The organism is Paenibacillus ginsengarvi (assembly GCF_003626695.1).
Taxonomy (GTDB): domain Bacteria; phylum Bacillota; class Bacilli; order Paenibacillales; family NBRC-103111; genus Paenibacillus_AB; species Paenibacillus_AB ginsengarvi.
Genome location: NZ_RBAH01000016.1, coordinates 1 through 191,858 on the forward strand (window position 1 = coordinate 1; position 191,858 = coordinate 191,858).

General features: G+C 55.2%; 166 protein-coding genes, 2 pseudogenes and 1 riboswitch. Of the genes and pseudogenes, 64 read left to right on the forward strand and 104 right to left on the reverse strand.

Annotation, left to right across the window (positions count from 1 at the left end; genetic code table 11):
* Window positions 1-202 precede the first annotated feature (202 nt).
* Window positions 203-1,540: an ABC transporter substrate-binding protein gene (locus tag D7M11_RS20615; RefSeq protein WP_120749150.1), complete on the forward strand. Its 1,338-nt coding sequence runs from the start codon at window positions 203-205 to the stop codon at window positions 1,538-1,540.
* A 111-nt stretch (window positions 1,541-1,651) separates the two neighbouring features.
* On the opposite strand, the gene D7M11_RS20620 is transcribed toward D7M11_RS20615, so the two are convergent.
* The 4 genes from D7M11_RS20620 to D7M11_RS20635 are packed head-to-tail and all read right to left on the reverse strand — an operon-like array spanning window position 1,652 to window position 4,484.
* A complete protein-coding gene (locus D7M11_RS20620) occupies window positions 1,652-2,770 on the reverse strand; it encodes a YeeE/YedE family protein (protein WP_120749151.1) in 1,119 nt (372 codons plus the stop codon).
* Window positions 2,771-2,803: 33 nt separating this feature from the next.
* Window positions 2,804-3,064 (reverse strand): sulfurtransferase TusA family protein, encoded by a 261-nt coding sequence (locus D7M11_RS20625; protein WP_120749152.1) that lies wholly within the window; start codon window positions 3,062-3,064, stop codon window positions 2,804-2,806.
* 52 nt (window positions 3,065-3,116) lie between these two features.
* Window positions 3,117-3,497 carry a rhodanese-like domain-containing protein gene (locus tag D7M11_RS20630; protein ID WP_120749153.1) on the reverse strand — a complete coding sequence of 127 codons (381 nt, stop codon included), beginning with the start codon at window positions 3,495-3,497 and terminating at the stop codon, window positions 3,117-3,119.
* Window positions 3,498-3,521: 24 nt separating this feature from the next.
* Window positions 3,522-4,484 (reverse strand): sulfurtransferase, encoded by a 963-nt coding sequence (locus D7M11_RS20635; protein ID WP_120749154.1) that lies wholly within the window; start codon window positions 4,482-4,484, stop codon window positions 3,522-3,524.
* Window positions 4,485-4,618: 134 nt separating this feature from the next.
* Here D7M11_RS20635 and D7M11_RS20640 point away from each other — a divergent pair, with 134 nt between their 5' ends.
* From D7M11_RS20640 to D7M11_RS38140, 6 genes and pseudogenes are all read left to right on the forward strand, one after another.
* Window positions 4,619-5,689 carry a YVTN family beta-propeller repeat protein gene (locus tag D7M11_RS20640; RefSeq protein WP_120749155.1) on the forward strand — a complete coding sequence of 357 codons (1,071 nt, stop codon included), beginning with the start codon at window positions 4,619-4,621 and terminating at the stop codon, window positions 5,687-5,689.
* A 223-nt stretch (window positions 5,690-5,912) separates the two neighbouring features.
* Window positions 5,913-7,007: an endospore germination permease gene (locus tag D7M11_RS20645; protein ID WP_120749156.1), complete on the forward strand. Its 1,095-nt coding sequence runs from the start codon at window positions 5,913-5,915 to the stop codon at window positions 7,005-7,007.
* Entirely contained in the window at window positions 7,004-8,488 is a 1,485-nt protein-coding gene (locus tag D7M11_RS20650) for a spore germination protein (protein ID WP_120749157.1), read from the forward strand. Before D7M11_RS20645 ends, D7M11_RS20650 begins: the two co-directional genes overlap by 4 nt.
* Window positions 8,485-9,636 carry a Ger(x)C family spore germination protein gene (locus D7M11_RS20655; RefSeq protein WP_120749158.1) on the forward strand — a complete coding sequence of 384 codons (1,152 nt, stop codon included), beginning with the start codon at window positions 8,485-8,487 and terminating at the stop codon, window positions 9,634-9,636. Before D7M11_RS20650 ends, D7M11_RS20655 begins: the two co-directional genes overlap by 4 nt.
* Before the next feature lie 127 nt (window positions 9,637-9,763).
* Window positions 9,764-10,699: pseudogene (locus D7M11_RS38135) on the forward strand (HD domain-containing phosphohydrolase); the annotation flags it as partial.
* Window positions 10,700-11,170: 471 nt separating this feature from the next.
* Window positions 11,171-11,545 (forward strand): annotated as a pseudogene (locus tag D7M11_RS38140) (HNH endonuclease); the annotation flags it as partial.
* Between the two features lie 97 nt (window positions 11,546-11,642).
* Here D7M11_RS38140 and D7M11_RS20670 read toward each other — a convergent pair.
* The 6 genes from D7M11_RS20670 to D7M11_RS20695 all read right to left on the reverse strand — a co-directional run bounded on the left by D7M11_RS20670 (window position 11,643) and on the right by D7M11_RS20695 (window position 18,186).
* Window positions 11,643-13,100 (reverse strand): serine hydrolase domain-containing protein, encoded by a 1,458-nt coding sequence (locus D7M11_RS20670; RefSeq protein WP_120749159.1) that lies wholly within the window; start codon window positions 13,098-13,100, stop codon window positions 11,643-11,645.
* A 25-nt stretch (window positions 13,101-13,125) separates the two neighbouring features.
* A complete protein-coding gene (locus D7M11_RS20675) occupies window positions 13,126-13,866 on the reverse strand; it encodes a VOC family protein (protein ID WP_158606753.1) in 741 nt (246 codons plus the stop codon).
* A 59-nt stretch (window positions 13,867-13,925) separates the two neighbouring features.
* Entirely contained in the window at window positions 13,926-14,888 is a 963-nt protein-coding gene (locus D7M11_RS20680) for a sigma-70 family RNA polymerase sigma factor (RefSeq protein WP_158606754.1), read from the reverse strand.
* 166 nt (window positions 14,889-15,054) lie between these two features.
* Entirely contained in the window at window positions 15,055-17,163 is a 2,109-nt protein-coding gene (locus D7M11_RS20685) for a transglycosylase domain-containing protein (RefSeq protein WP_240041236.1), read from the reverse strand.
* A gap of 137 nt (window positions 17,164-17,300) precedes the next feature.
* Window positions 17,301-17,840: a P-loop nucleotide/nucleoside kinase family protein gene (locus D7M11_RS20690; RefSeq protein ID WP_120749162.1), complete on the reverse strand. Its 540-nt coding sequence runs from the start codon at window positions 17,838-17,840 to the stop codon at window positions 17,301-17,303.
* Between the two features lie 58 nt (window positions 17,841-17,898).
* Window positions 17,899-18,186, reverse strand: a complete 288-nt coding sequence (locus D7M11_RS20695; RefSeq protein ID WP_158606756.1) for an HAD family hydrolase — start codon at window positions 18,184-18,186, stop codon at window positions 17,899-17,901.
* On the opposite strand from D7M11_RS20695, the gene D7M11_RS20700 reads away from it, so the two are divergent.
* Complete coding sequence (locus D7M11_RS20700; RefSeq protein ID WP_240041237.1) at window positions 18,154-18,414, forward strand: helix-turn-helix transcriptional regulator; 261 nt, start codon at window positions 18,154-18,156, stop codon at window positions 18,412-18,414. The two genes, D7M11_RS20695 and D7M11_RS20700, sit on opposite strands and share 33 nt — an antisense overlap.
* Window positions 18,415-18,425: 11 nt before the next feature.
* Here D7M11_RS20700 and D7M11_RS20705 read toward each other — a convergent pair whose 3' ends face one another.
* From D7M11_RS20705 to D7M11_RS20715, 4 genes are all read right to left on the reverse strand, one after another.
* Window positions 18,426-18,872 carry a GNAT family N-acetyltransferase gene (locus D7M11_RS20705; protein WP_120749164.1) on the reverse strand — a complete coding sequence of 149 codons (447 nt, stop codon included), beginning with the start codon at window positions 18,870-18,872 and terminating at the stop codon, window positions 18,426-18,428.
* A gap of 306 nt (window positions 18,873-19,178) precedes the next feature.
* Window positions 19,179-19,370 (reverse strand): hypothetical protein, encoded by a 192-nt coding sequence (locus D7M11_RS36775; RefSeq protein ID WP_147433469.1) that lies wholly within the window; start codon window positions 19,368-19,370, stop codon window positions 19,179-19,181.
* Window positions 19,337-20,065 carry a DUF6081 family protein gene (locus D7M11_RS20710; protein WP_120749165.1) on the reverse strand — a complete coding sequence of 243 codons (729 nt, stop codon included), beginning with the start codon at window positions 20,063-20,065 and terminating at the stop codon, window positions 19,337-19,339. The genes D7M11_RS36775 and D7M11_RS20710 overlap by 34 nt, the downstream gene beginning before the upstream one ends.
* Window positions 20,066-20,089: 24 nt before the next feature.
* Complete coding sequence (locus D7M11_RS20715) at window positions 20,090-21,010, reverse strand: prenyltransferase (protein WP_120749166.1); 921 nt, start codon at window positions 21,008-21,010, stop codon at window positions 20,090-20,092.
* A gap of 216 nt (window positions 21,011-21,226) precedes the next feature.
* Here D7M11_RS20715 and D7M11_RS20720 point away from each other — a divergent pair, with 216 nt between their 5' ends.
* From D7M11_RS20720 to D7M11_RS20735, 4 genes are all read left to right on the forward strand, one after another.
* Window positions 21,227-22,030 carry a hypothetical protein gene (locus D7M11_RS20720; protein WP_120749167.1) on the forward strand — a complete coding sequence of 268 codons (804 nt, stop codon included), beginning with the start codon at window positions 21,227-21,229 and terminating at the stop codon, window positions 22,028-22,030.
* A gap of 205 nt (window positions 22,031-22,235) precedes the next feature.
* On the forward strand, window positions 22,236-23,141 hold the full coding sequence (locus tag D7M11_RS20725; protein WP_120749168.1) for a DMT family transporter: 906 nt from the start codon (window positions 22,236-22,238) through the stop codon (window positions 23,139-23,141).
* A gap of 141 nt (window positions 23,142-23,282) precedes the next feature.
* The gene (locus D7M11_RS20730) at window positions 23,283-25,163 is read left to right on the forward strand and encodes a hypothetical protein (protein ID WP_120749169.1); all 1,881 of its coding nucleotides are present in this window, start codon (window positions 23,283-23,285) and stop codon (window positions 25,161-25,163) included.
* An 82-nt stretch (window positions 25,164-25,245) separates the two neighbouring features.
* Window positions 25,246-25,476 (forward strand): hypothetical protein, encoded by a 231-nt coding sequence (locus D7M11_RS20735; protein ID WP_120749170.1) that lies wholly within the window; start codon window positions 25,246-25,248, stop codon window positions 25,474-25,476.
* A gap of 122 nt (window positions 25,477-25,598) precedes the next feature.
* Here the strand turns inward: D7M11_RS20735 and D7M11_RS20740 are convergent, their stop codons facing one another.
* The 4 genes from D7M11_RS20740 to D7M11_RS20755 form a co-directional block, all read right to left on the reverse strand.
* Window positions 25,599-26,759: a Gfo/Idh/MocA family protein gene (locus D7M11_RS20740; protein WP_147433470.1), complete on the reverse strand. Its 1,161-nt coding sequence runs from the start codon at window positions 26,757-26,759 to the stop codon at window positions 25,599-25,601.
* A 29-nt stretch (window positions 26,760-26,788) separates the two neighbouring features.
* Window positions 26,789-27,622 carry an amidohydrolase family protein gene (locus D7M11_RS20745; protein WP_120749172.1) on the reverse strand — a complete coding sequence of 278 codons (834 nt, stop codon included), beginning with the start codon at window positions 27,620-27,622 and terminating at the stop codon, window positions 26,789-26,791.
* Window positions 27,623-27,697: 75 nt separating this feature from the next.
* The gene (locus D7M11_RS20750; protein WP_147433471.1) at window positions 27,698-28,510 is read right to left on the reverse strand and encodes an IclR family transcriptional regulator; all 813 of its coding nucleotides are present in this window, start codon (window positions 28,508-28,510) and stop codon (window positions 27,698-27,700) included.
* An 83-nt stretch (window positions 28,511-28,593) separates the two neighbouring features.
* Window positions 28,594-29,358 carry an SDR family NAD(P)-dependent oxidoreductase gene (locus D7M11_RS20755; RefSeq protein ID WP_120749174.1) on the reverse strand — a complete coding sequence of 255 codons (765 nt, stop codon included), beginning with the start codon at window positions 29,356-29,358 and terminating at the stop codon, window positions 28,594-28,596.
* 219 nt (window positions 29,359-29,577) lie between these two features.
* Here D7M11_RS20755 and D7M11_RS20760 point away from each other — a divergent pair, with 219 nt between their 5' ends.
* Window positions 29,578-30,873, forward strand: coding sequence for an aspartate aminotransferase family protein (locus D7M11_RS20760; protein WP_120749175.1), 1,296 nt, complete (start codon window positions 29,578-29,580; stop codon window positions 30,871-30,873).
* Between the two features lie 92 nt (window positions 30,874-30,965).
* Here D7M11_RS20760 and D7M11_RS20765 read toward each other — a convergent pair whose 3' ends face one another.
* Together D7M11_RS20765 and D7M11_RS20770 are read right to left on the reverse strand one after the other, a co-directional pair.
* A complete protein-coding gene (locus tag D7M11_RS20765) occupies window positions 30,966-31,739 on the reverse strand; it encodes an alpha/beta fold hydrolase (RefSeq protein ID WP_240041240.1) in 774 nt (257 codons plus the stop codon).
* Between the two features lie 305 nt (window positions 31,740-32,044).
* Window positions 32,045-32,866 (reverse strand): SDR family oxidoreductase, encoded by an 822-nt coding sequence (locus D7M11_RS20770; protein WP_120749177.1) that lies wholly within the window; start codon window positions 32,864-32,866, stop codon window positions 32,045-32,047.
* Window positions 32,867-33,036: 170 nt separating this feature from the next.
* On the opposite strand from D7M11_RS20770, the gene D7M11_RS20775 reads away from it, so the two are divergent.
* The 6 genes from D7M11_RS20775 to D7M11_RS20800 all read left to right on the forward strand — a co-directional run bounded on the left by D7M11_RS20775 (window position 33,037) and on the right by D7M11_RS20800 (window position 38,570).
* Window positions 33,037-33,444: a MerR family transcriptional regulator gene (locus tag D7M11_RS20775; protein ID WP_120749178.1), complete on the forward strand. Its 408-nt coding sequence runs from the start codon at window positions 33,037-33,039 to the stop codon at window positions 33,442-33,444.
* Window positions 33,445-33,516: 72 nt separating this feature from the next.
* On the forward strand, window positions 33,517-34,467 hold the full coding sequence (locus tag D7M11_RS20780; protein ID WP_120749179.1) for an alpha/beta hydrolase: 951 nt from the start codon (window positions 33,517-33,519) through the stop codon (window positions 34,465-34,467).
* Between the two features lie 188 nt (window positions 34,468-34,655).
* Entirely contained in the window at window positions 34,656-35,969 is a 1,314-nt protein-coding gene (locus D7M11_RS20785) for an amidase (RefSeq protein WP_120749180.1), read from the forward strand.
* Between the two features lie 2 nt (window positions 35,970-35,971).
* Entirely contained in the window at window positions 35,972-36,898 is a 927-nt protein-coding gene (locus D7M11_RS20790) for an MBL fold metallo-hydrolase (protein WP_120749181.1), read from the forward strand.
* Window positions 36,899-36,970: 72 nt separating this feature from the next.
* Complete coding sequence (locus D7M11_RS20795) at window positions 36,971-37,495, forward strand: DnaJ family domain-containing protein (RefSeq protein ID WP_193556244.1); 525 nt, start codon at window positions 36,971-36,973, stop codon at window positions 37,493-37,495.
* A 196-nt stretch (window positions 37,496-37,691) separates the two neighbouring features.
* Window positions 37,692-38,570, forward strand: coding sequence for a helix-turn-helix domain-containing protein (locus D7M11_RS20800; RefSeq protein ID WP_120749183.1), 879 nt, complete (start codon window positions 37,692-37,694; stop codon window positions 38,568-38,570).
* Between the two features lie 24 nt (window positions 38,571-38,594).
* On the opposite strand, the gene D7M11_RS20805 is transcribed toward D7M11_RS20800, so the two are convergent.
* Both D7M11_RS20805 and D7M11_RS20810 read right to left on the reverse strand, forming a co-directional pair.
* Window positions 38,595-39,992 carry an MFS transporter gene (locus tag D7M11_RS20805; protein WP_120749184.1) on the reverse strand — a complete coding sequence of 466 codons (1,398 nt, stop codon included), beginning with the start codon at window positions 39,990-39,992 and terminating at the stop codon, window positions 38,595-38,597.
* 179 nt (window positions 39,993-40,171) lie between these two features.
* Window positions 40,172-41,749, reverse strand: a complete 1,578-nt coding sequence (locus D7M11_RS20810; RefSeq protein WP_120749185.1) for a glycoside hydrolase family 26 protein — start codon at window positions 41,747-41,749, stop codon at window positions 40,172-40,174.
* A gap of 185 nt (window positions 41,750-41,934) precedes the next feature.
* Here D7M11_RS20810 and gltC point away from each other — a divergent pair, with 185 nt between their 5' ends.
* The 4 genes from gltC to D7M11_RS20830 all read left to right on the forward strand — a co-directional run bounded on the left by gltC (window position 41,935) and on the right by D7M11_RS20830 (window position 46,157).
* Window positions 41,935-42,843, forward strand: coding sequence for a glutamate biosynthesis transcriptional regulator GltC (gltC, locus tag D7M11_RS20815; RefSeq protein ID WP_120749186.1), 909 nt, complete (start codon window positions 41,935-41,937; stop codon window positions 42,841-42,843).
* A 251-nt stretch (window positions 42,844-43,094) separates the two neighbouring features.
* Window positions 43,095-43,436: a hypothetical protein gene (locus D7M11_RS20820; protein ID WP_120749187.1), complete on the forward strand. Its 342-nt coding sequence runs from the start codon at window positions 43,095-43,097 to the stop codon at window positions 43,434-43,436.
* A 142-nt stretch (window positions 43,437-43,578) separates the two neighbouring features.
* The gene (locus D7M11_RS20825; RefSeq protein ID WP_158606758.1) at window positions 43,579-44,895 is read left to right on the forward strand and encodes an extracellular solute-binding protein; all 1,317 of its coding nucleotides are present in this window, start codon (window positions 43,579-43,581) and stop codon (window positions 44,893-44,895) included.
* An 89-nt stretch (window positions 44,896-44,984) separates the two neighbouring features.
* Window positions 44,985-46,157, forward strand: a complete 1,173-nt coding sequence (locus D7M11_RS20830) for an ABC transporter substrate-binding protein (protein ID WP_193556245.1) — start codon at window positions 44,985-44,987, stop codon at window positions 46,155-46,157.
* 294 nt (window positions 46,158-46,451) lie between these two features.
* Here D7M11_RS20830 and gdhA read toward each other — a convergent pair whose 3' ends face one another.
* Together gdhA and D7M11_RS20840 are read right to left on the reverse strand one after the other, a co-directional pair.
* Window positions 46,452-47,828, reverse strand: a complete 1,377-nt coding sequence (gdhA, locus tag D7M11_RS20835) for an NADP-specific glutamate dehydrogenase (protein ID WP_120749190.1) — start codon at window positions 47,826-47,828, stop codon at window positions 46,452-46,454.
* A 131-nt stretch (window positions 47,829-47,959) separates the two neighbouring features.
* Window positions 47,960-48,148 carry a hypothetical protein gene (locus D7M11_RS20840; RefSeq protein WP_120749191.1) on the reverse strand — a complete coding sequence of 63 codons (189 nt, stop codon included), beginning with the start codon at window positions 48,146-48,148 and terminating at the stop codon, window positions 47,960-47,962.
* A 155-nt stretch (window positions 48,149-48,303) separates the two neighbouring features.
* Window positions 48,304-48,479: riboswitch (cyclic di-AMP (ydaO/yuaA leader) on the reverse strand.
* Between the two features lie 295 nt (window positions 48,480-48,774).
* Here D7M11_RS20840 and D7M11_RS20845 point away from each other — a divergent pair.
* Window positions 48,775-49,512, forward strand: a complete 738-nt coding sequence (locus D7M11_RS20845) for a DsbA family oxidoreductase (RefSeq protein ID WP_120749192.1) — start codon at window positions 48,775-48,777, stop codon at window positions 49,510-49,512.
* A gap of 114 nt (window positions 49,513-49,626) precedes the next feature.
* Here D7M11_RS20845 and D7M11_RS20850 read toward each other — a convergent pair whose 3' ends face one another.
* Window positions 49,627-50,865: an ATP-binding protein gene (locus D7M11_RS20850; protein ID WP_193556246.1), complete on the reverse strand. Its 1,239-nt coding sequence runs from the start codon at window positions 50,863-50,865 to the stop codon at window positions 49,627-49,629.
* A gap of 189 nt (window positions 50,866-51,054) precedes the next feature.
* A complete protein-coding gene (locus D7M11_RS20855) occupies window positions 51,055-51,918 on the reverse strand; it encodes a metallophosphoesterase family protein (RefSeq protein WP_120749194.1) in 864 nt (287 codons plus the stop codon).
* Between the two features lie 168 nt (window positions 51,919-52,086).
* On the opposite strand from D7M11_RS20855, the gene D7M11_RS20860 reads away from it, so the two are divergent.
* The 3 genes from D7M11_RS20860 (at window position 52,087) to D7M11_RS20870 (ending at window position 53,779) form a co-directional block, all read left to right on the forward strand.
* Window positions 52,087-52,680, forward strand: coding sequence for a histidine phosphatase family protein (locus D7M11_RS20860; protein WP_120749195.1), 594 nt, complete (start codon window positions 52,087-52,089; stop codon window positions 52,678-52,680).
* 104 nt (window positions 52,681-52,784) lie between these two features.
* The gene (locus tag D7M11_RS20865; protein ID WP_120749196.1) at window positions 52,785-53,234 is read left to right on the forward strand and encodes a MarR family winged helix-turn-helix transcriptional regulator; all 450 of its coding nucleotides are present in this window, start codon (window positions 52,785-52,787) and stop codon (window positions 53,232-53,234) included.
* 5 nt (window positions 53,235-53,239) lie between these two features.
* A complete protein-coding gene (locus D7M11_RS20870) occupies window positions 53,240-53,779 on the forward strand; it encodes a glutathione peroxidase (RefSeq protein ID WP_120749197.1) in 540 nt (179 codons plus the stop codon).
* Window positions 53,780-53,851: 72 nt separating this feature from the next.
* Here the strand turns inward: D7M11_RS20870 and map are convergent, their stop codons facing one another.
* From map to ilvD, 7 genes are all read right to left on the reverse strand, one after another.
* Complete coding sequence (map, locus tag D7M11_RS20875) at window positions 53,852-54,598, reverse strand: type I methionyl aminopeptidase (RefSeq protein ID WP_120749309.1); 747 nt, start codon at window positions 54,596-54,598, stop codon at window positions 53,852-53,854.
* Window positions 54,599-54,690: 92 nt separating this feature from the next.
* Entirely contained in the window at window positions 54,691-56,913 is a 2,223-nt protein-coding gene (locus D7M11_RS20880; RefSeq protein ID WP_158606760.1) for a PAS domain S-box protein, read from the reverse strand.
* 152 nt (window positions 56,914-57,065) lie between these two features.
* A complete protein-coding gene (locus tag D7M11_RS20885; protein WP_120749199.1) occupies window positions 57,066-58,811 on the reverse strand; it encodes a hypothetical protein in 1,746 nt (581 codons plus the stop codon).
* A 64-nt stretch (window positions 58,812-58,875) separates the two neighbouring features.
* Window positions 58,876-60,213, reverse strand: coding sequence for an ABC transporter substrate-binding protein (locus D7M11_RS20890; protein ID WP_120749200.1), 1,338 nt, complete (start codon window positions 60,211-60,213; stop codon window positions 58,876-58,878).
* Window positions 60,214-60,421: 208 nt separating this feature from the next.
* A complete protein-coding gene (locus D7M11_RS20895) occupies window positions 60,422-61,186 on the reverse strand; it encodes an SDR family NAD(P)-dependent oxidoreductase (RefSeq protein WP_205127094.1) in 765 nt (254 codons plus the stop codon).
* Between the two features lie 22 nt (window positions 61,187-61,208).
* Window positions 61,209-62,687, reverse strand: a complete 1,479-nt coding sequence (locus D7M11_RS20900) for a M81 family metallopeptidase (protein WP_158606761.1) — start codon at window positions 62,685-62,687, stop codon at window positions 61,209-61,211.
* A 14-nt stretch (window positions 62,688-62,701) separates the two neighbouring features.
* A complete protein-coding gene (ilvD, locus tag D7M11_RS20905; protein WP_205127095.1) occupies window positions 62,702-64,438 on the reverse strand; it encodes a dihydroxy-acid dehydratase in 1,737 nt (578 codons plus the stop codon).
* A gap of 370 nt (window positions 64,439-64,808) precedes the next feature.
* Here ilvD and D7M11_RS20910 point away from each other — a divergent pair, with 370 nt between their 5' ends.
* Both D7M11_RS20910 and D7M11_RS20915 read left to right on the forward strand, forming a co-directional pair.
* Complete coding sequence (locus tag D7M11_RS20910; RefSeq protein ID WP_120749203.1) at window positions 64,809-65,462, forward strand: GntR family transcriptional regulator; 654 nt, start codon at window positions 64,809-64,811, stop codon at window positions 65,460-65,462.
* A 47-nt stretch (window positions 65,463-65,509) separates the two neighbouring features.
* Window positions 65,510-66,682, forward strand: coding sequence for a MalY/PatB family protein (locus D7M11_RS20915; protein ID WP_120749204.1), 1,173 nt, complete (start codon window positions 65,510-65,512; stop codon window positions 66,680-66,682).
* A gap of 76 nt (window positions 66,683-66,758) precedes the next feature.
* On the opposite strand, the gene D7M11_RS20920 is transcribed toward D7M11_RS20915, so the two are convergent.
* Window positions 66,759-67,577 (reverse strand): helix-turn-helix domain-containing protein, encoded by an 819-nt coding sequence (locus D7M11_RS20920; protein ID WP_120749311.1) that lies wholly within the window; start codon window positions 67,575-67,577, stop codon window positions 66,759-66,761.
* A gap of 157 nt (window positions 67,578-67,734) precedes the next feature.
* On the opposite strand from D7M11_RS20920, the gene D7M11_RS20925 reads away from it, so the two are divergent.
* Window positions 67,735-68,187, forward strand: coding sequence for an SRPBCC family protein (locus D7M11_RS20925; RefSeq protein ID WP_120749205.1), 453 nt, complete (start codon window positions 67,735-67,737; stop codon window positions 68,185-68,187).
* Window positions 68,188-68,275: 88 nt separating this feature from the next.
* Here D7M11_RS20925 and D7M11_RS20930 read toward each other — a convergent pair whose 3' ends face one another.
* Together D7M11_RS20930 and D7M11_RS20935 are read right to left on the reverse strand one after the other, a co-directional pair.
* Window positions 68,276-69,949, reverse strand: a complete 1,674-nt coding sequence (locus D7M11_RS20930; protein ID WP_120749206.1) for a putative ABC transporter permease subunit — start codon at window positions 69,947-69,949, stop codon at window positions 68,276-68,278.
* Window positions 69,942-70,667, reverse strand: a complete 726-nt coding sequence (locus tag D7M11_RS20935) for an ABC transporter ATP-binding protein (RefSeq protein ID WP_120749312.1) — start codon at window positions 70,665-70,667, stop codon at window positions 69,942-69,944. The genes D7M11_RS20930 and D7M11_RS20935 overlap by 8 nt, the downstream gene beginning before the upstream one ends.
* A 231-nt stretch (window positions 70,668-70,898) precedes the next feature.
* Between D7M11_RS20935 and D7M11_RS20940 the strand changes: the two genes are divergently transcribed.
* From D7M11_RS20940 to D7M11_RS20955, 4 genes are all read left to right on the forward strand, one after another.
* Window positions 70,899-72,353, forward strand: coding sequence for a sulfatase family protein (locus D7M11_RS20940; RefSeq protein WP_120749207.1), 1,455 nt, complete (start codon window positions 70,899-70,901; stop codon window positions 72,351-72,353).
* A gap of 69 nt (window positions 72,354-72,422) precedes the next feature.
* A complete protein-coding gene (locus D7M11_RS20945; RefSeq protein ID WP_205127096.1) occupies window positions 72,423-73,163 on the forward strand; it encodes an ABC transporter permease in 741 nt (246 codons plus the stop codon).
* Entirely contained in the window at window positions 73,139-73,972 is an 834-nt protein-coding gene (locus D7M11_RS20950; RefSeq protein WP_120749209.1) for an ABC transporter ATP-binding protein, read from the forward strand. The genes D7M11_RS20945 and D7M11_RS20950 overlap by 25 nt, the downstream gene beginning before the upstream one ends.
* Window positions 73,973-74,023: 51 nt before the next feature.
* Window positions 74,024-75,091: an ABC transporter substrate-binding protein gene (locus D7M11_RS20955; protein ID WP_120749210.1), complete on the forward strand. Its 1,068-nt coding sequence runs from the start codon at window positions 74,024-74,026 to the stop codon at window positions 75,089-75,091.
* Between the two features lie 900 nt (window positions 75,092-75,991).
* Here D7M11_RS20955 and D7M11_RS20960 read toward each other — a convergent pair.
* Genes D7M11_RS20960 through D7M11_RS20970 form a run of 3 tightly spaced genes read right to left on the reverse strand, consistent with a single transcriptional unit; the run spans window position 75,992 to window position 79,561 of the window.
* On the reverse strand, window positions 75,992-77,869 hold the full coding sequence (locus D7M11_RS20960; RefSeq protein ID WP_120749211.1) for a DUF3732 domain-containing protein: 1,878 nt from the start codon (window positions 77,867-77,869) through the stop codon (window positions 75,992-75,994).
* Complete coding sequence (locus tag D7M11_RS20965) at window positions 77,866-78,324, reverse strand: three component ABC system middle component (protein WP_120749212.1); 459 nt, start codon at window positions 78,322-78,324, stop codon at window positions 77,866-77,868. The genes D7M11_RS20960 and D7M11_RS20965 overlap by 4 nt, the downstream gene beginning before the upstream one ends.
* Window positions 78,308-79,561: an ABC-three component system protein gene (locus D7M11_RS20970; protein ID WP_120749213.1), complete on the reverse strand. Its 1,254-nt coding sequence runs from the start codon at window positions 79,559-79,561 to the stop codon at window positions 78,308-78,310. Before D7M11_RS20970 ends, D7M11_RS20965 begins: the two co-directional genes overlap by 17 nt.
* A gap of 690 nt (window positions 79,562-80,251) precedes the next feature.
* Between D7M11_RS20970 and D7M11_RS20975 the strand changes: the two genes are divergently transcribed.
* The gene (locus D7M11_RS20975; protein WP_120749313.1) at window positions 80,252-80,428 is read left to right on the forward strand and encodes a hypothetical protein; all 177 of its coding nucleotides are present in this window, start codon (window positions 80,252-80,254) and stop codon (window positions 80,426-80,428) included.
* Between the two features lie 515 nt (window positions 80,429-80,943).
* Here D7M11_RS20975 and D7M11_RS20980 read toward each other — a convergent pair.
* Together D7M11_RS20980 and D7M11_RS20985 are read right to left on the reverse strand one after the other, a co-directional pair.
* Entirely contained in the window at window positions 80,944-81,645 is a 702-nt protein-coding gene (locus tag D7M11_RS20980) for a response regulator transcription factor (protein ID WP_120749214.1), read from the reverse strand.
* Between the two features lie 2 nt (window positions 81,646-81,647).
* Window positions 81,648-83,183, reverse strand: coding sequence for a sensor histidine kinase (locus tag D7M11_RS20985; RefSeq protein WP_120749215.1), 1,536 nt, complete (start codon window positions 83,181-83,183; stop codon window positions 81,648-81,650).
* 368 nt (window positions 83,184-83,551) lie between these two features.
* Between D7M11_RS20985 and panD the strand changes: the two genes are divergently transcribed.
* Together panD and D7M11_RS20995 are read left to right on the forward strand one after the other, a co-directional pair.
* The gene (gene panD / locus D7M11_RS20990) at window positions 83,552-83,980 is read left to right on the forward strand and encodes an aspartate 1-decarboxylase (protein WP_120749216.1); all 429 of its coding nucleotides are present in this window, start codon (window positions 83,552-83,554) and stop codon (window positions 83,978-83,980) included.
* Window positions 83,946-84,674: a YheC/YheD family protein gene (locus D7M11_RS20995; protein ID WP_120749217.1), complete on the forward strand. Its 729-nt coding sequence runs from the start codon at window positions 83,946-83,948 to the stop codon at window positions 84,672-84,674. The genes panD and D7M11_RS20995 overlap by 35 nt, the downstream gene beginning before the upstream one ends.
* A 49-nt stretch (window positions 84,675-84,723) precedes the next feature.
* Here the strand turns inward: D7M11_RS20995 and D7M11_RS21000 are convergent, their stop codons facing one another.
* From D7M11_RS21000 to D7M11_RS21030, 7 genes are all read right to left on the reverse strand, one after another.
* The gene (locus D7M11_RS21000; RefSeq protein ID WP_120749218.1) at window positions 84,724-86,625 is read right to left on the reverse strand and encodes an ABC transporter ATP-binding protein; all 1,902 of its coding nucleotides are present in this window, start codon (window positions 86,623-86,625) and stop codon (window positions 84,724-84,726) included.
* Window positions 86,609-88,357 (reverse strand): ABC transporter ATP-binding protein, encoded by a 1,749-nt coding sequence (locus D7M11_RS21005; RefSeq protein WP_120749219.1) that lies wholly within the window; start codon window positions 88,355-88,357, stop codon window positions 86,609-86,611. Before D7M11_RS21005 ends, D7M11_RS21000 begins: the two co-directional genes overlap by 17 nt.
* A 166-nt stretch (window positions 88,358-88,523) precedes the next feature.
* A complete protein-coding gene (locus D7M11_RS21010) occupies window positions 88,524-89,510 on the reverse strand; it encodes a siderophore ABC transporter substrate-binding protein (protein ID WP_120749220.1) in 987 nt (328 codons plus the stop codon).
* A 59-nt stretch (window positions 89,511-89,569) separates the two neighbouring features.
* A complete protein-coding gene (locus D7M11_RS21015) occupies window positions 89,570-90,328 on the reverse strand; it encodes an iron ABC transporter ATP-binding protein (protein WP_120749221.1) in 759 nt (252 codons plus the stop codon).
* Window positions 90,322-91,272 (reverse strand): iron chelate uptake ABC transporter family permease subunit, encoded by a 951-nt coding sequence (locus D7M11_RS21020; RefSeq protein ID WP_120749222.1) that lies wholly within the window; start codon window positions 91,270-91,272, stop codon window positions 90,322-90,324. Before D7M11_RS21020 ends, D7M11_RS21015 begins: the two co-directional genes overlap by 7 nt.
* The gene (locus D7M11_RS21025; protein ID WP_120749223.1) at window positions 91,262-92,215 is read right to left on the reverse strand and encodes an ABC transporter permease; all 954 of its coding nucleotides are present in this window, start codon (window positions 92,213-92,215) and stop codon (window positions 91,262-91,264) included. Before D7M11_RS21025 ends, D7M11_RS21020 begins: the two co-directional genes overlap by 11 nt.
* Before the next feature lie 193 nt (window positions 92,216-92,408).
* Window positions 92,409-93,962, reverse strand: a complete 1,554-nt coding sequence (locus D7M11_RS21030; RefSeq protein WP_147433472.1) for a helix-turn-helix domain-containing protein — start codon at window positions 93,960-93,962, stop codon at window positions 92,409-92,411.
* 221 nt (window positions 93,963-94,183) lie between these two features.
* Between D7M11_RS21030 and D7M11_RS21035 the strand changes: the two genes are divergently transcribed.
* Both D7M11_RS21035 and D7M11_RS21040 read left to right on the forward strand, forming a co-directional pair.
* Window positions 94,184-94,456, forward strand: a complete 273-nt coding sequence (locus D7M11_RS21035; protein ID WP_120749225.1) for a hypothetical protein — start codon at window positions 94,184-94,186, stop codon at window positions 94,454-94,456.
* A gap of 52 nt (window positions 94,457-94,508) precedes the next feature.
* On the forward strand, window positions 94,509-94,775 hold the full coding sequence (locus D7M11_RS21040; RefSeq protein WP_120749226.1) for a hypothetical protein: 267 nt from the start codon (window positions 94,509-94,511) through the stop codon (window positions 94,773-94,775).
* A gap of 145 nt (window positions 94,776-94,920) precedes the next feature.
* Here D7M11_RS21040 and D7M11_RS21045 read toward each other — a convergent pair whose 3' ends face one another.
* Together D7M11_RS21045 and D7M11_RS21050 are read right to left on the reverse strand one after the other, a co-directional pair.
* Window positions 94,921-95,241 (reverse strand): hypothetical protein, encoded by a 321-nt coding sequence (locus tag D7M11_RS21045; protein WP_120749227.1) that lies wholly within the window; start codon window positions 95,239-95,241, stop codon window positions 94,921-94,923.
* 24 nt (window positions 95,242-95,265) lie between these two features.
* The gene (locus D7M11_RS21050) at window positions 95,266-96,861 is read right to left on the reverse strand and encodes an FAD-dependent oxidoreductase (protein WP_120749228.1); all 1,596 of its coding nucleotides are present in this window, start codon (window positions 96,859-96,861) and stop codon (window positions 95,266-95,268) included.
* Window positions 96,862-97,209: 348 nt separating this feature from the next.
* On the opposite strand from D7M11_RS21050, the gene D7M11_RS21060 reads away from it, so the two are divergent.
* The gene (locus tag D7M11_RS21060; protein WP_120749230.1) at window positions 97,210-98,133 is read left to right on the forward strand and encodes an AraC family transcriptional regulator; all 924 of its coding nucleotides are present in this window, start codon (window positions 97,210-97,212) and stop codon (window positions 98,131-98,133) included.
* A gap of 364 nt (window positions 98,134-98,497) precedes the next feature.
* Here the strand turns inward: D7M11_RS21060 and D7M11_RS21065 are convergent, their stop codons facing one another.
* Together D7M11_RS21065 and D7M11_RS21070 are read right to left on the reverse strand one after the other, a co-directional pair.
* Window positions 98,498-99,478, reverse strand: a complete 981-nt coding sequence (locus D7M11_RS21065; RefSeq protein WP_120749231.1) for a zinc-dependent alcohol dehydrogenase — start codon at window positions 99,476-99,478, stop codon at window positions 98,498-98,500.
* A 4-nt stretch (window positions 99,479-99,482) separates the two neighbouring features.
* Window positions 99,483-100,499: a zinc-dependent alcohol dehydrogenase gene (locus D7M11_RS21070; protein WP_193556247.1), complete on the reverse strand. Its 1,017-nt coding sequence runs from the start codon at window positions 100,497-100,499 to the stop codon at window positions 99,483-99,485.
* A gap of 168 nt (window positions 100,500-100,667) precedes the next feature.
* Here D7M11_RS21070 and D7M11_RS21075 point away from each other — a divergent pair, with 168 nt between their 5' ends.
* The 4 genes from D7M11_RS21075 (at window position 100,668) to D7M11_RS21090 (ending at window position 105,712) form a co-directional block, all read left to right on the forward strand.
* Complete coding sequence (locus tag D7M11_RS21075; protein WP_120749233.1) at window positions 100,668-101,564, forward strand: helix-turn-helix domain-containing protein; 897 nt, start codon at window positions 100,668-100,670, stop codon at window positions 101,562-101,564.
* A 259-nt stretch (window positions 101,565-101,823) separates the two neighbouring features.
* Window positions 101,824-103,509, forward strand: coding sequence for a hypothetical protein (locus tag D7M11_RS21080; protein ID WP_120749234.1), 1,686 nt, complete (start codon window positions 101,824-101,826; stop codon window positions 103,507-103,509).
* A gap of 21 nt (window positions 103,510-103,530) precedes the next feature.
* On the forward strand, window positions 103,531-104,868 hold the full coding sequence (locus tag D7M11_RS21085; RefSeq protein ID WP_120749235.1) for an ABC transporter substrate-binding protein: 1,338 nt from the start codon (window positions 103,531-103,533) through the stop codon (window positions 104,866-104,868).
* Between the two features lie 106 nt (window positions 104,869-104,974).
* Window positions 104,975-105,712, forward strand: coding sequence for an SGNH/GDSL hydrolase family protein (locus D7M11_RS21090; RefSeq protein WP_120749236.1), 738 nt, complete (start codon window positions 104,975-104,977; stop codon window positions 105,710-105,712).
* A gap of 84 nt (window positions 105,713-105,796) precedes the next feature.
* Here the strand turns inward: D7M11_RS21090 and D7M11_RS21095 are convergent, their stop codons facing one another.
* The 15 genes from D7M11_RS21095 to D7M11_RS21165 all read right to left on the reverse strand — a co-directional run bounded on the left by D7M11_RS21095 (window position 105,797) and on the right by D7M11_RS21165 (window position 124,203).
* On the reverse strand, window positions 105,797-106,849 hold the full coding sequence (locus D7M11_RS21095; RefSeq protein WP_120749237.1) for an NAD(P)/FAD-dependent oxidoreductase: 1,053 nt from the start codon (window positions 106,847-106,849) through the stop codon (window positions 105,797-105,799).
* Between the two features lie 53 nt (window positions 106,850-106,902).
* On the reverse strand, window positions 106,903-108,618 hold the full coding sequence (locus tag D7M11_RS21100) for an ABC transporter ATP-binding protein (protein ID WP_120749238.1): 1,716 nt from the start codon (window positions 108,616-108,618) through the stop codon (window positions 106,903-106,905).
* A 265-nt stretch (window positions 108,619-108,883) separates the two neighbouring features.
* Complete coding sequence (locus D7M11_RS21105; protein ID WP_120749239.1) at window positions 108,884-110,728, reverse strand: cache domain-containing sensor histidine kinase; 1,845 nt, start codon at window positions 110,726-110,728, stop codon at window positions 108,884-108,886.
* Window positions 110,725-111,744: a response regulator transcription factor gene (locus D7M11_RS21110; protein WP_120749240.1), complete on the reverse strand. Its 1,020-nt coding sequence runs from the start codon at window positions 111,742-111,744 to the stop codon at window positions 110,725-110,727. The genes D7M11_RS21105 and D7M11_RS21110 overlap by 4 nt, the downstream gene beginning before the upstream one ends.
* A gap of 71 nt (window positions 111,745-111,815) precedes the next feature.
* Window positions 111,816-113,951, reverse strand: coding sequence for a TIM-barrel domain-containing protein (locus D7M11_RS21115; RefSeq protein ID WP_120749241.1), 2,136 nt, complete (start codon window positions 113,949-113,951; stop codon window positions 111,816-111,818).
* Window positions 113,952-113,993: 42 nt separating this feature from the next.
* Complete coding sequence (locus D7M11_RS21120; RefSeq protein WP_120749242.1) at window positions 113,994-114,956, reverse strand: Gfo/Idh/MocA family protein; 963 nt, start codon at window positions 114,954-114,956, stop codon at window positions 113,994-113,996.
* A gap of 186 nt (window positions 114,957-115,142) precedes the next feature.
* Window positions 115,143-115,526, reverse strand: coding sequence for a cupin domain-containing protein (locus D7M11_RS21125; protein WP_120749243.1), 384 nt, complete (start codon window positions 115,524-115,526; stop codon window positions 115,143-115,145).
* A gap of 19 nt (window positions 115,527-115,545) precedes the next feature.
* Entirely contained in the window at window positions 115,546-116,538 is a 993-nt protein-coding gene (locus D7M11_RS21130; protein WP_120749244.1) for an aldo/keto reductase, read from the reverse strand.
* A gap of 150 nt (window positions 116,539-116,688) precedes the next feature.
* Window positions 116,689-118,659 carry a methyl-accepting chemotaxis protein gene (locus tag D7M11_RS21135; protein WP_193556248.1) on the reverse strand — a complete coding sequence of 657 codons (1,971 nt, stop codon included), beginning with the start codon at window positions 118,657-118,659 and terminating at the stop codon, window positions 116,689-116,691.
* 244 nt (window positions 118,660-118,903) lie between these two features.
* Window positions 118,904-119,176 carry a DUF1294 domain-containing protein gene (locus D7M11_RS21140; protein WP_120749246.1) on the reverse strand — a complete coding sequence of 91 codons (273 nt, stop codon included), beginning with the start codon at window positions 119,174-119,176 and terminating at the stop codon, window positions 118,904-118,906.
* Window positions 119,173-119,643 carry a RidA family protein gene (locus D7M11_RS21145; RefSeq protein WP_120749247.1) on the reverse strand — a complete coding sequence of 157 codons (471 nt, stop codon included), beginning with the start codon at window positions 119,641-119,643 and terminating at the stop codon, window positions 119,173-119,175. The genes D7M11_RS21140 and D7M11_RS21145 overlap by 4 nt, the downstream gene beginning before the upstream one ends.
* A gap of 27 nt (window positions 119,644-119,670) precedes the next feature.
* Complete coding sequence (locus D7M11_RS21150; RefSeq protein ID WP_120749248.1) at window positions 119,671-121,266, reverse strand: N-acyl-D-amino-acid deacylase family protein; 1,596 nt, start codon at window positions 121,264-121,266, stop codon at window positions 119,671-119,673.
* Window positions 121,267-121,300: 34 nt separating this feature from the next.
* Entirely contained in the window at window positions 121,301-122,401 is a 1,101-nt protein-coding gene (locus D7M11_RS21155) for an alanine racemase (RefSeq protein WP_120749249.1), read from the reverse strand.
* 33 nt (window positions 122,402-122,434) lie between these two features.
* On the reverse strand, window positions 122,435-123,187 hold the full coding sequence (locus D7M11_RS21160; protein ID WP_205127097.1) for an SDR family NAD(P)-dependent oxidoreductase: 753 nt from the start codon (window positions 123,185-123,187) through the stop codon (window positions 122,435-122,437).
* Between the two features lie 50 nt (window positions 123,188-123,237).
* Window positions 123,238-124,203 (reverse strand): AraC family transcriptional regulator, encoded by a 966-nt coding sequence (locus D7M11_RS21165; RefSeq protein ID WP_120749251.1) that lies wholly within the window; start codon window positions 124,201-124,203, stop codon window positions 123,238-123,240.
* Window positions 124,204-124,423: 220 nt separating this feature from the next.
* Between D7M11_RS21165 and D7M11_RS21170 the strand changes: the two genes are divergently transcribed.
* Window positions 124,424-125,545, forward strand: a complete 1,122-nt coding sequence (locus D7M11_RS21170) for a Gfo/Idh/MocA family protein (RefSeq protein ID WP_120749252.1) — start codon at window positions 124,424-124,426, stop codon at window positions 125,543-125,545.
* A gap of 168 nt (window positions 125,546-125,713) precedes the next feature.
* On the opposite strand, the gene D7M11_RS21175 is transcribed toward D7M11_RS21170, so the two are convergent.
* A complete protein-coding gene (locus tag D7M11_RS21175; RefSeq protein WP_120749253.1) occupies window positions 125,714-126,100 on the reverse strand; it encodes a YkvA family protein in 387 nt (128 codons plus the stop codon).
* 58 nt (window positions 126,101-126,158) lie between these two features.
* Window positions 126,159-127,412: an alpha-L-fucosidase gene (locus D7M11_RS21180; protein ID WP_120749254.1), complete on the reverse strand. Its 1,254-nt coding sequence runs from the start codon at window positions 127,410-127,412 to the stop codon at window positions 126,159-126,161.
* 163 nt (window positions 127,413-127,575) lie between these two features.
* Here D7M11_RS21180 and D7M11_RS21185 point away from each other — a divergent pair, with 163 nt between their 5' ends.
* The 4 genes from D7M11_RS21185 to D7M11_RS21200 all read left to right on the forward strand — a co-directional run bounded on the left by D7M11_RS21185 (window position 127,576) and on the right by D7M11_RS21200 (window position 130,908).
* Complete coding sequence (locus tag D7M11_RS21185; RefSeq protein ID WP_158606764.1) at window positions 127,576-128,277, forward strand: Crp/Fnr family transcriptional regulator; 702 nt, start codon at window positions 127,576-127,578, stop codon at window positions 128,275-128,277.
* A 29-nt stretch (window positions 128,278-128,306) separates the two neighbouring features.
* On the forward strand, window positions 128,307-128,879 hold the full coding sequence (locus tag D7M11_RS21190) for a peroxiredoxin family protein (protein WP_193556249.1): 573 nt from the start codon (window positions 128,307-128,309) through the stop codon (window positions 128,877-128,879).
* A 411-nt stretch (window positions 128,880-129,290) separates the two neighbouring features.
* Window positions 129,291-129,863, forward strand: a complete 573-nt coding sequence (locus D7M11_RS21195; RefSeq protein ID WP_205127098.1) for a WYL domain-containing protein — start codon at window positions 129,291-129,293, stop codon at window positions 129,861-129,863.
* Between the two features lie 88 nt (window positions 129,864-129,951).
* Window positions 129,952-130,908: a hypothetical protein gene (locus tag D7M11_RS21200; protein WP_120749258.1), complete on the forward strand. Its 957-nt coding sequence runs from the start codon at window positions 129,952-129,954 to the stop codon at window positions 130,906-130,908.
* 66 nt (window positions 130,909-130,974) lie between these two features.
* On the opposite strand, the gene D7M11_RS21205 is transcribed toward D7M11_RS21200, so the two are convergent.
* From D7M11_RS21205 to D7M11_RS21220, 3 genes are all read right to left on the reverse strand, one after another.
* Complete coding sequence (locus tag D7M11_RS21205; RefSeq protein WP_120749259.1) at window positions 130,975-132,810, reverse strand: MHYT domain-containing protein; 1,836 nt, start codon at window positions 132,808-132,810, stop codon at window positions 130,975-130,977.
* Between the two features lie 265 nt (window positions 132,811-133,075).
* Window positions 133,076-133,939: an SDR family oxidoreductase gene (locus tag D7M11_RS21215; protein ID WP_120749261.1), complete on the reverse strand. Its 864-nt coding sequence runs from the start codon at window positions 133,937-133,939 to the stop codon at window positions 133,076-133,078.
* Between the two features lie 90 nt (window positions 133,940-134,029).
* A complete protein-coding gene (locus tag D7M11_RS21220; protein ID WP_120749262.1) occupies window positions 134,030-134,905 on the reverse strand; it encodes an AraC family transcriptional regulator in 876 nt (291 codons plus the stop codon).
* Window positions 134,906-135,114: 209 nt separating this feature from the next.
* Between D7M11_RS21220 and D7M11_RS21225 the strand changes: the two genes are divergently transcribed.
* Window positions 135,115-137,097, forward strand: coding sequence for an alpha-amylase family protein (locus D7M11_RS21225; protein ID WP_120749263.1), 1,983 nt, complete (start codon window positions 135,115-135,117; stop codon window positions 137,095-137,097).
* Between the two features lie 93 nt (window positions 137,098-137,190).
* Here the strand turns inward: D7M11_RS21225 and D7M11_RS21230 are convergent, their stop codons facing one another.
* The 18 genes from D7M11_RS21230 to D7M11_RS21315 all read right to left on the reverse strand — a co-directional run bounded on the left by D7M11_RS21230 (window position 137,191) and on the right by D7M11_RS21315 (window position 158,679).
* On the reverse strand, window positions 137,191-138,888 hold the full coding sequence (locus D7M11_RS21230) for a hypothetical protein (protein ID WP_120749264.1): 1,698 nt from the start codon (window positions 138,886-138,888) through the stop codon (window positions 137,191-137,193).
* Window positions 138,889-138,919: 31 nt separating this feature from the next.
* Window positions 138,920-141,277 carry a helix-turn-helix domain-containing protein gene (locus D7M11_RS21235; protein ID WP_120749265.1) on the reverse strand — a complete coding sequence of 786 codons (2,358 nt, stop codon included), beginning with the start codon at window positions 141,275-141,277 and terminating at the stop codon, window positions 138,920-138,922.
* A 29-nt stretch (window positions 141,278-141,306) separates the two neighbouring features.
* Window positions 141,307-142,896, reverse strand: coding sequence for an extracellular solute-binding protein (locus D7M11_RS21240; protein WP_120749266.1), 1,590 nt, complete (start codon window positions 142,894-142,896; stop codon window positions 141,307-141,309).
* 70 nt (window positions 142,897-142,966) lie between these two features.
* Complete coding sequence (locus D7M11_RS21245; RefSeq protein ID WP_120749267.1) at window positions 142,967-143,839, reverse strand: carbohydrate ABC transporter permease; 873 nt, start codon at window positions 143,837-143,839, stop codon at window positions 142,967-142,969.
* A complete protein-coding gene (locus D7M11_RS21250; protein WP_120749268.1) occupies window positions 143,840-144,817 on the reverse strand; it encodes an ABC transporter permease in 978 nt (325 codons plus the stop codon).
* A gap of 339 nt (window positions 144,818-145,156) precedes the next feature.
* Window positions 145,157-146,089, reverse strand: coding sequence for an SPFH domain-containing protein (locus tag D7M11_RS21255; protein ID WP_120749269.1), 933 nt, complete (start codon window positions 146,087-146,089; stop codon window positions 145,157-145,159).
* A gap of 1 nt (window position 146,090) precedes the next feature.
* Entirely contained in the window at window positions 146,091-146,531 is a 441-nt protein-coding gene (locus D7M11_RS21260) for an NfeD family protein (protein WP_120749270.1), read from the reverse strand.
* Window positions 146,532-146,685: 154 nt separating this feature from the next.
* A complete protein-coding gene (locus tag D7M11_RS21265) occupies window positions 146,686-147,915 on the reverse strand; it encodes an MFS transporter (RefSeq protein WP_147433473.1) in 1,230 nt (409 codons plus the stop codon).
* A gap of 185 nt (window positions 147,916-148,100) precedes the next feature.
* On the reverse strand, window positions 148,101-149,288 hold the full coding sequence (locus D7M11_RS21270; protein WP_120749272.1) for an acetyl-CoA C-acetyltransferase: 1,188 nt from the start codon (window positions 149,286-149,288) through the stop codon (window positions 148,101-148,103).
* Window positions 149,285-150,247 (reverse strand): 3-hydroxyacyl-CoA dehydrogenase family protein, encoded by a 963-nt coding sequence (locus D7M11_RS21275; RefSeq protein ID WP_120749273.1) that lies wholly within the window; start codon window positions 150,245-150,247, stop codon window positions 149,285-149,287. The genes D7M11_RS21270 and D7M11_RS21275 overlap by 4 nt, the downstream gene beginning before the upstream one ends.
* Before the next feature lie 75 nt (window positions 150,248-150,322).
* Window positions 150,323-151,126 carry a 3-hydroxybutyrate dehydrogenase gene (locus D7M11_RS21280; protein ID WP_120749274.1) on the reverse strand — a complete coding sequence of 268 codons (804 nt, stop codon included), beginning with the start codon at window positions 151,124-151,126 and terminating at the stop codon, window positions 150,323-150,325.
* Window positions 151,116-151,772 carry a 3-oxoacid CoA-transferase subunit B gene (locus D7M11_RS21285; RefSeq protein ID WP_120749314.1) on the reverse strand — a complete coding sequence of 219 codons (657 nt, stop codon included), beginning with the start codon at window positions 151,770-151,772 and terminating at the stop codon, window positions 151,116-151,118. The genes D7M11_RS21280 and D7M11_RS21285 overlap by 11 nt, the downstream gene beginning before the upstream one ends.
* Before the next feature lie 20 nt (window positions 151,773-151,792).
* Window positions 151,793-152,497: a CoA transferase subunit A gene (locus tag D7M11_RS21290; RefSeq protein ID WP_120749275.1), complete on the reverse strand. Its 705-nt coding sequence runs from the start codon at window positions 152,495-152,497 to the stop codon at window positions 151,793-151,795.
* 265 nt (window positions 152,498-152,762) lie between these two features.
* Entirely contained in the window at window positions 152,763-154,133 is a 1,371-nt protein-coding gene (locus D7M11_RS21295; RefSeq protein WP_120749276.1) for a UTP--glucose-1-phosphate uridylyltransferase, read from the reverse strand.
* Between the two features lie 45 nt (window positions 154,134-154,178).
* Window positions 154,179-155,672, reverse strand: coding sequence for a sigma-54 interaction domain-containing protein (locus D7M11_RS21300; protein ID WP_120749315.1), 1,494 nt, complete (start codon window positions 155,670-155,672; stop codon window positions 154,179-154,181).
* 426 nt (window positions 155,673-156,098) lie between these two features.
* The gene (locus D7M11_RS21305; protein ID WP_120749277.1) at window positions 156,099-156,380 is read right to left on the reverse strand and encodes a hypothetical protein; all 282 of its coding nucleotides are present in this window, start codon (window positions 156,378-156,380) and stop codon (window positions 156,099-156,101) included.
* 68 nt (window positions 156,381-156,448) lie between these two features.
* Window positions 156,449-157,579 carry a nucleotidyltransferase family protein gene (locus tag D7M11_RS21310; RefSeq protein WP_120749278.1) on the reverse strand — a complete coding sequence of 377 codons (1,131 nt, stop codon included), beginning with the start codon at window positions 157,577-157,579 and terminating at the stop codon, window positions 156,449-156,451.
* A 122-nt stretch (window positions 157,580-157,701) separates the two neighbouring features.
* Window positions 157,702-158,679, reverse strand: a complete 978-nt coding sequence (locus D7M11_RS21315) for a Gfo/Idh/MocA family protein (RefSeq protein ID WP_120749279.1) — start codon at window positions 158,677-158,679, stop codon at window positions 157,702-157,704.
* A gap of 335 nt (window positions 158,680-159,014) precedes the next feature.
* Between D7M11_RS21315 and D7M11_RS21320 the strand changes: the two genes are divergently transcribed.
* A complete protein-coding gene (locus D7M11_RS21320) occupies window positions 159,015-159,269 on the forward strand; it encodes a helix-hairpin-helix domain-containing protein (protein WP_120749280.1) in 255 nt (84 codons plus the stop codon).
* 332 nt (window positions 159,270-159,601) lie between these two features.
* On the opposite strand, the gene D7M11_RS21325 is transcribed toward D7M11_RS21320, so the two are convergent.
* From D7M11_RS21325 to D7M11_RS21370, 10 genes are all read right to left on the reverse strand, one after another.
* Complete coding sequence (locus tag D7M11_RS21325; RefSeq protein ID WP_120749281.1) at window positions 159,602-160,663, reverse strand: Gfo/Idh/MocA family protein; 1,062 nt, start codon at window positions 160,661-160,663, stop codon at window positions 159,602-159,604.
* 28 nt (window positions 160,664-160,691) lie between these two features.
* Window positions 160,692-161,435 (reverse strand): ThuA domain-containing protein, encoded by a 744-nt coding sequence (locus tag D7M11_RS21330; protein ID WP_120749282.1) that lies wholly within the window; start codon window positions 161,433-161,435, stop codon window positions 160,692-160,694.
* A 75-nt stretch (window positions 161,436-161,510) separates the two neighbouring features.
* On the reverse strand, window positions 161,511-163,922 hold the full coding sequence (locus D7M11_RS21335; protein WP_120749283.1) for an alpha-glucuronidase family glycosyl hydrolase: 2,412 nt from the start codon (window positions 163,920-163,922) through the stop codon (window positions 161,511-161,513).
* Window positions 163,907-164,722 (reverse strand): HAD family hydrolase, encoded by an 816-nt coding sequence (locus tag D7M11_RS21340; protein ID WP_120749284.1) that lies wholly within the window; start codon window positions 164,720-164,722, stop codon window positions 163,907-163,909. The genes D7M11_RS21335 and D7M11_RS21340 overlap by 16 nt, the downstream gene beginning before the upstream one ends.
* Window positions 164,723-164,761: 39 nt before the next feature.
* The gene (locus D7M11_RS21345; RefSeq protein WP_120749285.1) at window positions 164,762-165,295 is read right to left on the reverse strand and encodes a GNAT family N-acetyltransferase; all 534 of its coding nucleotides are present in this window, start codon (window positions 165,293-165,295) and stop codon (window positions 164,762-164,764) included.
* Between the two features lie 120 nt (window positions 165,296-165,415).
* On the reverse strand, window positions 165,416-167,446 hold the full coding sequence (locus D7M11_RS36945) for a GSU2086 family protein (protein ID WP_193556250.1): 2,031 nt from the start codon (window positions 167,444-167,446) through the stop codon (window positions 165,416-165,418).
* Between the two features lie 78 nt (window positions 167,447-167,524).
* Complete coding sequence (locus tag D7M11_RS21355; RefSeq protein WP_120749286.1) at window positions 167,525-168,523, reverse strand: aldose epimerase family protein; 999 nt, start codon at window positions 168,521-168,523, stop codon at window positions 167,525-167,527.
* A gap of 165 nt (window positions 168,524-168,688) precedes the next feature.
* On the reverse strand, window positions 168,689-169,840 hold the full coding sequence (locus D7M11_RS21360) for an ROK family transcriptional regulator (protein ID WP_193556251.1): 1,152 nt from the start codon (window positions 169,838-169,840) through the stop codon (window positions 168,689-168,691).
* Between the two features lie 173 nt (window positions 169,841-170,013).
* Window positions 170,014-170,652, reverse strand: coding sequence for a D-sedoheptulose-7-phosphate isomerase (locus D7M11_RS21365; RefSeq protein WP_120749288.1), 639 nt, complete (start codon window positions 170,650-170,652; stop codon window positions 170,014-170,016).
* Between the two features lie 66 nt (window positions 170,653-170,718).
* A complete protein-coding gene (locus tag D7M11_RS21370) occupies window positions 170,719-171,888 on the reverse strand; it encodes a glucose 1-dehydrogenase (RefSeq protein ID WP_120749289.1) in 1,170 nt (389 codons plus the stop codon).
* Window positions 171,889-172,159: 271 nt separating this feature from the next.
* Between D7M11_RS21370 and D7M11_RS21375 the strand changes: the two genes are divergently transcribed.
* The 4 genes from D7M11_RS21375 (at window position 172,160) to D7M11_RS21390 (ending at window position 176,240) form a co-directional block, all read left to right on the forward strand.
* Window positions 172,160-174,826, forward strand: coding sequence for a CehA/McbA family metallohydrolase (locus D7M11_RS21375; protein WP_205127099.1), 2,667 nt, complete (start codon window positions 172,160-172,162; stop codon window positions 174,824-174,826).
* A gap of 150 nt (window positions 174,827-174,976) precedes the next feature.
* Window positions 174,977-175,351 carry a hypothetical protein gene (locus tag D7M11_RS21380; protein ID WP_120749290.1) on the forward strand — a complete coding sequence of 125 codons (375 nt, stop codon included), beginning with the start codon at window positions 174,977-174,979 and terminating at the stop codon, window positions 175,349-175,351.
* 65 nt (window positions 175,352-175,416) lie between these two features.
* On the forward strand, window positions 175,417-175,839 hold the full coding sequence (locus D7M11_RS21385) for an SRPBCC family protein (RefSeq protein WP_120749291.1): 423 nt from the start codon (window positions 175,417-175,419) through the stop codon (window positions 175,837-175,839).
* 2 nt (window positions 175,840-175,841) lie between these two features.
* Window positions 175,842-176,240: an ArsR/SmtB family transcription factor gene (locus tag D7M11_RS21390; RefSeq protein WP_120749292.1), complete on the forward strand. Its 399-nt coding sequence runs from the start codon at window positions 175,842-175,844 to the stop codon at window positions 176,238-176,240.
* 114 nt (window positions 176,241-176,354) lie between these two features.
* Here the strand turns inward: D7M11_RS21390 and D7M11_RS21395 are convergent, their stop codons facing one another.
* Window positions 176,355-176,993, reverse strand: a complete 639-nt coding sequence (locus D7M11_RS21395) for a class I SAM-dependent methyltransferase (protein WP_120749293.1) — start codon at window positions 176,991-176,993, stop codon at window positions 176,355-176,357.
* A gap of 412 nt (window positions 176,994-177,405) precedes the next feature.
* Between D7M11_RS21395 and D7M11_RS21400 the strand changes: the two genes are divergently transcribed.
* The 5 genes from D7M11_RS21400 to D7M11_RS21420 all read left to right on the forward strand — a co-directional run bounded on the left by D7M11_RS21400 (window position 177,406) and on the right by D7M11_RS21420 (window position 182,966).
* On the forward strand, window positions 177,406-178,692 hold the full coding sequence (locus tag D7M11_RS21400; RefSeq protein WP_240041238.1) for a cytosine permease: 1,287 nt from the start codon (window positions 177,406-177,408) through the stop codon (window positions 178,690-178,692).
* A gap of 34 nt (window positions 178,693-178,726) precedes the next feature.
* Window positions 178,727-179,431, forward strand: coding sequence for a biuret amidohydrolase (gene biuH / locus D7M11_RS21405; RefSeq protein WP_120749295.1), 705 nt, complete (start codon window positions 178,727-178,729; stop codon window positions 179,429-179,431).
* 20 nt (window positions 179,432-179,451) lie between these two features.
* Complete coding sequence (locus tag D7M11_RS21410) at window positions 179,452-179,874, forward strand: cupin domain-containing protein (protein WP_120749296.1); 423 nt, start codon at window positions 179,452-179,454, stop codon at window positions 179,872-179,874.
* A gap of 135 nt (window positions 179,875-180,009) precedes the next feature.
* Window positions 180,010-181,203 carry a BMP family ABC transporter substrate-binding protein gene (locus D7M11_RS21415; protein ID WP_120749297.1) on the forward strand — a complete coding sequence of 398 codons (1,194 nt, stop codon included), beginning with the start codon at window positions 180,010-180,012 and terminating at the stop codon, window positions 181,201-181,203.
* Between the two features lie 56 nt (window positions 181,204-181,259).
* A complete protein-coding gene (locus D7M11_RS21420; RefSeq protein ID WP_158606765.1) occupies window positions 181,260-182,966 on the forward strand; it encodes a methyl-accepting chemotaxis protein in 1,707 nt (568 codons plus the stop codon).
* A gap of 803 nt (window positions 182,967-183,769) precedes the next feature.
* Here the strand turns inward: D7M11_RS21420 and D7M11_RS21430 are convergent.
* Together D7M11_RS21430 and D7M11_RS21435 are read right to left on the reverse strand one after the other, a co-directional pair.
* Entirely contained in the window at window positions 183,770-185,155 is a 1,386-nt protein-coding gene (locus D7M11_RS21430) for an ABC transporter substrate-binding protein (RefSeq protein ID WP_120749299.1), read from the reverse strand.
* Window positions 185,156-185,220: 65 nt separating this feature from the next.
* Window positions 185,221-186,546 carry an extracellular solute-binding protein gene (locus D7M11_RS21435; RefSeq protein WP_147433474.1) on the reverse strand — a complete coding sequence of 442 codons (1,326 nt, stop codon included), beginning with the start codon at window positions 186,544-186,546 and terminating at the stop codon, window positions 185,221-185,223.
* 285 nt (window positions 186,547-186,831) lie between these two features.
* On the opposite strand from D7M11_RS21435, the gene D7M11_RS21440 reads away from it, so the two are divergent.
* Window positions 186,832-187,977: a M16 family metallopeptidase gene (locus tag D7M11_RS21440; protein WP_120749301.1), complete on the forward strand. Its 1,146-nt coding sequence runs from the start codon at window positions 186,832-186,834 to the stop codon at window positions 187,975-187,977.
* 39 nt (window positions 187,978-188,016) lie between these two features.
* On the opposite strand, the gene D7M11_RS21445 is transcribed toward D7M11_RS21440, so the two are convergent.
* Window positions 188,017-189,294 carry a serine hydrolase domain-containing protein gene (locus D7M11_RS21445; protein ID WP_120749302.1) on the reverse strand — a complete coding sequence of 426 codons (1,278 nt, stop codon included), beginning with the start codon at window positions 189,292-189,294 and terminating at the stop codon, window positions 188,017-188,019.
* A gap of 160 nt (window positions 189,295-189,454) precedes the next feature.
* Between D7M11_RS21445 and D7M11_RS21450 the strand changes: the two genes are divergently transcribed.
* From D7M11_RS21450 to D7M11_RS21460, 3 genes are all read left to right on the forward strand, one after another.
* Window positions 189,455-190,393 (forward strand): hypothetical protein, encoded by a 939-nt coding sequence (locus D7M11_RS21450; protein WP_120749303.1) that lies wholly within the window; start codon window positions 189,455-189,457, stop codon window positions 190,391-190,393.
* Between the two features lie 10 nt (window positions 190,394-190,403).
* Window positions 190,404-190,679, forward strand: coding sequence for a CD3324 family protein (locus D7M11_RS21455; RefSeq protein WP_120749304.1), 276 nt, complete (start codon window positions 190,404-190,406; stop codon window positions 190,677-190,679).
* A gap of 317 nt (window positions 190,680-190,996) precedes the next feature.
* The coding region (locus D7M11_RS21460; protein ID WP_120749305.1) for an IS4 family transposase at window positions 190,997-191,858 on the forward strand (862 nt) is incomplete at its 3' end.

Genomic DNA, 191,858 nt, shown 5'->3' on the forward strand with positions numbered 1-191,858 from the left:
GTGGTCCGTCTGTAACACGGGTTCGTGACACCAAGAAAGTACGACCTACCTTCGCCAGCCCAGTACCAGTATGGACAATATTTTCATTCATCAGTGGTGCCGCAAAGCAGCATGTTTGTCTGTAACGATAAGTAGCGCCATTCTGACTTAGTAATCGATTACCAATTTTTCTCGAGAGATAATAAAAGGGGATGTTTATACGATGTGGAACAAAACAATGCGTACAGTCGCAACGCTCGGCATGCTTGGAACGATCTTATCTGCTTGCGGAAATGCCGGCACACCGGAAACAGGCGGCGCGGGAACGCCGGCTGCTCCAAAACCGAGTGAACCTCCCGCGCCGGTGAAGCTGACTTTGCTGCTGGACAGCGCAACGCTTTCGAAGGACGAATTCGACAACCTGATCGTCGCGCCGATCAAAGCCAAATACCCGCACATTTCGATGGAAATGGTCACCAACACCAACAAGGATAAGGATGCAGGCGTACAGGACTTTATTTCCTCCGGTCAATTTCCAGACCTGGTTTTCAGCACCTACCCCCGCATAACCAATTACCGGGAGCTGAAAGCAGTTGAAGACATAACGCCCTATGTGACCAAACGTAGTATCGATCTGAAAAAATTCGACCCTGCCGCTCTTCAGACGGCGCAAGTATACTCCGGCGACGGCAAGCTGTACGCGCTGCCCTTCTCGCTGAACTTTACAGCCACCTTCTACAACAAAGACTTGTTCGACAAATTCGGAGTGCCTTATCCGAAAGACGGCTGGACCTGGGACGACGCGCTGGACACAACGAAAAAGCTCACCCGCACCCTCGAAGGCACCGAGTACAAAGGGGCGTTTGTGCAAGGAATCGGCGATGTGTCCACGCAGTTAAGCTTGTCGCGCATCGATCCGAAAACAGGCAAAGCCAATCTGGTCGCCCAGGATCAATGGAAGCGGTTGTTCGATATGTACAAAGCGATTACCGATATCCCGGGAAATAAAGACGCCTTAGCAGGAACAACACTAAACGACGGGTTTCTGAAAAACCAGACGGTTGCCATGGCGATCAGCTATGATGCGCGCATTGCCGCCCTGGAAAAACTGTACGGGACACCGCAAAACTTCAACTGGGATCTGACCCAATTCCCAAGCTTCAAAGAAAAGCCGAATACAACGGTCGCCTCGTCCGGCCACTTCTTGATGTTGTCGTCGCTCGGCAAGCATAAGGAAGATGCGTTCAGCGTCATTGAGCTGCTTGGCTCGGCCGATATCCAGAAGATGATTACCGACTATGGGCGTTACACCGCGCTTGCCGATCAGTCGATTAAAGAAATGTATGGCCGCAACATCAAATCGCTGCAAGGCAAAAACACGAAAGCGGTCTTCAAAAGCCAATTTGCTCCGCCAGTACCGCCGCATAAAAATGCCGATCTTGTCTTTACGCATATCAATCAGGCGTTGACGAGGGTAATCAACGGAGAAATCGACGTGAATACAGCCATTCGGGAAGCAGAGGAAGCGGCAAACAAAGAAATTGCGGCAAAAGGAAACTGATTCGCAGGCGATGCCCGTTTAGCGGCATGTATAGCTGATTCTACAACAAACAGGAGGCCCGGCTGGTTACCGGACCTCCTGCTGCTTTTCTCTCTATACGCCTATTTGGCTTCAAGCGCCGAACGAATCGTCCTTCTGGAACAGCATCAGCGGCATTTTGAATACGTAGGCGACTACGATAAAGATGCCGATAATCATGCCGATCAGCACGAGCACACTGCTGAGCGAGAGCGCCCCGATGCCGGTAATGACGTTCGCAATGTTGCAGCCCGGCGCGATCCGCGAGGATACGCCCATTAGCAGCCCGCCGAAGATGGCGGCGGGCAGTCGCGACTTCCGCGGCAGACGCAGCTTGAAGCTTCCGCTCATCAGCGCGGCGGACAGCGACCCGATAACGAGAAAGATAACGAGCGTTTCTTCCGGACCGAGTCCGACCCTCGGAAAATCGGCAAACAGGGCGTTCAGGTACGTGTTGTTGTATACGATATCGTCGCCGAACAGCTGCGCCACCGCTACCGCGCCGATGCGCGTTTCCGGTCCCGTTATGCCGACATTGGACATAAGCGCGAACTGTACGGTTGCAACAACGCCGATCAGAAAAGCAACGAGACGAATATCCCAGTGCGACTGCTTGAACGGGTTGCGCTCCCAATCCGTTAAAGATTCCTTGATCCCTTGGACGAATCCGCGAAAACCGAAACGTGCTATCGAGATCGCGATCATAACGACGACAATGACCAGCGGAATCGCGTATACCGGCAGCGGCAAATTGTACAGGGTATATCCGGATTCGGCGATCGTGAGCGGATTCAGCACATCGCGTCCCCACGGATCGTATACGAGGGCGAACAGCAAGTTGCCGACAATCGCGCAGACGAGCACGATCCAGAACTGCACGTATCCCATCCCGCAGCGGTACAGCGTACCGGAGCCGCAGCCGCCGGCGATCGTCATGCCGATACCGAACAAAATGCCGCCGAGCAAATTACCGCCGCTGACCGGCACGGTCCATAAATCCGGGATGCCCCTCGCGCCGATCGTCAGCACGAGCGCCCAGCCGAGCAGAGCGGTACCGATCAGCACGAGCACGCCGTTCAAGATGCGCGTATCGCGCACGCTGATCCAGTCGCGGATCGAAGCGACGAAGCAGAAGTCGGCCTTTTGCAATAAAAAGCCGTACGCAAAGCCGAAAAAGGCGGCCAGCAAAAAAACGTCCCATGTGTATGCCATTTCCGTAAGTCAACCACCTTTAAGTCGGCAAAATTACGCCTTCTTCACAAAAATATGATACTCTCCGCCTTTTTTGGCGACGCCGAGAAACTCCCCGATTTTGTTCATTTTCACCGCAGCCGGAATCGTTTTGGTAGCGATGCTGTGATCCGTCACTTCGACTACAATCTCGCCGGATTTGGCTTTTTTCAGTCCGTCCAGCGCCAGGTTCAGCGTATGCGGGCACACTTCGCCGACGGCGTCTACGATATGGTCCGGTTTCAGGGCAAGCAGTTCTTTTTCGCTCAAGCTCATGTGGAATCGCTCCTTTAGGTTGGATAGTTATGAATAATACGTTCTACGCTGCTCAGGGCTTGACGGCGAGTCCGTAGCTTTCGATCGGCTCGGCGGGACCGCCGGCCACTTCGCCACCTTCCGCCACCCAGCTCAGCATACCGCCGAGAAAGTTGTGAACGTTCGCGAATCCGTTGTTCTGAAAATATTTGGCGACCTCGAGGCTTCTTCGGCCGCTACGGCATACGAATACGTACTCGCGCTGCGGATCGAGCTTCTCCGGCCAGTCGATAATATCGCCCATCGGAATAAGCGGGAGCCCGCCGATATGCGCTTCCTCGTACTCCTCCGGCTCGCGGACGTCAATGACGATCGCCGCCCGCTCCCCGTCGCTTATTACGTCCTTCAGCTCCTGCCAATCCAGATGGGAGACTCCCTCTATATGCGTTGCCATCGTGCGTGCCTCCTTTTGCCTACTTTATTTCACAAGCGGTGCGTCGTCCGCGTTGGCCCATTCGGCCATCGAGCCTTCATAAGGACGAACGTCCTTGAATCCGAGCAGCCTCAAAGTGAAGTAGGTGTGGGCTCCGCGAATGTTCGTCTGGCAGTACGGGATAACCGTCTTATCCTTGTCCGTAATGCCGGCTTTCGTATAAAGCGCCGTCAAATCTTTGTAGCTTTTGAATTTCGGCACGCCGTCCGCCGGCGCCTGATCGATCGCATCGCTCCACTCCGTATTGATCGCTCCGTTTACGTGGCCGCCGTTTTTGTTGCCGCGCAAATCTTCACCGGTATATTCTTTGGCCGAGCGGGTATCGACTAAGGTGCACTGAGCCAGATTGGCCGAGAGCAGCTGTGCCTTCGTCGTAATCAGCTTGTCGTTCGGCTGCGCCGAAAAGTTGCCTTTCGCCGGAGCCGGCACATCGGTCGACAGTTCTTTGCCGGCCGTTGTCCAGGCGAGTACGCCGCCGTTCAACACCTTCACTTTATCCTTCAAGCCGTAATATTCCAGGCCGTAAAAGATGCGGGTCGCCGAGTTGCCGGCTCCGCCTTCGTCGTAGACGACAACGGTCGAATCGCTGTTGATGCCGGCCTTCTGAAACAGCTCGGTAAACGCGTCTTTGCCGATAATCGTATTGTTTTTGGAATCTTTCAGCAGACCGGCGTTTACGGCAACGGCACCGGGAATATGTCCCTGCTCGTAGCCTTTCGAACGAGCGTCGATAATTTTCAGATTGGCGTCCTTGGCATGATCCTGAACCCACTTTACATCTGCGAGCAGTTGCGCGTTCGGATATGTATCCGTCGCCTTCGCTTCCTGTGCCGGTTTATTGCCGCCGGCTCCTCCTGCGGCGTTCGTGGCGCTATCCGGTTTGCTGCTGCACGCGGCCGTAATCCCCGCGAGTACGACTAAGGAAAGAATAGCTAGCTTGCTTCTCATAGACCGATGGCTCCCCTCTATCACATCTGCATCTTGCTAATAGTTTGATTTCTCCTGTATAATACATCTATCCCTAGTGATTTACAAGGATTAATTTTCAATGAACTGATCAACTACAATGGGACGTGAAATCGATGAGAATCGGGAAGTGCGCGGTGACCGTCAGCGTCGTGATCGCCATGCTGCTCGGCGGATGCGCGATGGAAACGAAGGAACAGGCGCAGGCAAGACTTGGGGGCGGAACGGGGAAAACGGGCGAAGCCGCAGCGGCTCCGCAAAGCGAGGCCGGCAAGCTGACGGCCGTTCAATTTTATGTGCCGAGCGAGAAAGAAAACAACTTGTCCGTCATCGACATCCCGACCGGCAAAGTCGTCGGCACGGTCAAGCTGTCCGAAGCGCCGTCGACGGTCGTATTCGCCAGCACGATGCGGGAAGCGTACGTGGCCAACATGAACAGCAGCACCGTCTCGGTGATCAATACGCAAACGCTGAAGGTCGAGAAAGAAATTCCCGTAGGACCGATGCCGCACGGCATGGTGCTCTCGCCCGACAACAAGACGCTGTATGTCGCGGCCGTAGCCGACCAGTTCGTTTATCTGGTCGATACGAAGGAGCGCAAGGAAGCCGGCACGATCGACCTCGGCACCGGCGCGAAAACGAATTATATGAGCTTGTTCGGCGAAAAGTTATATATAAGCGATCATGAGAACAACAAAGTATATGTTGTGAACGTGAAAACGAAGGCTACCGTGTTGACGATTCCGACGGGTAAAACGCCGCGCGCGGTCAAGGTTAGCGATGACGGCAAAAAGCTGTTCGTCCCAACCGCCGGCGAAGGCGCTCTGGAAGTCTACAACACCGATACAGGCAAGCTTGAGACGAAAATAGCCGTCGCCGCCGGCGCTACCGACGTCGTCATAGCCGATGACGGCAAAAGCGCGATCGTCACTTCCATGGAAGGTAACGCGGCAACGTTCGTCGATCTGGCCGCCGCCAAAGCGACGGAGACGATCACGGGACTGCCGGGAGCCAGACACATCGCCTACAATCGCCAGCAAACGAAAGCGTACGTAACACTCAGCGGATCGGACGAGGTCGCCGTTATCGACATAGCCACCCGCAAACCTGCAGAACGCATCAAGGTAGGAGCCACGCCGCACGGCATCCAGATCAAGGCGCTGCCCGGCATCGGCGGAAGCTGCTGACGAAGCGATCTTTGGACCCAAGAGATGTCCTAGCGGGACAATTTCATACAGGAAACCGAACCAGCCGTCAAACTCCATGCTAATGGGTTTGGCGGCTTGTTTGTCGTACCTTCGCTTTCCTCCGCAAGCGCTCCCGCTGCGAATAAAATTAGGAATTTTAGGTAACCTTACACAATATTATCGTCCGATGAACTTTATTCCGTCGCTGAAGCGGGGAGGCTGTATGGACAAATCCAAAATGACGATCGGCGTTATGCAAACGATCATGATTATGATGCTGTACAACGGTCTTATCAGTCACGTTATCATCAATCCGATGGTACTTGACGCATCGGGCCGGGACGCTTGGATATCCGCTCTCGTCACAGCGGTTCTATTTCTCCCTTGGAGTCTCATTCTTATATACATTATGCGAAAGTCCGCTGGAGAGAAGCTACAGCCCTGGCTCGCGCGGCGGACGACGGCCTGGCTGTCGTGGGTTATGCTGGTTCCGGTAGCGGTACAGCTTTATCTAATCGGCGGCTTGACGATCTTGCATACGTCGATATGGACGGTTTCCAACTATTTGCCCGCAACGCCCCAATATGTGCTTATTATTGCCCTGGTGATCGTATGCCACTATGCAGCCTGTCACGGCATTCGCACAATCGCCATAGGCGCGGGGATATTGCTGCCGACGGTCGTCCTTCTCGGCTACTTTGTCTCGATCTCGAACATGTCGGAGAAAGACTGGCTTATGCTCAAGCCCTTCATGGAGAACGGTCCGGAACCGGTACTGAACGGCATGATTTTTTGCGGCGGCGCCTTCGTGGAATTGTCCATTCTGCTGCTGTTCCAGCACAGGCTGCGTGTGAAGATGAAAGCCTGGCATATGCTTATCCTGGCCGGCATTATCGTGTATATTACGCTCGGCCCGATGGTCGGCGCGATTACGGAATTCGGGCCGAAGGAGGCCGCGAAGCAAATGGTATCCCCTTATGAGCAGTGGCGCCTCGTCAAGCTGGGCAACTATATCGAGCATGTCGACTTCCTCTCCGTGTACCAGTGGCTGGCCGGGGCAAGTATCCGGATCGGCTTGTCCCAATTTTTGCTTGCCGATATGTTCCCGTTTAAAAAACCGAAGTCCCGGCGCTGGCTGATTACCGGCATTTCCTTGAGCTACATCGTCTTGGCGATCATCGGCTCCCATATGAATACGTTCTACCTGGGCATCTACGAATCGTATATGCAGCTTTCATTAGTGTTGACTCTGATTCTCACGTCCATATGGGCCGTCATCGCCTGGCGCTCCAAATCGGCAAAGGAGGAACCGGCATGAAACATCACAAACCCGAAGTTACGGTTTGGAACGAATCCAAAATTCGCGAATTGTTCGCGAGCTCCTCCGACGTACAGTTGGATGTAGTCCGTTTTCATGAGCGGGACCTTGCGTCCGCCGTTATGCTCATCTATTCGGACGGACTGAGTGACACGCCGATGATCAGCAAGACGATTTTGCCGGAGCTGAACCGGATTTATCAGCAGACCGGCTTCGACCAGGTGCTCAAGGGTGTTTCTGTCGGCGTGCTGCCGCTGCTGCCGCTCGGGGGGAGTGCCGCCAAAACGGACATCGTCGATGCCGTATTCGAAGGGGATCTGGTGCTGCTGTTTCTGAAGACGAACATGCTGTTCAAGATCAGCATATGCAACCGTCCAGATCGCCAGCCAGAGGAGTCGAGCACCGAAATCTCGATCAAAGGTCCGAAGGACGGTTTTGTTGAAAATATCGCCATTAACGTGGCCTTGATCCGGAAACGGATCCGCTCCACTTCCCTGTGTTATGAAACGACGGTGCTTGGCGCAAGAACCCGGACGAAGGTCGGTCTGCTATATTTTGAAGACATCATCCAACCGGAAATCTTGGCCGAAGTGCGAAAAAGACTGGCTAAAATCGATGTCGACGGCGTTTATTCGATCGGTCAACTCGAAGAAGCGCTCGCCGACGTCAAATATCCGCTGTTTCCGCTGCTGGACATAACCGGCCGCCCGGATTATGCCGTAAGCAGCCTGCTTGCCGGCCGATTCGTCGTCATCGTCGACGGCAATCCGCTCGTGCTGATCGGTCCGGCCAGCCTCGGCCTTATTCTGAAATCGCCGGAGGACATCCACTTCAATTTCCAATACGTTACGTTTACGCGTCTCATCCGGCTGTTCAGCTTCGTGGCGGCGGTAATGCTTCCCGGGCTTTGGGTTGCTTTGTCCGCCTTCCATCAGGACCAGATTCCGTTCCGCCTGATGGCTACGATCTCGGTCGCACGAATGGGCCTTCCGCTATCGGCGCAGATGGAAATGTTCCTGCTGCTCGTGCTGCTGGAAATATTCCGTGAAGCAGGGGTACGCCTGCCGAGTTCGATCGGTCAGACGCTCACCGTTATCGGCGGTCTTGTTATCGGCGACGCCGCCATCCGTGCCGGGCTCGTCTCTCCTTCCGTCGTCGTTGTCGGAGCGATAACGGCCGTTATGGGCGTTACCCTTGTCAATCAGTCGCTCAGTACCGTCGTCAGCGTCATTCGGTTCGGCGTCTTTTTGGCTTCGTCGATCATCGGGATGTATGGGCTTATATTAAGTTCGTTTTTGCTGCTGTTCTATATGTCCAAGCTGCGGTCGTTCGGGGTCCCATACCTCTCGCCGTTATCTCCGCCGATTTTCGGAGATATGCTCAAAGGGTATATGCGCCTTCCCTGGATCCTGATGAAAAATCGGCCGAAGGTACTTAACCCGATCGATCCGGATCATAAGGAGGATCGCGACTCCGAATGAAAATCAGGCGCGCCGTGGCGCTATCCCTCTGTCTTCTCCTGCTCACGACGGGCTGCTGGAACTCCAAAGACATCCAGAATATGGCTTATGTGACCGCGCTCGGGTTCGATTACGAGGACGGCAAAATTGTAACGTACGTTCAAGTGCTCAACTTCATGAATATCGCCAAAGGCGAAGCGATGGAGATCGGCAGGATCGTGCCAAACTGGATCGGCAAAGGGGAAGGAAGATCGGTCACCGAATCACTGAACTCGATCTACACCACCTCCCAGCTGCGCATCTTCTGGGGGCATATCAAAGCGATCGTCATGACCGAGAAATATATGCAGGACGACGACCGCATCAAGGAAACCTACGATTTTATAAACCGTTACCGTGAAATCCGCTATAACATTTTGCTTTATGGTACGAAAGAGTCGGTGCGGGACCTGTTCGCGATGAAGTCGCTGCTCAATATGTCCCCGATCGAATCGGCGATGGACACGCCTTCGCAGATGTATTCCCAGCGATCGTTCATTTTGCCGGTATACGGCTTCAAAATATTGGCCCAATTTAACGAACCCGCCGAATATGCCATGCTGCCATCCCTGTCCATCGACTCGAAATCCTGGACCGAGGACAAGAAGAATAAGCCGCTTTTTAAAATTGACGGGGCTTACTTCTTTAACGATTATAAACTGGCAGGCTGGCTCACCGAGGACGATCTGGAGGGTGCCCGGTGGCTGCAAAAAAAATTGGAGCGTTCGGCCATCCATGTCCCGGGCAAGCGCAATATCGACGCGGCCTTAGTGCTGATTAAGCCGAAGCCTTCGGTCCACCACATCGTCCAGGACGGCAAAGCGCGTTTCAGAATCAAGCTGACGATCCAAGGTTATGTAGACGAGCTTGTCGACAATATATCGAAAAAAGAAATTGAAGATCATGCTGCAAAGGTGCTTCAGACGGAAATGCGCCATACGTTTCAGAAGGGGCTGGATATCAAAGCCGACGTGCTGCAGCTTGGCGAAGTGTTGTACCGGGAAAATCCGAAGCTATGGAAAAGCCTCAGCGAAGGCGGCCAGTTTATTTTGAACGAGGATTCGCTCGACAGCGTCGATGTAAGAGTCAATCTTCAGCATAGCGGCAAATACAAGCTGCGAGTCAACTAAGCCCGAGACTGCTCAGCCAAGCAGCCTGCGGGCTTATCTCGCGTTTCGTACGGTTATCATTTATGATTCGGCGCTCAGTATGGTAAACTAAGGGTAATTACGCATATACACCGGGAGAAATCGGCATATGATCGAATCGCTTCGTATATTCCTGACCTTATCGGACGCCGTCATCATTACGGATTCCAATCACTGTATCGTCGATGTCAATCCGGCCTACGAGAGCATTACAGGCTACAAAAGAGAGATGATTATCGGCGCAAAAGCCAGCATCGTGAAAACCCAGCATACAAGCGACGCGACGTACAAGAGCATGTATGCGGCGCTGAATCAAGGCGAGAGCTGGTCCGGCATTTTTATTAATAAGAAGGCTGGCGGCAACCTGTGGCACTCTTCCATATCGATTACCCCCTATGTTATAAACGAAGAGATTTTTTACATCGGCATTTTCCGCGAACTGGAGCATCTGGAGGAAGGTATCTACATAGCGGAAGAGAGGAAAAACAACATTCAGGGCGTTCTCTTGAAGGTGCTGGCCATTTCCTGCGAAATACGCGATCCGGCGACCGAGGACCATCTGACGAGAGTGCGCGACTATACCGAACGATTGGTATACCGGCATAACAAACGGATGAAGCTGCGGCTGCCAGGCAAATATATGCAAAGCGTCGTAAACGCCAGCATTATGCACGATATCGGGAAATCCGGCGTTCCGGAAGGCATTTTGTACAAGCCTGGACCGCTTACCAGCTATGAGCGTCTCATCGTAGAGATGCACCCGCTCATCGGCGTCGATATTTTGGAGAAAATCAACAGCGAGCTGCAGGACAGCTTCTTCAAGGAGCATCTGAGCGTCGCCAGGAACATCATTAAGCATCACCACGAAAAATGGGACGGAACCGGCTATCCGTCGAAGCTGGAAGGAACGGCTATTCCGCTGGAAGCCCGAATCGTCAGCGTAGTTGACGTGTATGACGCCCTGTCGTCGCGCAGGCCGTATAAGGAAACGTGGTCGAAGGAGAAAGCGCTCGACTTTTTGCGTGAGAATCGGGGTACGCTGTTCGATCCGGACATCGTCGATTCGTTCCTGTCTTTGTACGAAACGGAATATACGCATGACGGTCCGGAACATATGCGGACAGCTGCCGCCCACGAACCGGAACCAGAGCCGACGCCTTCAAGCCGGGAACAATCGCAGGCTCCCGAAACCAAGCTGTGCTCGCTATGCAAGGAGCAGAAACCTCTGTCCGAATTTTTGCGCCGCCGAGGCAGACGTTCGGGCAAATCTACGCGCCGCGGCACCTGCCGGAATTGCCGGCAAACCAACAAGGAGAAGGAACCGGCGGAGGAGCATGAAGAACGGAATGAACCGGGCAGCGAAGCGACAAAAAACGCTGCCGCGGTTCAGGGCGATTTCTTCGAGCATCAGCCGGCGATCTTTCCGAAGCAGCGACTGAATCTCCCTCTGCCGGAGCTGCCGCCGAGACCGAAAGGTCCGGACGCCTCCGTGCTGCGGCCAACCGGCGAGGGCATCATCCTCATGCGCGGCAAAACGGATAAAGGGCGGCGCTGGCATCAGGAAACCGATCTGGAGACGGCGATTACGCTGGTGAAGGAGCATGCCGCCGTCGTCGTCAACCCGCATACGATCCGGCGCGTTTACAGCAACAAATCGTTCCGCGACTATATTTTGAAGCGCGACAACAATCTTTGCCATTTCTGCGGCGAGTACGGCGATACGATCGACCATCTGCTCCCCCGCGCCAAAGGCGGTCATACGACGCCGGCCAATTGCGTTTGCGCGTGCAACGTGTGCAATCAGAGCAAAGCCGCCCGAAGCCTCGACGAATTTGTCGGCGAAGCGAGGACGGAAGCGGTTGCGAACGAAGAGACCTCAGTAATCCATTAATATAACTAGAAACCGCCCGCTGCCTGGGAAGCCCGGCAGCGGGCGGTTTCTTTTTTTGTGCGATGGCTCAGCGGCTCTGGCATGCGACAATATTGATTTAACCGGGGTCGTTTGGAACGATCCGCCCGGTTTTGTGCTCCCTCGGACGTTCGGGGACATTGCGGCCCCAGTCCATCCGGACGAGATCTTCTTCGAAGCGGAACGTTGCCGTCAGCCGGAAAGGCGTCTCGACGACGCACACATTCACCGAGAGCAGGTCCGGCGCTTCCCATCCGCAGCTCGCAGCAACCGGCTGAAGCTTCCCTTCGAACACCGCTTCCGAGTAAACCCACTCCCCTTTGCCGCAGCGGATCGCGTGTTTCTTTTTTGACATTTGAACCTCGATCCTAATCTCATTCCGTTCAAATTGAAACTGGATCGACTGAATACCATCGTCGTCCGAGGCGAACGTATACCGTTTATTGTTCAACGCCGATTCCCGTACGGAATCGGTAACCGGATAAAAAGGCTGTACATTCTGCGAGCCCAGACGTTTAAGAAGCATGTCATACGACTCCTCCTTGACAGACGGAAGCTCACGTTCGCCTTCGCCGCCAAGGCCCGTCAGCAAATGCTCCCAGACCGCGTTCAGCACCGCCTGCATCCGGCTCGTCGCGGCCGTCATCGCGATGACGGCATCTTGCTGAGGCAGAACAATGCAAAACTGTCCGAACATGCCGTCTCCGCGAAACGCTCCGTGGCGGCATTGCCAAAACTGATAGCCGTAGCCCTGAGTCCAATCGATGCCGATGCCGCCATCGTTTGCCATCATCATCTTCGAGGTGGCGGCTTCCACCCATGCCTCCGGAACGAGCTGCCGCCCGTTCCAATTGCCTTTTCGCAAGAGCAGCTCACCGAACTTGGCGATCGATTCGGATATGAGACTGAGCCCCCATCCCCCTTTCGATATGCCCCGCGGACATGTTTCCCATGCTGCCTCCACGATCCCGAGCGGCTCAAACAACCGTGGACGCAAGTAATCAAGCATCGATTCGCCAGTCACCTTTTGCACGATGGCGGACAGCATATAGGACGCTCCGTTGTTATACACGAAATGCGTTCCGGGCTCGTAATCGACGGGAGCGTGCAGGAAGCCTTTTACCCAGTGTTTCGGCTCGTGTCGGCGAGCCCATTCCATCGCGCATTTGGCATGCCCGGTGCTCATCGTCAGCAGATGCCTCACTTCCATCGCCGCCAAATAATCCGTCGGTCGCTCGGGCGCTTCTTCGGGAAAAAACGATGCTACCTTGTCGTGCACATCCAATAGTCCTTCCGCAGCGGCTATGCCGACGGCCGTCGACGTGAAGCTTTTGCTCAGTGAAAACAACGTATGCGGATAATCCGCCGAATAGGGCGCCCACCAGCCTTCAGCCGCCACTTTGCCGTGGCGAAGCAGCATGAAGCTGTGCAGCTCCAGTCCCTGCTCGCTGAGCGCATCCAAGAAAGCGTCGACCGCCTGCGGCGGAATCAAGCGCTCTTCCTTTCCACCGCGCGGCAGTAATGTAACAGAAGTCATAAACTACCTTCCTCTCTATTGACAGCTATTCCCGGTACACGATCCGAAACGATCGTTCCGGATACTTATGGGCGAACGCCTCCAGCTTTTGGACGAGAAGCTGCAGTTCGCTCCCTGCCTCCTCGTCCATGCTGCCTCGGCCGAGCACTTGCACGCGACGCGAAGACTGCCGCGACTGCGCGGCCGCTTCCTTCAGAAAGTCGTCGATATCGCCGGAAAAATAGCAATTGGCAAACCGGAACCGTTCCTTCCAGTTTCGGCTTCCCGTTTCGGGCTCCTCCTCTTTGCTCCGCCACACCATCGTCTGCATTTCCCATGCGCAAAACTTGTTTCCATCCGGGTCGTAAAAATAAAAGCCGATGCCGCAGCCGTTATTATCCCGCAGTTCCTCCACATGAACGCCCTTCCTCTCCAGGCTGCGGTGAAGCTCGGCGGCATCATCCACCTCGAACGAAATCATCGGCATCGTAAAGCCGGGTCCCGACCAGACGTCGGTTTGAAACGTCATTCGGGATGGTTCCGCCACTCGCAAAATATACAGCTCCATTCCGTTCGCGAGTTTGATCGAGCCCCCATTCGTTTCCCGTTTGACCGGTTTCGAGCTTGTCTTGAGGCCGAAGTTAGTTTCGAACCACTTGATCGTCGCATAAGGGTCGACAGCCGGCACATATATGCAGTTGACTTGTTTGAGCAGGGGTGCGGACGGGACCGCCACCTCTTCCTTGACTTCGACTTTCGATTCGCTACCCATAACTTGCTGAACCATTTCCATCTCTCCTTTATCGCTGTATTCCTTAACAAGACGGAAGAAACGCAAAAATCCGGTCAGCCGGTTTGCTGCCTGAGTACAAAAAAATGTCCGTCCGGATCCGCAAAACGGCAGCGGATGTGATCCGCCTCCGTTACAATCCCGTCAACCTGCACGCCGCCTGCTCGCAGCCGGGCAGCGATCGTGATCAGATCATCCACCTCGAATGCGAGCAGCTCGAAAGGTTTGACCGGAAGCGGCTGAGCCGGGCTCCAGCGCAGCAAATACAATTCCATTCGCGAGCCGACGGACAGCGAGATGCCGCTTGCCCTTTCTTCCGGCGGCCGTCCCGCCTCAAGCCCGAAATGCTCCTGGTACCATAAGGCCGACCGGTACGGATCGCGTACTGGCAAATAAAAGCAATTCAGCCGCTGCAACAGCAGCATAATGACACGTTGGCGGAAGTCGTCGCCGAGCCGCTGTACGGACAAATAAGCATCGGCCGCCGGCCGCAGCATTTCCCGGAGCAGGCGTTTGGCCCGCCGCAGTCTGCTCTCGGTGGCGCTGACGCTTTGGCCGAGCAGCTTCGCGATCCGGGGCGCCGGCAGACCTGCGATCAGATGAAGCATCGCCGTTTCCCTGTACAGCTCCGGCAATTCGCCGAAAGCTTCCCGCACATGCTCCCGCAGCTCGTTCGCTTCCGCCCGATCCTCGGTAGTGAACGGATCGATCCGCTCGGCCGCCAGTTGCGGACCGGGAATTTCCCGCCCGATTTTCCGCTGGAAATCTTGCGCTGTTCGGAGGGCGATCGCATACAGCCAACTGCCGAACTTATCCTTCTCCTTGAGCTCGGATAAACGAAAATACGCCTTGATTAAAGCTTCTTGGGCGATATCCTGGGCGTAGTGAAAGTCTCCGGTCATTCGATAGCCAAGTGCATACAACACGTTCATATAGATTCCGATCAGCTCGGAATAAGCTGATTTATCTCCTTTCAGCACCCGTTCGACCAATAATCCGTCCGTATCGGCATGAGTCAAGGAATCACACCCTTCCAAAGATTCGTATCCATATATTCCCTCTGAACCGGCTTCATTCCTCCCCGCCTTTCGGTATGCATCGCAAAATTGCGTAATTGCCAAGAGCCGCCTTGCTGCCAAGGCGGCTACCATATCTGATAGTAGCAATGTCATACCGTGCGGACCGTTAGTCGTCTTCCTCGTCGCGATCCTTTTTGCCGTGCCCTTTTTTATCGTCTTTTGGCTTTCCCTTGTCCGTTTTCTTCTCGTCAGCCTTTTTGGCTTTGCCGGGAGGCTGCTGCTTGTTCCCGTTCTCTTTACTGCCGGGGGAAGCGCCCCAGCCTCCGCTGTTCCGGTTATCCGCAGGAGGCAGCTGCTTGAACGAGCCGGCGGCAACGTCCTTCAGAGCCAGTCCCATCATTTCCTTGAAAACGAGCGCCGGAGTGTATCCTCCCGAAGTGGACAGCGTGTGGTTTCGGTCGGTATGGTCGTATCCGATCCAAACCGCGCCTACCAGCTCCGGCGTATAACCGACGAACCATGCGTCCTTGGAACCTTCTACTCCGGCAAATTCCGCCGTTTCCGGCAATTGGGTCGTTCCCGTCTTGCCTGCGACAGGACGGTTCATGGCCGCGTTCGATCCGGTCCCTTCCCGGACGACATCCTGCAACAGTCCCGTCACCGTATAGGCGCCCGCAGCCGACATCGCTTGGATGGGAACCGGCTGAGCCTCCGCCAATACACTCCCTGAAGCTGTCGTTAATTTCACGATCGTATGCGCCGGCATCATAACGCCGAGATTCGGGAACATTCCGTACGCCTGAGCCATTTGCAGCGGAGACACGCCATCCTGCAAACCACCGAGCGCCACGGCCAAATTGTCGTCGCCTTTGGCAAACGGAATGCCCAGCTTGGAAGCAAACGACTTGCCGGTCTGCAGCCCGATTTCATGCAGAAGCCAAACGGCCGGTATATTCCACGAGCGGATCACCGCCTCGCGCAGCGTCACTTCTCCCCGGGTCCGTTTGTCCCAGTCCGCCGGCTTATATCCGTTAATATCAAGCGGCCCGTCATACAGTCTGGAGGCGGGCCCGTAGCCCATCTCGATGGCAGGCGCGTAAACGACGAGCGGCTTGAAGGACGAGCCGGGCTGGCGTTTCAACTGAGTCGCATGATTGAAGCCGCGATACACATGTTCCCCGCGACCGCCTACAATCCCCCGCACTCCGCCCGTATACGGATCGAGAATAACCGCCCCGCTCTGCATAAGCTGATCTGCCTCGCTTCTCGGAAATAAAGCGTCGTTCCGGTAAGTCGTCTCCATAGCGTTTTGAACGTCCGAGTCGAGTTCGGTATAGATGCGTAAACCGCCGGCAAGCAGTTGACGTTCCGTTAGACCGTACGTCTCGATCGCTTCTTCGATCACCTGGTCGAGATAGTAGCCGTATTGACCGCGCAATCCCCCGGCGTCATAGCCCGCTGCGGGAAGCGGCTCCGCGATTGCGGCTTTATAGTCCGTGTCGGAAATATACTGCTCTCCGAGCATCAGCTCCAGCACGAGATTACGCCGCTCAAGCGCCTTTTCCTTGTTTTTGAACGGAGAATAATGGCTCGGCGCTTTCGGGAGAGCGGCCAGCATGGCGCTTTCGGCGAGCGTTAGCTGCTCGACGTCTTTGCCGAAATACGTTTTCGCGGCCTGCTGAATCCCCCACTGCCCTTCGCCGAAATAAATTTGATTCAAATACGTTTCCAGAATGCGGTTTTTATCGTACGTCTGCTCGATTTTGAACGCGTAAGCGGCTTCGTTCAGCTTGCGGGACAGCGTCTGCTCGTTCGATAAAAATACATTTTTGGCCAGCTGCTGCGTGATCGTGCTGCCTCCCTGCGATACACCGCCATCGGTCACATTGCGATATAGGGCCCGTAAAATGCCGATTGTATCGACGCCGGAATGATCGTAGAACCTCCGGTCCTCCACAACTACGACCGCTTGGCGCATCTGCAGCGGAATTCGCTCGAGCGGGACGGGAACGATCTTCGAAGAAGACAGCTCGGATACGACGTTGCCGTTTCGGTCCATGAGTTGTGTCGGACCCAGCAGCGGATTCGCCAGCTTTCCGATATCGAGAGAGCGCACCCATAAGGCCAGCGCGGCGAACGCCAGCAAGGCCGCGGCAACAGCCGCGATCAGTACGACACCTGCGGCACGAAGCCAGGGCTTCCGGCGGCTTGTTTTCTTTGTTGCGGTACTTGCTGGATTGCGGACTTTTGGGATCGGCCGCTGTTGTTTCATCATTTCGTTTCTCCCCTTGTTCGTTTCTCTCTGGGCTGCCTTGATCATAATGATTCGTACGCCCGTCTTGAAGTAAGGGGATTGCGACGCGCCAAAACGAAAAAACGTCCCGGGAAAGGACGTTTTGATCGTAACCCAGCCTAATTTTCTACAAAAGCCATAATGCGGTCTACAATGGACTCCAGCGTTTGCACCGTATCGACGACAAGCTCGTCTTCCAGCGGGCGGATAGCCAGATCGCCATAGTGCTTTTTCAGCGCCTCAAAATCGGTGATCAGCTGATTCGGCGCAGGATTCAGGCAACGGACGTTGAAGCGTTCGGCCCACAGCCGCTCATCGCTGCATATGCACAACACCGGCTTCAGCACGATCCCCCTCGCGGACAGCCAGGCAGCGAACCTCACCATGTCGTCTTCCCGGTTAAACGGAAAGTCGAGGATGAGGCGGCTTCCATTAGCCGCATTCGACTCCAATATCCGGTGCAGCATGCCGTAGGCCAATCGGTTTCGCAACTCGTGGCCTTCTACCGCGCCGGCCAGTACGTCGTATAGATCGTCTTTGCGCACGATCGGGACATCGAGCTTTATGGCGAGTTTATTCGAAACGGCTGTCTTGCCAACTCCGGGACGCCCCCTGAGCAAAATAACGGTTGACACTTCGATCCCCTCCAGACCTTCCATTCACCCTGAATAGACTGTTTGTCGCCCTGAAAAGTTCGAAACCGCAGCGTATTCCGCTTCAGGTGCCGAATCCGCGCCTTACGGCTTCGGCAACCCCGTCGCCGTAACCATCCTGCGCGATATAGCCGCCAATCGCCTTCACTCGCGCCTTCACCTCGTCTTCGGCATTGCCCGGAACCGCCGCGGCGAAGCCGAAGCCGCCGTCCAGCATGGACAAGTCGTTGCAGCTATCCCCGATGACAAGCACCTCCCCGGGTGTGATGCCGAATGCCCGGCATACCTCGTGCAGGACGGGTCCTTTGCCGATGCTTTCGTGGCGAACCGCAATACAGGCGACGTTGCGCACCGCCTGGTAAGGGAGCTGCTGCCGGACGAGCCAACCGGCGATATGCCGCCGGTGAAGTATATGCAGAAGGTTCGTCTCGACAACGCCAAACAGCTGCTGATGCAAACAACGCTATCCGTGACCGACATCGCCCTATCGGTAGGCTATCCGGACCTGTTCACCTTCACTCGGGCGTTCACCCGTCATTTCGGCCTTTCCCCGAGCAGGACGCGCAGCATCGCCGAGTAACATCTATCCTTTCATTTGACCATCTGGAAATACCACATGCCGAAGCCAAGCCGCTCGTAGAAGTCCCCGACTTCACGCCAGTTCCGGTTGGAGGAGCCGACTGTCGCCCGGTGTATCCCGTCCTCCTCGGCTTTGGCGAGCAGCGCCCTCACCAGCTCGCTGCCCAGACCTTCGCCGCGAAACGCCTTGCTTATGTACACTTCGTACAGTTCCAAATAGCGCTCGTCCATAGGAATAACCGGACTTGCTCCCCCGGTTTTGACTGTGCCGAAGGCGTAAGCGGTAATCTCCCCGTCCAGCTCGGCTACGAAGAAATAGCCGTTTATGCGGGAGGCAAGCTTCTCTTCGGTCCATTTCACGTTCTCATAACCTTTCGTAACGCCCTCTTCGGCCCATTGCTGCGACAAGCGGATCACTTGCGGAATATCATCCCGTGTACAGACACGTATCTTTTGCATAAGTAGATAACCACACTCCTTTTCCTAAATGTACCATGAATTAGGCGGAAGGAGCACAAAAAAGCCATCCGGATAAACTCTTGATGGCTTTGGGCAGTTAGTTTTGCATACATGCTATCTGCGCCACCGGGCTGATTTTAGCGGAACTGCAAGTTCCGTTATCCGCGCTTTGCGCCCGCCTGAGGTGGTTTTGCGGATGCTTTTCTTCCCTTATTCCCCTGTTCCACCCGTTCCTCCCGGGCTTGCGGCAGTCATAGCGGAACTTTTGCTTCCTTTATCACCGCCAAACAGCGGCTCCCCGCCAGCTTAGCGGAAATTACGCTTCCTCTCTCCCGCCGACAGCGGAACTTCGAGTTCCGCTATTGCCTCTCCACAGGCGCCCGGCAGCAGCCGCAAAAAAAGCGGCGAACCGCATTCGCCGTGAACACCGTCACCGCGCACGATTCGCCGTATATCGTCCTGCTTTACTCCTTGATCGTAACCGTAACCGGCGACCACTCGCCAATCACCGTTTGACCGTGAACCGATACGCTGCCGGCCGGGGTCAAGTCCTTTTCGGTCATAATGCCGAGCGCGATCGTGAACCGGTTGAACTTGATAGGAACGCCCTTCTCCCGCCGCACCTCTTCGCCGTTCACATAAAAGACGACCTCGTCCTCGCCGCGATGATACGTAATCCGGTACGTATTGAACTCACGCGGCTTGAAGTTCGTATCTTCCTTGAAAATGCAAAAATAGCGCGTCTTGTCCGACGGCGGAACCTGTACGCCCGGAAACGGCAAAACGGCATATACGCTTGCGTATTTGTCGTTGCCCGCGAAAAAGTCGAGCGCCGCACCGGTTGAGAAATCCAGCAAATTCAGCGACACGTAGCCGTCGTACAAATCGCCTGGCGCCGTGTTTTGCGAACGGGCGCGAATTTGCAGCTCGAAGCTGATCTCCCCCGCTTCCGGCACTTCAACCTGCTCGACCGAGTAATACATATGCTTGGCGTTGTCGAGGATTTGCACCTTGTCGTGACTCCGGCTGAGCGGCGCCCTGACATACAAAATGCCGTTGCGAACGATTACGACGGCGTCGGGCTCGCGGTAAGACCAGAACGTGCCGTCCTGCAGCGGGAAACCGCCGATTTTCCAAACTTCGCCTTCGGATAAAATCGTATGAAAGTCGCCGAACGTTTTTAACGTTTCCATGTTAGCCACCTCTTTAGTTGTAGATTAGTGAAGCAGTCCTTGCAGCAGCAGCGAAAGCGCCATAAGAGCGCCGCAGCGAACAGACGCCTGCAGCGAAGCCCCCATCAAAGGCAAATAAGCGCGCGAGTCGTTGCGTTCTCCGAGCGTACCGTAGACGCGAAACAGCTTGATCGCGGTAAACACGGCGAGCAGCGCATACCACGGCAGCACTTGCAGCACGACGCACAAAAGAAGCGATACATAAGCGAAAATCGCAAGCCAGCGGGAGAACACAAGCGCCTTCTTCTCGCCCCATACGACGACGAGCGTTCTTTTGCCGGCGGAACGGTCCGCCTGCCAATGCAAAAAATGATGGTTGAACAAAATTAGCGTCGTAAGCAAACCGATCGGCAGCGACAGCAGAAGCGGCCGGACATCGAATTGCTCCAGCTGCACATAATAGGTGCCCATAACGGGCAAAATGCCGAAGGAAAGCAAAATGGCGATTTCGCTATAGCCTTTGCCAAGATAACCGAACTTGAGCGGCGGAGCTACATAAAAATAAGCGATCAATGCTCCAAGCGCGCCAATGACAAGCGGCCACCAGCCGCTGAACAGGCTGACGGTAATGCCGCACGCCACGGCAACTGCAAACAACCCCCACGTCGCGAAGCTGAACGTCCGCTCCGACATCATGCCGCCGGCCAAAAATCCGGAGTTTGTCGATATTGCCGCCGCCGTTTCTTTCGCCGCTGAATCGACCCCGTTGCGGAAATCCCACAAATCGTTAATCATATTCGAAAACAAATGCGTACAAGCCGCGCCGAGCAGCGTTACGATAAATAACAAAGGATGAAAAACGCCTTCCCACGCATAAGCCCCGACGCCTCCCAATAAAACAGGAATAACCATAACCGGAAGCACGCGGAAGCGCGAAGCTTTCATCCACAATTTCAGCTTGTCCATATCGATGACCCTTTCTGGTAGGATGAGCGAAAAGTCCCGCATTTATTATAAATCATAATGAAGCCGAACAAGTACTATTATTTGTTGGGTTAGTTGTCATGCGCGGCCTTATTCTATGAAATTTCAAATCTATGTCATCTTTTCTGGAAAAATTCGTATACTTAGTAGTGTTCCAGATTCGTATACGCTTGCCGCCCCAAAGGAGGAAACCAGACCGTGCGTGTTATCGTCGTTCGACTTCGTCCCCGTTCCGCCCTGTATAAGCTTATTCTCCCCTCTCTCCTGTTGGCGGGCATTCTGCTTGTTTTTTTGCTGCGGCACCCTGGTGTTCCGGCAATGTCATCCGATGCTTACCGCTACGACAGATGGCTCGCCCCCGACGGCATCGTGCTGCATACGCTGCAAACGACGCCGGACCGAATCCGGCTGAAGCCGATCGATATGAACGTGACGAAGGCTCCGTATACGGGTATTAACGGGGGCTTTTTCTGGGAGGGCTCGCTGCTCAGCATTGCGGTCGAAAACGACCGGCCCCTCAAAGGCTCAAGCGGAGATTACGGCTCCGGCTGGTACAACACGGGAGTGAACGGCCATTTGAAACGAGGAACGCTCGTCTGGGACGAAGCGGCCGGACAGTTTTCGGTGCAGGTCGCTCTGGAAGCGGACGAGCTTGCCGTAACCGACAGGAATCGGTACTGGGCCCAAGGCGGAGTAAGCATGAACCTCCTGCGTGACGGGATCAGCTTTGCGGGGATGATCGCCGAGGAAATGCCCGCTTACGACGAGCCGCGAATGCGCTCCGGCCTCGTGTACGACCGGGACAACAAGCTGTATTTGATCGTAACGCCTACGCCGTGTACGGCGGAGCAGTTTCGCGCCGCCATCGTCGGCAAGCTCGGCGCCCACCGAGTCGTCGACGGCATCTTTTTGGACGGGGACGGCTCCTCGCAGCTGCAATCGAAGCAGATCAAGCTGCCCGGCGACCGCCGTCAGGTGTATCAGATGATAACCATTTCCTGACCGGCGCCCATGCAAACGGCGAGATTCCGGCTGTTCCGACGGTGTGCAGCGCCAGCCTCGTATAGATCGGGAAAGTGCCGGCATCCCCGCCGTTTTTTTGGCAAATTCAGTCCATACGGCTTCTGTGCTGCATTGACGGCTTTTCGCTTGCGGAGCTATACTGGGATGATCAGTTTACTCGTTAGCATCCTGGAGGGTACCGGAAGTGAAAGATCGCATCGTTCTGCTTCGTCTGCTCGGCGTTTCGCTGTTATGGGGCTTCAACTATGTAGCCAGCGCGTATTTGCTGAGAGATTTCTCCCCGATTATATTGTCGTACTCGCGGCTGTTCCTCACCTCGCTGCTGCTCATCGCCATCGCGCTCGCCCACGGACGGATGAGGAAGCCGAGCCGGCGCGACTGGCTGCTGCTCGCGGTCGCCGGTTTTTTCGGCACACTGCTGAATCAGTTCTTTTATTTCACCGGCTTGCAGAACTCAACGGCAGGTAATGCGGCGCTTATTATCGCGCTGTCTCCGGTTGCGACGATCTTCCTTGCCAAGCTGTTTCTGCGCGAATCGATTACAGCGTTCAAGCTGATCGGCTCGCTGATCGCCCTTGTCGGCGTAGCGATGATCGTCCTGTTCGGGGGAAAGGCGCTCGGCATTTCGCTAGGGGACGTCTACCTCCTGCTCGCGATGCTGGCGATGTCGATCAGCCTGCTGTTTATCCGGCGCCTGTCGCAAAGCATGGATTCGTACGATATTACGATACTGGCAACGGTCGTCGGCACGGTGCTGATGACGCCAGCCGCCGTTATGGAAGGCGTTCAAGGCCATATGCATGTGAGCGCCCATCTGACGATGTGGCTCGTGCTGGCAGCAGCGGCGATCTTCGGTCAGGGGCTCGCCGGGTTTTGGTGGAATCAAGGCATTTCCCGGGTCGGCGCCTCGACCAGCTCGATGTTTATGAACATCCCTCCGTTTGTTGCGATCATCGTCGCCTATTTTGTGCTCGGCGATCCGATTCAACCGGCGCAAATTGCCGGGGGCGTGTTGATCCTGTTCGGCGTTTTTCTCGCCAATGTTACTCCGGCACGGAACAAAACGAAGATGGGATCGGTCGGCGCATAAGTGAGCCGAACATCCGACGTTACAAAAGTCAGGCTGCGGGACCGTCCGCGGTCTGTTTTTTTGCGTTTATGATATATCGAAACTTTTACCTCCTTCCATTCGTCTACGGTATATAGAAAATTTTGTTAAAGGGGGCGCTGCATGTTGTACACCAAGCTGATCGCAGTCGCGATGCTGACCGATTTGCTGCTGTCCGCGCTTGTCGGGCTCGGTGTGTACGGCGGATTCTCGATTCATCCGGCGGGTTTGTTTGGGGAAGCGGTCCGAACTACGACTCCGGCAACAAACGCCTTTCAGGCGGCGATTCCGCTCTGGATGCCGTCGATTCAGGACCTGAAGCAGCCGTTATCCCTCCTGCCCGAGCCCGCGGCGGTTTCCTATGCGTGGACGGTCGTCTTCTCCCTGATCGCCATCGGGATTCAAAGCTACTCGCGGGGTGTTTACCTTGGAGGTCTGCGCGATGTCGTGCTGAGGCGCAAGCCGTCCAGGCTGGCGGATTACGGCCGCCATTATTTCAAGCGAATGCTCGGCTGGTCGTTCCTTCAGTTACTGGCGCTAATCGCCGGTGTGCTCTTAGCCCCTCTGGGCCCAGGTCCTATTGCGATTCTGTTTCTTGTATTGTTCGTCTATTCGTTCGTGCCTTATTTGATCGTGCTGTACGATCATACGCTCGGCTACGCTCTGAAAGTCGGTCCGTCTTTGTTTCGCGCCCACTTCTGGTCGTTCGCGGGCTTTGCTCTGCTCACCATGTTTCTGACCGGTTGCATTAGCGTGCTTGTCACACTCGCTAATCCGTACCGGTATTATGTGATTATGCTGCTGTACAGCACGGCCGCTACGCTGTTGATCGGCGAGTTTATGAATCGTCTGCACGCCAAAACGGCCGAATACCGGCTGGAAGCCAACTTTCAAACCGAAACAATCCCTCTTCATCGTGTAAAAACAGCCGGTTTGACGGCGCTTGTCCTGCTCGTGCCTGCTGCGGCCACCTGGGTCGCGCTCGGTTATCCGGCGGCTGCCGTCGATCGCGCGCTCCATCCGGCAAGAACGGAACTGCCGGGAATATCGTATAGCGCCGGATTTTCCGACGCTCTTAACGCCTCCGATTCCATGTACAGCACCTATACGTGGAACGACGGCTCGTTCCGGCTGCATATCTCGCTGCCGGATTTAGCGGACGGAGCTTCGGTCAAGGAGATTCGCGGAACGGCCAAGATTAGCTGGCTGGTGAAAAAAGAGCGCGTAACCTCATCCGGTTCCCACCATACGAGTTGGAACGAGGATGTGCTTCAGGAGCAAACGATCCTATACCGGCTCGTCAGAACGAGAAGCGAGGACGGATCGTTCTACTACACGAGCCGCGGCGGAACGGCTGCCGTTATCGAACTCGGCTCTGCCGATAAAGAGCCGATGCGATTCGAGATGACCGTAAGCGGCGACGGGAAGAACATCTTCCTTCTGAAATATCCGGCTCAATTCGACGCGGAGCCGGTCTCTCGGATAGCAGGAAACGGACGTTATTGGACGCCGCAGGCGAGCCGGATCAACGCAGGCGATTTCCGCTCGTACTGGTTTTCCGCTCATACAAGCAAAGAGGACGTGCTGGAGATGCTGGCGGCCAAAAACCATTACAGCTCTATCGGTCCGAAACGCCCGTTTATACAGCTCGCAGCCGCGCTTCAGGAGGCGGACGGCACGATGGTGAACAAGGCGCTGCAAACGATCGCCGCAAACGGAGCAATCGTCACAGCTCCTGACTGGAATGAGAAGACGTGGTCGGACTATTTGGCGGGACTGTACGCTTCCTCCGATTGGGACGGCTTTATCGAGCATTTGAGCAGAGCCGGGGCGTACAATGGCTATTTGCCGCAACAACTGAAGCCTCCCCCGGCAAATACGAAACCTGCATCGGAATCGTACCGCATTACCGTTCCATTTCCCGGGAAATTAGTGCTTTTGGATTACGAGACCGACTCCGATCATCACTTGACACGACTCGCTCTTACACTTCCGGGCGAATAAGTCCCGGCATGCATTTGGACCGCACAAGCCCTCACAATCTACCTCGACAAGCATATGGTAGTCGTAGAAGGAGGTGCTTCGCATGGTCCAGTACGAAACAGCCCGTTCCATGCTGAATCGGAGAGTGAAGGTTCGCACGAAATCGGGCATAACCCATATCGGGAAAATCGTTAAAGTGACAAAAACGCATGTTTATTTGCAAAAAGCACCGCGCAAACGGAGGGGAAAAGGCAAAGTCGGCACACGCTTTTTTGCGCCTTTCATCCTGCCGCTCGTCTTGTTCGATCTGCTCGCCATCGTTCTGCTTATCTGAGGTTACAGGGCGTGGCAGCCTAAATAGAACAGGCCGTATACGCAAACAGGGCACATGGGGATCCCATGTGCCCGCACTATTTTATGATCGCATTCGTGAATACCCGCTTGCCGTGACCAGATTTAAAGCTTTATGATTTGTTCTTTGTACGAGCTTTTACCGCGGAAGTCCGGCATCTCCATCACGCGCCCGCCGTTCGTGACCGACAGCTCGGACAGCAGGCCGACCGCCGTCCATTCGCAGGCGTCGTACACATCAATCGGCGGCTTCGTACCATTCCGGATCGAATCGACGAAATCCTGCACGATGAAATAATCACCGCCCCAATGGCCGGCCTTGCTCTGTTCCTCCGTCACGTTCCGGTAACGCTCTGGCAGCAGGTCGTTAAAGTCCGAGAGCGGACGCCACTGCGCCTTGTCCGGATGCTCCCCGTCCTGGACGAAATAAATTTTGTGATCGTCCCCAAGCCCGCGGGGCGCTTCGTAACACGCCTTCGTTCCTTGCAGCGAATAATACGACCCGTTATGCGGGCGGTTCGAGATGCAATCGAGCCGGATTTTGAGCAGCTTGCCGCTCTCGAGCTGGACCATCGTCAGCGATGTATCCTCTTGCCGGAATCCAGGGGCGGTATGCCAGCCCGTGGCGAAGGTCGCAATCGATTGGATCCGTTCCCCTTTGAACCATTGCATGAGCGGACCGAGACTGTGCGTCGGATAAAAGGCGCCGCGCTTGCCAAGCTGCCAGTAGTTGCGCCAAGACGTTTTGCCCGGAGCCATCTGGGCTCCCGGCACGCGCCGGTTGTAACCGCTCGCCAGATGTTTGATGTCGTGCAAATATTCGCCCTCGCCGAAGTAAATATCGCCGAACAGCCCTTTCTTAACCATGCTCCCGATCAACTGATTGGTCGGTATGTAGCAGTAGTTTTCCGCAAACATGAACACTTTGTCGCTATGCTTCTCCACCGCTTCCTTCAGCCACCACAGCTCATCCATCGTGACCCCCGCCGTCACCTCGCACATGACGTGTTTGCCGGCCTCGAGCGCCTGAATCGTCTGCTGGACATGAAGCTGCATCGGCGTGGAAATAACGACCGCGTCGATATCGGAATCGAGCATGTCTTCATATATGCGGTACGTATTCGGAATACCGAATTTGTCCGCTTGCTCGCGGAGCAGCCCTTCGTGCAGATCGCACAGCGCCGTTACTTCGACGCCTTCAATCGAGCGGAAACCGATCATATTGCTCAGCCCTCGCGCGCCGACTATACCTACCTTTAACGTCACCTTTTACCAGCTCCGTCCTCTAATTTAGGTTATACCAGACCCAAAAGTTCAGGCGTATTGCGGTGAATGATGTCTTCGATTACTTGATCCGGAATTTGCGGAAGCGTCGTTCCTTTGGCGAACTGATTTACGTTTCGCAGCAGGTCGATCGTTTTTTGCGTCGAGAAAAACGGGAAATCCGAGCCGAACAAGATTTTATGCGTCACGCCGTATTCCATCGCACTGACGAGCGCATTATAAAATTGCCAAGGCCGCGAACCAAGTGCGGACATGTCCATGTACACATTCGTATTTTTACGGACGACCGAGATGCATTCGTCGATCCACGGATGACCCATATGGGCGATAACCATTTTCAGATCGGGGAATGCGCGGGCGATCGGATCCAGCTCGACCGGCCTTGATGCATCCAAATAGCCTTCCGGCACGAACGAAGTGCCCTGATGCCACATAATCGGCAGCTTCAGCTCGTTTGCTTTCGCATACAGCGCATAATGCTTCGGATCGTTCGGGTAAAAGTTTTGGTAAATCGGCGCGATTTTGAGGCCGCTCAGCTTGTATTCGGCAATCGCCTCATGCAGAAGCCGGGGCGCATCCGGCTTGTTCGGGTCGACACTGGCCAAGCCGAACAGCTTGCCGGGAGCGGTGGCCACGTATCGGGCCACATCCTCGTTCGGCACAAAACAGCCTGTAGCCGGAGCGTCGAACGCCAGCACGATCGCCCCATCGAAATCTTTCACGCATTCCTGATGCTGCTCCACCGTAGCGACAACTTCCATATTCCAGGCCCGCTTGGCGGCGGCTCCCCACGCCCCGCCTACTTGACCCGGAAGAAACAGATGAGTATGGCAATCGAATATCATCGTATTAGCTCACGCCTCTCTAGCGCGTTTTTATGCTCGTTTGCCTGCTTGCGCAGCGGACTCGGCTCCGCCGGTTTACCGGGCTCCGCCCTGCTTCGGCATATCCTTGACAGGAGCCGGCTTCTGCTCCAAATAGCCGAGCTCTGCAGAGATGCGGTCGGCCGTCTCTTTGACCGATGCCCCCATCATCTGGTATTTCGTAGCCGGCAAATCTTTGTTCAGCGTGGTGATGCTGATCGAAGCGAACACTTGGCCGTTCTCGCCCCGAATCGGCGCCCCGATACAGCGGATGCCTTCTTCGAACTCCTCATCCTCGATCGAGAAGCCGTACTGGTGCACATGCTCTACATCCTCCATCAGCTTCTCCAGCGCCCGTTCGAGCTTATCCGGCGTTCCTTCCAGTTCGGCCGCGAGCACGGCGGCGATCTCCTCCTCGCTCATGCCTGAGGCAATCGCCTTGCCCACACCGGACATATGCAGCGGCTGCACCTGCCCGATTTTCGTGGCGAACCGGACGAAACCGCCGCCTTCGACTTTGTCGACATAAACCGGCTTACCCTTCTCCGACACGGCAAGATGCGCGGTGTAGGGCGTATCCGCCACAAGCTGTTCAAGATGCGGACGAGCGATGGCGACGAGGTCCATCGACTTCATATAGCCGATTCCCCAGCGGAGCACGCCGTGTCCGAGTCTGTATTTGCCTTCCGGATTTTTCTGGATCAGCGAATACTGCTCCAGCGTGTTCAGAATGACAAAAGCGGTCGACTTCGGCACGTTCAGCGTCGTATGAATTTCTTGAATCGTCAAATGCTGCTCGGTGAGCGCATTCAGAATCGCCACCGTTTTGTCGATGGCGGGGACGGAATATTCCTTCGGCTGCTTTTTCAATGCACAATTCCTCCTTTCCTTCCATGGCCGTTCCACATACAATAGAGTTGAAAGCGTTTTTTCGCCGAAAGCGCCACTTCGGCTTACAGCTCGCTCGCGTTCGCCAGATGTCCGCCGTCGACGGCAATCGTCGTGCCTGTAATATAGGAAGCGTCGTCGGAAGCGAGGAACAGGAATACATTCGCGACTTCCTCGATCGTGCCGAGTCTGCCCATCGGCGTGCGTGCGGTCAAGTTCAGCGACTGGTCCTGCTGCTTCAGCTTGCGGTCCAGCGGCGTATCGATAAAGCCCGGCGCGACGGCGTTGACGCGAATGCCCTGCGGAGCCAGTTCCACGGCCATCGACTGGGTCAGCAGAACGACGGCTCCTTTGGAAGCGTTATAGTGCGCGAGCATGGAGCTTCCGGCCAGTCCGTTCTTCGACGTCATGTTGACGATCGATCCGCCTTTACCGCGAGCGATCATTCGATTCGCGATCGATTGGCTCAGCACGAACATCGAATTTACGTTTACATCCATAATTTTAGTCCAGTGCGACAGCGATATTCCAGCAAAAGGTTCGCGGAACGCAATGCCGGCATTATTGATCAAAATGTCGATGCCGCCCATCTGCGTCCAGGCCTGTTCAGCGGCGGCGGCAGCGGCGTCCAAATCACTCAGATCGCATACGGCATATTCGATTCGCGAGGACGAGCGGCCGCGAAGCGCTTCCGCCGTTTCGCGCAGCTCCTCGTTTTTGACGTCAAGCAAAAACAGATCGGCGCCTTCTTGCAAAAACTTCTCCGCGATGCCTTGGCCTATCCCTTGCGCGCTCCCGGTAATGAGCACTTTTTTACCGGCTAATTTCATTGGATATTCCTCCTCCGACAAAGTATCGGAATGGTCAACTTAATATAATGAACAACATTCAATATAATAATAGTGGAATCCTTTTTTCATTGTCAATGATTATAACATCCATGGCATACGAAATAGAGACATATTATGCAGGTTGACTTCTAGTTAAATATCGCCATATAATCAACTTATTGAATCACATTTAATATGCTGAATTTTCGGAGGGGCGACATGATCAACACAAACAGCGCTAAGCTTCGCGAGGAAGCCCGCAAATATGCGCCTGGAGGCGTGCATTCCGCAACTAGAAACGTAGAGCCGTTTCACGTATTTACGAGAGGCGAAGGCGCCTACATTTACGACGCCGACGGCAACAAGTTCATTGATTATCAAGCGGCGTTCGGTCCGTACATCCTTGGCCATAACTTCCCTTATGTCAATAATAAAGTAATCGAAGCGCTCAGCAGAACCGATATGTACGGCGTAGGCACGACCGATCTCGAAATCGAGGCCGCCCGCAAAATTACGGTTCACGTTCCGTCCGCCGAGCAGGTGCTCTTCGCCAATTCCGGATCGGAAGCGACGTTCCATGCGATCCGTCTCGCCCGCGGCATAACAGGACGTCAGAAGCTGATCAAGTTCCAAGGCTGCTACCACGGCTGGCACGACTACGTCGCCCGCAACATGCTCAGCTCGTGGGACAAAATCGGCAAGCGCGATCCGGGTTCGGCCGGGATGCTCGAAGAAGCGATCGACAATACGCTCGTCTGCACGTACAACGATCTGGACGACGTGGAGCGCACCTTTAATGAAAACAAAGGGCAAATCTCCTGTATCATTATCGAGCCGATCCCGCACAACATCGGCATCATCATGCCGCAGCCGGGCTTCCTGGAAGGACTGCGCGAATTGTGCGACGCGAACGGCGCCCTGCTCATTTTCGACGAGGTCATCACCGGCTTCCGTCACAGCATCGGCGGCTATCAGAAGGTAGCGGGCGTTACACCGGACTTGACTACGATGGGCAAAGCGATGGCCAACGGCTTCCCGATCGCGGCGGTAGCGGGCAAGAAGGAATATATGCAGCGCTTCAACACGCAGCCGGGCGGCGACGTTTGGTTCGCAGGCACTTACAACGGCCATGCCGTAGGCACCGCCGCTTGTATCGCCACGATCGAAACGATGGAAAACGAGCCGGTTCACGAGCATATTTTCCGTCTCGGCGACCGGATGCGCTCTGAAATCCGCGGCATTCTGGACCGCCTCGGCATTACGGCGTACGTAGCCGGCTTCGGCTCCACGTGGACGACCTACTTCATGGACTTCGAACCGAAAAACTACACGGACCTGCAGCACAACGACGCAGAGTTTTATGTAACGTACCGGAAGAAGCTGATCGAGAAAGGCATCTACAAAATGCCGATGAACCTCAAGCGCAATCACCTCAGCTACAGTCATACCGACAAAGAAGTCGACATTACGCTTGAAGCGATCGAAACCGTATTGAAGGAAATGACCGGCAAATAAGCATAATCTAGAAGAAGGCGAACCGACAACGCGATCGGTTCGCCTTTTTGCTGCCGTTTGCGCCGCCTGTCATGCTGCTGGCACTCGGCCGTTCAGCCGAGGAACCGGCGGATTTGCTCCAGAACGGCGGGAAACTCCTGAGTGAAGACACCGTGACCGGCATGCGAAAACATGACGAGCCTGGAGTCCGCGATGCGGTCGTTCAGGATGCGGGCGTGCTTCGGACCGAACACCCAGTCTTTCTGTCCGTGGATAATGAGCGTCGGCGCCGTAATCCGGTGCAATCGTTTGTACGAGTCGTAGCTTCGGTTCGCTTGTTTGTGGAGCTCCATGCTGATTGGGTTTGGCGGCAGCCGTCCCATCCGTTCGACCAGCGCCGCCGGCGTGTCCGGATTTGCCGACATGAAATCTTTGGTGAACAGCATGCCGAGCGTATGCTCCGGAGAAAAAGCAGCCTGCTTACGCGACAGCCACCGAATCATCTTCAGCGTCGGAAACACACGCCTGACGCCGCATGTCGTTGCGCATAAAACCAGCTTCGCCACGCGTTCAGGATACTCGATCGCAATCTCCTGAGCGATCATGCCGCCCATCGACTGGCCGAATACATGCGCTTTTTCGATATGAAGCTCGTCCATAAGGCCGATCACATCCCGGGCCATATCCGCGATGCCATATGGCTCGGTCGGCGCGTCGCTCCGGCCCGTTCCGCGATTGTCCAGCATAATAAGGCGTCTGTTCTCGCCGAGTGCGGCTTTCGCTTTCGGATGCCACCAGTCCATATTGCTGTCCTTCCCCGTGATGGCGATCAGGGGGAAGCCTTCTCCCACCGATTCGTAGCAGATGTTTACACCGTTCACGAACACTTTGTCCAAGAGTCGGACCACTCCCTTGCGTCTTATTCCCGGTTGCCGGGGGCGATTCCCGACTATTATATGCCGACAATCCGCAGGGGTTTGTACCAATCGGTTTCGGTTCGCCCGATTTTGGAACGAGCAGGTGAGCGCACATGCGAATAGCGGAAACGTTTTTCCGCTATTCCACCGCATCCGCGCGTTTTGCCATCTTTAGCGGAGAATTCGTTCCGCTATCCCGGCGGTTCGCTTGCACAGCAAAGAAACCCGGCCATCGGCCGGGCTTCGCTGCGTATACATTTTCCTAGCCCCATCCGTTACAGCAGCGATTCCGCCCCGTCGATAAAAATCTCCGTACCGGATATATGGCTCGACTCGCCGGAAGCCAGAAACAACACGAGATCGGCAACCTGCTCCGGCTTGCCCGCCCCATGCTCCAGCGGCTGACTGCCCTGCGGATACTGCACCGGGATTTCGATGTTTTTCAGCTCCGGCGTTTTCTTCGTATTTTCCCCGATATTCGTTTCGATCGCGCCGGGACAAATGACGTTCACGCGAATTTTGTACCTGGCCAGCTCGAGCGCCGCCATTTTCGCAAAAGCGACCTGCCCCGCCTTCGAGGCGCTGTAGGCGGATGAGCCGAAGCCGGAAAATTTACGGCTGCCGTTGATGGAGCTCGTAATGACGATGCTGCCGCCGTTCTGCTTCATATGAGGGATCGCACATTTGACCGCCAGAAACGTCCCTTTCAGATTGGTCGTAAGCGTACGGTCCCAGTCCTGCTCGGACATGTTTTCAATCGGCGTTAGCGTTCCGTTAATGCCGGCGTTGGCGAATACAATATCGAGCCGTTTCCATTGATCGAACGTTTGCCGGATCGCATCCTCCATCCGTTTCGGATCCGAAACATCGACATCGGCTACAATCGCCTGGCCGCCGAAGCTTTCAATCTGCTGCTTCACCTCGTCGGCGCGATTTTCCTTCAGATCGGCAAGGCATACTTTGGCGCCTTCCTGTGCAAGCCGGATGGCCGTCGCCCGCCCGATTCCGGAGCCTGCCCCGGTTACGAACGCAACCATGTCTTGTACCCGCTGAAGCTTCCGCTGCTGCTCGGTCGGCTGTACGGCGGTTTGCGGCATAAATGATCCCTCCTGAATAAACCGTTTTTGGAAAATGGGCTTCCTCGTTTAGCATGTCCCAGTGGACAATATTTTGCTCATCCTTTTGACAAAAGAACGAAAACACCCGGGCAACCGTACGATTTGGTAAGATTAGAATACTACTGCATCGATTAAGGAGGCCGCTACCCATGTCCGATTACAAACGCGGGCAAATCGCCAAGCTGGCGGGAGTAAACAGCGAAACGCTGCGTTATTACGAAAACGAAGGCCTTCTTCCGCCGCCGGCCCGCACGGATTCCGGCTATCGTTTATACACGGAAGAAGCACTGGCCAGGCTCACTTTTATCAAAAACGCCAAGTCCTGCGGCTTTACGCTTAAGGAGATCAAGAAGGCGCTGACCTCATCGGGCGGCGGAAACATCGGTCTTGGCGACTTCCTGCAAGCGATCGACCGCAAAATCGGCGCACTGGACCAAGAAATAGCCAAACGCGAACAAACGAAATCGCTTCTTGCCGCTCTGCGGGCGAATATCCAGGCGACGGAGAAGCATCCGGACATCCGGGATACACTGCGTACGCTCCGTATTGATTCGTGATTCCCTCTTGACCTTGTACCTACCTACAGCCCGTATGCTAGTACCATCAACGGTTGTAGGAGGCATATACTAATGTTGCGAAGCACATCCCCAGAACAGTTATCCGCGATAAAAAGCTTTTTGAGGCAAACGAGCCGACACGACGGCAAGCCGGCCGACCAGATTCGGCGCGAGATGGACGCCGCCGCTTCCGCCATTCCGCTGCTCCCCGCAACCTGCGTACAGCAAACGGCGATCGGCAGGCTGCAAGGGGAATGGGTTTGCACCGACACCGGCGAAACATGTCCCGATGAAATAAAACGGATCATCCTATACTTTCACGGGGGCGGATTTACTTCCGGGAGCTGCGCCATGTATCGCGGCCTCGCCGGGAGATTGTCCGAAGCAAGCGGCGTGAAGGTGCTTACCGTCCAGTATCGGCTCGCGCCGGAGCATACGTACCCTGCCGCCAATGAGGATTGCTTGAGCGCCTATCGCTGGCTGATCACAAACGGCTATCCGGCCCAAAATATCGTTCTCGGCGGAGACTCGGTCGGCGGCAGCTTGGCGCTGATGACTTTGCTATCGCTGCGTGATGCCGGAGAGGCGCTTCCGGCAGGGGCGTTTCTGCTGTCTCCGCATACCGACCTCGTCCATTTGGACGGAGAGTCGTATAGGTCGCGGGCCGAGCTCGATCCGACGGGCAGCCAACAAGGCAATCAGGCGATTGCAGACGCTTACCTCGGCGATTGGCCGGGAGAGCCTCCAGCTCTTTTATCGCCGCTTCGCATGGAGCTGTGTGGACTGCCGGAGCTGTACATCCAGGCGGGCGACCACGAGGTGCTACTCAGCGATGCGACCCGGTTTGCCGAGCAGGCGACCAAAGCAGGCGTGCAGGTATCGCTGGAAGTTTGGGACGAGATGTGGAGCGTGTTTCAATTCATGGCCCATATGCTCCCGGAAGCCCGTCAGGCGATTGCGAACATCGGCCGCTTCGTACGGTCGGCGCTGAAGCTGCCGCCCGTTGGCGGCGCGATCGAATAGAGGGCGGAGCATGGTACATAAGAATACGGAAGCGGAACCGGCGAACAAGGTTCCATTCGAATACGAGAGCAGCCGGCTAAGGACCGGCTGTTTTTTCCTTTTTTTAACTTCGCTGTTGCCGAATCGAATTAAATCAATTACTATATAAAGTAATAATAATTACTTTATAATGAAAATGGGGTTTGAACATGTCCCTACTCAACCGCTGCTCCTTGTTCGAAGACGTTCAGTTGCTCCGTCGCAGCGATATCCGGCTGCACGATTACTTGAACATTTTGATGGAACGCTTCGATCGGGTAGAGCCTGCCGTGCGGGCGTTCGAGCCGGAGACCGGAAGGATGGAGCGGTTATGGCGGGAAGCATCGGATCTTTCGGAACTGTACCGCGATCCCGATAATAAACCGCCTTTGTTCGGCATTCTTGTCGGCGTTAAAGATATGATCCATGCGAACGGTTTTCCGACTAAAGCAGGCTACAACCTGCCCGCGAACGCGTTAACCGGACCTGAAGCCTCTATTGTGTCCCGTTTGCGGATGCAAGGCGCCTTGCTCGCGGGCAAAACGGCGACCGAGGAATTTGCTTACAGCAGCGTGCCCCCTACCCGCAATCCGCATAATCTTCTGCACTCCCCGGGGGGCTCAAGCTCTGGTTCGGCCGCTGCCGTTGCCGCCGGTCTCGTTCCGCTCTCCATCGGCACTCAGACGCTTCGATCGGTCATCGCTCCAGCCTCCTTCTGCGGCGTAGTCGGCTTCAAGCCCAGCTACGGCCGGATTCCGACGGACGGCGTCCTGCTCCTCTCTCCCTCGTTCGATACGATCGGCCTGTTCACCCAAGACGTGGCAAGCATGCGGTATGCTTGCTCTGCGCTTGTGCCCCGATGGCGCAGTGGCATAGAAAGGAGGGCGGGCCACACGGTTGTCGGAATCCCGAACGGCATATATAGATCCCTTCTGTACGAGGGCACTTGGTCCGTATTTGAGGCGCAGATCGGTCGCTTGCAGGAAGCCGGATTTATGGTGAAATCCGTGGATATGCCTTGGGGGGACGATTTCCTGTACGGCGATGCGATGCTGCGAATGATCCAGGCGGAGATGGCGCTCGTTCACGAACAGCGGTTTCAGTCGTACCGTGAGCTATACGGCCCGGTCTGCCGCAGCGCCATCGAGAAAGGGCAAACGGTAACGCCGGAGGAGCTGGAGCTTAGGCGTAGAGGTCAGTCCGAGCTTAGGCGCAAGCTTGAACTGACGATGGATGGCGAAGGCATCGATCTGTGGGTTTCCCCAGCGCAGGCGGGTCCCGCACCGCAAGGTTATGCGGAAACGGGCCGCGGCGGGATGACGGCCATCTGGACCTATGCCGGCCTGCCGTCAGTATCGATCCCGGGAGCATTCTTGAACGGCATGCCGCTCGGTTTTCAATGCATTGGCGCATACGGCCAAGATGAAGAACTGCTAGAGTGGGCAGTACGAATTGAACAAACGCTGAAGATGGGGGGACGTTAATCATGCTGGAGCGTATAAACGATAAGGTAACAAGAATCTCCATTGAAGAGCCAGGACGCGGCAATGTGAATGTGTACGCCATCGTATCTGACATCGTGACCTTGATTGATTGCGGCTATAACAGTCCGCACAGCCGGTCCAGTCTACACGCAGACTTGGCGCAGCTCGGGCTGCATCCGTCCGGTGTCGATCAAATTGTGTTGACACACCGCCATCCCGACCATGCGGGCGGTGCCGCCGGCTCCTCTCTGCCGTGGGGTCAAGCTCGAATGATCGCATTTCCCGTTCCCGACCAACTGCCCCTTTCCCCGAGCTCGATTTCGACGAGGAAGCGTTATATGCCTGAATCGTTATGGAGCGTGCTTCTGGATGCAAACGGAACAGCGCCTCCACCAGATGAGGATTCCAGCGCGCAAGCGATCAGGTTCGACCGTTTGGTGCAGGATGGGGAGACAGTCGATATCGGCGGCGGAAAGCTTACGGTACTGCATACGCCGGGTCATTGTGCAGATCATATTTCGCTTATGGGGGATGACGGCGTTTTATTCGGGGGTGACGCCGTTCTGCATAACGGCCCGCCTGCTTTGGAATGTTTGGACTCGTACACAAACAGCATCGGCAAAATCGCCGCTTGCCAAGCGGCAGCCATACTGCCCGGTCACGGAAGCGTCATCGACCGCCAGGACGAGACGATCGCCCGAACGCTGAACCGACTTGAAGCAACTGACAAAAAGCTGCTGGCTGCCGTACGGCGCGGAATCGATGCTCCTTTCGGACTTGCCCTGGAATGTACCGAAGGCCGCATACACCGCGGACTCCTCTTCTGGCTAGACGTCGTTCTCGTCCATTTGTTCAGTTTGGAACGCCGCGGCGACATTCATCTTACACGCAGCGGAGAAATCATCGAAAGCATCGCGCTCGCGCGTTAATGCCGCCATCGAATTGACACACTATTCTCACAATTACAACCAGCAACCGCTGCCGGAACGACTATACTAAAATTGAATCCATTATGGAAACGAAAGGATGCGCTGCTCATGCCCTTATGGTTCCGCCGCAATCCTGCAACCGGAAAGATCGAAGTCCCCGCCTCCCCTGCGGTTTCGGCCGCGCCGTCCACTAACGGGGAAGTGTATGAAAACGCAGCCAGTACGATTATACAGGAACGCCGCACGCAGAGCTGGATCGACGAAGCGATCCGCGAATGTCAGCAAAACGGCGGCCTCGACCGGCTCGAAGGCAAAGGAAAACCGATCGAGGTTCCGACCGGCGACATTATGAACTCGATTTTGAAAAATTCGGGCTTTCTTCCCGCCTGGCTGGAGCTTCAGCACGAGATTCGCGACGATATCCGCGCCCTGATCCGACAGCTTGATGCAGGCGGCGACACAGCATCGCTGCCGGCCAAACTCGCAGACCTTAACAAAAAAATTGCCAAATACAACAACAGCGTCCCCACTCCCGTTCTTCAAAAAGGCCGCCTGCATGCAGACAGCCTAAGGCAGCAGGCTAACGTCTGGGAATAGGCCACACCGCCGCCCGCTTCTGTCCAGCAGTGCGGCATCCGAACAAACCGGCTCCTTCCGTCACAGGCAGGGAGCCGGTTTGTTCGATTTCACAGCGCCCGCACCCCACAGCCGCTATTTGGCTGCTCCGCCGCGAACATGCTATGATGATCCTACTATGACCTTGCGCCAAACCGAGTGAGAGGAGCTGGCCAACATGCTGGAGTCGGCCTTCGAATATTACGAAGCTTGGCGGAACGTACCCGGTCCTTTGGAAACAACGGCGGGCATGTGGCTCGTTCGCGCCGGACATAACATAGCGAAGCCAAGCTATCTCTCCGGGCCGAAAATTATCGAAAGCTACAGCCTGCACTTCATCGTCCAGGGCAAAGTCCGGCTCGAATACGGCGGCGAAACGGTCGTCCTTGCGAAGCATAACTTGTTCTGCCTTTGGCCAAACGTCTCCTACAGCTACCGAATCGAGCCTTCCGCCTCCCCGCTCCGGATGATGTGGCTGGTTCTGGACGGCCCCCAGCTTCCCGCTCTGCTGGAAAGAATCGGAATCGGACCGGGCCAGCCTTTCAGCACGGCTTCGCCGTTCGACGCGTCGGCGCGGGCGATCGTGAACAACATTCACAGAACGCTGCATATGCCGCACGGCGACCCGCTGGCCCGCCAGCTTTTGCTGTACATGCTGTTCGACCGGCTGGCGAAAAAAACTTCCCGTCCGCCCGAGCCCGATCGGCATAATGGCGACTGGGTAAACCAAGCGCTCGCCTACTTCCGGCTCCACTATACGGAGCCGCTGAGCATCGGAGAAGCCGCCAGGCTGGCCGGCGTGCACCGCTCCCACTTCACTGCGATGTTTCAACGCGAAACCGGCGAGTCTCCCCAGCAATTCGTGCTAAGGCTGCGTATGGAGAAAGCCACCGCACTGCTGAAGGAAGGAGCGCTCTCGGTCGGCGAGATCGCCCTTTCCGTCGGATACGCGGACTTGTACTCGTTCTCCAGAGCCTACAAAAAATATGCCGGCCACCCTCCCTCCGACTTGCGGAAGAATGGCGGCCGGCTTGCACTCGAAAGCGGCGGCGAATAGAATCGCAGCAGCAGCCTTCCCGGCTTAAACCGACACACTCTCCTGCGTCGGTTTTTCCTTCGGAACGAGCCGTCCGGCGACCGTTACCGCGATGCAGAACAGGAAGCAGACGCCGAACAGCACCCGGATCGGCACCCCGAACGATTCCCCCGCCCCGCCTGCGGAGCCCATCGAGCCGACAAGCAGCGTCGCGAGGCCGATTCCCGCAATTTGCCCGAGATAACGCACCATCGCGAGCAAGCTGCCGGCCAGACTGCTCTTCGAGCCGGGAGCCGCGCTCATTATTTCCGCGTTATTCGTGGCGTGAAACAAGCCGATGCCGATACCGAACACGGCCAGCTGCAGCCCGACCGTGATCGGCGTCACATCCGGGAAGAGCGCTACGAACAGCATCGATACCGCGCACAGGAGCGAGCCCAGCGCAATCGGGGCCGAGCCGCCGTATTTGTCGCGGAACCAGCCGGCAAACGGGGCGACAAAACCCATGACGAGCGGCTGAAGCATGAGCAAAGCGCCGGTAGCCCAAGCGGAATAGCCGAGCTGGCTCTGCAAATAAAAGGTGACGGGGATGAGCGTCGCCGTCTGCGCCAAATTAATGAGAAACGAGCTGGCGTTGCCGAGCCATACTTTGCGCCGGCTGAACAGCTCTCTGTCCAGGATGCCGTAATCGATGCGCCGCGAATGCAGCCACAAGGCGACCAGCAAAACGATGCCGAGCACGCCCTCAGCCAGCGTCTGCGGTGAAAAGGCAGACGATTTCTTGACCGCTTCGGCCGCCATCATGAGCAGACAAGCTCCCGCCGCGAGCAAAGCGGAACCGACGAAATCGATCCGCGACTTAACGGCTGCCGTGCTTTTCCCTTTCGGAAACCAGCGCAGTCCAAGCACGCAGGCAACGAGCGCGATCGGCACATTAATCCAGAACAGCCACGGCCAATCGGCAAATTCCAGCAGCAAACCGCCGATGGCGGGACCCGACAGCGTACCGATCGAGATGACGATCGCGTTGACGCCGAGCGCCCGGCCCCGTTCGTGATCGGGGAACACCTGCCTCACCATCGCCTGGCTGTTGGCCATGATCATCGTCGCACCGATTCCTTGGAGGCAGCGCGACAGCAGCAGCGCGGCGAAGCCGTGCGAAAGCGCAATGAACAGCGAGCCGAGACCGAAGACGAAGAAGCCGCAGCTGTACACGGTTCGCCGCTCGAGCCGGTCGGACAGCTTGCCGAGAAAAGGCAGCAGCGCGACCATCGTCAACAGATAGATCGTGGCGACCCAGCCGATCTGCGCCAGCGAAACGCCGAACTGGTCGGCCATCACCGGCAGCGATACGTTGACGATCCCTACGTCCAGCGTGGAGATGAGAGTCCCCATGTTGACGACTTGCAGGATGGCCCATTTGCTTGGTTGTTTTGCGGACATGATTTACGTTTCCTTCCCTCTTGCGGCTATTCGGGCACAAGCGACTGAAGGCGCTTCCCGAATAGCCGCGACTGTGTGTGTAGCTCTCGCCTGATTGTACATCCAGCCAGGGCAATTGAAAAGAACACGAATGTTCGTTTTCGTTGTACCGCTGCGATCTGCGGCACGTCCGCCAGCCTTTAGCGCGCCCAGCTTACCGAGTGCTGCGCGACCGGCTCGTGTTTGCCGTTATAGGCCAAAAACGTCAGCGGCTTAGCCGGATCGAGCGCGCTGAAGTCAAGCTCTAGCTCCCAAGGCATCTCGTAGCTTATACCGAGCCTCTTCCCACCCTGCATGACAGCAACCGAGTACGGCTGTATATCCATTGGCAGCTTTGCGTAGACGAACAGCTTGCGCTTGCCTTGCAAAGCCTTCGCCTGATCGAGCGGAACATAACGGATGGAGTCGCCGGTTCCAGCCCCTTGCGCGATTTTGGTCAAAAAGTAATCGCTCTGGATAAGTCTACGATACATATCGTACATGAGCGGATTTTCTTTCATATCGTATATATGATCGCCGTTTAACATTTCGGTCCGCGATTTGGCCATATTGAAGTACGTCATCGCCTTCACCTGCGGAAACATACGCGGCAGGAAGCCATACATGCCGCCAAGCTGCCCTTCCGCCCACTTCGGATAACTCGTGCTTGTCGTCCGGTAATAGTGGGAAACGGCGCCTTCGGAAATCATGATCGGCTTATGCGCATATTTGTCGTACAAGGGTTTGAAGTAATCGATTTGATTTTTGCTAAAATCTTCCTCGCCGGCAAATAAAGGCGTCGAATACAAGGAAAACCCGACCCAATCGACGTATTCGTCGCCCGGGTAATAGGCGTCGATATTGTCCTGCGGCCAAAAATTCGGCGACCACACCGTGGCCACATTCGGGGCTTCTTCCTTCATAATGGTGGCCATCAGGCGGAATTTCTCGATATATTTGGCCGGCTCGTCGTACCACGGCACCCAGGCGCCATTCATTTCCGAAGCATAACGCAGGAAGATCGGGATGCCATACTCTCTTGCTTGCCGGGCAAACGATCGGACGTATTCGTCGTCCTTCACGCGATCCAGCCCGTACTGCGGCTCCCAGCCGATCTGGACGGCTCCCCCGCCAGCCGCCTTCACGCTGTCCAGCAGCCGGGTGGGGAAATAATTGCGCGTATCGTGCTCGTCCTTCGGCCAGCCGGCGTACGTCAGCGCGATCGGGTGATAACGGCCGAACGTCTTCTCGACCGACGGCCAATCGAAAATGCCGAACATACCGAGATACGTGCCGGATACAGGCTCGAACTTGGCGAGCTGTTTCGGCGCTTCCGCTGCTACACCAACGTATGGCGACAGCGTAACCGTCCCCGGAACGGGAATCGTTTCGTCGTAAAACCGCTTGTCCTTGTGATCCGCCTTCGCCCAGTAACCGTCTGTCGCGGCATACCAGTCGGACGCCTCCTTGTCCGCGCCGATGCTCCGGAAATAGGCGGCTTTGCGCCCGGCATAGTCAGCCGCAACGCTCCAATTCCCTCCTCGCTCCGCTTCCTTCATCCGCTCGTCCCACCGCTCCAGCATCTGCGCCGGCACAGGCTGAGCCTGGCTCTCCCCTTGAACCGGCAAATTCACCGGTCGCTGCCGTTCCTTGTTGCCTTCCGCAAGTACCCATCCCCAGACGAAGCCCGCGGCCAATAAACCGGCGATAACCGCCTTTTTTGCGTAGGATCGACGCATCGTCCCGCCCCCCGTTTCGACCGATATAGATCTATTCTACTAGAATAAACTTGCAAAGTGGAGCCCTGGTTCGAAGCTCGCCAATAAGCGGCACCCTGTTTCTTTGTGCCCCGTATTAGTGTACAATAGGGGGAAAGCGCTAAACCTAACATGTTGTGATAACTAATGGCGGTGAACCTAAAAGGGTGGAATTAAGGCAAATCCAATATTTTATCGAGGTCGCGAAGCTGGAGCACGTCACAGAGGCTTCTTATGTGCTGCATGTGGCCCAATCGGCTGTCAGCCGGCAAATCTTCAAGCTGGAGGAGGAGCTCGGCGTCGACCTGTTCATTCGTGACGGACGCAAGGTGCGGCTTACACCGATCGGGAAAATGTTTCTCGGCCATATGCAGCAAGCGCTGCAAGTCATCGAAAAGGCGCAGCAGGAAATCGAGGATTATCTCGATCCCAAGCGGGGCACGATCAAGATCGGCTTCCCGAGCAGCTTGGCCTCTCATCTCCTGCCGATGGTCATCTCCGCGTTCCGCGAGAAATATCCGCAAGTGCAATTCCAGCTCCAGCACGGCTCCTACCGGGAGCTGATCGATCTGGTCGCAAAAGGAACGCTTAATCTGTCGCTGATCGGCCCCGTGCCGAAAGGCAGCAAACAAATAAACGGCGATACTTTGTTTTTGGAAAAAATCGTGGCGCTATTGCCAAAGGACCATCCACTCGCCGACCAGCAGTCGCTCAAGCTGAGCCAGCTGCGCAGCGACATGTTCGTGCTGTTTCCGGAAGGCTTCATCCTGCGTGATCTGGTTATCGAGGCTTGCGGAGCGCAAGGCTTCGAACCGAAAATCTCTTTCGAGGGCGACGAGATCGATGCAATCAAAGGGCTGGTCGCAGCCGGACTCGGCATTACGCTGCTGCCGGAAATCGCGCTTAACGACAACATCCCCCGCTCGACGGTCAAAATCCACTTGCAGGACCCGCAAGTAACGCGGACCGTCGGCCTTATTACACCAGCAACCCGGGAGCTGACGCCGACCGAAAAGCTCTTTTACGATTTTATCAAAGCGTATTTCGTGAACATCGGCCGCTTCGGCTACGAATAAGCCCGCCTAGAATAACAAAGAGGGAAATGAACGCTGAGGCGTCCGTTTCCCTTATTTTTTCTGTTAAATGTCTATGAAAATTGGGAGTTTATATTAAAAAAAGAATAACTATGATAGAAAATGCCTATAAAAAGGAATTAAGTAACTATTTTTACCAAATATTGTTGCATAAATTTCTTCTTTAGTGATAGTATAAATTACAGAAGTTATGTCGACATTCTCCTAAATTTTCCAAATAGAGGTGGATGAATTTGAAAAAAAAGAAACTCCCAATCTTTCTTACAATTATTACTTGCATAACATTTAGCGTTGTACCTGCTTATGCGGCACCTACAGGCGTTACACAATTGTTTTTATCGACCGCCTCTGGTCCCCTTGCCTCCTATTCAGACATAAATGGTGATAAGAGCTACAATAAATTGACACTCGTCCACCAGGTCGTCAAAGATAATAACTATGCCAACCCATTATTTAAAAAGAATATTCCGATACCAATGTTTGGAACTTATCTTCGGGAGTACAGTATCACACTTGGGATTCAAGTGCTAATTACAAAGCTGATGGTACTTTTGAAGCGATACAGAACGGGTTAGTAGTGTGGAGCGGTAGTGATTATGATGACACTCTTTAACAACAAGACTAAAGTCTAGTATCCATTAGACAAGGGGGAGACAAATCCCCCTTGTCTATTACCAAGGTGATGAAATGAATAGAAATAGGATATCTGTTATATTCATGCTGCTAACGATCGGTTTTCTGTTAAGCGGTTGCTGGAAAACGCAGTCTCAAAAGGAATCACCATATTCTTCCCTGGTTAAGACAGAAAGCACTTTAATAAAAGTTCTGTATATCAATAACGATAAATTTTACCGCGACTACGGCTTTTGGTTAAAACAGGGATTTCCGAATATCCAATTCGAAGTTGTGTCATACGAAGAAGCCATAAAGAAAAATGATAAACAGTTATTGTTTGAAATCATAAACAAAGAAAATCCAGACCTGATCTCAATTGATCACAGTATATTTGAAGAACTGATCAAACGAGGGATGTTAATAGATTTGGAACCGTTAATGGTTCGCGATCAGTACAATGTCGGGCAATTCGTTCAGCCTGTTATTGAATATTTAAGGCATGACGGTAAAGGCAGATTGTTTGGATTAACACCGATTTTTAACAGCCGCGCATTATTTTATAATAAGACGTTGTTCGACCGTTATCAAATCCCTTATCCGAGCGAACGGATGACATGGCTCGAAGTTTTCGACACCGCCAAAAGATTTCCGAACCATGAAGTTTACGGCTTTGAATATCCTTTAAGCGACTTTAATCCGATGATCCTTGTAAATGAGATTTTGTTGACTCACGGTTTGTCCTATTGGGGACCGAACTCGAAAAAGTTAGTTCAGAGCAACCCCCAATTTGAAGCGATAATGAGTAAGGTCATAAACGCCTATCAGGAAGGTTACATATACAGCTCGGAACACCAGGACACGGAAACCGTAAATGTCGCTGCCGATGCCTCTTTGGAAGGGATGTTTTTATCGGGAAGAGCAGCGATGACATACGGAAATTATTATTTTTTAAATGATATCGAAGCCGCAAGATTCAATAAAAGCGCCTCTTTTGACTGGAGTTTAGTTCCCGAGCCTGTCGACCGTGACAGTAAAGATTCCACATACAATTACACTCTTTATGACATCTTTGCCATTCACTCTAATGTCCGTAATCAAGATCTCGCTTGGGAAATATTGAAGTATATCCACAGCGATCAATCAGCCAAAAACATATCTTTATCAGCCAACAGCGGAGGACTCTCCACTCTTCAGAATTATGTTACCGACAAATGGGGAAAATCACTTTCTGCCTTTCATCAATTGCATCCGAAATTGGACGGTGAAGTTAAAATTCCGTTCAACAATGATTTAGCGGAAGCGGCAAAAAGGGCAACTCTTGACGTGTTGAGAGGGATTAGCTCCTCTAAAGAGGCATGGAATCAAATTTCCACTGTTGTTGAGGAACAATATGTAAAGCGCAATGAGGAGGCACCATGAACACGAGACGAATCTTAGTTTTTCTATGCTTGATCGTATGTTTCGGATCCGGGTGCAAAAAAAAGGAATCTCCAGATGTAATGATAAACTTGAATGAACAATATGCAATCACGGTAATGTATTATAGCGATCAGTCGTTTATTGATAAATACGGAAAATATTTCATGAAAAAATTCCCTACTATCAAGCTTATTATGATTCCTTACCCTGCCGTTCGTGTAAACGAAGATATTGTTGCGATCATGTCCGAATATGTCAAACAGCATAATCCCGACATTTTATTCCTGCCTAACTATGGAGTTTATCGCGACTTCGCGAGATCTGGAAAACTAACCGCTCTCGATGAATGGATAACGATAGATCGATATCCATTGGAGGATTACCATCAGGGCGTCTTGGATGTCCTTCGGTCGGCAGATGAACGATCTATTTATGGTTTATCTCCAACCTTTACTAGTAGAGTGTTGTTTTATAATAAGGAGCTTTTCGACAGCAACAATATCCCCTATCCTAGCAATCATATGACATGGATGGAACTTTTCAAGCTTGCATCCGTCTTTAAGCAGGGAAAAGGATTAGAGTTGGAATCGAATAAAAGCTATGATTTGTTAAAGGAACTAGGCACTCGACAAGGGCTAACCATGCTTAACAACAACGGCACCAGTGCAAGATTAAACACCCCTGAATGGAAAGGGGTATGGGAGACTGCCGCAACGGCATATCGGTATCAAAACCTGCAAACAAACAATCCTAATGGACAACCATCCTTTCTTAAGGGTACCAGCGCTATGTTTCTTGCAAATAGCTATAATATGGAGAATATCCCTTCTTCTATTTCATGGGGGGTCGTTACAGAACCCATAGACTCAAACAGAGAGAAAAGTTCATATTCTCTTTACCTGGATGGCATATTTGCAGTTCATTCACAAGCGGATGAACGAAACAAACTGGCTGCTTGGGAATTTATCAAGTATATCAATAGCGAGGAAATGGCTTCTATCCTACTCGAAGAAAGACCGAATACACCGACTTCCAGGAAAAATTCTTTCATGCAATATAATAACAAGGAGAAGGCAAGTGCATTATACGGTTTAACTTCATGGACGAGACCTGTATTGGAAAAGGTTCCTCAAAGATTTTTCAATTCATTGGAAACGATTGCTGTTGAAAAACTGGATGGAGTGATAACGGGCAGTGTTTCCATAGAGGATGCTTTAATGGATCTACAGACTGAAGCGGAGAAAATATTAAGTGAAAAATAAATGAGCTTTTACTGAATGGCAGAAGTGTCCCCAAAAGTTAGAAAATATGATAATTAGGCAGCTTTTAGGGTATGGACCCGATTTTGTAGTGGGGCTCATGCCCTTTAGTTCTGAATTTTTTACTTTTCCATTATTTGAAAATAAAGAAACTGCGCCTCCAATGTTAGATCGTGTCTAACAATTGAGGTGCAGTTCTAACGGGCAACTTTTACCGCGAACGAAGTGCAAGTGGCGGGGCTGTAGCCGCTCGCCACTATTAATGAACTTCGAAGCAGTGCTTCCCTTTCGGGCGAGTTATACAATACCGTGCAAAATCATAGCGTCCGCTACCTTCAGGAAGCCGGCAATGTTGGCGCCGACCACCAGGTTTCCGGGATGTCCATACTCTTCAGCCGCTTTGACGCTGCTGCGATAAATGTTTTTCATAATATGGTGCAGCTTGTCGTCCACTTCGTGGAATGACCACGAATAACGCATGCTGTTTTGAGCCATTTCGAGTGCGGATACGGCTACGCCGCCTGCATTGGCTGCCTTGGCCGGTCCGAATTGAACGCCTGCGGCAAGGAACACTTCGATCGCTTCCAGCGTGGAAGGCATGTTCGCGCCTTCGCCGACCGCTTTTACGCCGTTTGCGACCAGCAGCTTCGCCGCATCCTCGTCGATTTCATTTTGCGTTGCGCAAGGAAGCGCGATGTCGCAAGGAATCGACCAGATGCCGGTGCAGCCCTCCGTATAAGTAGCGCCCGGATGCTCCTTCACGTACTCGCTGATCCGTTTGCGCTCCACTTCCTTAAGACGCTTCACCGTATCAAGCTTGATGCCGTTCGGATCGTATACGTAGCCGTTGGAATCGCTGCATGCGACTACTTTGGCGCCGAACTGCTGCGCTTTTTCGATGGCATAAATCGATACGTTGCCGGAGCCGGAAACGACGACCGTACTGCCTTCGAAGCTTTCGCTGATCGAGTTCAGCATTTCTTGAACGAAGTATACGCAGCCGTAGCCGGTAGCTTCCGTTCTCGTCAAGCTGCCGCCATACACGATGCTTTTGCCGGTCAGAACGCCTGCTTCGTTGCCGCTGCGGATACGCTTGTACTGTCCGAACATATAGCCGATTTCACGGGCGCCAACACCGATGTCGCCTGCCGGAACGTCAGTGTCCGGACCGATATAACGATACAGCTCGGTCATGAAGCTTTGGGTAAAGCGCATAACCTCGCCGTCGGATTTGCCTTTCGGGTCGAAGTCGGAACCGCCCTTGCCGCCGCCGATCGGTTGGCCGGTGAGCGAATTTTTGAAAATTTGCTCGAAGCCGAGGAACTTGATAATGCTCGCATTAACCGACGGGTGGAAACGAAGTCCGCCCTTGTAAGGACCGATCGAGCTGTTGAATTGAACGCGGAAGCCGCGGTTCACTTGCACTTTGCCTTGATCGTCCACCCATGGCACGCGGAACGAAATCACGCGCTCTGGCTCTACGATTCTTTCGAGGATGCCTTGCTTCATATAATGCGGGTGCTTGGCGAATACCGGAACAAGAGATTCTACGATTTCTTTGACTGCTTGGTGAAACTCGCTTTCATGCGGGTTTCTTTTGACTACCGTTTCATATACGCCGCGCACATAGTCTTGGGCTGCCGCCGTATTCAGTTCGGATTGCACAATTGCCATTTCAAGTATTCCCCTCTCATCTGGACAAAATATCGTCGATTGTATCCAATACAAGTATCTTATTAGCTAATTGCGGCATAAACAATGCGCGATTTAGATGAACTTCATGCCAAATCGAGATAAGGGAATCCTTATTTTACCCACACCGATACGACCGATGCCAGAACGATCGCTTGCGCCAGAGAGAATACTACCATTTTTCGCCAGTCGTTTCGGATGAAAGGTCCGCCTCTCGACAGCCGAAGCCCTACGAACGGGATTAATAGCAATCCGAGCACGAACAACAAAATAAAACTGACCATAAACACGTACATGAACATGTACCCCTCCGGTTATACGTTATGCAAAAACGATCGTTAACGTCTGGCACGGCTTGCAGGACCCCGAAATTTCAGCACAAAAAAGCCGCAGGAAAGAGGACCTTTCCCGCGGCTTCGTAGACATGGCAAATAAGCCAGTACGACTGCGCGTAACGGTTGCCTCTCCTAAACGCTTGCGAGGTTAGCTGACGGATTCGGACGTTGGAGTCGCCCTACGCGTTGTCCTCAAGGACCATGCGATTCACCCCATGATTAACACAGCTTGTTACAGCTTGCGAAATCGGTTGGTTCCCCCGTTCCTGCCACTAGCAGAATTCAGCGAATGCAGACATATTGAATATGTATGAACTATACTCCTTCCCTGTCAAACTGTAAAGCTCGGGAAGGCCCTGTTAACCCGGTTATTCCGCCGTCCCGCCGAGAGGCAGCGGTTACAATCGCCCATATCGGGTTATTGCTCTCGTTCTCTGTCTTGTCCTGCCTTATGTATCATGCAGGAGATTTTCGCCGGCCGTTTGTTGACTTCGAGTACGGTGAAACCTATACTGAAAGCAAGCTTCATGTAACCAAATCTGTTACTGGAATGGGAATTTTAATAAGACTTATGGAATGGGGGCATTCTACAGATGAAAATCGAAATTTGGTCGGATTATGTATGTCCGTTCTGCTATATCGGCAAACGCCGCCTGGAACAGGCGATCGGGTTATTTCCGCACCGCGGCGAGCTGGAGATCGTATACCGCAGCTTCGAGCTGGACCCGAATGCGAAGCCGTATACGTCTGGCACGATCTATGACTCTCTCGCCGCCAAATTCGGCGTAAGCGCGGGGGAAGCGAAGGCGATGACTGCGAATATCGCGGAGCAGGCGAAGGCGCTGGGGCTCGATTATCGCTTCGATACGATGAAGCCGACAGGTACGTTCGACGCCCACCGGCTCGCTTTTTTCGCCGCCGGAAGCGGCAAAGCGGAGGAACTGACGGAGCGATTGCTGAAAGCGTATTTTACCGATTCCGAGCACATCGGCGACCGCGATACGTTAGTCCGCCTGGCTGCCGAGACTGGGCTGAATGCAGAGGAAGCGAGAAGGTTTCTGGAGAGTGAGGAAGGCGGGGCGGAGGTTCGCTCCGATGAACGCGAAGCGGGCGCCTTGGGCGTCCGGGGCGTGCCGTTTTTTGTCATTAATCGCAAATATGCCATTTCCGGTGCACAGCCCACAGAGCTTTTTCTGGATACGCTTTATAAAGCGTGGAATGAAGAGCATCCGCTCATTTTCGTTGACGGTGCGGACGGCGAAGGGGCGGGCGAACTATGCGAAGACGGCTCTTGCGTTATTCCGCCGCGCGATTCCGGCCGCCCTTCGTAAAAATAACCCCACAAAGTGGAGCCATGGCTTCGAAGCTTATTCCAATTACTTTGCGGGGAGCCCCGAAACTTATAAATTCTATTGAGGTAAAACGCCGGGCCGGCGCGCGGGACTTTACGGCATAACCGGTTTCTCCTCCGCGGCGGCTGCAGGTGCCTGCGGACCTTCGATTCCGGGGAACGTTAGCGTATATTCCGTCCCTTTTCCTATTTTGCTCTGAATTTGAATCTGTCCGGCCATATTTTTAATAATGCTGAACGAAACCATCGTGCCAAGCCCGGTGCCCCTCTCCTTCGTCGAGTAATAAGGGGTGCCGAGCCTGGTTATTTGTTCTGCGCTCATCCCGCTGCCGTTATCCGCTATACGAATGACGATGCGGCCGCTTAGATCGCCGGCGGCGCCCAGACGCAGCACCCCTTCGCCGTTCATCGCTTCGATCGCATTTTTGCCGATATTGATCAAGGCTTGCCTGAACTTGAATTTATCTCCGGTGATCCAGAGCGGCTCGTCCGTCAGCGAGCACGCAATTTCCACATTCTGATAATTGGCGTAGGAGAGTAAGATGTTGCGGATGTAGGCGATTTCGCGATTCAGGTCGATAGGCTCGTTCGTTTCCGTCTCCGGTTTCGCCAGTGTCAAATAGTCCGATATAATAAGCTGCGCCCGGTCCAGCTCTTCCAAACATATTTTCTGATAAAACTTTCGTTTCCCCTCCTCCAGCCCGTCCTCGCCAAGCAGTTGAATAAATCCACGAACCGACGTTAGCGGATTGCGGATTTCATGGGCGACGGAAGCGGCGATCTCGCTGACGATTTTGATCTTCTCGCTGTTCAGCACTTCCTGCTGGATGTATAAAATGCTGCGCAGCCGCTCGAAGACGAATACATACAGAGCGCAAACCAGGCTTTGGAGCATGATAACGAGCATCGTGGATACGGTTTTGGTATCCAGAAGGGAAGCAGCCCCATATGCCATGCCCTCATACAAAATCAGGACCGTCACGCGAATCAGAAAAAGCAGCGAAGCCGCGGCCAGCATTTTGCGATACAAGCTCAGCTCCATAAAACGGCGGATATACAAAGAAACGAACAGCAGCGATGAAAGTATGGCGATCGTATAGATGAGCTGGTTGGAGTTGTCCTGCAGGAAGCGATAGAGGAGTAAAATCGCGTAAAGACCGAAAGCGACATGTATGCCGCCGTACAGCGAACCGATCGCTAACGGAATCGAACGAAAATCGAATATGGCTCCTTGCAGCTGCATCGGGAGCGACATCGATAAAACAAGCGCAAACGAAAATAAGAGGAAGCAAACGGTGCGGGTGTAGACGAACTTGCTCGTTCGTCTGTGCAAGAAAGGATAGATGAAGATGGGGAAAAAAATGATCGATATATTCAAAAAGAATTCTTTTAGGATCAGTAGCATAATGCCCCCCATGAATCGGTTATGGCTGCTATTGGATACGTTACCATTTTACCATACATTCGCGTGAAACGATTCTATCGTGAGAACCTTACGAAAAAAGCCATCCTTACGTCGCGCTCACGCCCAGGTCAAAAAATCAAAATTTCTTTCAACTGCGGCAAGGATCGTCGCATCCGTTACAAACTCTGCGGTCATCGTATCCGTATCCAAAACGGCCAGACTGCCGGACTGAATCGTCTCGGTCGGCTCCGTTCGTCTGGGATCGCTGCGCGGAGGCAGCAAAATATTCAGGCCGAAGTAAGTCGTTCGGCCGAACGGGAGCGGTCCGATTCGCTGATGATAATGCCCGGCAAACAGGAATGCCGGCTCCATCCGCCGGATCAGTTCGGTAATGAGGGCGGAGCCTTGCGTCCTGCCGTGAAAATTGGTGCCGACTCCGTATGGCGCATCGTGCGTAACCAGGATGTCAATCGCGCCCGGACCATACTCCATAAGCTTTCCGTACGCTTCCATATCGAGCGAGCGTTCGTCTCCGGGCGTACCCGTCTCGATTCCGCCCAAATAAGCGATACGTTGTCCGCCTATGTCATGTATGGTTCCGTCGCGCACGTACCGGAACATGTCGATCTCATCCGCTGCCGTTTCATTGGCGTTCCGGTCGCCCAGCGACGACAAGTAGCCGAAATCTTCGTGATTGCCGCGAATGAACCGGATCGGGGCGCCGAGTTGAGACCGGATGCGGCATGCCTTGTCCAGAAGTGAGCGATCCGCCCGCACATATTTGCTGAAGTCAAGCTCCGTGGGGTCTTCCCGGACAAAACGGCTGGACCGGAGCGGCTCGTCCGGATTCGGGTATGCGCCGAAATCGCCGACCTGTACGATAAAGTCCAGACGGCGGCCTGTCACCTTCTGCCACTGCGCGAGTATGGCCATCAGATGGAACACTCGTCCATGAATGTCTCCTACGAATGCGATATTCAACTTGCCTGAATCCCCCTTTTATAGTGCCTGTCGCCCATTCTCTCCAGATGGCAATTTTCGGTACAATTATTTATTCTATCCCCGGCGCCGGGATTCCTTTGTTATGATAAGAGCACATCTGTACCGTATTTTTTTGATTTTCTGAACCATTAGGAAAAGAGGGAATCTATGACACACTCCGGGCTTACGGTCGTCTATTTCGTCCGCCACGCGGATTCGGTTTACGTGGAAGGGGCCGAACGAGAGAGAGGCCTCACCGATCAAGGAAAGCGGGATGCGCTGACCGTCTGCGACCTGCTGTTCGGCGAGCCGATCGACGCCTTCCATTCGAGTCCGTACCAGAGAGCCGTCGATACGATTCAGCCGCTCGCCGATGCCAAAGGAATGGACATCACCACCTGGGAAGATCTTCGCGAAAGACTCGCCTCGGGCTCCGATCTGGGCAAACGTTTCAAGGAGGCGAAGAAAAAGCTGTTCGAAGAGCCGGACTTCGCTTATCCCGGCGGCGAATCGAGCAAGGAAGCGGCGCTGCGGGCAGCGCGCGTGCTCGGCGAGCTGCTGCTGCGGCACCGCGGGCAGTCCATCGTCATCGGGACCCACGGCGACATTATGACGCTTATGCTGAACCATTTCGATCCGCGCTTCGACTATGCGTTTTGGACCGGCACTACGATGCCGGATCTATACCGGCTCGAGTTCGATCCGGCCGACAAGCTGACGCTTGTTACGAGACTATGGGACGGCGGCAAACGGCAGCTGTAAAGGACGGACTCCTCTCCTCCGTTTTTTGTATTTTAGGAAATTATATGATAAGGTTAAATTGTATTCAATTTAATTTTGCGCAATTAAAAAAGACGGAGGCTTCTATGGACCGGGATGACATGCTAACGCTGGACAACCAGATGTGTTTCGCCTTATACGCCTGCTCTCGGGAAATGACGAAGCTTTACCGTCCGTTTTTGGACGAGCTGGGCATCACCTATACCCAGTATGTCGCCATGCTTGCTTTGTGGGAACGCGATGACGTAACCGTCAAGCGGCTTGGCGAACGGCTGCATCTCGATTCGGGCACGCTCACCCCGCTGTTGAAGAAGCTGGAGGCGGCCGGGTTCGTCTCGCGCGCCAGGGATGCGCAGGACGAGCGGAATGTGCGCATTCGCCTTACGGCAAGCGGCGAGCAGCTTAAGGAACGGGCTTGCGACGTTCCGGCGAAGGCATTTTGCGGGCTGGGCATCTCCGCGGAGGAAGCCAAAGATTTGCGGGACCGGCTCAGGTCCCTGCTGGGACGTATTCATCAACCGACAATGGAGGCATGAGAGCTATGGGAGTTTACGATTATAACGCGAGAACGATCCGCGGTGAGGAAGTCGGTCTGGATCATTATGAAGGAAAAGTGCTGCTTGTTGTGAACACGGCCAGCAAGTGCGGCTTCACTCCGCAGTACACCGATCTGCAATCCGTATATGAAACCTACAAAGACCGCGGCCTGGTCGTGCTCGGCTTCCCCTGCAACCAATTCGGCGCGCAGGAGCCGGGATCGAACGACGAGATTCATACGTTCTGCCAGATTAATTACGGCGTCACGTTCCCGCTGTTCGACAAAGTTGACGTAAACGGTGCGGAGCGCCATCCGCTGTTCGCCTACTTGACCGAGCAGGCGCCGTTTACCGGCTTCGATCCGGAAAGCTCCCGCGGTCAGCGGCTTACGGCCATGCTGGAGCGCGAAGGCAAGCTTGCCGGCAACGACATCAAGTGGAATTTCACGAAATTTCTCATAGACCGGCAAGGAAACGTAGTCGGCCGTTTCGAGTCGCCGGTCGAGCCTGCCGACCTCGCCCCGGAGATTGAAAAGCTGCTGTAAAAGCTACAAAACCCCGTCATTTCGCCTCTTCCGGCGGTGACGGGGTTTTGTCATGCTTAATGATAACGACCTTCACTGCTGCGTCAAAATCAGCGGGCCTTCGGCCGTAATCGCAATCGTATGCTCATACTGCGCGGATAATCCACCGTCTACCGTTCTCGCCGTCCAGCCGTCCGAATCAAGCTTGCTGTGATAGGTGCCGGTATTGATCATCGGCTCGATCGTGATGACCATCCCTTCCTTCAGCCGTACGCCGCGTCCCGGAGGCCCGTAATGCGGCACCTGCGGTTCCTCGTGCATTTGCTGGCCGATGGCGTGACCGACGAAGTCGCGCACGACCGAGAAGCCTTCGGACTCGGCATATTTCTGAATCGCGTGCGAAATATCGCCGATCCGGTTGCCGATAACGGCTTGTTCGATGCCCAGATATAGCGACTTCTTCGTGACGTCCAGCAGCTTTCCCGCCTCTTCGCTGACGTTCCCGACCGCGTAGGACCAGGCGGAATCGGCCAGCCAGTCGTCCAGCCGGACGACCATGTCGATACAGACGATGTCGCCGTCCTTCAGCGCCCTTTCGCTCGGAAATCCGTGACAGATGACGTCGTTAAGCGATGCGCAAGTGGCGAACGGATAACCGTGATACCCCTTCTGCTCCATCGTGCCTCCGGCGGCTATAATGAACTGTTCGGCGAACTTGTCGATTTCAAGTGTTGTGATTCCCGGACGAATCATGCCCGCAAGCGCCCGATGGCAGGAAGCCAGCAGCTCTCCGGCCCGCTTCATTTTTGCAATTTCTTCTTTCGTTTTGATGACGATCATGCCGCGCCTCCCGAAAACGGAAAGCCAGAAATGCGCCCGCATTTCCGGCTCCCGGTCTTTGTAGCTATCATTATAAAAGGTAACGGCCGATATTACAAATGACCTGATCCTAGAGAAGGCTCGACCGGCAAATTCACTTCGATCGTTGTGCCGAGGCCTACCTGGCTGCGCACCTCCAGAGTGCCTTTATGGTTCTCGATAATGCGCCGGCTGACCATAAAGCCGAGACCGGTGCCTTTTTCCTTTGTCGTGTAAAAGGGCTGTCCCAGCTTGTCCAGCAGCGTCTGCGGGATGCCGCATCCTTCGTCGGTGATACAAATGACAATCCGGCCGTTATCGGGCTTTCGGAGCTTTACTGCGACTTTGCCTCCTCCGGGCATCGCTTCGATCGCATTTTTGATGAAATTGATCCAAACCTGCTTGAGCTGGTTCTCGTCGCACGATACGACGACCGAGCACGGATCGAAATCGGTTACAATCATCACATTGCTCATGATCGCCTGCGAATCGAGAAGCGTCACGACCTGCTCCAGCAGCAAAGCGATATCATGGCGGCTGAACACCGCATTTTGCGGCTTGGCCAGAAGCAGCAGCTCGCTCAGGATGGATTCGATCCGCTCCACTTCCGACGAAATAATGTCGAAGTACAGCTTCTTCTCCTTCACCCCGCTGTTCATCAACTGGATGAAGCCTTTGATCGCCGTAATCGGATTGCGGATCTCGTGGGCGATCCCCGCCGCCAGTTGCCCGGCGATCGACAGCTTCTCGCGGTTCATCATATGCTCCTCCGCCTGCTTGCGCTCGGTATTATCCCGCAACATGATCGAACAACCGGCGATGTTCCCCGATTCGTCCCACAAAGGAAACGCCGTCAAGATGATGTTCAGCCTCGTCCCGTCCTTGTGCATCCGTACCGTTTCGTAGCTCGGGATACTTACTCCGGCGCGCAGCTTGATGAGGTTCCGTTCCACCTCGGGCAGCTGCTCTTCGGGCACGAAGCGGTAATCGTACAAATGCAGGCCCGCTATCTCCTTCTCCTTCCAGCCGAACGTACGCTCGTATGCTTCATTGACTTGCAAGACACGGGTTTCCGTATCGAACATGACGATCGGGTCCACGTTGTGGTACATGAACGATTCGAGCCGCTCTTTCGCCGCCCGAAGCTTTTTTTCCGTTCGTTTGCGGTCGGAGATATCCCGCCAGACGGACAATATTTTGTACGGCTGTCCGGTTTCGCTCCGTATGATCCGCACCGCCGATTCGATCCAAACGTAGCTGCCGCTGCGATGAAGAGCGCGAAACTCGAACGTATGCGTATCCCGGCTCAAAAACGGTCCGACTTGGCCGATGCCTTCCATATCGTGCGGATGAATCCACGCATGGACCGGCTTGCCGAGCCACTGGGCAGGGTTGTAATCGAGAATACGCTCCAGCGAAGGAGACACATACTCGCATAGGCCGTCCGCCGAGCAGCAGGCGATAATATCGAGGCAATTCTCCGAGATAAGCCGGTACTTGTGCTCGCTCTCCTGCTGCTTGTGCCACAGCTCCTTCTGCTTCGTTACGTTTCGCGACATGCCGTGGACACCGACCACTTGACCATCCATCACGATTGGAATGTTCGTCACGTCGAAGACGATCCGATTGCCGCCGGCATCGATGCCGACCGCTTCGTAACGCTGGGGCGTTCCCTTGAGCGCCTCCTGGAACCGGTACTCGGTGTCGGCCAAATAATCGGGGGCGGTTAGCGTTTTGAAATGCAGCGGTCTCGTTTTGAAGTCGGCCGGCTTCACCCCGAACGCCTCCTGGAACGCTTCATTCGCCAGCACGACGTATCCGTCCAAATCGAGCGAAAAAATAAGATCGGGATGATGATCCAGCAGCGATTGGTAGCGAAGCCGGCCCAGTTCCAGCTCCTGCTGAGCTTCCTTGCTCTTCGTAATATCGGTTACTTGGGCGATGAAGAAAAGCGACCCGGCCTGCTCGTCCCGGATCAGGCATAGGCGGAGTTTAGCCCACACGGTGTGCCCCCCGCTGTGGACGAAGCGGCTCTCCGATTCGCAGCTCTCTCCCCCACGGCCCCTGAGCAGGGCGGCAATAAGCCGCTCCATCGCAGGAGCGTCGTCCGGATGGACGATCAAGCCCAGCGGCTGGCCGGACAGCTGTTCGGACGAAAAGCCGACGATTTCGCAAAAGGAGCCGTTTACATGATACAGCTTGCTATCCGTACCGAACAGGGCCATCGCAATGGGGGCTTGCTCAAACGCTAAATGAAACAGCTTATCGATCGAATACAGGCTATATTCCTTAAACATGGCGACGCCCTCCGAGACTTTATCTGTAGATACAAAAGTTCGCTGAGCAAACATAAAATTCCTCCGTGTCGCGCCGCCATTTTCTTTTCACGCATCCGCCATACGTACGAAGGCTGCCGGGATTTCCCCGGCAGCCCACTCTACGATTCGTATTACGCGTCCTCGGCCATATGGCCGCTTTCGATGCGTTCTTCTTCGCCTTTCTCGATACAATCGCGGTAAACGGAGTACCACGATGGCAGCATCCGCTCCGGAATGAGAATATGGCGCAGTACGCCAAGTCCGTAGACCCGCCTCCACAGCCGTTCCGTCAGTTTCAGCCGTTCCCGCATCACCGGAAGCTCCGGCTCCTCTCCGGCCGCCAGCCTGCCCGTTATGCGGTGGTCGAGACGCATCAGCTCCGCCTTGAGCCGCACATGCTCGAACGCCCATTCCTGCGATTCGCCGGTCCGGACATACGGCGCCATCTCTCGCAGCGCCGCCGTCCATGCCTCCGCCTGCGCGCCGTCCAAGTCTTCCATCTCCAGCAGCACGTCCGCAAACGTTCGCAAACGGTCTCCGCCAAGTCCGAGAACGAGCCTGCCGTAAAACAGGGCAATCTCCCGCGCGTCCCGCTGCGGATCATAACCGAGAAGTCCGGCCACGAACGCGTTGTAATGATCGCCGAACGATTCGTTATACGTCATGAAGCTTTCGCAGTTCGGGAGGGAGAACGAGCCGATTACCGATTGCAACCGCCGTGCGGCGCTGTGAACGCCCGTCTGCGTGTACACGTCCCGCCTGTCCCTCGAGAAGCCGATATGGAGGAAGCAGCCGAGCTTCATATCGCCGATTCGCGAACGAACGCCGGCATCCAGAGCCCGCACGTCGTAAGCCGCGCTGAGCTGGTAGGCGCCGAACCAGTCGCGGGCCGGTCCCAAGGCGAATTCGCGCAGATGAGCGCTCTCCTCCTCCGACGTCCACCAGCCGCATATGTCCGCCTTCAGCTCCGGGAACGACGGACGAGCGGCCTCGTACACATCGTGCACAAGCTTCAGAAATACGGGATAATACGGCTGGCACTTCGGACAGGCGCAGCCGCCGTCGTCGTAAGGGGCGCACACGATTTTGCCGATTCGAATGCCCGACTGCGCCAAATCCTCGAACAACTGCCGGTGATTGTTCAGGATGACCTGCCGCGCCTCCGGGTTCGAAGGGCAAAGCACCTGCCCTTGCACCCGCAGCTTGTGATCGCGCACGCCGACCCACTCCGGCCGCATCTGGTCGACGAAGCCGATGTTCGGCGTGACGACGAGCACGTTGTCAAGCCCCAGCTCCTGGCTGATCTTCAGCCACCCCTTCTTGCGCCGCCACAAAAACATCGACGAGCTGTGGAACACATGCGGGTGGTACGGATCGGGCATATCGTTCGGGTCGAACCAGTCGCCGTAGCCGCTCGCGCCGGACAAAGCCAGGTCCTCCAAGTACCGCCGCATCTCGCCTTCCCAGCATACTTCGAACGAATTGCCGAAATGTCCGGGCAAATAATGAATGCGTTCCTTCACCGCCGGAATGTATTCTTTCCTTCCGGCAGGGAGCCCCGGCCAGGCGGGTTCGGGGCTTGACGCAGACCTAGCGCCGCTCCCGAATGCGCCAGCCTCGTCCGCGGAAGCGAGCAGCAGGCGCAGCAGTTCGCCGAGACCGGCAATAAAATTCCGGCTGCGGTTCGCGCCTATTCTCACCTCGAACGGGGCTGCCACCTCGATTACATAACCTTCCGTCTCGGTTTCCGAGAACGTGAGCCGAAGCTCCGCCCTCCCGCTTCCCGTCATCTCGCCGATCCGCTCGGCCGCAATGCGGGCAGCTTGCTCCGCCTCCCGGCATAAACAGCGGCAATCCAAACGCAGCCATGTTTCCATACTGTCCTCCATCGATCGTATCGCGGCGTACCTGTCCAGACACGCCGCGGATTACGACATCCGTTTATTTTTTCATTGCCTTGGCTTCGGCGATTTTCTTGTTCACTTCTTCATCGGCTTCTCTTAAGGCCGTGTTGAGGTCTTTTTCCCCGACAATAACCGAACGCATCGCGTTTGCGGCCGCCACTTGCCCAAAGTTGTTGTTCTCCCCGACGTAAGCGGGCGGGGTGGCCGGTTTTTTGGCCCGGATCGCGGCGATGTTTTTCCCCTGCCACTGGGCCACATTACGTCCGAACGCCGACTTCACCTCGGCGCTTTTCAGCGGACTGATCTGGGCGAATTCCGCCGCCAGCTTCGTTTGCGTTTCGTCGGTCAGCAGTTCTGCGAGGCTCAGGAACGCTTCGTCCCGATGCTCGCTCGTCGAAGCGACCGAAATGTAGACGGGATACGGCTGGGAGCCGATTCCCGGCGCGCCTTTCAACTCCGGCAGCGAAACGGCGTCCCAATTCAGACCGTCCTCCGGCTTCGGCGCATCGGAATTGTACATGACGAACATCGCCGACGATTTTTCTTTAAAGAAGGCGTTTTTAATCCCGCCACCGCCGATCAATTCTTTCGTCGCGTTGTAGCCGGGCATCGTATAAAGCGGAAGCAGCGATTCGATATACGATTTCCACTTGTCCGTCTGCAAGGCGGATTTCTCGCCGCTCGCGTCGAGATAGCCGAGCGACAGCTGATTGCCTATAATGAGATGATTAGGATCGGTGACGAAGCCGCGGTACTGCACTCCGCCGTCGCTTCTCGTCAGCCGCGTCGCCAAGCCCTGAAGACTTTCCCAGGTGATTCCTTCGGTCGGATACGGAACGCCGAACTTGTCGAACAGATCCTTATTGTAATATAAAAGCAGGCCGAGATCATATAACGGTAAGGCGCTTACTTTGCCGTTGTCCAGATTGCGGATCATATCCATATAGGCCGGCTCGATCCGGCTTGTATCCAGCTTGTGCTTCTGGATCAGGTCGGACATATCCTGCGTAAGCTCGAACGGCTTGATCTGACTCCGGTACGAGTTAAACGAGCCGATAATGAGATCGATTTTGCGCTTTTCGGTTAACGCGTTTTGCAGCACAGTGCCGGTATTTTCAAAGACCTCGAACGTAAACTGCGGGTACTTCTTCTGAATTTGCTTCCCATAGCGCTCCATAAACCATTCGTTATTCCCTCCGCCCGGCGTCAGCACCTGAAGCTTGACCGGCTTCGGGCTCTCCGCGGGCTTCTCGGCCACGCCTGGATTTTGCGCCGCTTCGTTCTCCTTCGCGTTATTCCCTCCGCAGGCGGTTAGCGACGACGCGAGCCCGGCCGCAAGCAATACCAGATTGAATCTTTTCCATGTTTGTCCCATACGTAAGCTCCCCTTCTCATATAAAAAATGTATAGAAAGCAGCCTGTAAGCCGCTTTATACCCATATTAAGAACGCTTTCATTTCGCGGATGGGATTTCCAAAAAAGATAACATTGCTATTGTCGACAATAAAATGAAAAATCAGGGCCGCGTTCCGCTCTTGCGAACGAAACCCGGCGCCGCGCCCCGAAATCCGGGCGTCCTTCGGTTAATGCATCATCCAGCCGCCATCGACATTCAGCGTCTGGCCCGTTGTAAAGTCGCTGTCGGCCGAAGCGAGAAACAGGAAGGCGCCGACCATGTCGGGCGGCAGCTGCCTTCGCGGAATCGCCTGCTCCTCCGCCAAATACAGCCGCGTCTTCTCCCTCTCCTGCAGATCGGGCATATCGAGCAGCTCCTGCTCGGTCATCACGGCTCCCGGCGATATAGCGTTCACCGTAATGCCATGCTTGCCGACTTCGCGGCTGAGGGCGCGGGTAAAGCCGATCACGCCGCCCTTCGAGGCTACGTAATGCACGAAGCCTTTTTGTCCGCGCCAAAAGGTGACCGAGGAAACGTTAATGATTTTGCCGTAGCCTTTCTCGCGCATGTACGGAAAAACCGCCTTGCTCGTCAAAAAGCAAGATTTCAAGTTGACCGCCTGTACCCGGTCCCACTCGTCGCCGGTAATTTCATACCATTCCTTGCGCGGGTATATGCCGGCATTGTTGACGAGTATATCGACGCCGCCCCACGCCTCCTCGATCTGCCGCACCATCGCCGCCACCTGCGCCTCGTCGCTCACATCGGCACGGACCGCCATCGCCTGCCCGCCTTCCGCTTCGATGGCAGCCACGACCGCAAGCGCATTCGCCTCCGAGCCGATATAATTGACGGCTACACGGGCTCCTTCCTTCGCATAGGCCAGGCATACTTCTCGCCCTATACCGGTCGAGCCGCCTGTCACCAGCGCAACTTTATGTTCGAGTCTCACCGCTTTAGCCCTCTCCTTTCTATCAGTCGAACGAATCGAACGGATACATGGGCCGGGGAATATGCCGGAACGGCAAGCCGGTCAAATTCGCCGTGCTCGCACCCGGCGTATCGAGAATATAGATGCGATCCGTGAGCAGCTCGTATTCGGCCCGGAACTGAGCGGCCGACTTGACGAGCACGAGATCGGCGTCCGCCGGCTCCAGGCCGACGCTCCGGTACATCGCCGGATCGCCCGTGAACGTGGCGTTCTCCATCAGCAGCACGGACACGGTGCCGATCTGGACGACGGCACAGCGGCCCATATTCGCCTCCAGGCCGGCGACCGTCCCTCCGCCGAAGCGGAATTTCCCCGATCCGACCTTGGCAACGACGCCTTCGATCGCCAGCGGCTCGCCGTAGGCGCGGCTGACCGAATGGCCGACCTGCAGCCTCACCGTGCGGCCCTCTCCGGCCTCCGCCGCCGCCCGAGCCGCACCCGGGTCTACTATCGACAGCAAACAGTTCCATCTGTGATGCGTTTTCAGCCGCAGCAGCTCGCGCAGGACGAAGTTGCTGTCCCCGGGCGATCCCGCTCCCGGGCTGTCGGCGGAATCGGATACGACGACCGGGCCGCCGCGCCCGCGCTGCTCCTCCAGCATAACGACCATTTCCTCCACGCCGTACAGCCGGATGTCGAACTGCTTCCGCTTGCTCCACATCGATGCCGCGAGCCGACCCGCTTCCTCTTCCGCCTTTGCCGGGTCGTCGTCCATAACGACTACGGAACAGCCCATCTCCGCAATATCGAGCCACGGCTGGACGAGAAACAGCGACGTCATCGCGCAGCGCCCTTCCCGCTCGCCGGCAAGCGCCTCTTCCCACAGCTCCGCCATCGGCCCGCGTGCCGTTTCGTGCCGTTCGGCAGGGACGATCATCGGCACCTTGCACAGCCGGATATGCGGCTTCGCTTCGCCCCGGACGATACGCCGCAGCAGTTCGGCCGCGCGGTACCCGGTCGGCACGTAGTCGGTATGCGGAAACGTCCGGTAACCGACGATGCCGTCAACCGTCTCGACCAGCTTCCGGGTTACGTTCGCATGGGAATCGAGCGTAATGACGATCGGTACATCGGGTCCGACATGTAACCTCAGCAGCTCCACGATTTCGCCGTCCGCATCGTCGTTGTCCTCCGCCACCCACGCCCCGTGCAGCGTGAACAAAACGCCGTCGCAGGCGGGCAGGCCTGCGAGCCGCTCGGCCAGCAGCCGCTTCAGCTCGTCAAACGTGCGGCGCGGAATTTTGCCCGACGACACCGCCTGCGCAAAAACGGTCGGAAGGAGCGTCATCTCGGGATGGTCCGCAGCCGCCTTGATGAATCCGGCCAGCTCGTTCTCCGCTTTTTGCGGCTCCAAAAGCTGGCTGCCGGTCCGGAAATAATACTGCTCGAAATCGCGCATGGCGCTGCTCGCTTCGCTGAACGTATTGCTTTCCTGGAGCAAGCCGCCGATGATGATGTTCATTCCGTTTTCCTCCCTTACCCGTTCGTGGAAGCACCCTCGAGTGCCGGCCGCGCTAGCCTTGTATACTGGCCGAGCGCGCCTTTGTGCGCCGGCGCCGGCCGCTTCCATTCCGCTTTACGTTTCTCCAGAGCGGACGCGATCTCCTGCTCCGGCAGCGTTCCCATACCGGCCAATCCGATCACGTCAAGGCGTCTGTTCGGGATATCGATGCGGATCGTATCGCCGCTTCGCAGATGGGCGATCGGCCCGCCGTCAACCGCTTCGGGCCCCAGGTAGCCGATGCACGGCCCCCGGGTAGCCCCGGAGAAGCGGCCGTCCGTCACAAGCGCCGTCGTTTTCGATAAGACCGGATCGGAGGCGATCAGCTCCGACATGAAAAACATTTCCGGCATGCCGGTCGCGCGCGGCCCCTGATACCGGATCACGATCACGTCGCCCGGCTGGATGTCGCGGTTCATAAACGATTCAACCGCCGACCTCTCGCTGTCGTATACTTTGACAGGCCCTTCGTGCACCATCATCTCGGCCACAACCGCCGATTGCTTGATCAGCGCCCCGCCCGGCGCCACATTGCCCTTCAGCAGCGCCGCAGAGCCTTCGGCCTTCAGCGGCTTCGCGATCGGGTAAATGACGTCGCGCTTGTTCAGCTTGTAGTTGGCGAGAAACATCTCCGCATAATTCGGCATCTCGCTTCGATCGAACTGCTCCAGATTGTCCCCGACCGACCGTCCCGTCACCGTCAGGCAATCCAGGTGGAGAAAACGCCGCAGCTCCTTCATCACCATCGGCACACCGCCCGCGTACCAGAACAGCTCGGTCGGATATTTGCCCGCCGTCTTCGTATCGACGAGCACGGGCACCGTCCGGTGGATGCGGTCGAACGTATCCGCCTCCAGCTCGATGCCGACTTCGCGTGCGATCGCGATCAGATGCATGACGGCGTTCAGCGAACCGCCGATGGCGGAATGAATCATGATTGCGTTCTCGAACGCTTCCCTCGTCAGCAGACGCTTCGGCGTCAAGCCCGCCCGGTGCAGCTCCATCACCTGCTGTCCTGCGGCGCGCGCCATCCGGCGTATTTCCGCGTTCGTCGCAGGAATGAGCGCCGACCACGGAAGCGCAAGGCCAAGCGCCTCAGCCATAACCTGCATCGTCGCCGCCGTCCCCATATACTGGCAAGCTCCGCACGTCGGGCAGCAGGCGCGCTGAAACGCCAGAAACTGCTCCTTCGTCATTTTGTCTTCCTTCACGTCGACGCTCATATGCCACAACTCTTCGTTCGATTTCATGCACGGTCCCGCTCCCATAGCTCCTCCGGGAACGTGGATGGCAGGAATGTCGAGGCGGGCGATCGCCATCAGATGGGCGGGCACCGCCTTGTCGCCGGCCGAGCTCAGCACCATCGCGTCAAAGGGAGTCGCCCTTGCGTGTATTTCAACCATCGAGGCGATAAAATCTCTCGAAGCGAGCGAATAGTTCATCCCTTCGTGGGCTTGGGCGATGCCGTCGCAGATGTCGGTCGTCGTATAGGCGGCCGGTTTGCCTCCCGCCTGCAGCACTCCTTTTTCCGCTTCGGACACAAGCTCGTGCAGATGGTAGGAACTCGGATGACTCGAGCCCGCGGTGCTTTCGACAAGCACCTGTACTTTATCCAAATCGGCGACGGTCCAATCCATCGACATGCGCAGGGCATCGCCTTCGTAACTTATTTTTCTTACCGCTTGACTGCGATTTTCATTATGCGAATCCAATTCTGACTTCTCCTTTCGGAAGCAACAAATACCAGCTGATATGCTCAGTGTATAATGGTTATTGTCACATTGTCAACAATATTACTTAATAAAAATCCAATCGCATTAGGGACGGTGTTAGCACATACGGCCGCTACGGGAACATTTGATCCTCCACTCGCTCTTACAATCGGATTCCCGGATGGAAGGATTCGCGGTAGGAATCCGATTGTAAAGGCGACCGCTTCGCTGCTCCAGATGCAAATGTTCCACTCCGCTCCTTCTCTCCCCGAAAGCCCCACATCTCCGCTGTCCGAATGTTTACAATCGGCTTTATTTCCTTTAAACTGAAATAATATGAACATACCGACAGAAGGAAGTGCCGGAATCTATGTCCCAATTTCGATTCGATGAACAAAAAGCGACGTCGCTTCGGCATAAAATTACGGACGACATTCGCAAAGCGATCTTTCAGGGCAAATTAAATCCCGGAGACCGGCTGCGCGAGGTGGAAATATCGAAACAGATGGGCGTCAGCCGCGGACCGGTTCGCGAAGCGATCCGCATGCTGGAGCAGGAAGGCTTGCTCGTGTCGCTGCCATACAAGGAAACGACGGTCGCGGAAATTTCCGGCGAGGAAGTGCGCGACGTGCTCAATCCGATCCGCCTCATAATCGAAACGTACGCGATCCGCAAGGCGCTGCCTAATATCGGAGAGCAGGAGCTCGAGCGTCTGGCCGCTTTCGTAACGGACATGAAGGATGGGGCCGCCCAGCGCAATTTAACCAAAATCGTCGAGAGCGATCTTGCCTTTCACGAGTATGTCATTTCGCTTTCGGGCATGCCGGGGCTGCTTGGCACATGGACTTCCATCTATAACCGGATTCACCTCCACTTTACGATTCAGGGACAAGCTTATGAGGATCTGAACGATCTGTGGAAAGAACACGACAAGCTGCTGAAGACGATCCGCGAAGGCGATCCCGAACGGATTTCGGCTGCCTGGGCCGAGCATGTCGGCACGTTTCGCGCTGCGGAAGCTTGAACCTGACTACCTGCATCTACACACTACATAAGACGGAGGGACTTGCGATGACATTCGATTTCGACCGCCGCATCGACCGGCGGAATACGCGTTCCTATAAATGGGATCAGGGCGAGAAGCTTTATGGGGATAAGGATGTACTGCCGCTGTGGGTGGCGGATATGGATTTTCTCAGTCCTCCCGCCGTGCGCGAGGTGATTGCGAAACGGGCCGCTATCGGCATATACGGCTATTCGATTCGCGAGGACAGCTATCTGGACTCGATCGTGGAATGGTTCCGGACTAGGCATGGCTGGACGATCAAGCCGGAATGGATTACCGACGTTCCGAGCGTCGTTACCTCGCTCAGCTTGTGCGTCGAGCAGTTCAGCGAGCCAGGCGGCGACGTCGTGCTGCAATCGCCGGTGTATTACCCGTTCTACGACGTCATCCGCAGCAACGGACGAAACGTAGTCAAAAACCCGCTCGTCATCCGCGACGGCAGGCTGGAGATGGATTATGAGCAGCTCGAAACGCTGTTCCGCGCCGGAGCAAAGCTGCTGCTGCTGTGCAGCCCGCACAATCCGGGCGGACGCGTATGGAGCCGCGAAGAGCTGCTCCGCCTCGGCGAGTTGTGCCTGAGATACGGCGTTACGGTCGTCTCCGACGAAATTCACTGCGATCTGGCGCTGCCCGGGCATAAGCACATTCCGTTCGCTACCCTGTCTCCCGAGCTTGCGGACATTACGGTCACCTGTCTCGCTGCTACGAAGACGTTTAATTTGCCGGGGTTGCATACGTCGTATACGGTCATCTCCAATCCGGAGCTGAGGCGCAAGTTCGAAGGCCGGATCAAAACGCTCAGCCTGCATATGGCCCAGCACTTCGCCCAAGACGCGGTCCAGGCGGCGTACCGGGAAGGCGGCGAATGGCTGGACGCGATGCTGACTTACGTTGCGGGCAACGTCGACTTCGCGATCGACTACTTGGCGCAGCATCTGCCCGAGGTAAAGCCGCTCCGGCCGGAAGGCACGTACCTGCTCTGGATCGACTGCCGCGGGCTCGGACTCGACGTGAGCGGCCTCAAGGAGCTCATGTACCGGAAGGCGAAGGTCGTCTTTAACGAAGGCTCGTCGTTCGGCAGCGAAGGAGAAGGCTGGCTGCGCATCAATCTCGCCTGCCCGCGCTCGATTGTAGAAGAAGCGCTGGAATCGTTTTGCCGGGCGGCTAACGGGCTCTAAGCGACCATGTATGATCAAGACGAAAACCCGTCAGGAACGTAAGGTCCTGACGGGTTCTTTGCGTTGGATCGGGCGGTTACGACGCTCCCTGCTTCTCCCTCATATACTGCTCCGGGGATTTGCCGATAATCGCCTTGAAGTCTTTGATAAAATGCGCCTGGTCGTAATAACCCATATCGATCGACAGCTTCGCCCAGTCGGGCTGCTCGCCCTGCTCGACCCGAAGCGCCGCCTCGTGCAGGCGGTACCGCTGGATGACCCATTTCGGGCTGACGCCGACATACCGGCTGAACAGCCGCTGAATCGTCCGCTTGCTGACGCCGGCGTGCCGGACGAGCTGGTCCACCTTGACGATGTCGCGTTCGCGCAAAATAGTATCCACGATCGAATCGACCCAAGCCACCTGCTCGTCGCGAGCCGGGGCGACGCTGAGAAAGAAACGGTCGGTTCGCCGGATCATCTCCTCTTCATCCTGCTCCGGCTGCTCCAGCAGATCGCTTTCCAGGCTGTCCGGCTCGAAGCCGAACACGTCGCGAAATGGTATCGATGTACCGGCAAGCTCGGCTACGGGTTTTTGCCATAACGGATAAAAGCCGCCGGGCCGGAATTTGACGCCGAGCACGATGCCGCGGCCTTCAATGATGCGCGTTTCGCTCGTTTTCGTAATGCCGTATACGCGCGTCGTATTTTTCTCGAATACGAGATTGACGTTCGGATGGGACAGGACGACTTGAGGATACGGACGCTGACCTCGCAAATCCCATTTGACGATCCAATAATGCTTGATCATCCACGCCAGCTCGGGTGCGGGAGCATGCCGGGTCAACGAAAATTTGGCCGCTCCTTCCCGCAATTGCAGCACACCCTTTGCTTCCCGCTCGGTCACTGTATGCATGTAAAAGCCGCTCCTTTCCGTTTTACGCGCGCTCATGACGACGTTCATTCGCCTGTCGCGTTTTTACAATACGATTCTCGAAGCTTGTTCTATACTGTAAGGGTAGCAAGCGGCAAGCGTCATTGCAAGTAAAACCATCCGTCAGGAGGCAATCCTCATGAACGATCTTCAATATGTAATTTATATCAATGCGAAGCCCGAGCACGTGTGGCACGTACTCATTGCCCCCGAAGCGACAAAGGCGACGATGTTCGGCTGCATCCTGGACTCTACATTCGAGATCGGCTCCAACTACGCTTACGTAGGGCCCGGCAACGACGGAGATGAAACGGTGCACGTCTACGGCAAAGTGCTCGAGTTCGAGCCGTACAGCCGGATGAGCATGACCGAGCATCCCGGTCCCTCTTATCGGGACAACCATGCCGAGCTCGAAACCCGCATCACGATGACACTGGAGGAAGTCGGAGCCAGCACGAAGCTTACGCTCGTCCACGACCGCTGGCCGGACAACCATCCTTCACGCGCGAACACCGAACAAAGCTGGCCGATGATGCTAAGCAACATCAAAACGTACGCGGAAACCGGCAAAACGATCGATTTCGGTCGGTAAATCCGGCCGGTCGCCCTTATACTACCGAACGGAAATCCCCCTCCTTCAAGCTCGAAGGCAGGGGGATTTTGGCGTTAACGCGCGAGCTTTACGAAGCTTCGATCTTGTCGAACCAGACCGAACCTTTCGACTTCAGCAGCAGGAATAGCAGGACGTCGGCGGCGGCTAGCACGACAAACAGTAAGGCGGTCGCGCTCCATAAGCCGAGGCCGAGCGAAACGACGAGTCCGAACAGAAGCGCCGCGCCGGCAACGCTCACGAGCATGTTGAACAGGCTGTTCATATTTTGCTTGACCGCCTTCTGCTCGTTTTCCCAGACAAGCTTCGGCGTGAGCAGATCGATCGTAACGCCGGTCATACACGTAAACAGCACGGCCGCAAACGAGATGGGAACCATCGCCAGCGCAAACGCCGGCGGGATGTGCAGCACGACCAAAGCGACAAGCAGAATGAGCACGACGCCCGCCATATTGATCAGCATCCCTGCGGCTACCTTGGCGGTGATCATCGACCTGGAAGGAACCGGCACATACTTCGATACGAAAAAGCCTGCCCCCTCGCGCGAGATTGACGTCGAAGCCGTCGCATTCGCCCCCGACACGAACATAACGATCGCCACCGCGATCGCCGGAATGAACGGAGAGCTTCCCGACGATTCGAACAGTGTCCGGACCGATCCAAGTGTTTGTTTCAGATCCGGCTGGGTCATCATCGGGATGAGCATAATGACCGGCCACAGAAACGCCATCAGCACGCAATTGAGAAAATACGAAGGCGTGCGTACGAGAATGCGCAGCTCCTTGCGGACAAGCGCCGCTACGGCCGACTGCTGCGACGTGATCTTGTCGAGCTGGCTGCCGCTCAGCTTCGCGCGGCGGGCGGCCGTCTCCGAAATACCCATGACGCCCTTGAAATAAAACCGGCTAGCGAGCAAAGCGAAGGCCAGGTAAAACAAAACCGACAGTGCCACAAACAAAACGAGCCAGGCGAAACCGGCAAACTCGGCTCCCTTCAGCAGCGCCTGAGCCGCGAGCCGGACATTCGGCAGCGAACGGGTCGCTACGTCGACAAGCGAATTGTTGCCGCCAAGCAGCATTTCCTGCAGCTGCTCCGGCTTCATCGCCCGGTTCATCGTTCGCTGAATGAACATATTCAGCCCAAACGAGAGCAGGATCGCGACGGCTCCGCCGATCATGCGGAACCGGTCCTTGTTGCGCGCGATGCCGGAGAAGCTCGTGACCGCCATCGCAATAATCGAGGACAGCACGAGCGGAGCAATGGGCAGCGTGATGAAAATGATCACTGCATACACGTAGTAGAGAAAGCCGCTGCCGCTATGCATCCCGAACACGACGAACAGCGGAGCCAAGATAATGAACTGCGTCAAATATTCGTATACGAGCACCGTCACGAACTTGGCCGTCACGATCTGTACCGGCTTCAGCGGCAGCGGCAGCAAATGCTCCACGTCCTGGGTGTAGTAAAAGACCGAGATCGTATAAAAAATGCCGAACATGAACACGATCATGCTGGCTAACGCCAAGCCGAGCGCCAGTACCGCCCCCTCTTGACCGATCGGCTCGAACGCTTTATAGAGGGCGGATATAAAATTCCCGATCAGAAACATGAACGGAAGCAGAGCCACCACAACCAATAACGGCAGCACGATTTGCTTGAACTTCCGGCCGGATTTGCCGGATTTGGCGAACGGTCCGGTTCCGTTTTTGAGCAAAATGCGCGTCAGCGCCCAAGTTTTACGCATCTTCGGTCAACTCCAGGAACATTTTCTCGAGCGATTGGTCGGATTCAAACCGTTCCTGCATCTCCTTGAACGTTCCGCAAAACAAAATTTCCCCTTTCCGGATAATCGCCACCCGGTCGCACAGCTTCTCCGCCACCTCAAGCACGTGCGTGGAGAAAAACACCGTTTTGCCGCTGTCCGCGTGCTCCCGCATCATTTCCTTGAGCGTATAGGACGACTTCGGATCAAGCCCCGTAAGCGGTTCGTCCAAAATCCATACAGCCGGATCGTGGATAAGCACGCCCATAATGACGATTTTTTGCCTCATGCCGTGCGAATAGCTCTGTATCGGGTCGGATATCGCCTGCGTCAGATCGAAGCGGGCGGACAACGTCTCGATCCGCTCCTTTCGCAATGGCTTCGGAACGTCGTACAGATCGGCCATGAAATTCAAATATTCAATTCCCTTCAATCGCAGAAACAGATCGGGATTGTCCGGCACATAACCGAACTGCCGCTTCGCTCCGATCGGATCTTCCGCGATGTTGACGCCATTGATGCGAATAACGCCCCGGTCCGGCTTCGCGATGCCGGTCATCATTTTGATCGTCGTCGTTTTCCCCGCGCCGTTAGGCCCGAGGAAGCCGAATATTTCGCCTCCGCGAACGGTCAGCGACAAATTGTCGACTGCTTTTGTTTTCGCGTTATAGCTTTTCGTAATGTTCGCTAATTCGATCATGTAACGATGCTCCTTCTCCGGCGAAGCTTCGACGGTTCTTTTTTCCATTAGTATACCATATTTGCGGAGGGATGACTCTTTCGCCAGCTTCGATCCATATCCGGCCCCATCAGGACGGAGCCGAAAGGTTTGAAAATAGTTCAACCTTATCCGCGAGCCGATTCGCCCCTATAATGGGAACAAAGCCAGTGACAACGCTTACTCTGCAAGCAATAAGGAGGCTACGACAAGATGAGATTCATCTATCTCGACATCGATTCGCTCAGGCCGGATCATATGAGCTGTTACGGGTATGACCGCCGGACGACGCCGAACATCGACCGGATCGCCGCACGGGGCGCGAGATTCAATAGCTGTTATACGGCTTCTTCCCCATGCGTGCCTTCGCGCGCCAGCTTTATGTCCGGAAGATTCGGCATCAATCACGGAGCGCTTACCCATTGGGGGCCGGGAGGCGAATTTCAATATCCCGAAGGAGACGGACACAGCGAAGACATTCCGTTTTTTACTAGATATTTGCGCAAGGCCGGTTACAAAACCGTCACGTTCTCCTCGTTCGGGGACCGGCACCATGCCTGGTGGTATTTCGCCGGATGGAACGAGCTGCACACCCATACGCTCAAGGAAGGCAACGAAAATGCCGACGAGGTGAACGCCGCCGTCATTCCTTGGTTGAAACGGCACGGCGCGGAGGAGGACTACTTCCTGCACCTTCAGTATTGGGATCCGCACACCTTTTATACGTATCCGATCGAGTATATGGAGCAGTGGAAAGACGCGCTGGTGAAAGCGTACCCGGACGAAGCGACGATCGCCGCCCAGCAAACGCAAAGCTTCCCGCGCTCGGCATCCTTTTTGCACTGGGGCGATACGTTCCCGCAAACGATGCCGGAAAACATACGGAACCGCGACGATTTCAAGCATGTGATCGACGGGTACGACGGCGGCATCAATTACATGGACAAGGCGGTCGGCGAGCTGCTGGATACGCTGCGCGAGCTTGGCATCGAGGATGAGGTCACCTTTATCATTAGCGCCGATCACGCCGAATCGATGGGCGAACAGGGCATCTACATCGAACACGCCAGCGCGACCGAAGCGGTGCATCACATCCCGCTCATCATAGCCGGTCCCGGTATCGCCGATCCGGGCAGAGACGTAAACGGCTTCGTTTATAACGTGGACGTCATCGCCACCATTACCGATCTCGTCGGGCTACCGGTTCCGTCCGGCTGGGACGGCAAGTCGTTCCTACCCGCATTGAAGAACGAAGCTTGGCAGGGGCGCGACTATCTCGTCATGGACCATGCTCTGTACGTATGCCAGCGCGCCGTTCGCGACGACAACTGGTACTTCATTCGCACGTATCACCCCGGGCTGTACACCCACTTCGAGGATGTCATCCTGTACGATATGGCGAACGATCCGAACCAGACGCGCAACGTGGCCGCCGACTATCCGGACGTCGTGAAGGAAATGGATCACCGTCTCAGCCAGTGGTTGCATGAGCAGACGCGCAAGCCGGGTTACCGGGTCGATCCGATGCAGAAAGTAATCGAAACCGGTCCGTTCAAATATTTGAAGGCGGACGACTGGGTTCGCCGTCTGGAGCAGAAAGGCTGGAACGCGGAAGCGGACCGCCTGCGCTGCCGGTACAGCCAGGAAGCTTTGAAGCCTGCTTACTAAGAGCATGTTCCAGTTCATCATCCAGAAAGCGAGGCGGGCAGTTTGAAAACGAAAACATTATCCAATAAAATGATTACCGCGATTTCGGTCGTGCTCGGACTGGTGCTTTGGTATTTGCTGTCCAAAGTGCCGGCCATCGGCGCCATTATTAACAATCCGTTTCACGTAGCGAAAACGTTCGGAAACGAGCTTACCAGCGGCCGGCTGTGGACAAATCTGTGGGCCAGCCTGTTCCGCGTCATCGGCGGGTTCTCGCTCGGCCTCATCGTGGCCATCCCGGTCGCCTTCCTGATGGCCTGGTACGGCATCGTCCGTTCCGTCGTCGATCCGTGGATTCAGTTTTTCCGTACGATTCCGCCGATCGCGCTCACCCCTATCGTCATCGTATCCCAAGGGGTCGGCGAATCCGCGAAAATATCGATCATCTTCGTCGCCACGTTTCTCGTCATGGTTATCTCGATCTTCCAAGGGGTGCGTAACGTCGATTCCACGCTTATCCGCGCGGCTCGTGTACTTGGCGCGAAAGACAAGGACATTTTCTTCGAGGTCGTCGTTCCCGCTTCCTTCCCATATATCCTGGTCGGCGTACGGCTCGGACTGGCTGCCGCTTGGACGACGCTGGTCGCAGCGGAATTGACGGGCGCGAACAAAGGTCTCGGCAATATGATTATGGAAGCAAGCTTGTATTTCCGTATGGACGTCGTCATTCTCGGCGTGATCGTCATCGGCCTTATCGGGTTGTCGATGGATAAATTCGTCTTGTTTCTGGAAAGGAGGTTAACGGGATGGCAGGAAGTACGCCAGTCGTAACAAAAGTAGCAGACAGCGGGCAGCAGGCGGCTGCGCCGGCCAAAATCGAAATTAACGGGCTTTCCAAAGTGTACAAAGGCCGTAACGGCGATGTCATCGCCCTGCAAAACACCGATCTGACGATACGCCAAAACGAATTCGTTTGCGTCGTCGGACCGAGCGGCTGCGGCAAAACGACGCTGCTGAACATTATCGGCGGTCTGGAAAAAGCGACGTCCGGCAGCGTCAAGGTGGACGGCAAGGAAGTGACCGGGCCCGGCAAGGAACGGGGCGTCGTCTTCCAGCAGTATGCCTTGTTTCCGTGGAAGACGGTACTTAAAAACGTCGAGTTCGGCCTCAAGCTTCGCGGCCTCGGCAAGCAGGAGCGCAAGGAGAAGGCGGAAAGCTATCTCGAGATGGTCGGCTTGAAGGATTTTGCCGATTCGTACCCGAAGGAGCTGTCCGGCGGCATGAAGCAGCGGGTCGCCATCGCCAGAGCGTATGCGGTTCAGCCCGAGGTGCTGCTTATGGACGAGCCGTTCGGCGCGCTTGACGCCCAGACGAGAGCCCAGTTGCAGGAAGATTTGCTGCGGACGTGGCAAAAGGAAAAGAAGACGTGCTTCTTCATTACGCACGACGTCGAGGAAGCCGTTATTTTGGCCCAACGCGTCATCATCATGAGTGCCCGTCCCGGGCGCATCAAAGAGATTATCGAGGTCGACATTCCTTATCCGCGCGACCAAGGCACGAAGCTCGATCCGCGCTTTGTCGAGATCAAAAACGAAATCTGGTCGAAGGTGTACAAGGAATACTTGGAAGTATCGAAATAAAGAATCGAAACGAGCCAAATTTGTCAAACTATACAAACGGGAGGTCCAACCATGTTTACCAAACGAAACGTGCTTTCCAAGCTCTCGATTCCGGCCATCGTCCTCAGCCTGGCGCTTGTCGCCAGCGCTTGCGGAGGCGGCAATGCCGCCAACCCGTCTGCTGGCTCCGGCGGATCGTCCGGTGAAGCGACCAAATTGGAAACGGTTAATTTCGCCTATATGCCCGACATGGGCGGGGCGACTCCGGTTGCCGTCGGTCTGGAAAAGGGCTTTTTCAAGGAAGCGGGCATTAACCTGAATCCCGTCAAATTTTTGAGCGGTCCTCCGGAATTTCAGGCGATGGCTTCCGGCGACATCGATATCGCCTACATCGGCCCGGGCGCGACCTTCCTCGCCGCACAAGGACAAGGCCAAATTCTCGGCATCGTCAGCCTCGGCAAATCGGATATGGTACTGGCGTCCAAAAAGTCCGGCATCACCGACTGGAAAGGCCTGAAGGGCAAAACGGTAGGCGTTCCGAAAGGCACGTCTGGAGAAATGGTGCTGAATCTCGGTCTGGAGCGTGCGGGACTTAGCCCAAGCGATGTGAACATTCTCAATATGGACGTCGCGGGAGCCGTCAGCGCCTTCGTAGCCGGCAAGGTGGACGCCGTCGCGATCTGGAATCCGTATTCCGCCGAGATCGAGAAGCAAGTCGGTAAGGACAACTTCGTCAAGCTGGGCGACAACAGCAGCTTTTTCCCGGATTACATCTTCCCGTCGAGCTGGGTCGTCAGCCCCAAATTTCTGAAAGAAAAGCCGGAGCTCGTGAACAAATTCATGCAAGCGATCGCCAAAACGACCGAGTACAAAATCAAAAACGTGGACGAAGCGATCAAGCTGACCTCCCAATACACGCAGGTGCCGGAAGAAAACTTGCGTCAGGAAATGACCGGGCTCGAATGGCAATCGACCGAAAAGGTCGCACAGGCGTTCAAAGACGGCAGCGCCGTGAAATGGTACGACAACCTGCAAACGCTGTTCGTGAAAAACGGCAAGATGGATAAAACCGTTCCGTCCGATACGTTCATCGCCAAAGATCCAATTTTGAAGGCGTATGAAGCTCTCGGCGGGAAGTGATACAAGAAGGGGCCCTCTTGGGGGCCCTTTGTTTGTTAGGGGTGAACACGCCGAAACACTTAAGAGCTGTGTTCGCACATACACGGCCGCTGCGGGAACATTTGATCTTCCACTCGCTCCTTCGCGATTGGTTAGAAAACGCAAAAGAAGCGCCCCTTGTCCATTTCATTAAATGAACGTACTACTTGTTCACAATGGACAACAGCGTTATCGGGCCTATCAAGTGGTCAATATTGACCATTAGAATAAGAATAAAGTACATTCCTTGTACTTGTGGACACTAATGACCATTAGAAGAATACTTCGCGGTTTTCTCTGACAATTCCCTCGCTTACAGACACTAATGACCGTATGGAAGCCAGAATTTTGAATAATCGATGCTAACGGTCTCTGATGTCCGAAGCAACGTGGCGATAAGGACGATTTCTATGCCGCGCTCACTCGTTACGCTTCCTGTCGCGGTTTAAACCCCTGACCTCATCGCTGCCAGTGGAGAGATTGGCTTCTGGAACGCCTGTAACCGAACGAAACCCCACTAATTTATAAGACTTTTCCTGATTGAGTTCTGGTTGATACCTACGCGGGCGTTCCAGAAATAATTAAAGTGTGACCAATGTAGTTAAGCTAAAATATGTGATACATCGCTAACTCCTATCCTGTCAAGATGTGAAGTGGTGGTCGGTACGCTAAGGCGGGACTGGCGCAATGCTAGTCATTTCAAGGGTTTTGGCGCATATTTCCCAACCGCTTAAAATCACAAGGAGATACAAAAATTTAACCAAATCCTTGACCAATATTTTGCGTCTCCATGATGGAAAATAGCCAGGCCAAGTCATCTAAAAGGATAAAGAAAGTTTTGAAAAAACATACAGCATTAGAATGACTCGAATTATTTTAGCATCAAATCAGTTCATCTGGAATTAAGGCGTTCCCCTCTGTAAACTCATCATCCACTAGTATTACGTTTGTTAAATTCGCTTCTTCCCAAATTGTCTTTGGAATATGTTCCAAAATTATAATCTGAAAAGAATGCTCATATTCTTGATTAATACGAGATATGAAATTGTTCAATAATGTTAGTGCAATTGTTATTTTCGTGCGGTCGTCTTGCGGAATTTGCGACCAAGACTTTTTGGGAGTGTCTTCCTTCTTATCTCCACCATAGTAAGGCCGACTTGGTTGATCTAAAATAAGAAAACTGGGTACAAAAGGTGCCTGTTGCTTTATAATTAGCTCATGCAAACCAAGCATAAAACAAAGATGCATGAACATATGATTGGAACTACTCCCCACTATAGAAGGCACCAGTGATACTGGTTTTTTTAAGTATAACACTTTTTTCTTGTAATCAAAGACGGACTGATAACCTTTATATATACCTAATGCCGCAGAAGATTCATCTAAATAACGTTGAATTAACTCTTCTAATAATCTAATAACTAATTCTCTATCGACGATCTCACTCTCTAGTTCTGACCTAAGTTGTTGAATTCTATCTTGGACTTTTTGAAGCTCTTCCTTGCTCTCCATCCCCTTCTCGTTGTATGTATAGAGTTCCAACTTAGATTTAATTTCACCGATAAAAATAAATTTTTCAATTTCTGAGCCAAGTTCTTTTTTATTATGCGAAAGTGTATTTATCTCCTTCTGAATTGCATCTAATTCCGATTTGATTGATTTTATATCGCTGTCAAGATTCATTGAAAATGGTTTTTTGTTCGTAATTTCCCCCTTTATTTTCCTCATTTCTTTATCAAGCATGTCCATTAAGACAGATAAATCCGGATGCTGAATTAATTCACCGAATTTTTCGTTCAGATACTCTAGAGGTTTCAAACTTTCGAGTGTTTCAGATTTTTGTTTTAAATAATCATTGTATTCTTCAGAGAACTTACTATAACTTCTGATTTTAAATCTAAGCTCATTCCTTTTTTTATTTAGTGAATCAAGTTCCTTAAAATTATTTGAAGTCTTTTGTGAAGTTGCATCTAAAACTATTTTTTTTAAATTATCAATATCTTTATCCAATGCTAGAGACGCATCATCTATTAAATCAAATTCCTTGGCTCTTCTGATAATCTCCCGTAAGTCCGATTCAAATATGCTCTTTTCATTTTCCATCGCTACTAATTGTCTTTTCATTCGAATTTCATCTTTTTCCAAGGTGGCTAACTTTTCTTTAATAAGTATATTCTTTACTGTGTCAATCCCCGTAGCAAGATCAAATACTCTGTGTAAAGCCTCAGAATATTTATCATCATTCTGCTTATCAAAGAAAACCTCACTATGATCAATTGTGTCTCCCGATTGTGTATTAAACAGAAAAAAATATCTTAGTGATATTTTACTACCTGCCTTTAAGTTCCTTCCGCCGTATGGAATTACTACACTGCTGTCAATATTAAATTCTTTTTCAATGACATTTTTCAGGTCTTTATCTAGTACATTTGAATATGGTTCCTCGGGTAGTTCCCCAATCGGTGAGAAAAAATACATTGAGCTTGTTTTTCTATTTTCGTTAAGTGCACCTCTAGCAATTAAATATTCTTTATCGTTAATTAGAAATTTTATTCCATACCAAGATACATTCTCATTGATTTTTTCCTGCGGGATCTTTGTTTTACTTGCGAAAAAACAATAGTCAATAATATCGAGAATAACAGATTTACCAGTACCACTGTCTCCCGTTATCACGTTAATTTTATTTTCTTCAAATACAAGTTTTCGAATTTTTTTGTTTTTGAGCCAAAGAATTATTTCTTTAATTACAAATCTCATAATCGCACCTTCAATTGTAGATATAGATTTTTTTCTTCAGATATTAGTATTTTGGCGAGCTTTGGGGCTGCTTCAACAATGCTTAGAGCCCTGGCACCAACTGTTTCCTTATTAAAAGTAAGAGTATCGGATTGAGTCACACTAAGTTTAGAATCAACTAAATGAACCAGCCCCGCTTCTTTTAGAAACATAATAGAATTCAATGACAGCACCATGAAGGAATAGAATCTGTCGTTAAAATTGGAGAAAAAGCCAGGTTTCTTGAGCATAAACTCCTCGAGTCCTCTTATTGAAGTATTTTTATTTTTAAGAAAATCTAAAGTACCCTGATGCGAAACAAATGGAAATATAAGCATGGCTTTTGAGATACTTAACAAGTCTGAATGGAGCAAAACAGAATAGATAGATATTGCACATATAAATTCATTATTGTATAGATCACTTTGGTGGTTCATTTTTATATTTCTCCTTCCAATCGAACCGCCATCCAATCGTAGGTATATTGGATAATTGATAGAATTGTCCGTTGCTCAATTCAGAATCTAGTGGAGTTTCATCCAAAACTAGTTCTTTTTTTCTAATCTCATCCAAACACCTTAGCCCAGCGCGTACAATAGCCTTTTCTGTTGGAACAGTATTGTCTATTTCAATGTCTAGTTTAATATCCCTATGCACTTCATCATATGTGTTACTCCATTTTGTAACACAATCATTGTCAAAATGCTCCAATTGCTCTTTAACAACAAGCCCTCTTTTTAGCCAGTCTGATTTATGATTGTTGGTTCTTAACATTTGGCTAGCAAGACGTAGTTTTTCAGGCATTGAGTTCTTATCGATAGCGTGAATATCTGCTAATTGAGTAATGAAAAGTTGCTCGTCAATCGATTTGTTAAAGTGCACCAAGTCATTATTTATAGGGAGTTTATCGTTCCTACCTTTGTCAAACAAAACGTGATAATCTCTGTAGAATTCAGCGAAGCTAATTACATTTTTAATATTTTTCTTGGTATTAATATAATTCCGCTTCCTTAGATTGCTATCCAGAGCATTAAAAACATCTTCTATTTTTGATTCCTTCACGAGTTTAGCTTTAATACGTTTCTTAATCATTGCAATAAGATCATCTTGTTCTAACTCAAATTCAAGTTTGGAAATAAATAATTCAAGCCATTTCTTAGACTGTCCTTCTACATCTTCCATATAGCCTTTTATTATTGGATCAGATGTCCCTTTAATTAATAACGCTAAATAATTTCTAAAATCAGTTATAGTTATTTTCTTTTGCTTGCATTCTTTGACTTTCTTTAAGAAAGTATTTTTTTGATTATTTGATTTGTTTGATACTAGGATAAAAGATGTATTTTCAATAAAAGCCAATCTTGCCTCTGCTACTTTCCTACCGTCTAATGGATCATTAATCATTTTAGTCCAGTTACTTAGGCTTTTCCAGATATCAATATCCCTTTCAGTGATATTGATTGATTGTCCTTGGGAATTTTGTTGCACTGTATGCTTAACTTGAATTAGTACTTGAGCATTATCTGGTAATTCCAAGTGCACATCATCTTTGACTTCAATGCCTATTTTCTCTCCTTCTTCTAAACCCAAAAGTTGATAAAGGAAATAATAATATTGATAGTCAAATCCTATAGACTTATTATCGGCAGTTGTTTTTTCTTGAAAAGTGGTCATCTGCAACACCTCTAGAGAATCTTTGATTTAATCTTAATCCTTTATTCACAATGTAAAGAAAGTCCTACTTATGTTTCAAATCCCCACGTACAATTGATATAGACAGTTTATTAATCCAAATTATCTATATCTATACAGAATTCAATCTTTTTCGACCAAATCCTTCCAAACGAATGTTCTGTTTATAGTACTTTAAACCCTTAGTTTTCTCCCTATCAGGGGCTTATCGAGTGACCATAGAATCAATTATTTAGCTATCATAATAGTTGATCAGCTTATTAGGCACGAGCTCTTAAACTCATTTTAGTTTTGGAATGCATGGTAATTAGGATTAAATAAATTGCAAAACAAACGTATTCTCATATGATAGTAGTTCCTACCCTGTCAAGATGTGAAGTGGTGGTCGGTACGCTAAGGCGGGACTGGCGCAATGCTAGTCATTTCAAGGGTTTTGGCGCATATTTCCCAACCGCTTAAAATCACAAGGAGATACAAAAATTTAACCAAATCGCTATTGCAACAAGTTGACGATAATATATACATTAAGAACACCAAACTCAGTATGTTGATTTTCTTAAAGGCGAATGGCTGGATAGCAAAGCTTTAAAATTGCGTCCCGTCACATTGGGAACATATAAACATATTCCGAATATTTGTTTTCATGACTTACGGCATACCGTTGCCACGTTAATGTTAAGTCGCAATATCAATCCTAAGGTAGTCAAGGAAATATTGGGCCATTCTGACATTCGTGTAACTCTGGACACGTACAGCCATGTCTTACCTTCCGTTCACAAAGAAACCGCAAAAAATTCGGCAGTATGCTTTTTGGTTGACTTTAGGTTTGAGTCTTGGGTTTGTCGCTAAATCAAGCAAACTCCCTGAAATAAACTTCGAATCGCTATAGTCGATTCAATAATGATTCTTCCTCAATTGACCGCATTCATCCAAGTGTTGATATGAGTCATAATAGTCGCCTTGCCCTTATTAAAAGGACAAGGCGATTTCATTTTTGTCGAGGAATACGATGCTCTGAAACTCTCAAAGGAATATCGAAAGTCCTGATTTTTCACCAAAAAAGTCGTCAGTGTGACCACGACCCAAAATCAACGCCGCTTCGGACATAGAAAAAACCACCAAACACTCGGAATCCCTTGTGTTTAGCGGCTTTCTTTTGTATGGAGCCTAGGGGGATCGAACCCCTGACCTAGCCACTGCCAGCGATACGCTCTACCGACTGAGCTATGGCCCCAAATATTATTGATCAGATTTTCAAGGCTAACGGCCCATGAAATTGAACGTATAAAGCTTTACTGAAGCTATTTATTACAGTTAGCTTGAAAACCAAAAAGCCACGAAGAAATCCCTTCGCAGCCCTCCCCCTACCCCTCACCTCCATCACGCACCTTATGGATAAAAGGCATCAAATTAAGATCCCGCAGCAGCGCGACAACTTCTTTCGTCCTTTTCTTGTTAAACTTCTTCAATATGACGTTAATTTGCGACTTGATCGTGGACAGCTCGACCTGCCGGTCTTTGGCGATCTCGGCGATTTTCATCTCGCTTTGCAAAAGCTCCAGAATCGCCAGTTCGGAAGGGGTGAGCTGGGACACGATGACGGCCGCCTTCAGGAAGCTTTCCTCGTTGCGGCGGATGCGCGTGAATTCGTTTTTGATTTTGTAAGCCACTTCGGGCCGCACCTGCACGATGCCCTCATGGGCTTTGCGGATGCTGCTTACGACTTCGGAGGAAGGGCTTGTTTTGAGCAGGTAGTCGACCGCCCCCGTCTCGAACGCGCCAAATACGGTTTCATCGTCTTCGTGTACGGTCAGAAACACGATTTTGATATCCGGGTGGTTGCTCAGCACGGTCATAGCCGTCACGATCCCGTCATGCTTGAAATCCATCTCGATGTCCATCAAGATCAGGTCGACGTCGCGCGAGGCGACAAGCTCCAGCACTTCCCGGCCGCTGGACGCCTGCCCGACCACCTCCATATCCGTTTCCTTGCCGATCAACTCGCAAAAATGTTCCCGCAGCACCTGCAAATCTTCGGCCACGATAATGCGTATCCGTTCTGTCATCTTTAGTCCTCCACGATGTCTTCATCCAATATATATAGCGGAAGTATGATCTGCAGCGTCGTTCCTTCGCCCGGCTTGCTATCCAGATGAATGCGGCCGTAATGTCCCCTTACGATATGTTTCACGTAGGAGAGGCCGACTCCCCAGTTTTTCGTCGTGTTTTTGCTCGTGTAGAACGGATCGAATACCGTTTCGTGAAGCTTCTCCGGTATGCCCGGCCCGTTGTCGGCCACTTGAATGATCGCCCATTTCCCTTCCCGGTACGCCGAAATGGTCACCTCTCCCTGCTGCGGCGGAACGATCGCCTCGATCGCGTTCAGCAGCACGTTATGGATCGCTTCGCTCATATGCTCGGCGTCGACGAGCACCGTAACGCTGCGGTCGGGCAACTGGCAATCCAGACGGATATGCTCCGGCACCAGCAGCAGGCGATCCACCGTTTGTTGCAGCAGGTCGGCAACCCGGTACGGCTTGAGCTGCAAATGATTCGTTTTAAAAGACTGGTACAGCCGGTCCAGCCGCTGCAGCGTATGTCCGACGATATCCTCCGCCTGAGCGAGCGGATTAGTACCGCGAACCGGAGATGTCATCTTGTCCGCTTGCGCCGGTTGCCCCGATGAAGTCTGCTGCTCGGCGGCTTGCCGGATGAGGAGCTGGATCATGATCAGCTGATTTTTGATCGCATGGGTGAATACGCGCGCGCCCATATTGGCCGTCTTCAGCTTCCGCTCGAGCTGCAGGTCGGCTTTGCCCATCTTCATCTCGACTTCGGTATACCGCCATATCGACAGCAGGCTGATCAGCGACAGTACCCCGGTGAAACCGATGCTCAAGTACCATTCCGGCAGCGTCAGCGGTGGATTGAAGTTGGAGAAATCCGAGTACAGCACGTAATACGTCCGCACGTCAAACACTTGCAGCGGCCCCATAAAGCCCAGGTAAAAATAAAACAGCACGAGCGAAAACACGCCGAGCAGGATGAATTTCCCCTGCCGCTTCACCCACGGCACGGTCACCTTGCGGTATTTCCATATCATCACCGCGATGGCGACTACGGCCGAGACGACGATCCAGCCCCGCGTCACCCAGCCGATCATATACGTGTATTTGCGCTCCAGCACCGTCAGCGCCAGCCGATAGAGCTCCGGCTCGTAAAACAAAATGTTGGCGATCGGCAAAATCAGGTTAAGCGCATACACTTTCCACAATTCTCGAAACGGCCGATAGGTCGCGACCGATACCGACAAGCCGATCAGGCTGAAAATGAACAGCGAACGGCCCACCGTAATCATCCGGCTTATTCCTTCGATATCGATCGGCGAATGGAGCAGCAGATTGCGGATCGTATCGTTGAAGAACAGCACGATATTAACTTTGTAGTAAAAGCCCCCGTATTTGGCGATGAACAGGATCAGCCCGGCCATGCTGAGAAACCAGCCGATCAGCATGCTGCCCATCCAGTAGGCGGACGGATTGCGCGCCTTCGAGATGAAAAGCGTAATCGCCGCGGTCATCAGGAATATAAGCAAAATCGTCAAAGGATCACCTTGCTTGCGCTTTAATATGATTTTATTTTACCACAACACGGGCGAATTCCCTCATCTGGCCTAAGGCGGCGGGACTATGCTCGTGAGAGTGGGAGCGGAGTGGAACATTTGCATCTGGAGCAGCGAAGCGGTCGCCTTTACAAGCGGATTCCTACCTTAACAGTTCCCAATCCAAGGAATCTGATTGTAAGAGCGAGCGGAAGATCGAATGTTTCCGCAGCGGCCGTTTGACTAGATGTAATGGTTCTTCTGCCCTGCCTTCCCCGCATGAACCTATCGCCCCGCATCCACATAATGTACTGAAGGAGTACATCCGTTCATCCGTGTCCTACGGGATACCGAGAGGAGAAACAAGTTCGATGCAAAGATTGATGTGCAAAGGCAAAATCCATCGGGCAACGGTTACGGAAGCGAATCTCGACTACGTAGGCAGCATTACGATCGATTCGCTGCTGATGAAGGCGGCCCGCATCCAGCCTTATGAAATCGTGCAAGTCACCAATCTGCGCAACGCGACCCGCTGGAAAACATACGCATTGCCCGGCGGCGACGGCACGGGCCAAATCTGCCTGAACGGTCCTCCGGCGCATTTGTTTCAGCCCGGCGACCTGGTCATCATTTTAAGCATGGGGATGTTCGACGAGAAGGAGCTTCTCGAGCTCGTGCCGACCGTCGTGTTCGTTGACCGCGACAACCGGATCGAGAAATGCGAGGACCACCGCTTGTTTAACGAGAAAGGGGATATCAACTGGGATGAGCTACGGCCACAACAAATGGACCAAATATAAGCTTCTGCGCCGGTCATCCAGGCTCGCTTCCGCCTTACCCCGCACCTCGAGACTGACACGGCGAAGCTTGAACTCGTACTTGGAGCGCTTCGGCAAAGTGATCATCAAGCCGTCGAACAGCGCGGGAGGCAGCCGCGTCATTCAAATATCTCCTGTGGGCAACGGACGCTATGAAGTTCATGATGGTAAACGCACCAGCACGGTGAAGGGCCGCAGGGCCGTCTACGCATACGCACAACGCAAAACGAAAGGCGGGAAGCCGATCGTCCAGCGCAGAATCGCGCTCGCCAGGGTGAACGGTAAACCGTTTGACGTGCGGGTCATGGTGCAAAAAAAGCGAAAATCCAGATGGACTGTTACGGGGACGCTCGCGAAAATTGCCGGCCCGGGTTATATTATCACGAACACGGCTCGCAGCAACGGGAAGGTTGTGCCCGTATCCACCGCGATCCGCAGGTCCGGGCTGCGACCCGGCAGCCGGATAAAGGGCAAGCTGAAATCGACTGCGATGAAGGCGGTCAGGCAGCTCCATAAGTATTATCCGATCGATACGGTCGGGATGGATATGGGCGTCGACACGAAGGGAAAAGTGTGGATTATCGAGGCCAACTTCAAGCCGGCCAAAAGCTTGTTTCGAAAACTGAAAGATAAGAGCGCGTACAGACGGATCATGTCGTATTACAGGCAGCGTTAAAAACGAAAGGACCTTCGCCACTTTGGAAGGTCCTTTCCTTATGCGCCTCCTAAGCTCCGGTGGCGCCCTCGATATTCTTAAATTGGTTATGGAACATCCGGTAATACGTACCCTTCTGCTCGATCAGCGCTTCGTGACTGCCCTTCTCGACGATGGAGCCGCCGTCCACGACCATGATCGTATCGGCGTCCCGGATCGTATTGAGCCGGTGGGCGATGATGAAGCTCGTTCGGCCCTGCATCAATTGCAGCAGCGCGTCCTGAATGTGCAGCTCGGTCCGCGTATCGATGCTGCTCGTCGCTTCGTCGAGGATGAGGATCGCCGGATTCGCCAGCAGCACCCTCGCAATGGCAAGAAGCTGGCGCTGTCCCTGGCTCAGATTGCCGCCGTTTTCCGTCAGCATCGTCTCGTACCGGTTCGGGAGCCGCTGGATGAACTTGTCCGCGTTCGCCAGCGCCGCCGCTTTCTTCACTTCCTCATCGGTCGCGTCAGGCTTGCCGTATTTGATGTTCTCGGCGATCGTGCCCGAGAACAAATACGTGTCCTGAAGCACGATGCCGAACGCCCGCCTCAGACTGTCGCGCGTATATTCGCGGATGTCCCGTCCGTCCAGATAGATCGTACCGGCCGTTACGTCGTAGAACCGGGTGACGAGATTAACGACCGTCGTCTTCCCCGCCCCCGTCGGGCCGACAAGCGCCGTACTGCTACCTTGCGGAGCCTCGAAGCCGATATGCTTCAGAATCGGAACGTCCGGCCGGTAGCCGAAGCTGACGTCTCCGAAGACGACGTGGCCTCGCGGATTTTCCAGCACGACGGCACCCGGCGGGTCCTCCGGCTCCTCCTGCTCGTCAAGCACCTCGAATGCCCGTTCCGCCCCGGCAACGCCGGATTGCAGCACGTTATAAATGTTAGCCAGATCGTTCAGCGGCCGGACAAACTGCCGCGAGTAGCTGATAAAGCTGGCGATGACGCCGACCGTGATGGCGCCTTTGACGGCCAGTATGCCGCCGACGATCGCCACCGCCGCAAAGCCGATATTGCCGATCACGCTGAGCAGCGGCATCATGAAGCCGGACCAGATTTGCGCCTTCAGCCCGACCTCGTACAGCCGTCCGTTCACTTTATCGAAATCCTCGATCGACTTTTCTTCGCGGTTAAACGCTTTGACGACCTCGATGCCGGATATCGTCTCCTCGATATGGCCGTTCAGCTGGCCGAGCTGGGCTTGCTGCTCCTTGAACAGGACGCTCGTCTTCTTCGTAATCGTGCGGGCAAGCGAATAAACGAGCGGCACCGTGATGATACTGGCCAGCGTCAAGATCGGGCTGAGCACGAGCATCATGATAAGCGACCCGACAATGGCGATAACGCCGGACATGAGCTGCACCGTCGATTGCGAGATCGTCGTGCTGACGTTGTCGATATCGTTCGACATGCGGCTCATCACTTCCCCGTGGGGACGCGAATCGAAAAACGACAGCGGCAGCTTTTGCAGCTTCGCAAACATCGTGCGGCGCAAATTCATCACGACCCGCTGCGATACGCCGGCCATCAGCCAGCCTTGCAGCAGCGTCAAGGCGCCGTCTCCTATATAGGCGGCGGTCAGGCCGAACAAAGCCGCTTCGAGCAGATGAAAATCGACCTTGCCGCCGCTCGCGGTCATCGAATCGATGGCGACGCCGATCAAGTACGGCCCGGTGAGCATAACGGCCGAATCGACCAGCAGGAAGGCGAAAATAAGCGTCAGCAGCTTGCGCTCCTTGCCGATATAGCGCCACAGCTTCGCCATCGTTTTGCGGAACTGCTTCGGCTTGACGACCGGGCCTCCCCTGCCGCGGCCGCCGAAGCCCCCGCCCTGTCCCGGATGTCTGCCTGGACCTACGAGCGGCGGCGACAGATCCGATCCGCCGGAGGATGAGCCGGCGGCTTGCTCATTCGGCTTTGGCATTCGCGTGCATCTCCTTTCCGATCTGCGACTGGTAAATTTCCTTATACACCGTGCATTCCTGCATGAGCTGCTCATGTTTGCCCATGCCGACGATCTCGCCTTGGTCCAGCACGACGATCCGGTCGGCGTCCATAACCGACGTAATGCGCTGGGCGATCAGCAGACAGGTCAGATGTTTCGCATACGTTTTGAGCGCCAGCTTGATCTTCGCCTCGGTTGCGACGTCGACTGCGCTCGTGCAGTCGTCCAGGATGAGAATGTCCGGCTTGCGAATCAAGGCGCGGGCGATCGACATCCGCTGTTTTTGTCCGCCGGACAAGTTTACGCCGCGCTGTCCGAGCCGTGTCTCGTACGTTTCCGGAAACGAGGATATAAATTCGTGCGCCTGCGAAAGCTTCGCCGCCTCCTCGATCTCCTCGTACGTAGCGCCTTCCTTGCCCCAGCGGATGTTCTCGGAAATCGTACCGGAGAACAGCACCGTTTTTTGCGGAACGATCGCTATATGCTCGCGCAGCTTCTCGGGGTCGACGTTCCGCACATCTTCCCCGTTCACCCGGACCGCCCCGGAGACGGTATCGTAAAAGCGCGGAATGAGGCTCACGAGGCTGCTCTTGCCGGAGCCGGTCGAGCCGATGATGCCGATCGTTTCCCCCGGCAGGCAACTGAACGAAATATGCTTGATCGCGGGCTCGCCGTCCGGCCCTTCGTACGAGAAGGTGACGTCCTCGAAATCGATGCGGCCTTTGACGGAGGAGCTGTCGATAGCCGTTTGCTCGTTCCAGCTCATCGTGTTTTGCTCGGCGAACACTTCACCGATCCGCACCGACGACGCTCTCGCCCTCACGAACATATTAAATACCATCGAGATCGTCATCAGCGAGAACAAAATTTGCGTCATGTAGTTGATGAAGGCCACGATACTCCCAACCTGCATCGAGCCGTTGTCGACCCGGATGCCGCCGAGCAAAATAACGGCGACGATGCCGAAGTTAACCGTCAGCATAATGGCCGGATTAAAGACCGACATCGTACGCATGACGCTGATCGTTTTCGCTTGATATTCCGTATTCGCCTTGGCGAATTTGTCCGTCTCGTAATCGAACCGGTTGAACGCCTTGACGACCCGGACGCCGGCCAAATATTCGCGGACGATGCCGTTCACCTTGTCCAGCGCCTTCTGCACGGACATGAAGCGCCTGAAGCCGATCTTCATGTTGATCGCCACAAGCAAGGCGACGATCGGCACGACGATGGCGAGCACGGTAGCCAGATGAGGGTTCAACCGGATCGCCATGATAAGACTTCCGATGCACAGCAGCGGCGCTTTGACGAAAATGCGCATGAGTCCGTTCGTAAAATTCTGCACCTGTGTCACGTCGTTCGTCAGTCGTGTCACTAAGGAAGCCCTTTCAAATTTGTCGATGTTAGCGAACGACAACGACTGAATTTTGCGAAACAGGTCGCTTCTCAGTTCGGTCCCGAACTTTTGCGATACCCGGCTGGAAATAATGTTCCGCGACGATGCCCCAAGCGCGCCCACCGCGGTAATGAGCAGCATCAGTCCGCCCATACGCAGCACGTAGCCCATATCCTGACCGGCGATGCCGACATCGATAATATGCGCCATAATCGTCGGCTGCAGCAGATCGCATGCCGCTTCAACCGTCAAAAACGCAACGGCCACGCAAAACATTTTCCAATGCTTCCGGACGTATGGAAGTAAAAAATGCATCCCGTTCTCTCCTTCGTATTGCGGCATACCGTTATTATACATCCGTCGCCGGCAAAACTGAATCGTAACCTGGCACAATTCATACGATCTTCGCGGAGAAGCCGGGCGCGAAAAGAAAAACCGCAACCGGTTCTCACCGGCTGCGGTCCTTACCCACGGCTTGCTGTTACTTGACGCTTTTTTCGATTTCTTTCACCATCTCGGATACGGAAATCAGCCCGCCGCCCGACAAGTACCAGTAGTTTTGGTCCAAATACACGATATTGCCGTCCTTGAACGCCTTCGTTTTCTTGACCAGCTCGTTCTCGATCGTTTTCTTCGCGGCAGATTCGCCTCCGACGGCGGCTCCGCGGTCGACGATGAATAAGTAGTCCGGATTTTTCTCAGCGATGTATTCGAACGATACCGGCTTGCCGTGCGTCGATACTTCGATGCCCGGGTCGACCGGCGTAAAGCCGAGCACGTCATGGATGATGCCGAAGCGGGAGCCGGCTCCGTACGCGCTGATGGCGCCTTCGTTAGCCAGAATGATGAGGGCGTTTTTGCCGTTTGCTTTTATTTTGGCGCTTACCGTCTTGACCGTTTCGTTCACCTTGGCGAGCTCGGTATCGACCTGCGATTCTTTGCCGAAAATTTGGCCGAGCGTTTTCGCGTTTTCCGTGTATGTCTCCAAATATTTGGCGTTGTCGACGCCGAGGAAGATCGTCGGGCCGATTTTGCTCAGCTCTTCGTAAGCCGTTTGCAGACGTCCGGAAATGATGATCAGATCCGGCTTGATCGCGCTAACTTTTTCAAAATCCGCTTCGACCAGACTGCCTACGTTTTTGTACTTCGCGTCCTTGTACTTGGCGAGATACGGCGGGATGCTCGCCTGCGGCACGCCGGTTACTTCCACGCCGAGCCGGTCGAGCGAATCGAGCACCCCATAATCGAAGACGACGACCTTTTGCGGGTTTTTCTTCACTTTCGTTTCGCCCAGCTTATGCTTGATCGTAAGCTCGGCAGGCTGTGCCGGCGTCTGCGCGGCGTTCGAGTCGCCGGAAGTCGCGGGCGCGGCGCCTCCTGTTGTTTGATTGTCCGAGCCGTTGCCGCAAGCGGAAACGATCAGGACGAATACCAGAAGCAAGGCAAGCATCCAACTGTTTTTCTTCATGGTTCTCTCTCCCCTATCCGTTTTTTTGTATGTGGTGTTTCATGGTGAACATGATTGCCTTACGAGAAGTAGACGGCGATTTTGTTGCCACCGATCGTTTCAATCGGGATGAACATATCGTAAATTTGCTGGAGCACCGGCGTTTGGATAATCTCTTCGGTCGGCCCTTCGCGCACGACTTTGCCGTCCTTCAGCGCTACGATGTAGTCGGAATAACAGGAGGCGAAGTTGATGTCGTGAAGCACGAGCACGATCGTTTTGCCGAGATCGGACACCATGCGGCGCAGCACCTTCATAATTTGCACCGAATGCTTCATATCCAGGTTGTTGAGCGGCTCGTCGAGCAGAATGTATTCGGTATCCTGGGCGATAACCATCGAGATGAACGCCCGCTGCCGCTGCCCGCCGCTGAGCTGATCGAGATATTTATGCTGCATGTCTCCGAGTTCCATATAATCGATCGCCTCGTCGATATACTTGCGGTCTTCCTTCGTTAGCTTGCCCTGCGAGTACGGGAAGCGGCCGAAGCCGACCAGATCTTTGACGGTCAGGCGGATGTTGATATGATTCGACTGCTTCAGGATCGAGATCGTTTTGGCCAGCTCGCCGTCGTTCCATTTGCCGATTTCTTGCCCTTCGATCCAGATTTCGCCGCCGTCCTTCTTGATCAGTCTGCTCATCATCGACAGCAGCGTGCTTTTGCCGGCTCCGTTCGGGCCGATGAAGGACGTAATGCTCCGCTTTGCAATTTGCAGCGAGACTTGGTCGACGACGATTTGGCCGCCGTACGATTTGGATACGTTTTTGACTTCTACCACGATTTATTCTCCTTTAGAAGCAAATACAGGAAGTAGACGCCGCCTGCAAAATTGATGATGACGCTGATCGTCGTCGAAAAGGTGAACACGCGCTCCACCACGAGCTGGCCGCCGACCAGCGCGATAATGCCGATCAGGATCGAGCTCCAGATGAGATAGCCGTGCCGGTGCGTCTTCATAAACTGGTAGGCGATGTTCGCGACAAGCAGGCCGAGGAACGTAATCGGGCCAACGAGCGCCGTCGAGATCGAGATCAGCACGGCCACGATCATAAGCAGCCTTTTGACGACGCGGTTGTAGCCGATCCCGAGATTGACCGCATGCTCCCTGCCGAGCGCCAGCACGTCCAAAAATTTGATATATCTCATGCAGTATGCGGCTACGCCGATCAGCGCGATAATCGCGGCGGTGAGCACCTTCGTGTTGATCCGGTTGAAGCTGGCGAACATTTTGCTCTGCACGACCAAAAATTCGTCCGGATCGATCAGCACCTCCATAAATGTCGTCAAGCTGCCGAACAACGAGCCAAGCACGATGCCGATAAGCAGCAGGAAGTAAATGTTCCGTCCTTCCTTCTTGAACATGAACCGGTACAGCAGCATCGAGAACAAAATCATCAGGCCGACGGACAAAATGAAGTTGATATTCGGATTCACGAGCGCGATATGCATCGAGCCGAACACGAAAATGATAAACGTCTGAGTCAGCATGTACAGCGAGTCGAGTCCGATAATGCTCGGCGTCAAAATGCGGTTGTTCGTAATCGTCTGGAATACGACTGTCGAGAAAGCGATCGCCGCCGCGGTCAGGACGATGGCCGCCAGCTTGATCCCTCTTTTGGGCAGCACGTAGCCCCAGTTGCCGCCGGACTGAATCGTGAGAAATACGAGTATAAGCGCGACCGATGCGACAGCCAAAATACCGATCTTCGTTTTAGGATTCATATGCCTTTCTCCTTAGTAGCAAGTAAAGAAAAATGCCGCTTCCTATAACGCCGACGGTAAGGCCGATCGGAATTTCGTAAGGATAAATGATGACGCGGCCCAAAATGTCGCATGCGAGCACGAACACGGCTCCGAGCAATGCGGTATGGGGAAGGTTATCTTTCAGATTGTCGCCCCTGTACATCGTGACGATATTCGGAACGACCAGCCCCAGAAACGGAATGACGCCTACGGTCAATATGTTCGCCGCCGATACCATCGCCACGATGACAAGACCGATATGGACGACCTGCTTGTACTTCAGCCCCAGGTTCACCGAGAACTCTTCTCCCATTCCGGCGATCGTAAACCGGTTGGCGTACACGTATGCGATGAGGACGAGCGGAATGCTTATATACAGAAGCTCGTAGCGTCCCTTCAGCACCATGGAGAAGTTGCCTTGCAGCCATGACGAGATGTTCTGGATCAAGTTTTGCTTGTAAGCGACAAACGTCGTGAGCGAGCCGATCACGTTGCCGAACATGAGCCCGACGAGCGGAATGAAAATCGCGTCCTTGTACTTCACCTTGTCGAGAATTTTCATGAACAGCAGCGTTCCCGCCAAAGCGAAGGCGAAAGCGACGCCCATCTTGACGATCGGCGCGGCGGATCCGAACGCAATCATCGCCACAAGCACCCCGAGTCTGGCGGAATCCATCGTTCCCGCCGTCGTCGGCGACACGAACTTGTTGCGCGTCAGCTGCTGCATGATCAAGCCGACGATGCTCATGCTCACGCCCGCGATGACGATGCTGATCAAGCGCGGGACGCGGCTGATCCACAACACGTGCAATTGATCGTCGCTAAGCCGCAGCAGATCCAGGGGCGAAATGTGCTTCACGCCGAGAAACAGCGAGACGATCGATAGCACGGCCAGCAGCAGCGCCAAGTACCTTTTTTTCATGACAAGCCAATCTTCCTTCATTCAAAATTTGGGGTCGAAGCGTTTAGCGTTAAAGAGAATCATTCTCAATAGGACTCAAAAAAAAGAGGTGCAGCCTCAGTGATAATCATTATCAACTTAACCTATTCTACCCGAATCCGTTATATATGTAATGGATAATCCTTCAGCCGGGCATGGATTTTTCTGCGTATTCTCATTTGGCAGCCAGCAGGCGGACGGTCTGATCGATCAGACTTTCGTTCGCAGCCGCGTTGTACATGAGCGGACCCGCATAACGGACGACGAGACAACGGGCGTGTTCGGGACGGCCTTCCCGCTCCGACCACCGCCTCCTGCAATCGGATATATCCTCCTCGGAGCGCGAATGAGGCATAAGCAGAATCAGATTGTCGCTCGGCATGTCCGCCACCTCCCGAAACGAATCCACCTCCAGCAGACCGAAGCGAAACGCTTCCTCGGGCGGCTTGACGCCCAGATCGTCGTAGAACAGATCCTTCACCTTGTTCATCTGCATGCCGTATATGCGATAACCCGGACCGTGGGCGCTCGCGAGCAAAAATGGCGTGTTCCCCAGATGGCGCCGCACGAGCCGGCGCGCGTTGTCCACCTTCCGGTCGTAAAACGCGAGCCACCACTCCGCCACCGAGCCGATGCCCAAAATGCCGCTTATTTGCGTAAGCCGCTTTTTCCACGGATACCCTTTCCACTCCAGGCTAATGATTGGCGATATTTCGGCAACGGCGCGCAGCAGCTCCCCCGGGATCGGGGATGTAAGCACCAGCTCCGGGCGGGTTTCGGCGATTTGGCGCACAAACGGCTCCGGGTGCTCCCACCAGCCGCGATCCAGCATCCATTCCGGCCGAATGCCAAGAACGGACAAGTCTCCTTCAAATATCGGCTGCATGACGATTTTTTTGTGCGCGCAAGCGGCGTATTCCGTCGGCGACATCCCCATATGCTTCTTGAACAGCCTGCTGAAATACAGTTCGTCGGGATAACCGGCGGAATGGGCCACCTCGCTGACCGAGGAACGAAGGTCGGCCAGCATGCCTAGCGCTTGGCCCAGCCGTACGAACGTCATATATTTATGCGGGCTAAGCCCCGTTTGCTTGCGAAACGCTTCGTAAAACCGGCCGGAACTCGCTCCCGATTGCCGGGCCAGCTCCTCCACATCGATCGGCTCCGCATATCGATCCGTCATGTAACGCTTCGTTTGCTCGACATAATCGAGCAGATCGTCATCCGTTCCCTTCGGTTTGCGATGATGGCCGACGTAGGCCGACGCGATCGCATACAAATGCGCCTGCAGCCGAAAAAAGGCGGCGGGCTCCAGCTCCTCCGGATCTTCGGCGGGAAAACCCGCCATCCAGCCGCGCGCTTGCGGCAGCCGGAACCGCAGCGCCGCGAAATCGGCGGATTCGCAAAGCGATCCGGCAAGCTCCGGCATGTCGCCGCCGTCGCACCGGAACCGGATCCAGCGTATATGAAAGACGCCGCTCCCCTCGTTTTCGAGCGTGCAGCTGCAATCCGGGGGCAAATAAAACAGCTCGCCGGACATCAGCTTGCCGGAGCGGCCCGCCGCTTCATCCGACCGGACGACCGCTTTGGCGTTGCCTTTGCCGACGAAACCGAACATCTGCTCGTCGCGCCCCGTCATCTCTGTGACGCCGCCGTTCGCCAGCTTCAGCTCCGTCGTCCCCGTAAACGTGAGCGTTGCCATCCCCTTGAATCGAGCGATACCAGCCAACCGTCGTTCACACCTTTTTCTTTTAAAATGGAATCTAGCTTCAGCATGACAATTCCTCTATTGTATATGATAATGATTCTCATTGTCAAATGAGGAGATAGCTGTACAGTCCCCTATATCCGTTTTGAGCAATCGGCGGTTACAGGGATTTTGTGGATCATCTAAAACGATTTGATCAGGAATTGCTCCGGTTAAAGTCCGGCAGACGGGATGCTCCCGGAATGTTGGAGCTTATATCCGATAAGCTGGACTGCTTATGCGCGTTTATTGTGAACGAAGACAACAAGCGAAGCTGGGAACAATGGGAGCAAAGCGAAGAAGTTACAGCCCGGGCTGCAAGTTTAAGGGATACTGCGGCCCAGGCGGCAGGTCTTGCCGAGAAACTGAGAGCCTTGCGTGCCTGCGCGGGGATAACGGATCGGAACCTTTATCTGTCTATGCTATCCGGCACGATCGACGAGGAATGCAGGTATATCCGGGCCGTCCGTCCCTAACGCCAAAGTTATTTTTATCGGGGCCGGCGCTTCCCCGGTATCGGCCTTGTCGATGGCCGCCAAAACATCCGCGGAAATTGTTTGTACCGATATGGACGGCGAGGCTGTTTCCTATGGGCGTCAAGTGATGCGGCTGCTCGAGACACGGTTGCAGGAGCGGCTGTATTACGAGACCAGCCATTTGCACGATCGTCCATTTCTGAAAAAGGCAACACATATTTGTATCGCTTCGCTGGTGCCGGATAAGCTTGCGATTCTGAAGGAGCTGGCGTCCGATCTCCGGACTGCCAAATTTTCGCACGATATGGAAACGGTATAAAGTCCTTGTTTAACTATTCGCTTGATATCGGCGTACTGAAGGAGTGGCGTGTCAGCCCCATTTGTAGCGAACGCAGCATCTGCGACACGCTCCTCCTCCAGCCGTATCGTCTCTTCGTTTCGGCCATCAACCCTCCCAATTGTCCCTATGTCGTCAAATACTCGAACTGAATCGGAATCTCATACCCGATTCCGACGGGAAACGACGAATCGTAAGCGGCCATGTCTCGACTAATCAACAAGTCCGTGGCCGTACTCAACATGCCGGTAACGCCCTGATTCAGATCGTGATCGACATATGCGGCAAAGATCCGATCATTGGTTGGCCGGGGAAGTCCCGTGAGCTTCACCTTCACGTCTCCGCTGCCGGTGACATCAAAGGATACTTTCCCGGTCAACCGGACCGTTTGACCGACCTTGGCCATAATGAGGTTCACTTGCGCATTGGCTAGCGATGCCGTACCCATTCCAACCCTTGATTTCGCTTCCGCCTACATTGCCGTCATTTCCGGCCACTTCAACTCAATGCCGGCCTGTTCGAGACGTTTCTGGAAATCTTTCAGAGCCGCCTCCCGGTTTCGAACGTCGCGAGGCCGGATTTGTTTATCCAGGCAATAGCTTGCCAAATATCCCGCAGCTTCGCCGATATTCCATTCCACGGGATGCAAACGGTAGCAACCGTTTGTAATATGGGTCACGCCGAGATTTTTGCATGCGGGCAGCAAATTGTTCATCCGCACCGGAATAAGGGAACCAAGCGGAATTTGAAACGGCAAGCAGGAAATATCGATATAATGCCGGTTGCCGGTGCTTGGATGGAGATCGATTCGGTAAAACCCTACTCCTACGGAATCAGGGAAAAACTCCGCACGTCCGTCCGTTCTCGCTTCCGGGCAAATATGCTGCTCCAGCACGGTGAATTCGGCCTTAATGCGTCTCGATTCGCGAATATACGGATACATGGCAAGTCCGTCCTCCGTACCGACCACATCCCTGCGAAGTCTCAAGCCGGGATAACCGGCTTTCCCGTCGGGGCGGGGCGCTTCGGTCTGCATCCAATAGAGGAGAGACAAGCTCAATTGCTTGGCGCTTTCCAGATGCCGGTTTCGTTCCTCCTCCGATACGTCGATAATCGGACCGAGCCAGTAGTCGTTTTGCTGCCAATTGACGATGGTGATGTCGCTGTCGAACGTTCCGTCCAAAAAATTCGTCCTGTCGACGATTCGCCGGTAGCGCCATAAATCCGCCGTTTGGCTGAACAGGCCGAATTCGCGGGGCTGTAGCGTTCGGGGCAAAACGCCCGTCCAATCCAGCAGCTTCCCGGGCCAAAAATCGGCTTGATACGATCGCCAGAACTCGTAGTCTCTCGGCCGTTCAATCGTATGGTCCGCTCCCTCGCAATAATCGAGGGCAAACACGTACGTGAACGCTTGCATGTCCATCGGCAGCGAGTCGCCGTCCACGGCATGCGGCTCGCCGGTCTCGCTTTTGGACTCCGCTCCCGTCGTGTATTCCGTCCCGGTCATGGGCAGCAGGTCCCCGCATTCGGTTGCATCCAGGAAGAAGGAAGCGGTTATAATCTCCTCGCGCCCTGTCTCCAGATTTCGCACGGTAACCGAATGTACCGTATCCCCGACCGCTTCGGCCTGAAGCGGCACCCGGCGCATCAGCAGCGTCACCTTGCCGCTGTGCACATAAGGAGCCAGCATCTCCTGGAGCACGGCCAGCGCGGTGCGGGGCTCGTGACAAAGCCGGCTCACCCCACCGTTTCCCGGATTCAGATTCGGCTTGCGCAAAGCTTCGGCAGTCAAAGGAAAATGCCGGCGATAATAGTTTCGTACTCCTTCGCGAAAGTTCCTGTAGCTGCGGGTGCAGCCAAATTGTTCGATCCATCGGTGCTCGTCGGGCGGAACCGCCTGGCTCGTTAACTGGCCGCCGATCCAGGCCGTTTCTTCCGTCAAAACCACCGATTTGCCCGATTCGGCCGCCGCGAGCGCAGCCGCGCAACCGCCGAGCCCTCCTCCGATAATCGAAATATCGGCATGAAACTCCTGTTGTGCGCGATTCGTCGCCTTTGTCCCTTCCATTACGTTTGACTCCTCCGTTTCTGCGGTACGTTCCGCCGGCGCGTGATCTGTGCACGCTGCCCTTTTTCAAGCCGCCCTTCTTTGTTGGACATTCGGATACAGCCGCTTTTTATCAAAGATCCTTTGCGGCTGAATCACAAAGGCTTTATAAAAATTATAGAATCCGGCCCGGCTTGCCGTATTCAAAAAAATTGACCGGATATCCCCGCTAAATTGATCGTTTCCGGTGTACGTCTGGAGGATGGCTCCAGGCTTGCTCAAATGCGCCATTCTCATTTTTTGGGAATTGCTCTATAATAAAATCGAAAAGAAGCGGAACCGATCAGTTGGAGAGGGAGATTTTTGTCTATGGAACTGAACGAAAACTTGCTGAAAGCGCCGCCTATTTCAAATATTAATGTTGAAAACGGTTTCAAATCTTATCCGGTTTATGCTCGCAAAGACCTCCTCCGCGCACACAACTACTCTCTACATACGCAGCCCGGCATCGAAATCAATCTGACGCTGGAAGGGAAAGCGGCCTATGTCATCGGAGACCAAGTGCGCATGCAGTATCCCGGACAGCTGCTTGTATGTTCGGGCAAAGTGCCCCATCAGGTGTATATCGATCCCTCTAGCGAATATAAACGAACTGTGGTCTGCTTCGACGAATCCGGCATGCGTGAAGCCGGTCTCCGCTGTGCGCCCAATCTGGAAATACTCCCTTTGCCGGATATGGTGTACCAGCAAGTCCACTTGGAGCCGGAGATGTTTGCCGAAATCAAACAAATCGCTTCCCGTCTAACGGACGAACTGCAGGAGAAGCATACCGGCTGGAAGCAGGTCGTAAGTTCCCAGCTCAGCATTTTGGCCGTGTATATTCGCCGGAGTATGGAAGCTTCAGAGAATAACGGCCATTCGGATCTCGTGTCGCTTTGCTGCGATTATATCGGTAAACATTTGCCGGACAATCTTTCGCTCAAATCTATGGCCAGCATGTTCCATGTCAGTCCGGAGCATTTGATCCGGCTGTTTAAACGTGAAAAAAAGTTGACTTTTTACCAATTCGTGCTGCAGCAGCGCGTTTCGGAAAGCGAACGGATGCTTCGGAATTGTCCCGATATGACGCTGACAGATATCGCCTATGCTGTCGGTTTTCCGTCAGCCGCGCAATTTTCCCGGGTATTTAAAGCTTCGACCGGGATGCTTCCCAGCCAATTCCGCCATCGAATGGCAAAAGCTGGAGTTGATTGCGAGATTTTTCGGACCGAGTATTTCGCTCGTTCCCTCTGAAAGGGCGTCGGTTATTCATCTAAGCCGCACCTCCCGGCGCTGCCAAAGCGGAACAGCGAGTTCCGCTATACCGCTCTGTGGATCGTCAAGGCCGGTTTAGCGGAAGCGCTTCTTCCGTTAGGACCCATTTCCCCCATTTCAACGCGGGCGAAAAGCGGTCATAACGGATATTTCGCTTCCTCTATCGCTCCAAATGACAGCGCATCGCCAGCTTAACGGAACTTTCGCATCCGCTGCCACAGAGGCCAGCGGCGGTACGCCCCGTTAAACAAAGAAGCCACCGCTTCCTCGCCGTCCTCGGTCGGCAGTAATGCCGGAGCCGCAGAGGACCTTGCAGGGAAGGGTAGCTCGCTTCTTCAATAACTTACCAGTGCAAAATGACGCCCAAACATTCCGACTTGCGCTCCGCGATCGTACGCCAGGCTTCGGCCGCACGCTCCGCCGGAAAGCGGTGGGTAATAAGCGGCGACGTTTGCAGCCAGCCGTCTGCAATCGCCCGAATCGTCTCCTCCATCCGCTTGCCCGTCCAGCCGGACGGCGTATGCAGCGTGATTTCCTGACCGCGCAGCGTCTGGATGTCGACCAGCCCCTTTTCGCCCAGAAAACCAGCCGATACGAAATGGCTGTCCCGCTTCATGAACGGCTGAATGGCACCGAACGTATCCATGTCTCCGACCGAATCGACGACAACCGCCACTCGGCCTTTCTCCAGCACGGATTCCGTTTCCGTCGTACGGGTGTTGACGCCGCGTATCCGCTCCGGCAAACGGGCCAGCCGGCCGTCGTGCCGGCCGAGTACGATCACGTCCGCTCCCCGGTGCAGCAGCGTTTGCGCCGCCCATTGGCCGACGAGACCGTCGCCGATGACGACCGCAACGTCCCCGGCCTCGACGGCCGGGCGCATGCCGCAGTTGTAGCCTACCTGCGTCAGCACCAAGCCGCAGTAGTCTTCCGGCGCGGTGCCGTCCGGCAGCTTCCATATTTGATGCTGCGGCGAAACGGCCGGGTTCATATGTCCTCCCATCGCGTCGAACATGCCTGTTACTTTGCTAAGCGCCGCAAAGACCCGTTCCCCTGGCTCGAACCCCCGAACATTCGATCCGACCTGCCGGACGATACCGACCTTCTGGTAGCCGGCCACGATCGGAAACGGCCAGGGATCGCCCGGTTTGTACGGCGTTTCGCCCCGAATCCGCTCGCCCCGGAAATACGACGATTCCGTTCCGGTGCTGATCCAGGAAGTTTCCACGTCGATAACGACGTCGTTCTCGCCCGGCTCCGGAACGTTCACCTCGGCATACTCCACTTTCTCCTTATCCGTAAATACGACGGCATGGGCCTTCATGATGTCAGCTCCCCGGAATAAAGCAGATTTTGATCGCTTCCTGGCTCTTCAGCAGCCCGACGCCCTCGGCGTATTGCTCGAGCGGCAATTCGCGGCTGATCAGCGGAGCGAAGTCGAGCTTGCCCTTCACGATCAGGTCGAGCGAATATTCGGCCGCCTCCCGGAAATGGCCGGGATAACCGATTACGCTTAAGCCCTGATGGCGGAGCGTGTAATCGTCCCGCTGCACGGCGAACAGCGCCACCGCCTTGTTCGTGCGGTCCATGATGCTTCGAACCGCTTGCGGGTAGCCTACGCAATCGATGGCAAGATCCAAAGCACCGGCGGAGCCCCGCTTGCCGATCCGCTCCGACTCCGGCTCGCAGCAAAACGTCGCTCCGAGTTCTTCCGCCGTAATCCTTCTTTGCGGATTCGGATCGATGCCGATCACTTCGCTTGCCCCTTCGGCCAGCAGCATCTGCACGGCGATCAGCCCGGCAGGGCCCAGACCGTTGACGCCGCAGCGCTGACCGCGTATGCCTTCGTATTGCTTCATTCTCATCACGCTCGCGGCAACGCACATCGCAAGCTCGAGCGAAATCGCCTTGCGGAACGGCAAATCGTCGGGCAAAGCGAGCAGATGCTCTTCCTTCATGAGCACATACTCCGCGTAACAGCCGGGGTTATGATGCCCGGCATCCCGCCAAGCCGCCACCTTCTGGCCCGGAGCGAGCGTACACCCGGGGCCGGCCGCTTCCACTACGCCGGTCATTTCGTGTCCGGGCTGGCCGGGCGAATACGGGAACTTCACTTCTTTTTCGTGTGCAAACATCGGTTTGCCGTAATAAATGTGCAAATCCCATTGCGGGCAGGTCGCCACCTCTTTGACCTTGACAAGCACTTGACCGGGGCCCGGCTCCGGTATCGGCATTTCGACGATCACAGCTTGTTCGGTACTTTTAATTTGCAGCGTCTTCATCATTTGGTTCGTCTTCATCGCGTTCACCGCCGTTTTCATTTGTTGTCCGCTCGATCTAATCATAATGAATGGAGACGGCACGGTCTTTAGTGGATCTATTCCGATACTCGTTTGTCCGGAAGCCGGGAATCCGTTCGGCTTCGCACCGTTCTCCCGGAACGTTTGCACATTATTGACATACCGGCTGCGGCCCTATACCGTTAGATGTAAATAGGAACGGAGGGAACCGGGATGAACCAGCCTCTCGTATACCGGAGCGACAACTATTTTAGAGCAGGGGAACTGTTCAGCATTATACGTTTTCACGAACCGGGAAAAGAACACCGCAAGTATCACTCTCATGATTTCGTCGAGATTTGTTATGTGGCGAGCGGCAACGGATATCACATGCTGGATGGCGTGGAGCACCGCGTCACCCGGGGAAATTTGTTCATTATCAATTACGACGTCTCCCACGCCTTCCACCGCGAGGATAACGAACATCTCGTCATTTACAACATTTTGTTCAAACCCGGATTTGTCGACGAATCTTTGATCGATTTCAACGATTTCAACAGCTTGTCGTTGTCGTATTTGTTCAACGGCCTGCTGGATAAGCCGTTCCATCCGAACCTGGCATTATCTTTCTACGAAATACGGGAATTCGAGGCACTTATCGATAAAATGTATACCGAATACAACGAACAGCGGTCCGGCTACATCTCGATTATCCGCGCCTATGTCATCGAGCTCATTATTATTATGATGCGCTGCTTCGACCGTTTTCCCGGCAACAGGGAAATGAACAGAAGACTGGACGTCATCAACGCGGCGATAGATTTTTTGCGGGAAAACTACACAAGCTCGTTCAGCTTGGGGAGTCTTGCGTCCAAATCGTTTTTCAGCAAAAACTACTTCTGCAAGCTGTTCAAAGAAACGGTAGGAATGACGGTCACGGAGTATGTCCAGAAGCTGCGGATTGAGGAAGCGTGCAAAATGATGGAAAACCCGAACAAGAAAATTACGGAGATTTCCATGGTAACCGGGTTCGCCGATTATAAATCGTTTTATACGGCATTTACGAAACGGGTCGGCATGACACCTAGCGAATACCGGAAACGTATTGAAGATGTTGCAGGTAAACCTTGATTCGGACTTCTTGTTACGAAGCACGCCTCCGATCCATCGGTTCGGGGGCTGTTTGCTCATAATTAGATCGGATAATATAAACCATCTATCCAAGAACAAACGCCATATTCATTTGAAACCGCTGCATGTATCTTAATGATATACACAACGGAGGGGGTAACCACAAATGTATAGAAACAGCACAATGAAGAAAACAACCGCCGTGCGTAAGCTCCATAGCTTTGTAAGCGCTGTCTATTCATAAAGGAGGTATTGTCCGATGGAGAAAGAGAAGCCTGATCGCAAGATGAGCAGGAGAAGCGTACTAACAACTTTGGGTCTGGCGAGTGCTTCTGCCGTTACGGGGACTTTGCTCGGCAAAGACGTAACATTCGGTTACGGTGTGACGGACAACGTCTATGGCAACGAAGCGGATATGCGTCGGATTGCGGATGAAGTTGTTCAGGAATATGCGCAGCAAGTTTCGGCAGAGCTAACGGATATCGGCGCGGAGCTTGCGCTGCGTGGAGTGAATGCCGCGAAGCTGGGATTGAAGGGTGACGGCACGGACGAAACCACCGCTTTGCGCTCCGCGATCCAATATGCGGCCGACCGCCATTTGACGCTGCTCATTCCGAGATGGATGACCGTCTGCGTAGATACGATCACGATCACAGGCAAACAAAATTTCGGCATTCGCTGCGAAGGATGGATACGTCGGTTGGATCAGTCCCCCACGGTCGGCTCCTTATTGAAGCTGGATTCTTGCTCCGGTGTCTATATGCCCGAAATTCGTTTCGACGGAAACGGCTTGAATAACGGTTGTGTCGAGAATGTCGCCTATACCGTCAATCAGGAACAGAAGCATTGCCTTGTCCTGCTGAACTGTCAGGACGTAACGATCGATCGTTTCCATTGTTTGAACCCTTGCGGGGATGGCCTCTATATTTCGAGCGGCTCCAAAAATATGAAACTGGGCACGATCACGGGACAAGCGGATGCGCAAATCGGCAGAAACCTCGTGTCGATTATTAACGCTCAAAACATTCGGATCGACTATTTGTACAGCGACAATATCGGTCATTACGATATGCCGGGAGGGTTCGACATCGAGCCTAATGCTTCGACCGAAACGGTACGCAACGTTTTCGTGAATAGTATGAACATTACAGGCGGCGGCACTAACCCCTGCTCCGTGTTGGGTACGAACAACGCCTTGGTCGAAAACGTATTTCTCGGATCAGTCAATCTCGTCCGTACGAACATCGTTCTGCCTTCAAGCGAGATTACAAGCGTCTACATATCCGCCTCCAATGTCCGTATCGGTCAATTGAGCGTCGTCAACAAAACGGCTCACAACATTTCGTTCCTTACTTTGAACAAGCAGGGACTGACGCCTAAAGGGATAACGATTCTCGACTCTTACGGCGAAGGGTGTTACCGGGGCATTCAAGTCGGCTTCGGGTCGAATGCGGTTGAAGATGTTCATGTCAAAGCGACTATCAGAAATTGCAAGCATGACGGGATCTTTATGGGAACCGCGAAAAATGTGAAGTTGGACATCGATATCGACAGCGTCGGAGCCGACCGTTTCATGCTGAACAAGCCCGCGGGCGGCGGAGTATGCAACAACATTTACATAACCGGCAACTTCTCGAACCGGGGCACGGGGCTCAAAGCGATGATTATTGGCGACGTTCCCGCCAATGTGGTGAATTGGACGCTAGAGAACGTGGACTTTACGGGATGGGGCAACAACCAGCGCTTATACGGAGGAGGCTTCCAAGGCACTGTCCGTAAAATAAATTGCCGGAATTTGACTCACTTGACGTCACTACCGGCTTTCGAGCAGTTCAAGCAGGGCGACTTGATTTGGAATATCGGAGCCGATCCCGAGGTTTCCTACTGGAGAAGGCTTACGAACGGAACGGGCAATGCACTAAATACGGACTGGAAAGCGTATTGAGATTACGATGGAGGGTCACCTATGTCAAAGAAGAGCATGATCGCCGCAATGTTGGTCCTATCGACTTTAATCGGCTGTAGCAATGGGGGGAGCGGCGGCGCTGGAACGGGACAAGACGCGGACGGTAAGTCCGACGTTAAACCAAAAACCGAGGAGCCGATCGAGCTCATATTCCATTCCAATAACGGCGGAAACGTTGAACAATTTGACAGCAAATACGGGAACGATCTGCGAAAGAAGTTTCCGAATTACACGATCAAATATATTCCCGACGCCAAGGGCACTTCGCTTCCCGAATTGATGGCTGCGAACCAGAGAATCGATATTCTATACAATGTGCTCGATGCCGCCTTACAGCCTCTGATCGAATACAATTTGCAGTATGACATGACCGATCTCGCCAAGAAACACCAGGTCGACTTGACGGCGTTCGAGCCTACGGTCATCGATGCGATCCGAAATTCGAGTGGCGGCAAGCTTTATATGCTTCCGACGGAAAATCAGGTGCTTGTTTTGTTTTACAACAAAGGGATTTTCGACAAGTTCGGCGTTCCTTATCCGAAAGACGGGATGACTTGGGATGAAGCGAATGAAATAGCCAAGAAATTGACGCGCAAAGAAGGAGACAAGCAATATTTGGGCATCTTTAACGCCGCGCCCGCCATTATGTTCAAGACAAATCAGTTCTCCGAGCCTTATCTGGACCCGAAGACGGGCAAATCGACGTTCGAGCGGGAATCGTGGAAGAAGCTCATTCAGACGCTGTTCCTCGATCCTGCGAAAAGTCAAGGGTATGCCGAGCGGATCACCGAGCTGAAGAGGATGCCCAACCGGCTTGACTTTACGAATACGCAGGAGATCGCCATGTTTGCATTTCAATACGGATTTCCGTTGGCAGTCCCGAAAGATTTGGAGAAAATCGACTGGGATCTGGTTTCGCTGCCGACGTTCAAGGAACAGCCCGGCATCGGTTCGCAATCCGCCTCAGTCAGCATCGGCATCACCTCGATCGCCAAAAACAAAGACGCGGCCATGGAAGTCATCAAATACCTTACGTCGGCGGAATACCAGATGGAAATATCGAAGAAGGGCGTCATGTCCGCCCGGATAGACGATTCGATCAAGAAAGCGTTCGCGCAGGACAGCCCGAGCAAAGGGAAGAACTGGAAGGCGGTATACTACAATAAAATAGCTCCCATCTCGTCTAAATCCCTGTACGAGTCGAAAGTCGAGAACTTATATGGCGCGGCCGTTATGGATGTCGTGACCGGCAAGACCGACTTGAATACCGCTCTTCGCGAGACGGCGGAGAAGGCCGACAAAGCCGTTGCCGAAGAGAAGCAGAGCAAAAATAAGTAGAGCGAAAACGGCAGGTTTGGTCAATAGAGTGCAACGACAAGAGACTTCCCGTAGGTTAAGATGGTAAAGTGTACGATGCATAACCGAATGGGAGGAAAACAAGCGCATGCACGATTTTAAAAGACTGCACGAACGCCTGCTGGAAAAAGCGGCCAATCCGGGCGCGCGTCCGGCCATTTACGTAGCCATAGGAGACAGCGTCACGCAAGGCTGCATGGAAGACGGGGTGGTCGAGCACGAGCGGGTGTACCATCAACTGCTTCGGCTGCGCGTCGCCAAGCGGTATCCGCTCAGCATTTTCAACGTCATCAACTCGGGGGTATCCGGCGATACGGCGGCCCGCTCGAGAGCGAGATGGGAGCACGATGTGTTCACCTACGAGCCGGACCTGGTCACGATCAAATTCGGCTTGAACGACGCCCACGGCGGCGAAAAAGGGCTCGAGGCGTACATCGGCGCGATCCGCGACCTCGTGGGGCAGCTGAAGGAACGGACGCAGGCCGACATTTTGCTGATGACGCCGAGCATGATGATGAAGCGGGATAACGACCGCATCTGCGCCGACCATCAGCGCCATATCGGTCCGTTTACGAAGCTGTACGAGGACGGGCATCTGCTCCGTTACGTCGAAGCCGTCCGGGCATTCGCGGCCGAAAGCGGTCTGCCGCTGCTCGACGTGTACGCGATGTGGGAACGGATGGAAGCGGACGGAATCGACATCCATACCCGGCTGTCCAACGGCATCAACCATCCCGATCCCGAGTTTCACGTGCAGGTTGCGGAAGCGCTGGAGAGCGTCCTGTTCGCTCCAGCCGCGACTTCCTCAACCGCATCCGAGGCCTAAAGGCCGCCCCGCAAAAAAGACAGGCCGCCGGTCGTCCGGTCCGCCTGTCTTCGCTGTGCGTGCGCCTTGGCTAAGCGCCGCAGCTTACTTCGTGTACAGATGCTTCATAAGCTCCTTGTTTTTGCTTGCAAAAACTTCGTTGTGCGACGAGACCATGCCATGCGCCCGCGAATCGGGGGCGATGTACATTTTCGCCTTGTTAACCGCATTGGCGGCATCCTGGAACGCGCCTGCGATCAGGTGAAGCTTCCCTTCGTGATGCAAAATGTCTCCGGCCGCGTACAGCCCCTCCACCGACGTTTCGCTCATCGGACTGCCCGCCAAAAAGTATTCGTTCTCCATCGCTATGTTCAGCTCGCTCTTCGCGAGCAAATCTTTGTCCCGCTCGTACCCGTGATTGATAATGACGTCGTCTACGGCCAGCTCGAGCTGCTCCCCGTCTTCGCTGCGGGTCAGCACCACCTTCTTGATCGTCTCATGATCGCTTGCCGCGACGAGCCTGTCGATCGTCGTATTGAGCAGGCACGAGACCGTGCTGTTCAGCAGCCGGGACACCTGCGATTCGTGCCCGTTCAGCATCTCTTTCCGGTAAGTGAGATACACTTTGCCCGCGATCGGCTCGAGCTCGTTGGCCCAGTCGATCGCCGCGTTGCCGCCGCCGGAGATGAGCACCGTTTTGCCTTTGAAACGGGCCAGCGACTTGACGGTGTAATGCAGATTCGTCACCTCGAACCGCTCCGCCCCGTCGATCGTCAGCTTCGTCGGCTTCAGGATGCCGCCGCCAACGGCAAGGATAACCGTACGCGAATAATGCATCTCTCCGGACGACGTGTGCAGCACGAAACGGCCGTCCTCATCCTTCGCCAGCGACGTTACCTTCTGCCCGAGCACGACGGTCGGATCGAACGTCCTGCCCTGCGCGACCAGCTGCTCGATCAGCTGCGCGCCGGTAACCGGCGTCAGCCCGCCGACATCCCATATCATTTTCTCCGGATACACATGCACCTTGCCGCCGAGAAACGGCTGGAACTCGATCATCTTCGTCTTCATCTCGCGCAAGCCGCTGTAAAACGCGGAGAACAGTCCCGCAGGGCCACCGCCAATAATCGTAACGTCAAAAAGCTCCTCTTCATGCATACTCTTCACTCCTACTCTATCTGATTGGTATAATTCGAACTTCCGTTCCGTTATTAGGCGCCGAACTGAGCCCGGTGCAGCCGGCTGTACACGCCTTTGCTGCCGAGCAGCTCGTCGTGTCTGCCCTGTTCGGCAATCCCCTGCTCGGCTACGACAACGATCCGGTCGGCATGTTTGATCGTTGCCAGCCGATGGGCGATGACGAGCGTCGTCCGCCCTTGCGACAGCTCCGAGAGCGCGAGCTGGATCGCCGCTTCCGTCTCGGTATCAAGCGCCGAGGTCGCCTCATCGAGGATAAGGATCGGCGGATTTTTCAGAAACATACGGGCGATGGACAGCCGCTGCTTCTGTCCGCCGGACAGCTTCACGCCGCGCTCTCCGATCAAAGTGTCCAGACCGTCCGGCAGCGACTCGATCATGTCCGCTAGCTGGGCTCGCCGCGCCGCCTGCCAGATGTCCGCCTCCGAGGCGTCCAGCTTGCCGTAGGCGATGTTGTCGCGAATCGTGCCATCGAACAGAAATACGTCCTGCTGCACGATGCCGATATGGGAGCGCAGCGACTCCAGCTTCATCTGGCGAATATCGATGCCGTCGATCGTAATCGAGCCGTCGATCGTGTCATAAAAGCGCGGCAGCAGCGAGCACAGCGTCGTTTTGCCTGCGCCGGAAGGACCGACCAGCGCTACGGTTTCCCCCGCCCGAATCGACAAGTTCACGTTCCGCAGCACCGGCTCCTTGCCGTCATAACCGAACGCCACACCAGCAAAACGAATGTCGCCGCGCAAGTGGCTCACCTTCTTCGCATTCGGCGCATCGGCGACATCCGGCTCCGTTTCAAGCAGCTCCAAATACCGTTTGAAGCCGGCGATTCCTTTCGGATACGTCTCGATGACGGAGTTGGTCTGCTTGATCGGGCCGAGAAAGACATTCGACAGCATGACGAAGGCGATAAACTCCCCGTACGTCATGCGCCCCTGGATGACGAACCACGTTCCGCACACGAGCACGAACAAGGACACGAGCTTCATTAGAATAAAGCTGATCGACGAGTTCCACGCCATAATCCGGTACGCCATCAGCTTCGTAAGACGGAACCGGCCGTTGTTGACGGCGAAACGTTTCATTTCGTGCTTCTCGTTCGCAAACGCCTGAACGACGCGGATGCCGCTTACCGTATTTTCGACCCGCGCGTTATAATCGGCGATGTCGGAGAACATCCGCTTGAACGCGGCCGACATTTTGCGGCTGAAATACAGGGACAAGTAAATCATCACCGGCACGATAATAAACGTCAGCACCGCCAGCTGCCAGTTGATGCCGAGCATAATGCAGAACGCACCGGCAAGCATCATAATCGCGATAAACAAATCTTCCGGCCCGTGGTGGGCGATCTCCCCGATGTCCATCAAGTCGTTCGTCATCCGCGATACGAGATGGCCGGTCTTGTTGTTGTCGAAAAAACGGAACGACAGCTTCTGCACGCGGTCGAACAGCTTCTTGCGCATATCCGTCTCGATGTTGATGCCGAGCTTGTGTCCCCAGTAGGTGACGACGTAATTCAGGAATGCGCTGACGACATAGATGCCTAACAGACCGAGGCAGGCGTACAAAATCCATTGCCAGTTGCCGCTCGGCAGCAAGTCGTCCACAACGCGGTTGACCGCAAGGGGAAAAGCAAGCTCCAGCAAAGCGGCCAATATGGCGCAGGAGAAGTCCAAGATAAACAGCCCCTTATAGGGCCGGTAATAAGCAAAAAAACGACGAAGCATGGTTCCCTCCTCCATTGTGCAGCACGTTTCAACGCCGGTTTCTAATTGAGATTGATACTTATTCTCAATTAAATTCTATCTTAACGGTTTTTCGTCACGAAAACAATGGACTTTTTCAACCTGATTCATGGACAAATGTGCAATTCGGGAACATGCACCGCTATTTCGCAGACGCTTACGCGTATGGCAAAAAGGCAGTCGCCGCGGCTTCTTTCGCCATAGCAACTGCCTTATGATTAGATTGCGCCCGCCGGATCGCGGTGTGTTAGCTTCCTTCTTCTGCGGCGTCTCCCCCGGAGTGCCCCGGAGCCGGCATGACCAGCGTCATCTTCGTCCCCCGCTGCTCCTCGCTATCGATCCGCAAGCCGTACTGATCCCCAAACACCATCTGGACGCGTCTGTGTACGTTCATAATACCGATGCCGCTTCTGCTGCCGCCCGCGTCCAAACCGCCGTCGGCAAGCCGGTTCGCCCCCAGCTTCTCCCGAAGCTCGCGCAGCCGCCCAGGCTCGATGCCGCAGCCGTTGTCTTCCACGATCACGCGGAAGACGCCGCCCTCTTCCTCGCAGTCGATGCGGATAAAGTGGTAATCCTCCACGCCGTCCGGAAAGGCGTGCTGGAACGCATTCTCTACAAGCGGCTGGAGCGAGAGGCGCACCATCGCATGGAGCAGAAATTCCGGCTTCACGTCGACGTCGATCTCGAACTCGCGTCCGATCCGGTGCTGCATGACGATCAAATAATGCATCACATGCTTCAGCTCATTGGCGACGGTAATTTCCTCGACATTCGTCTGTACGGAGTAACGGAGCATGTAGGCGAGCGCCTTGACGATTTCCGAAATTTCATCCGATTCCTGCACGGCCGCGTAGCAGACGATCGTCTCGAGCGTATTGTACAGAAAATGCGGATTGATCTGCAATTGCAGCGACTGGTACTCCGCCTTCTGCCGCTCCATCCGGATTTCCTGATTGTTCAACTCGACCTGTACGACATGATCGACCGCCTCGGAGAGCCGTTTGACCATTTTGTTGTACCGCAGCATCAGCTCGACGATCTCGTCGCGGTGGCGGGGCAGCGGGATCGGCGCCCAATTGCCCTTCTCCGTCTCGCGCATGCCGGATTTGAGCAATTGAATCGGCCGCGTGATCGACCGGCCGAACCGGTAGGCGAGCAGCACCGCCAGCAGCAGCGAAAGCGCTCCGACAATCAGCGTCGTCGTACGGATGTTCGCAACCGGTCTGCGCAGCTCCTCCAGCGGCATCGAGACGACGAGCCGCCAGCCGGAAAACTCCGCAACGCGGGCCATGTACATGATCTCCTCCCCCGATTCGTCGCCGCCGACGAACGCCTGCTCGCCTGCGCCCTCGAGCCTGCTTAGAAATGAAGACGGAGCGGGTTCGCCCACCTTCGCTTGGTCGGGATGGTACACGTAACGGCCTTTCGCGTCGATAATGAACAGGCTGCCGTACTCGCCGAGGTCCACCCCGTTCCACAGCGCCGACAAATCGGCGGGGCGGATTTCGACCGCCGCAAAGTTGTTCAGCTCAGACGAGGAGAAACCGCGAATGCGGCGGACGAGCGTCAGCATCTGGTGCTGCTGGCCGTCCAGGATGCTGCGGTCCAAAATATTCAGCTGCGCGTCCGGACTTGTGTTCCCCAGAAAGTAATCCCGCTGCCGGCGAATGTTCTCCTCGCCGAACAACTCCTCGCCGGATTCGTTCAAATAATAGACGGTATTGCCCTTGGCGCTCATCAGGTAGATGGCGGCCAGCCTGGGATTTTGGATAAACAGCGGATTGGCGCCGATTTCCCGGATGATCTTCCGGTAATAAAAGAAATCGTAATCGTCGCGGTCCGCAGGCAAATCGATAAACTCCATCACCTGCGGCAGCGTGAGCAGCGACATGATCGTCCGCTCGTAATCTCTCAGGTACAGCTCGGTATGATGAGCCGCATTGCCGACAATTTGCGCCATTTGATTTTGCGCCTGTACGTCCAGCTCCTTCGAGGACGTCATGTACGAAATAAGGCCGACACTGCCTACCGGCAAGATGATGACGATCAAAAAATAGAGGATGAGCTTCTGGTACAAGCTCTTGATTCTCATTTGATTCCGAGCCCCGATCTGTAATCGGATGGCGAAATGCCGACGATTTTTTTGAACGTTTTCGTAAAATGCGGATAATCGTCGTAGCCAACCTCGGCGGCGACGTCAACGATCCGGATGTGCGGCACCGCCAGCAGCTCTTTCGCCCGTTCCATCCGCTTGTGGATGCGGTACTTCACGAACGTTTCGTTCGTCATCTTCTTGAACAAAGCGCTGAAGTACGTCGGCGTCAGCCCGACCATCGCCGCAACCTGCTCCAGCGAGATGTCCTGCGACAGCCTGCTGTCGATATACGCCTTCGCCTCAGCAAGCGGATCGCGAAAATGGCCGGAGCGAATATGCTGCAGCTCGTCCGTCATGCGCAGCAGTCCCGTTTCGAAGGCGTCCAGCGCCTCCTTGACGCTCGCCGCCTCCATGTAGTCCCGGTTCGGGGCCGGCGCATACTTGCGTTCCTGAAACCGCTTCGCAAGCAGCGAATGACAGTCGTCGAGAAGCCCCTTCAGCTCGGCGAGCGACATCCCTGCCGATAAGCAGTATTCCCTCCAGCGTTTGGCCAGCTCGACGAGCTGCTCCTTGCGCAGATTCCAGATGTGCTGCTCCAGTCCGTCTATCCATTCGACATAACGGGAGGGCGGCATATACCCCCGCGAGGGCTCCCGCACAAGCCGGTCGAAGACGCTGTGCACATCGGACTTCGTAACCGGCTTAAGCAAATAAATTTTCACGCCGAAGGCCATGCACGCCTGCGCATACTCGAAATCGTTGTAGCCGGATATGACAACGAGCTTGATGTGCGGATATTCGTGCTGAACGATGCGGCATAGCTCCAGTCCGTCCATCTTCGGCATGCGAATGTCGGTGAGCACGATATCCGGCTCCTCCGCGCGGATGCGTTCCAGCGCGGCGATTCCGTTCTCGGCCATCGAGATTCGCGCGAAGGGGGGCGTGTACTGCTCCGTCATTTTGACCAGACCGTTCCGGATGACAGGTTCGTCGTCTACGACAAGTACGTGCATGTTTTTTCCTCCTGAAAATCTTCTTTCCGCAAAAGCTCGCCCTGCTTTGCAAACCGCAGAGCAAGCCTCCGTCATTCGGCCGGAAGCGACGTTTGCGCCAGCTTCCAGCTAACCGGGCCGTATGCGAACGCGGCATCGTCCGGTCCGGACAGCCTGGCGTCGTAACCGCCGTTCGGCGTCCGGCTTACTGCGGCCGTCCACCAGCCTTTGGCCCCGCGTTCGCAATCCAGCGTTTCCCCGTCGTCGTCATACAGCCTGCCTACGCCGTCCGCCGTGCCGAAATGGACGAACTGAAGCGGTGTCGTCTCGCCCTTCCTCGGCGCACGGGGCGCGGCCGGAATCGTCGGGATGATCGCCCCGTCCCGGACGAACACCGGAATATGCGCCAGATCCGCCGACACGCGGACGATACGGCCGCCCTCGTAGCGATCCCCCGTCTCGAAGCCGTACCAGATACCGGGAGGCAGCAATACATTGCGCTCTGACTCCCCTTCGAACAGAGGCGCCACGAGCAGCTCGTCTCCGACCATATACTGGTCGTCCCATTCCCGGCTCGTCCGTTTCCCGTACGCCGCATCGGTCGTATTCAGGATATCCCCCTCGCCAGCAACCGTCCCCCCGGCCTCGGCCCGGGCTATCTCCTCGCGCGACATAACGAGCGGCATCGCCCGAAACGGCGGAACGCCTTCCTCCTTGTATCTTGCGAATGCGGTGTACAAATAGGGCAGCAGCCGCATCCTCAGCTTGATATAGTGCCGGATGATCGGCTCCACTTCCGAGTACGACCACGGCTTCGTCCCGTCTCCCCAAGCATTGAGCATCGCCAGCGGGGAGAAACAAACCGACTGCATCCGTCTGACCCAATCCTCCGCACTTTTTGCTTTGCGCACTTCCGGCGTCCACAGCAGCCCGCTGAAGGAAGCGTTGCCCAGCGCCCGGATAAACTGCCGGTGATCGTACAAATCCGAATACAGTACATACGGCATCGGGGAGGCGGCCGCGTTCGAAGCGCGAATCAGCCCGTAAGTACGCCGGTTATGGCTGCGGAACAAATCGTCCGTCATTTTCTGAAACAGCAGCCCGTACAGCTGCCGCATCCGCTCGCCATCGTGGCCGGACGGGAACGCGGCATGCGCCGGAAACATCCAGGCATTGTTCGTCAGCTCGCTGCCGTCGCATTCGTCCAGCTTGTAGCCGCTCACACCGATCTCGACGTGGCGTTTGTCGTGCTGCTCCTTGTACAGCGCGGCCGCTTCCGGAACTGTATAATCCGGCGCCAGGCCGCCCCAAACCGTATGGCTGCCGGATAACGGCTCGAGTTCGGCATACAGCTCGCTGTCCGGCGATACGTACGGGTGCTCCCACAGATTGATGCGGAAGCCATGCTCGTCCATCTCGCGAACAAACCTCGCGGGATCGGGGAAGCGCGTCTTGTCCCATTCGTAGGTGACCGGGTAGCTTTTGCTGTGCCAGCCCGGTTCCAATCCGACCACATCGCACGGGTAATCGCGCTTCCGGAATTCCAGCGCCTCCTCCAGCGCTTCCGAGTCGCTGTACAGCGTCGGAACGCGATGCCAGAAGCCAAGCCCCCACTTCGGCGGCAGAGCCCCGCCGCCGCAGAACAGATTATACCGGCAAACGGCTTCGCCCAGCGTCGGTCCGGCGAATACATAAACGTCCGCTCCGTCCGCCGGCAGCACGATTTCCGCACGCGGCGAAACGAGCGTCGCCTTCCATCCTTTCCGTTCGTTGCGATCGCGCACCTGGCCGTCCCTCGCATCGCCGCGCTTCATCGTCGAGCCCAGATGCATCGTCACGATAGCCGCGCTGTCCACCAATACGCCGTAACCACGGTCGCTCGCATAAAACGGCACGGGGGCGTGACTTTCACCCGTATCCTGCTTCGGATCGCTGTTAACGCGCAAATAACGCGTCCGCCCCCGCTGATTCATCCGCATAAACTGGAGTCCCGTCCCGTACAGCTTCTCCTCCGCGTCAAGCGGAAAGCTGAGTACGAAGCCCCGGCTCCCATTCTCGTCCAGTCCGATCTCGCTAAAGTCAAACGGAGGCGGGTTTTGCGGCAGCCGCTCCAGTGCCTCCGTCCGCGGGGAAGCCCCGATCCAGGATAGCGGCGTAAGCCCTTGCGGGCTGCCTACCGTCAATCGCCATACGCCGGGCGCTACCGGCATCCATTGCTGCTTGCTCATAGGCGCAGCCTCCTCGTCTATTATCGGCATGTATCGCTAAAGCTATATTACAGGTAATTCCACCGACGTCCTTGCCCCGGTCCGCGCGGATAACGTGATAAAGTGAACTAGCGCCTGCGTGTTCAAATAGTCCCGCCCGCTCGTCTCCGCTTCGCGCCCCTCCCGCAGGGCGGCCACAAACTCGCTTAACGAGTCCGCAGCATCCACTCCCGAGAAATCGGCTACGATCTCCGTCCGGCCTTCTCTGGTGAGATGGATCTCATCGCCTGCAAGCTCAATCGCGCCTTCCGTTCCCTCGATGCGCCAATCGCCGCTCCAGGTCGTTTGCGCGCCTCGGGCCGCGATCGAGGCGGAGTAGCCGGCCACAACGCCGCCCTCCATCTCGATGATGGCGTGCGCATTCAAGACGGCGCCCTCCTCCGCCCAGCCCCCGGGCGGGTTGTACAGCTTCGCCTGCACCGCCTTCGCTTCCGCGCCGGTCAAATACCGCAGCAGATCGGCATGGTGAACGCCGATATCGTCCAGCACTTGCACGGTATAATTCCGCTGAACGTGATGGAAGCGGCAAAAGCGGATATCGATAAACGAAATGGCGCCGATCGCGCCGCTGTCCAAAAGCTGCTTTACTTTGCGGATATGACGGAAGCGGCGGTAGTTTTCCGCAATCATGAAAGGAATGCTCTCGCGTACCGCCCGCCTCACAATTTGCACGGATTCGCCGTAATCGAACGATATCGGCTTCTCGCACAAAACGGGCAGTCCCCGGTCGAATGCCATATGGTTGATGGCCGTATGCGCCATCGGCGGCGTCACATTAACAAGGAAATCGGCTTTTTCGCGCTCCAGCGCCTCCTCAAGCGACGTATAAAACGGGTATGCCGCCCCTTCCAGCATCGACACCCTGCTTGCATCGGACTCCACTACGGCCGCCAGCAGCCCTCTGTCGCGCAGCCGCTTGTACCAGCCGAAGCCGGCGGCGCCAAGGCCGACCAGTATCGCTTTCATCTCACACACACCCCCAGATTCGATCGTTCGCCGTGCAACCCTCATTATCGGCGATCGCAACGAGGTTCGATAGAGAAGCGCTTACGGTAAGTTGTGTTTTTTTACGATTTTAACATAAAACGACTTTCCTTGGTTAAGGAAAGTCGTTACTAACGTACCGCTTTGCCGCTGCGCCGCTGCCAGCATTCATTGCTGCGGGCTTTCTCCCTGCAACTGCTGGTCTTTGTGCCGCTGCTTCCCGGCATGACACCACAGCGTCACAACCGGATCGTCTTCGCTTGAGATCAAATGATGATCTTCGCCCGGCTCGATAATGTAAACGTCACCGACCGAAACGGGATGAAACGCTCCGTTCACTTCCATCGTCCCGCGCCCCTGCAAAATGACGAACGCCTCCCGGTCCTTGTGCACATGGTAATCACGCCCGTCCGGACCGTCGTTCGTATGGCTCCTGTCGCCAGGCTTCGCGAACGCGAGACCGCCCGAGCTCAAATAAGCGCCCGGCAGCAAATCTCCGAGAAAATGGCCGTTTTCGCGATCGGCCAAATCGCTGATCCGCAATTTGATCATAGGTCCGCCCCTCTCCCGCTTATTCGCTCAAAATCCGCTCGATCCGCTCAAGCTCTTCCGCGCCGAAATCCATCCGCTTTAGCGATCCGATCACGTCCGCGAGCTGCTCCGCCCGGCTGACGCCAACCAAGGCGGATGTGACTCGTCCTTGCCGGAGCACCCAAGCGATCGCCATCTGAGCAAGCGTTTGCCCACGCTCTTCCGCCAGCTCGTTCAAGCGCCGGGACTTGCCCAGCTTCTCCTCCGTGATGTCCGACGCATTCAGGAAAACGCTGTTGCCCGCGGCGCGCGAGTCGGCGGGAATTGACTTCAAGTACCGATCGGTCAGCAGCCCTCTTGCCAGCGGACTATAAGCGATCGAGCCGACTCCCGCTTCGGCGAGCGTTTGCTGGAGCGCCCCTTCGGGCGACCGCTCGTACATCGAGTAATGCATTTGATGAATGAGGCAAGGCGTTCTTAGGCTGCGAAGTATATCGACCGCTTTCTTCGTCTGCTCCGCACCGTAATTCGAGATTCCGACATATAACGCTTTTCCTTGCCGGACCGCCTGATCGAGCGCCTGCATCGTTTCCTCAAGCGGCGTCTCAGCATCGTAGCGGTGGGAATAATAAATATCGACATACTCCATTCCGAGCCGCTTCAGGCTCTGGTCCAGACTGGACAGCATGCTTTTGCGCGAGCCTCGCTCGCCGTACGGTCCCGGCCACATCCGGTAACCCGCCTTCGTCGCAACGATCAGCTCGTCCCGATAGGCGGCCAGATCGTGTTTCAGAATTCGCCCGAACGTCTCCTCCGCCGATCCCGGCGGCGGCCCGTAATTGTTAGCCAGATCGAAATGCGTGATGCCCGCGTCGAACGCTTTGCGCACGAGCTCCCGCCCGTTCTCGAAGCTGTCCGAGCCGCCAAAGTTATGCCATAGCCCCAGCGAGAGCGCCGGCAGCTTTAAGCCGCTTTTGCCGCAGCGATTGTAGAGCATGTCCGAATACCGGTCTTCCGAAGCCGTATATGCCACTATCCATCCCACCTTTTCCGTATGTACCCGTTTCATTATAACGAAGTTCCGGGTCCGGCGGGATGGCAAAACTTCAGCGTATGCTGTCTTTTTTTGTGTCCGAACGCGCGCGAACCGCGCAGACAAAAGCGCTGCGCGGTTCGGCGGCTACTACAGTTTGAAAACCCGTATCAGTTCCTTCAGCTCGTTCATCAGCTTGTCCAGCGATTTCGCCGATGCCGCGATGCCCTCCATAATCGCCGACTGCTCCTCGGCCGACGCCGCAACCGACTGTGAATGCTCCGCCGCTTGCTTCGAGATGCCCACCATCTCCACGATCGACGCCGTGATCTGCTCGCTCCCCGCCGATATTTCCTCGGTTGTGGCGGACACCTCCTGAATTTGTGCGGACACGTCGCGGACCGAGGAGCGGATCGCCGTAAACGATTGTCCGACCTGCCGCATTTTATCGATGCCTTGGCCGATCTCCGCGACGTTGCTGCGCATCGAGCCGACCGCTTCACCCGCCGAGCGCTGAATGCGCTGGATCAGCTCGGCTATGCCGGTGACGGATTGCGACGTTTGCTCGGCCAACTTCTTCACCTCGCTGGCCACAACCGCAAAGCCCCGCCCCTGCTCGCCCGCTCGCGCCGCTTCGATCGAAGCGTTAAGCGACAACAGCGACGTCTGATTCGCCAGATTCGAAATGACGTCGACAATGTCGCCGATCTGGTCCGAATAGCTGTACAGTTCTTCCATAACGGCGGACGATTCGCTTGCGACCCCGGCAATGACATTCATTTGCTCGATCGCTTGCTGAATATCGATATAGCCGCTCTCCACCTCGGCCGTCACGCTCGATGTCTGGTCGGCCACGATACCCGAAGACTCGGCGATACGCTTGACGCCGGACGACGTCTCCTCCATCGCCCGCGCCGATTGCTCGGCACCCTGCAACTGGCTCTCCGACCCCGTAGCCACCTCTTCGATGGCGGCGGCGATCTGCTCGGCGGCCTGAGAGGACTGCTCTGCAGATTGACGCAGTTCCTCCGATGCCGCGGCTACTTGTTCGATGGTGGCGTTCATGCCCCGCACGATTTCCGCGGTCGATTCGACCATCGCGTTAATGCTCATGCACAGCCGGCCGATCTCATCGCCGGAGCGTACCGGAAGCCGGCTGCTGAGGTCGCCGGCAGCCACCTGCTGCATAAAGCCGGATACCGTCTCCACCGGTCTGCTGATGGAGCGGGTGACGAGAACAGAAATAACGGCTACTACAATCATGATAAGCAGTACAAACAGACCGGCCAGCCGCTGGACCTCCGTTACGCTCGCGTACACTTCGCTCGTCGGAACGGTTACGATCAGTTTCCAGCTCGTATTCGGAATGGTTATATAAGTAGTAATGACTTCTCGCTTGTCGTCGTTTATGTATGTGACGCTGCCACTGTCTGACCCCACAATCGTCTGGAACGCCTTCTTGGCGCTGTCCGTCGTTTCATATTCGGCGTATGACTTGCCGATGCGGGCCTGGTCGGGGTGCGTGTAATAGTCGCCCGCGCCCGATACGATATAACCGTAGCCGGTATCGGCCACTTTGATGCTCGTCGTCAGGCTGGTCAATATATCGGGCGAAAGCGAAGCGCTCACGAGTCCCGCGAACGCGCCCGAATCGTTTAGAATCGGCACGTCGATCGGCAGCACGTATTTGTTCGTTTTTTTGCTGATGAGCATATCGGCGATAACCGGCTGCTTCGTTTCCTTCGTCTGTTTGAAATGGTCGCGGTCGGCGATGTTTATAGCCACATTGGCCGTATCGACGCCGTCGCCGTTCGCATCGATCAAGTTAAACGTAGTGATCTGCTCGTCGCTTTGATCGAGTACTTTGAGCAGCGGAATGATTTTCGCCGGCTCCGCGGCACGAAAACCGTTTTGTTTGATGAACGATTGCATGACGCTGATTTTGCTCTGCATCCACTCATCCAGCCGCGACTTGTTCATTTCCAAAATTTCGCTGACCACCTTATCGTTGTCGGCACGCGTCACCTTGGTGAAGTAACTGATGAAGAACAACGTTGAAGCGAGTAGTGGAACAAGGGTGAGGAGCAGTATGCCGATGCCGTATTTTTTTCGGATCGACATTTTTCGCAGACCTCGGAATGTGGTGTTGCCAGTAGACATAAATTCCCTCCGTTTTCCAAGTTAGAGTCCACAAAAATAATATCATATTTTGTCGATTTGTAGATTATTTTATCGAAATTTAAATAGCGCTTGTTAAAACACGAGAAGGACTAAATACCCATGAACTTACGCCTAATTTTCAGCCACTGGCCTGAAAGCAAAAAAGAGCCTTCGCCCTTTACTTTGGGCAAAGACTCTAAAGCTCCTAAACGAACCACTTGATGAACAAACCGATGCAAACGGCATTAAGCGCCAGCAGCGCCGGGATGCCGATCGTAAACGAAGCGTGCTTCGTCTTGTGCCGGAACGCTCTCATGCCGATCCACGCGCCAGCGGCGCCGCCAAGCGCCGCAATCCCGAACAGCCGCTTCTCCGGCACGCGCCGCTCACGCTTCTTCGCCATCAGCTTGTCGTACCCGAACGTGAAAAAGCCGGCCGCATTAATCGCGATCAAATAAATAACGATAGCGATCTTCATGCTTGTAGCGCCACGACCATTTCCACCTCGGTCGAGGAGCCGAGCGGCAGCGTATGGATGCCAAGCGCGGCGCGCGCATGTTTGCCGCTGTCGCCGAACACCTCCACCAACACCTCGCTGGCCGCGTTCATAATGTCCGGATGTTCGGTCACTTCCTCGGTGCAGCTGAGGTAACCCGTCACCTTCAGCACCTGTTTCACGTTCTCCAGGCCGACTGCGCGGTCGAGCGCCGTCAGGCAGTTCAGCACCGAAAACGCCGCGGAAAGCTTGCCGTCGGCAATCGATACGTTCGCGCCGATACGCCCTTTGAAGAGCAGCTCGCCGTCCGAAAACGGCACGTTACCGGATACGTAGACGATAGCTCCGTCCACTCGGACGGGCAGTACGAGCTTCGGCTCTTTTACCGCCGGCGACTCCTTGAAGCCCAGCCTTTGCTTCACTTGCTCAAATCGTTCTTTGACAGACATGGATAATTGCCTCCTTATGGTTTACGTTTATTGTACAATGCGGCCGTAATGGCCCGGCACGACCTGACCATCCTTCAGGACGAAGCGCCCGTTCACCAGCACGTGCTCGACTCCCTCCGGCGTCAGGCGCGGCTCGGCGAAGGTCGCCCGGTCCTTGATCCGGATCGGATCGAATACTGCGATATCGGCATAATAGCCTTTCGCCAGCTTGCCGCGTCGAGCGATCGAGAAACGCTCGGCCGGGAACGACGTCATTTTGCGGACCGCCTGCTCGATCGTTTGCCAGCCGTTTTCGCGCACGATTTCGCGGAAAATTTTCGGGTACGAGCCGAAGCCTCGCGGATGCGGGCTGACCCCGGCATAGATGCCGTCCGTGCTGACCATATGGAGCGGATGCTTGAACGTAGGCTCCAGATACGGATGTCTTTCTGGCGGCCAGTGGAAAATCATAAGCGACGGATAGTCGGTATGCACGATCAGATCGCAGATGAGATCGGTGAGATCGATGCCAAGCTCGTCGCGCACTTCGCCGATCAGCTTTCCTTCCCAGCCGCGGATATCGCGAATCCAACCGGGCACAGGTCCCAGCGTGCCGCCAGCGTATTCGGCCTCCGGCCGGGGCTTGCCGACCGAAGCGAAGCGGACGCGGTCCTGTGGGAACGCCAGCTCCACCTGAGCGGCAATCGACCTGCGGAAGCCGGCGCCGGCAAGCCGCTCGCGCACCTGCACCGGAGTTCCCGCCTGGGCTTCCGGAGGCAAGCCGAGCAGCAAATGCGTACTGCCCGCCGGGTACGGATACATGTCGAACGTGACATCGGCGCCCTCGGCTGCACCCTTCTCGAGCTGCGCCGCCGCGGCCGGATCGATCGCCAGATGGGAGATATGTACCGGGATGCCGGCCCCGGTGCCGATGGCGAACGTTTCTTTGCAACCGATATGAATGTTGTCTCCGTAGCCCCGCTGGTGAGCGACGTAGATGCCGCCGTATTCCGCCGTTACGCGGGACAGCGCCACAAGCTCGCGCAGATCGGCCCGGCGCATCGGCTCGTACTCAAGTCCGGTCGCAAACGCCTTCGCCCCGCGCTCCATCCACTCCCGCGTCAGCCGCGCCATCTCTGCGATCTCGTCGTCGGTGGCGGTACGCGTCTCCCAATTCAGCACTGCCTGGCGAACCGAGCCGTGCGGCACTTGCAACACGATATTAGCCGGAATGCTGCCCGTAAACAGCCGGAGCAGATCGTCCACCGACATGGGGCGCGAGGGATCGATGCAGTCGTCCTCGTAAAACGTTCGCAAGTAATCTTTCATTTCGGTCAACTGCTCGGCCGAAAGCGGCGCCCACGAGAAGCCGTCGGGCGACGCAAGCTGTGTCGTAACTCCCATCCGGATCGGAGCGTATTGATCCGGCCCGCCCAGCAGGGCAAGCTCCGAATGGACGTGCACATCGATAAAGCCGGGACAAACGATCAAGCCTTCGGCATCGACGATTTCAGCGGCCTCCGCCCCTTCAAGCGAGCCGATGGCGGCGATCTCGTCGCCGGTAATCCCGATATCCGCCTTGAACCGCGCCGCTCCCGTTCCGTCGACGATCCAGCCGTTTTTGATCAGACGGTCAAATGTCATATCGACCAGGCCTCCTTAGCCTATATGCTCCCGATTAACGGTTTTTGCCCCGGCCCAGAACCGGAATAACCGTTTCCAGCTCGCCGCCGCGGAATCCGAACAGCTCGTCCGCCAAGTTGATCGACGGACAAATATGGTTCGGAATAATCTGCAGCACGTCGCCTACGCGAAGATCGGAATGACCGGTTACGTCGATCGTCCCGTGCTCCTCCGACAGCGCGCGCAGCGTAAGGTTCGGATGGCCGATCACATGCCCGTGCCCGCCGTGCTTGAATACGTCCGCCGCGAACGTTTTGCTGCCCGCGTCGATAATGATCCGCTCCGGCGTCGGGCGGGCGACGACCGTCGCATAAACGGTAACGGCGCAGTCCTCCACTTCGGCCCCTCCGGCCGCCATGACGAACCGGTCATTAAACGCGTACATGCCCGGACGCATCTCGGTCGCGTGCGGAATGTCGCAGATGAACCTTGCCGTCGCGCTCGCGCCGACGCTGATCTCCGGCACGTGCAGGCCGCGCTTGTCCAGATACGTCCGCGTTTCGTTCATCAACTCCGCGTCTTCGATCGCGATCGCCTTCACTTCCTCCGCCGTCGGCTTCGCATAGGCGTGTCCGGTGTGGCTCATCAGCCCGCGCACCTCCAGATACGGAAGCTTCGCGATTTCGAGAATCGGTTCGACGCTTTCCTGAACGCCTCTGCCCATCCGGTGCAGTCCCGTATCGACATCGACATAAACCGGAATGCGACGTTTATGGGCTTCTCCGACGTCGTTGATTCCTTTGGCGACGATCGGGTCGTCCAGCCCGACAGTCAGCTTCGCGCGCCCGAGCAGGTCGCTGAACCGCTTCAGCTTGTTACGGCCTACGATCGGGAAGGCGATCAGAATGTCGTCGATGCCGTGATCGGCCATGACCTCGGCTTCGCCCAGCTTGGCCACCGTAATGCCGGTGGCGCCGTATTCCAGCTGTTTTTTGGCGATGTACGGGCTTTTGTGCGTTTTCGTATGGGGACGGAGCTTCACGCCCGCCTGCCGCGCGAGATCGGCCATCCGCTTCAGGTTGCGCTCCAGCACATCCAGATCGACGGCCAGAAAAGGGGTATCCGTCAGCAGCTCGAAATCTTGGTTGATCGTCATGAATCAAGTGCTCCCTTCATAGTAACATCACAGTCAGATAATAGACCAGCCCGAATCGACGAGCATGGACGTTCCCGTAACAAATCCCGATTCGTCGCCCGCCAGAAAAACAGCCGCCGAGGCGATATCGTCCGGCGTGCCGTACCGTCCGGCCAGCGTCTTGCTCATGCGCAGCTGCCGCAGCTCCTCCGTGTCGTCTGCGCGGGTAGAGGGCGTGTCGATAATGCCCGGACATATCGCGTTGCAGCGTATGCCGTCTGCGGCAAAATCAACGGCGATCGATTTGCACAACTGCACGATGCCGGCTTTGGCCGTCATATAGGAAGCATTGTCGCGGAAGGCGACGATCGCCCCGACCGAAGACGTATGCACGATCGAGCCGCCGCCCGCTTTGCGCAAAAGCGGGATGGCATGCTTCGAGCACAGAAATGGAGCGGTCAACGTAACCGCCATACAGCGGTTCCATTCCTCAAGCGTCGTGAACTCGGCGTTTTTGGCGGCGGCCCAATACGCATTCGTGCTAAGGATGTGCATGCGGCCATGCCGCTTCTCGACCTGACGGAACAGCTCTGCAATCTCGCTTTCGCTGGATACGTCCGTTCCGTATGCTTCACAGGAGCCTCCGGCTGCGGCAATATCCCGTCCGACCGCATGCGCCGCTTCCTCGTTCAAGTCGGCCAGCACGACGAACGCGCCTTCTTCGGCAAACCGCCTGGCGATGCCGGCCCCGATCCCCGAGCCCGCACCGGTCACAACACTTATTTTATTCGCTAGTCTGTTCCCCACTACCTTCGTCACCGCTTCCTCGTTGTAAATTTTTTGCCGCGATTAACGTCTCAATCGCGCTTTACGGGGCCGAACGTCAGCGGGTCGGCCCAATCGTCACGCTCCGCTTCTCCCGCACCGCGCGAGTCGGCTGCCCGAGCCTGAATTGATTTGGCATAGTCGGATGGCGTCATCCCCGCATACTTTTTGAACGCCTTGGAAAAATGGTGAATGCTGCTGTACCCGAGCAAACGCGAAATTTCCGTGAAATTATGCTGCTCCTCGCGCACAAGCAGCTTCGCCTGTTCGACCTTCAGCCGTTTGAAATATTCCATAAGCGGATAGCCGGTTCGCCGCTTGAAGAGCCGGGTTATATGCGTCTTGCCGACTCCGAACGATTCACATACTGCGTCCAGCGACAAATCCTGGTTTAGCCGATCGCGCAAAAAGGCCGTCACGCTGCGGACGAGATCGCGCTCCCGCTTCTCCTTCGGCACGAAAGGCAGTTTCTCGCCCGGCTCCTGCCCGCCGTGCGCCCGCCGGATCAAACGGATGAGTAAAATTTCCAAATAATTTTGCAGCAGCTGCTCGCTGCCCTCGGGCGCATCCGGCTGACGCACGATCGTATGCACATCCGGCTGATTGTAAGGCGGCGCGAATGCCTGAAAGCCTTCCTTGACGATTTGCGCCAGCAGTCCGCGCTCGCTCTCGTTCAGCCGGATCAGCCGGTTCGCCAAATGGTCCAGGACGGGCGAATCCGATTCGAAGGCGATGTCGAACAAGTTCGATGCGGATACCCGGTTCGCGGACAGACGATGGTAAGCGTTCGGCTTGTACAGCATGACGTCGCCTTGCTTCAGCTCGTACGGGACTTCCTCCACATGGACGATCACCTCGCCCTTGTCCACGTAGAACAGCTCCCAGAAATCGTGCTTCTCGCCGTGAAACACATAGTCCTTCGTAAACTCGAAATAATGAAACGCATGCAGCAAATCGACATGAATATAATTGCGGAGCCGAATACCCGCGTAGCTCATCGCCCGCCTCCTTCCCGGACCGCAGGATCGTTTTCATCATCCCGTGGCCGTCTTTTCCCCATTATACATGCCTCCTCCCCCCCGTTGTCGCGGTTTTGGCGATAAAGAACAAAAAAAGTGCGATTTCGGATAAAGAAGATCGCATCCCCCTCCCTTTATAATGCATGTAGAGTACATCTAATCTGTCGCACCTCACACCGTGCGACCGGGAGGAATCGGTATGGGACCGAAAGAAAGCTTAAAAGTCGGCATCGTCGGCGCGGCGGGCAGACCGAGAATATTCGCGCAAGCTTTGGCGGATCATCCGCGCGCCGCCGTCGCAGCCATATGCGACGTTACGGAAGAACGGCTGCAGCAGGCGGCCACCTACTTCGGATCATGTCCGGCCTTCCTCTCCTTCGAATCGATGCTGGAGGAAACGGAGCTGGACGCGGTTATCATCGGTACGCCGATGCAGTTCCACGTGGAGCAGTCGCTGCTTGCGCTGGAGCATGATCTGCACGTCATCAGCGAAGTGCCCGCCGGCATTTCCCTGGAAGAATGCCGTCAGCTAACCGCTGCGGCAGCCCGCTCCAAAGGCCAATATATAATGGCGGAAAACTGCAACTACATGAAACCGCATATGATGATTGCGAATATGGCGCGAAGCGGCTTGTTCGGCGAGCTGTATTACGCGGAAGGCGAATATTTGCACGAGGTCAAGGAGCTGAACGAGAGGACGCCCTGGCGCCGGCAGTGGCAGACCGGGATTAACGGAATCACATACGGCACGCACAGCATCGGACCGATTCTGGACTGGATGGACGGGGACCGGATTGCGAAAGTAAGCTGTATCGGCAGCGGCCATCATTACACGGACAGCTTGAACCGGCCGTACGCCATCGAGGACACCTGCGTCATGACGGCCAAAACGGAGCGGGGTCGCTTGATCAAAATCCGGCTGGACATGCTGTCCGAACGCCCGGGAGCGCTCAACTACGAACTGCAGGGGACGCGCGGCTGCTACGAAAGCATCCGCTACGAGCTGCTCGGCGGCGGCAAAGTGTATCTGAAGCGCGAAGGGGAGCAGAAGCACGAATGGACGGATTTGTCCGTTGCGGGCAAGGAATATATTCCGGATATTTGGCACCGTCTTCCGGAGTCGATGCTTGGCTCAAGCGGCCACGGCGGCAGCGACTACGTGATGATGACCGACTTCCTGAACGCCTTGACCGAGAACAAGCCTTCGCCGATCTCGATTCACAAGGCGCTGGACATGACGCTTCCCGGGCTGATCAGCCAGCTGTCGATCGAGCGCGGCGGCGAATGGCTGAACGTACCGGACTCGCGGGCTTGGATTTGAACGGCCTTGAACCGGGAAACAGACATACGGAGCTGACTTTTTAACGCAGCAACAGGCGAGAAATGAAACGCCTCCGGACCGCTCTTTACGAGCGACCGGAGGCATTTTCTGTGCCTTTTTTGTCGGATATAGCCCGAATCCTTCGAACAGCTTCAATCCAGAAGCTCTTCAGTTTATCCAATAACGGTAGACAGCGACAGACACCCCGAAAAGCGCCACGCCCCAAATCGCTATAATCATGCTGGCAGCAAGCCAGTTTTTCGGTTTCCCCTGCTTCGCCCGTTCCTCCGCCAGCTCCGCACAGTCCCGAACTACGGCGGCCGGAAGCAGCTTCAGAGCAGCCGCAACACCTAGAGGAACCAGAATCACATCGTCCAAGTAGCCAAGCACGGGAATAAAGTCCGGTATTAAATCGATCGGGCTGAAAGCGTATGCGACAACGCAAACGGCAAACCACTTGGCGTACCATGGGGTCCGCTTGTCCTTATACGCAAAATAAAGAACAAACAATTGTTTTTTTAGTTGTTTGGCCCATTTCTTAAGCTTCTCCAGCATACTCGTCCCCCTTGACGAATGCTTCCCCCGGCCTGCAAGTAAACAAGTCCCGAACGGGTTAAGGCTTTAATGTAACTTCCGCTACCCGGACTACGTAGTTCACTCCGTAGGGAAAACCCGTCGCCTTGAAGCGGAACGTCCCGGCTGCCGTTTCCTGCGTAAATTCCAGCTCCTCGCCGTTATCCAGCCAGCGCACGGATTCCACCTCGCGCCGCAGTCCGGTAAACGTCTTCTCGCCCGGCCCGCCGCCTTCGACCGTGACGGCGGCATGTCCACTTATTTTGAGATGATGGATGAAGAGGTACAGCTTCCCATCCGTCGTCTCCAGCGCAAAATTGCTGCCTTCCCCTTCCGCCTCGGCCGGTTTGCCTTCATAGATCGGCTTCCCGTTGACGGCGAACCATTGTCCGAGCGTCTCCAGCATCGCCTGCTGAAGCGTTAGGATACGGCCTTCGGCTGTCGGGCCGACATTGAGCAGGTAGTTCGCTCCCGCTTTTCTGCACGCGCATAAGCTTTCGATCAGATGGGGAACGGATTTGTACATGAAATCGCCTGCGCCGATCCCCCAGTGATCGTTTATCGTTTCGCACATTTCGGCCGCCACGTATTTGCTCATGCCGCTCCGGTCCATCGGCTTCGGCCGCCCTTGCTCGAAGGTGACGCTATCGATCTCGGGGTGACCCAGCTCGCCCCGGTGCGACAGTCCGGTATTGTTAATAATAAGCGCCTCCGGCTGATGCCTGCGGATCATGCCGTACAGCTCGTTCAGCTTCCAGTCCGCGTCCGGCCGGCTCCAATTGCCGTCGAACCAGAGTCCGCCGATAGGCCCGTACTGCGTGCACAAAATTTCCACGGAGCGGTACAAATAGTCCAGGTAAGCGTCGAAATCGCGCTCGAAGGAAGGCTCGTACCAATCCAGTGTCGTATGATACAGCACCGGCAGCAGCCCCTCTTCCCGGCACGCCGCAATCAGATCGGCTACAAAGTCGCGCTTCGCCGGACTGTGCATGGAGTCATAGCGGTTCAGCCCGCGCGTATCGTAGAGGGAGAAGCCGTCATGGTGACGGGTCGTAAACGTGATGTAGTTCATGCCCGCCCTTTTGGCGATGCCGGCAATCTCGCGGGCGTCGAAATGCTCGGCCGTGAACGTATCCATCAATCGGGTGTACTCGCCCTGGGGGATGCTGCCGATCTTCTGAATCCATTCTCCTTTCCCGAGCTGCGAATACAGCCCCCAGTGAATGAACATGCCGAAGCCGAGACGCTCGAAACGGGCGATCCGGGGCTGCGGGACAGGGACGTTTTGTTCCATGCTCTCTCATTCCTTCCTATCGGATATGGACAACTTGTCTATCGTATCTACTCTACTATATGAAATGCGCTTCGAACGCGCAAATGCTAAAATGGGAATAAAACAAGAGCTGCCCCGCGGTGAGCGAGCAGCTTCGACAAGCCCAAGAAGGCGAGGTGCCGGCATGAGTACCGTTTTTCCGCGATCGCAAATATTGAATGCCTTTCCTTGCTTGCGCGCGGTTACTTCCAAGCAGTGGCTCGAGGCCAATCCCGCAATCCGCAAGTTTCCGGCAAAATCATGCATCTTTCAGCGGGAGGATGCTGCTGCGTACGGGATGTTTCTGCTGAGCGGCACCGCCCGCATCAACCGCATCGCAGAGGATGGCAGCGAAGCCTTCATAAGCGCGATCTCCCCGGGCGAGGTGTGCGCCCTGCTCGTTTTAAGCGGCCTCAGCGGCCGCGATTACCCGGGTACGATTACTGCCGAATCGGATGTCGAGGCGTTGTTCGTGGACAAATCAAGCTTCCTCGGCTGGCTGCAAACACATGAGGCTATTCGAGGCGCGGTGTTCGGAGGGCTGCTGGACGGCATTTTACGCCTGAGCGAGCGGACCGGCGGGCGTCGTCTGCCGTCGCTGGACGCACGGCTCGCCGAGGCGCTGCTGCGAACGACCTCTAAGCAAAAGCCGCGGCTCGAAGCGACCCATCACGAGCTGGCCGTCGAGATCGGCTCTTCCCGCGAAGTCGTCAGCCGTGCGCTGCTTCGCTACCGCCAGAAGGGATGGATCGAGACGGGCCGCGGCTGGTGCCGGATCGTCCGGCGTCAGGATCTGGAATCGCTGCTTGGTGACCAGGTCACAGAAGCGATCCATACCTCCGGATAAAATGGGATTGCAACCCATTATCCGAACATGTGGAGGTAACTATGGTTCTTCATCTTCAGCCGGGCATACCCGCCCCGGCATTTACAGCGGCCGACATCCACGGTCATCCGGTAACGCTCGAGAGCTACCGGGGACGGAAAGTGCTGCTCTCCTTTTTCCGCTTCTCGGCTTGCGCCTTGTGCAATTTGCGTGTTCGGCATTATATAGGCCGCTATCCCGAGTGGCAGCAGCAAGGCCTTGACATTATCGCCGTGTTCGAATCGCCCCTAGCGAACATGAGGAGTTATGTAGGCGCTCAGAACGCTCCCTTCCCGCTTATTGCCGATCCGAAGGCTTCCTTGTACGAACTGTACGGAACGGAAACTTCCGAAGAAAAAGTAAAAGCGACACTCGCGGACGCCGGTACGAAAGCGGCGATCGCCGAAGCGGCCGCCGCCGGCTTCGAGCTGACGCCGGAGGAAGGCTCCAATTTTCACCGGATACCGGCTGAATTTTTAATCGACGAGAACGGCATTTTGCAAGTTGTACATTACGGCCGGCTTGTTACCGACCATTTGGAGCTCGCGGCGATCGACCGTTTCGCAGAGGAGCGGCCTCGCTGACAAGCATCCGCAAAAGCCGGAAGAAAAGTGACGTCCCCTTAAACCGCTGAGAAGCTAATGACTCCTGCCAGAGAATGATTATTCCCTGGTAGGAGTCAGTTTGTTTTTGGCGCCAGGATTCGGAGAGGATGGGTAGAGCAGCATGAAAAAGATTGGTTTGCTTTTAGCCGGGTTCGGCATACGAACCGTTTGTAATTACATTTCTCAAATGGATCATTCGGCAGCAGAACTGATTTACTTACACAAGTAGGAGACCTGCACTCCGGTGCAGAATGTTCAACAATAATGACCGTTCACTTAGGAGGCGGCGGCAGAGGATTACGGAAATTATATATAAATGTTTGTCATCCATAATGAAAAAAGGTGGTAGCTATAAGCGCGTATGTCAGGATTCATTGGTTGCACTTCCAGTTGCTCAACAATCAGTTCCCCAATGCCAAGAAACTGGCAGTTCACTTTGAAATCTCCCATAGACAGGCTCAGCGAGATCTTGAATATATGAGAGATTCGCTTGGTGCCCCTATCGAGTATTTATTTGCGAAAAAAGGCTACCGGTATAAGGAATCGTTTATTCTTCCTACCTATTTCATCGATAAAAGCGACCAAGTCATATTGGAGGATCTATCCGAATACTATGAAGGTTTGTTTGAAATGGGCCTCAAACATTATGAAGGCTTCTCCGATCTCCTTAAAAGATTGAGCGGTCAAGAAGCCATAAAGCCGGAGCAAGTGATTCATTTGCCAGTAGCGCCTTTTGTTGCAACCATTGAATTTCTGGAGGGACGTTCGAACTTCAGATTGATTCAAAGGTTTTGTATAAAAGAACTTTCTGAAAATCGAAAGATTTTTGAGTTTACCAATAGTGAGTTATTTATTGGCTTACTATTGTCATGCGGTACTGGGTTTCGCGTTGAGTCGCCAGCTTGGTTGCGAGAACGTGTTGTTCAAATTTCCGAAAAGGTGATTCATTCCAACCGATTTTAGTTTTTACTATGACACGCTATGTCGTAGTAAATATTTTATACTGTAATCACGGTTCCGGAGCCGATCCAACAAGTAAGGGGATAAGAAGATGAACAGGAAGGAAACGCTGAACATTACAATTGCCGGAACATGGAGCACCTATGCAGGATCTATGATGAGTATTTTGAACAACTGCGGTATGTGGGATTCTGACCGAAGTTTAGCTGATTTTATGGGAATGACCGGAATAGCATTCCAATTCATAGTGCATAAAGCATGTGCGTCCAGTTCAGTTACGGCGTACGATTGGGAAAGCGATCATCCATCCTTTTTAAAGCGAATTGGTGTTAAAACAGATTTTTGCTTTTCTGTACCCAGTCAAAGTGACTATCAGAACGTTTGCAAAATTGCCGAAAAAGAAATCAAAGATTCCATACATGCTGGCAGAGGCGTTGTTTTATGGGGCATTGATACCGGTGAATTTGGGATTGTTAGCGGGTATGATGACGATGAAAAAATTTTTTACGTATCCGGTATCGGATCGAGTGATGGAGTTACAAGCAGCCCGATTCTATACTCAAATTTAGGAAGAACGTTCCAACCGGCCCCCATCATGTATTGCCACTATCCAATAAGCTACGAACCCCGCAAAGAACATGATATTTTTGCGGACTCCTTAACGTTCTATGTTCGATATATGAGAGAATCAAACATCCGCGGCGACTTCGATCAGGGCTTAGCAGCTTACGACTATTGGATTCATGCGATGAATACGGATTTTCAGCCGTTCGGACTACGATATATTACAGGTGTATATACGGAAAGAAAGATACTGACTTACCAATATTTCGAAGGTCATAATAAGTATCTTAGTCCAGATTTTATTGAAATCTGGGATAACATTCAAGTAATCTTCAGAAAAATACATTTCGACATACTTGAGCAAAACTTTAATGGATGGAATCATTTGCATAAATCGGTTTCTAAAACTCAGGCAAAAGCTGTACAAAATTTACTTTCTCAGGCGAAAATACTGGAGGAACGAGCCCTTCAATTAGCAATATAAGAAACAAAGGCAGCCGTTCAAACGAACAGCTGCCTCTGTCTCCTTACTAGGTTATTGCTTCACGCATCAAGCGTTCGCGAACTGCACCTCCCGCTGAAGCGGCAACGTCACCTCCACGATCGTGCCGGCCCCTTCCGCCTTGCTGTACCGGATCGTGCCCTTGTGTTCGGAAATGATTTTGAAGCTTACCATCAGACCGAGTCCGGTCCCTTTTTCCCTCGTATCGTAAAACGGCTCTCCGAGCTTCGCCATCAGCTCTTCGGATATGCCGGCCCCCTCGTCCTCAATGCGGATCAGCACCTCCCGATCCCCCTTTCGGCTCGTCTCCAGCCGGACCGTTCCGGGGACGGACATCGAAGCGATCGCGTTCTGCAGCAGGTTGACGAACACCTGCTTCAGCTGGTTCTCGTCGCAATCGATTTCTCCGATAAGCGGATCGAAGCTCGTTTCCATAACGATATTGTTCATATTGGCTTGCGGCTGCACCAGCGTCAAGACGTGACTGATCAATTCCTTCAAGCGAACGCGTTTGTACTTATCGGGCTGATGCTGCGCCAAAAGTAAAAACTCGGTAATGATCGTATCGATCTGCCCGATCTCCTCGTCGATCACCTCGTACACATCGTCCCGGCCGAGACCTCGCCGCACGAGCTGCATGAAACCTTTGATCGTCGTAAGCGGATTGCGGATTTCGTGCGCTACGCCGGCGGCCAGCTGTCCGGCCATATGAAGCTTGTCCGATAAGCGGATCATCTGCTCGTTCAGCTTCTGCTCGGTCATATTTTTGGCGATCACCATCGCTGCCGCCACCCGTTTGCCATGAATGACTGGAATGGCGGTAACGCCTACGTGGATCGGAAGGCCTTGCTTATGAACCAGCAGCAGCTCGAGCGAATGCGGAACGCCCCGTTTCACCTGTTCGAACCATCCTTTCGACTCTCCGCTGTATTGATACGGGAGCAGCGAGTAGACGCCCATGTGCAGCAGCTCGTCTTTCGAATAGCCTGTAATCCGCTCGGCGGCGTCGTTGACTTGAATAATCCATCCTTCCAGGTCGATTGTGCATACAAGATCGGGGTTGCCGTTGTATAACGCTTCGAACTGAAGCTTTCGCAAATTCGCCGATTCCATCGCCAGCTTGCGGTCGATATACGCTCCGAGCAGCAAACAGCCGATCATCAGGAGCATGGCGGCTCCGAGGCCGTACGACAACGCATTCGGCTCCACGGTCCACTCCGCCCATTTCCAGCTATGCCGCGGTACAACTTGCGGCGCCTGCAAAGAAACCGGCACGTAACGAACAGCCGCCATGCCGACATAATGCATGCCCGATACAGCGATACCCAGCATGAGAGCGCCAGGCCATTTATCCGTATGATCGCGCTCAAGCATGGAAGATTTTTGCATACGGAACGTAAGATAAAGCGCTTGGTAGGAAACAAAGACGGCGATCACGATCGAGAGCAGGAACGGGAACAGCTGGTACCGGATGGCGTAATCGCTCTGGATCGCGGCCATTCCCGCGTAATGCATAACGGATATGCCTCCGCCCATACAGACGCCGGCGGCAATGAAGCGGCTGGAGCTCAAGAAGTTCCGGCATACGAGAAAAAAAGCCGAATAGGAAGTGCTGATGGCAATGAGCAGCGAGATCAAGGTCCATATCAAGTTGTAGGTTGCCGGAAAAGGCAGCCGCATCGCCAAAATTCCGATAAAATGCATCGACCATATGCCGAGCCCCATCGAAACGGCGCTGCACGATATCCAAAGATGACGCCGGAGGCCTCGGTTCAGATGACGCGCCCGGCTTGTCATATCGAGTGATGTATAGGACGCCATAACAGCCACCGCTACGGATAAAATCACAAGTGAAACATGATAGCTTCCACCTGCATGTTCCATTATATCCCTCCAGTGCTATAGCTTTACAAGGCAGCGGCGAAGACGAAATAATCGCACTTCGGTTGCATGGCCGTTATGTAACAATCTCCTCCTTCAATGTCTTGCGCACTTGCCGTCCCGCAATTCACGATCATTATAATATGCCGGAAGCCGCGGTTAAATTGGAAGGATGTCTCAGAAACCCCCACAAAGTGGAGCCTAAGCTTCGAAGCGTTTATAAATTCTATAGATGTAAGATAACCGCCATTCCCCGCGCTCGCAGCCTTCACTTCCGGCCCAGCGCATAACCGATCGCCCGCTCGAACCAGGCCCATGGTAGCAGCGCCTTCGCCCACAGCGTCAGCCGGGAGCCCTGGCCGAGCGCATAGCGCAGACGAGGCGACCGGAGCGTCACCAGCTTGCCGATCCGATCCGCCACCTCCTGCGGGTCCGGCGCCGTCTCTCCCGCGCGTCTCGAATAAGCGAGAACCGCCTGCAGCATCGGTGCGTACGGAGAATCCGGGCGGGTGCGGATGTCCGCCAGACCTTTCTTCCAGATCGGAGTCCGGTATGCTCCCGGCTCCACCACGACGACCTTCACGCCGAACGGCGCCATCTCGTGCCGCAGGCTTTCGCTGAAGCCTTCGACCGCATATTTCGATGCTGCATAAGGCGCATAGCCGGGAAAGCCGATCTTGCCGCTGACGCTGCCGATCTGAATGATCGTGCCGCTGCGCCGCTCCCGCATAATCGGCAGCACCGCTTTCGTAACGGCGACAAGCCCGAAGAAGTTGGTCTCCATCTGCTGCCGCCAGGCATCCATCGGCACTTCCTCGACGAACCCCCCGACGGAAAAGCCGGCGTTGTTCACCAGCACGTCAATCGTTCCGTAGCGGGCGGCGACTTCCTCTACGACGCGTTCGATCTGCTCGTGCCGGGTAACGTCAAGCTGCATCACCTCGATCAACGAAGCCGCCCCCCGTTGCCCCGCCTTCTCGAGCAGAGCCGCCTTGTCGCTTGCGTTTCGCATCGTGGCGACGACGCGGTAACCCATCCCGGCCAGCTTGACGGCCGTCAGCAGCCCGAAGCCGCTGGATGTGCCGGTAATGAGCGCAACGCGCTCCGCAGCCTGCAGCTCCCGTTGTGCCATCCGATGCCTCCCCTCCCCTTTGTAAAGTTTGACGTTTCTTATTCCTATTCTCCACGCTTCGCTCCATTCCTGTGCCGGATCCGCATAGCGTTAGCTGTAACCGATTCTTTTTTTGCGGTAAACCGCCGGAGACACCCCCGTTTCCTTGCGAAACAGCCGGGAGAAGTAGTTCGGGTCCGGGATGCATACCATCTCCGCGATCTGCCTCACGGTCAGTTCCTCCGGCTGCTCGAGCAGCCTTCTCGCCCGCTCGATCCGCACATGGCGCAAATATTCGAGCGGACTCATGCCGGTATGCCGTTTCAAGCAGCGAGATATATAGTCCAGATTGTAGTGAAATTGTTTCTCCAGCTGCTCAGCCGCAAAAGGCAGCTGTTCATGCTTGCGCAAGTAGGAGGCCACGGCTGCCGCAAGCTTGCCGGAACGGCTCTCCGCCCTGGTGAGGCTTACAAGCTCTTGAAGATGGGCGAGCAGTTCCGTGAATCGCAGCTGCAGCCGCAGCACCGACTCGACGGCAAGCCTGTCGTGCAGCCGCACCATATCGTCCAGCAGCGGCCATGCCTGCTCCAGCTCCAGCTTGCCGAACTTGGGAATGTAGACCGGCCGCTTCACCGGCTCCCGATCGGAATCCGTCCCTTTCCTCAGCACGAGCGACCAAGGAATTTGCTCCGCGGCCACGCTTGATTTTGCGAAATCGTGCTTGATGTGCACCCAGTACAGCTCGGTATCCTCTTCCGTCGCCCGGTAGCCGACATGTGTCTTGTCCGGCTCGAGCGTAAGGATATGACCGGCTCGCACCTCGTATTCCCGATTATCCTCGGCCATGTAGATGCAGCCCGTTTTGACGAAGAGCACATCGTACAGCCCGAAGCTGCGGGAAAAATGCTGCATGCCCGGCTTCCAGACGGCATGTCCGACCGTTACTAGCTGGGGCAGCGGCGAAACGAACCATTCGAGACATAACATGTTCGCGATATACCTCCCTTCTATTACCCCCTTGCAGGACCGCTGACACCTCTCCCATTTATCGTAGCCGATAATGGAGCAAAGCGAAAGTCGGAATTGTGCTAATTCCGGTCGCTCCCCTCACTGTTGCAGGCAGCCCCCTCTACCCTACACTGAATATATATATTCGCGGCCAGTATCTACCCGGCCCTTACAGGAGGGAACCCGAAATGAGATTTCGCCAAGTGCATCTCGATTTTCATACGTCCGAAGCAATCCCCGGCATCGGCGCCGACTTTTCCAAGCAGCAGTTTCAGGACATGCTGAAGCTCGGCCATGTCGATTCCATTACCATATTTTCCAAATGCCATCACGGCTGGGCTTACCACCCTTCCAAGGCGAACCGGATGCATCCGCATCTGACGTTTGACCTGCTCGCCGCCCAGATCGAAGCGGCGCACGAAATCGGCGTCAAGACGCCGGTTTATTTGTCGGCGGGGCTCGACGAGAAGTTTGCCTGGGAGCATCCCGAATGGCTGCTTCGCCGCCGCAACGAGCAGACGAGCTGGTCGCCGGACTTTTTGACTGCGGGCTACCACGGCTTCTGCATGAATACGCCGTATTTGGACGTGCTCGTCAGCCAGATCGAAGAAGTTGTGACGAACTACGATGTCGACGGCATTTTCCTCGATATTGTCGGAGTGAAGGAATGCTACTGTACGTCCTGTCTGCGAACGGCGCTGGAGAGAGGCGTCGACCCGAGGCAGAAGGAAAACATGCTGCCGATCTGGGAGGAAACGTACGCCCGTTACACGGACCGGACGAACGAAGCCGTTCACAACATCAAGCCGGACGTTCCCGTGTTTCACAACGGCGGTCACATTCCCCAGGGAAGACGCGATCTCGCCAGACGCAATTCGCATCTGGAGCTGGAGTCGCTGCCTACCGGCGGCTGGGGTTACGATCACTTTCCGCTGTCCGCCCGCTATGTGCAGGGACTCGGCATGACGTATCTCGGCATGACCGGTAAATTCCATCTGTCCTGGGGCGAATTCGGCGGCTTCAAGCATCCGAACGCGCTTCGTTATGAAACTTCCCTCAGTCTCGCCAACGGCGCCCGCTGCTCGATCGGCGATCAGCTCCATCCGCGGGGAGCGATGGACGAGGCGACGTACCGGCTGATCGGCGAGGCGTACCGCGAAGTCGAGACGAAGGAAGGCTGGTGCACGAATGCGGCAAACGTGGCCGACATCGCGGTACTGACCGTCGAAGCGGCCGGCTTCATCAAGGAGGGCGAGCACCGATGTCCGAAGCCCGATCAGGGCGCCGTGCGCATGCTGCTCGAGGGCAACTGGCTGTTCGATATCGTCGACATGGAGTCGGACTGGAGCCGGTACAAGCTGCTGCTGCTGCCGGATCGCATCCGCATCGAACCGGCGATGGAAGAGCGGCTTGCGGCATTTGTCCGGCAGGGCGGCAAGCTGCTCGCAACCGGCGTTTCCGGACTGCGGACGGACGGCACCGGCTTCGCCGCCGACTTCGGCGCCCGCTGGATCGAGCCGAATGCGTACCGCCCCGCCTACTGGGTACCGGAGCTCGAATCCGGCGCCGGCTCCGAGCTATCGCCCGGCACCGCCTATGTCGTCTACACCGAAGGGCAAACGATCGAGGCGGACGGCGGCGAGGTGCTCGGTCACCGCGAGCATCCTTATTTCAACCGCGACGCGTTCACCTTTTGCTCGCACCGGCATACCCCCAGCTCCAAACAAAACGGCGGACCGGCGATGATACAAGGGACGGACGGGATTTATATCGCCTGGGACATCTTCGAGGATTATGCGGACAAGGGCAGCCTGTTTCTGCGCGAGACGGTCTCCTATGCGCTCGGCCGCCTGCTAGGGGAGCAGCGGACGCTGCGGACGACGCTGCCTGCACAAGGCGTTACGACGCTCCAGGCTCAACCGGACGAGAACCGCTGGGTGCATCATCTGCTGTACGCTTCGCCGGTGCGCCGCGGCCAGTCGACGGAAATTATCGAGGATATCGTACCGCTGTTTGACGTACAGGCGTCGGTCAAAGCGGATCGCCCGGTCGGCCGCGTTTATTTGGCGCCGCAGATGGCCGAGCTTCCGTTCGAATCCAAGGACGGAACCGTTACGTATACGGTGCCGAAGCTGGAGTGCCATCAGATGGTCGTGCTGCAATTTGCCTGATATAAGTCAAAGACGGAGTCCGCTGGATCGCGGGCTCCGTCTTCGTTTTTGAATATGGCTTGGCAAGCTGCACTACATATGTTCAAACGAGCGCTACAAAACTTCAGTAGGCCTGGTTTTCATTTCGAGATGCTGCGAACCGTCTTCCTTCCGCACTGCGGCGGCAAAACCCCGTTCCTCATCAGTCTCGACGCTATATTCCGGGACCGGCTTCCCGACGGACAAAGCAAACAGCAGCGCTCCGGATTCGATCGCCCGCAAATCGAATGTCTGCTTCTCGCCCTCGTACAGCACATAGTCGACGCCCAGCGTATCGCTTTCGCGCAGCACGCGCCATGCTGGCTTCAGCCGGACGTCGCCGCCCCAGCGTAGCGAGGCGAACAACGTCCTCAGCTCGATGGGCAAGCCGTCAATCGCTATCGTTGCGCCAGATTCGGACGAAGCAGCGCTCACGCGATCGAGACAGCCGCCGATCTCAAGCCTTAGCCGCAAATCGGACGCCCGGATCGAGCCGTTCGTCTTGTCCAAGCTCGGATGCGTGTCGCCGCCGTCCGTTATAAACCGGATGCCGAACAAAATGTCCGGACCTGCCTGAACGCTTTCGAATACGGCGGAGCTGAAATCGTAGCCGTCATGCAAAAACCGCAGATGGACGTATGTCGGACTGCCACTGTTATCGAAATAGCCGACCAGTACCCGGCACTGGTTCCACAAGATTTCCTTGCGGAACGTGCCGATCGCATACTGCGGCGTCATATATGTGGTCGCCCACTTCTCGAGGCCGCGCCCGGAATCGCGAACGTACTGCCGCCGCAGCGATACTTTCCGCCGCGCCGTAAACCGTTCCAGGAACCGCTGCGGGCAAGCGATGCCGCCGCGATACCATTCGGCGGAATAGTGCAGCTTCTCTGCCGGCGGCAGTCCGATCCGGCCGCCTGTCGCAACATGCAGAAACGACTTCGTTTCACCGCCAAGCAGCGTCCGATAGCCGCGGCTGTGCGGTCCGGCCCATTGCCCGGTCACCGGATGGAAATGCTCCGCCGTCATTTCCCAAGCCAGATCGAGCAGTTCGTCGCTCATCCGTTTCGCCCGCTCCGATGCCGCCAGCGCCCGAATGCGCGACAGCTCCACGATCGAGACGACGGCATACGTCGGACTGTTGTACTCTTGAAACGCCTGCAGCTCGAGGGTAAAATCGTAAAATTTCGCAAGCCGCTTCAGCCCGTATTCCGCGTATGCGCCGATTCCGTAATGCTCTCCGGCGACGAGCGTCACGAATGCGCCCATAATGGCGATATTCGTGTACGACGGCCCTACGTCCCGCTTTATGATCGCATCGCAGGCGCAGCTTATCGCCAGCTTCACTTTACTGCGAAGCGGCTCGCCCAAACGCGCGCCGTGACGCACTTCCGCCAGCAGCAGCTGCTTGCCGCAAAAATCCGCCCAGTTCCAATCCGGCGGGGACATTTGCTCCAGCGGCTCCTCGTAAAACCACGGCCATATGCCGAATGTGGAACGGCTCCGGTCGGTATCCTGAAGCGCAATAATGGTCTCGATGATGTCGAACGCCCGCTGCTCGTATTCCGGCAGCTCGGTATCGAGCAGCGCCAGCGCGTAAATCAGATTGATGTACGTCCCGTGTACGTAATCGACGTCTTTCAGCGTCGTGTGATAACCCGGGCTGCTGAAAGGTACGCGCAGCAGCTTCGTTTCCGGGTTGTACTGCGGCTCCCAATCGCGCACCCGTTCCACCAGCAGCCGTTCATGGTCGATCGGACTGGTTTCGTTCATGCGGCATGCACCTCCAAAATCTCGCATCGGATCATTCCAGCTCGTCCGGCCGATTGTCTGCGCCTCGTTTGGCCCATTCCGCCTCCCTGTATTCGCTCGGGGTCAGACCGGTCATTTTTTTGAAAATGCGCGTAAAGCTGTTGACGTTCGCATAACCGACCGCTTCGGCGATATCGCGGATTTTGCCGTTTGTTTCCGCGAGCAGCTCCTTCGATTTGCAGATGCGGATTTCCATCAAGTAGTCGATGAAATTGCCGCCCGTATAATCTTTGAACATTTTGCTCAGATGGGAGACGCTTAACCGGAACCGCTCCGACAAATAGTTAAGCGACATGTCGCCGTGCATGTAATTGTCGCGGATAAACCGCGTAATTTTGTCGATCGTCTCGGTTTTTTCCCGGCTGGCGCGTTTTTGGCGGATGCGTTCGATCAGACCGGTCAGCATGCCGATCGCAAACGAACGGATTTGTTCCAGCGTCTCGTGCTGCGCCAGCGTCTCCTGCAAGCTTTGCGTCGGCACAAGCTCATCCTGGCTTAACCCGAGCTCGCCGGCGACCCCGGCCGCCTTCATGAGCAGCTGCACGACGAGCTGCTTGATGACGTCGGGGGGCGTCGCGGAGGAAGCCATCGCTTCGAACCAGCTCCACGCTTGCTGGCGCAGCTTGTCTTCGTCCGGCAGCTTGAGCGAATCGATGATGCTGTCGGTCATGGCAAGCAGCTTATGAAATTCCCCGGCGCGGTAATCCTGGATGTCGTCGGCGGAAATAATCGCGTTGTTGCCCAAAACCAGCTTGTATTTGAGCGCCTCCACCGACTGCTTGTGCGACAGCGGAATGTCGCGCATCTCCCGAACCTCGCCACCGATGCCGATCGTAATCGTCCGGCGGAAATATTGCTCGGCGAACTGCTTCAGCATATCCGCAACCGCTACGGCCCTTACCGAATGCATCTCCTCGTCGTCGTCCTCGAAGCTGATCAAGATCGCACACCGGCCGTCGTCCCATTCGATCGCCGCCCCGCGGCTCTCCGCGTTGATCAGCTCCTCCGCCACATTGCAAAGCGCGTAGGCATACAGATGCAGATCGGCTGAAGAAGCGATTTCGGACTTGCGGTCGAATTCCGCGCTTAACACGATAAAATGGTTCGGATGCAGCTGAAGGCCGACCAAATCCATCACCTGGCGCATATCGCGCGAATTCGGCGGGTATTGCGTCAATATTTCCGTCAGCAGCCGCCATTTCATGATCGGCTTCGTTTCTTTGATCTGCTTCTGCAGCTGCTCGCTGTCGGCCAGAATGGTTTGCACGACCGTTTCAAAGTAAGCGAACTCGTTGCCGTGGCCGGCGCCATCCGCAGCATAGCGCGGGTGTTTCCCGAGCTTGCCCGACAGGCTGGCGACGAACCGGTTGAACGGCTTCAGCGTCCAATAACCGACGAACGCGGCCAGCAGCGCCGCAGCGGCGAACAGTGCGGCAGCCACGACGACGAGGACGTTGCGAATGTTCGCGAGCGGTTTATTCAACTGAATTTCCGGTACCACGTTGACGATCTTCCACCCCGTAAACGCCGATGTGACGTAAAAGACGGTGCTGGCCTGGCCGCCCGACTTCGTGCGGAAGTAGCCTTCCCCGGGCTCGCCCAGAACGCCGGAGACGACCGGCGTTTCGCTCGCATCGCGCCCGAGCCTGGTTTTGTCGGCGTGGGAGACGATCGTCCCCCGGGCGTCGACGATAAACGTCTCGCCCAGCTCCCTGTGCTCGGCATCGCTCAGCAGCGCGTGCAGCGACTCCTCCTTGATGTTGACGGCGACGGCGCCGCGCCGATAACCGGTCGAATGGATCAGCGGATACGTACGGACGAGCGTGGCGACATTGCGATAAATCGGAAACGACGAGCCGCCAATCGACAGCCGCCGCGTTGTCAGCCAGTTCGAATATCCTTCGTACAGCTCGAACTGGGATATCCATTGATAATCGTCGGGGATGTCCGAGTCAAGCAGCATATTGTTGGAAAACAGCCGCTTCCGGCTGTATGAATACAAATCGATCGAAAACACATACTCCCCGCCGTTAATGATGCGGTTCAGCAGCGCGTTCAGCCGGTAGTCGTTTTCGCGCGCCTCGTCGCGGTCGTATCCGGCGTCGAAAAACATCTTCACTTCGTCCGTGCCGAGCATCTGAATCGTCTCGTTGTCGATGATTTGCAGCATAAGCTCCATTTTGTGCTCGATCTGCCCTAGCAGCGCCATATGCGTGTCGGTCAGCTCGTATTTGAGCCGGCTTGTCGTCACCTTGTACGACAAAAACGAGATGACGGAAACGACGAGGAACAGGAGCGCGACAAGCACGAAAACCGTTCGTTTCGTAGACCGGTACCGAAACATGCCCATTTCCCGTTCCCCCCTTCCGCCATCGCCTTTTATTTGAAATCGGCTTTATGTTTGTCGTACCATTCCTGCGCAAGCTTCTCCGCATTGTCGCCGCCGAGCCGCTTCCACTCTTTGCGGATGTCGCCGAGCGCACTGTCCGCCGAATAATTCGGCTGCGTGACAGTTTTCGCGCGGATTTCGTCGATCGTTTTCTGGAACGAAGCTTTCAGCTCGTTAATTTCGATAATGTTCGGCTGGTACGGAATGTCACGCCGGAACTTGTTTTTGAGCGCCGTCTTGAGTGATTCGACCTCGAGCTTCGCGATCTGCTGCGACAGGGCATCCTGCGCCGCCTTGACCGGCAAATCCTCCGGCTTCTCGACGAGCGGCTTCAGCACCGCATATTCGGCGGCATACGCCACTTCTTTTTTGAATTTGTCGGCGTCGGTTTTTTGCGGGATGCCGTTCACCAGCTTGTAGTGAACCCCTTCCTGTCCGTACGTCAGCGGGAACCAGCCCTTGTCGACGAGCCAATCCAAATATTGCACGGCCGCCTTCGGATTTTTCATATTTTTGTTGAACGCGACGTATATGTTCGCCGGCGTTTCCTGATACAAGCCGTATTTGCCGTATTTCGTCGCCACCGGCTCGAGCGGAACCGGCTTCGCGGCCGGATCGTTCAGCAGCAAATCCTTCACCATCGCGGACGTCGTTCCGCCCCACTGGCATAGGCAGATGCCCGCTTTGCCGGTCGTCCACAACTGCTTCGCGCGGGAATTGTCTTTGTCGGTAAAATATTCTTTGTCGGCGAGGCCGAGCTCGTATATTTTTTTCTCCGTGGCGAGCGAATCGCCGTAGCGGTCCGTCGTCGGCCCGTATTTCATTTTGCCGTTTTCCAAATACCAGTCGACCCAGGTGATGCCGTGCATCGCGTTGTACGCGTCTCCGGTCGTGTAGCCGATGATCGGCACCGTATCGGCTTTGCCGTTGCCGTCGGGGTCGCCGTCTTTGAACGCCTGGGCGACCGCGATCAGCTCCTCCATCGTCGTCGGCGTTTTCAGTTTCAGCTTGTCGAGCCAGTCTTGCCGTATCCACATGCCGTGGTTTGCGACGGAGCTTACCGTTCGCTTTGTCGTAGCCGCATACATTTTGCCGTCGAAGCTTATATACGGCTTCAAGTCCGAGTTTTCCTGCAAATATTTTTTGTACGACGTGCTGTATTTCTCGATATATTCGTCGATCGGCTGAATGACGCCCTGCGTCACGAGGTTGCCGATATAATTCCGGTCGTACTCCCAGATCAGGTCGGGCGCCTGGTTCGAGGCAATCAGCACATTCAGCTTATCCTGCGCCTGGTTGCGCGGAACCGGAACGATTTTCACATTCACGCCGGACTGCTCGCGAATCCATTTGACCCAGCGGTTTTCCTCGTATGTGCCTTCGTCGCTCGAGACTTGCCCCCGGTCGAACATCGAGACGCTGACTTCCTTCGGCAGCTTGTCGTATTTGTCTCCGCCGGACCCCGCGCCATCCCCGGCCGCTCCTTCCGATCCCCCTTTGGAGCAGCCCGCCAAAGCGGCGACGGCCGCCAGCAAGAGCGGGAGCGCGGCTTTCACCCATTTGTTCGAATGCGCTTTCATCTGAAGATTCCTCCCCTTTTCATTTCATTGTACTACAGTTCGGTAAAGCGGCAGGTAGAAACGTTTCGCTTCACCCTTTCACCGACCCCATCAAAACACCCTTGACGAAATGCTTTTGCAAAAACGGGTATACGCACAAAATCGGTACGATCGCAATTATGATCGACGCGGCACGAATGCTCTCCGGCGTAATCGACGCCTGCTGGACGCCCTCGCCGTTTGTCGTATTGAGCAGCTGCGAGCTTACGTTCTCAAGCATCTGGTACAGCTTCACCATCAGCGACAGCTTGTCGGTGCTTTTGATGTAAATGAGCACGTTCATATAGGAATTCCACCAGCCTACCGCGTAAAACAGCGTCAAGGCGGCGACGACCGGCAGCGACAGCGGGAGAATGATTTTCCACAACACAGTCAGCTCTTTGGCCCCGTCGATCGCCGCCGATTCCTCCAGCTCCTCGGGAAGCCCTTCGAAAAACGTTTTCATAACGAACATGTTGTAGACGCTGATGAGCGCGGGCAGCCACAAGCCCCAATACGAATCGATCAAGCCCAGAGCGCCGACGAGCAAAAAGTTCGGGATCAAACCGCCGCCGAACAGCATCGTGAACAGGACGCCCATCAGCATGACGTTTCTCCCCTTAAGACGCCGCTTCGACAGCGGATACGCCGCCATAATGGTGAACAGCATGTTCAGCGCGGTGCCGACGACGGTAATAACGATCGTATTTTTCATCGCCACCAGCAGCTGTCCGTCGGCGATCAGGTTTACATATGCGTCGAGGCTCAGATCAACCGGCCAAAACGACACTTCGCCGGCATTGATCGCCCGGCTGCTGCTGAGCGATACGGCGATCATATTCACGAACGGAAGCAAAGTGGCGAGCGCAAACAGCGCAAGCAGGAAAGCGTTTAATCGTCCGAACCAGCGCGACGAACCGCTCATTTACCACAACCCCCTTTCTCCCATCGCCCGGATGAGCCGGTTGACCGTTACGACCAGAATAAGCGACACGACCGATTGAAACAGGCCAAGCGCCGTCGTGTAGCTGTACTGCAGGCCGACGATGCCGCGCTTGTACACATACGTGCTGATCACTTCGGATACGGCGGTTACAGTCGAATTTTGCAGCGCGTAGATGTGCTCGAAGCCGACATCCATCATCCGGCCCATTTGCAGAACGAGCAGGATCGCTACGGTGCTGCGGATGCCCGGTAGCGTTACGTGCCATATTTGGCGCCATTTGCGCGCGCCGTCCATCGCAGCCGCTTCGTATAGATGCGAATCGATCGACGCCATGGCGGCGAGGTACAAAATCGTGCCGAACCCCGCTTCCCGCCATATGCTCGAGCCGATGAAGGCGACCGGCCACCAAAACGTGCTGGCCATGAAATAAATCGGCTCCAGCCCGACAAGCTTGAGCAGGGCGTTTACGATGCCGGTGCTTGGCGACAGCAGCGCGATGACGATGCTGCCGAGTACGATCCACGACATGAAGTGCGGGATGTACAGCAAATTTTGCAGCAGCCGCTTGTACCATTCCTTCCGCAGCTCGTTCAGCATGATCGCGAGCGCGATCGGCACCGGAAAGGCGAACACGAGAATGTACAAATTGAGCAGCAGCGTGTTTCTTAAAATGAGCCAAAAATCGCGGCTCGTAAACAGCTTGCGAAACTGCTGCAGCCCGACCCACGGACTGTTCCAGATGCCGTCGGCGAGCCGGTAATTTTTGAACGCCATCACTTCGCCGAACAGCGGCGCGTACTTAAACAGCACGAAGTAAATCACCACCGGAACGAGCAGCATATAAAGCATCCGATCCCGGCGCAGCCGTTTGCGCCAATCCGATTTCGGCTTCGGGCCGGCAAACGCCGACGCTTCTTTCGATTGCGTGTTTGCCGAGTAGTCGGCGATTTGGTCCATATCCCTCCTCCTTTTCTTGACGAGTCGCATGCTCTTGCCCTCAGACGGAGCGACCGGCGAATCGTCGTTTTGACCATACCAGCCGCGGGGCGCCACAGGAAAGCACCACTTTTTATTCGGTCACTCCCCTTTTCGCCGGGCACCCCTTCCTTTTTTGCGATCGTCTTCTTTTTTTGTTCGGGCGGGGGAAAATGGCGCTTCGGCGGGCTTGCCGCATCCGAAAAAAGCAGCTGAAGCTTCAGCAAAACTCAGTCCGGCTGCAGATCAGCTTGTCTTAGGACGCAAAAAAAGGAGCCTGCGCGAATGCAGACTCCTTGCCGACTGGCTTCATAAACAACGTTATTCTTTCTTGCTTGCCTTCAGCATTTCGCCGAGCGCCCCGATCGAACCGAGCGTCTCGACTGCTTTGGTCGGGATGAACACTTTGTTCGCCGCCCCGTTCGAAATGTCCGACAGCGCCTCCAGCGAACGGTACGTCAGCACGTTCTCGTCAAGCCCGGCTTCGCGCAGCAGCTCGATGCGCCGCTTCTCCGCCTCCGCAACGGCCTGAATCGCCTTCGCCTGACCGAGCGCCTCCAGCTCCTGCGCCTGGCGCAAGCCTTCCGCCTCGCGGATGCGCGCTTCCTTGTCGCCTTCGGCCTTCAAAATTTTACTCTGCTTGTCGCCCTCGGCGCGCAAAATCATATCCTGCTTGGCCGCTTCCGCCTCGAGCACGATCGCCCGCTTGCTGCGCTCGGCCTTCATCTGCTTATCCATCGATTCCTGAATGTCGGTCGGCGGCTGAATGTCGATGACCTCGACGCGTTCGATCCGCACGCCCCACTTTTCAGTCGCTTCGTCGAGCGCGACGCGAATGTCGGTCGATATTTTTTCGCGGCCGGAGAGCGTTTCGTCCAGCTCCATTTTGCCGATAATCTGCCGCATAGTAGCGGTCGAAATGTTGCGCACCCCATACACGTAATCAGAGATGCCATACGTAGCCTGCTCCGGACCGGTGACTTGGTAAAAAATGATCGTGTCGATCTGCACCTGCACGTTATCCTTCGTAATAACCGTTTGCGGCGGCACGTTCGCCTGCTGGATGCGCAGATCGTGATACGTGCGCACGTGATCGATGATCGGCACCAAAATGTTGACGCCCGGCGTAAGCAGCCGGTTGAACTTGCCGAGCCGCTCCACAACGCCGACCCGCTGCTGCGGCACGATCTTGATCGAAAGCGCCGCTACCGCAATAACCAGAATAATAACAATGATGACAAGTATGCTACCCATACTAAACCTCCCCTTTCCATTTATCGACCCGGAGTGTAGCGCTTCCCCTTTCGACGACAACGACCGTGTCGCCTTGCGCAAGCGGCTCGCCTGTAATCGAAACCGCACTCCACGTCTCGTTTCCCACCTTGACGATGCCGGGCTTTCCTTCCTCCGCCGGCTCCAACACGATGCCCGGCTTGCCGACCAGCTCGTCGACTGCGTCACTAAACCCTTTCGACGAACGGAAATAACGGGTGATCGGCTTCGTGAACGTGGTTAACACGAGCACGACCGCGCAGCCGGGCAGCACTTGCCAAACGAAGGAGTCCGTGACGAATAGAGCTAAGGCAGCCGCCACGACAGCGCCAATCGCAATCCACAGCAAATAAAACGTCAGCGTCATCATTTCGATCACAAGCAGCACGGCGGCCACGATGAGCCATATCGCCCAAAGTTCCATAGAGCATCCCCCCTTTTTTTAATATCCCCCACAATGTGAAGTCCAGGCTCGGAAGCTGGGGGCTCCCCCGAAAGTAAAATAGTTTCGTTTCCCACCATAACCAACCTATGTCCAAAAACCACCCGGTATGTTCATGACTTTATTCGTCACCATTTTACACATTTCCTGCTTGCTCGCGCATATTGGAGGCTTCGTCCCGATGGGCCTTCTCCCGCTGCCCGATCTTCCTCGCGCGGTATTCGAAATACGGCAAGGCGAGCAGGCTAAACAGAGCGACAACAATTAGAGCTATAAACATCCCGCCGCGAATATCGTCGACGGACAAGACGATCAGCAGCGTACCGATCCGCGTGACGCATATAAGCGTTTCCCTCCAGACGAGCAGGTTCGCCTGTTCACGCTCCTTGAACGTCTTGATCCATTTGAATTGCAGCGTGTTCCAAGCGGCGATAACGCAGAACATGCCAACCGCCGTAAGCAGATTGGAGACGATGAGCACCGGCTTCGCCGGGAAAAGCACGATCAGGAAGCCGCACGTGACGAGAACGCAGCCGACGAACAGCAGCGTAAAATCTTTCAGCGCATACCGGCGGTACACGTACAAGCCGCCGAGCGTCGCCAGCGTATATAAACCGTTCAGACCGGCGATCCAAAATTTGTTTTCGGTTACGCTGAACGTAAAGACGAGCAGAAACAGCTGCTGAAACTGCAAAAAGACGCCGGCCGCAAGGTTCGCCGCGGAATGCCACCGCAGTCCCGGCTTGCGCCTAAGCTGCCGCCACAGCCAGCAGAGCATGGACGGACGGTCCGCCTCGCCGCCCTCGACGTTCAGCGATATTTTCGGCATTAGGAACGAAAAGGCAAGCATGCCCAGAAGAAACACGAGCATGAGGATCGAGGTGCCGAAATAACCGGCGTACGCTATAATAATCGCCGACAATAACGGGACTGCCAGCGTAACGACCTGCTGGATGCTGCCTGCCGTCGAAAAGTAACGGCCGAGCTCGGCGCTCGTGCCGCTCATCGAAACGCTCAAATTTTGCGCCGACGAGAAAAAGCCGTACATGATGCCGACCGGCACTCCGATGCATGCGATCCACAGCATCCGGTTATCCAGCTCGAGGAACGTGAGGATGACAAATGCGCCCGCCCCGGCGACTGCCGATACCGCCAGCAGTGTCCGTATCGTCGTCTTCGACAGCAGGTAAGCCGCGAAGGCGAAAGCGAAAGCCCAAGATACATACAAAATCAAATTGTACCAGGCGACTTCGAATATAAGGCGGTTTTTCTCCCAAATAAACAAGTTGATAAAGATCCCGACATAAACGAAAATCGTATAGCTCATCATGTTCATAATGAGCCATCTTCTAAGCGCGTCTGACATGCTGTTGCCTCTTTCCGCCCGATTGTAGCCGGCTGCCATATACGGGCATACGCGGATGCCCAACGCTAAGTATACGATCGATTGCGGTGTTCGGCTAGTGGGTCCGAGCGACAAATTTCGACCGCGCCAAAAACCCCTATTTGCCGATGCGAATAGGGGTATCGGGGGTTAGGCTGCTCTGTTCCTTACTCCGGGTTATGCTCAAGAACGACCGCGACGCCCTGGCCTCCGCCGACGCATAGCGCTGCCAGTCCGTAACGCAGGTTCCTTCTCCGCAGCTCGTAAGCGAGCGTCAGCAAGATGCGCGCTCCGCTCGCTCCGACCGGATGGCCGAGCGCGATCGCTCCGCCATTCACGTTCGTTTTCTCGCGATCCAGACCCAGCTCGCGCTCCACGGCCAAATACTGCACGGCGAATGCTTCGTTGATCTCGACCGCGTCCATATCGCTTACGGCGAGTCCGGCTCGCGCCAGCGCCATTCGCGCCGCCGGAACGGGGCCGATGCCCATCACGTCCGGCTCCACGCCGGCGATTCCCCATGAAACGATCCGCGCGAGCGGCTTCCGTCCCTGCAGCCGGCTATTCCCGGCCAGCACGAGCGAAGCTGCGCCGTCGTTAATGCTGCTGGCGTTGCCCGCCGTTACGGTACCGCCGTCGCGCTGGAAGGCCGGCTTCAGCTTGGCCAGCAGCGCAGCCGACGTATCGCGGCGTATTTGCTCGTCCAGCCCTACCTGGGCAGGTCCGCCGCGGCCGGGCACCTCCACCTGGACGATCTCCTCCGCCAGGACGCCGTCATCCGCCGCCTTCGCCGCCCGCAGATGGCTCAGAGCCGCGAGCTCGTCCTGCTCCTCCCGGGAGATGCCGTAGCGCGAGGCGAGCCGCTCCGCGGTCATTCCCATGCCGCAGCCGATATAAGCATCGGTCAGCGTATGCAGCAGCATATCCTCCAGTTGCAAATTGCCGAGCTTCATTCCGCCGAAGCGGCTCGTGAAATCGGCGTGCGGCGATAGCGACATATTTTCCGTGCCACCGGCGAGGCATACGCCCGCTTCTCCGAGCCGGATCATTTGCGCGGCGGAAATAACCGCCTGCATCCCGGAGCCGCACAGCCGGTTCACGGTCAGTGCCGGCGTTTCCACCGGGATTCCCGCCTTCAGCGCGATATGCCGGGACGTATACGAGGCGTCCGTTCCCGAATGAATGACGTTGCCGTATACGACCTGCTCGACGCTCCCCGGCTCCACGGCGGCCCGGCGCAGTGCCTCCTTCGCGCTGTGCAGACCGAGCTCGGTCGCGCTCACCTGCCGCAGCGATTGCCCGAATGCGCCGAACGGCGTCCGGGCTCCTTCCAGTATATACACCTGCTCTGTCATGATTCGCTCTCTCCTTTTCGCCCCCGGATCAATTGAAGCAGCGCCTGCTCCCGTCTCGAAGCTTCCCGCTGCCGCGCTTCCCCGTCTCCATATTCGTAAAATCCGGCTCCGCTCTTGAAGCCGAGATGTCCTTGCCTGACGCTGGCCGAGATGACCTCCGGCGCTTCCCGGTCCCCGCCCAGCAGAGGAAACAAATTGCTCGTCACTTTCTCCCAAATGTCGAGTCCGCCGTAATCGGCGATCGCAAACGGCCCGTTCAGCGCCCAGCGCAGTCCCGGCCCTTCCGTCATCGCCCGGTCGATCTGCTCCGCATCCGCTACGCCGCAACTGAGCAGATGGCATGCCTCCCGCAGCACCGCCGCCTGCAGCCGGTTGGCGATAAAGCCCGGGCAGTCTTTCTTCAGCACGACGGGAGCTTTGCCGCAGCTAACCATCAGCGCTGCCGCGCGCTCGACGACACCTGGCTCCGTATCCGGAAGTCCGACTACCTCGACAAGCGGAACAACCGTCGCCGGGTTGAAAAAGTGGGCGATGAGCAGCCGGTTCGCAAACGTCTGTCCCTGTGCCAGCGATTCCAGCGGCAAGGTTGACGTATTCGAGGCCACAATGGCGTCATCGGCCAAAAACGGCGCGATAGCGTGCAGCAGCTCCCGCTTCGTCTCCAGCTTCTCCGGTCCGGCCTCAATAACGAAGCCGGCCCCCTTGACTGCGTCTGCAAGCTCCGATGACAAGCGGACGCTGCCCGTCCCAAACGCAGGCTTCGCCGCATCGCCGTATGCTGCGGGCTCCCCCTCCGCTGCGGCAACGCTTATTCCGCGTTCGGAGAGCCGCTGCCGCACGTTAAACAAGACACTGCCGTTAGGATCGTAAAGCGCGACAGGGAATCCGTGCGCGGCGAACAGCTCGGCAATGCCGCTTCCCATCGTTCCGGCGCCAAGAACGGCAATACTTACAGTCATCGTAAAACTCCTTTCCGGCGTTTCGCCGCAAGATGGCTTCAGCCGTTATATGGCTGATCCGTGTATCCGCAAGCGCTATTGCGCCGTATAGCCGCCGTCGATGACGATCGCTTGACCGGTCACGCCGCCCGCCCTGCCGCTGGCCAAAAACACGGCGTAATCGGCGACCTCGCGGACGGAAAGCAGCCTGCGCTGCGGCACGAGCGGATAAATGACCTCCTCCAGCACGCGCTGCGGGTCGATCTGCCGGCTGCGCGCCAAATCGTCCAATTGACCGCGGACGAGCGGCGTATCCACATAACCCGGGCATAATGCATTAACGGTAATGCCATGTGCCGCCCCTTCAAGCGCCGCCACTTTCGTCAGCCCGATCAGGCCGTGCTTGGCGCTATTATACGCCGCTTTTCCGGCAAAGCCGACGAGCCCGTTAATCGAGGCGATATTGAGAATGCGTCCGAACTGCCGCTGCTTCATCGCTGGAAACACATGCTTGATCGCCATAAAAGGAGCGGTCAGCATAAGTCGCACCATTTTTTCAAACGTGTCGGTCGGAAACTGCTCCAGCATGGCGACGTGCTGCATACCGGCGTTGTTGACAAGGACGTCGATCCTGCCGTACTTCTCGCAGGCATAGTCCAGCGCGCGGATCAGATCGTTCTCATCGGAAACGTCGCAGCGGACTCCGATGCCGTCATACCCTTGCTTCGTCAATCGGTCCGCCGCTTCCTCCGCCGCCTTCGCATGCAGGTCGCTCATAACGACCGATGCCCCCTGCTCCGCGCAAGCTTCGCCGATCGCGTAGCCGATGCCGCCGGCCGCCCCCGTGAGGAACACAACTTTGCCGCTAAGCTCCCCCGCGGCTCCGCGCTCAGTAAGCATCGGTAATCACCTGTTCGTCTACATGGAGCACCGGCTCGACCGTATTCTGCACCTCGCTGACGGTACAGCCCGCCGCCACCTCGCGCAGCACCAGCCCGTTTTCCGTCACGTCCATGACGGCTTTGTCCGTAATGATCCGGTGCACGACTCGTTCGCCCGTCAGCGGCAGGCTGCAGCAGTTGACGATTTTCGGCTGGCCGTTCTTCGTAACGTGCTCCATAATGACGACGACTCGCTTCGCCCCGTGCACAAGGTCCATCGCGCCGCCCATTCCTTTCACCATCTTGCCCGGCACGAGCCAGTTGGCCAGATCGCCGTCGCCCGACACTTCCATCGCCCCGAGAATCGCCAGATCGATATGTCCGCCGCGGATCATCGCGAACGATTCGCTGCTGTCGAAGAAGGCGGCCCCTTCCAGGGCGGTGACTGTCTCCTTGCCGGCATTGATCAAATCCGGGTCGACTTCGTCCTCACGCGGATAAGGCCCGATACCGAGCAAACCGTTCTCGGACTGCAAACTCACCTTCATGCCGTCCGGAATATAGTTCGCAACGAGCGTCGGCATGCCGATTCCCAAATTGACGTAATAGCCGTTCGCAAGCTCGCGGGCGGCCCGTTTGGCGATTGTTTCCCGAAGCGTTTGCATCGCGTCTTTACCGGCAGCGTTCATCCTGCTTCGCCTCCCCTCGTCGTCCGTTTCTCGATCCGTTTCTGCTGCGCGCCGACGACCAGCCGCTGCACATAGATGCCTGGCGTATGAATCGTATCCGGGTCAAGCTCCCCCGTCGTCACAAGCTGCTCAACCTCGGCGATCGTTACGCTGCCCGCCGCGGCCATGACCGGGTTAAAGTTGCGGGCCGTCTTCCGGTATACGACATTGCCGCCAAGATCCGCCTTCCAGCCGCGAATCAGGCTGAAATCGGCCTTCAGCGCATGCTCGAGCAAATACGTCCGGCCGCCAAACTGCCGAACCTCTCGCCCTTCGGCGATCGGCGTACCGACTCCCGCCGGGGTGTAAAACGCCGGAATACCGGCCCCGCCGGCCCGGATGCGTTCGGCCAGCGTCCCTTGAGGCACAAGCTCGACCTCCAGCTCGCCGGACAACATCTGCCGCTCGAACTCCTTGTTCTCGCCGACGTAGGACCCGATAATTTTCTTGATCTGCTTCCGCCGCAGCAGCAGCCCGAGCCCCCAATCGTCGACGCCGCAGTTGTTCGAAATCACGGTCAGCCCTTTGACGCCGGACTCGGCCAACGCCAAAATCAAATGCTCCGGAATGCCGACCAGTCCGAACCCTCCGACCATAACGGTCGCATCATCGCGGATGTCGGCTACCGCTTCGCCATAATCGGCGTAAACCGGCTTGCTCATACGATCACTCCTTTAATAAAGGCTACGTAAAAATATACAAGCAAGAACCGTGCCAATTGCCTAAACGCGAAAAAAAGCAGCCAGGCGCGCCGGATAAAGGAAACAGCGGAGAGTCGGGCTGCAGCAAGAATGGGGATTTCCATGATTCCGGAATTTCATCCGAAATTTCGGAAAGGATAAACATTGTTTACGGCAAAAAGGACCCGGTGGCCGCACCGCGTCCTTCGATCTATGATGCCGCTTCGCTTGCTCAGCAGAGACCGTTCTACCGCTTCCGGTCGGTTTGCTCCGCGAACGAACGTACGATTTCCGGCGTGAGTCCTTCGCCCGCATACGAGACGAGGGGCGATATTTCGATGTCTCGTCCTTCGGGCGGCTTGAAGCCCGCCTGCTCCAGCCATTTGCGGTGCAAATCGAAAAGGAGGCGGCGGGCGGTATGCGGACTGTCGTCTCCGTCTTTGTTTTTGACCGGCGCAAACTCTTCCTCTCTGCGTATTTTCAGTACAGTCATCCGCTCGGCCAGCGGGAAAAAGTCGAAAATGAACGTTTCGAATTTATAGGCGTTCGGCGCTTCGGGCACAAGCCGCTCGCCTTTCTCGTCAACGGTCGCGATTTTTTTGTGCGCAGCATGATAAGGAACTCCCGCATCGGCGTACTGCTGTATAAAATCGAGGCGGAACAGATGGATCGACAAGTTGCCGAGCCGGTACACATACTGCCCGCCGCCGTCCGTTTCGTACAGCAGCTCCTTCGGCACATCCGTATATTCCACAACGGCCGGCCTGCCGTCCTTTTGTACGAGGATGCCTACTTTTTCCTCCGGAAACGTTTTGTCCGCAGCCTTCGTTGCGATCGGGTTGTTGTAAAACGCCGCGGCTCCGACAAACAGCGGATCGGCTATACGGATAAGCGCGTTGTCCACATTGTAATAAAACACCCACTCGACGCCTCTGCGGAGCATATCCGCCAGCGCCCCGGATCGCTTCAGCGAGGCGAACGCATCGCCGTTTCCGCTTGGCGCGAGACCGATCTCGCCCGGTGCCGACAGCAAGATTCTGCCCGAAGCGTCGAGCGACGGCAACGCCTGCTGCTCCAGCATATACACGTCTTCCGGCTTATAGCCGAAGCAGCCGTGACTGTCGAAGAAGCGGACCGTCTCCGCGTTATTTTCCGGGCTCGTCATCACATACCACGGAACCGTTCGCCCGGCTTGGGCGGATAATCCGAGCAGCCGCTCGGCCTGCAATTGAAACAGCGACTTGCCCGACGGAAGCCCGATGTCGAACGTCCCTTTCGGCCCATCATGCCCGAGGCGGCTTCCTTGCCCTCCCGCGACGACCAGTGCGGCGACCTTGCCTTCGCGCAGCAGGCTCCACCCTTTCTCGGTCAGCAGCTCCCGCTGCTCCGGCGTCATAGACTCCATATCCAGCGCTTCAATAGGGGCTAGTGCACCCGAAGCAGCCAAGCTTCCTGCGGCCTCGCTCGCCAGCGCAGCTATTGCCGGAAAATCGAGTCGTTCGATCTGGTCCAGCAGTCTCGTCTTCGCATCATCGGAAAGCGAGTCATAAAAGCGCAGCAAATGCTCCTGTCCGTATTCGGCCGCGAGTCTAGCCGTTTGTTCGTATCGATCGCTCATGCGAAGTTCGCCAGCTCCTTTGCCCGGATATTCGTCCTTGTTGGTTCATTCGGAGCCCGGCTCGTCGCCGATTCCGTACTGTTCCGCCTTCTGGTATAGACTGGATTTGCTCATGCCGAGCAGCGAGGCCGCCTTCCGCCTGTCGCCTTTCGAACGCTCCAGCGCCTCTACCAGCAGTTTCTTCTCGTATTCGGCCATTCTCTCTTTCCAGGAGCCCGTGCCGTCCATAAGCGGCGCGTTTTTCTGCGGCCGGCCTTCCGCCTTGGTGACGGGAGCTTGCCGCGGCAGCGTGACGGACTCCAGCACCGAGCCGTCCATCATATACAGCGCCCGCTCCAACACGCTTCGCAGCTCGCGCACGTTGCCCGGCCAATCGTAGGCCAGCAGCTGCCGCTCGCACGGCTCGCTGACGCGCTCGACCTGGATGCCGGTCTCCCCCTCCAGCTGTGGAAGCAAAGTCCGAAGCAGCGCGGGCAAATCGTCCATCCGCTCCCGAAGCGGCGGGATATGCAGCGGAATGACGTGAAGCCGGTAATACAAATCGCGGCGAAACTTGCCTTCCGTAACAAGCAACTCCAAATCCCGGTTCGTCGCGGCGATGACGCGGACGTCGATCGGCTCGGGCTTGTCCGCCCCGACCGGCTCGATTTCTTTTTCCTGCAGCGCTCTAAGCAGCTTCGCCTGCTGGGCTGGCGGCAGTTCGCCAATTTCGTCCAGAAAAATCGTGCCTTTGCCCGCCTGGGCGAACTTGCCTTTTTTCCCGATCCGCCTGGCCCCGGTGAACGCCCCTTCCTTGTAGCCGAACAGCTCGGATTCGAACAGCGTCTCCGGTATGGCCGAGCAGTTGACGGCTACGAACGGGCCGAAGCGGCGATCGCTTTCCCGATGAATCGCATGGGCGAGCAGTTCCTTGCCCGTCCCGCTTTCGCCGCTGATGAGGACGGTGCTGCCGCTCTTCGCGACCTTCACCGCCATCGTCTTCAGCCTGCGCATCGGCTCGCTGTCCCCGATCAGATGCTCCATGCCGTATTTGGCTCCGGATGCGTCGCGGCTCTTCGCTTCGCCATAGTGCAGATGGGGCAGCACGTCCCTGTATTTGGCGTTCATCTCGAACAATCGGTCGATATCCTGAAACATGATTTTGCCGACAACGGCGATCAATTCGCCGCCGCTGCGGATCGGAATCCGGCTTGCGATCATCCAGTGCCCGTGAATTTGCTGCAAATCGGCGATTTCCGCCTTGCCCGTTTCCGCGACGATGTGCAGACGCGTATTCGGGATGACCTCCGTTACGTGCTTGCCGATCATGGCCCCCACTTCCGTTTGCAGAAAGGAAGCATACGTCCGGCTCACCGACAGCACGTAACCTTTGGCGTCCGCGACCACGATCCCTTCGTAAGCGTTCTCGAGAGCGAATTTGTACAATGCCAGCTCCTGTTCGATTTGCCGCCCTTCGGCCGCGCGCCGCCGGAGCAGCCGGTGAACCCATCCGTTGCTGCGAATCCTCACCTGATGACCCCCATTCCATGCAAGCGTCATATGTATTCGATACGATCGCTTCATTTCCCTGTCTCCGGCAAGAAAAGCTTCTCTCGACGTACTTCGAGAAGGAGCGATCGCAGGCTCAACCCTGCACCGTTCCGTCTGCTATAGTGGAACTTCCGCTTCCTCTCCCGCCGCCTCAGCGGAACCGCCAGTTCCGTTATTGCTGCTTCGCGAGCCTACTAAGCCTGCATAGAGGAAGCAAAACTTCTTCTATTGCTCCATGTGCCCGGCTCCACCCGAGCTATCGGCGGCTTTAACGGAACTTTTGCTTCCGGTATCGCCCGGTTCAGCGGCGTTCCGCTAGCGATAGCGGAACTTCTGCTTCCGCTTCCCTCCCCCTGGTCGGCTCCCATCCGAAAACGATAAAAAAACAAGATCCGGGGATCGAAGTGATCGCCGGATCGTTTTACACGATAATGTTCAGGCCGACTTGCCGCCGCTTTCGGCTACGATTTTGTCGGCGAAGCTTTTGATCGTCGAACAGCCCAGCAGCGGCGGTTTGGTCACGCAGTTCAGCACGAGGCTGCCGCTTCCGGCATCCCAGGCATACTGAAAGCCAACCTTCATGCCGGCAACCTGGAACGTAAAGCTGCCCGAAGGCGCGTTCGGAATCGAAATCCCTTTCTTCTTGCCTAGCGATTGAAGCGTACGGAATACGGCCGGACTTACGTTGCGGTACTTCATGGCTTGGCATGCGGCCATCTTGCATCTTCCCCTCATCTTGGATGTAGTCTGTTATGTATATGAGGGGAGGCTTGGCTAACGTGCCGCTAATCGGAGTTCCACGGCACGATCGAGAGCCCGGGCCACAGGGCGACCCAGCGGGATACTTTCTGCTCGTAGATGGACTGCGTGATTTGCGCTTTATTCGGGCGCACGATGAAACCGAGCAGGTCGTCCAGGCCGAACGGGGCGTACACGCTCCACTCGCCGTAGCGGCCATCCGCGCGCACGCCGACGGCGGTGGCCGTAGTAGGCCAGCTGTCGATCGCTTCCTCGAGCGTACGGTACGGCCGGATCGGGTAACCGAAACGCCGTTCGTACCAGAGATGAACGCGGGCCTGATTTTTCACATCGAGCCGGACGGGCAGTTCGGCAAACAGCTCTCGCGCTTGCCGTGCGACGCGCTCCTCCTTCCCGGCGGATAAGTCGGGATCGTAGTAAACAAGATCGATATCGTTTATGCCGTATTCGGGCGGCAAGCCGCACATGCTGTTCCATATGGTCTGGGCAATGCAGCCGGCGCCGATATAATAGTTCCGAAGTCCGAGCCTCGGCGCTTCAAACAGCAGCTTTTCGAGCAGCGGGCTAGACTTCAGAATCGCCGTTACCTGCTTCGCTTGGCGTTCGAAGCGGCTGGCGCTCTTATCCGCCTGTATACTGCTGACGGACGGGTTCCGCTTGCGGCTTCGCAGATGATCTTCGTTGGAACCTTCCAGCCTGCCACGCATAAGGGGGCCGAGCTTCTCCATATACGGTTGCGCCGCGGCCGCTTCGGCCTGATCCAGCGCTTCGATTTCGAAAAGCTGTCCCACTTCCGCCACCTGGTCCAGATGGAATACCAACTCGCGATCGCTCCATATTTCCCTTTCCTTGCGAACGACAACCGGCTCGCCATACAACGATTGCAGCAGAGAAACAAGCTGCGGATCGCGGAACTCGTAATAATCGAATTCGATCTCGCTCTCTTTCGCGCTTCTGGCATAAACATAGATGAGGCAGGAGCCGCGCCCCTCGTCCCTTACCTTAATTCTGCCCCCGTCCGCATCGGGGCGGACGAAGATGTAGTCCGTCTGGTGCTCCAGCGCGACATATTTTGCCCCCATCTCACGGAGTGCAGTGCGGACGGGCGCAAAATCGGCGCAACCGTATTTGGCAACCCGCCTCAATGAAATTTTCATATCCAGCCTCCTTGCAAACTGCCGATTCAGGCAGGAGCCGGATCGAGTTCCTTTCGCATACTGCAACTCCGCCGTTCTCCGCCTACATCCTATGTCCAGTATATCGAACAAATGTTCGCAAATCAATCATTCGCCTGGATAGGATCGTAGCCGGCCGCTTTATAGATTTGCTCCGTCAGGCGGACAACCTTTAGCGCGAATTCGCCTGGCACCAGCACCTCGTGCCTGCCCGCGATTGCATCGACGAAGCTTTTATCCTGATTCGTTTCGCGCTGCGGCAGCTCGGGACGCACCGGCTCCTGCCCCAGTCTTCGCAGCGTGATCCGCCCATTGTCATATTGAATGGCCCCATCCTCGCCGCAAAACATATACGTCTCGTGCCAGCCCTGGGCATAACCGACGACGTTCAGGCTGGCGACGGCCCCCTCGGCGAAACGGATGGCGGTGAACGAATCAATCTCTACGGGTGCGCCGTGGCGCTGCATGACCGGCTTCACTTCCGCCGGCGTCATATTCGTCGTCCAGAGCAGCATATCCACAATATGGCTGCCCGAATCCATCAGCATGCCGCCGCCGGAAAGCTCCGGCTTCGTCCGCCAGCTTCCCGCCGTAAGCTGCTTCCACTCCTGATACAAACACGCCGTAACCGAAGTCAGCTTGCCGATCGTCCCCTCCTGAATGGCCCTCCGTATGTACAAAAACTCCGGCTGAAAATGCCGCTGATACGAAACCTGCAGCAGCTTCCCCGCCTCCCGGGCAGCGGTAAGCAGCACCTCGGCTTCTTGCGACGAGCAGGTCATCGGCTTCTCGACGAGCACGTGGCATCCTGCTGCAAACGCATCCATCGCTTGCCGGAAATGCACCGTATGCGGCGAGCAGATCACGACGGCGTCCAGCCGCTCCTGCTCCAGCATTATGCGGTAGTCGTCATACTCCGCCGTTTCGTTCAGCCCGAATTTGTGTTTGAACCGGCTTCTGCTGTCCGCGCTGGGATCCGCAAGCGCTTTCAGCTCTACATCCTTGGACAATTCCAAAAGCTGCGTTCCATGCCAATGCGAAATACCGCCCGTGCCGATAAACCCGAACCTTAGTTTCGTCAATAGCTTCCACTCCCCGAATGGAAATTTTTGTACAGCTACTTCTAACTATATGCGGGGCCCCGTACAAGTCAACAACAAAAAAGCGTCAGGAACCGCGCACCATGTGATCGTTAAGATTATCGCCGGCGATGCGATTCCTCGTTCAAGTCAGCGCCACTTTGGCCGCGGCGATTTCGCTAGCAACCGGTGCAAAAGCCGCGACCCTCAGCATGGTAAGAGTCGGTTGACGCCGCAAGTACCCATTTTACAATCGGATGTACGAGTCTTATAGTATATTTAGGCAGTCAGTAGTTTTACAAACAGCCGATTGTTCGCACCGAATGGAGGTATGAGGCTTGAGCGAAACCAAACGAGCCGGGCAAGCTTCCGCTCCCGGCGCCGGTGAATCCGTTTCCGATTTCCCCGCCTCTCTCGCGAAACCGGCGCTCCGCGCACTTGTTGGGGCCGGATATACGCGCCTGACACAGCTAGCCCAGCTCAAGAAGACAGACTTGCTGAAGCTGCATGGCATGGGCCCTAAGGCGATGGAGCAGCTTCGGCTCGCTCTCGAAGAGAAAGGCCTATCGTTCGCCGACGAAGAACGCTCGTAAGCTTCGACGGGAACGAACAGCGGCGGCCGTTCAAGGTTATACCTAAACGGCCGCCGCTCTTTTGGTCTTATGCAGATTGCCCTGATCGCGAATAGCGGCAATGAATTCCGCTATCGTTTTGAAATGTGACGAAATGCTGAAGGTAACGGAAAAAAAGTACGCTATTTCCGCCAATATACCTGGTTATGGCCAGAAATCATGAGATATAACGGAATTTGGTTCCGTTATATTCAAAAATATGGTGCAGAAAAGGTAAATAGCGGAAAACAGTTCCGTTATCGTTTCGCAGCCAAGCCATCAGTCAGCACAGTCCCCGACTCTGAACTGTCCCCTTATTTGTCCAAGCGCACTTCCCTGCCGCTGCGGGCCGATTCGTAAATGGCGCTCAAAATGCGGATCATGTCCACGCCCTGCTCCGGCCGGAACACCGGCTCCACCCTTCCCTGCACCACGTCTACGAAATGATGGATGTTGTCGCCGTGCCCGTTGCCTTTCTTGGCAATCTGCGGCTGAATGTTGCACAGCGTCCCTTCGATCTCCGTAAACAGCTTCAAGTCCTCGTTCGTCAGGCTGAAGCCGGACTTCGTGCCGCGCAGCTCTACGAACCGGGTTTCCTGTTCGATGTTCGACGCCCAGCTGAACTCGATTTGCAGCGTCGCACCGTTTTCGAACCGGATGAAGCCGGAGGCGAGATCCTCTACATCGAATACGCCGTCCTGGCGCTTCGAGCCGAACGCGCTGTGCTCCGAATCGCTCAGATCCGTTTCCGCGAACTTCGTGTACGCCGAGCCGCTGACCGCGACAGGCTTCGGATTGCCCATAAACCACAGCGCCAGATCGATCATATGGACGCCGAGATCGATCAGCGGACCGCCCCCGGAAAGCTCCTTCGTCGTAAACCAGCCGCCCTTGCCGGGAATGCCCCTTCGGCGTATCCAACCGCAGCGTCCCGTGTAGATGTCGCCCATATGCCCTTTTTGCGCATAACTTTTCAAAAACTGCGATACGGTCCGGAATCGGTTGTTGCGCATTACCATAAGCACCTTGCCGCTTTCCTTGGCCGCCTCGGCCATTTTCACCGCTTCCTCCGGGCTGACGGCATCGGGCTTCTCGCAAAAGACGTGCTTCCCGGCTTTCAGCGCGGCAACCGCCACTTCCGAATGGAACAAGTTCGGCGTGCAAATGTTGACGATATCCAACTTTTCGCGAGCGAGCATTTCCTTGTAATCGGTATAAACGGAAGTAATGCCGTGTTCGTCGGCGATTTTTTGCGCCGCCTCCTTGTTCGTATCGCACAGGGCGACAACCTCGGTATCCGGGTTAACCTGCCACGCGGGCAGATGCGCGCCGCGGAACATACCGCCCGTTCCGACCGCTCCTACTCTAAGTGTCATACGTGCTCATCCCTTTCCATATTAGGCGTTATCCTTTTTTCTTTTCGTTCGGCACCGGCTCCAGCGCCGGCGCGGGAGAAGGCCATTCGCCGAAGGCGTCCAGCCCGGGCTCGGGTGCCGCCCACTTCACCCCGTTCGAGATGACGCGGAGCACGTTGCTGTTTTGAAACGTCGGGTACGTCTCGTGACCCGGGCGGAAATAAAAGATTTTGCCGCGGCCCCGCCGGAACGTGCAGCCGCTGCGGAACACTTCCCCGCCCTGGAACCAGCTAAGAAATATGAGCTCCTCCGGCTCGGGAATATCGAAAAATTCGCCGTACATTTCCTCCTGCTCCAGCTCGAAAAAGCGGCCTACGCCCTGGGCGATCGGATGCGCCGGATTCACGACCCACAGCCGTTCCTTCTCGTCCGCCACTCGCCATAACAGCGAGCACGACGTGCCCATCAGCTTGCGGAATACTTTCGAATAATGGCTGGAATGAAGCGCGATGAAGCCCATGCCGTCGAGCACGCGGGCGCAAACCTTGTCCACGATCGCATCGTCCACTTCCTCGTGCGAGCGGTGCCCCCACCAGATCAGAACGTCGGTGTCCGCCAGCACCTCGTCCGTCAGCCCATGCTCCGGCTCGGCCAGCGTCGCCGTCCGAATCCGGAAGTCCGGCCCAGCGATGCCGTCCGCGATAGCGCCGTGAATCCCTTTCGGGTAAATCGCCGCCACCTTTTCCTTCCGCAGCTCATGGCTGTATTCGTTCCATACCGTTACGCGAATCACGACAATGGCACATCCTTTCCGGTTGCTTCGTTACTGTTTCATTCTCTGTTCTCTTCAAGCATCTCCGGCCGTCTTCTAGTTCTGCCGGAGAAGCCACACTTCCGCCACGTTTAGCCGCTTGTAACCCCGTGTACGGGCGATCGTAAGCTTCAGCTTCCCGTCCTTCACCGCCTCCGGCGGGACGGACATTTCCCGGACCGTGACCGATCCGGCCGCGATAAACACCTCTTCCTCCAGCACGAAGGCGTCGTTTGCATTCACGCTAGCCCAGCAATCTCTCGGCGAGGAGTTGCTTTTCGTTTCTCCGAGAAAAACCGCCTTGAAGGTATAACGGGTATCCGGGTCCAGATCGTCATAACGAATGTCGATCGGCGTATCCAGAAGCGCGTTAGTATGGGAGACCCAGGCAAGCGGAACCCCGCCGAGATCCTGCTGCTGCTCCTCCGGCATTGACAGCATATACATCGCATGCGCGATCCGGGGCGATTGCAAGTAGCCCGGGTCCGCCGCCCAGCCCGCGCCCGGATCGACGCGGCGGAAACCGCCATGCGACCCGAGAGGATCGTAAAAGCCTCCCGGTCCCGGATTCGTGCGATCCAGCAAACGCCCGATCATCGCGAGGCGCTCGTACTCGTCCCCGGCTTGCCGGATTTGGGCAAACTGCGTGCGCAGCCAGCGAATGTCGTTCAGCGGAGCGTCGATCGCGTCGATGAAGGCGCCCCTGCCCTGCGATCTGGCGAAATGGCGGGACACCGTAAGCTGGTAGCCGATGCTTGCGAACAGATCGTCGGCGAGCTCGTTGCAGCGCAGCCGGTAATCGGCCGCAACCGGCTCCGTCCGGGCCCGCTCCAGCGTCCGCTCCGCCGCATCCACCGCGGCGAGACTGCCGCTTACGCCAGATCCCCGCAGCGCCTCCCGGGCCTCGTATTCGAGCCCCGTCTCGTAAAGAAGCCGCCGCTTCGTGTAGGCGTCGAAATAGGCCCGCAGCAAATGCATCTGAAACCGGTAGTTGGAGCGTTGCAGCGTCGTAGCCTCCCGCTCCATCTGCCGCCACGTCTGCAAAGTAACCTCGACATCCTTGTTGGACGCAAGCTGTCCAACCCAGTTCCGTTCCAGCGCCAGCAGACCCTGGGCGAACGCGTCCGCCCGCTCGCTGTCGATGAACAGCCGGCCGTATTCCCGCAGCGTGTCGATGACGGGCGTCGCCGGGTCCCAATCCTGATCGGACCATATAAATTTGTTCACATCGTCGTTAATGCCTTCCGAGTAGCAAATATTGCCGATCGCATATTCGGCCAGCACGTTATGAATATGCTTCTGCGCGTACGGCCGCGGGTTGCAGCTTTCCCGTCCCAAAGTAAGGGCGTAGGCGATATCCCAGTCGGCAACCGGATACTGGCAGTGGAAATTATGGGTAATGTCCTCGTACCGGCGGATCGGATAACGCTCCGGAATCGCCCGCCTCAGCTCGGGCAGCGTGACATCGACATGCGGACCGAAGACGATGCCGCCAAGCCAATCCGGCTCCCGCCGCACGTGCCGGTAAAACGCTTCCATCCACTCTGCCGAATGATACGTCATAATTTGTGGCGACAACCATATTTTCGCCTCGGGATGATACTTCCGCAGCAGCTCCGCCACCTGCTCCATCCATGCGAACAGCGGATCGGGCTCCATCTTGCCCGGATCGCTGCCGGGAACGAACAAGGCGTTAATGCGCGGCAGCTTGCTGAAAATTTCTTCCCGTTCCGCCAGCTCTGTCCGGACCGTCTCCGGGTCGGAATAGTCGTCGCCCATGTTCGGATACCAGATCCACGTATCCAGGCCGTAGCTGTCGATGATGCCGGAAAGCCGGATCATCATCTCGAGCGGCTCGACCTTCATAAGCGGGCCGGTCGGACGGTCGTCGGTTCGCGGCGGCATGATCTCGATGCTGTTCGCGCCAAACAGCGCAAGCTCCCGAATGTACAAATCGAACTGCTCGGGCGTCCAGGCGTCGAAGGCGTTGTTTTTCGGCCGGTAGCCGAGCTGATGGCCGCGCAGCTTCGAATAAGGCGAAGTATGGATATGCAGCGACTTGTCGAGCCGGACGAAGCCTTCGCCCCAGCGCAATTGGCGCAGCAGCTTGCCAACTCCGTAGAGCACGCCCCTCTCGTCGGCCCCGACGATCCGGACTACCGGCGCTTCGCTCCCGACGTCTGCGGCCGTGGCCGTTTGCAGCACATAACCCTCCGGTCGCAGTCCAGCGGCCTCAGCCGCCCCCGTCCAATCGGCGCCGGGAAGCCGCTTCAGCCGCTCCGCCGTGCCGACGACGATGACAGGGACGCCCGCCTTCGCCTCGTGCAATCGCTTCCAGACAATTCCCGTCCGCTTGGCGACCTCTTCGATCAGCACGTCTATCGCCTTCGCTTCCGCCCCGGCCGCCGCCGGGGAGCAGACGACCGCGACCCTGCTCAAATCGATAACCGTACTTACTCCGTCTGCCATCCGAGCCACTCCAGCCACTCTCCCTTATTCAGAAAGTCTCCGGCGATATGATGCGCTCCGGCCGCCAGCAGCCGTTCGCGTTTCACCGGGTTGATGCCTTCGCGCCGGTTTTCGTCGCTAGCGATGCCAAGCGCGAGGGCGCCCCGCTCCCTCGCCAGCCGGATTTCCACCTTGCCGTCGCCGATGACCGCCAGTTCGTCGCCGCGAAACCCTTTTTCCTCAAGCAGATCGGCGATGACTTTTTCCTTCGAGCAATCCGCTCGTCCGACGGGCGCACCGGCGATGTCCTGAAAGTAATGCCGGACGCCAAGCACCTCGGCCTCGTTCACCACATCCGGATGATCGGTGCCGCTCGCAACGAACATCTCGATGCCGCGCGTGCGAAGCTCCTCCAGAAAAGGCACCGAACCTTTCATCAAATAATCCGATGCGCTGAGACTCCCCGCCCGCAGCCGTTCGATGCGAGCGTTCACGCTTTCCAGCAGCCTGCGGTTGTATTCCGCCTTATATTCCCATTCCCCTAGCACTTCCGGGTTCCAGCCTTTCCCGGCGACTTGTTCCGCCAGCCAGCGCATTTGAAAAATGGTCTGGATGCCTGTCGATTGGTCGATATAGGCGGCAATCTCCCGGTCCAGCTCCGCCGACTGCTCGGGCGTAAGCGGCGCGCTGCCGGCTATCGCTACCTTCATCATCGGCGCCATCGTTTCTTCCCATCCCGCCCGAAGCGTCGACAGCGTGCCGTCGAAGTCGAACAAAACCGCCTTGATCCTCGTCCCTGCTTGCGAATTGCTGGATGTCATCCCATGAAGCCTCCTTGGCCGTTTTGTGCCGATTGTGAATTACTCCATCAGCGGGATGCCGAGCTTCTCTCCGATCGCCCGCCATCGCTCCGGCTGATTGTCATGAACAACATGCGGTTTATACCCCAGCTTCAAATACGATTTGATCGCGGGTAAGCGGAAATCGTCGGTGCGCAGCACCGCGCGGCTGCGGCCCTCCCGCTTCATCTGGTGCATGGCGGCGAGGCTGATCGATGTCCCTAGCCCTTTACCCGCCTGGGACGATACGATGCCCACCATATGCAGGCAGCCGGTATCCTCTCCCCATTCCTCGTCATACCAGGCCGAAGCGGTCGCAATCGGCTCGCCGCCGAAGCAGATAAACCGGACGCGCTCCGGCCGAAATTCCGGATCTTGCTTCATCTGCTTGTCAAACTTCCTCTCGCCGCCGAACGAATCGCCGATAATGCGCTCCCAGGCCGCTTCGTCCCCCACCTGAAAGCCGCGCTCCGAATACCCGGCAGGTAAGTTCAGATCGGAAAGCTGGTCAAGCCTTTCATTCATCATGGCAAGCTGCGGTTTTAACGATTCCATGGATAAGCCCTCCTCATAGTCGATAAGTGATCAGAACTTCTTCTGCTGCTCTTGTGCTCTGTACCCATCATACTAGAAATTCGGGGGCGCTAGCCTGCACTGGCCTAAAAAACGCAAAAACTAGCCGTTTTTGAACAAAGCGCGCCAAATCGCCGGAATCGTTTCCTCGTGTAACCCTTCGAAGTGGTAGCCCTTGCCGCCGAGACTCGTCGGACGGTGCACAATATTTTTGCGCGGGCGGTAATAGTAATCCCAATCCTCGTAGCCGACTTTTTTGTGATAATCGCCCAGCCTGACGATATCGAAATTGGCGGTCGTAATACGGTGCACCGGGTGCTGCAAATTGCGCGAGATCGAGAGCGCCTTTAGGAACACCTCCGGCCCGGTCACCGTCGAGCCGAAGTTCATAAATACCCCGCCCTCCAGATGCGCCACGGTATGGCAGTAGGATTGAAAGTCGAAGCCGCTCGCGGACCCTTGGACGGCGAAATCGGATAACGGAAGAAGCTGAATGTCGTCTGTGCCGATCGTAATATGGCATGTATACGGAATTCCCGTGCGGATGCAGGCGCCAAGCAAGCTGTCCCCGATATGCGGGAAATGCTCCGGACGCCGCCGGACGTAAGCTGCCAAACTTTCGCCGTAGCCGAGATCGTCCGCATAACCTTCCGCCAGCGCTCGGTGCACAAGCTCCCCGGTTTCCTGCCACATCGCCAGCTTCCCTTCGGCAAGCGTGCCTTCCTCTACGGCCTCCGTATGGCCGAATGCCGCCAACTCAACGTCTTGAAACGCAGTGGCGCCCGTTACCGCAAGATGAGAGACGTACCCGCCGCGAATCGCTTCGATTAAATAACGGTGCGCGCCGGAGCCGATCACATGACTGCCTAGCGAAACGAGAATCCGACTGCCCCGCTCCTTCGCCTCGCGCACCCGGCCGATAAACTCGTCGAATTGAGGCGCGCTCCAGCCCGCCCCCTCCTCCGTTTGGCCCGGCTCCATCGCCACACGATAAGCACCCTCTCCGCTCCCGCTGACGGATGCCGGGGGCTCCGCCGAATAAAGCCGGCTTCGTCTCGAGCCCACCGGGTACAGCTTCGCGGGCAGCAGTGGGGTGCGCGAGGCGTTGCCCGAAGCGGCATCGCCGGCAGCGGCTTCGACAGGAAACTGGGCACCAAGCTGCTGTTTCCTTTTCAGCAGAGCATGGAACAACGCCGGAATCGTATGCTGGTGCAGACCGTGAAACAGATGCGGCTTGCCGCCGATTTCCTCGAGGCGGTCGACCAGCACCCGGCGCGGCCGGTAATGATAGTCCGGGTCGGTGATCGGCGGCGTAAATGCGGCCTGCGTCGGCACGATATCGAAATTGGCGGCCACGATATCCTTCATCGGCAGCCCCCGGTTGCGCGCAAGCGCGAGCGCCCGCAAAAACAGCTCGGGCCCGGATATGGCCGATCCGAAGTTCAGGAAGACGCCCCCGTCCCGCATCGCGGCGACGGAGCGGCACATCGAACGAAAATCTTCCCCCGTAGCGGCCCCGAGCGCTTCAAAATCGACGATCGGATGCTGATGAATAATATCGGTGCCGATCGAGATATGGCATGTATAAGGCACTCCGTACTTCTGGCACTGTACGAACACGCAATCGTCGTAATGCGGGAATTTGTCCGGATTCGCCGATAAATACCGGTACAGGCACGCGCCGTAACCTAGTCCGAGCGCCGCCCCCTGCTGAATCGCTTCGTTCATGAACTTGCCGGTTTCCTCCCACATGCCGAACGAACCGTCTTCGATCGAGCGGGCGACGTCTTCGGACGTTTCGCCGAGAAACGCCAGCTCGAAGTCGTGAATGCTCGTCGCCCCGTTGCCGGAGACGTGAGTCAGAAAGCCGTGTCTCACCATCTCGATCACATAACGGGACATCCCGTTTTTGATCACATGCGCCCCCATCGACCAGACGACCGGTTTGCCGGCGAGCCGCGCGGTCATAATCGACTCGACCAGCTCTGCAAACGCCGGACTGTCGGCTCCCCGCCAATGCTCGGGCTCCCCTTCGTAAGGGCGGGCCATGTTGCGGATCGTCACCAGATTCGTCCGTTCGTAGACGGAATTCGTCTGGATGCCTGCAAAAGACAACCGTTGTCCGTGCACCACTCGCTTCCCCCTCCTCATGTTGAAACGTGACCGACTGATACACCCATAACCTTCCTACGCTTAGTGCTCAGGCGGCACTTACTCAGCGACTGCGGTCAGCAAGCGCGTTTCAAATTCCAGCCACGACGTGACACTGCCGAGCGGCGGCACGGATAGCGCCATCCCCCGCTCTGCCGCTTCGGGCAGCGTCAGCTTCGGCGGAACGTTGAACATCTCCAGCCCGATATTGTAATCGCAGCCGAAGAACGGAGCGTTGCAGTCCGCCCGGAAATTTTGCCAGTACCACAAGTACGGCCAGACCTCGCCGTCCCAGCGCACTTCCAGCGATACGTTCTTGCTCGGGCTCGTCAGCCGGTATTTGTAGTCGTTTGTCGCGACATAGAGAAGGTCGCGCTCGGTTCCGGCTGCGGGCATAACGGACAAATCCGTGTCGACCCCGCTGTGGCGCATGACGGGCCAGCTCCAGCTTTCTCCGGACACCGGATGGCAGATGCGCGCCCCTTCGCTGAACGAAATGAAGCTGTCTTCGCCCAGAAACGGAGGCCCGTAAGCGAGGTGGTGCCCCCAATTCGCTTCCAGCGGAGCCGCCTGGGACAAATTGCGCACCGTTTCCTCGATACGCACCGTCTCGCTGCCAGCTCGCAGAATGATCAGCTTCTCAATTCGAAACGGCATCGAACGAATCTGGTTGATCAGCAGAACGCGGATTTCTCCGGGATCGTCCTGCACAATGCGGTAGTCCCAAGGCGTAATCGCCGATTCCCCGCGATGCACGGTGCCGCCCCGGTATTCGGACGTATAGCTGACCTCCGGAAACATCTCCTGCCAGCCGCCGATATAGCTCGTCTGGTAATCGGCATACATCGGATTCGGCGCCCCCAAGCCGTTATGCGAGATCCAGATCAAATCGGTATCCGTCGGCTTGTGCAGCCACCGGATCGGCTCGCTTCCTTTGTCCAGCAGCAGCTGAATGAGCAGCTTTTCATTTTCCAATATAAGACTGCGGTAGCCCTTGAACGTCATATCGTCCCAGATGCGGCAGCCCGAATTGCGAAGCGGGCGGTACAGCTCTCCCATAACTCTGCCTCCCCTAAGCTAATTTACTTAATCTTTAAGTTTATATGACACAAAAAAACATGCCGACTCCCTTTCGCAGCAGCAAGCCGGCCCGGTTTCGCCTGCGGCTCTTAAGCCGCAGGCAAGGCCAAACCGAGCAACTTGCACTGTTCGGGCCGCTATCCATTATCCTTCCGTAAGGGCCAATAGCCGGACCGGCTCGGACAGTAAGAAGCCGAATACAAGCGCGGCCGCCCCGACGGCGCTTTGGGATGTGCCGTATGTCGACGGCACGATGTTCAAACGGTCTTTCGCAAACGCGTACAGCCTGGAGCGTAAATGATTTTGCACCGGAAGCAGGTAATCCGCCAAATACGGGTACAACCGTCCTCCCAGCACGACCAGCTCGGGATCGTACAAGTTGTAGACGTTAATCAGCCCTGTCTCCAAATAGCTGAGCGTATCCTCCATACATTTCAGCGCCTCGGGTTCTCCGGCGCGGACTGCCGCAAGCAGCTGCTCCATCGAATTGCCGCCCGACCACCTGCTCAGAATGCCGGGAATCGAGCCTACCGTTTCCCAGCAGCCGCGGTTGCCGCAATCGCACATTTTGCCGTTGATGACGATCGTCATATGTCCGACTTGACCGCACAGGCCGTTCGTGCCCCGAACGATTTTGCCGTCCGTGACGACGCCTCCGCCGATGCCGATGCCCATCGTAATAAAGACGAGATTTTGCGTCGTCCGGCCCAGGCCGTACCATCTCTCCGCCATCGCCGACGTTCGGGCGTCGTCCTCGATGAGTGTCGTGAGCCCGAACTTTTGCTCGAGCACGCTGCGCAGCGGATAGTTTTTCCAGCCCGGAAAGTTCGGAGGATCCAGCAGCGTTCCCGCTCCGTAATCCATCGGCCCCGGGACGCCGACGCCAAGCCCGAGAATCGTGTAGCCTTCGCTCTCGATATCCCGTTTCACTTCTCTCAGCAGCGGATCGATCACTTCAAAATAATCGTCCGGCCCTTTGCGGTCGCTCATGTCCCGCTCGATCGTTCGAACAATTTTGCCGTTTAAATCCACGACGACGATTTCCATCGTGGCCCGTCCGATATCGAGACCGATAATCCGGTATCGCCGGGAATCGAAGCCGAGCATAACCCGTCTTCGGCCGACGTTCCCCGACACCGCTTCGAACTCGCGGATCACTCCGAGCTCAATCAGCTCGTGCGTCAAATTGGTGATCGTACCCGATGTAAGCCCCGTGTGCTCGACAAGCTCCACTCGGGATATTTGCTGGTGCTGCCATATTTTCTCCAGCACCTCGGACATATTGCTCTGCTTCACCTGCTTCAGGTAGGCGATTTTATTCGGTTGAATTCCAATTCTCCCTCCTCGGAGGATCCAGGCCGGCGTTCATCCGGTCAAATACGCCTATCGGCGATAAAGCGAAGCGCGGCACTTATTTCCTTAATTATTATTTTTATTATAAGCAATGACCGCTTCGCTTGTAAACGTCCTTATGAAACGCGGAAAAAGGCGTCCTCCAGCATGATGCACAGCGCATGGTAGATCGGCAGATGCCGTTCCTGGATGTCCGGCGTCACGTCGTACGGTACGCGGATCGTAACGTCGCACAGCTCCTTCATCGCGCCGCCGCTGCGTCCGGTGAGCCCGATCGTGCACATGTCCATCGCCCGCGCCACCTGAAGCGCCCGGACAACGTTCGCGGAATTGCCCGACGTCGACAAGCCGATCAGCACGTCGCCGGGCTTACCGTAGCCGAACACTTGCTGGGCGAACACCATGTCCGCGGCCACGTCGTTCGCATAGGCGGTCATCAGCGATGTATGGCTGACGAGCGAGATCGCAGGCAGCGCTCCTTGCAGCCTGTCGGCCAAGTAGTCGCCTTCGGCCTCTCCGAACTGCCGCAGCGACTGTCTGACGGCCGGGCTGATCGGCCTTCTGGACATAAAGCCCTTCATCAGCTCGCCGACGATATGCTCGCAATCCGAGGCGCTGCCGCCATTCCCGGCGAGAAGCACCTTGCCTCCCCCGCTGTAGCTGTCCCGCACGATTTCAAAGGCGCGCTCAATGTCGGCCGCGTTGACGGCAAGCTCCGGGTATTTCGTTATACAAGCTTTCAAGGCGTCATGCATGCTCATTATCCTCCGTCTTTCCGGTCTGTACTGTCAAAATCGTTTGGGCACAGCGCTCAAGCCGCCCTATTTCGATGCCGTCATTCGTTTGTCGGAAACCGGCGGCGCCATTTCGACCACGGCTTTTACCGTTATTTTGGAAAAATCGAGATTCGGCACCTGCTCGATCCCGAGCTTTTGCGTCAGCAGGCCGGTCAGCAGACCGGGAAACGACGCTTCTATCGTTTGCAGCCGGCGGATGGCGGTTTCAAAGTCGTGTCGGGAAGCATTGACCGAGCCGATGATGCATTTGTTTTTGAGCACGATTTCCTGATTGAGCACATCGCACGGAATGTTCATCCGCCCCCGGCCCGAGGTAACGCCGAGCACGGCAAGCACCCCGTTCGGCGCCAGCAGCTTCATCGCTTCGAAAGTAAGCGGCGTATGACCACTGCATTCCCAGATCATATCGGGACGAATGCCGAGCCCCGAGACGAATTCGTCCATACCGCCGGCAAAAAGCTTCGCTTCCCCGCCCGCCGCATCCAGGTCCGGACGATCGCTTTCGCCGGCCTCGTGGTAATGGGCGCCGCACCGGCGGACGAACTCGGCATTAACGCTGTCGCTCCCGGATCTGGACCACACATGGGTTTCCAGCCCCAAGCTTCTGCTCGTCAGCGCCGTCAGAATGCCGAGCGGTCCCGAGCCGGTAATCAGCGCCGTTCGCGGCACCCAGCGGACGCGCTGCTGGATAAGCGCGACCTGGTTCCACACCTTCTCGACGATGCTCTGCGGCTCGACGAGCACGCCGTAAGGCGCGCAATCGTCTGGAAGAAGCACGACATAACTCGCCTGCTCGACGACATATTCGCACAGAAACCCGTCCGCAGCGCGGATGCCCCGCTCGGTGTAACGGGCCGTTTCGCAAAAATCCTGCTGGCCGCTGCCGCAGGGCAGGCAAGCCGGATCGCCGCACGGCCTGCGCACAAGCGCCGTAACGAGCTGGCCCGGCGAAAAGCCCGACGCCTCCCCCGCCCGCTCGATCGTGCCGAGCAGTTCATGACCGATAATCATCTGCTCGGCCCCTTCCGGCAGCACGCCGTATCGGTCCTGCACGATTTCCCGGTCCGTTCCGTCGAGCCCGACGCTCAGGACGCGGATCAGCACTTGATCCGGGCCGATCGCCTCCGGTGCGGGAATGTCGGTCACCGTAACGTACTGCTTATCCGTTCCGTTTTTAATCACGACCGCTTTCATGAAAGTCTCCTTTCCGAATCTTCCCGCCCAAGGCTTCGCGGAAGGCTGCGGCTTCGCCGCGATACGGCGGGAAAGCCGCGTACCGCACCCGTTCCATTTGACGCCGGGTAATTTACTTAATCATTAATTAAATGTATTATAAGGGGAGAACCGAACGGTTGTAAACCGGTTACGCCCTCATTTTTTTCGGTTATAGCACGAACGGACAAGTTAAATGCGTAAGCCCGGCCCGCCTTTCGGCGACCCGCCGGGCATTCATAGGAGGATCGGAATGAACCCAGCCACTGCAAATAAAGATCAGCGTTTTGTCCCCGTACCGCTGGCCGCCGTATATAACCGCGCCATCGCCGGTCTGACGCCGAGCGATTGCTCGGCTGCCGTAATCGCGCATCGCGACCGGCTGCTGACCGGTTACCAAGAGCTCTGGGGCGTTCCGTTCGAGCTCGGCCCGTCCGAAGCGAACAATGTCATACTGCTGAAGGACCGCGAGGTGGAGCTCGCTTTTCCGCAGCCGCTGCACGACAGGCAGCTGCTGTTTTTGCACGCCGCCGACTTTAAAGAAAGCGACACGGCTCCGGACGGCATCATCAGTCCGATGATGGGCAATCCCCGGCTCGGAGAAACCGTGTGCGAATACGAGCTGCATTACTCGGATGGTGCCGTCTGCGCTTTTCCGATGCGACGCCGTTACCAGATCAGCGAGTTTCAGGTGAAGTGGGGCGAGAACAGCTTCGAAGCGGTCAAACACGTGAAGCCGCGCACGATGGCGACGAACACCGACCTGCTGCATAAGGAAGCGCCGACGATTCCTTGGGGACAAAGCCAGTTGCGCACCACGTTTCCCGGCTTCGGCAGCACGATGCACCACTGGCTGTATGCGCTGACGAACCCGCATCCGGATAAGCAGCTCGTCAAAATCGTCATGCGCCCCAAGGACGGAACCGCGTTCGTATTCGGCTTAACCCGCACCGACGTGGAAACGAATCCGTTTCGCTGGGATGCACGGCGCTCCGTCCGCTATGTCTCCGCTCCCGGCTTTGTGCCGCAGCCGTACGGAGAAAGCGCCAATATTCGCATCGACCTGGGTGAAGTCATCTCCGTCAGACCCGTGCTCGATTACGATCACGACAGCTGGCTCGGCAACCCGAATCCGCGCCTGCCCGTTCCTAAGGCGAACGAATGGATTGTCGAATATACCACTCACCCGGACGCTTATCTCACCGTAGATGGCAATCCTTCCGTCTCGGTCCCGATTCGCGAGCTGGAAGCGTTGTCCGGCTGGTCGGCGGTGGAGAACGTCGTCCGTAAAGTGACGGTTCGCGTTACGGAACGAACGAGCGGGCGCAAAGTGGCGGCGAAAATCCACGTGCACGGGAAGCTGGGCGACTATATCGCGCCGGTGAACGGACACCGGTTTCCGAACGCCCATTGGTTCGAAGATTATGGAGCGGAGTATGTGCAGGACTTCCATTACAGCGCTTACATAAACGGTGAAGCGGAATACAAGCTGCCGCTTGGCGACGTGTATATCGAAGTGACGAAAGGTTTTGAGATTCGCCCCTTGCGCCGGAAGTTCGTTATTACGGAACAAACCGATACAATCGACATTGTGCTCGAGCACGTGCTGCCGTGGCGGCGGAAAGGCTGGGTAACGGCGGATACGCACGTCCACTTCCTGTCCCCGCAAACCGCCTTGCTTGAGGGCGATGCCGAAGGGGTCAATGTAGTCAACCTGCTGACTAGCCAGTGGGGTGAAATGTTCAGCAACCTCGCCGATTTCGACGGTAAAACGACGATCGGCAGCACCCAGAACGGCGGCACCGGCGAATATTTGGTGCGGGTCGGAACGGAAAACCGCCAGCATATTCTCGGCCATATTTCGCTGCTCGGCTACGAAGGCAGCATGATCGTGCCGCTGTGCACGGGGGGACCGGACGAATCCGGGCTCGGCGATCCGCTCGAAGCGACGGTAACCGAATGGGCGAAGCGATGCCGGGAGCAAAACGGGCTCGTCGTCATGCCGCATCTGCCAAATCCGCGCGCGGAAGGCGCGGCCGCCCTCGTGCTCGGCGAGATCGACGCGGTGGAAATGTGCTCGTTCGAAAATATCGGCATCAATCCGTACTCGCTGTCCGATTGGTATCGATATTTGAACTGCGGCTACAAGGCGCCGGCCGTCGGCGGCACCGACAAAATGTCGCAGTCGACGGCCGTCGGCACAATCCGCACATATTCGCTCATCCAGGGCGAGCCGTTCACGTACGAATCGTGGATGGGCGCGGTACGCAAGGGCCATACGTTCGCCACGCTCGGGCCGCTGCTCGAGCTCCGCGTCGGCGACAGCGAGATGGGACAAACGATGCTGCTCCCGTCTTCCGGCGGAACGCTGGATGTCGTCTGGCAAGTCAGCTCGGTCACGGTGCCCGTCACCAAAATCGAGCTGGTCGTAAACGGCGTACTGCGCGAGGAGAAAACGGTCGATCCGGACGCCGGCGATTACGCCGGACATTGGTCGGTCCCGGTCAAGGAAAGCTGCTGGATCGCGCTTCGCGTTCGCGGCCGTTATCATGACCAGTCGGAGATGATCGCCGCTCATTCCAGCGCCGTATCTGTCGTCGTCGACGGCAAGCCAATCTTCCGGTCCGAGGACGCGGTGACGATCCTAGAACAAATCGAAGGCTCGACCGCGTATATCAAGACACTCGCAACGAAAAGCGACGAGCAAACGTTCAAAAAGCTGCTTATGACGCTGACGAGCGCGCACAGAGCACTGCACAACCGGATGCATCAAAACGGCGTCATGCATGTCCACTCCGTGCCGGACCGTCATGACCACCATCATCACGATCACGATCGCCACGACCGTCACAGCCATCATCAGAATCATCATTCGCACGAAGGCGACGGTCACAGCGGCGGGTCGCACGGGCATCACTGAACAATCGGGACGGGGAACGGATACTCTTCTATCCGCTCCCCGTCCTTTATATTCCAGCTCTGTATCGCTTGACGCGAAACCAAAAGGTGTCGTAATATAATCGTGAAAAGCGAAACCAAAAGGTTTCACATTACAAAAGGAGGCGGACAATTGGATAACGAGGCAATCCTGCAAAAACTGCGATACAAGCCCGGAGCGGCTGTCGTGCTAAACGCACCGGACGGGTACGGACTCGGCGTCGGGAACGAATCCGGCGAATCGCTGGACTTTTTACTGCTGTATGTCCATAACGCTGCGGAGGCCAACGAGTGGTTATCCCGCGCGGCTGGCATGCTGAAGGAGGATGCCGTGTTCTGGATCGCATATCCGAAGTCGAGCTCGAAAGTAAAGAGCGATCTGAACCGGGATAGTTTAAACGCTTTGGTACAAAATAGTACATCATACCGTGCCGTCAGCAACGTAGCGGTCGACGAGAAATGGTCCGCTCTCCGTTTCCGCCGCGCGGACCTGGTCAAAAGCCGGTAAACGGAAACGGCCCGGCCGAACGAAACCAACATCGCATTTTATAACCGTTTAGGAGGAACTTCAAAATGAATCATTCCGGAGGGACCCTTCCCGCCATTCGTCAAACTCAACTGCTTAACGCGCCGATCGCCAAAGTATGGGACGCCGTTGCGACGTCTGAAGGTATCGCCGCCTGGTTTATGCCGAATACGTTCGAACCCGTTCTCGACAGCGAATTTGTGCTCAAGGCCGGACCGTTCGGCGATTCGCCTTGCAAAGTTACCGAACTCGATCCTCCTCGCCGCCTGTCGTTCACATGGGGCAAGGATTGGACGCTCACGTTCGAGCTGGCGGAGAAGGACGGCAAAACGGAATTTACGCTTATTCACGACGGCTGGGACCCGGACAAAGTTACCGAATTCGGCGAAACCCACGCGCTTGTGCGCGAGCGCATGTCCCAGGGCTGGGGCGGCATCGGTACGAAGCTTGCCGCTTTAGTCGAGGGCTGAATATGGCAGCCAATACGGCACAGCAGAAGCACGACGTCTTTCAGGCGATCGCCGATCCGACCCGGCGCCGGCTGCTGCTTCTGCTGGACGGGCAGGAGATGCCGGTCACAGTCATCAGCAGCCATTTTTCGATCAGCCGCACCGCCGTTTCGAAGCATCTGCGCATCTTGTCCGACGCCGGACTCGTCACCGAGCGGAAAGTCGGCCGCGAAACGCGGTACCGGATGGAACCGGAGCCGCTTCTCGAGCTAAAAAGATGGCTCGCTTACTTCGAGCGGTATTGGGAAAACAAGATGGCCGCGCTCAAACGTTTGGTCGAGGAAGACGATTCGGCCGGGAAGGGCGAAGCCGTAGGTCTGCACATCGTGACTCGCAAGGGGAATCTCACTGGCGAGGAGTAAGGTAAACAGCGGGAAATTGGCAAACGCCGCATGAACCGTTTGCAGCCGGGCCCAAAGCCCGGCTTTTTATTTTTTCGCAGCCCCCGCTGCTTCAACGAGATTCGGGCCCGCTCATCAGCGGACTGAGGCCGCCAGCTCCCAGCATATTTTCGGTTTCCCGTAGCGGTGCATCTCCGTTTCTGTCAACGCGTCAATCTCCCATCCGGCAAACAATCTGTGCACATCCGCTTCGACAAAAAAACGTTTCCGCCGCCCCTCATGCTCATAATAATGGGGCTCCAGCTCTATACCCTGCCCGGCGCCGTAATGAACATCGCGCATAGAATTCAGGCGTGCCAGCAGCAAGCCGCCTTTGCCGACCACTCTCGCGATATCGTTGACTATAGAGACCGTATCGTCCCAGTAAAAATAATGCAGCGACAAATCCGCAACCACTGCCCTCGCGCTGCTGTCCGGGAACGGCAAGCCGCCCGTCATATCGAACTGTTCGGTTTCCGCGCCCGGTCTATGCCTGCGGATATTCGCCAGCGCCTCCGAAGAGAAATCGCATGCGATAACCCGGTAACCCCGTTCGGTTAAAAACAAAAAGTCGCTGCCGTTGCCACAGCCCAGATCCAAGATCGGTCCATCCGGAGCCGACTCCAGTCTGGTCTCGAACTTTTCCAGCCACAAATCCGTCTGCGGCTTGCGAAGCTCTAGACCGGCAAACACTTCGTTCCATTGTTCAGCTTCCGAACGTTTCTCCACAGTCATTTCCCCACTTCCATGATTCCAAATTTGTAGAGGTATTCACCAAGCAAACTCATTTTCCTGCTAAATAGTGCAATACGCTTCCGATGATGCCGGCAGCCTTGCTCACCGAGTTCAGAAATGGGCCGCAAGCCGGTCCCGGAGCTTTACCTGAAGCCCCTTCACGGCAAATTTTTATAAGCGGCTGCCTTACGGTGAGGTGAGCTGGGAGTGGAAGTTAAGGTCTTTGTTTGAATTTTTTTTGTAAAATGTAAAATTCGCCCTAACGTTTCAGAGAATTTTGTCGATATTATCTTTGTTGCGGTTTTCCAACTAGTGTAAATAGTCCTACCTATTAGGAGAGGAGGTGATTGAAATGTGATTGCGTCGCTGAGTTCGCATAGCAAGAAAACTTAATTTCATGGGAGGGGTATGCGTGGAGCAAGCTGCCAAACGAAACGATCTGATCGAGGAGGAATTTGAAAACAGCCCGGTACCGCCGCAGAACAGAAAGTCTTTATTTTCCGTCACAATGGTTTGGGTAGGGTTTCCGATGATTATTACAAGTGCCGTTACGGGAGCGACTTTGGTGCAAGGTCTCGGTTTCGGCCGCGGGCTCGCTGCGATGATTCTCGGCAATTTGCTGCTTTTCGCCTATGTCGGCCTGCTAAGCGCACTTGGCGCGAAAAACGGTTTAAACTTCGCCATGCTCGCTTCGCGTACGTTCGGCAAGCGTGGTTACATGTTCCCATCGGGGCTGCTGTCCACGCTCGTGATCGGCTGGTTTGCCGTACAAACAGGCTTGACCGGTACTACGCTAGCCGGGACATTCCCGGTCAATCCGACTGTAATCGCCATCGTGGCCGGCGTGCTGTACTTGCTGCTTACGCTCATCGGAATTCGCGCGCTTTCCTTCATCGGCATTTTGTCCGCGCCGCTTTTTGTCATATTGGGTTTGTATGTGGCCATAGAGGCGGTCGGCAGCGGACAAGCCATCTGGAGTTATCAAGGAAACCCTGAGATAGCGCTTTCCTTCGGCGTGGCGGTTACGCTCGTTTTTGCTCTGTTCGTCGATTCGGGGACGTTAACGGCTGATTTCACGCGTTGGGCCAAAAACCGCGGTCACGCCACGTTCGCGACGTTCTCCGCATTCCCCGTTGCCAATCTCGTGGCCATGTTGATCGGAGGCATTATCGCGGCTTCGAGCAGCGGAACGGGCGATCTGTTCGGCGCCATTGCCGCAAAAGGCGGATGGCTGTCCGCCGTCGCCATCCTGTTTTTATTCGTGAATCTGGGTTCCGTATGCTCGCATTGTCTGTATAACGCAGCGGTAGGATGGTCTTCCATCGTCAAGGGGAACATGCGCGTGCTGGCCGTTATTCTCGGAATTGTAGGCATCGTGCTGGCGGCTCTGGGCGTTTGGAATTACTTCATCGACTGGCTGAATCTACTCGGTGTCATCGTTCCGCCGATCGGAACGATCATGATTGTCGACCATTATGTGACGCGCAGAAATGACGCAACCGCGGACGACCAGATGCGGGCAAAACCGTTCATTGCCTGGCTGCTCGGTTCGACGGCCGCCCTTATTGCGAATTCTTACTTCCCTGACGTGTCTACGGCCGTAATCGGCATTGTCGTATCTGCGTTCGCTTACTGGCTGATCAGTTTAAACGAATCGACCGTAACGACTGCAGACTTGACTGCGAAATCGGACGTTTAAATTGCCAAAATCGAATCTAAGGAGCCACGGCTTTATGCAAATTCAAGGCAACCCATATGATTGGCCGTATAACGGCGCGCTTGATCCGAATAAGACAGCGCTGCTCGTAATCGATATGCAAATCGATTTTTGCGGAAAGGGCGGCTATGTAGACCGGATGGGCTACGATCTGTCTCTCACGGCCCGGGCTATCGCTCCGATTCGCAAACTGTTGGAAGCGGTAAGAGCCACCCCCGGCATGACTGTCATCCATACCCGCGAAGGTCACCGTCCGGATTTGGCCGATTTGCCAGCCAACAAACGATGGCGCAGCAAGCAGATCGGAGCGGAGATCGGCTCGTCGGGTCCGGCCGGGAAAATACTCGTTCGCGGCGAACCCGGATGGAACATCATCGACGAGTTGAAGCCGATTGACGGCGAAATCGTGATCGACAAGCCGGGAAAAGGCAGTTTTTACGCAACGGATCTTGATTTGATCCTGCTCAATAAGGGCATCACGCATCTCATACTAACCGGCATTACAACCGATGTTTGCGTGCATACGACGATGCGGGAAGCGAACGACAGAGGGTACGAATGCCTCATTCTGGAAGATTGCACGGGCGCAACGGACTACGATAATCATCTGGCGGCGCTTAAAATGGTCACGATGCAAGGGGGCGTGTTCGGAAGCGTATCTTCATCGGAACAGGTCATCGGCGCGCTTGGCTCATTACGCCCCAAATTTGTCGGTCAATAACACATAATTGGAGGGAAATAATGACGTTCAGAACAACCAAAGTAAACGAAGCATCAGCACTCAGCTGGATTCGTTTTGCGGAGCATGATCGCGTGCAGTTCAAAGAAATCGTGCGCGCGGAGGAGGCCGATGAACTGGGCATCGGACTCAGTTCCGTATTGTGGGAAAAAATAGAAGTCGGCGGCGCGGTTCTTCCCCATTATCACGACGTGGCGGAAATCATCCACATTACCGTCGGCCAAGTTCGTTTGCTTTGTAACGGCGAATGGAAATCGTTCAAGGCAGGGGATACGTTTCTTGTTCCCGCAGGCAGCGTACACTCGGTGCGCAACGACGATTCGATTCCCACGGAGCAGGTAAGCATTTTCATACCGGTGGCCGAACAGCCTCCGTCCAATACGTTTTTTGCCACCCATCCGGTCGAAATCGTTACCGAAGAATGAAACGAAACGGAATGTGCAGGAAGCGAATGGGAAGGCGCTTGTGAAAATCCGGCGGATTTTTCGCATGCCTTCCCGTTCGGCTGAAATATCGTTGCGCATCCGGATTTATGCACAGTTCCAGGAGGAGTATCCAACATGAAATTCAAAACATTGCTAGCTTCCCTGCTTGTCGCCTTCGTTCTGATCGCGGCTGCGGGCTGCTCGAGGCCTGACGGCGTTTCCGACAAAGAAATTGAACAGATGGCGCAATATGTCGATGACAAGGGAAACATCGTTGACGAGAATGGAAAAATCGTGCAGGCGGGAAAGACGGACAACACGAAAGTCGGATTTTTGTTCGTTGGCGGATTTGACGATTTCGGCTATAATCAGGCAGCTTATTTGGGCAGTATAGCGGTTGAAAAGGCGTTTCCCGACGTTGACGTCATCCGCGCTGAGAATGTGCCGGAATCTGCCGAGGTGGAACGTAAAATCGAAGAAATGATTCGGTCCGGCGCCAAAATCATTTTTCCGACTTCTTACGGCTATTTGCCGTTCGTATTGAATGTAGCCAAAAAACATCCGGATATCATTTTTTACCATCAAGGCGGACTGGAGTCTTCCGACAACGTAGGCACGTATTTCGCCTCCATCTGGAAGCAAATGTATTTGTCCGGCGTTGCGGCAGGAAAGATGACGAAGACGGGAAAGCTCGGCTTCGTCGCCTCCGTGCCGATCGAACAGGTGCTGCTGAACATTAACGCATTTACGATGGGCGCTCGTTCGGTCAACCCGAATGCCACGACGTCGGTCGTATTCACAAACAGTTGGTGCGAACCTGCCGAGCAAGTGAAAGCGGCCAATCAACTGATCGGCAGCGGGGTCGATATTATTTCGCAGCATCAGGACTGTACGACGTCGATCGTTGAAACGGCTCTCAAGAGCAACGTCAAAGTGGTCGGATACCATGCGGATGCGAGCAAGATCGGGAAAAGCAGCTGGATCTCGGGAGGAATTTGGGATTGGGGCAATGCCTACATCGAACTGGTCAAAACAGCCAAAGATGGCGGCTTCAAATCGAGCCGATATGCCGGGGTGTACCAATTTCCCGATTCGTTCGGGGCGGCCAAGCTGGCGGAATTCGGCCCCGCTGTTCCCGAGGATGTCAAGCAAATAGTAAAAAGCTTGGAGCCCGATCTCATATCCGGCAACATGCGGCCGTTTACCGGCCCCATCAAAGACAATGAAGGGAACATCAAAGTTCCAGCCGGCACGGTCGTGAAGGACGAAGACATCATGAGCGGCAGCACTTATTTGGTAGAAGGCGTTATCGGCAAAATCGCAAAATGATGAACCGGCTTGCGCCAGCGGCCTGTCGGTGCATTTCATTCACGGGGAGATTTGATATGGAGAAGCTCAGTCATAAAATGCTGCTTTCGTATTCCTTTATTATGCTGCTTGTTCTGATTATGGGATTTTTGACGTTTCTCAACATGACGAATTTGAAAAAGGAAGTAAAGGTCATGTCAGTTGTCGGTGTCATCCGGGTAGATCAGTTCGAGCAGTTGAGCAAAAAAATGATCAACAATATGACGGAAAGCACCGCGATGATGCAAAGCTACTTGATGACCGGCAATCCTGTATATAAAACGAACTACGACTTGCGTCACTCCGAAATCGAATCCGACCTCAACGGTCTGTCGGAAAGCAAATTCGTCACGACAGCGGAAAAAGAACAAATCGGACAGTTGATTGCCCTACATCAGGATATCCAAAATAAAATAAAAAGCGATGTGCTTGGCGTCTATGAGAAGGGGGAAGCGGGTGTTGCCCAGGAAGTGCTGCGAAACAGCTTCAAGCCGATTACGAAGCAATTTCTGGATCAGATGGCATTGTTGAACGATAGCGCGAAGGCGGATGTGAAGCAGCGCGGACAAACGCTGATGGGAACCAGCGTCAACATGAGCGTGACCACGGTCATCATCGTTCTGGCCATCGTCGCGCTCGGCGTTCTCATCTCCCTTTATACGGCGAACCATATCACCCGCCGAATTCAAAACGTTGTGGGCGTTGCCAAAAAAATTGCCGCCGGCGATTTGTCCGTTAGTCGTATCGAGGAGAAATCCAAGGACGAGATCGGACAACTAACGTCTTCCGTCAACGATATGGCGGAAAATCTGCGGAACCTCATCTCCCAGGTGGCGATAAGCGCGGAACAGGTGGCGGCGGCATCGGAACAACTGACGGCCAGCGCGGAACAGACGAGCAAAGTGACCGAGGAAATAACCGGTTCTGTGCAGGAATTGGCGGGAGGCTCGGAGAAACAGTTTTCCAGTGCGGAAAACACGGCGCAAACGGTCAATGGAATCATCGATCGCCTGCAGGAAGTAGGGACGCTGACCCAAAAAGTAACGGCAACGTCCCAAACCGCTTCCGACGTAGTCGTGGAAGGCAACAAGGCGATTCAAGTCGCCGTTCGCGAGATGAATTCCGTCAATGAAACCGTGAACGACCTGACCGCATCCGTCAAAAATTTGTGGAACCGATCCAAACAAATCGACGACATCGTGGGTGTCATTACCGGAATTTCCGCACAAACGAACTTGCTCGCCCTGAACGCGGCCATCGAGGCAGCGAGAGCCGGCGATCACGGCAAAGGCTTCGCTGTTGTGGCGCATGAGGTCCGCAAGCTGGCGGAACAATCCGCCGCATCGGCGCAACAAATCAATAGTTTGATCAGCGCGATTCAGGAAGAAATCGGCCACGTCGTCAATTCCAGCGAGAAAGGAACGCGCGAGCTGGCTGTCGGGATGAACGCCGTTCAAGCTGCCGGGGATTCTTTCACGCAGATTCACCATGCCGTGGACGAAGTAACGAATCAAATTGACGTTGTTTCGGGCGCGGTCGAGCAAATTTCCGGCGGAGCGGAGCAGATCACCGGGTCGATGAATGCGATGATCGCGATTGCCGACACCGTCGCCTCCGGCTCGCAAAATATTTCGGCGGCCACAGAGGAGCAGTTGGCGTCGATGGAGGAAATTGCGAAGTCGGCTAGCGTACTGGCCAAGCAAGCCGAAGAGCTGCAAAGCCACGTTTCCGAATTCAGGATTTAGTCCGATAGCTTTTAAGGAAGACCGTCCGGAAAAAACGCCGGGCGGTTTTTTTTGGGTGCAAACCAGGTGCCAATTTTCTTTATCAACTTAATTGCAGTTTTCAAAATTCGTAATTACATACCCGTCCCCCTCTCATCTAGACCCCCCAGATAACATAGCCGAGTGTCATGTATAGGATTAAGAATAAAAGTAACAGAAGGTGACCTATAATCGACACCGTTCTGATCTTGGATGCCTTCCCGACCGGCCTACAAAACCATGACATAACGACTCCGATAGGACTTACGAACAGGATTAGACCAAACCAAGCCCCCTGCAGTCTTTGCCCGGCTTCAAACGGAAACATAAAACTGTACACGGAAAACAAACCGATGCCGATGAATAACAGCAATGAAATCAAGCTAACCATCTTTTTCAGCATAACCCTTTACACCCTTCACGGGATTCGATTGTGATGAGTTTACCATACGTTAGAGCGCAGCATACAACCAGTACTAAGTTTCCATAGTACCGGATAAAGGCGCTTCACTAATGCTAACTCGCTCATTCCCGCAGTTTTCGTGGCCGGCTCAATCCGGTTTAATTTGCCGCAGTATTATTGAAGAGCGGGCCTCCTCGCTCAAAGAGGCAAGCAAATCACTGTTGGAGCCTAACCAGATGTCCCCATAGCGCTCCATAACGAGTACATCCCCGCATCGTCCAGTTGGTCTGTATCTTGCAGCAGCATTGTTGTCCTCCTTGACTATTTAATCCAATTTTTCGTAACCTTCACCAGCGTTCGTCCGCAGGCGTTGCGAAATCGCTCATTTCTTCGATTCCTCGCGCTGCGTCTGGATCGCCTTGTCCAGCAGCTCCTGCCCTTTGGTCTGAAGTACACCGAGCGCTTCTTCCGGCGATTTGCCGCCAGTAAACACAGCGCCGATCTCAGAAGCGGCCAGAACGTTAAACGATTGTGGGAAGCTGGCCGGTATTTGATTGTACCCGATATACAAAAGCGTATCCGCGGGCTTCAGCGCATAAAAAGCTTCCAGATTACGGCCGTACGCTTCGTTGCTGGCCTTCACTCTCGTCATCAACGAGGTTTCGGTGCGCGATTTGATTTTCGCATACTCTTCGCCGTGTATGTATTTGATAAATTCCCACGCGGGGCGCAATTGCGAGGACCGGCTGCTGATCGCGAATAAATCGGTAAACATAAAATCGGAGCCCGTATCCGCATGTTTCGGGTCCACCGGGACCGTAACCAGATCCCAATCGAACGTCACCTCTTTCTTCGCCCCCTTCTCCTTCAACCATCTGAGCAGAGAGACATCGTCGATCGCCATCGCGGTTCTCCCCGCCAGAAAAGGGTCCCGATTGCGGGGATCGCCGAATGTTTGCTTATTATGAAGCCAGTCCTGAACCAAATAAAGGGCTCCCGACTTGTACACGTCTGCCGCATTTCGTACGATTTTAACCCACGCGTCGGACGCGAGCGTCAATTTTTGGTTGACGGGGTCGATCATATCCAGAAGCTGTCCGCCGCCGATCGACTTCACGAAGTAATACGGATGCTGCCCGTTCCGGGACTGAAGCCCGTAGACAGGCAAGCTATCGCCGGTTTCGACGGCAAACCTCTGCGCCAGCTTGTACACTTTTTCCCAGCTCATCCGGTTTTGCGGATAAGGGACCCCATACTTATCGAACAAGTCTTTATTATAGAACATCGCAAGACTGTAGTAGGTAGTGCCGAGTCCGTATAAGGAGCCTCCCCCTTTCTCCCTGAGCAGTTCGACAACCGATGGGGCCAGCGCGTTCAGATCGAACCGGTCTTGACGGATCACCATATCCATGTCGTACAATTTGCCCTCGGCTGCATACTGGACAAACTGCTCCATATTCATCATGTATAGCACATCCGGCCGTTCCCGTTCGATCCACTCCTCCATCGCGGCAATCGAATAACGGTTGGAGCGATACATCGCTTCCATAGAGGCTACTTCGATGTTCACATTCGGATACTTGGCCATAAACAAGTTTCCATATTTTGAGTAAAAGCGTTCTTCGTTTTCGTACATGATTTTGAGCGTGACGGGTTCCTGTTCCATCGGTTTTAGCGCTTGAACGTCGCCGTGTCCTTCCAGGCGGCATCCGGCCGACGTAACCAGAAGCAGCACCGATGCGAATACGGAAAAAAGGGGAGTACGCAACTGTTGTTCACTCGCTTTCCGAACCGTTATGGCCTCTGCACGGCAGCTTCTTGCCGCTTTTCCTCTTACTGGGCCTGGTCCCACATCTGCTGGCCTTGAAGCTGAATCGTTTGCAGCGATTCCTCCACCGTTTTGGAGCCGTTCACGGCCGCTTCCACTTCTTCTTTGGCCAGCTTTACAAACGAAAGGATTGAGGCCATTTGATTCGGATCGGTCGTCGCAGCGGAATTAGGCGGCTTGCTGTTGTAAAACTTGTCGAGATCGCGGCCGAAGCTGCTGCCGCTGTATCCCATCCGGGTCAGTAAAACGTTTTTTTCGGAACGGGATCTGATTCTGGCATATTCGTCGCCATGAATGTATTTCAAAAGCTCCCACGCCTCGTCTAGGCGAGGGGACTGCGAACTAATGGCAAAGATGCGCTGCATGTCCAGACCGGCATTCACCTCCGGATCACGCGGATTTACCGGGGGCATGGCGACATCCCAGTTCGGCGTTTCTATGCCGTACAGCTGCTTCGCCTTCTGAAGCTCGTCCATCAGATCGAACCCTCGTATCTGCATCGCCACGCGGCCGTTGATAAACGCATCGGTGCTGAATCCGTCCGCAAGGCTTCCGCCCGGCTGAAGCGGCGGCCGATAAATATAGCTCGCTTTCGGACTATACGCCAGAACGACCGTACGGAAAATGTCTCTCCAGGCGGATGTATCGGCCGTAATTTTGCCGTTTACAGGGTCGTATAAGGCCAGACCTTGTGTCCTGCCTATCTCCGTTGCCAAGTAAAACGGTGCCGTGTCCCGCATTTGGATTCCGTAGACACGCCGCTTCTCCTCCCCGTTATCCGCAAACCGCTGCGCCAGCTGCAAGATGTCGTTCCAGCTCATTTGGTCGTTCGGGTAGGAGGCGCCAATCCGGTCAAACAAGTCTTTGTTGTAATACAGCATAGATGTCGAAAAAGCAGGCCCCAATCCGAACAATCCGCCTCCTCCGCTTGCGTTCAACAACCGGATGACCGCCGGAGCCAGCTTATCAAGATCGAAATGGTCGCGAGCGATAAGCGGACTCAAATCATACAAGCGGCCTTCCGCCGCATATTTGGTATATTGGTCCATGTTTAGCGCGAGTACGTCCGGCGCTTGCCGCATGACCGCTTCGAAAGCTTGCTCCGTATTTTTGCCGGCTGCAAATTGTTCGTAAAGTGATACGACCTCAATCTCGATCTCCGGATGTTTGGCGATAAACAGTTCGCCGTACTGGCCTAAAAACGATCCTTCGTTATCGAATGCCACCTTGATTGTGGCTAACGCTGTTTCTTCTTTTTCGGTCTTATCGCATCCCGGCAGTAGAGCAGCCAGTAATGCTGCAAGCATGAATCCGGATACCAGCTTATGCACGAATAGGCGCTCCTTTTGCTGCGTGGTGAAAATGAACGTATATTCATTAGACCTTAAAGGAACGACAAAAGTTTCGAATTTTTTCCATTTTAACAAATATTCATCAAAAACTCTCCGGATGTTGTCTGCATAATACTCTGTTCGACTTCAAGGATATACATAAATTATAAAAATTAGTATATTTATATGGATTGAAGTTGCCAAGAGGGTTAGTATGAATAAGTTTGTGCTCAGTAACGGCCTGACTGTCATTACCGAACATAACGAAAAGCGGTATCTGCGCTAATGTGCTGCTGGGTGAAAGCAGGCAGTCACCATGAGAAATCTTATCCATACGGAATCGCTCACTTTTTGGAACATATGAAGTTTAAAGGCACGGTCTCTCGCACGAAAGAACGTATTAGTAACGAGGTCTCTGAAATTGGGGGGCGTTGGGGAGCGGCAACATACCCGGAATGGACACGGTATTACGTACACACTCCATACGACGAATGGAAACAGGGGGTCGAGCTTTTAACCGATATTGTCTTCAGATCCACCTTCCCTGAGCGCGAAATCGCACTTGAAAAAACGGTAGTAGTTCAAGAGATCAGAAGAGCCAAGGACAAACCAAGCGATTACGGCAATAGGCTTTTGCTCCGTCATCTTCGCGGGATGCATCCGGAACGTGCAAGCAATCTCGGTTCGGAATCTTCCGTTACCTCCATCACAAGGGAAGATTTAATTCGATTTAATACAGAATATTATCAGCCAAGTAATGTGGTACTTGTCGTAACAGGCCATATCGATCATTCGAAGCTAGTGAATTATTTGGAGTCGCTTTCCTTCCCCAATGAATCCGATATTCAACCGTCTAGCTTGGAAAAACTGCTTCATTGTAAGTTGGATGGCCGAATAATACATATAGAACGTAACATCCACCAAGCGCAATTGCATTGGGGAATGTACGGACCTGATAGAGAGTCGCTGGACAGGTATGCGGGATATGTGGCAGTACGCTTACTTCAATCCCGAATAGCAAAAGAAATCCGTACAGACCGAGGGCTCGCTTATAGCGTCTCTGTAATCCTAAACACCATGTACAGCGAAGGTTTTATTAGCGGATATGTTGGTACGGACCCTGGACAAATAGATGAGTCCAAAAAAATAATCCTAACAGAACTACACCGTCTTAGAGTTGAGGCCGTGCCAGCTGACGAGCTCTCGCGAACTAAAAAATCGATAATCGGCAGATTCCTCATAGATGAAGATCATCCGGAAGCACTGAACGCACGCCTTGCTTCCGAACATATTTTCGGCTTAACTCCCGATCCGCTCGGCTTTGCAGATCGAATTCGCAGTGTTGAAGCGAGGGATGTGCTCCTTTTTGCCGAAGCTTACTTTCAGGAATCCAATATGCTTTTTATTCAAATTAGCAAAGCTCCACAATAGGCGAATTTATTCCGGTCGCTCGGCAACCGGACTTCCTGCTCATTCTGTTCGTTTCTTTAATGAAACATAATTGTATGCCAATCTACCATGATCAAATTGGATGCAATCATTCGCTTTGGTGAAAAACAACCCAGGTTCATATCCTATCAACTCTTGGTTGTTACAATATAATTTCCCGTTCCGAGGATATACAGCCAGCTTCCACACGCCGCCGTTGTAGGTTGCTTCATATACCCCGACATATTGGGTGTATACCTCATTAAGCGGTCTGCAATCTTCAAAACCTGAATCTTGCATTTCAAAAAAATCATCCCATATATTCCGAACTATACCGCGCTGAATGTTAGGATGATTTACAGAGTTGGTCAAGGCTACAGCCCCAAAGCCGTTCTCGGGTAAAATATCTTGTGTTGCATAAAACCCAAAACCGCCGCCATTATGGTTAAGCATCACCTTTTTATTCCAGAATCCAGCTTCCATTCCAAGATGATAGGTCCATGAATCGGAGATCGGAGATTCGTTGTACATGCGCCGGATCAGATCCTGATTCATGATTTTCTTACCATTATACACACCTTGATTTAGGAAACAAATTACGAAGCGAGCCATGTCATTGGCGCAGGAGTACATCCCTCCCGCTCCAAGCATCGATATCGGGTGTTTAGGCAAGGAAGTTTTGTCGTGGCCAACAGCGCTATCCATTCGTTCCAGAAATTCGACTTGATTAAATGTGCTGCTGGTCATCTCAAGAGGAATGAATACTTTTTCTTTCATATACTCGTCAAACGGCCTACTATAAATCTGTTCCAACGCATATGCGACAAGGTCCATGCCCAAATTAGAATAAGAATATTGTTCATCAGGCTTAAATCGCAGATAAGTATCGTTGATGCTGCGAATATGTTCCTCAAACGCACCATACACAAAATTATTGCCGATCGGTGCCTCATGGGCCAGACCCGACCGGTGCTTTAACAAATGACGAAATGTGATTTCATAGGAATAATCTTGCCCGTCTTTATGTTTGGTTGAAAAGGCGGGAACATATTTCTTTAGTGGGTCGTCCAACAATACTTTGCCGTCTTGTACCGCCAGCATAAACCCAAACGCCGTATATGTTTTGGATACAGACTGCACACTGAACGGCGTTGTTGTTGTGATGTGCGTCGTTTTAGACGAATCAGTATAACCATAAGAATCCGAGAAAAGAACCTTCTCTTTATTTACAACGGCAATTGATAATCCGGGTACATGATGCTCTTCCATCAGTAAGGGAATGGTTATTTTTAACTGTTCAAAATAATGGGTATATTGCATTTTAACTTGGCCTCGCTCTGGTATTGAAAATTTTATGTAATAACTACATCATACTCGCTCCCTAGCTTCCCCGCATGATTTTTCACACCCATTTTTAGGATTGTTTTCACATCTCATTCATGCAAATATAAGATCAAATCAAGTTAAGGGAGCGAGGGCCATGAGCAGTAAGCCCATCACGATTAGAGAATTGCATAAAGATGACGATTTTACTACCATCAAGCGACTAATAAAAGAAACCTACAAAAGACTTGAAAACCACGATATTGGTGTGTTTACGGAGTCCGCAGACATGATAAAAGAACAGTTTTTCCCAACTGTTTCTTCACCAACCAGTTCCGTTGGCAAGGGCTTTGTAGGCGCAGATGACAACGGAATAGTAGTTATATTTATGGGAGTCGTTCTATCGCCGTCATCCCGAAACGGTTATCTGCTGTTTGGATGTACGGAAGATAGTGAAAACTCACTTCATAGCCTTATTGACAAATGTTACGACAGCATTCGCGATTATGGCGGAAAAAAGCTCCTGCATTTTGTTCATATATTACCCGGACAAATTCGAAACAGACACCTCTCGTTCTGGGAACGATATGGCTTTATTTCGGATGAATATTATCAGATTACATTAGCGCTTCCATTGTCGAATTGGGAAGTACCGCCGGATTTCGATCCATCGGGTATTACGGTTAATGACGTGACCTCAGAGGATATGACTAGAATCCTAGAAGAAGATCACGAGCTAGCCCAGGTAGAAGAATTCAAAGACCAATTCTCTGAAAAGAGACCTGACTATGTTTTTCTAACCTTAAGGAATCCGGAATCAAATGGAATCGACGGTTTTGCCTACTATAAAATAATCAACTCCATGCAAAATTCCAAGTTCGATGCGCTTGGATTCGGTATTCATTATCGTCCCTCCTATTACCATGACCGAAGAAAATTGGTTCAAGCCGCGCTTATATCGATGAAACAGTTAAGTTTAGGGAGCGTTGTATGCAGGGTCTCTTCCAGACACTATGCCACTTTTACCGCTATGCTGATGGAAGGCTTTTCTCATTCGGCGACCAATCTGGTTCGGTTGGTCAAAACAATCGAGTAGGTTACTATACATGAGGCCAAAAAAATATGTCAATGCCAAGGACGTATTACCGGAGCATCTCATCGAGGAGATTCAAAAATTTGTTCAAGGGCAGCATGTTTACATTCCCCAAGTCAACAGAAAGCCCTGGGGAACTGTCTCGGGTATGCGCATAGAGTTAGATGAGCGAAACCGGGCGATAATTCTTTGTTATCAAGGAGGGCTAACCATCGCACAACTATCGGAACAGTTTGCGCTGAGTGAAGAACGAATACGAGCCATCGTTTATGAGAACCAAACGAAGTAGTTGTCGGCGTCAGGAGGGAAGTTGGTTTATATTAACAGTCTTTGCAGCATCTTATCCTATCTTTACTTGGGCCGTGCGATGGCCTAGCAGTCTTTTGAGACGCTTATTTCGTACCGAAATCGCTTTTGGAGCATGTACACCGGCTATAAGAGGTTCAAAAGCCACTAGCGTTGCAAAGAAGTTAACATGAAAAATACAATCTCTTGTATTTACTATATCTGTTAAATTATGATGTGTTTTCATGGCCCAAATAAAAAAAATCTCCTATTGTAAAAAGGTAGGCGTGTTATCCATACCTTCATACAAAGGAGACCCTCATGGATAACATATCAGATGCGACCGTCATTGGTAAATACCTTTCTTTACTTTCTTTGGACGAATACGATCTTTCCATCTTCGACCAACGCAAACAAAAATTGAAGACGGCAGACTGTATCCGGTTGTTTATCGCGGCCTATCTCTTGGAGCATAAGTCTTCGAGAGATATCGAAAAAGCGGTTCGGGCGGAAAAGACTTTGCAAGATTGGGTTAAGGCCGAAAGCATCAGTCACTCGCAGCTCACTCGGAAATTGCCGAAAATCCCTACGGAAATGCTGGAGCATCTACTCCTGCGTACGGTCCAACGCATCCGTGACTTGACCCGCCCCCGGTCCGAGATACCGATGACCGAAAAGCTGGCGATCGTGGACTCGACAACACTCCTGATTCCAGCAGGACTGGGTGAATGGGCCCGTGTCAACAAGTACCAGACCATGGTGAAAATGCATTTGCGTCTGGTCGTAGATTCGCCGGATGTACTCGTGCCTGAAGCCATCATTCCAACCACCGGGAATGTTAGTGATCATACCGTTGCGGCCGAACTCGTCGTAGCCAAAGACGCTCTGTACGTCATGGACCGCGGCTACGTGAAATACCGTCGTATGGATGAGTGGATCCAGCAGGGACTTCACTATGTCATCCGCGTCAACGAGAAACATACGGCCACCGTATTGGAATCCTACGCCGTCGAGCCGACTTCACGAGTTGTCCGCGATGCGAAAGTACGGCTGGGGAGCGCGTTTGTCTCGATGGAACGGGCCGTTCGCTTGGTCGAATACCGCGATGAACAAGGCCGGCTGTACCGAGTCGTTACGACCCGGTTCGATCTCCGCGCGGAAGATATTGCGGAAACCTACCGAA

Bases quoted from the DNA above. Each gene is read 5' to 3' on its own strand.
- D7M11_RS20615 (WP_120749150.1), top strand. From the start codon at position 203: ATGTGGAACAAAACAATGCGTACAGTCGCAACGCTCGGCATGCTTGGA.
- D7M11_RS20620 (WP_120749151.1), bottom strand. From the start codon at position 2,770: ATGGCATACACATGGGACGTTTTTTTGCTGGCCGCCTTTTTCGGCTTT.
- D7M11_RS20625 (WP_120749152.1), bottom strand. From the start codon at position 3,064: ATGAGCTTGAGCGAAAAAGAACTGCTTGCCCTGAAACCGGACCATATC.
- D7M11_RS20630 (WP_120749153.1), bottom strand. From the start codon at position 3,497: ATGGCAACGCATATAGAGGGAGTCTCCCATCTGGATTGGCAGGAGCTG.
- D7M11_RS20635 (WP_120749154.1), bottom strand. From the start codon at position 4,484: ATGAGAAGCAAGCTAGCTATTCTTTCCTTAGTCGTACTCGCGGGGATT.
- D7M11_RS20640 (WP_120749155.1), top strand. From the start codon at position 4,619: ATGAGAATCGGGAAGTGCGCGGTGACCGTCAGCGTCGTGATCGCCATG.
- D7M11_RS20645 (WP_120749156.1), top strand. From the start codon at position 5,913: ATGGACAAATCCAAAATGACGATCGGCGTTATGCAAACGATCATGATT.
- D7M11_RS20650 (WP_120749157.1), top strand. From the start codon at position 7,004: ATGAAACATCACAAACCCGAAGTTACGGTTTGGAACGAATCCAAAATT.
- D7M11_RS20655 (WP_120749158.1), top strand. From the start codon at position 8,485: ATGAAAATCAGGCGCGCCGTGGCGCTATCCCTCTGTCTTCTCCTGCTC.
- D7M11_RS20670 (WP_120749159.1), bottom strand. From the start codon at position 13,100: ATGACTTCTGTTACATTACTGCCGCGCGGTGGAAAGGAAGAGCGCTTG.
- D7M11_RS20675 (WP_158606753.1), bottom strand. From the start codon at position 13,866: ATGGTTCAGCAAGTTATGGGTAGCGAATCGAAAGTCGAAGTCAAGGAA.
- D7M11_RS20685 (WP_240041236.1), bottom strand. From the start codon at position 17,163: ATGATGAAACAACAGCGGCCGATCCCAAAAGTCCGCAATCCAGCAAGT.
- D7M11_RS20690 (WP_120749162.1), bottom strand. From the start codon at position 17,840: ATGGAAGGTCTGGAGGGGATCGAAGTGTCAACCGTTATTTTGCTCAGG.
- D7M11_RS20705 (WP_120749164.1), bottom strand. From the start codon at position 18,872: ATGCAAAAGATACGTGTCTGTACACGGGATGATATTCCGCAAGTGATC.
- D7M11_RS20710 (WP_120749165.1), bottom strand. From the start codon at position 20,065: ATGGAAACGTTAAAAACGTTCGGCGACTTTCATACGATTTTATCCGAA.
- D7M11_RS20715 (WP_120749166.1), bottom strand. From the start codon at position 21,010: ATGGACAAGCTGAAATTGTGGATGAAAGCTTCGCGCTTCCGCGTGCTT.
- D7M11_RS20730 (WP_120749169.1), top strand. From the start codon at position 23,283: ATGTTGTACACCAAGCTGATCGCAGTCGCGATGCTGACCGATTTGCTG.
- D7M11_RS20735 (WP_120749170.1), top strand. From the start codon at position 25,246: ATGGTCCAGTACGAAACAGCCCGTTCCATGCTGAATCGGAGAGTGAAG.
- D7M11_RS20745 (WP_120749172.1), bottom strand. From the start codon at position 27,622: ATGATATTCGATTGCCATACTCATCTGTTTCTTCCGGGTCAAGTAGGC.
- D7M11_RS20755 (WP_120749174.1), bottom strand. From the start codon at position 29,358: ATGAAATTAGCCGGTAAAAAAGTGCTCATTACCGGGAGCGCGCAAGGG.
- D7M11_RS20760 (WP_120749175.1), top strand. From the start codon at position 29,578: ATGATCAACACAAACAGCGCTAAGCTTCGCGAGGAAGCCCGCAAATAT.
- D7M11_RS20770 (WP_120749177.1), bottom strand. From the start codon at position 32,866: ATGCCGCAAACCGCCGTACAGCCGACCGAGCAGCAGCGGAAGCTTCAG.
- D7M11_RS20775 (WP_120749178.1), top strand. From the start codon at position 33,037: ATGTCCGATTACAAACGCGGGCAAATCGCCAAGCTGGCGGGAGTAAAC.
- D7M11_RS20780 (WP_120749179.1), top strand. From the start codon at position 33,517: ATGTTGCGAAGCACATCCCCAGAACAGTTATCCGCGATAAAAAGCTTT.
- D7M11_RS20785 (WP_120749180.1), top strand. From the start codon at position 34,656: ATGTCCCTACTCAACCGCTGCTCCTTGTTCGAAGACGTTCAGTTGCTC.
- D7M11_RS20790 (WP_120749181.1), top strand. From the start codon at position 35,972: ATGCTGGAGCGTATAAACGATAAGGTAACAAGAATCTCCATTGAAGAG.
- D7M11_RS20800 (WP_120749183.1), top strand. From the start codon at position 37,692: ATGCTGGAGTCGGCCTTCGAATATTACGAAGCTTGGCGGAACGTACCC.
- D7M11_RS20805 (WP_120749184.1), bottom strand. From the start codon at position 39,992: ATGTCCGCAAAACAACCAAGCAAATGGGCCATCCTGCAAGTCGTCAAC.
- D7M11_RS20810 (WP_120749185.1), bottom strand. From the start codon at position 41,749: ATGCGTCGATCCTACGCAAAAAAGGCGGTTATCGCCGGTTTATTGGCC.
- D7M11_RS20825 (WP_158606758.1), top strand. From the start codon at position 43,579: ATGCTGCTAACGATCGGTTTTCTGTTAAGCGGTTGCTGGAAAACGCAG.
- gdhA (WP_120749190.1), bottom strand. From the start codon at position 47,828: ATGGCAATTGTGCAATCCGAACTGAATACGGCGGCAGCCCAAGACTAT.
- D7M11_RS20840 (WP_120749191.1), bottom strand. From the start codon at position 48,148: ATGTTCATGTACGTGTTTATGGTCAGTTTTATTTTGTTGTTCGTGCTC.
- D7M11_RS20845 (WP_120749192.1), top strand. From the start codon at position 48,775: ATGAAAATCGAAATTTGGTCGGATTATGTATGTCCGTTCTGCTATATC.
- D7M11_RS20860 (WP_120749195.1), top strand. From the start codon at position 52,087: ATGACACACTCCGGGCTTACGGTCGTCTATTTCGTCCGCCACGCGGAT.
- D7M11_RS20865 (WP_120749196.1), top strand. From the start codon at position 52,785: ATGGACCGGGATGACATGCTAACGCTGGACAACCAGATGTGTTTCGCC.
- D7M11_RS20870 (WP_120749197.1), top strand. From the start codon at position 53,240: ATGGGAGTTTACGATTATAACGCGAGAACGATCCGCGGTGAGGAAGTC.
- map (WP_120749309.1), bottom strand. From the start codon at position 54,598: ATGATCGTCATCAAAACGAAAGAAGAAATTGCAAAAATGAAGCGGGCC.
- D7M11_RS20880 (WP_158606760.1), bottom strand. From the start codon at position 56,913: ATGTTTAAGGAATATAGCCTGTATTCGATCGATAAGCTGTTTCATTTA.
- D7M11_RS20885 (WP_120749199.1), bottom strand. From the start codon at position 58,811: ATGGAAACATGGCTGCGTTTGGATTGCCGCTGTTTATGCCGGGAGGCG.
- D7M11_RS20890 (WP_120749200.1), bottom strand. From the start codon at position 60,213: ATGGGACAAACATGGAAAAGATTCAATCTGGTATTGCTTGCGGCCGGG.
- D7M11_RS20900 (WP_158606761.1), bottom strand. From the start codon at position 62,687: ATGAACATCATCATCGGCGGCTTGCTCCAGGAAAGCAATACGTTCAGC.
- D7M11_RS20910 (WP_120749203.1), top strand. From the start codon at position 64,809: ATGTCCCAATTTCGATTCGATGAACAAAAAGCGACGTCGCTTCGGCAT.
- D7M11_RS20915 (WP_120749204.1), top strand. From the start codon at position 65,510: ATGACATTCGATTTCGACCGCCGCATCGACCGGCGGAATACGCGTTCC.
- D7M11_RS20920 (WP_120749311.1), bottom strand. From the start codon at position 67,577: ATGCATACAGTGACCGAGCGGGAAGCAAAGGGTGTGCTGCAATTGCGG.
- D7M11_RS20925 (WP_120749205.1), top strand. From the start codon at position 67,735: ATGAACGATCTTCAATATGTAATTTATATCAATGCGAAGCCCGAGCAC.
- D7M11_RS20930 (WP_120749206.1), bottom strand. From the start codon at position 69,949: ATGCGTAAAACTTGGGCGCTGACGCGCATTTTGCTCAAAAACGGAACC.
- D7M11_RS20935 (WP_120749312.1), bottom strand. From the start codon at position 70,667: ATGATCGAATTAGCGAACATTACGAAAAGCTATAACGCGAAAACAAAA.
- D7M11_RS20940 (WP_120749207.1), top strand. From the start codon at position 70,899: ATGAGATTCATCTATCTCGACATCGATTCGCTCAGGCCGGATCATATG.
- D7M11_RS20945 (WP_205127096.1), top strand. From the start codon at position 72,423: ATGATTACCGCGATTTCGGTCGTGCTCGGACTGGTGCTTTGGTATTTG.
- D7M11_RS20950 (WP_120749209.1), top strand. From the start codon at position 73,139: ATGGCAGGAAGTACGCCAGTCGTAACAAAAGTAGCAGACAGCGGGCAG.
- D7M11_RS20955 (WP_120749210.1), top strand. From the start codon at position 74,024: ATGTTTACCAAACGAAACGTGCTTTCCAAGCTCTCGATTCCGGCCATC.
- D7M11_RS20960 (WP_120749211.1), bottom strand. From the start codon at position 77,869: ATGAGATTTGTAATTAAAGAAATAATTCTTTGGCTCAAAAACAAAAAA.
- D7M11_RS20965 (WP_120749212.1), bottom strand. From the start codon at position 78,324: ATGAACCACCAAAGTGATCTATACAATAATGAATTTATATGTGCAATA.
- D7M11_RS20970 (WP_120749213.1), bottom strand. From the start codon at position 79,561: ATGACCACTTTTCAAGAAAAAACAACTGCCGATAATAAGTCTATAGGA.
- D7M11_RS20975 (WP_120749313.1), top strand. From the start codon at position 80,252: ATGTTAAGTCGCAATATCAATCCTAAGGTAGTCAAGGAAATATTGGGC.
- D7M11_RS20980 (WP_120749214.1), bottom strand. From the start codon at position 81,645: ATGACAGAACGGATACGCATTATCGTGGCCGAAGATTTGCAGGTGCTG.
- panD (WP_120749216.1), top strand. From the start codon at position 83,552: ATGCAAAGATTGATGTGCAAAGGCAAAATCCATCGGGCAACGGTTACG.
- D7M11_RS20995 (WP_120749217.1), top strand. From the start codon at position 83,946: ATGAGCTACGGCCACAACAAATGGACCAAATATAAGCTTCTGCGCCGG.
- D7M11_RS21000 (WP_120749218.1), bottom strand. From the start codon at position 86,625: ATGCCAAAGCCGAATGAGCAAGCCGCCGGCTCATCCTCCGGCGGATCG.
- D7M11_RS21005 (WP_120749219.1), bottom strand. From the start codon at position 88,357: ATGCATTTTTTACTTCCATACGTCCGGAAGCATTGGAAAATGTTTTGC.
- D7M11_RS21010 (WP_120749220.1), bottom strand. From the start codon at position 89,510: ATGAAGAAAAACAGTTGGATGCTTGCCTTGCTTCTGGTATTCGTCCTG.
- D7M11_RS21020 (WP_120749222.1), bottom strand. From the start codon at position 91,272: ATGAATCCTAAAACGAAGATCGGTATTTTGGCTGTCGCATCGGTCGCG.
- D7M11_RS21025 (WP_120749223.1), bottom strand. From the start codon at position 92,215: ATGAAAAAAAGGTACTTGGCGCTGCTGCTGGCCGTGCTATCGATCGTC.
- D7M11_RS21035 (WP_120749225.1), top strand. From the start codon at position 94,184: ATGTTGGAGCTTATATCCGATAAGCTGGACTGCTTATGCGCGTTTATT.
- D7M11_RS21040 (WP_120749226.1), top strand. From the start codon at position 94,509: ATGGCCGCCAAAACATCCGCGGAAATTGTTTGTACCGATATGGACGGC.
- D7M11_RS21045 (WP_120749227.1), bottom strand. From the start codon at position 95,241: ATGGGTACGGCATCGCTAGCCAATGCGCAAGTGAACCTCATTATGGCC.
- D7M11_RS21050 (WP_120749228.1), bottom strand. From the start codon at position 96,861: ATGGAAGGGACAAAGGCGACGAATCGCGCACAACAGGAGTTTCATGCC.
- D7M11_RS21060 (WP_120749230.1), top strand. From the start codon at position 97,210: ATGGAACTGAACGAAAACTTGCTGAAAGCGCCGCCTATTTCAAATATT.
- D7M11_RS21065 (WP_120749231.1), bottom strand. From the start codon at position 99,478: ATGAAGGCCCATGCCGTCGTATTTACGGATAAGGAGAAAGTGGAGTAT.
- D7M11_RS21070 (WP_193556247.1), bottom strand. From the start codon at position 100,499: ATGATTAGATCGAGCGGACAACAAATGAAAACGGCGGTGAACGCGATG.
- D7M11_RS21075 (WP_120749233.1), top strand. From the start codon at position 100,668: ATGAACCAGCCTCTCGTATACCGGAGCGACAACTATTTTAGAGCAGGG.
- D7M11_RS21080 (WP_120749234.1), top strand. From the start codon at position 101,824: ATGGAGAAAGAGAAGCCTGATCGCAAGATGAGCAGGAGAAGCGTACTA.
- D7M11_RS21085 (WP_120749235.1), top strand. From the start codon at position 103,531: ATGTCAAAGAAGAGCATGATCGCCGCAATGTTGGTCCTATCGACTTTA.
- D7M11_RS21090 (WP_120749236.1), top strand. From the start codon at position 104,975: ATGCACGATTTTAAAAGACTGCACGAACGCCTGCTGGAAAAAGCGGCC.
- D7M11_RS21095 (WP_120749237.1), bottom strand. From the start codon at position 106,849: ATGCATGAAGAGGAGCTTTTTGACGTTACGATTATTGGCGGTGGCCCT.
- D7M11_RS21100 (WP_120749238.1), bottom strand. From the start codon at position 108,618: ATGCTTCGTCGTTTTTTTGCTTATTACCGGCCCTATAAGGGGCTGTTT.
- D7M11_RS21105 (WP_120749239.1), bottom strand. From the start codon at position 110,728: ATGAGAATCAAGAGCTTGTACCAGAAGCTCATCCTCTATTTTTTGATC.
- D7M11_RS21110 (WP_120749240.1), bottom strand. From the start codon at position 111,744: ATGCACGTACTTGTCGTAGACGACGAACCTGTCATCCGGAACGGTCTG.
- D7M11_RS21115 (WP_120749241.1), bottom strand. From the start codon at position 113,951: ATGAGCAAGCAGCAATGGATGCCGGTAGCGCCCGGCGTATGGCGATTG.
- D7M11_RS21120 (WP_120749242.1), bottom strand. From the start codon at position 114,956: ATGAAAGCGATACTGGTCGGCCTTGGCGCCGCCGGCTTCGGCTGGTAC.
- D7M11_RS21125 (WP_120749243.1), bottom strand. From the start codon at position 115,526: ATGATCAAATTGCGGATCAGCGATTTGGCCGATCGCGAAAACGGCCAT.
- D7M11_RS21135 (WP_193556248.1), bottom strand. From the start codon at position 118,659: ATGTCGATCCGAAAAAAATACGGCATCGGCATACTGCTCCTCACCCTT.
- D7M11_RS21140 (WP_120749246.1), bottom strand. From the start codon at position 119,176: ATGAAGATCGCTATCGTTATTTATTTGATCGCGATTAATGCGGCCGGC.
- D7M11_RS21145 (WP_120749247.1), bottom strand. From the start codon at position 119,643: ATGTCTGTCAAAGAACGATTTGAGCAAGTGAAGCAAAGGCTGGGCTTC.
- D7M11_RS21150 (WP_120749248.1), bottom strand. From the start codon at position 121,266: ATGACATTTGACCGTCTGATCAAAAACGGCTGGATCGTCGACGGAACG.
- D7M11_RS21155 (WP_120749249.1), bottom strand. From the start codon at position 122,401: ATGACGATCAACCAAGATTTCGAGCTGCTGACGGATACCCCTTTTCTG.
- D7M11_RS21165 (WP_120749251.1), bottom strand. From the start codon at position 124,203: ATGAGCTACGCGGGTATTCGGCTCCGCAATTATATTCATGTCGATTTG.
- D7M11_RS21170 (WP_120749252.1), top strand. From the start codon at position 124,424: ATGGGACCGAAAGAAAGCTTAAAAGTCGGCATCGTCGGCGCGGCGGGC.
- D7M11_RS21175 (WP_120749253.1), bottom strand. From the start codon at position 126,100: ATGCTGGAGAAGCTTAAGAAATGGGCCAAACAACTAAAAAAACAATTG.
- D7M11_RS21180 (WP_120749254.1), bottom strand. From the start codon at position 127,412: ATGGAACAAAACGTCCCTGTCCCGCAGCCCCGGATCGCCCGTTTCGAG.
- D7M11_RS21185 (WP_158606764.1), top strand. From the start codon at position 127,576: ATGAGTACCGTTTTTCCGCGATCGCAAATATTGAATGCCTTTCCTTGC.
- D7M11_RS21200 (WP_120749258.1), top strand. From the start codon at position 129,952: ATGAACAGGAAGGAAACGCTGAACATTACAATTGCCGGAACATGGAGC.
- D7M11_RS21205 (WP_120749259.1), bottom strand. From the start codon at position 132,810: ATGGAACATGCAGGTGGAAGCTATCATGTTTCACTTGTGATTTTATCC.
- D7M11_RS21215 (WP_120749261.1), bottom strand. From the start codon at position 133,939: ATGGCACAACGGGAGCTGCAGGCTGCGGAGCGCGTTGCGCTCATTACC.
- D7M11_RS21220 (WP_120749262.1), bottom strand. From the start codon at position 134,905: ATGTTATGTCTCGAATGGTTCGTTTCGCCGCTGCCCCAGCTAGTAACG.
- D7M11_RS21225 (WP_120749263.1), top strand. From the start codon at position 135,115: ATGAGATTTCGCCAAGTGCATCTCGATTTTCATACGTCCGAAGCAATC.
- D7M11_RS21230 (WP_120749264.1), bottom strand. From the start codon at position 138,888: ATGAACGAAACCAGTCCGATCGACCATGAACGGCTGCTGGTGGAACGG.
- D7M11_RS21235 (WP_120749265.1), bottom strand. From the start codon at position 141,277: ATGGGCATGTTTCGGTACCGGTCTACGAAACGAACGGTTTTCGTGCTT.
- D7M11_RS21240 (WP_120749266.1), bottom strand. From the start codon at position 142,896: ATGAAAGCGCATTCGAACAAATGGGTGAAAGCCGCGCTCCCGCTCTTG.
- D7M11_RS21245 (WP_120749267.1), bottom strand. From the start codon at position 143,839: ATGAGCGGTTCGTCGCGCTGGTTCGGACGATTAAACGCTTTCCTGCTT.
- D7M11_RS21250 (WP_120749268.1), bottom strand. From the start codon at position 144,817: ATGGACCAAATCGCCGACTACTCGGCAAACACGCAATCGAAAGAAGCG.
- D7M11_RS21255 (WP_120749269.1), bottom strand. From the start codon at position 146,089: ATGGGTAGCATACTTGTCATCATTGTTATTATTCTGGTTATTGCGGTA.
- D7M11_RS21260 (WP_120749270.1), bottom strand. From the start codon at position 146,531: ATGGAACTTTGGGCGATATGGCTCATCGTGGCCGCCGTGCTGCTTGTG.
- D7M11_RS21265 (WP_147433473.1), bottom strand. From the start codon at position 147,915: ATGTCAGACGCGCTTAGAAGATGGCTCATTATGAACATGATGAGCTAT.
- D7M11_RS21270 (WP_120749272.1), bottom strand. From the start codon at position 149,288: ATGACAGAGCAGGTGTATATACTGGAAGGAGCCCGGACGCCGTTCGGC.
- D7M11_RS21275 (WP_120749273.1), bottom strand. From the start codon at position 150,247: ATGACTGTAAGTATTGCCGTTCTTGGCGCCGGAACGATGGGAAGCGGC.
- D7M11_RS21280 (WP_120749274.1), bottom strand. From the start codon at position 151,126: ATGCTTACTGAGCGCGGAGCCGCGGGGGAGCTTAGCGGCAAAGTTGTG.
- D7M11_RS21285 (WP_120749314.1), bottom strand. From the start codon at position 151,772: ATGCAAACGCTTCGGGAAACAATCGCCAAACGGGCCGCCCGCGAGCTT.
- D7M11_RS21290 (WP_120749275.1), bottom strand. From the start codon at position 152,497: ATGAGCAAGCCGGTTTACGCCGATTATGGCGAAGCGGTAGCCGACATC.
- D7M11_RS21295 (WP_120749276.1), bottom strand. From the start codon at position 154,133: ATGAGCGATCGATACGAACAAACGGCTAGACTCGCGGCCGAATACGGA.
- D7M11_RS21300 (WP_120749315.1), bottom strand. From the start codon at position 155,672: ATGACGCTTGCATGGAATGGGGGTCATCAGGTGAGGATTCGCAGCAAC.
- D7M11_RS21305 (WP_120749277.1), bottom strand. From the start codon at position 156,380: ATGGCCGCATGCCAAGCCATGAAGTACCGCAACGTAAGTCCGGCCGTA.
- D7M11_RS21310 (WP_120749278.1), bottom strand. From the start codon at position 157,579: ATGAAAATTTCATTGAGGCGGGTTGCCAAATACGGTTGCGCCGATTTT.
- D7M11_RS21325 (WP_120749281.1), bottom strand. From the start codon at position 160,663: ATGACACTTAGAGTAGGAGCGGTCGGAACGGGCGGTATGTTCCGCGGC.
- D7M11_RS21335 (WP_120749283.1), bottom strand. From the start codon at position 163,922: ATGGCAGACGGAGTAAGTACGGTTATCGATTTGAGCAGGGTCGCGGTC.
- D7M11_RS21340 (WP_120749284.1), bottom strand. From the start codon at position 164,722: ATGACATCCAGCAATTCGCAAGCAGGGACGAGGATCAAGGCGGTTTTG.
- D7M11_RS21345 (WP_120749285.1), bottom strand. From the start codon at position 165,295: ATGGAATCGTTAAAACCGCAGCTTGCCATGATGAATGAAAGGCTTGAC.
- D7M11_RS21355 (WP_120749286.1), bottom strand. From the start codon at position 168,523: ATGGGAGAGCTGTACCGCCCGCTTCGCAATTCGGGCTGCCGCATCTGG.
- D7M11_RS21365 (WP_120749288.1), bottom strand. From the start codon at position 170,652: ATGCATGACGCCTTGAAAGCTTGTATAACGAAATACCCGGAGCTTGCC.
- D7M11_RS21370 (WP_120749289.1), bottom strand. From the start codon at position 171,888: ATGAAAGCGGTCGTGATTAAAAACGGAACGGATAAGCAGTACGTTACG.
- D7M11_RS21375 (WP_205127099.1), top strand. From the start codon at position 172,160: ATGAACCCAGCCACTGCAAATAAAGATCAGCGTTTTGTCCCCGTACCG.
- D7M11_RS21385 (WP_120749291.1), top strand. From the start codon at position 175,417: ATGAATCATTCCGGAGGGACCCTTCCCGCCATTCGTCAAACTCAACTG.
- D7M11_RS21390 (WP_120749292.1), top strand. From the start codon at position 175,842: ATGGCAGCCAATACGGCACAGCAGAAGCACGACGTCTTTCAGGCGATC.
- D7M11_RS21395 (WP_120749293.1), bottom strand. From the start codon at position 176,993: ATGACTGTGGAGAAACGTTCGGAAGCTGAACAATGGAACGAAGTGTTT.
- biuH (WP_120749295.1), top strand. From the start codon at position 178,727: ATGCAAATTCAAGGCAACCCATATGATTGGCCGTATAACGGCGCGCTT.
- D7M11_RS21410 (WP_120749296.1), top strand. From the start codon at position 179,452: ATGACGTTCAGAACAACCAAAGTAAACGAAGCATCAGCACTCAGCTGG.
- D7M11_RS21415 (WP_120749297.1), top strand. From the start codon at position 180,010: ATGAAATTCAAAACATTGCTAGCTTCCCTGCTTGTCGCCTTCGTTCTG.
- D7M11_RS21420 (WP_158606765.1), top strand. From the start codon at position 181,260: ATGGAGAAGCTCAGTCATAAAATGCTGCTTTCGTATTCCTTTATTATG.
- D7M11_RS21440 (WP_120749301.1), top strand. From the start codon at position 186,832: ATGTGCTGCTGGGTGAAAGCAGGCAGTCACCATGAGAAATCTTATCCA.
- D7M11_RS21445 (WP_120749302.1), bottom strand. From the start codon at position 189,294: ATGCAATATACCCATTATTTTGAACAGTTAAAAATAACCATTCCCTTA.
- D7M11_RS21450 (WP_120749303.1), top strand. From the start codon at position 189,455: ATGAGCAGTAAGCCCATCACGATTAGAGAATTGCATAAAGATGACGAT.
- D7M11_RS21455 (WP_120749304.1), top strand. From the start codon at position 190,404: ATGAGGCCAAAAAAATATGTCAATGCCAAGGACGTATTACCGGAGCAT.